Source organism: Motilibacter rhizosphaerae, from assembly GCF_004216915.1.
GTDB classification, from domain to species: domain Bacteria; phylum Actinomycetota; class Actinomycetes; order Motilibacterales; family Motilibacteraceae; genus Motilibacter; species Motilibacter rhizosphaerae.
In genome coordinates this window covers 971,878-1,191,775 of sequence record NZ_SGXD01000001.1, presented here as the reverse complement: position 1 = coordinate 1,191,775, position 219,898 = coordinate 971,878, and the positions used below count along the sequence as shown (strand labels likewise).

The 219,898-nt window shown below is 74.4% G+C and carries 210 protein-coding genes, 3 tRNA genes, 1 other RNA gene and 1 pseudogene (1 of these 215 cut by a window edge); 104 read left to right on the top strand and 111 right to left on the bottom strand.

What is annotated here, in order from left to right; all coding sequences use genetic code 11:
* Window positions 1-549: 549 nt before the first annotated feature.
* Window positions 550-1,461, bottom strand: coding sequence for an MmyB family transcriptional regulator (locus tag EV189_RS05445; RefSeq protein ID WP_130491867.1), 912 nt, complete (start codon window positions 1,459-1,461; stop codon window positions 550-552).
* 101 nt (window positions 1,462-1,562) lie between these two features.
* On the opposite strand from EV189_RS05445, the gene EV189_RS05440 reads away from it, so the two are divergent.
* On the top strand, window positions 1,563-2,450 hold the full coding sequence (locus EV189_RS05440) for an aldo/keto reductase (RefSeq protein ID WP_130491866.1): 888 nt from the start codon (window positions 1,563-1,565) through the stop codon (window positions 2,448-2,450).
* A gap of 60 nt (window positions 2,451-2,510) precedes the next feature.
* On the opposite strand, the gene EV189_RS05435 is transcribed toward EV189_RS05440, so the two are convergent.
* Window positions 2,511-3,338 (bottom strand): alpha/beta fold hydrolase, encoded by an 828-nt coding sequence (locus EV189_RS05435; RefSeq protein WP_130491865.1) that lies wholly within the window; start codon window positions 3,336-3,338, stop codon window positions 2,511-2,513.
* A gap of 206 nt (window positions 3,339-3,544) precedes the next feature.
* On the opposite strand from EV189_RS05435, the gene EV189_RS05430 reads away from it, so the two are divergent.
* A complete protein-coding gene (locus EV189_RS05430) occupies window positions 3,545-4,693 on the top strand; it encodes an endo-1,4-beta-xylanase (RefSeq protein ID WP_130491864.1) in 1,149 nt (382 codons plus the stop codon).
* A gap of 224 nt (window positions 4,694-4,917) precedes the next feature.
* Window positions 4,918-5,934: a hypothetical protein gene (locus tag EV189_RS05425; RefSeq protein ID WP_130491863.1), complete on the top strand. Its 1,017-nt coding sequence runs from the start codon at window positions 4,918-4,920 to the stop codon at window positions 5,932-5,934.
* A 20-nt stretch (window positions 5,935-5,954) separates the two neighbouring features.
* Here EV189_RS05425 and EV189_RS05420 read toward each other — a convergent pair whose 3' ends face one another.
* From EV189_RS05420 to EV189_RS05410, 3 genes are read right to left on the bottom strand one after another with little or no spacing between them, the layout of a single operon-like run.
* Window positions 5,955-6,419, bottom strand: coding sequence for a GNAT family N-acetyltransferase (locus EV189_RS05420; RefSeq protein ID WP_130491862.1), 465 nt, complete (start codon window positions 6,417-6,419; stop codon window positions 5,955-5,957).
* A gap of 34 nt (window positions 6,420-6,453) precedes the next feature.
* Window positions 6,454-6,828: a cupredoxin domain-containing protein gene (locus EV189_RS05415; RefSeq protein WP_130491861.1), complete on the bottom strand. Its 375-nt coding sequence runs from the start codon at window positions 6,826-6,828 to the stop codon at window positions 6,454-6,456.
* A 56-nt stretch (window positions 6,829-6,884) separates the two neighbouring features.
* The gene (locus EV189_RS05410; protein WP_130491860.1) at window positions 6,885-7,598 is read right to left on the bottom strand and encodes a hypothetical protein; all 714 of its coding nucleotides are present in this window, start codon (window positions 7,596-7,598) and stop codon (window positions 6,885-6,887) included.
* A 152-nt stretch (window positions 7,599-7,750) separates the two neighbouring features.
* Between EV189_RS05410 and EV189_RS05405 the strand changes: the two genes are divergently transcribed.
* Window positions 7,751-8,446, top strand: a complete 696-nt coding sequence (locus EV189_RS05405) for an NADPH-dependent F420 reductase (RefSeq protein ID WP_130491859.1) — start codon at window positions 7,751-7,753, stop codon at window positions 8,444-8,446.
* A 58-nt stretch (window positions 8,447-8,504) separates the two neighbouring features.
* Here the strand turns inward: EV189_RS05405 and EV189_RS05400 are convergent, their stop codons facing one another.
* The 8 genes from EV189_RS05400 to EV189_RS05365 form a co-directional block, all read right to left on the bottom strand.
* Complete coding sequence (locus tag EV189_RS05400) at window positions 8,505-9,278, bottom strand: isocitrate lyase/PEP mutase family protein (RefSeq protein WP_231116078.1); 774 nt, start codon at window positions 9,276-9,278, stop codon at window positions 8,505-8,507.
* A complete protein-coding gene (locus EV189_RS05395; RefSeq protein ID WP_130491858.1) occupies window positions 9,275-10,723 on the bottom strand; it encodes an MFS transporter in 1,449 nt (482 codons plus the stop codon). Before EV189_RS05395 ends, EV189_RS05400 begins: the two co-directional genes overlap by 4 nt.
* A 73-nt stretch (window positions 10,724-10,796) precedes the next feature.
* A complete protein-coding gene (locus EV189_RS05390) occupies window positions 10,797-11,024 on the bottom strand; it encodes a hypothetical protein (protein WP_130491857.1) in 228 nt (75 codons plus the stop codon).
* Between the two features lie 56 nt (window positions 11,025-11,080).
* A complete protein-coding gene (locus tag EV189_RS05385) occupies window positions 11,081-12,112 on the bottom strand; it encodes an RNA polymerase subunit sigma-70 (protein WP_130491856.1) in 1,032 nt (343 codons plus the stop codon).
* Window positions 12,113-12,262: 150 nt separating this feature from the next.
* Entirely contained in the window at window positions 12,263-13,378 is a 1,116-nt protein-coding gene (locus EV189_RS05380; protein ID WP_130491855.1) for an SPFH domain-containing protein, read from the bottom strand.
* A gap of 8 nt (window positions 13,379-13,386) precedes the next feature.
* Window positions 13,387-13,617: a hypothetical protein gene (locus EV189_RS05375; protein WP_130491854.1), complete on the bottom strand. Its 231-nt coding sequence runs from the start codon at window positions 13,615-13,617 to the stop codon at window positions 13,387-13,389.
* Window positions 13,618-13,663: 46 nt separating this feature from the next.
* The gene (locus EV189_RS05370; protein ID WP_130491853.1) at window positions 13,664-14,896 is read right to left on the bottom strand and encodes a kynureninase; all 1,233 of its coding nucleotides are present in this window, start codon (window positions 14,894-14,896) and stop codon (window positions 13,664-13,666) included.
* Window positions 14,893-15,909, bottom strand: coding sequence for a glutathione S-transferase family protein (locus tag EV189_RS05365; RefSeq protein ID WP_130491852.1), 1,017 nt, complete (start codon window positions 15,907-15,909; stop codon window positions 14,893-14,895). Before EV189_RS05365 ends, EV189_RS05370 begins: the two co-directional genes overlap by 4 nt.
* Window positions 15,910-16,021: 112 nt before the next feature.
* Here EV189_RS05365 and EV189_RS05360 point away from each other — a divergent pair, with 112 nt between their 5' ends.
* Window positions 16,022-19,393 carry a S8 family serine peptidase gene (locus EV189_RS05360; RefSeq protein ID WP_130491851.1) on the top strand — a complete coding sequence of 1,124 codons (3,372 nt, stop codon included), beginning with the start codon at window positions 16,022-16,024 and terminating at the stop codon, window positions 19,391-19,393.
* 401 nt (window positions 19,394-19,794) lie between these two features.
* Here the strand turns inward: EV189_RS05360 and EV189_RS05355 are convergent, their stop codons facing one another.
* The gene (locus EV189_RS05355; RefSeq protein WP_130491850.1) at window positions 19,795-20,259 is read right to left on the bottom strand and encodes a CYTH domain-containing protein; all 465 of its coding nucleotides are present in this window, start codon (window positions 20,257-20,259) and stop codon (window positions 19,795-19,797) included.
* A 184-nt stretch (window positions 20,260-20,443) separates the two neighbouring features.
* Window positions 20,444-21,208 (bottom strand): GNAT family N-acetyltransferase, encoded by a 765-nt coding sequence (locus EV189_RS05350; protein ID WP_165400142.1) that lies wholly within the window; start codon window positions 21,206-21,208, stop codon window positions 20,444-20,446.
* Between the two features lie 259 nt (window positions 21,209-21,467).
* Here EV189_RS05350 and EV189_RS05345 point away from each other — a divergent pair, with 259 nt between their 5' ends.
* The 4 genes from EV189_RS05345 (at window position 21,468) to EV189_RS05330 (ending at window position 24,762) form a co-directional block, all read left to right on the top strand.
* Window positions 21,468-22,283, top strand: a complete 816-nt coding sequence (locus EV189_RS05345) for a hypothetical protein (RefSeq protein ID WP_130491848.1) — start codon at window positions 21,468-21,470, stop codon at window positions 22,281-22,283.
* A gap of 137 nt (window positions 22,284-22,420) precedes the next feature.
* Complete coding sequence (locus EV189_RS05340) at window positions 22,421-23,908, top strand: sialidase family protein (protein WP_130491847.1); 1,488 nt, start codon at window positions 22,421-22,423, stop codon at window positions 23,906-23,908.
* Between the two features lie 136 nt (window positions 23,909-24,044).
* The gene (locus EV189_RS05335) at window positions 24,045-24,239 is read left to right on the top strand and encodes a hypothetical protein (protein WP_130491846.1); all 195 of its coding nucleotides are present in this window, start codon (window positions 24,045-24,047) and stop codon (window positions 24,237-24,239) included.
* A 121-nt stretch (window positions 24,240-24,360) separates the two neighbouring features.
* Entirely contained in the window at window positions 24,361-24,762 is a 402-nt protein-coding gene (locus EV189_RS05330) for a GNAT family N-acetyltransferase (protein ID WP_231116077.1), read from the top strand.
* An 8-nt stretch (window positions 24,763-24,770) separates the two neighbouring features.
* Here the strand turns inward: EV189_RS05330 and EV189_RS05325 are convergent, their stop codons facing one another.
* A complete protein-coding gene (locus tag EV189_RS05325) occupies window positions 24,771-25,037 on the bottom strand; it encodes a hypothetical protein (RefSeq protein ID WP_130491844.1) in 267 nt (88 codons plus the stop codon).
* 239 nt (window positions 25,038-25,276) lie between these two features.
* Between EV189_RS05325 and EV189_RS05320 the strand changes: the two genes are divergently transcribed.
* Complete coding sequence (locus EV189_RS05320) at window positions 25,277-25,906, top strand: hypothetical protein (RefSeq protein WP_130491843.1); 630 nt, start codon at window positions 25,277-25,279, stop codon at window positions 25,904-25,906.
* Between the two features lie 8 nt (window positions 25,907-25,914).
* Here the strand turns inward: EV189_RS05320 and EV189_RS05315 are convergent, their stop codons facing one another.
* Window positions 25,915-26,334 (bottom strand): MarR family winged helix-turn-helix transcriptional regulator, encoded by a 420-nt coding sequence (locus EV189_RS05315; RefSeq protein ID WP_231116076.1) that lies wholly within the window; start codon window positions 26,332-26,334, stop codon window positions 25,915-25,917.
* Between the two features lie 65 nt (window positions 26,335-26,399).
* On the opposite strand from EV189_RS05315, the gene EV189_RS05310 reads away from it, so the two are divergent.
* The gene (locus tag EV189_RS05310) at window positions 26,400-26,807 is read left to right on the top strand and encodes a hypothetical protein (RefSeq protein ID WP_130491842.1); all 408 of its coding nucleotides are present in this window, start codon (window positions 26,400-26,402) and stop codon (window positions 26,805-26,807) included.
* Between the two features lie 54 nt (window positions 26,808-26,861).
* Here the strand turns inward: EV189_RS05310 and EV189_RS05305 are convergent, their stop codons facing one another.
* Window positions 26,862-28,106, bottom strand: coding sequence for a TolB-like translocation protein (locus EV189_RS05305; RefSeq protein ID WP_165400141.1), 1,245 nt, complete (start codon window positions 28,104-28,106; stop codon window positions 26,862-26,864).
* Window positions 28,103-28,627: a SigE family RNA polymerase sigma factor gene (locus EV189_RS05300; RefSeq protein WP_130491840.1), complete on the bottom strand. Its 525-nt coding sequence runs from the start codon at window positions 28,625-28,627 to the stop codon at window positions 28,103-28,105. The genes EV189_RS05305 and EV189_RS05300 overlap by 4 nt, the downstream gene beginning before the upstream one ends.
* 71 nt (window positions 28,628-28,698) lie before the next feature.
* Between EV189_RS05300 and EV189_RS05295 the strand changes: the two genes are divergently transcribed.
* The gene (locus EV189_RS05295) at window positions 28,699-29,136 is read left to right on the top strand and encodes a hypothetical protein (protein ID WP_130491839.1); all 438 of its coding nucleotides are present in this window, start codon (window positions 28,699-28,701) and stop codon (window positions 29,134-29,136) included.
* Window positions 29,137-29,215: 79 nt separating this feature from the next.
* On the opposite strand, the gene EV189_RS05290 is transcribed toward EV189_RS05295, so the two are convergent.
* Window positions 29,216-29,995, bottom strand: a complete 780-nt coding sequence (locus EV189_RS05290) for a hypothetical protein (RefSeq protein WP_130491838.1) — start codon at window positions 29,993-29,995, stop codon at window positions 29,216-29,218.
* Window positions 29,996-30,185: 190 nt separating this feature from the next.
* Here EV189_RS05290 and EV189_RS05285 point away from each other — a divergent pair, with 190 nt between their 5' ends.
* The gene (locus EV189_RS05285) at window positions 30,186-31,367 is read left to right on the top strand and encodes a sensor histidine kinase (RefSeq protein WP_165400140.1); all 1,182 of its coding nucleotides are present in this window, start codon (window positions 30,186-30,188) and stop codon (window positions 31,365-31,367) included.
* A complete protein-coding gene (locus tag EV189_RS05280; RefSeq protein ID WP_130491836.1) occupies window positions 31,364-32,020 on the top strand; it encodes a response regulator in 657 nt (218 codons plus the stop codon). Before EV189_RS05285 ends, EV189_RS05280 begins: the two co-directional genes overlap by 4 nt.
* A gap of 15 nt (window positions 32,021-32,035) precedes the next feature.
* Here EV189_RS05280 and EV189_RS05275 read toward each other — a convergent pair whose 3' ends face one another.
* On the bottom strand, window positions 32,036-33,286 hold the full coding sequence (locus tag EV189_RS05275) for an FAD-binding protein (protein WP_130491835.1): 1,251 nt from the start codon (window positions 33,284-33,286) through the stop codon (window positions 32,036-32,038).
* Window positions 33,283-34,548, bottom strand: a complete 1,266-nt coding sequence (locus tag EV189_RS05270) for an MFS transporter (protein WP_407938114.1) — start codon at window positions 34,546-34,548, stop codon at window positions 33,283-33,285. The genes EV189_RS05275 and EV189_RS05270 overlap by 4 nt, the downstream gene beginning before the upstream one ends.
* Before the next feature lie 72 nt (window positions 34,549-34,620).
* On the opposite strand from EV189_RS05270, the gene EV189_RS05265 reads away from it, so the two are divergent.
* The 4 genes from EV189_RS05265 to EV189_RS05250 all read left to right on the top strand — a co-directional run bounded on the left by EV189_RS05265 (window position 34,621) and on the right by EV189_RS05250 (window position 39,382).
* Window positions 34,621-36,141, top strand: coding sequence for a trypsin-like peptidase domain-containing protein (locus tag EV189_RS05265; RefSeq protein ID WP_130491833.1), 1,521 nt, complete (start codon window positions 34,621-34,623; stop codon window positions 36,139-36,141).
* Between the two features lie 94 nt (window positions 36,142-36,235).
* Window positions 36,236-36,961, top strand: coding sequence for a response regulator transcription factor (locus EV189_RS05260; protein WP_130491832.1), 726 nt, complete (start codon window positions 36,236-36,238; stop codon window positions 36,959-36,961).
* Window positions 36,958-38,424, top strand: a complete 1,467-nt coding sequence (locus EV189_RS05255; RefSeq protein ID WP_231116074.1) for a sensor histidine kinase — start codon at window positions 36,958-36,960, stop codon at window positions 38,422-38,424. Before EV189_RS05260 ends, EV189_RS05255 begins: the two co-directional genes overlap by 4 nt.
* 85 nt (window positions 38,425-38,509) lie before the next feature.
* Window positions 38,510-39,382, top strand: coding sequence for a 3-methyladenine DNA glycosylase (locus EV189_RS05250; protein ID WP_130491831.1), 873 nt, complete (start codon window positions 38,510-38,512; stop codon window positions 39,380-39,382).
* 105 nt (window positions 39,383-39,487) lie between these two features.
* On the opposite strand, the pseudogene EV189_RS05245 reads toward EV189_RS05250, so the two are convergent.
* The 4 genes and pseudogenes from EV189_RS05245 to nth all read right to left on the bottom strand — a co-directional run bounded on the left by EV189_RS05245 (window position 39,488) and on the right by nth (window position 43,750).
* A pseudogene (locus EV189_RS05245) lies at window positions 39,488-40,942 on the bottom strand (MFS transporter).
* Window positions 40,943-41,056: 114 nt separating this feature from the next.
* Complete coding sequence (locus tag EV189_RS05240) at window positions 41,057-42,244, bottom strand: MarP family serine protease (protein ID WP_165400139.1); 1,188 nt, start codon at window positions 42,242-42,244, stop codon at window positions 41,057-41,059.
* Window positions 42,241-42,978, bottom strand: a complete 738-nt coding sequence (locus EV189_RS05235) for an NUDIX hydrolase (protein WP_130491829.1) — start codon at window positions 42,976-42,978, stop codon at window positions 42,241-42,243. The genes EV189_RS05240 and EV189_RS05235 overlap by 4 nt, the downstream gene beginning before the upstream one ends.
* A 10-nt stretch (window positions 42,979-42,988) precedes the next feature.
* On the bottom strand, window positions 42,989-43,750 hold the full coding sequence (gene nth / locus EV189_RS05230; RefSeq protein WP_130491828.1) for an endonuclease III: 762 nt from the start codon (window positions 43,748-43,750) through the stop codon (window positions 42,989-42,991).
* A gap of 167 nt (window positions 43,751-43,917) precedes the next feature.
* Between nth and EV189_RS05225 the strand changes: the two genes are divergently transcribed.
* Together EV189_RS05225 and EV189_RS05220 are read left to right on the top strand one after the other, a co-directional pair.
* A complete protein-coding gene (locus tag EV189_RS05225; RefSeq protein ID WP_130491827.1) occupies window positions 43,918-44,433 on the top strand; it encodes an RsiG family protein in 516 nt (171 codons plus the stop codon).
* A gap of 65 nt (window positions 44,434-44,498) precedes the next feature.
* Entirely contained in the window at window positions 44,499-45,176 is a 678-nt protein-coding gene (locus EV189_RS05220; RefSeq protein WP_407938113.1) for a Crp/Fnr family transcriptional regulator, read from the top strand.
* Here EV189_RS05220 and EV189_RS05215 read toward each other — a convergent pair.
* The 4 genes from EV189_RS05215 to EV189_RS05200 all read right to left on the bottom strand — a co-directional run bounded on the left by EV189_RS05215 (window position 45,173) and on the right by EV189_RS05200 (window position 46,969).
* Complete coding sequence (locus EV189_RS05215) at window positions 45,173-45,895, bottom strand: MBL fold metallo-hydrolase (protein WP_130491825.1); 723 nt, start codon at window positions 45,893-45,895, stop codon at window positions 45,173-45,175. The two genes, EV189_RS05220 and EV189_RS05215, sit on opposite strands and share 4 nt — an antisense overlap.
* Before the next feature lie 11 nt (window positions 45,896-45,906).
* Complete coding sequence (locus tag EV189_RS05210; protein ID WP_130491824.1) at window positions 45,907-46,374, bottom strand: RidA family protein; 468 nt, start codon at window positions 46,372-46,374, stop codon at window positions 45,907-45,909.
* Window positions 46,371-46,526 carry a DUF4177 domain-containing protein gene (locus tag EV189_RS05205; protein WP_130491823.1) on the bottom strand — a complete coding sequence of 52 codons (156 nt, stop codon included), beginning with the start codon at window positions 46,524-46,526 and terminating at the stop codon, window positions 46,371-46,373. Before EV189_RS05205 ends, EV189_RS05210 begins: the two co-directional genes overlap by 4 nt.
* A 71-nt stretch (window positions 46,527-46,597) precedes the next feature.
* Window positions 46,598-46,969, bottom strand: a complete 372-nt coding sequence (locus EV189_RS05200) for a WhiB family transcriptional regulator (RefSeq protein ID WP_130491822.1) — start codon at window positions 46,967-46,969, stop codon at window positions 46,598-46,600.
* A gap of 302 nt (window positions 46,970-47,271) precedes the next feature.
* On the opposite strand from EV189_RS05200, the gene EV189_RS05195 reads away from it, so the two are divergent.
* Both EV189_RS05195 and EV189_RS05190 read left to right on the top strand, forming a co-directional pair.
* Complete coding sequence (locus EV189_RS05195; RefSeq protein ID WP_130491821.1) at window positions 47,272-49,704, top strand: transglycosylase domain-containing protein; 2,433 nt, start codon at window positions 47,272-47,274, stop codon at window positions 49,702-49,704.
* Window positions 49,701-50,627, top strand: coding sequence for a metallophosphoesterase (locus EV189_RS05190; protein WP_130491820.1), 927 nt, complete (start codon window positions 49,701-49,703; stop codon window positions 50,625-50,627). Before EV189_RS05195 ends, EV189_RS05190 begins: the two co-directional genes overlap by 4 nt.
* A 6-nt stretch (window positions 50,628-50,633) precedes the next feature.
* Here EV189_RS05190 and EV189_RS05185 read toward each other — a convergent pair whose 3' ends face one another.
* Window positions 50,634-52,034, bottom strand: a complete 1,401-nt coding sequence (locus tag EV189_RS05185) for a class I SAM-dependent methyltransferase (protein ID WP_130491819.1) — start codon at window positions 52,032-52,034, stop codon at window positions 50,634-50,636.
* A gap of 370 nt (window positions 52,035-52,404) precedes the next feature.
* Here EV189_RS05185 and EV189_RS05180 point away from each other — a divergent pair, with 370 nt between their 5' ends.
* The 7 genes from EV189_RS05180 to EV189_RS05150 all read left to right on the top strand — a co-directional run bounded on the left by EV189_RS05180 (window position 52,405) and on the right by EV189_RS05150 (window position 59,219).
* Window positions 52,405-53,349: an NAD-dependent epimerase/dehydratase family protein gene (locus tag EV189_RS05180; protein ID WP_130491818.1), complete on the top strand. Its 945-nt coding sequence runs from the start codon at window positions 52,405-52,407 to the stop codon at window positions 53,347-53,349.
* Entirely contained in the window at window positions 53,346-54,635 is a 1,290-nt protein-coding gene (locus EV189_RS05175) for a DUF4910 domain-containing protein (RefSeq protein ID WP_231116072.1), read from the top strand. The genes EV189_RS05180 and EV189_RS05175 overlap by 4 nt, the downstream gene beginning before the upstream one ends.
* 105 nt (window positions 54,636-54,740) lie before the next feature.
* Window positions 54,741-54,814 (top strand) — tRNA-Pro (locus EV189_RS05170).
* A gap of 73 nt (window positions 54,815-54,887) precedes the next feature.
* Window positions 54,888-56,678: a S9 family peptidase gene (locus tag EV189_RS05165; protein ID WP_130491817.1), complete on the top strand. Its 1,791-nt coding sequence runs from the start codon at window positions 54,888-54,890 to the stop codon at window positions 56,676-56,678.
* Window positions 56,675-57,337: a maleylpyruvate isomerase N-terminal domain-containing protein gene (locus EV189_RS05160; protein WP_130491816.1), complete on the top strand. Its 663-nt coding sequence runs from the start codon at window positions 56,675-56,677 to the stop codon at window positions 57,335-57,337. The genes EV189_RS05165 and EV189_RS05160 overlap by 4 nt, the downstream gene beginning before the upstream one ends.
* A gap of 29 nt (window positions 57,338-57,366) precedes the next feature.
* Window positions 57,367-57,684 (top strand): hypothetical protein, encoded by a 318-nt coding sequence (locus EV189_RS05155; RefSeq protein WP_130491815.1) that lies wholly within the window; start codon window positions 57,367-57,369, stop codon window positions 57,682-57,684.
* Between the two features lie 35 nt (window positions 57,685-57,719).
* Window positions 57,720-59,219, top strand: a complete 1,500-nt coding sequence (locus EV189_RS05150) for a hypothetical protein (RefSeq protein WP_130491814.1) — start codon at window positions 57,720-57,722, stop codon at window positions 59,217-59,219.
* A 1-nt stretch (window position 59,220) separates the two neighbouring features.
* Here the strand turns inward: EV189_RS05150 and EV189_RS05145 are convergent, their stop codons facing one another.
* The gene (locus EV189_RS05145) at window positions 59,221-59,622 is read right to left on the bottom strand and encodes an Imm1 family immunity protein (RefSeq protein WP_130491813.1); all 402 of its coding nucleotides are present in this window, start codon (window positions 59,620-59,622) and stop codon (window positions 59,221-59,223) included.
* A 78-nt stretch (window positions 59,623-59,700) separates the two neighbouring features.
* Here EV189_RS05145 and EV189_RS05140 point away from each other — a divergent pair, with 78 nt between their 5' ends.
* The 3 genes from EV189_RS05140 (at window position 59,701) to EV189_RS05130 (ending at window position 63,267) form a co-directional block, all read left to right on the top strand.
* A complete protein-coding gene (locus EV189_RS05140) occupies window positions 59,701-60,120 on the top strand; it encodes a VOC family protein (RefSeq protein ID WP_231116071.1) in 420 nt (139 codons plus the stop codon).
* A gap of 97 nt (window positions 60,121-60,217) precedes the next feature.
* The gene (locus tag EV189_RS05135; RefSeq protein ID WP_130491812.1) at window positions 60,218-61,876 is read left to right on the top strand and encodes an FAD-dependent oxidoreductase; all 1,659 of its coding nucleotides are present in this window, start codon (window positions 60,218-60,220) and stop codon (window positions 61,874-61,876) included.
* Window positions 61,876-63,267 (top strand): sensor histidine kinase, encoded by a 1,392-nt coding sequence (locus tag EV189_RS05130; RefSeq protein ID WP_130491811.1) that lies wholly within the window; start codon window positions 61,876-61,878, stop codon window positions 63,265-63,267. The genes EV189_RS05135 and EV189_RS05130 overlap by 1 nt, the downstream gene beginning before the upstream one ends.
* 69 nt (window positions 63,268-63,336) lie before the next feature.
* Here EV189_RS05130 and EV189_RS05125 read toward each other — a convergent pair whose 3' ends face one another.
* Together EV189_RS05125 and EV189_RS05120 are read right to left on the bottom strand one after the other, a co-directional pair.
* The gene (locus EV189_RS05125; RefSeq protein WP_130491810.1) at window positions 63,337-64,425 is read right to left on the bottom strand and encodes an aspartate-semialdehyde dehydrogenase; all 1,089 of its coding nucleotides are present in this window, start codon (window positions 64,423-64,425) and stop codon (window positions 63,337-63,339) included.
* Window positions 64,422-65,714 carry an aspartate kinase gene (locus EV189_RS05120; RefSeq protein WP_130491809.1) on the bottom strand — a complete coding sequence of 431 codons (1,293 nt, stop codon included), beginning with the start codon at window positions 65,712-65,714 and terminating at the stop codon, window positions 64,422-64,424. Before EV189_RS05120 ends, EV189_RS05125 begins: the two co-directional genes overlap by 4 nt.
* Window positions 65,715-65,891: 177 nt before the next feature.
* Between EV189_RS05120 and EV189_RS05115 the strand changes: the two genes are divergently transcribed.
* Complete coding sequence (locus EV189_RS05115; RefSeq protein ID WP_130491808.1) at window positions 65,892-66,650, top strand: class I SAM-dependent methyltransferase; 759 nt, start codon at window positions 65,892-65,894, stop codon at window positions 66,648-66,650.
* A gap of 4 nt (window positions 66,651-66,654) precedes the next feature.
* Here the strand turns inward: EV189_RS05115 and EV189_RS05110 are convergent, their stop codons facing one another.
* Window positions 66,655-67,050 carry a MarR family winged helix-turn-helix transcriptional regulator gene (locus tag EV189_RS05110; RefSeq protein WP_231116070.1) on the bottom strand — a complete coding sequence of 132 codons (396 nt, stop codon included), beginning with the start codon at window positions 67,048-67,050 and terminating at the stop codon, window positions 66,655-66,657.
* 55 nt (window positions 67,051-67,105) lie between these two features.
* Between EV189_RS05110 and EV189_RS05105 the strand changes: the two genes are divergently transcribed.
* Entirely contained in the window at window positions 67,106-68,662 is a 1,557-nt protein-coding gene (locus EV189_RS05105; RefSeq protein ID WP_130491806.1) for an MFS transporter, read from the top strand.
* 142 nt (window positions 68,663-68,804) lie between these two features.
* Here EV189_RS05105 and EV189_RS05100 read toward each other — a convergent pair whose 3' ends face one another.
* From EV189_RS05100 to ffs, 4 genes are all read right to left on the bottom strand, one after another.
* Window positions 68,805-69,455 (bottom strand): DUF5063 domain-containing protein, encoded by a 651-nt coding sequence (locus tag EV189_RS05100; protein WP_130491805.1) that lies wholly within the window; start codon window positions 69,453-69,455, stop codon window positions 68,805-68,807.
* Window positions 69,448-70,047, bottom strand: a complete 600-nt coding sequence (recR, locus tag EV189_RS05095; RefSeq protein WP_130491804.1) for a recombination mediator RecR — start codon at window positions 70,045-70,047, stop codon at window positions 69,448-69,450. The genes EV189_RS05100 and recR overlap by 8 nt, the downstream gene beginning before the upstream one ends.
* 46 nt (window positions 70,048-70,093) lie before the next feature.
* Entirely contained in the window at window positions 70,094-72,388 is a 2,295-nt protein-coding gene (locus EV189_RS05090) for a DNA polymerase III subunit gamma and tau (protein WP_130491803.1), read from the bottom strand.
* Window positions 72,389-72,669: 281 nt separating this feature from the next.
* Window positions 72,670-72,759: signal recognition particle sRNA small type (gene ffs, locus EV189_RS05085), an RNA gene on the bottom strand.
* A gap of 106 nt (window positions 72,760-72,865) precedes the next feature.
* Between ffs and EV189_RS05080 the strand changes: the two genes are divergently transcribed.
* The 4 genes from EV189_RS05080 (at window position 72,866) to EV189_RS05065 (ending at window position 74,754) form a co-directional block, all read left to right on the top strand.
* Window positions 72,866-72,950 (top strand) — tRNA-Ser (locus EV189_RS05080).
* Between the two features lie 165 nt (window positions 72,951-73,115).
* Window positions 73,116-73,412 carry a type II toxin-antitoxin system VapB family antitoxin gene (locus tag EV189_RS05075; RefSeq protein ID WP_130491802.1) on the top strand — a complete coding sequence of 99 codons (297 nt, stop codon included), beginning with the start codon at window positions 73,116-73,118 and terminating at the stop codon, window positions 73,410-73,412.
* Window positions 73,413-73,450: 38 nt separating this feature from the next.
* Window positions 73,451-74,047, top strand: a complete 597-nt coding sequence (locus tag EV189_RS05070) for a LytR C-terminal domain-containing protein (RefSeq protein ID WP_231116099.1) — start codon at window positions 73,451-73,453, stop codon at window positions 74,045-74,047.
* 20 nt (window positions 74,048-74,067) lie between these two features.
* The gene (locus tag EV189_RS05065) at window positions 74,068-74,754 is read left to right on the top strand and encodes a hypothetical protein (protein ID WP_130491800.1); all 687 of its coding nucleotides are present in this window, start codon (window positions 74,068-74,070) and stop codon (window positions 74,752-74,754) included.
* Window positions 74,755-74,757: 3 nt separating this feature from the next.
* Here EV189_RS05065 and EV189_RS05060 read toward each other — a convergent pair whose 3' ends face one another.
* The gene (locus EV189_RS05060) at window positions 74,758-75,552 is read right to left on the bottom strand and encodes a pentapeptide repeat-containing protein (protein WP_231116069.1); all 795 of its coding nucleotides are present in this window, start codon (window positions 75,550-75,552) and stop codon (window positions 74,758-74,760) included.
* A gap of 148 nt (window positions 75,553-75,700) precedes the next feature.
* Here EV189_RS05060 and EV189_RS05055 point away from each other — a divergent pair, with 148 nt between their 5' ends.
* The 3 genes from EV189_RS05055 (at window position 75,701) to EV189_RS20950 (ending at window position 77,460) form a co-directional block, all read left to right on the top strand.
* Entirely contained in the window at window positions 75,701-76,048 is a 348-nt protein-coding gene (locus EV189_RS05055) for a YciI family protein (protein WP_231116098.1), read from the top strand.
* A gap of 3 nt (window positions 76,049-76,051) precedes the next feature.
* Window positions 76,052-77,257: an RNA polymerase sigma factor gene (locus EV189_RS05050; RefSeq protein WP_130491797.1), complete on the top strand. Its 1,206-nt coding sequence runs from the start codon at window positions 76,052-76,054 to the stop codon at window positions 77,255-77,257.
* 77 nt (window positions 77,258-77,334) lie between these two features.
* The gene (locus EV189_RS20950) at window positions 77,335-77,460 is read left to right on the top strand and encodes a hypothetical protein (RefSeq protein WP_269204167.1); all 126 of its coding nucleotides are present in this window, start codon (window positions 77,335-77,337) and stop codon (window positions 77,458-77,460) included.
* Window positions 77,461-77,481: 21 nt separating this feature from the next.
* Here EV189_RS20950 and EV189_RS05045 read toward each other — a convergent pair whose 3' ends face one another.
* Together EV189_RS05045 and EV189_RS05040 are read right to left on the bottom strand one after the other, a co-directional pair.
* Window positions 77,482-78,735 (bottom strand): GNAT family N-acetyltransferase, encoded by a 1,254-nt coding sequence (locus EV189_RS05045; protein WP_130491796.1) that lies wholly within the window; start codon window positions 78,733-78,735, stop codon window positions 77,482-77,484.
* Window positions 78,736-78,786: 51 nt separating this feature from the next.
* Window positions 78,787-79,536, bottom strand: a complete 750-nt coding sequence (locus EV189_RS05040) for an alpha/beta fold hydrolase (RefSeq protein ID WP_130491795.1) — start codon at window positions 79,534-79,536, stop codon at window positions 78,787-78,789.
* Window positions 79,537-79,673: 137 nt separating this feature from the next.
* Here EV189_RS05040 and EV189_RS05035 point away from each other — a divergent pair, with 137 nt between their 5' ends.
* The 6 genes from EV189_RS05035 to EV189_RS05010 all read left to right on the top strand — a co-directional run bounded on the left by EV189_RS05035 (window position 79,674) and on the right by EV189_RS05010 (window position 88,571).
* On the top strand, window positions 79,674-82,445 hold the full coding sequence (locus EV189_RS05035; RefSeq protein ID WP_165400137.1) for an ATP-binding protein: 2,772 nt from the start codon (window positions 79,674-79,676) through the stop codon (window positions 82,443-82,445).
* A gap of 81 nt (window positions 82,446-82,526) precedes the next feature.
* Complete coding sequence (locus tag EV189_RS05030) at window positions 82,527-83,324, top strand: alpha/beta hydrolase (RefSeq protein ID WP_130491793.1); 798 nt, start codon at window positions 82,527-82,529, stop codon at window positions 83,322-83,324.
* Entirely contained in the window at window positions 83,321-84,109 is a 789-nt protein-coding gene (locus EV189_RS05025) for an SDR family NAD(P)-dependent oxidoreductase (RefSeq protein WP_130491792.1), read from the top strand. Before EV189_RS05030 ends, EV189_RS05025 begins: the two co-directional genes overlap by 4 nt.
* Before the next feature lie 49 nt (window positions 84,110-84,158).
* A complete protein-coding gene (locus EV189_RS05020) occupies window positions 84,159-84,626 on the top strand; it encodes a Fur family transcriptional regulator (RefSeq protein ID WP_130491791.1) in 468 nt (155 codons plus the stop codon).
* A complete protein-coding gene (gene katG / locus EV189_RS05015; RefSeq protein WP_130491790.1) occupies window positions 84,623-86,863 on the top strand; it encodes a catalase/peroxidase HPI in 2,241 nt (746 codons plus the stop codon). Before EV189_RS05020 ends, katG begins: the two co-directional genes overlap by 4 nt.
* A gap of 397 nt (window positions 86,864-87,260) precedes the next feature.
* Window positions 87,261-88,571, top strand: coding sequence for an HNH endonuclease signature motif containing protein (locus EV189_RS05010; protein ID WP_130491789.1), 1,311 nt, complete (start codon window positions 87,261-87,263; stop codon window positions 88,569-88,571).
* 16 nt (window positions 88,572-88,587) lie between these two features.
* Here EV189_RS05010 and EV189_RS05005 read toward each other — a convergent pair whose 3' ends face one another.
* Window positions 88,588-89,229: a TetR/AcrR family transcriptional regulator gene (locus EV189_RS05005; protein WP_231116067.1), complete on the bottom strand. Its 642-nt coding sequence runs from the start codon at window positions 89,227-89,229 to the stop codon at window positions 88,588-88,590.
* Window positions 89,230-89,451: 222 nt separating this feature from the next.
* Between EV189_RS05005 and EV189_RS05000 the strand changes: the two genes are divergently transcribed.
* Entirely contained in the window at window positions 89,452-90,924 is a 1,473-nt protein-coding gene (locus EV189_RS05000; RefSeq protein WP_130491787.1) for an MFS transporter, read from the top strand.
* A gap of 94 nt (window positions 90,925-91,018) precedes the next feature.
* Window positions 91,019-91,447 carry an NAD(+)--rifampin ADP-ribosyltransferase gene (gene arr / locus EV189_RS04995; protein WP_407938112.1) on the top strand — a complete coding sequence of 143 codons (429 nt, stop codon included), beginning with the start codon at window positions 91,019-91,021 and terminating at the stop codon, window positions 91,445-91,447.
* 69 nt (window positions 91,448-91,516) lie between these two features.
* On the opposite strand, the gene EV189_RS04990 is transcribed toward arr, so the two are convergent.
* Window positions 91,517-92,428, bottom strand: a complete 912-nt coding sequence (locus tag EV189_RS04990) for an alpha/beta hydrolase family protein (RefSeq protein ID WP_130491785.1) — start codon at window positions 92,426-92,428, stop codon at window positions 91,517-91,519.
* 264 nt (window positions 92,429-92,692) lie between these two features.
* Here EV189_RS04990 and EV189_RS04985 point away from each other — a divergent pair, with 264 nt between their 5' ends.
* Window positions 92,693-93,145 carry a MerR family transcriptional regulator gene (locus EV189_RS04985; protein WP_231116066.1) on the top strand — a complete coding sequence of 151 codons (453 nt, stop codon included), beginning with the start codon at window positions 92,693-92,695 and terminating at the stop codon, window positions 93,143-93,145.
* Window positions 93,142-94,143, top strand: coding sequence for an aldo/keto reductase (locus tag EV189_RS04980; RefSeq protein WP_130491784.1), 1,002 nt, complete (start codon window positions 93,142-93,144; stop codon window positions 94,141-94,143). Before EV189_RS04985 ends, EV189_RS04980 begins: the two co-directional genes overlap by 4 nt.
* 22 nt (window positions 94,144-94,165) lie before the next feature.
* On the opposite strand, the gene EV189_RS04975 is transcribed toward EV189_RS04980, so the two are convergent.
* Both EV189_RS04975 and EV189_RS04970 read right to left on the bottom strand, forming a co-directional pair.
* A complete protein-coding gene (locus EV189_RS04975) occupies window positions 94,166-95,092 on the bottom strand; it encodes a cation diffusion facilitator family transporter (RefSeq protein WP_130491783.1) in 927 nt (308 codons plus the stop codon).
* Window positions 95,093-95,233: 141 nt separating this feature from the next.
* The gene (locus tag EV189_RS04970; RefSeq protein ID WP_130491782.1) at window positions 95,234-96,388 is read right to left on the bottom strand and encodes a LolA family protein; all 1,155 of its coding nucleotides are present in this window, start codon (window positions 96,386-96,388) and stop codon (window positions 95,234-95,236) included.
* A gap of 149 nt (window positions 96,389-96,537) precedes the next feature.
* Here EV189_RS04970 and EV189_RS04965 point away from each other — a divergent pair, with 149 nt between their 5' ends.
* Both EV189_RS04965 and EV189_RS04960 read left to right on the top strand, forming a co-directional pair.
* Window positions 96,538-97,221 carry a response regulator transcription factor gene (locus tag EV189_RS04965; protein WP_130491781.1) on the top strand — a complete coding sequence of 228 codons (684 nt, stop codon included), beginning with the start codon at window positions 96,538-96,540 and terminating at the stop codon, window positions 97,219-97,221.
* Window positions 97,218-98,588 (top strand): sensor histidine kinase, encoded by a 1,371-nt coding sequence (locus EV189_RS04960; RefSeq protein ID WP_231116065.1) that lies wholly within the window; start codon window positions 97,218-97,220, stop codon window positions 98,586-98,588. The genes EV189_RS04965 and EV189_RS04960 overlap by 4 nt, the downstream gene beginning before the upstream one ends.
* Before the next feature lie 32 nt (window positions 98,589-98,620).
* On the opposite strand, the gene EV189_RS04955 is transcribed toward EV189_RS04960, so the two are convergent.
* From EV189_RS04955 to EV189_RS20055, 5 genes are all read right to left on the bottom strand, one after another.
* Window positions 98,621-98,707 (bottom strand) — tRNA-Ser (locus tag EV189_RS04955).
* 18 nt (window positions 98,708-98,725) lie between these two features.
* Entirely contained in the window at window positions 98,726-99,178 is a 453-nt protein-coding gene (gene tadA, locus EV189_RS04950) for a tRNA adenosine(34) deaminase TadA (RefSeq protein ID WP_130491960.1), read from the bottom strand.
* 52 nt (window positions 99,179-99,230) lie between these two features.
* Entirely contained in the window at window positions 99,231-99,680 is a 450-nt protein-coding gene (locus tag EV189_RS04945) for a tRNA adenosine deaminase-associated protein (RefSeq protein WP_130491780.1), read from the bottom strand.
* 63 nt (window positions 99,681-99,743) lie between these two features.
* The gene (locus EV189_RS04940) at window positions 99,744-100,262 is read right to left on the bottom strand and encodes a tRNA adenosine deaminase-associated protein (protein WP_130491779.1); all 519 of its coding nucleotides are present in this window, start codon (window positions 100,260-100,262) and stop codon (window positions 99,744-99,746) included.
* Window positions 100,263-100,359: 97 nt separating this feature from the next.
* Window positions 100,360-100,533 (bottom strand): hypothetical protein, encoded by a 174-nt coding sequence (locus tag EV189_RS20055; protein ID WP_165400136.1) that lies wholly within the window; start codon window positions 100,531-100,533, stop codon window positions 100,360-100,362.
* Window positions 100,534-101,020: 487 nt separating this feature from the next.
* On the opposite strand from EV189_RS20055, the gene upp reads away from it, so the two are divergent.
* Window positions 101,021-101,680, top strand: a complete 660-nt coding sequence (gene upp, locus EV189_RS04935; protein WP_130491778.1) for a uracil phosphoribosyltransferase — start codon at window positions 101,021-101,023, stop codon at window positions 101,678-101,680.
* On the opposite strand, the gene EV189_RS04930 is transcribed toward upp, so the two are convergent.
* A complete protein-coding gene (locus EV189_RS04930; protein ID WP_130491777.1) occupies window positions 101,677-102,060 on the bottom strand; it encodes a hypothetical protein in 384 nt (127 codons plus the stop codon). The two genes, upp and EV189_RS04930, sit on opposite strands and share 4 nt — an antisense overlap.
* A 65-nt stretch (window positions 102,061-102,125) precedes the next feature.
* On the opposite strand from EV189_RS04930, the gene EV189_RS04925 reads away from it, so the two are divergent.
* Window positions 102,126-102,569, top strand: a complete 444-nt coding sequence (locus tag EV189_RS04925) for an SRPBCC family protein (protein WP_130491776.1) — start codon at window positions 102,126-102,128, stop codon at window positions 102,567-102,569.
* A gap of 1 nt (window position 102,570) precedes the next feature.
* On the opposite strand, the gene EV189_RS04920 is transcribed toward EV189_RS04925, so the two are convergent.
* Window positions 102,571-104,211 (bottom strand): phytoene desaturase family protein, encoded by a 1,641-nt coding sequence (locus EV189_RS04920; protein WP_130491775.1) that lies wholly within the window; start codon window positions 104,209-104,211, stop codon window positions 102,571-102,573.
* A gap of 82 nt (window positions 104,212-104,293) precedes the next feature.
* On the opposite strand from EV189_RS04920, the gene EV189_RS04915 reads away from it, so the two are divergent.
* The 5 genes from EV189_RS04915 (at window position 104,294) to EV189_RS04895 (ending at window position 107,944) form a co-directional block, all read left to right on the top strand.
* The gene (locus EV189_RS04915; protein WP_231116063.1) at window positions 104,294-104,800 is read left to right on the top strand and encodes a DUF1360 domain-containing protein; all 507 of its coding nucleotides are present in this window, start codon (window positions 104,294-104,296) and stop codon (window positions 104,798-104,800) included.
* Window positions 104,797-105,306 (top strand): DUF1360 domain-containing protein, encoded by a 510-nt coding sequence (locus EV189_RS04910; protein WP_130491773.1) that lies wholly within the window; start codon window positions 104,797-104,799, stop codon window positions 105,304-105,306. The genes EV189_RS04915 and EV189_RS04910 overlap by 4 nt, the downstream gene beginning before the upstream one ends.
* Window positions 105,307-105,419: 113 nt before the next feature.
* The gene (locus tag EV189_RS04905; protein ID WP_130491772.1) at window positions 105,420-105,764 is read left to right on the top strand and encodes a hypothetical protein; all 345 of its coding nucleotides are present in this window, start codon (window positions 105,420-105,422) and stop codon (window positions 105,762-105,764) included.
* On the top strand, window positions 105,761-107,110 hold the full coding sequence (locus EV189_RS04900) for a hypothetical protein (protein ID WP_130491771.1): 1,350 nt from the start codon (window positions 105,761-105,763) through the stop codon (window positions 107,108-107,110). The genes EV189_RS04905 and EV189_RS04900 overlap by 4 nt, the downstream gene beginning before the upstream one ends.
* Window positions 107,111-107,176: 66 nt before the next feature.
* Window positions 107,177-107,944, top strand: coding sequence for a CPBP family intramembrane glutamic endopeptidase (locus EV189_RS04895; protein ID WP_130491770.1), 768 nt, complete (start codon window positions 107,177-107,179; stop codon window positions 107,942-107,944).
* Window positions 107,945-107,982: 38 nt separating this feature from the next.
* On the opposite strand, the gene EV189_RS04890 is transcribed toward EV189_RS04895, so the two are convergent.
* Window positions 107,983-108,639: a ThuA domain-containing protein gene (locus EV189_RS04890; protein WP_130491769.1), complete on the bottom strand. Its 657-nt coding sequence runs from the start codon at window positions 108,637-108,639 to the stop codon at window positions 107,983-107,985.
* 94 nt (window positions 108,640-108,733) lie between these two features.
* On the opposite strand from EV189_RS04890, the gene EV189_RS04885 reads away from it, so the two are divergent.
* Window positions 108,734-110,212, top strand: a complete 1,479-nt coding sequence (locus EV189_RS04885; RefSeq protein ID WP_130491768.1) for a purine-cytosine permease family protein — start codon at window positions 108,734-108,736, stop codon at window positions 110,210-110,212.
* On the opposite strand, the gene pabB is transcribed toward EV189_RS04885, so the two are convergent.
* The 3 genes from pabB to EV189_RS04870 are packed head-to-tail and all read right to left on the bottom strand — an operon-like array spanning window position 110,209 to window position 113,944.
* Complete coding sequence (pabB, locus tag EV189_RS04880) at window positions 110,209-112,311, bottom strand: aminodeoxychorismate synthase component I (protein WP_130491767.1); 2,103 nt, start codon at window positions 112,309-112,311, stop codon at window positions 110,209-110,211. The two genes, EV189_RS04885 and pabB, sit on opposite strands and share 4 nt — an antisense overlap.
* Window positions 112,312-112,333: 22 nt before the next feature.
* The gene (locus tag EV189_RS04875; RefSeq protein WP_231116062.1) at window positions 112,334-112,690 is read right to left on the bottom strand and encodes an STAS domain-containing protein; all 357 of its coding nucleotides are present in this window, start codon (window positions 112,688-112,690) and stop codon (window positions 112,334-112,336) included.
* A 60-nt stretch (window positions 112,691-112,750) separates the two neighbouring features.
* Entirely contained in the window at window positions 112,751-113,944 is a 1,194-nt protein-coding gene (locus tag EV189_RS04870) for a PP2C family protein-serine/threonine phosphatase (protein ID WP_130491766.1), read from the bottom strand.
* 89 nt (window positions 113,945-114,033) lie between these two features.
* On the opposite strand from EV189_RS04870, the gene EV189_RS04865 reads away from it, so the two are divergent.
* From EV189_RS04865 to EV189_RS04855, 3 genes are read left to right on the top strand one after another with little or no spacing between them, the layout of a single operon-like run.
* Window positions 114,034-114,510, top strand: coding sequence for a MarR family winged helix-turn-helix transcriptional regulator (locus tag EV189_RS04865; RefSeq protein ID WP_165400135.1), 477 nt, complete (start codon window positions 114,034-114,036; stop codon window positions 114,508-114,510).
* A gap of 51 nt (window positions 114,511-114,561) precedes the next feature.
* On the top strand, window positions 114,562-114,987 hold the full coding sequence (locus tag EV189_RS04860; protein WP_165400134.1) for an SRPBCC family protein: 426 nt from the start codon (window positions 114,562-114,564) through the stop codon (window positions 114,985-114,987).
* 34 nt (window positions 114,988-115,021) lie between these two features.
* Complete coding sequence (locus EV189_RS04855; RefSeq protein ID WP_165400133.1) at window positions 115,022-116,293, top strand: ROK family protein; 1,272 nt, start codon at window positions 115,022-115,024, stop codon at window positions 116,291-116,293.
* 7 nt (window positions 116,294-116,300) lie between these two features.
* Here the strand turns inward: EV189_RS04855 and EV189_RS04850 are convergent, their stop codons facing one another.
* From EV189_RS04850 to EV189_RS04820, 7 genes are read right to left on the bottom strand one after another with little or no spacing between them, the layout of a single operon-like run.
* A complete protein-coding gene (locus EV189_RS04850) occupies window positions 116,301-117,608 on the bottom strand; it encodes a methyl-accepting chemotaxis protein (RefSeq protein ID WP_130491762.1) in 1,308 nt (435 codons plus the stop codon).
* A gap of 25 nt (window positions 117,609-117,633) precedes the next feature.
* On the bottom strand, window positions 117,634-118,578 hold the full coding sequence (locus tag EV189_RS04845; RefSeq protein WP_130491761.1) for an ROK family protein: 945 nt from the start codon (window positions 118,576-118,578) through the stop codon (window positions 117,634-117,636).
* Entirely contained in the window at window positions 118,575-120,107 is a 1,533-nt protein-coding gene (locus EV189_RS04840; RefSeq protein WP_130491760.1) for a sugar ABC transporter ATP-binding protein, read from the bottom strand. The genes EV189_RS04845 and EV189_RS04840 overlap by 4 nt, the downstream gene beginning before the upstream one ends.
* Window positions 120,108-120,112: 5 nt before the next feature.
* Window positions 120,113-121,204, bottom strand: coding sequence for a sugar ABC transporter substrate-binding protein (locus tag EV189_RS04835; protein ID WP_130491759.1), 1,092 nt, complete (start codon window positions 121,202-121,204; stop codon window positions 120,113-120,115).
* The gene (locus EV189_RS04830; RefSeq protein ID WP_130491758.1) at window positions 121,201-122,283 is read right to left on the bottom strand and encodes an ABC transporter permease; all 1,083 of its coding nucleotides are present in this window, start codon (window positions 122,281-122,283) and stop codon (window positions 121,201-121,203) included. The genes EV189_RS04835 and EV189_RS04830 overlap by 4 nt, the downstream gene beginning before the upstream one ends.
* A complete protein-coding gene (locus EV189_RS04825) occupies window positions 122,280-123,263 on the bottom strand; it encodes a Gfo/Idh/MocA family protein (protein WP_130491757.1) in 984 nt (327 codons plus the stop codon). Before EV189_RS04825 ends, EV189_RS04830 begins: the two co-directional genes overlap by 4 nt.
* On the bottom strand, window positions 123,260-124,267 hold the full coding sequence (locus tag EV189_RS04820) for a Gfo/Idh/MocA family protein (protein WP_165400132.1): 1,008 nt from the start codon (window positions 124,265-124,267) through the stop codon (window positions 123,260-123,262). The genes EV189_RS04825 and EV189_RS04820 overlap by 4 nt, the downstream gene beginning before the upstream one ends.
* A gap of 177 nt (window positions 124,268-124,444) precedes the next feature.
* On the opposite strand from EV189_RS04820, the gene EV189_RS04815 reads away from it, so the two are divergent.
* Entirely contained in the window at window positions 124,445-125,221 is a 777-nt protein-coding gene (locus EV189_RS04815; RefSeq protein WP_130491755.1) for a glucosamine-6-phosphate deaminase, read from the top strand.
* A 21-nt stretch (window positions 125,222-125,242) separates the two neighbouring features.
* Here the strand turns inward: EV189_RS04815 and EV189_RS04810 are convergent, their stop codons facing one another.
* Entirely contained in the window at window positions 125,243-126,286 is a 1,044-nt protein-coding gene (locus tag EV189_RS04810) for an alcohol dehydrogenase catalytic domain-containing protein (RefSeq protein WP_130491754.1), read from the bottom strand.
* Between the two features lie 135 nt (window positions 126,287-126,421).
* On the opposite strand from EV189_RS04810, the gene EV189_RS04805 reads away from it, so the two are divergent.
* Window positions 126,422-127,207 carry an endonuclease/exonuclease/phosphatase family protein gene (locus tag EV189_RS04805; protein ID WP_130491753.1) on the top strand — a complete coding sequence of 262 codons (786 nt, stop codon included), beginning with the start codon at window positions 126,422-126,424 and terminating at the stop codon, window positions 127,205-127,207.
* Window positions 127,208-127,265: 58 nt separating this feature from the next.
* Here the strand turns inward: EV189_RS04805 and EV189_RS20050 are convergent, their stop codons facing one another.
* From EV189_RS20050 to EV189_RS04790, 4 genes are all read right to left on the bottom strand, one after another.
* Window positions 127,266-127,430 carry a hypothetical protein gene (locus EV189_RS20050; RefSeq protein WP_165400131.1) on the bottom strand — a complete coding sequence of 55 codons (165 nt, stop codon included), beginning with the start codon at window positions 127,428-127,430 and terminating at the stop codon, window positions 127,266-127,268.
* A gap of 80 nt (window positions 127,431-127,510) precedes the next feature.
* Entirely contained in the window at window positions 127,511-127,756 is a 246-nt protein-coding gene (locus EV189_RS04800) for a DUF6458 family protein (RefSeq protein WP_130491752.1), read from the bottom strand.
* 54 nt (window positions 127,757-127,810) lie between these two features.
* On the bottom strand, window positions 127,811-129,283 hold the full coding sequence (locus EV189_RS04795; RefSeq protein WP_130491751.1) for a HAMP domain-containing sensor histidine kinase: 1,473 nt from the start codon (window positions 129,281-129,283) through the stop codon (window positions 127,811-127,813).
* Window positions 129,280-129,972, bottom strand: coding sequence for a response regulator transcription factor (locus tag EV189_RS04790; protein ID WP_130491750.1), 693 nt, complete (start codon window positions 129,970-129,972; stop codon window positions 129,280-129,282). Before EV189_RS04790 ends, EV189_RS04795 begins: the two co-directional genes overlap by 4 nt.
* 165 nt (window positions 129,973-130,137) lie before the next feature.
* Between EV189_RS04790 and EV189_RS04785 the strand changes: the two genes are divergently transcribed.
* From EV189_RS04785 to EV189_RS04770, 4 genes are all read left to right on the top strand, one after another.
* Entirely contained in the window at window positions 130,138-131,601 is a 1,464-nt protein-coding gene (locus EV189_RS04785; RefSeq protein WP_130491749.1) for a S1C family serine protease, read from the top strand.
* 329 nt (window positions 131,602-131,930) lie between these two features.
* Window positions 131,931-133,424 carry an arabinofuranosidase catalytic domain-containing protein gene (locus EV189_RS04780; protein ID WP_130491748.1) on the top strand — a complete coding sequence of 498 codons (1,494 nt, stop codon included), beginning with the start codon at window positions 131,931-131,933 and terminating at the stop codon, window positions 133,422-133,424.
* A 220-nt stretch (window positions 133,425-133,644) separates the two neighbouring features.
* A complete protein-coding gene (locus EV189_RS20945) occupies window positions 133,645-135,036 on the top strand; it encodes a GGDEF domain-containing protein (protein ID WP_130491747.1) in 1,392 nt (463 codons plus the stop codon).
* Window positions 135,037-135,241: 205 nt separating this feature from the next.
* Complete coding sequence (locus tag EV189_RS04770; protein ID WP_231116061.1) at window positions 135,242-136,480, top strand: cytochrome P450; 1,239 nt, start codon at window positions 135,242-135,244, stop codon at window positions 136,478-136,480.
* Here the strand turns inward: EV189_RS04770 and EV189_RS04765 are convergent.
* Window positions 136,470-136,988 (bottom strand): 2'-5' RNA ligase family protein, encoded by a 519-nt coding sequence (locus EV189_RS04765; RefSeq protein WP_130491745.1) that lies wholly within the window; start codon window positions 136,986-136,988, stop codon window positions 136,470-136,472. The two genes, EV189_RS04770 and EV189_RS04765, sit on opposite strands and share 11 nt — an antisense overlap.
* The gene (locus tag EV189_RS04760) at window positions 136,985-137,575 is read right to left on the bottom strand and encodes a YdeI/OmpD-associated family protein (RefSeq protein ID WP_130491744.1); all 591 of its coding nucleotides are present in this window, start codon (window positions 137,573-137,575) and stop codon (window positions 136,985-136,987) included. The genes EV189_RS04765 and EV189_RS04760 overlap by 4 nt, the downstream gene beginning before the upstream one ends.
* Window positions 137,576-137,763: 188 nt before the next feature.
* Between EV189_RS04760 and EV189_RS04755 the strand changes: the two genes are divergently transcribed.
* Complete coding sequence (locus tag EV189_RS04755) at window positions 137,764-138,828, top strand: CBM35 domain-containing protein (RefSeq protein WP_130491743.1); 1,065 nt, start codon at window positions 137,764-137,766, stop codon at window positions 138,826-138,828.
* Window position 138,829: 1 nt separating this feature from the next.
* Window positions 138,830-141,436: a TIM-barrel domain-containing protein gene (locus tag EV189_RS04750; RefSeq protein WP_130491742.1), complete on the top strand. Its 2,607-nt coding sequence runs from the start codon at window positions 138,830-138,832 to the stop codon at window positions 141,434-141,436.
* Window positions 141,437-141,553: 117 nt separating this feature from the next.
* On the opposite strand, the gene EV189_RS04745 is transcribed toward EV189_RS04750, so the two are convergent.
* Complete coding sequence (locus EV189_RS04745) at window positions 141,554-142,702, bottom strand: HNH endonuclease signature motif containing protein (protein ID WP_130491741.1); 1,149 nt, start codon at window positions 142,700-142,702, stop codon at window positions 141,554-141,556.
* A gap of 392 nt (window positions 142,703-143,094) precedes the next feature.
* Between EV189_RS04745 and EV189_RS04740 the strand changes: the two genes are divergently transcribed.
* The 5 genes from EV189_RS04740 (at window position 143,095) to EV189_RS04720 (ending at window position 151,673) form a co-directional block, all read left to right on the top strand.
* Window positions 143,095-143,994 (top strand): ABC transporter ATP-binding protein, encoded by a 900-nt coding sequence (locus EV189_RS04740; RefSeq protein ID WP_130491740.1) that lies wholly within the window; start codon window positions 143,095-143,097, stop codon window positions 143,992-143,994.
* A 50-nt stretch (window positions 143,995-144,044) separates the two neighbouring features.
* Complete coding sequence (locus tag EV189_RS04735; protein ID WP_130491958.1) at window positions 144,045-144,710, top strand: ABC transporter ATP-binding protein; 666 nt, start codon at window positions 144,045-144,047, stop codon at window positions 144,708-144,710.
* A complete protein-coding gene (locus tag EV189_RS04730; protein ID WP_130491739.1) occupies window positions 144,710-147,877 on the top strand; it encodes an FtsX-like permease family protein in 3,168 nt (1,055 codons plus the stop codon). The genes EV189_RS04735 and EV189_RS04730 overlap by 1 nt, the downstream gene beginning before the upstream one ends.
* Entirely contained in the window at window positions 147,874-150,582 is a 2,709-nt protein-coding gene (locus tag EV189_RS04725) for an FtsX-like permease family protein (RefSeq protein ID WP_130491738.1), read from the top strand. The genes EV189_RS04730 and EV189_RS04725 overlap by 4 nt, the downstream gene beginning before the upstream one ends.
* 83 nt (window positions 150,583-150,665) lie before the next feature.
* The gene (locus EV189_RS04720; protein WP_130491737.1) at window positions 150,666-151,673 is read left to right on the top strand and encodes a hypothetical protein; all 1,008 of its coding nucleotides are present in this window, start codon (window positions 150,666-150,668) and stop codon (window positions 151,671-151,673) included.
* Window positions 151,674-151,680: 7 nt separating this feature from the next.
* On the opposite strand, the gene EV189_RS04715 is transcribed toward EV189_RS04720, so the two are convergent.
* Genes EV189_RS04715 through atzD form a run of 7 tightly spaced genes read right to left on the bottom strand, consistent with a single transcriptional unit; the run spans window position 151,681 to window position 159,658 of the window.
* On the bottom strand, window positions 151,681-152,814 hold the full coding sequence (locus EV189_RS04715) for a ring-opening amidohydrolase (protein WP_130491736.1): 1,134 nt from the start codon (window positions 152,812-152,814) through the stop codon (window positions 151,681-151,683).
* 11 nt (window positions 152,815-152,825) lie between these two features.
* The gene (locus EV189_RS04710; RefSeq protein ID WP_130491735.1) at window positions 152,826-154,271 is read right to left on the bottom strand and encodes an amidase; all 1,446 of its coding nucleotides are present in this window, start codon (window positions 154,269-154,271) and stop codon (window positions 152,826-152,828) included.
* Window positions 154,268-155,062 (bottom strand): sulfite exporter TauE/SafE family protein, encoded by a 795-nt coding sequence (locus EV189_RS04705; protein ID WP_165400129.1) that lies wholly within the window; start codon window positions 155,060-155,062, stop codon window positions 154,268-154,270. Before EV189_RS04705 ends, EV189_RS04710 begins: the two co-directional genes overlap by 4 nt.
* Complete coding sequence (locus tag EV189_RS04700) at window positions 155,059-156,645, bottom strand: ABC transporter permease (RefSeq protein WP_130491733.1); 1,587 nt, start codon at window positions 156,643-156,645, stop codon at window positions 155,059-155,061. The genes EV189_RS04705 and EV189_RS04700 overlap by 4 nt, the downstream gene beginning before the upstream one ends.
* The gene (locus EV189_RS04695; protein WP_130491732.1) at window positions 156,642-157,466 is read right to left on the bottom strand and encodes an ABC transporter ATP-binding protein; all 825 of its coding nucleotides are present in this window, start codon (window positions 157,464-157,466) and stop codon (window positions 156,642-156,644) included. The genes EV189_RS04700 and EV189_RS04695 overlap by 4 nt, the downstream gene beginning before the upstream one ends.
* A gap of 26 nt (window positions 157,467-157,492) precedes the next feature.
* A complete protein-coding gene (locus EV189_RS04690) occupies window positions 157,493-158,596 on the bottom strand; it encodes an ABC transporter substrate-binding protein (RefSeq protein ID WP_130491731.1) in 1,104 nt (367 codons plus the stop codon).
* Window positions 158,597-158,623: 27 nt separating this feature from the next.
* Window positions 158,624-159,658: a cyanuric acid amidohydrolase gene (gene atzD, locus EV189_RS04685; RefSeq protein ID WP_130491730.1), complete on the bottom strand. Its 1,035-nt coding sequence runs from the start codon at window positions 159,656-159,658 to the stop codon at window positions 158,624-158,626.
* A 217-nt stretch (window positions 159,659-159,875) separates the two neighbouring features.
* On the opposite strand from atzD, the gene EV189_RS04680 reads away from it, so the two are divergent.
* Complete coding sequence (locus EV189_RS04680; RefSeq protein WP_165400128.1) at window positions 159,876-160,535, top strand: GntR family transcriptional regulator; 660 nt, start codon at window positions 159,876-159,878, stop codon at window positions 160,533-160,535.
* On the opposite strand, the gene EV189_RS04675 is transcribed toward EV189_RS04680, so the two are convergent.
* Genes EV189_RS04675 through EV189_RS04650 form a run of 6 tightly spaced genes read right to left on the bottom strand, consistent with a single transcriptional unit; the run spans window position 160,428 to window position 164,925 of the window.
* Window positions 160,428-161,210 carry an urease accessory protein UreD gene (locus tag EV189_RS04675; protein WP_165400127.1) on the bottom strand — a complete coding sequence of 261 codons (783 nt, stop codon included), beginning with the start codon at window positions 161,208-161,210 and terminating at the stop codon, window positions 160,428-160,430. The two genes, EV189_RS04680 and EV189_RS04675, sit on opposite strands and share 108 nt — an antisense overlap.
* Window positions 161,207-161,887, bottom strand: a complete 681-nt coding sequence (gene ureG, locus EV189_RS04670) for an urease accessory protein UreG (protein ID WP_130491727.1) — start codon at window positions 161,885-161,887, stop codon at window positions 161,207-161,209. Before ureG ends, EV189_RS04675 begins: the two co-directional genes overlap by 4 nt.
* On the bottom strand, window positions 161,877-162,533 hold the full coding sequence (locus EV189_RS04665; protein ID WP_130491726.1) for an urease accessory protein UreF: 657 nt from the start codon (window positions 162,531-162,533) through the stop codon (window positions 161,877-161,879). Before EV189_RS04665 ends, ureG begins: the two co-directional genes overlap by 11 nt.
* Window positions 162,534-162,546: 13 nt before the next feature.
* A complete protein-coding gene (locus EV189_RS04660; protein ID WP_130491725.1) occupies window positions 162,547-164,265 on the bottom strand; it encodes an urease subunit alpha in 1,719 nt (572 codons plus the stop codon).
* On the bottom strand, window positions 164,258-164,596 hold the full coding sequence (locus tag EV189_RS04655; RefSeq protein ID WP_130491724.1) for an urease subunit beta: 339 nt from the start codon (window positions 164,594-164,596) through the stop codon (window positions 164,258-164,260). Before EV189_RS04655 ends, EV189_RS04660 begins: the two co-directional genes overlap by 8 nt.
* Window positions 164,597-164,622: 26 nt before the next feature.
* Window positions 164,623-164,925 (bottom strand): urease subunit gamma, encoded by a 303-nt coding sequence (locus EV189_RS04650; RefSeq protein ID WP_130491723.1) that lies wholly within the window; start codon window positions 164,923-164,925, stop codon window positions 164,623-164,625.
* Window positions 164,926-165,072: 147 nt separating this feature from the next.
* Here EV189_RS04650 and EV189_RS04645 point away from each other — a divergent pair, with 147 nt between their 5' ends.
* Genes EV189_RS04645 through codA form a run of 3 tightly spaced genes read left to right on the top strand, consistent with a single transcriptional unit; the run spans window position 165,073 to window position 168,967 of the window.
* Complete coding sequence (locus EV189_RS04645; RefSeq protein WP_130491722.1) at window positions 165,073-166,497, top strand: purine-cytosine permease family protein; 1,425 nt, start codon at window positions 165,073-165,075, stop codon at window positions 166,495-166,497.
* Window positions 166,494-167,708: a Rieske 2Fe-2S domain-containing protein gene (locus EV189_RS04640; protein WP_130491721.1), complete on the top strand. Its 1,215-nt coding sequence runs from the start codon at window positions 166,494-166,496 to the stop codon at window positions 167,706-167,708. The genes EV189_RS04645 and EV189_RS04640 overlap by 4 nt, the downstream gene beginning before the upstream one ends.
* A 5-nt stretch (window positions 167,709-167,713) precedes the next feature.
* Complete coding sequence (codA, locus tag EV189_RS04635; RefSeq protein WP_130491957.1) at window positions 167,714-168,967, top strand: cytosine deaminase; 1,254 nt, start codon at window positions 167,714-167,716, stop codon at window positions 168,965-168,967.
* A gap of 6 nt (window positions 168,968-168,973) precedes the next feature.
* On the opposite strand, the gene EV189_RS04630 is transcribed toward codA, so the two are convergent.
* A complete protein-coding gene (locus EV189_RS04630) occupies window positions 168,974-169,528 on the bottom strand; it encodes a nucleotidyltransferase family protein (RefSeq protein ID WP_130491720.1) in 555 nt (184 codons plus the stop codon).
* Window positions 169,525-170,475 carry an XdhC family protein gene (locus tag EV189_RS04625; RefSeq protein WP_130491719.1) on the bottom strand — a complete coding sequence of 317 codons (951 nt, stop codon included), beginning with the start codon at window positions 170,473-170,475 and terminating at the stop codon, window positions 169,525-169,527. The genes EV189_RS04630 and EV189_RS04625 overlap by 4 nt, the downstream gene beginning before the upstream one ends.
* A gap of 174 nt (window positions 170,476-170,649) precedes the next feature.
* Between EV189_RS04625 and EV189_RS04620 the strand changes: the two genes are divergently transcribed.
* From EV189_RS04620 to uraH, 6 genes are read left to right on the top strand one after another with little or no spacing between them, the layout of a single operon-like run.
* Window positions 170,650-171,459 carry an FAD binding domain-containing protein gene (locus tag EV189_RS04620; protein ID WP_165400126.1) on the top strand — a complete coding sequence of 270 codons (810 nt, stop codon included), beginning with the start codon at window positions 170,650-170,652 and terminating at the stop codon, window positions 171,457-171,459.
* Window positions 171,456-171,920: a (2Fe-2S)-binding protein gene (locus EV189_RS04615; protein ID WP_130491717.1), complete on the top strand. Its 465-nt coding sequence runs from the start codon at window positions 171,456-171,458 to the stop codon at window positions 171,918-171,920. The genes EV189_RS04620 and EV189_RS04615 overlap by 4 nt, the downstream gene beginning before the upstream one ends.
* The gene (pucD, locus tag EV189_RS04610; protein WP_130491716.1) at window positions 171,917-174,142 is read left to right on the top strand and encodes a xanthine dehydrogenase subunit D; all 2,226 of its coding nucleotides are present in this window, start codon (window positions 171,917-171,919) and stop codon (window positions 174,140-174,142) included. The genes EV189_RS04615 and pucD overlap by 4 nt, the downstream gene beginning before the upstream one ends.
* Window positions 174,139-175,485 (top strand): allantoinase AllB, encoded by a 1,347-nt coding sequence (allB, locus tag EV189_RS04605; protein ID WP_130491715.1) that lies wholly within the window; start codon window positions 174,139-174,141, stop codon window positions 175,483-175,485. The genes pucD and allB overlap by 4 nt, the downstream gene beginning before the upstream one ends.
* A complete protein-coding gene (gene alc / locus EV189_RS04600; protein WP_130491714.1) occupies window positions 175,482-176,951 on the top strand; it encodes an allantoicase in 1,470 nt (489 codons plus the stop codon). The genes allB and alc overlap by 4 nt, the downstream gene beginning before the upstream one ends.
* Complete coding sequence (gene uraH / locus EV189_RS04595; protein WP_130491713.1) at window positions 176,948-177,259, top strand: hydroxyisourate hydrolase; 312 nt, start codon at window positions 176,948-176,950, stop codon at window positions 177,257-177,259. Before alc ends, uraH begins: the two co-directional genes overlap by 4 nt.
* Before the next feature lies 1 nt (window position 177,260).
* Here uraH and pucL read toward each other — a convergent pair whose 3' ends face one another.
* Both pucL and EV189_RS04585 read right to left on the bottom strand, forming a co-directional pair.
* Entirely contained in the window at window positions 177,261-178,151 is an 891-nt protein-coding gene (pucL, locus tag EV189_RS04590) for a factor-independent urate hydroxylase (protein WP_130491712.1), read from the bottom strand.
* Window positions 178,152-178,226: 75 nt separating this feature from the next.
* Complete coding sequence (locus EV189_RS04585) at window positions 178,227-179,324, bottom strand: DUF6986 family protein (protein WP_165400125.1); 1,098 nt, start codon at window positions 179,322-179,324, stop codon at window positions 178,227-178,229.
* A gap of 53 nt (window positions 179,325-179,377) precedes the next feature.
* Here EV189_RS04585 and EV189_RS04580 point away from each other — a divergent pair, with 53 nt between their 5' ends.
* A complete protein-coding gene (locus EV189_RS04580) occupies window positions 179,378-180,805 on the top strand; it encodes an 8-oxoguanine deaminase (RefSeq protein WP_130491710.1) in 1,428 nt (475 codons plus the stop codon).
* 1,019 nt (window positions 180,806-181,824) lie between these two features.
* On the opposite strand, the gene EV189_RS04575 is transcribed toward EV189_RS04580, so the two are convergent.
* On the bottom strand, window positions 181,825-183,087 hold the full coding sequence (locus EV189_RS04575) for an IS110 family RNA-guided transposase (RefSeq protein WP_231116058.1): 1,263 nt from the start codon (window positions 183,085-183,087) through the stop codon (window positions 181,825-181,827).
* Window positions 183,088-183,373: 286 nt separating this feature from the next.
* Here EV189_RS04575 and EV189_RS04570 point away from each other — a divergent pair, with 286 nt between their 5' ends.
* Window positions 183,374-183,592, top strand: a complete 219-nt coding sequence (locus EV189_RS04570) for a hypothetical protein (protein WP_130491709.1) — start codon at window positions 183,374-183,376, stop codon at window positions 183,590-183,592.
* Window positions 183,593-183,605: 13 nt separating this feature from the next.
* Here the strand turns inward: EV189_RS04570 and EV189_RS20045 are convergent, their stop codons facing one another.
* Both EV189_RS20045 and EV189_RS20940 read right to left on the bottom strand, forming a co-directional pair.
* Window positions 183,606-184,022 carry a hypothetical protein gene (locus EV189_RS20045; protein ID WP_165400124.1) on the bottom strand — a complete coding sequence of 139 codons (417 nt, stop codon included), beginning with the start codon at window positions 184,020-184,022 and terminating at the stop codon, window positions 183,606-183,608.
* A 1,375-nt stretch (window positions 184,023-185,397) separates the two neighbouring features.
* Window positions 185,398-185,529, bottom strand: coding sequence for a hypothetical protein (locus tag EV189_RS20940; protein ID WP_269204165.1), 132 nt, complete (start codon window positions 185,527-185,529; stop codon window positions 185,398-185,400).
* A gap of 364 nt (window positions 185,530-185,893) precedes the next feature.
* On the opposite strand from EV189_RS20940, the gene EV189_RS20040 reads away from it, so the two are divergent.
* A complete protein-coding gene (locus EV189_RS20040) occupies window positions 185,894-186,214 on the top strand; it encodes a hypothetical protein (RefSeq protein WP_165400123.1) in 321 nt (106 codons plus the stop codon).
* 1,283 nt (window positions 186,215-187,497) lie between these two features.
* Window positions 187,498-189,003, top strand: a complete 1,506-nt coding sequence (locus tag EV189_RS04555; protein WP_130491707.1) for a hypothetical protein — start codon at window positions 187,498-187,500, stop codon at window positions 189,001-189,003.
* Between the two features lie 30 nt (window positions 189,004-189,033).
* Here EV189_RS04555 and EV189_RS04550 read toward each other — a convergent pair whose 3' ends face one another.
* Genes EV189_RS04550 through EV189_RS04535 form a run of 4 tightly spaced genes read right to left on the bottom strand, consistent with a single transcriptional unit; the run spans window position 189,034 to window position 192,472 of the window.
* Window positions 189,034-189,804 (bottom strand): SDR family NAD(P)-dependent oxidoreductase, encoded by a 771-nt coding sequence (locus tag EV189_RS04550; RefSeq protein ID WP_130491706.1) that lies wholly within the window; start codon window positions 189,802-189,804, stop codon window positions 189,034-189,036.
* A 40-nt stretch (window positions 189,805-189,844) separates the two neighbouring features.
* Window positions 189,845-190,114: a hypothetical protein gene (locus tag EV189_RS04545; protein ID WP_130491705.1), complete on the bottom strand. Its 270-nt coding sequence runs from the start codon at window positions 190,112-190,114 to the stop codon at window positions 189,845-189,847.
* 9 nt (window positions 190,115-190,123) lie between these two features.
* Window positions 190,124-191,257, bottom strand: a complete 1,134-nt coding sequence (locus tag EV189_RS04540; RefSeq protein WP_130491704.1) for a geranylgeranyl reductase family protein — start codon at window positions 191,255-191,257, stop codon at window positions 190,124-190,126.
* 45 nt (window positions 191,258-191,302) lie between these two features.
* Window positions 191,303-192,472: a mandelate racemase/muconate lactonizing enzyme family protein gene (locus EV189_RS04535; RefSeq protein ID WP_130491703.1), complete on the bottom strand. Its 1,170-nt coding sequence runs from the start codon at window positions 192,470-192,472 to the stop codon at window positions 191,303-191,305.
* 104 nt (window positions 192,473-192,576) lie between these two features.
* On the opposite strand from EV189_RS04535, the gene EV189_RS04530 reads away from it, so the two are divergent.
* On the top strand, window positions 192,577-193,341 hold the full coding sequence (locus EV189_RS04530; protein ID WP_231116057.1) for a FadR/GntR family transcriptional regulator: 765 nt from the start codon (window positions 192,577-192,579) through the stop codon (window positions 193,339-193,341).
* Window positions 193,342-193,343: 2 nt separating this feature from the next.
* On the opposite strand, the gene EV189_RS04525 is transcribed toward EV189_RS04530, so the two are convergent.
* The 4 genes from EV189_RS04525 to EV189_RS04510 all read right to left on the bottom strand — a co-directional run bounded on the left by EV189_RS04525 (window position 193,344) and on the right by EV189_RS04510 (window position 198,725).
* The gene (locus EV189_RS04525; protein WP_130491702.1) at window positions 193,344-194,294 is read right to left on the bottom strand and encodes a carbohydrate ABC transporter permease; all 951 of its coding nucleotides are present in this window, start codon (window positions 194,292-194,294) and stop codon (window positions 193,344-193,346) included.
* Window positions 194,291-195,211, bottom strand: coding sequence for a carbohydrate ABC transporter permease (locus tag EV189_RS04520; protein ID WP_130491701.1), 921 nt, complete (start codon window positions 195,209-195,211; stop codon window positions 194,291-194,293). The genes EV189_RS04525 and EV189_RS04520 overlap by 4 nt, the downstream gene beginning before the upstream one ends.
* Window positions 195,211-196,581 carry an ABC transporter substrate-binding protein gene (locus tag EV189_RS04515; RefSeq protein WP_130491700.1) on the bottom strand — a complete coding sequence of 457 codons (1,371 nt, stop codon included), beginning with the start codon at window positions 196,579-196,581 and terminating at the stop codon, window positions 195,211-195,213. The genes EV189_RS04520 and EV189_RS04515 overlap by 1 nt, the downstream gene beginning before the upstream one ends.
* Window positions 196,582-196,655: 74 nt before the next feature.
* Complete coding sequence (locus tag EV189_RS04510; protein ID WP_231116054.1) at window positions 196,656-198,725, bottom strand: right-handed parallel beta-helix repeat-containing protein; 2,070 nt, start codon at window positions 198,723-198,725, stop codon at window positions 196,656-196,658.
* Between the two features lie 154 nt (window positions 198,726-198,879).
* Here EV189_RS04510 and EV189_RS04505 point away from each other — a divergent pair, with 154 nt between their 5' ends.
* Genes EV189_RS04505 through EV189_RS04475 form a run of 7 tightly spaced genes read left to right on the top strand, consistent with a single transcriptional unit; the run spans window position 198,880 to window position 204,698 of the window.
* A complete protein-coding gene (locus tag EV189_RS04505; protein WP_231116053.1) occupies window positions 198,880-199,746 on the top strand; it encodes an amidohydrolase family protein in 867 nt (288 codons plus the stop codon).
* A gap of 41 nt (window positions 199,747-199,787) precedes the next feature.
* Complete coding sequence (locus tag EV189_RS04500; protein ID WP_231116052.1) at window positions 199,788-200,837, top strand: zinc-dependent alcohol dehydrogenase; 1,050 nt, start codon at window positions 199,788-199,790, stop codon at window positions 200,835-200,837.
* Window positions 200,834-201,595 (top strand): SDR family oxidoreductase, encoded by a 762-nt coding sequence (locus EV189_RS04495; RefSeq protein ID WP_130491699.1) that lies wholly within the window; start codon window positions 200,834-200,836, stop codon window positions 201,593-201,595. Before EV189_RS04500 ends, EV189_RS04495 begins: the two co-directional genes overlap by 4 nt.
* Window positions 201,592-202,236 carry a bifunctional 4-hydroxy-2-oxoglutarate aldolase/2-dehydro-3-deoxy-phosphogluconate aldolase gene (locus EV189_RS04490; RefSeq protein WP_130491698.1) on the top strand — a complete coding sequence of 215 codons (645 nt, stop codon included), beginning with the start codon at window positions 201,592-201,594 and terminating at the stop codon, window positions 202,234-202,236. The genes EV189_RS04495 and EV189_RS04490 overlap by 4 nt, the downstream gene beginning before the upstream one ends.
* Window positions 202,233-203,291 carry a sugar kinase gene (locus tag EV189_RS04485; protein ID WP_231116051.1) on the top strand — a complete coding sequence of 353 codons (1,059 nt, stop codon included), beginning with the start codon at window positions 202,233-202,235 and terminating at the stop codon, window positions 203,289-203,291. Before EV189_RS04490 ends, EV189_RS04485 begins: the two co-directional genes overlap by 4 nt.
* Before the next feature lie 28 nt (window positions 203,292-203,319).
* Entirely contained in the window at window positions 203,320-204,360 is a 1,041-nt protein-coding gene (locus EV189_RS04480) for an aldo/keto reductase (RefSeq protein WP_407938111.1), read from the top strand.
* On the top strand, window positions 204,357-204,698 hold the full coding sequence (locus tag EV189_RS04475) for an L-rhamnose mutarotase (protein WP_130491696.1): 342 nt from the start codon (window positions 204,357-204,359) through the stop codon (window positions 204,696-204,698). Before EV189_RS04480 ends, EV189_RS04475 begins: the two co-directional genes overlap by 4 nt.
* A 10-nt stretch (window positions 204,699-204,708) precedes the next feature.
* Here the strand turns inward: EV189_RS04475 and EV189_RS04470 are convergent, their stop codons facing one another.
* The 5 genes from EV189_RS04470 to EV189_RS04450 form a co-directional block, all read right to left on the bottom strand.
* A complete protein-coding gene (locus EV189_RS04470; protein WP_130491695.1) occupies window positions 204,709-205,605 on the bottom strand; it encodes an SGNH/GDSL hydrolase family protein in 897 nt (298 codons plus the stop codon).
* 4 nt (window positions 205,606-205,609) lie between these two features.
* Window positions 205,610-206,434, bottom strand: a complete 825-nt coding sequence (locus EV189_RS04465) for a carbohydrate ABC transporter permease (protein WP_130491694.1) — start codon at window positions 206,432-206,434, stop codon at window positions 205,610-205,612.
* Window positions 206,434-207,330, bottom strand: coding sequence for a carbohydrate ABC transporter permease (locus EV189_RS04460; RefSeq protein WP_407938110.1), 897 nt, complete (start codon window positions 207,328-207,330; stop codon window positions 206,434-206,436). The genes EV189_RS04465 and EV189_RS04460 overlap by 1 nt, the downstream gene beginning before the upstream one ends.
* 60 nt (window positions 207,331-207,390) lie before the next feature.
* Window positions 207,391-208,839: an ABC transporter substrate-binding protein gene (locus EV189_RS04455; RefSeq protein ID WP_130491693.1), complete on the bottom strand. Its 1,449-nt coding sequence runs from the start codon at window positions 208,837-208,839 to the stop codon at window positions 207,391-207,393.
* 131 nt (window positions 208,840-208,970) lie between these two features.
* Window positions 208,971-209,975, bottom strand: a complete 1,005-nt coding sequence (locus EV189_RS04450) for a LacI family DNA-binding transcriptional regulator (protein WP_130491692.1) — start codon at window positions 209,973-209,975, stop codon at window positions 208,971-208,973.
* 249 nt (window positions 209,976-210,224) lie between these two features.
* Between EV189_RS04450 and EV189_RS04445 the strand changes: the two genes are divergently transcribed.
* Window positions 210,225-211,541, top strand: coding sequence for a GGDEF domain-containing protein (locus tag EV189_RS04445; RefSeq protein WP_130491691.1), 1,317 nt, complete (start codon window positions 210,225-210,227; stop codon window positions 211,539-211,541).
* 4 nt (window positions 211,542-211,545) lie between these two features.
* Here the strand turns inward: EV189_RS04445 and EV189_RS04440 are convergent, their stop codons facing one another.
* Entirely contained in the window at window positions 211,546-212,535 is a 990-nt protein-coding gene (locus tag EV189_RS04440; RefSeq protein ID WP_130491690.1) for an NAD-dependent epimerase/dehydratase family protein, read from the bottom strand.
* Between the two features lie 194 nt (window positions 212,536-212,729).
* Here EV189_RS04440 and EV189_RS20600 point away from each other — a divergent pair, with 194 nt between their 5' ends.
* Genes EV189_RS20600 through EV189_RS04425 form a run of 4 tightly spaced genes read left to right on the top strand, consistent with a single transcriptional unit; the run spans window position 212,730 to window position 216,557 of the window.
* Entirely contained in the window at window positions 212,730-212,894 is a 165-nt protein-coding gene (locus tag EV189_RS20600) for a hypothetical protein (RefSeq protein WP_231116048.1), read from the top strand.
* A 2-nt stretch (window positions 212,895-212,896) separates the two neighbouring features.
* Window positions 212,897-214,039, top strand: a complete 1,143-nt coding sequence (locus tag EV189_RS04435; RefSeq protein WP_231116047.1) for a glycosyltransferase — start codon at window positions 212,897-212,899, stop codon at window positions 214,037-214,039.
* Window positions 214,036-215,058, top strand: coding sequence for a glycosyltransferase (locus tag EV189_RS04430; protein WP_130491688.1), 1,023 nt, complete (start codon window positions 214,036-214,038; stop codon window positions 215,056-215,058). Before EV189_RS04435 ends, EV189_RS04430 begins: the two co-directional genes overlap by 4 nt.
* 32 nt (window positions 215,059-215,090) lie before the next feature.
* Window positions 215,091-216,557 (top strand): glycoside hydrolase family 130 protein, encoded by a 1,467-nt coding sequence (locus EV189_RS04425; RefSeq protein ID WP_231116046.1) that lies wholly within the window; start codon window positions 215,091-215,093, stop codon window positions 216,555-216,557.
* Here EV189_RS04425 and EV189_RS04420 read toward each other — a convergent pair.
* The 5 genes from EV189_RS04420 to EV189_RS04400 form a co-directional block, all read right to left on the bottom strand.
* Window positions 216,446-217,549 (bottom strand): glycosyltransferase family 4 protein, encoded by a 1,104-nt coding sequence (locus tag EV189_RS04420; RefSeq protein WP_231116045.1) that lies wholly within the window; start codon window positions 217,547-217,549, stop codon window positions 216,446-216,448. The genes EV189_RS04425 and EV189_RS04420 overlap by 112 nt on opposite strands.
* Before the next feature lie 103 nt (window positions 217,550-217,652).
* The gene (locus EV189_RS04415; protein ID WP_130491687.1) at window positions 217,653-218,273 is read right to left on the bottom strand and encodes a DUF6307 family protein; all 621 of its coding nucleotides are present in this window, start codon (window positions 218,271-218,273) and stop codon (window positions 217,653-217,655) included.
* Window positions 218,274-218,690: an STAS domain-containing protein gene (locus EV189_RS04410; RefSeq protein ID WP_165400122.1), complete on the bottom strand. Its 417-nt coding sequence runs from the start codon at window positions 218,688-218,690 to the stop codon at window positions 218,274-218,276.
* A gap of 52 nt (window positions 218,691-218,742) precedes the next feature.
* Window positions 218,743-218,979, bottom strand: coding sequence for a lipopolysaccharide assembly protein LapA domain-containing protein (locus EV189_RS20035; protein ID WP_165400121.1), 237 nt, complete (start codon window positions 218,977-218,979; stop codon window positions 218,743-218,745).
* Between the two features lie 23 nt (window positions 218,980-219,002).
* On the bottom strand, window positions 219,003-219,898 hold the 3' portion of the coding sequence (locus EV189_RS04400) for a class II glutamine amidotransferase (RefSeq protein WP_165400120.1). The gene runs 106 nt beyond the window's last position; only the last 896 of its 1,002 coding nucleotides appear in the window; its start codon lies beyond the right edge, outside the window; it ends in the stop codon at window positions 219,003-219,005.

Here is a 219,898-nt window from a genome sequence, read left to right as displayed (position 1 = left end):
CCGCACCGCCTGCGCCGCAGCACTCCTGCGCTGGCTGCACGCCGTCGTCACCCGCGGCACCGCCTGGGACCCGACCATCGCCAGCGGAGGCCTGCCCGCCACCACACCAGCCGCCGCCTGACACCCCCCAGCACCGCTGACGCGGCGCCACCAAGCCCGGCCGGGACAAGCTCGAACGCCCCTCGAGGACCACCTCGCGCATGAGCATGAGCAGTCCCGCCCGCCTCCTCCCCCAAGCTCGATTCACGCTGCCGGGAACAACCCGATTCCGCTAGGCAGAGCACGAGGAGACGGACGGACACCCGCCCCCCAGGCTTGACGCGAACCGCGTTACGTTGCTCATGCCGCCCTGCGCACCGCCCTCAGAGGATGAGAAGCCCTCGGGCTACAGGGGTTTCACTCCTCAGGGGGCCGGCCGCTCTGTGTCTGCCAAGAAGGTTGGGCGCGCGACCGCGGCCTTGAAGCGCTCGCCGTCCCAGGCGTCGGCAGTGCAGGGTCCCTGCCCGCCTCGCCCTCGGGAGGCCGTCCTCATGCTCGTAGACGTCTTAATCACCGGTCAGTTCGCGGATGAGTCTCGGGCTGATGCTGACCAATGCTGCTCCTCGGGGCGGACCGGTCGGCGGGATCCTCACCGGCGTACCAGCTCTCGAGCAGCTGCAGCCTCTCCCGCGTCGGCTCGTCGGCGGGGTAGTAGACGAACAGGCTGACGGTCGACGAGTCCGGCAGGGCGAGGGCCTCGAAGCCGAGGTCCAGTTCACCGACGACGCGGTGGCGCAGCGTCTTGCGCCCGGTGCGGTGGTACTTCACCTCGTACGCGGCCCAGCGCCGCGAGAAGTCCGCGCTCCCGGTGGCGAGCTCACCGACCAGCGTGGTGAGGCGCCGGTCGGAGGGGTTGGCGCCGACGTAGCCGCGGAGCACCGCGACGACGTCGTCGGCGGTCTTCGCCCAGTCGGCGTAGAACTCGCGGGCGGCGGGGTCGAGGAAGGTGAAGCGGGCGTTGTTGCCCTTCGCGATGGCGCTGCTCAGCAGGTCGTCGTACAGCGCCCGGGCCAGCTGGTTCGTCGCGACGATGTCGAACCGGTGGTCGCGTGCCCATGCCGGCAGTCCCTGCATCGCGTCGATGACCGTCTGCAGCCCTGGACGGAGCGCAGCAGGGGCACTGCTCACCGCACGACGCGGAGCACCAGCGGCACGGGCGAGGTCACGCAGGTGCGACAGCTCCGCCTCGTCCAGCTGCAGAGCGGCCGCGAGCGCCACGAGCACCTCGTCGGAGACCCCGGAGAGGTTGCCACGCTCGATGCGGACGTACCAGTCCACCGAGATGCTGGCCAGGACGGCGACCTCCTCACGCCGGAGCCCCGGCACCCGCCTGCCGGTCCCGGCACCGAGACCCGCCTGCTCCGGCGTGATCCTCGCCCTGCGGCTGCGCAGGAACTCCGAGATCTCGTTCCGCAGGTCCATGCGCCGCACCATACGCGCAGGCAGCAGCCCCTGGGAGGTAGTGCCGGTCCCCCGATCAGCAGCCACTTCCTCGTGCCGCGGGGTAGGCGTCCACTGGACCCATGGAGACGATCACCCTCAACAACGGCGTCACGCTCCCTGCTCTGGGCCTGGGGGTCTACCAGAGCCCTCCCGAGGAGACCGCCGCTGCGGTCGCCACCGCCCTCGAGGTGGGCTACCGCCACGTCGACACGGCAGCGGCCTACTTTAACGAGAAGGAGGTCGGGGACGGTCTGCGTCGGGCCGGGCTGCCCCGGGAGCAGGTGTTCGTGGAGACGAAGGTCTTCCCGAGCGACTACGGCTTCGAAGAGACCCTGCACGCGTTCGAGAAGTCCACCCGCAAGCTCGGCGTCGACCAGCTCGACCTGCTCATCCTCCACCAGCCGCGCCCGAGCCTGTTCGAGCGCACGGTCGCTGCGTACCGGGCGCTCGAGAAGCTGCTGGCTGACGGCTCGGTCCGCGCGATCGGGGTCAGCAACTTCATGCCCCACCACCTCGAGCGCCTGCTGGACGAGGTGGACGTCGTGCCTGCCGTCAACCAGGTCGAGCTGCACCCGTACTTCCAGCAGCCCGCGGTGCAGGCGGCCGACCGCGCGCGAGGGATCCTCACCCAGGCCTGGTCGCCGATCGGCGGCATCACGTTCTACCCGGGGCCGTGGCGCGAGGACCGCAGGAACGTCATGCAGGACCCCGCGATCGCGAAGATCGCCCACGAGCACGGCAAGTCACCGGCCCAGGTGATGCTGCGGTGGGGGATCCAGCAGGGCCGGTCGGTCATCCCGAAGTCGACGAACCCCGCCCGCATCACCGAGAACCTCGACGTCTTCGACTTCGAGCTCGACGCGGACGAGATGCGCAGCATCGATGCCCTCGAGACCGGTCTGCGCACCGGACCTGACCCGGACGAGCCGCGCGGCGACTTCTACGACCGCCCGATCCCCGAGGCCTGAGGAGCTCCACCTGCCTCCGGCAGAACAGGCGCTCAGCCGGGCGCCGCCGCCCGGCTGCCCTCAGCGGGGAGCGAGCAGCCAGTCGAGGGCGACCGGCAGGGCGCGCAGGACCGAGACGTGCCCGTCGCGCGGGCGCAGCCACAGCTCGCCGAGGTCCAGCTCGGCGAGCTGCGCCGGCGCGTGCGCCGGAGGGATGACCCGGTCCTCGCCGCCCTGCACCAGCAGCACCGGCGCCTGCACCTGGCGCAGCTCGAAGCCCCAGGGCTGCGTGAAGGCGACGTCGTCGTCCGTGGCGCCGTCCGCGCCCTCCCGCCCGGCGGCCTGGGCGTCCTGGCCGAGCGGGGCCCACTCGCCGTCGAGCGCCGCCCAGTCGCGCTCGCCGAACTGCGCCGGGTCGAACTCCGCGACCTCCGCGTGGGCCAGCCTCGCCTCCCGGCCCGCGACCGCTGCGCGCAGCCCGCCGGGTGACTGCATGCCGTCCCACCACCAGGGCACGTCGCTGAACGGCGCGACGCCGGCGAAGCACACCACGCCCGTCACCCGCTCACCCAGCAGCGCCGAGCAGGCCAGGGCGTGCGGTCCGCCACCCGAGGCGCCGGCGACGGCGAAGCTCCCCACCGCGTACGCGTCGGCGACGGCGGCGATGTCGCCCGCGACCGACGCGACGTCCCGCCCGGGGCTGAACGTCGACCCGCTGTAGCCGGGACGCGCCACGGACACCCACCGGATGCCGCGGGGGCGTCCGGCATCAAGCAGGGGCTGCAGCAGCGCGCCGGTCTGCGGCGAGCCGTGGTGCCAGACGACGGTCAGGGCGGCGTCGGTGGGGCCGGCGGCGTAGGCCCGCACCACCCGCCCGTCGGGCAGCGGGACGTCGCGCGCGTCGGTCACGGGTCCACGGTATTCGCTGCCGTCCCGGTCGCTCCCGCAGCGATGGAGATCGTTGTCAGCCGCCCGTCGATAACGTTTTCGATCGTTACCCGTTCGTGATCTGCCGTCTCCTTGACCCCGCAACACCACCTCCTTACGTTGGCCACGGGCCCCACCGACATCTCCGGAAAAACCGCCCGGACCACCACGTCCACAAGGAGTCCTCCGTGCTTCGTCGTTCTCTCGCCGCCGCTGCCGTCGGCGTGGGTGCTCTAGTGGCCGGCTCCACCGCCGGCCTGGCACCTGCGACCGCGGCGGCGCCCGCGGTCCAGTCCCACACCCCCCGCGCCAAGGGCTTCCCGGCCGGGTCCCTCGCCGCGCTCGCCGACGGCGTGCGCCTGCGCGTCGGTGCCGCGATCAACACCGACCTGCTCGGCACCGACGCGACCTACACCGCGCTCGCCGGCTCCGAGTTCTCCACGGTCACGCCCGAGAACTCGATGAAGTGGGAGGTCGTCGAGCCGCAGCAGGGCACCTACGACTGGTCCGGCGGCGACAAGCTCGTGGCCTTCGCCCAGGCGCACAACCAGCTCGTGCGCGGCCACAACCTCGTCTGGCACAGCCAGCTGCCGAAGTGGCTCACCCCCGACGGCGTGACCACGACCTTCACGAACGACCAGGTGAAGGCGATCCTCAAGAAGCACGTCATCGACGAGGCCACGCACTTCAAGGGCAAGATCTGGCAGTGGGACGTCGTCAACGAGGCGTTCAACGACGACGGGACCCCCCGCCAGGACATCTGGTACAAGGCGTGGGGCGGGCTCGGCTACATCGCCGACGCCTTCCGCTGGGCGCACCAGGCCGACTCCAAGGCGCTGCTGTTCTACAACGACTACAACATCGAGTACACCGGACCCAAGAGCAACGCGGAGTACGCGTTCATCAAGGGGCTCAAGCAGTCCGGCGTCCCGATCGACGGTGTCGGCTTCCAGACGCACCTCGACACGCAGTACGGCTTCCCGGACCTCAAGAACAACCTGCAGCGCTTCGCCGACCTCGGGCTGAAGGTCGCCGAGACCGAGGTCGACGTACGGACGTTCACCAAGCCCGCGCCCGACGTCAACGTCCCCGCGTCGGGGCTGGCGCAGGCCGCGCAGGAGGCCTACTGGATGAAGACGCTGCAGGCCTGCCTGGCGGTGCGGCCGTGCATCTCCTACACGGCGTGGGGGATCAGCGACAAGAACTCCTGGGTGCCCGGGGTCTTCGCCGGCGAGGGAGCGGCCCTGCTGTGGGACGAGGGCTACCAGCCCAAGCCCCAGTTCACCGACCTCCAGGACCTGCTGGCTCTCTCGCAGGACGGTCGCCGTCACGGCTGAGCGCGCTGGGCTGAGCGCGCTGGACTGAGCGCCGAACCACGCGACCCCGGTCGCAGTCACCTCGACTGCGGCCGGGGTCGCGCTCTGCGCGGGTGACCACTCCCCCGCGCTGGCACGAAAGGGCAACGGCCCTTGCCCCGCGTTGCAGAGCGACTGGAGACTGCGGTTCCGCCTGGGGGGTCACGGACCACGGGGTCCGAGCCGGGCGGGTCCGGGGGGACCGCATGCGCCTGCACCGCCGCCCTGCCGCACGTCTGGCCGCCGCCGCGCTCGTCGCCCTGGTGACCGCGCCGCTCGCCCCCGTCCCTGCCACCGCCGCGGTGAGCCGGCCCGCCCCCCACGCCGAGGCGCTGGTGCTCGACCCGGCCGCCGGCGGGGACACCACGGCTCCGCGTGTAGCCGCGAGCACCCGCGGCGTCTGGCCGGCGGGCACGTACGCCGTGGTCGTCGCCCGCGGCACCTTCGGCCGGTGGGCGGCGGCGAACTGGCGGCGCGGGGTGCGCTGCGGCCACCCGGAGCCCAGCGCCATCTACCCCAGCACCCTGCTGCCGACGGCGGTCTACCACGAGCAGGGCTACGTCGGGCAGGACCCGGAGGTCCTGTTCGCCGAGCCCAACGCCTGCATCGCCAGCGAGGGCGCGCTCCCTCGCCCGGTGGACCACTTCCGCATCGACGCGGGCTCCGGGTCGGTCCACCCCGCGGCCGTCGGCGGCCCGTACACCGCTCCGCGGGCCGACCACACCTACGCGTACGTCGTCCGGGGGCAGGGCGCCCGGCTGCACTTCCGCATCGCCGACGACTTCGCGCTCGACAACTACGGCTTGCTCTCGATCCTCGTGCGCCCAGCGGTGCGCAGCGACTGCGCGGGGGCGGGCTGGCAGGCGTTCGGCGGGGCGTTCGCCGACCGGAACGCCTGCGCCGCAGCGCTTCCGGGCGTGGCCGCTGCTCGACTGCCCGGCCCGACGCTCGTCGTCACCGGCGTCCCGCACGCCGTACGCGCCGGCGCGACCGCGGCCTTCGCCGCGCGGGTCTCCGGAGCAGCCGGGCCCGTCACCACCGCGCGGGTCGCCCTCTGGGTGCAGGCGGTCGGCGGCAGCTGGAGACGAGCGGCGACGCTTCGACCCTCCGCGTCCGGCATCGTCCTCGCCTCCGTGCGCCCACGGGTCTCCGCGCGCTACCAGTTCCGCCTCGTGGGCTCGACGGTGAGCACGAGACCGCTGCTGCTGCAGGTACGCGGCTGACCCGTCCTCTCGGCAGCGGCTCAGCGGCGCAGCTCGAGGAAGGGGTTGCCGGCCGGCGCGAAGCCCAGCGAGCGGTAGAGCCCTTCGCCGCCCTCCGAGGCGTTGAGCCCGTACCGCGTGACCCCGCGCTCCTCGAGCAGGTCGAGCAGCAGGCGCAGGCACCCGCTCGCGATCCCGCGCCGCCGCCAGGCGGGGTCGGTGGCGACGCTGAGGACGTACGCGGCCCTGGGGCGCTCCTGCGACGGGGACGGGAGCAGGTCGTAGACGATCGCCACCGCACCTCCGACGGCCACGGGTCCGGGGGCCTCGGCGAGGACGGCGACGAGGTCGCCTCCGAGGCGCTCGGCGATGGACGCGGTCGCCGCGTCCCGCCACGGGAGGCCGCTGTCCGGGTCCCTGCCCAGCCCCTCGAACATCACCGCCCGCAGGCGGGTGAGCTCTCCCGCGTCAGCGGCGGTCGCCTCACGTACGCGCCACTCCGCCATGGCACGCCACCGTAGCGACCGCCGCCGAGGGCGGTCAGCGGACGACCAGCACGCCCGTCATGTCCGGGTGGAACGCGCAGTGAAAGGCGTAGCGGCCGGGCTTGCGCGGCGCGACGAACGACGCGCTCTTCCCTGCGGCCACGTCGACGGAGAACCGGCCGCGGGCGCCCGAGGTCACCGTGTGCTCGACGATGTCCTTGTTGACCACCCGCACGCGGGCGCCGCGCGCGACGCGCAGGGGGACGCGGAAGCCGAAGTCCGCGATCGTGATCGTCGGCGCCGCGGCGCGCTCGACGGCCCCCGCGGAGGCCGCCACGGGGGACGCGGTCGCGGGCGTCACGGGGAGCACGGCGGCGGCGAGGGGCAGCGCAGCGGCGGCGGCGAGGGCGTACGCGCGGGTGCGGATCATGCACGTCGTTCGGCGCCGGCGGCCGGGCGGACGTGTCTCCTGCCGTGGACGACCGCTCACCGGAGCAACCGGCGCCACAGGGACCGCGGGGCACCGCCGGGGAGGCGGGCGGCGTACCGCCGTGACGGTTCGACCTCGTCGAGCCGCGCGCGCAGCCGCTCGTCCACCCACGGCCCGCCGGTCCAGAGCAGACCGCCGGCGGTCCGCTCCCCGCTGACACCCCGCCCGAGCAGGCCGGTGTAGTCCGGGCCGAACCAGCACCAGCGCGGTGGCGCCGGGGGGAGCCCGAGCCACTCGCCCAGCCCGGCGAGGTACGGCTCGGCGGGCCGGTCGCCCGGCCCCCACAGCTGGCCGCGGTCCAGGGTCTCGCCGCCCTCGACCGACGCGGAGACGTACATCGTCCCAGCGGACGCCAGCGCCAACGCGAACCGGCGCACGCGCTCGTCGTCCGGGTCGAGGACGGCGCTGAGCGAGTGCGCGACGGTCGGGCCGGAGCGCGGAGGGCGGTGCGGACACAGCGAGGCGCTGTAGACCGGCGCCGTCCCCGCCAGGTGCAGGAGCGACTCGGCCTGCTCGGCGGCCCGCCGGAAGCCGTCCTCGCCGTCGCGGTCGAGGCGCCCGCGCAGCGGCTCCACCTCACCGAAGCGCCGCGGCAGCGCCTCGGGCAGGTGCTCGCGCGCCGCCGCGAGCCACCGGTCGGCGATGTCGGACGCGGACGCCGCCCGCTCGTACCACCGCACCACCAGCACGTCCACCTTGCGCTCCGGCATGGGGACTTCCTACCGGTCACACCCGGCCGCTGCCCAGCACTGCGCCCCGGGACGCCGGGCCCCGGGCATGGCGGTGGTTGCGCTGGGTACGACACTGTCCGCTGCCCGCTAGCTGGGCAGCGGAGGACGAGGACCGACGAGCTGGAGGACGGATGAAGATCGGGATCATCGGAGCAGGCAACATCGGCGGCGTGCTCGCCCGGCGGCTGACCGCGCTCGGGCACGAGGTGGCCATCGCGAACTCGCGCGGGCCGGAGACGCTGCAGGACCTGGCCGCCGAGACCGGGGCGCGCGCCGTCCCCGCGAGCGAGGCCGCCCAGGGCGCCGAGATCGTCGTCGTGACGATCCCCCAGCGCAACATCCCGGACCTGCCGCCGAGCGTGCTCGACGGCGCGGCGCCGGACGCGGCGTTCGTCGACACCGGGAACTACTACCCCCGGCAGCGCGACGGCCGGATCGAGGCGCTCGAGGACGGGCTGCCGGAGACCCGGTGGGTCGAGCAGCACCTCGGTCGCCCGCTGGTGAAGGCGTTCAACAACATCTACGCGCAGCACCTGGGCGAGCTCGGCAAGCCCGCGGGTACGCCGGGGCGCGTCGCGCTCCCGGTCGCGGGTGACGACGCGGCGGCCAAGGCCAAGGTGCTCGCGCTCGTCGAGGAGCTCGGCTTCGACGCGATCGACGCCGGCGGCCTCGACGACTCGTGGCGCCAGCAGCCCGGGACGCCGGTCTACGTCACGGACCTCGACGCGGACGGCGTGCGCCAGGGCCTCGCCGCGGCGAGCCGCGAGCGGAGCGCCGACTTCCAGGGGACGGCGTCGAGCCCCGGCACGTTCGAGGACCCCGCCTGACCGGACGGTCGCTGGTGCAGGGCTGAGCGCCCCGCACCAGCGACCGGACCGTGCGGGATCAGCCGAGCCGCAGACCGCGGATCGCGTCGGCGAACCCGTCCAGCGCCTCGCGGTAGAAGCGGGGCCCGTAGGAGACCCGGGCGACACCCAGGTCCTGGAGCGTCCCCAGGGACAGTCGGGGACCGGCGTTCCCGTTGACGGGGCCGGGGATCCCGGCGACGAGCTCGGCGAGGACGCCCGGGTCGCTGACGCCGATGGGGTAGACGCAGTCCGCACCCGCCTCGAGGTAGAGACGGGCTCGCCGCAGCGCCTCCGCGACACGGTCCGTCTCGGGCACGCCGCTGGCCGCGAGGAACACGTCGACCCGCGCGTTGAGGACCACCGGCACTCCGAGAGCACCGGCAGCGCTGCGCACGCGGGCCAACCAGCGCGCGTGCGTCTCGGCGTCCTGGAGGCCGCCCTCCACGTGGTCGGTGTCCTCGATGTTGCAGCCGACCGCACCGGTGTCGAGGAGCCGGTCGACGAACACGGCCGGGTCCATCGCGTACCCCGCCTCCGCGTCCATCGACACCGGGACGGTGACGGCGCGGGCGATGCGCGCAGTGGCCGCGAACATCTCCTCCCACGGCGCACCTTCTCCGTCCTGCAGGCCCAGGACCGCACTGGTGGCGGCACTGCTCGTGGCGACGGCCGGGAAGCCGCCCACCTCGACGACCCGAGCACTCGCCGCGTCCCAGGCGTTGGGCAGGACGAGCAAAGGCCCGTCGTGGAGACCTCTGAACTGCTCCGCCAGACCGGCCAGGCGGTCGGTGTCGCGGCTCGCGGGGCTCACGCGACCTCCTCGAACGACTCGCGCTCGGGACGTACGGCGAGACCGGGGTCGTGCTCACGGGTCGCGCGGGGCAGGAAGAGGGCGACGGGCACGGCGAGCAGCGCGATCGCCGAGCACACCCACCACGCGTCGTGGAACCCCTCGGTCAGGGCGCCGGGGAGGCTCGCGCCCGTGGTGGTCAGGGTCGCGGTGCGGCTCGCGGCGACCGTGCTCGCGACGGCCACCCCGAGGGCGCCGCCGATCTGCTGCGCGGTGTTGAGCAGGCCGGACGCGACGCCCGTCTGGCTCTCCTCGACCCCAGCGAGACCGGCGACGGAGACGGGGATGAAGGCGAAGGCCGTGCCTGCGCCGGTGAGGATGAACGGTCCGGCGAGGTTGCGCCAGAAGCCGCCGTCGGCCGGGGCCTGCGTCGTCCAGGCGATGCCTCCAGCGACCATCGCCATGCCGACTGCCAGGACGCGTCCGGCGCCGACCCGCGTGACGAGGACCTGCGACGCCCCAGCGCACGCGACGGACGTGAGCGAGGCCGCGAGCCAAGCGAGCCCGGTCTGGAGTGCCGAGAGCCGCAGCACCTGCTGCAGGTAGAGCGTGCCGATGAAGAGGAACGCGTAGAAGCTCGCACCGAGGGCGAACCCGACGACGTCGGCCCCCACGACGGAGCGGTTCGCGGCCAGGTCCGACGCCAGCAGGGGTTCGGCCGCCCGGGCCTCGATGACGACGAACGCGACCAGCAGCAGCCCGGAGGCCGCGAGGAGACCGACGGTCCGTAGCGTCCCCCAGCCGTGCTCCGGGGCGGTCGAGATCGCGTACACCAGGAGCAGGAGGGCCGCGGTGACGGCGGCGGCGCCGAGGGCGTCGTACCGGCGCGCCGAGACCTCCTTCCGGGACTCCGGGACCACGCGGAGTGCGGCCGCTGCGGCGGCCAGCCCGATGGGCACGTTGAGCAGGAAGATGTACGCCCAGTCGCCGTAGCGGGTCAGGGCCCCGCCGGCGAGGAGCCCGACCGTAGCGCCGGCGGCGGCCAGCGCGCCCCACACGCCGAGGGCCCGGTTCCGCTCCGCACCCTCCGGGAACAGCCCGAGCACGCTGGAGAGGGCCGCCGGCAGGACCACCGCTGCTCCCGCCCCCTGCACCGCGCGGAAGAGCACCAGGGCCAGCGGGCTCTCGGCCAGAGCGCAGGCCATCGACGCCGCGGTGAAGACCGCCATCCCGGCGACGAACATCCTGCGTCTGCCGAGCAGGTCCGCCGCGCGGCCGCCGAGCAGGAGGAGGCCGCCGAAGGTCAGGCCGTACGCCGTGACGATCCACTGCAGGCCGGACTCGGAGAAGTGCAGGTCGCGACCGATCGTGGGGAGCGCGACGTTGACGATCGTCAGGTCCACGATCGTCATGAAGTAGCCGACGGCGAGCACGCCGAAGGCGCGCCAACGAGAGGCGTTGGTCATGGGAGTTCCTCGTGTCTGGTGGAGGTGTCTCGGAAGGAGGGATGTCGTCGTCCTGGGCCGCGCTGGCCCTCGGCTAGGACGAGGGGTCGCGCCGGATCGTCCGCAGCACCAGCGGTTCGAGCCCGATGTTGGTGATCCGGCGGAGGTGGAGACCGGAGAGCGGGAGCACGGCACCCTCGGCGAAGGTGCTGCACCGGCCGGACAGGCACTCGAGGAGGAGCTGGCCCCGCAGGACGACGACGACGGCGGCGGACCAGTCGGCGGCGGCGCAGGGGATGCTCTCGGCAGCCAGGACCGTCATCGTGGTGCAGGAGCAGCCGGGCAGGGGACGGTCGTGCAACAGCGCGTCCGGGTCCATCACCCGCCGCCGGCGGCGTCGAGCTCGAGGGCGGCAGTCGACCCCGCGGGCAAGGTGACAGCGAGCCCGAACCACGGGGCGACCTCATCGCTGAACCGGGTCAGTCGGACGATGCCGGCCTCGCCGACGGCGACGACCTCGAAGCCGGAGAGGCGCAGGAGGCCCGTGGTCGTGTCGTCGACGTAGATCCCCCACGCCGCGTGGGTGTTCGCCCGGGTCGGGACCAGGAGGGCCGGGCCCCGGCGGCCCGCCGTCACGGCCGTGAGGAACCGGTGCGCGGCGTCGCGCCCGTGGTACTCCCCCGGTGTGGGCGGCATCCTGAGCCGCACGTCCGCGGACATCAGGGCCACCATGGCGTCCACGTCGAGGGAGAGGAAGGCCTCGACGAACGAGTCGACCAGGGCGGCGTCCTCGCGAGAGGGCTGGACAGGCCGTCCCTCCGCTGAAGCCGGACTGCGCTCGAGGCTGGCCCGGGCCCGGTTGAGCGCGTTGTTCACCGTCATGGTCGAGGCCTCGAGCAGCGCTGCTGTCTCCTTCGCGGAGTACCCCAGCACGTCGCGGAGGATCAGCACCGCGCGCTGCTTCGCGGGGAGCCGCTGCAGAGCACTGACGAACGCCAGCGTGATGGTCTCGCGGGACTCGTACTGCGCCTCCGGGCCCGGCTGCTCATCGGGAAGCCCCTCGAGCAGGGCGTCGGGGAAGGGCTGCAGCCACGCCACGTCTCCCTGCCCCGTCGGTGCGGGCACCCCGACGGGCAGCGCCGCGCGAGGGCGTCGGCTCGCCGTCCGCCGGTGGTTCAGGCACCGGTTCGTCGCGATGCTGTAGAGCCAGGTCCGCAGGGACGACCGGGCGCCGTAGCCCGCAAGCCCGGTCCATGCGGCGAGCAGGGTCTCCTGGACGACGTCCTCGGCATCCTCGAGCGACCCGAGCATCCGGTAGCAGTGGACCTGCAGCTCGGTGCGGTGCGGGCCCACGAGGACGTCGAACGCCCGGCGGTCACCGCTCCGAGCGCGCTCCAGCAGCGTCGACACGGGGGCCTCCTCTCCCTGTCGGGGCGCGCCCGGCGGACGGTCCCGCCTGTGCAGACACCGCGAGGAGCCGGAAGTAGTCGCTCGGCAGCGCGCGGGATGCACGTCGAGCAGGCGGCGCTGACCGCGCTGCTCGCCAGGGAGTGGCTGGAGTCAGCCGAGCGCCGGGGAGCTCCCGCCCTCGACCGCCGAGCTGCCGAGCCCCTTGCGGACAGACTCGAGGATCGTCAGCCCCTGGCCGGCGAGGGACGCGACCGCACCGTTGAGCCCCTGCGCGCCGTCGAGGACCGTGACGTTCGCACCGTTGAGCCCGCTCGCCGCCGCGCGCACGAGGTCGGGCAGCTGCGCGATGATCGCCTGGTCGAGGGCGATGCCGTTCTCCGCCGCGGCCGCCTCCGCGGACAGCCGGGTCGCCGCTGCCTGCGCCTCGGCGAGGGTACGGATCCGCTCGGCCTCGGCCTGCGCGGGCTTGATGACCTCGGCGATGAGCTGGGCCTCGCGCAGCTCGGCGTTCTTCTGCGCCACGAGGGCCTGCTCGGCGAGGACCGCCTGCTGCGCCTGGGCGGCGGCGAGCGGGCCCGCCTGCGACGCCTTCTGCTGGGCGATGTCGATCTCCGCCTGGTACTGCGCGCGGGCGACAGCGGTCTGCCGGGCGTACTCGGCCTGGTTGCGGTCGCTCTCCTGGCGCGCCATCGCGCTCGCCTGGTCGGCCGCGGCCTGGGCGATCTGCGCCGCCTGGTTGACGGTCGCCTGGTGCGGCGCAGCGAGGGCCTTGATGTAGCCGCTGCCCTTGTCGTCGATCGACTGGATCTGCAGGCTGTCGACGGCCAGACCGATGCGGGCCATCTCGACCTTGCTGGCATCGAGGACGTTCTCGGCGAGCGTCTGGCGCTCGCGGATGATCGCCTCGACGGTCATGCTGCCGACGATGCTGCGCAGGTGGCCGGCGAAGATCTGCCCGGTCAGCTCGTCCATCTGGTTCTGGTTCGCGAGGAAGCGCTGCGCGGCCGCGGCGATCGAGGCGTTGTCGCTGCCCACCTTGAACGCGATGACCGCGCGAACCGACAGCGTGATCCCCTGCTGGCTCACGCAGTCCTCGACGACCGTCGCCTCGCGCATCGCCAGCGTGAGGAACGAGGTCCGTCGGAACAGCGGCAGCACCCAGGTGCCGTGCCCCACGACGATGCGGAAGGGCAGGCCCCCCTCCCCGGAGTTCCCGCCGGAGATGATCATCGCCTGGTCGGGAGCGGGGACGTGATAGCCGAGCATGGGTCGGTCTACTCCTCTGTCTGCACGCCGTCGTTGGCCCAGGGCAGGACGTCGACGGCACCGTTGTGACGGACGCTGGCCACGAGCGCGCCCTCGCCGCGTGCGATGGGCACGTCGGCGTAGGCGATGAACGTCTCGTAGGCCCCGCGGAACAGCAGCCGGACCTCGCCCGGCTCCGCACCGCCGCGGACGCGTGTGACGACCTCGCCCACGAGGCCGACCAGCGCGCTGTCCCCCACGGGCTCATTCTTACGCCCTCCGCCACGACCCGGCACGGCAGTCCGCTCAGGTCACGGTGGTGCGCGCCGCAAGCGCCGGGTCGGCGTACGCGCGGGTGGCGACGACGTCGGCCAGCTCGCGTGCCGCGCGCAGCACCTGGACGTGGGTGAGCGCCAGCGGCGAGAAGCCGAAGCGGGCGATGTCGGGCTCCCGGAAGTCGCCGATGACGCCGCGCGCGAGCAGCGCCTGCACCACGGCGTACGCGCTGGCGTGGCGCACGCTCACCTGCGACCCGCGCCGCTCGGGCTCCCGCGGGGTCACGGGCTCGAGGTCGGGAGCGAGCTCGGCCAGGCACTCGAGGAAGAAGCCCGTGAGGCTGACGGAGCGGGCGCGCACGTCGACCATGTCGAGCCCGTCGTAGACGTCGAGGGCGGCGTCGAGGGAGAGCAGGCTGAGCATGGCGGGTGTGCCGACGCGGGCGCGCGACACCCCCGGGGCCGGCTCGTACGCGGCCTCGAAGGCGAAGGGGCGGGCGTGGCCGTTCCAGCCCGCGACCGCGCCGCGGAACTGCTCCTGGTGGCGCTGCGCGACGTAGATCCAGGCCGGTGCACCCGGCCCGCCGTTGAGGAACTTGTAGCCGCAGCCGACCGCCAGGTCGGCGCCCCACGCGTCGAGCTCGACGACGAGCGCGCCGGCGGAGTGGCAGAGGTCCCAGAGCACGAGGGCACCAGACTGGTGCAGGGCGTCCGTCAGCGCGGGGGCGTCGAGCCGCTCTCCCGTGCGGAAGTCGACCTCGCAGAGCACGGCGACCGCGACGTCACTGCCGCGGTCCGCGAGGAAGTGCTGCAAATGCGAGGGTTCGACCTGGGCGACCTCGAGACCGAGCAGCTCGGCGACGCTGGCGACGACGTAGAGGTCGGTCGGGAAGGACGCGGGGTCGATGACGACCGTGCGGCGGCCGGGGTTGAGCCTCGCCGCGGCGACGGTCGCCGAGAACAGCTGCTGGGACGTCGAATCTCCCGCGACGACCTGGCCTGGAGCGCCGCCCAGCAGCCGACCGATCCGGTCACCCGCACGGCGCGGCGCCTCCCACCACCCGTGGCGGTTCCAGGAGGTGATGAGGTCGTGGCCCCACTGCTGCTCGACGACGTTCTGCAGGACTGCGGGAACGTGGCGGGGAAGCGGGCCGAGCGAGTTCCCGTCGAGGTAGATCGTGCTGTCCGGCAGGGAGAACTTCGCCGGCTCTCCCGCAAGCGGATCGACCGCGTCGAGACCGGCGGCGCGCTCGTCGAGGCTCATCCGGCGCGGTGCCCCTCCGGCACCTCCTCGCCGGGGGCGACCGGTCCGGGGGGCGTGCCGTCGCCGAAGGGCCTGCCACCGAGGGACTCCCGGCCGTGCGGGGTCAGCCAGCCGCTCAGGTCCGGGCCGAGCGGGACGATCCCGGTCGGGTTGATGTCGCGGTGCACGCAGTAGTAGTGCTGCTTGATGTGGACGAAGTCCACGGTGTCGCCGAAGCCCGGCGTCTGGAAGAGGTCGCGCGCATAGGCCCAGAGTGCCGGCATCTCGTCGAGCTTGTTCCGGTTGCACTTGAAGTGCCCGTGGTAGACGGGGTCGAAGCGGACGAGGGTCGTGAACAGCCGGACGTCGGCCTCGGTGATGGTGTCGCCCACGAGGTAGCGCTGCCCGGACAGCCGCTCCTCCAGCCAGTCCAGCCGGTCGAACAGACGGCGGTAGGCCCGCTCGTACGACTCCTGGGAGCCGGCGAAGCCCGCGCGGTAGACGCCGTTGTTGACGTCACGGAAGACCAGGGACGCGACCTCGTCGATCTCGGCCCGGAGCGGCTCGGGGTAGAGGTCCGGCGCGCCCTCGCGGACGTGCTCGGTCCACTCGGTCTCGAGGTCGAGCGTCATCTGGGCGAAGTCGTTGGTGACGACCGCGCCGTCGCGGGTGTCGACGATCGCGGGGACCGTGATCCCCTTGTCGTAGCCCGGGATGCGGGTGAAGTACGCGTCCTGGAGCCGCTCGATGCCGAGGACGGGGTCGACCCCGCCCGGGTCGAGGTCGAAGGTCCAGGAGCGCGCGTCGTGGGTCGGCCCGGCGATGCCCATCGACAGGACCTGCTCGAGACCGAGCAGCCGGCGGACGACCACGGCCCGGCTCGCCCAGGGGCAGGCACGGCTGACCACCAGGCGGTAACGGCCGGGCTCCACTGCGTAGCCGTCGCGGCCGTCGCGGGTGATCCGCGTCGCGATGTAGCGCTGGTCGCGGGTGTACTCCGTCCCGGGTGTGACGTAGCTGCCCTGCTCGGCCATCCTGCCCTGCCTCCCGACGACGTGCCTGACGCCATGCTCCTCCCCTCTAGCGCGGCGGGCTACCCACAGGTACGTTGCCGACCACCCCATACCTACCGGGAGAGGTCGGATCTTGCGTCACAAAGCGCTTCTGCCCACCGGTGCAGCCGCAGCCGTCCTGGCTGCGGCTGCGCTGCCCACGGCCCTCGCCGCGCCCGCCACTGCAGCTCCCGCCAGCCAGCACGTCATCGTGCTGCTCAAGGACCAGCACGCGAACCTCCCCGCGAGCGGCAGCACCCTCGCCGCCCGCGTCGCGGCGACCTCGGCCGACCAGCGGTCCCTCGTCGCCAGCGCGAAGGACAGCGGAGCCACCGACGTCCGCCAGCTGCACGTCGCCAACGCCTTCGCCGCGACCGTGAGCGCGCCGGAGGCCGCCGCGCTGGCGGCAGACCACTCCGTCGCCGCGGTCGTCCCCGACCGGCTCGTCGCGGCACCGTCGCGGCAGACCGACACCGGCGGCGTCCCCGGCGCCACCGGCACGCCGCGGCCCACGAGCTCGACGGTCTGCCCGACCGACCCGGCCAAGCCGCTGCTGGAGCCCGAGGCCCTCCAGCTCACGCACACGGCGTTCAACGACCCGGCGACCCCGAGCGCGAACCAGATCGCCACCGGCAAGGGCGTCACGGTCGCGTTCTTCGCCGAGGGCATCGACGTCGACAACCCCGACTTCATCCGGCCCGACGGCTCCCACGTCATCGTCGACTACCAGGACTTCAGCGGCGAGGGCACGCAGGCCCCGACGTCCGGCGGCGAGGCCTTCGGCGACGCGTCGTCGATCGCTGCGCAGGGGCGCCAGGTGTACGACATCTCCAAGGTCGTGTCGGCGGCGCACCCGCTGCCCGCCGGCTGCACGATCCGCGTCCAGGGCGTCGCGCCCGACGCGAAGCTCGTCGCGATGAAGGTCTTCCCCGCGGGCGGCTTCGCCTTCAACTCCGCGATCCTCAAGGCCCTGGACTACGCGGTGACCGTCGACCACGCCGACGTGCTCAGCGAGTCCTTCGGCAGCAACCAGTACCCCGACACGGGCAACGACCCGACCGCGCTGTTCAACGAGCAGCTCGTGGCCGCGGGCGTCACCGTCGTCGCGTCGAGCGGTGACGCCGGTCCCGCGAACACCATCGGCTCGCCCGCCAGCTCGCCCGGGATCATCTCGGCTGCGGCCACGACGAGCTTCCGCTACTACGCCCAGGTCGGCTACCGCGGCTTCCCGCTCTCCAACGGCAGCTACCAGGACGACACGATCTCCGGGCTGAGCTCCTCGGGCTTCACCCAGGCCGGCCGTACGGTCGACCTGGCCGCGCCGGGCGACCTCGGCTGGGCGGTCTGCACGCCGGACCTCGACCGGTTCGAGGACTGCGTCGGCCCGAACCTCCAGCCCTCCCCGGTCTACGGCTTCGGCGGCACCAGCCAGTCCGCGCCGTTCATCGCCGGTGGTGCGGCGCTGGTGATCCAGGCCTACCGCGACACCCACGGCGGCACGAGCCCGGCTCCGGCGCTCGTCCGCTCGCTGCTCACCAGCACGGCCGACGACCTCGGCGCTCCGGCGCAGGAGCAGGGTGCGGGTCTGATGAACACCCTGCGCGCGGTCAAGGCCGCCCGCTCGGCGCCCGGGTCCTCGGTCGCGTCGAGCAGCAACGACCTGCTGGTCCAGCCGAGCAGCGTGTCGGTCGCCACCGAGTCCGGCAGCACCTCGACCGCCACGGTCAGCGTCACCAACCTCGCTGCCGAGCCCCGCACGCTGCAGACGCGGGCGCGGACCGACGGCCGGGTCATCGGTGACCCGCAGACCCAGCAGGTCTCGCTCGACATCACCACCGACCCGACGTTCGTCGACAGCAACGGCGCCAACCGCGCGTACGTCAAGACGACGTTCGACGTGCCGGCCAAGGCGCAGCGGCTCACGGCGTCCATCGCGTACCCCGGCGCCCAGGTCGCCGCTGCGGGCGGCCGCGTCTACCTGACGCTGCTCAACCCCGACGGCACGTACGCCGCGCACAACCTGCCGCAGGGCAGCAATGACGTCGGCTACGTCGACGTCCCGAGCCCCAAGGCCGGTCGCTGGACCGCGATCGTCTTCACCCCGAAGAACGCGGCCGGCTACAGCGGCCCCGTGCAGCTGACCACCACGGCGTACAAGGACCACACGGCGGCCACGGCCCCGACGGTCACGCTGGCGCCCGGTGAGACGCGCGACGTGAGCATCACGGTCCCCCAGCCGCACGCTGCGGGCGACTACTCCGAGGCGATCGTGCTCGGGACCAAGGGCGCCAGCGGCAGCGCGACGACCATCGTTCCGCTGACCCTGCGCACGCTCGTCAAGCTGCACGCGCACCACGCGCGCTTCGAGGGGACTCTCACCGGCACCAACGGCCGCTCGGGCATCCCGAACCCGTCGCTGACGTACGCGTTCGACGTCCCCGCGGGCACCAGCGCACTGCGCGCCTCGCTCTCGGTGCCGCAGCTGCAGGGCCAGGCGCTGTACGGCTTCCTGGTCGACCCGAACGGCGAGCCCGTCTCCGAGCGCACGAACCAGCGCGCCTCGGGCGACAGCACCACGCTGGTCGACGGGCTCGACCTCGCGACGGTCAACCCGCAGGCGGGCCGGTGGCAGCTGGTCATCGCGCAGTTCGGCGCGTCGGAGCACACCTCCGGCGAGACCGGCTTCCGCGTCGACCTCTACCTCGACGACGCCAAGGTGAAGGCCAAGGGCCTGCCCAGCGGCGGGACCCTGCAGGCCGGCGTGCCGGCCACCGCGACGGTCCACGTGTCGAACCGCGGCAAGGCGGACGCGGCGTTCTTCGCCGACGCGCGCCTCGACGGCTCGACGACGCAGCCGCTCGTCGTGACGGGCAAGGACTACACGTTCACCGACGCGCCGCTGAACCCGTTCCCGGCGGTCACGGTCCCGACCGAGACCACCGCGCTGACGGTGTCGGCGACGGCGAGCGCCCCGATCGGGTTCGAGATCTCGCCGTTCCCGGCGGACCACCTGAGCGACCTGGCGTTCGAGGGCGACCCCGACGTCGTGGCCGGCCCGCTGGGCACCTCGCCCTCGGTGACGGTGACCGACCCGATCGTCGCGCCGCAGACGTGGCTGGCGCTGCCCACCGCGGTCGGGCCCGTCGGCCCCGACGGGGCGGGCACGATCTCGAGCACCTTCTCGGCGACCGCCCAGACCAAGGCGTTCGACGCGGCGGTCACCTCGAGCACGGGCGACCCCCAGCTCGCGACCGTCGACGCGGCAGCACCTGCTGCCACGCCGCTGGTCCTGGGCGCCGGGGCCGATGGTGACATCACCGTGACGATCACCCCGACCGGGGCGCCCGGCACGACGGTCTCCGGCACGCTCTACATCGACACGAAGGACGCCGTCACCGGCAGTGTCGATGAGGTCGCGGCCCTGCCCTACAGCTACACCGTGGGCGGGTCTGCCTCGATCGGCTGACCCTCCCAGCTCCACGAGGGCCCCGCTGCCGGATCTCCGGCGGCGGGGCCTTCTGCTGTGCTGCCAACTAGGACGAGGTGGACGGCGGGGCTAGGACTCGAAGACGGGGACGGGCATGGAGGACCACGAGCGCGACATGGACGACGTGGTGCCGGAGCCATCGCCGGTGTGGGACCCCGCCAGCCCGGCCGCTCCCCCGCCGACCGCGACTGCCAACGCCAGGACAGCGGCTCCACGCCGGAGCTTGCTCATCGTCGTTCCCCCTCGCTCGCGGCCTCGTGCCGCTACCTGCGTCCAGGATGAGCGGACGGTGAGAAACCGTCTACGCACAGCGCACTTCTCCACTCCAGGCGCCCAGCCAGAGGTCCCAGGACCGGACGTGCGACGTGCCCGACGCGCCCTCAGCGTGCGAGCGCGACCCCGTTCCAGGACTCGTCGTCCGTCACCTCGCGGATGACCTGGAAGCAGGGCGGGAGGAGGGCGGACGGCCCTTCACCGTCATCGACCTCCGCGACCGCCGTGCCGTCCTCGTGCTCGTCGACCGCCACCACGCGCGACCCCCACGGGAAGAGGTGCCGCGTCTTGCGCAGCGTCCGGCCCGGCAGGGCCGACAGGACCGCCCACTCGTCCTCGTCGAGGTACGCCGTGGTGCAGGCGACTTCTCGGGGACCGTCGGTGAGCCGCACCTTGTGCGTCAGCTTGAGGACCACGGTGCCGTCGTCCTCGCGCACCTCGCGCAGGCGCAGCCGTGTGCCGGTGACGTACCGGTCGACGATCCGCCTCCTCGTCGTCGCCCCCTCCGGCACCTCCGACAGGAGGAAGCGACGCTCACGCTCGACCACGGCGTACTTCAGGGACACGGGCACGAGACCGCACGCTAGCGGCCGTCGCTGCGCCGGGGACGCAGGAGAGGACCCCGGCGACGGGCCGCTCGCGCTCGCTCAGCTCCACACGTAGCGGGCGCCTGGCGCCGTCCGTGTCGAGCATCCCCGAGTCGCCGTGATCATGCACTTCTCGGGGAGCCCACCGCCTCTCCACGCGGTGGCCCGGTCATCCCAGGGCGCCGCTGGGGAGGTACGGGAGCCCGCCGCGGAGGCCGGCGGCGCACCACCCGCCCCCTGCGCGGAGCGCCAGTCGCGCTTCCAGCGCGACGCTCAATGCCCACTGCTGCTCTCCCGTCACCCAGCTGACGGTGGCGGCCGGCCCGCTCACCTCCGCGAGCGCGGCCCACAGCAGCTCCTGCGCGACAGCGGGCGTCGTGGCCCCCAGCAGGGCAGGGCCGGAGTCGCGGACCACCACGTACCCGCGCTGAGGTCCGCTGTCGTGGACGAGGAGCCGGTGCCCCGTCGTCGAGAGGTAGTCGAGGTCGACGCCGTGCGGTGCTCCGCGGACGTGCCGCGCCACCGACTCGACGAGGTCCCGGTCGTCGAGGAAGGACCCCTCCCGGACGTGCGGGGTGGCCGGCAGCAGCGACCGGTCCACGGGTCCGTGAGTCTCGAAGCACGGGACGAGGGCGAAGCCGGCGCAGCCGTACCTGCGCAGGGCCTTCGGGTCTGAGCTCGCGCAGATCGCACCGGTGCCCTCGAACGTGCCGAGTGCCGCGTCGAGCAGCGCGCGCCCGACACCGACTCCCTGGTGGGCGGGCGCGACGGTCAGCAAGGAGAGGAACCAGCGCCGCTCACGCCGGGTGGCCAGGCTCACCCCGGTGAGAGTCCCCTGGTCCTCCGCCACCCACGAGCCCGACGGGTCGTGCGCGAGGACGTGCGCGATGCGCGCTCGTCCGCGGGCGCGTACGCGGTCGTCGAGGGGCGGCATCTCCCAGCCGTACCGCGTTCCCGCCTCCGTCAGGGACAGGTGCGCCAGCTCCTGTGCAGCAGGGATGTCATCAGCCCGGAGGGGGCGGATGTGCACCGTCGCAGGGGTTCGGCGCTCACTCGGGGGCGTTGTCGACGGCTCGGGCATCGTCCGGGCTCCAGACGGGCTCGTTCGGTCGGGACCGGCACCAGCATGCCCGGTCGGTGCGGATTTCTGCACCCGTATGAACCCCAGTGCCACTCAGGGGTCTCTCCCTGTCGTGAAGGACCTCCGACTGCCTGCTGCTCTGCTCATCGTGGTCGCCAGCCTCCTGGGCAGCAGCATCGGCGCCCAGCCAGCATCGGCCGCCGTATCCCGGGCGCGGGTCGTCGCCGTGACGACACCGCAGACCAGAGCGCCGAACGTCCCCTCGGTGCTGCGGGCCGGGCTCTACACCTTCCAGGTCGTCGCGAAGCCCTCGATCGGGCTGCACTCGCTCTCCCTGACCCGTCCCGCCCGCGGCTACACCCTCGCCCAGTACGTCCGCGACACCAGCGCCCATCCCGCGCGGGAGCCGCGGGCCGCGGAACTCTTCTACGTGCAGAGCGGGTCGAGCGCGCAGATCGTGCTGCAGCCGGGGACCTACTGGCTCAACGCCGAGCAGGCCGCCCTGCACCCGCGTCGGGTGGGCATCCTCACGGTGACGGGCCCCAGGTCACGCGCGGTCCTGCACGCGGCCACCCCGGTCCCGTTGGGAACCGCAGGGCTGACTGCTCGTGTGCAGGTCCGCGCCGCGCTCCCCTGGTGGCGACTCAGCAATGCGTCGTCGCGTGACCGTGAGGCCTACATCTACCGGGTGCCGGAGGGGAGCTCGCCGGACGAGGTAGCAGCTGCCCTACGGTCGCGGAAGGACCACCCGGAGATCGTCAGCGCCCTGGAGTCCGCCTCGTTCGGCTACGTCCCGCTCGACGCGCACCGGTCCGAGCAGGTGGCCTTGGGTCTCCTCCCGGGTTCCTACGTCATCGTCGCCTTCACGTTCAGCGGCCCAGCGGAGCAGGACCTCACGTTCGTGACGGTGCCGCGCCCGAGGGCGTGAGGGACGCGCGGACCGCCCGCTCCTTCGCGCGTCACGCCCGGGGTGAGCCGCTCCTCCGCACCCCCTAGGCAGATCGGGGCAAGTCGGGCCAGGATGACGACGACAGCAGTTCGTCGATCATCTCCTCGAGGAGAGCCATGGCCCTGCTCCGTGTCCACCCCGCTCGACGCCTGCTGCCCCGGGCTGCCGTCGCTGCCGCCGCCCTGGCGACCCTCGCCGTGCCCGGCACGGCCTGGGCGGCCGCGCCGGGCCCGCTCTCGCTCACGACCGCGAGCCAGGTGGCGGAGCAGGACGTGCCGGCCCTGCCGGGCTCCGAGCCCGACACGCTGGTCGAGCCGGACGTCGCCGTCTCGCCCGTGGACCCGCAGGTCGCCGTCGCGGTCGCGCACGACGGGCGCTATCCCGACGGAGGTGCGGTCGGCATCTCGTACGCCTGGACCGCCGACGGCGGCCGGCACTGGGAGCACCACCCCCTGCCCGGTATCACGGCGACGACCGGCGGCCCTGCCGTGTGGGAGCGCGCCAGCGACCCTGTGGTGGCCTTCGACTCCGACGGGACGGTCTACGTCTCGGTGCTCGTCTTCGACTCCGGCTGCGACTCCGGGGTGCTGGTCTCGCGCAGCACGGACGGTGGCCGTACCTTCGGCGCTCCCGTCACGGCGCACCAGAGCAGCACGTGCGCCGTCTCCGACGACAAGAACTGGCTGGTGGTCGACACGTCGCCGACCAGTCCGCACCGTGGGCGGATCTACCAGTTCTGGAGCGAGTTCATCTCGGACAGCGACTTCAACGTCATCAACGTCCCGCAGGACCTGGTGTGGTCCGACGACCACGGCGCCACGTGGTCGGCGCCGGTCGCGACGACACCGGACCCCTCCTTCACCCAGGACTCCCAGCCGATGCTGCGGCCCGACGGCACGATCGTCGACGCGTACCTCGACTACGGCTCCGCAGACGCGATGGACGAGGGCTCCGAGGCGCAGGAGGCGCGCGAGTCCTCGGCGGACCGGGTCGCGGCAGCAGCTGCGCCGGCGGCCGTGCAGGAGGGTGGTCCGGACCTGGTCACCCGCATCTCGCGCGACGGCGGCAGCACCTGGTCGGCTGGCGAGACCGTCGAGACCAACGTGGGTCAGGGACCGGACGGCATCCGGTGCTGCCTGCCCTCCGGCACGGCCGACCCCGTCACCGGCCGGCTCTACCTCGCCTGGAACGGCAGCGACACCAGCCAGGTCCTGGTCTCGCACTCCGCTGACGGCGTGCACTGGTCCAGGCCGCGGCAGGCGAACCCGGTCGACGAGTCGCAGCAGGCCGTGAACGTCGACGTGGCCGCGTACGGCGGCATCGTGGCCGTGTCGTACGGCGAGACGGACGGGACGCACGTGCAGCAGTACGTCGTGAACTCCCACAGCGGCGAGACGTTCTCGGCGCCGCTGGCCGTCGGCCCGGTCAGCGACCTGACCTACGCAGCGCAGGCGGGCGGCGCGTTCCCCGGCGACTACATCGGCACCGCGCTCCGCAACGGCGTCCTGTACGCGGTGTGGTGCGTCTCGAGCACGCCGCCTGCGACGGGCGCCACGTACCACCAGGTCGAGTACGGCGCGACGTTCGCGGTGAGCCGCCGCTGACCGTGGCGGAGGAGAGGAGGTCCTCGGGCCCCCTGGGCGACCGGGACCTCCTCTCCCACGCGGACGAGCGCATGCCTGGCTCGACGGTGGCGTCGCAGCTGCATACTGGGGCGACCCCGCTGCCGGAGGAGCCCGCATGCTCGCAGTCGCCGTCCTCATGACTGTCGTCGCGGCGTTCGCCGTCCTGATCCTGCTGGGCAACCGTCGACGCTCTGCCCCGGGGGAGCACACCGTCAGCGCAGCGTCGACGGCGGACGCCGAGGAGGTGAAGGCGGCGGCGCGCGCGTGGGGCGACGTCGCGCGAGCCCGCAACAGCGGCGCCTCCCCCTGAGGTCGACGCAGCACAGCCCGACGTGCCAGCTGTCACCGCTGTCCGCAGCGCGAGCGCCGAGGACGCTGCGCAGATGGCAGCGGTCCATGTCCGCTCGTGGCGAGAGACCTACCGGGGCGTCATGAGCGATGACGTGCTGGACGATCCAGGACTCCTCGCCGCCAGGCAGCGGTTCTGGACCCGCGTCCTGACCGACGACAGATGGAGCAGCAGCCGGGTCGTCGTCGCCGAAGCGGACAGCCGCATCATCGGGCTCGCCATGTCGGGTCCCCCGCGCGTGCCCGAGGCCGGCATCGACGCGCAGCTCCTCGTCCTCTACGTCGCGGCGGAGTACCACGGCCGAGGCGCAGGCGCGGCCCTCCTCACCAGCGTCCTCGACCCTCGCGAAGCGGCCGTCGTGTGGGTCGTCGACCCCAACCCGCGGGCGCAGGCGTTCTACCGCAAGCACGGCTTCGTCCCCGACGGGCGGAGGACGGAGGAGGACGGGGTTGCCGAGATCCGGCTCAGCCGCTTCCCCACGTGATCTTCGCGCTAGCCGAAGCCGATGCCGAGGCGTGCAGACCCCTCGCCGGGGTTGGTCGTCGGAGCGACACGGCTGTCGCTGCGGAGCAGATCCTGTCCGTCAACCGGGTCCACCTCGGGAGCGGGGACCAGCGGCCGTTCGAGGGACGCGGAAGCGGGTGGCTCGTCGTGCCCCTCGACCGCCCCGTCGCGTACGAGCGCTGTCGGCTCGCCGGCGGACATCCACCGTTGCTCATGGCGTCGCAGGGGGTCCAGGAACCAGCCTTCCTCCAGCATGCCTGGCACCGTACGTGCGATTGACGGTCTGTTCTCGGCGCCGAGGTGACGAGAAGACGAACTGCGCGCGGCGCGTGCTTGCTGTGTCGCCGTCCTGGTCGCACAGTCAGCCGGACCGGCTGATGGACGTGCCGACGGGCCGGGCGTCCACGGGGAGTCGGGGGATCTCGCGTGTGCACCCCCCGCGTACCTCCCGCCGCTAGGCTCGCCGCGTCGCCCCATCACCACCTGGAGCCCACGTGCGCCCCTCTGCCCGCCCGCTCGCCTGCCTGGTGGCGCTCGTCGTCACCGGCACGCTCGCCGCGCCCGCGCACGCAGCGACGCCCGCCCCCGTCTCGCAGGCGCAGGCGAAGCGCGCGCTCCTCGCCGCCGAGGACATGCCGAAGGGGTGGAAGCACAACGCCCACGCGGTAGCGGGAGGGCTGAAGTGCTTGTCCGGCACGGCGAAGAACGTCGGCATCGCCACCGAGGTGGGCGCGAACTGGCGGTACGCGAGCGAACCGCTCTACTACTCGGAGGACCTGCAGAGCTACCACACCGCTGCTCAGGCCAAGGCGAACTTCACCGCCAACAATAGATCTGTTGCCGCTTGCGGCACCTACGTCGAGGGCGGGGTCACGTGGAAGCTCACGCCCGTACGGATCTCCCGGCGAGGTGACGCCGCCGTCGAGTTCAGAGTGGCAGGCGTCGTGACGTCCGACAAGGGAGACGTCCCCGTGACGACCTACCTCACGGTGGTGCTCGTGGGTCGGCACCAGGTCTACTCGTTGATGTCCGCCGGGATCGACGACGGCCGGGAGTTCCGCGCGACGGTGCTCGACGCCACCGACGCTGCCCTCGACAAGGTCGAGGCCCTGCTCCCGCGCTGACGCTCGGGTCAGGCCCGTGCGACGCGCTCGAGGAGTCGCAGCAGGGTCGAGCGTTCGTCACGGCTGAGGCCGTGGAAGACCTCCTCCTGGACCTCCGCCATCACGCGACCGAGAGCGTCCGCCACCTCTCGTCCCTCCGGGGACAGCGAGACCAGCTGTCGACGGCCGTGGCTCGGGTCCTTCACGCGGAGGACGAGACCGCGGTCCTCGAGTGCGCGGACCGTGTGCGTGACGTCTCTCCCGTCGAGCGACGCGGCGGCACCGAGCTCGGTCTGGCTCAGCTGCGCGGCAGCAGCGAGGGCGGTGAGGCAGCGGTACTGGTACCCGTTGACCCCCGCCTGTGCCAGCCGCTGCTGGATCACCTGGTGCGAGCGGCTCGCGGCGGCGCTCAGGATCCACGTGGGCAGCGCGGAGAGGTCGTGAGGCATCGGCCCTTGTCCTCTCTTGGTAGCACCAATACAGTGTTGGTCTGCCCAAGATCCTAGGAGAGCAGATGCCACTCCCCCGCCCCCTGCCCACCGTCGTCGGGCCCACCGAGAACGCCCTGCGCGCGCTGCTGGACCGCACCCTGTCCTCGACCCGCATCCCCGGCTACCACGCGTGGGTGGTGCTCAACGCCGTGAGCGCCGCGGGACCGGGCGAGGACTGGAGGCGGACCGCACTGGAGGGCGGCGGGCCCGAGGAGATCCACGCGGCGCTGGGCAGACTGCGCACGGCCGGGCTCGTCGGCGAGGACGAGACCCCGACGGCCCTCGGTACGGCTGAGCTCACGGCCGCGCGCACCTCCGTGGCCGCAGTCACCGCTCAGCTCACAGCCGGGATCGACGAGGCGGAGCAGGAGACGACGCGCCGCGTCCTCGACGAGATCCGGCGCGGCGCCGAGGTGCTGCTCCAGGCGTGACGGCGCTGCTTGCGCAGCCGCTGCCGGGCTCCGCTCGTTCTCCGACTGCCAGCATCATCTTGGGACGGCGATGGGGTTCCCGCCGTACCTCCAGGCGCCGCTGACCTTCGAGGCCGAGGACACCGGTGTGGCCGGAGCCACGGTCGACGAGCCCACGACGAGCGGGCTCGACCGTCCCGTCGTCGGGTCGACGAGGATCACCTGGGGCGGTACGACGAGGGTCCCGACGGACTGCGCGAGGACAGCCTGACCGTCTCGCCCGAGCAGGAGCGGAGGGCCGCCCTCCCGCACGTTCTGCAGGCGTGCACCTCCGACGACCCGCCCGCTGCTGTCGAGCGTCACCAAGGAGTACGGCGGCTTTCCGTCGCCTCCGCTGTAGGACACGACCTGCAGGTCGCGTCCGTCGGCGGTGAACAGCACCCCGCTGTCGGCGAACAGCGACGCGTGGCCGCGCTGGCGAGCGGACCGGTAGGTCTCGAACGGCAGGACCTGCTCCGCAGCAGCACTTCTCGCGTCGTAGATGGCCAGGCCCTGCACAGTCCCCCCGAAGGCGACGGCGATCCGCTTCCCGTCCGGCGACCAGGCGAGGGCACTCCCGGCGTGGGCGAGGCGGAACCGTGAGGTGCCGCCGCGCAGATCGACGATGACGAGATCTCCACGCGCATTGAGGACGGTCTTGCCGCCGACGCTCGAGGTGCCCTGCCCGGTCAAGGTGGCGAACCGCTTCCCGTCCGGCGACCACCAGACGGGCGTACGCGTGCCCCCGGCGATCGTGAAGGACCGCACCGCACCGCTGGCGAGCGCCACCACCTCCACGTGCCCGGCCTGACGCACACAGGCGACCTCCGTGCCGTCGGGCGACAGGCTCGGCAGGCAGCCCGAGCGGGTCGCCTCGGCGAGCGGCAGCGCGCCGGGCAGGACGCGGTAGCCCTCTCCGTGCGCTCCGAGGACCAGGGTGGAGGCGGTGCCGCCCGCCGTCCGACCCACGACGAGGCGCGCAGCGCGTACCGGGTTTCCCCGCAACGGCAGTGGATCCCGCGGGACCGGTGGAAGCTCGACGGCCGGAGCGGTCGCCGCCGGCGCGGGTCGCACCGGCGCCTCCCGCTCCACGATCGCTGCACGCGCCAGTCCGACGGTGGCGGACAGCAGGACGGCGACGGCGGCCGCGACCCCCGTACGCGCCCACCGACGCCGCCGATCGCTGCCCGCCCTGGCCCGCGCGGCGAGGCCGAACGGCTCCACGACCGGCGTACGGGCCGCCAGCCGTGCGAACGCCTCCTCGAGGTCCACCTCGCTCACGACACGCCTCCCTGGCGGACGCGCAGCTCGTCCAGCTCCGGCGCCAGCTGGCGGAGCCGGCGCAGGGCTGCGCTGGTCTGGCTCTTCACGGTGCCCACCGAGCACCCCATGGCATCAGCGACCTGCGCTTCGGACAGGTCCTCGTAGAACCGCAGCACCAGCACGGTCCGCTGGCGGGCGGTCAGCCTCCGCAGCGCGCCCTGCAGCAGCAGCGCCACCACCGTCGCCTCGTCGTGCCCTGCTGCCGGTGTCTCCGGAGGCTCCTCGACCAGGGACTCGGGGCGGGAGCGGCGGCGGCGCCACCACGACACGTTGAGGTGGTACATCACGCGGCGGACGTATGCCTCCGGCTGTTCACCGAGCTTGTCCCAGCGGCCGGCACACCGCTCGAGCGCAGCCTGGACCAGGTCCTCGGCGGCGTGCGCGTCCCCGGTCAGGAGGTACGCCGCGCGCAGCAGCGCGTGCCCGCGCACCACGACGAACTCCTCGAACCCGACCGCGGGTGCTGGTCGTCGACTCACGTGCACCTCCCGCTGTCTACACGCACCCGGGGGTGCGGAAGGTTGGGACACCGCTCCTGGACACTGGTCGCGTGCAGATGAGTCGCCTCGAGCTGCGCCCCGCCACTCGCAGCGGGTCGGGCACCCGGACCGAGCGGCACTTCCTCGACTACGTCGTCGACGGCCAGCCCTGGGCCGCACGGCACCGGCTGGACGAGGTGACCCCGCTGGGCTGGGGGACGGCCGACCTGGCGCGCGCTGCCGTCGCCCAGCTCCTGGTAGAGGCCCCACCTGATCTGGACGGGCGCGTCGCGCTCTACGTGTGCGCGGAGTGCGGCGACCACCTGTGCGGCGCCCTGACGGCACGGGTCAGCCGCCAGGACGACGTGGTCACCTGGTCGGACTTCGCGGACACGTACTGGGAGCTGGACCGGTGGGAGCACGACCCCACGGCCTACGTCGACTGGCGTGCTGTGCGCTTCAGCCTGCCTGACTACCGCCGAGCCCTGGCTGTCGCGCTGCCCGGTTGAGGCCGGGCAGGAACCGCCCCGGGCCGCTCCGGTACTGGTGGTCGAGACGACCGAGCCCTCGGCAGCGCCGACGGGACGGTCAAGCCGAGGGGCGCTCGGAGCCCACGGCGTACGCCCGGCTGGCTGCCACTGCCGCCCCCACGAGCGCCGCACTGCCACCGAGGACGCCGAGGCTCGACGGGAGGTGCGGGTGCAGCACGGAGGCGCCACCGAGCACGGCGAGCCCGGCCGCAGCCAGGAGCGCGGGGGTGCGGTCCGAGAGCAGCGCGCTGACGAGCACCACGGAGGCGAGGCCGAGGCAGCACAGCGCGGCACCGAGCCAGCCCACCTTCGCCTCGAGGACGTCGCCCGGGCCGGCGGCGTAGTGGTGGGCCACCTGGACCACCGCGAAGGCGAGCAGGCCCGCGGAGGCAGGGACTGCCAGGACCAGCAGCGGCAGGTCGACGCGGACGCGGGGGCGCAGGACCTCCCGCCGCCGCGGGTGCAGCGCGACGACGCCCACGACGAAGGCGAGGAGGACGAGGCCGAACGGGTCGATCGTGGCCGCCGCCACCGCGCCCACGAGCTGGGCGAGGACGGCGAGCAGCGCGACCCGAGCGGCGCCCGGGTGGCGGGCCGGCCGCCGCAGCTGGAGGGCGAGCGGGACGGCGAGCAGCAGCGCCTCGTCGACTCCCCAGAAGAGGTCCTGGAGCCGGTGGACCCCGCCGTCGGCGGCGTCTCCCCACCCGGTGGCGAGCAGATGACCTCCGGTCAGCGCCATGACGAGAGCGGCGGCACCGGCGAGGAGGCGCAGGGCGACGAGCCGCGATCGGCGCGGCGCCACCCCGGCGGTGGTGGGGATCTGCGTGGTGGTGGTCACGGGGGGCTCCTCGAGCTCGGGCGGCGGGACCACCACGGTCGCCCTGGGCACCGGCCTCCCGCGTCAGCCTGCAGGCGACTCCTGTCCGCTCGGGGTGGGGGGTGCGGAGGCTCGGCGTACCTCCGCAGGAGGAGGCACCACTTCCCGCAGACGGACGCCGGGGCCCCGCGCCGAGCCCTACCGTCGACGCGTGCCCCTCCTGAGCAGCCTGCGCGCACGGCCGTACGTGCTGGACGGCGCCCTCGCTGGGCTCGTCACCGCGATGGCGCTGCTGGAGTCCGCGCAGCCGGGCCGCGGTTGGGCCCATCCCGCGGTCATGGTGCCGGGCGCGCTGCTGGTGACGGTCCCGCTCGCCGCGCGTCGGCTCGCACCTGTCCCCGTGCTGCTCGTCGGTCTCGGTGCCGCGCTCGTCGTCGCCCTGGTCGCCACGACTCCCGCCTCCGCGACCCTGTTCCTCGCCGGGCTCATCGAGCTCTACACCGTCGCCACGCGCTGCTCGCGCCGCACCATCCTGCTCGCCGTCCCGCTGGTGCTCGTGGTCGCGGGAGTGACGCTCGCGCGTGACCCGGCCACGACGGCGCCCGTGGAGGCGCTGCCGACGTTCGGGGTGACGGCGGCGGTCCTCATGCTGGCGCTGGTCGTGCGCCGCAGCCGCGACCAGGCCCAGCGGCTGCGCCTGCTCGCCGACGAGCTCGCGGAGAGCCGGGCCACCGGTGAGCGACTCGCGATCTCGGCCGAGCGGCTGCGCATCTCCCGCGAGATGCACGACGTCCTCGCGCACAGCATCAGCGTGATGGTCCTGCAGACGGGTGCTGCACGGATGTCGCTGGCCGACACGGCACCGGCGGTGCGCACGATGCTCGCGGGCGTCGAGGACGTCGGACGGGAGGCGCTGGGCGAGCTGCGCGGGGTCCTCGGACTGCTGCGCGAACCAGGGACGTCAGGAGCGGATCTTGCTCCACCCCAGGGAGATCTCGGACGGCTGGTCGAGACGATGCGCGGGGCGGGGCTGGCGGTGACCGTCCACGGCGACGACGCTCTCGCGGGGGTCGCGCCGTCGGTCGCACAGGCGGTGTTCCGCACGGTGCAGGAGGCGCTCACCAACTGCCTCAAGCACGCCCCTGGCGCGCGCACCACCGTCGAGATCGACGTGCAGGAGAACAGGGTCGTGGTCGCCGTGCGCGACACGGGCGGTAGCGCTCCCGCGCCGGCGCTCGAGGGGGCGGGGCACGGGCTGCACGGCATCCGCGAACGCGTCCTCGCCCTGGGCGGCTCGGTGAGCAGCGGCCCGCAGGCCGACGGCGGGTGGGTCGTCCGCGCCGAGCTCCCCTGCCTCGGAGCACCGCTCGGGGCCGGCGGCCTGCGCCCGTGATCTCCGTCCTCGTCGCCGACGACCAGGCCCTCGTCCGGGCCGGCTTCCGCGTCCTCCTCGAGACCCAGGACGACCTGCGGGTGGTCGCGGAGGCCCAGGACGGAGCCGAGGCTGTGAGCCTCGCCCGGCAGCACCGACCCGATGTCGTCCTCATGGACATCCGCATGCCCGTGCTCGACGGACTGGAGGCCACCCGGCGGGTGGTCGCCGAGCCGGACCCTCCGAAGGTGCTGGTGCTGACGACGTTCGACGGTGACGCCTACGTCTACGACGCGCTGAAGGCCGGCGCGAGCGGCTTCCTGCTCAAGAGCGTCCCACCCGAGCAGTTGCTGCACGGCATACGGTCCTGTGCTGCCGGCGACGCGCTCCTCGCTCCGGTGGTGACCCGGCGGCTGATCGAGCAGTTCGTGAACCGGCTGCCCCCGGGGCGGACCGCGCCCCAGCTCGAGGTCCTGACCGCGAGGGAGCTCGACATCCTGCGGGAGGTGGCCCGCGGCCACTCCAACGCGGAGATCGCCGCCGAGCTCTACCTCTCCGAGGCGACGGTGAAGACGCACGTGAGCCGCGTCCTGCAGAAGCTCGGGCTACGGGACCGCGCGCAGGCCGTGGTCGTCGCGTACGAGACCGGCGTGGTCACCGCCGGGGGCGGCTGAGACCCGCTGCAGGGCTCAGAAGGAGAAGTAGCGGCGGACGAACTCGTTCGCGAACTTCCCCGTCGGGTCGCTGCGCCCCACGAGCTCCTCGAACTCCCCCAGCCGCGGGTACTGCGCCCGCACCCGGTCGCGCTCCATCGTGAACACCTTGCCCCAGTGCGGGCGCGCCGGGAACGGCTCGAGGGCCTCCTCGACGGCGCGTACGGCGGGCTCGGTCACCGACCAGTCGGAGACCCAGGTGAAGTGCAGGGCCACCGAGCGCCGGCCGTGCGCCGTGCTGAGCCACTGCTCGTCCCCGTCGATCGTCCGGATCTCGGAGATCTGCACCGCGGGCCCGATGCGGTCGCGCACCGCGGAGAGCGCCTGCAGCGCGGGGACGGCGTCCTCGTAGGGGAGGAGGTACTCGGTCTGGATCTCGTCGCCCGCGCTCGGCGTGAACTCCATGCGGAAGTGCGGGAGACGCGCGTGCCACGGCCCCGGGACGCCCTGCTGCGGTGTGCACACCTCGCCGGGGATCCCCGGGATCGGGTGGCGCTCACCGTCGGCGAGCCGGCCGCCGAGCCACTCGGCGGGACCGGCGGGCGCGTCGACCAGCTGCTTGCGCCAGATCGTGTGCATGTGGTCGGAGCGCCAGGTGAGGAACCCGCTCACGCTGTACGCGCTGCTGTGCGCCTCGTCGAACGCCTCGACGTAGGACGCGAACGGCACGTCGTCGTAGACGAACTGCCGGATCTCGTACGCCGGCTGGACCCTCAGCGCCATCGCCGTCACCACGCCGAGGAGCCCGAGCGAGATGACCGAACCGGCGAAGTCCGCGTCACCGGCGCGGACCGTGCGCAGCGTCCCGTCCGGGGCGACGAGCTCGAGGCCGACGACCGCGGAGGCGAGGTTGCCCAGCGCGTTGCCCGACCCGTGGGTGCCCGTGGCGCACGCACCGGCGACCGAGATGTGCGGCAGGGAGCCGGTGTTGTGCAGGGCCACCCCGGCCTCGGCCAGCGGCGCGAACAGGTCACCGAAGCGGGCACCCGCGCTGACCCGCGCCGTCCCGGCGGCCGCGTCGACGGACACCTCGCGCGGGAGGTCCTCGACGTTGACGAGCAGGCCGGTCGTGTCCGCCACCGTGTTGAACGAGTGCCCGGAGCCGAGGACGCGGACGACCGGCGCGGCGGCGACCACCTCCTGCAGCTGCTCCACCGAGGTGGGGCGGACGTAGCGCTCCGGCTCGAAGACGACGTTGCCTGCCCAGTTGGTCAGCCGCTCGCTCACTCCGCCACGCTATCCGAAGCGCTTCCGCGGGCAACCGCTGAGTAGGCCAGCAGCGCGGGGAACGCGAGCGCGAGCACGACGACGAGCACCGCGCAGGCGAGCCCGCCCCCGACCCAGGCGCCGCCGAGCCCGACGAGCCCGACGCTCGCCCCCGCGCGCAGGTCGCCCAGCCGCGGGCCGCCCGCGACGACCACCGTGAACACGCCCTGCATGCGGCCGCGCATCTCGTCCGGGGCGTAGACCTGGAGGATCGTCTGCCGGTAGACCGCGGAGACGAGGTCGGCCGAGCCCGCGACCGCCAGCAGCAGGACCGCGACCCACAGCTGGCGGGCCAGCCCCGCGGCCGCCACCGCCAGGCCCCAGCAGACGACCGCGGTGACGAGCGCGACGCCCTGCCGGCGTACGCGCCCGATCCATCCCGAGGACAGGCCCCCGAGCACCGCCCCGAGCGCGATGGAGGCGTAGAGCCACCCCGCGTCCTGCTGGGCCCCGAACCAGTCGTGGGCCGCCTGCGGGAACATCGCGCGCGGCATCGCCAGCACCATCGCGATGATGTCGACACCGAAGCTCAGCAGCAGCACGGGCCGGGTCGCGATGAAGCGCAGCCCCTCGACGACGCTGCGCCACCCGGGGCTGGCGACGTCGTGCGCGGGCGGGATGGCCGGGAGCCGCACCACGGCGTACAGCATCACGGTGAAGAGCAGCGCGTCGCCGGCGTAGGCGAGCCGGTAGCTCCCGACGCTGAGCAGCAGGCTCGCGAGCAGCGGCCCGGTGACGCTCGAGAGGTTGAAGGTCGTGAACGCCAGGGTGTTCGCCGACGGCACGAGGTCAGGCGGCAGGAGCCGCGGGATGATCGCGCCGAGCGTCGGCTGGGACACCGCGAACGCCCCGGACTGGACCGCCACGAGCAGGAGCAGCAGCGGCAGCGAGTCGAGCCCGGTGAGGTCGTTGAGCAGCAGGCCGATCGTGCACAGCCAGCCGCAGGTCGCCGAGACGAGGACCAGCTTGCGCCGGTCGAGCGCGTCGGCGAGCGCGCCGCCGAACAGCCCGAGCAGGACGAGCGGCACGAGGCCGACAGCCCCGAGCACGCCGACCCAGAACGAGCGCCCGGTGATGTCGTAGACCTGCACCGACACGGCGACGGCGGTGAGCTGCACGCCGATCGAGGAGACCGCCTCCGCGGCCCAGAGCCGGCGGTACGGCGCGACCGAGAGCGGCCGCACGTCGAGGGCGACGTGGCGCACCCGGTCCAGCACCCTCACCACGGCAGCCTCCCAGGCAACTCACAGCGACCGCCCAGGGTCGTTCCAGGCACGGCGGACACGCTAGACGACATGGACGAGCACCCCACCCAGCCCAACCAGCCGAACGACCCGCAGCACCCGGGTACGCCGAGCCAGGGTGTCTGGTGGGTCGGCGCCGACGGGACGACCGCGCCCCACCAGCCCGTGCAGCCGCAATCCCCGCAGCCGGCGCCGCAGCAGCCCGAGCGCCCGGCCGAGCAGACTCAGCCGCAGCCCTGGTCCCAGCCGCAGCACGGCCAGCCCCAGTACGGCCCGTCCCAGCAGCCGGTCGGCCCGCACGCGCCGTACGGCGCCTACCCCGCCACGCCGTACGCGCCGGCGGGCGACGCGACCTCGGTCTACGCGTTCCCTGCCGCGTCGCCCTCCGCCGAGCGCCGCAGCGGCGGCGCGAGCTGGGCGCGCCGCGGTGCGGCCGCCGCCGTGCTCGCGCTGGTCGCGGTGGGCAGCGGCACGGCGGGCGCCGCGATCGCGGGCCACGACAGCCGCTCGAGCAGCGCCTCCCCCGCCGCAGTCGCCACCGCCGCGCCCGCCGCGGCCACCGCCCCTGTGCAGTCGCTCGCGAAGGTCGCCGCTGCGGTCACGCCGAGCGTCGTGTCGGTGGGCTTCACGTCGAGCCAGGGCTCCGGCGAGGGCTCCGGCGTCATCCTCACCGCCGACGGCCAGATCCTCACCAACAACCACGTCGTGGCCGCGGCCGCGGGCGGTGGCTCGCTCACGGTGAAGTTCGCCGACGGGAAGAGCGCGACCGCGACCATCCTCGGCCGGGACCCCTCGACGGACCTCGCGGTCATCAAGGCGCAGGGCGTCAGCGGCCTCACGCCCGCCACGCTCGGCTCCAGCAGCAGCCTGCACGTCGGCGACACCGTCCTCGCGATCGGCAACCCGCTGGGGCTGGAGGGCTCGGTCTCGGCGGGCATCGTCAGCGCGCTGCACCGCAGCGTCGACATCCCGGCCGAGGAGGAGCAGCAGTCGCCGCAGCAGATGTTCCCCGGCTTCGGGGGCGGCTCGGGCAGCGACGGGAGCGGTGGTTCGGGCTCCGGCGGCTCCAGCAGCAGCAGCAGCGGTACGGTGCTGAAGAACGCGATCCAGACCGACGCGGCCGTCAACCCGGGCAACTCGGGCGGTGCGCTCGTCGACGCCGCCGGCCGCGTGGTCGGCATCAACAGTGCGATCGCCTCGCTGTCCAGCGGCAGCGGCCAGTCGGGCAGCATCGGCGTCGGCTTCGCGATCCCCATCGACACGGCCAAGGTCATCGCCGCCGAGCTCGCGAAGGGCCAGACCGTCCAGCACCCGGTGCTCGGGGTGACCATCACCGACGCGACCGGCGGCAGCGCCGGCGCCCAGATCGGCACCGTCGTCAGCGGCGGCGGCGCCGACAAGGCCGGGCTCAAGGCCGGCGACGTCATCACCGCCGTCGACGGCTCGGCGGTGCGTGACGCCGAGGGCCTGCAGGCCGCCATCTCCGGCCACCAGCCGGGCCAGTCCGTCAGCGTGACCTACACGCGCGGCGGGTCCAGCAGCACGACCACCGTCACGCTCGGCTCCAGCTGACGACGACGGCTGGCGACTCCGTACGGCCCGGCGGCCTCCCCGCCGGGCCGTACGGCTGACGCCAGGCGCGGCGGGCAGGACCGGAGGGGGCAGGATGCTGGGCACCGGAGGAGGAGGCGGCGTGAGCGAGGCACGGCTGCTCGTCGTGGACGACGAGCCGAACATCCGCGAGCTGCTGTCCGCGAGCCTGCGCTTCGCGGGGTTCGAGGTCGAGGTCGCCGCCGACGGCGCGACCGCCCTGCAGATGGCGCGCTCCGCCCCGCCCGACCTGCTCGTCCTCGACGTCATGATGCCGGGGCTCGACGGGCTCACCGTGCTGCGCCGGCTGCGCGAGCTCGGCGTCGAGACACCGGTGCTGCTGCTCACGGCGCGCGACGCCACCGAGGACAAGGTCGCCGGGCTCAACGTCGGCGCCGACGACTACATCACCAAGCCGTTCAGCCTCGAGGAGGTCATCGCGCGGATCCGCGCGGTGCTGCGCCGCAGCCGCGACCGCCAGGCCGCGGGGGCGAGCCGGCACGTGCTGGCCTTCGCGGACGTCGAGCTCGACGAGGACTCGCACGAGGTGCGCAAGGCGGGCCAGCTGGTGCCGCTGTCGCCCACGGAGTTCAAGCTGCTGCGCTACTTCCTGCAGAACCCCAACCGCGTGCTGTCGAAGGCGCAGATCCTCGACACCGTCTGGCAGTACGACTTCGGCGGTGACGCCAACGTCGTCGAGTCCTACGTCTCCTACCTGCGCCGCAAGGTCGACACCACCGAGCCGCGGCTGCTCCACACCGTCCGCGGCGTGGGCTACGTGCTGCGCCAGCCGCGGACGTGAACCGGCTGCGGTCCTTCGGCGCCCGTACGCCGCTGCGGGTCCGGCTGGTCGCCGCCATGCTCGCGCTCGTCGCAGTCGCGCTCGTCGTGACCGACGTGGGCGCGTACGTCGCGCTGCGCCAGTCGCTCGTGCACCGCGTGGACGACCAGATGACGACGCTGCGCGAGTCGATCGTGCGCTCGGCGTACGCCAGTGCCCTGCGTGACCGCGACGCGAACGGCGACCTGCCGAGCCAGTACTACGTCCAGGTCAACGGGCCCCGCGGCGAGAACGAGGGGACCCTCGCCCCCGTCTACGGACAGTCGTCGCTGCCCGACCTGCCGTCGGTCACGATCCAGGAGGCCTCGCAGCGCGCGGCGCAGCCGTTCACCGTCGGCTCGCACCACGGCGGACCCGACTGGCGCTGCCAGATCTTCCTGTGGCAGGACCAACCCGGCTACAGCTTCACGGTGGCCTACTCCCTCGCCGACATCGACGGCACGCTCTCACGGCTGCGGCTGATCGAGCTCGTCGTCAGCTCGGTGCTGCTGCTCCTCCTCGGCATCACGGGGTACGCGCTGGTGCGCTCCTCGCTCCGGCCCCTCGGCGAGATCGAGCTCGCGGCGGAGTCCGTGGCAGCAGGGGACTTCTCGCGGCGCGTGCGCGAGCGGGACGCGCGTACGGAGGTCGGGCGGCTGGGCCGGGCCTTCAACGCGATGGTCGGGCAGGTCGAGCAGGCGTTCCGCGCGCGGGCGCAGTCGGAGGCGGAGGCGCGCACCTCGGAGGAGCGGATGCGCCGCTTCGTCGGGGACGCGAGCCACGAGCTGCGCACGCCGCTGACCTCGATCCGCGGCTTCGCCGAGCTCTACCGGCAGGGCGCCGTCTCCGAGCCGCAGGACGTCAGGCGCGTGTTCGGCCGCATCGAGGACGAGTCGCGGCGGATGACCGGGCTGGTCGAGGACCTGCTGCTGCTCGCCCGGCTCGACCAGCAGCGCCCCCTCGAGCAGCGCCCGGTCGACCTCGCGGTGCTGGCCTCGGACGCGGTGATGGACGCCTCGGCGACCCAGCCCGAGCGCGAGATCGACCTGCAGCGCCTGGACTTCGGCGGTCCGGTTGCCGTCGTCGGTGACGAGGGCAGGCTGCGCCAGGTGCTCGCCAACCTCGTCCGCAACGCGCTCGTCCACACGCCCGCCAGCGCGCCGGTGCACATCCGCGTGGGCGCCGTCGGCGGCTCCGCCGTGCTCGAGGTCGCCGACGAGGGGCCCGGCATCGACCCGGCCGACGCCCCGAAGGTCTTCGAGCGCTTCTTCCGCACCGACAGCTCGCGCTCGCGCGACACCGGCGCCGTGCAGGGCAGCGGGTACGGCCTCGGCCTGTCCATCGTCGCCGCGATCGTCAGCGCGCACCGCGGCCGCGTGGGACTCGAGACCAGTCCCGGCCACGGCGCCGAGTTCCGCGTGGAGCTCCCGCTCGCCCCCTCCTGACGCGCGCTCCCCAACGTTGTGGGCCTGGTTCGCGCTATGGCACCGAACCAGCCCCACAACGTTGGGGACCTACGCTGGGAGTGACATGAAGCCCACGACCCTGCCCGAGTCCGAGTGGCGCGCCCGGCGTGCAGCGCACGAGGCGCGGGTCGACGCGTGGCTGGCCCCAGCCGAGGAGCGGGCCCGGCGGGGCGAGAAGCACCCGGTCGAGGACTTCCTCTTCACCTACTACTCCTTCCGCCGGTCGGCCCTGCGCCGGTGGACCCCGGGGGCGGGCGTCGCGCTCGAGGGCGCGACCACCGGCGACCTGCCGTCCGGGATCCCCGACGCAGCAGGGCATCTCCGGCTCCCCGACCCGCCCGAGCGCGTACGCCGTACGGCCGCGTGGGTCGCGGACCTGCTGCAGCGCACGGCTTCCCGGCCCGGGACGTTCTCCTGCTTCGGGCTGCACGAGTGGGCGATGGTGCACGGCAGCGGACCCGACGAGGTACGCCACGCGGCCGTCCCCCTGCGTCTCGGCGCACGCGGCACGGACCAGGTCGTCGCGGAGCTCCCGCTGCAGTGCAGTCACTTCGACGCCTTCCGCTTCTTCACCGAGTCCGCCCGGCCACTGAACTCCGTGCAGCCGAGCAGGGAGTCCCAGGGCGACCTCGAGCAGCCCGGATGCCTGCACGCGAACATGGACCTCTACAAGTGGTCCTACAAGCTCGCCCCGTGGACGCCGTCCGAGCTGGTGGCCGACTGCTTCGCGCTGGCCCGCGAGGTCCGCGAGCTCGACATGCGCGCCTCGCCGTACGACCTCGCGGACCTGGGCTACGCGCCGGTGCGCATCGAGACGGCCGCCGGCCGCGCGGAGTACGCCGCGGCCCAGCGCCGCTTCGCCGCTGCCGCAGCACCTCTGCGGCAGCGGCTGGCGGAGGCCGCGCTCGTCATCGGCGCGCCGCCGGCCGACGCCTGACCCCTCCCCGTGATCATGCAGGTCCTGGGTCCCAGGACATGCATGATCACGAGGAGGGGGGACCAGGACCTGCATGATCACCGCGGGGTGGGGGTCCGGTACGAGCTACGAGCGCGGGGCCCGCACCAGCACGGCAGCGAGGACCGCACCGACCGCCGCGACGCCCGCCCCGACGAGCAGCGCGTGGTGGTAGCCGGTCACGTACGCCGCCGGGTCGCCACCGAAGGCCGAGCTGGCCGGCACGAGCACGCCGAGCGCGGCCACGCCGACGGCGATGCCCGTCTGGCGGAAGGAGTCGTTGACCCCGGCGGCAAGGCCGGCCTGCTCCGCGGAGCTCTCGGAGAGCACGAGCCCGCTCATGACGGGGTTGAAGACGCCGGCACCGCCGCAGGCGAGCATCGTGCCGGGCAGGGTCGCCCACCACGAGGAGTGCACTCCGGCGAGCGTCCCGAGGGCCAGGCCGACGGCGACGACGCCGAGCGACCCGGCGAGCGCGAGCCCGGCGGGCACGCGGTCGAGCAGCTGCGCGGTCGCGCCGGCGACGACGAACATGAGCACCGTCGCCGGGAGGTACGCCGCACCCGCCTGCACCGGCGAGAGGCCGAGGACCCCCTGCAGGTAGAGCGTGATGTAGAGGAACACCGCGAACAGCGACGACGAGATGCCGAACGCCGCCAGCTGGGTGCCGGTGAAGGCCCGGTTGCGGAACATCCCCAGCGGTAGCATCGGCTCGCGCACCACGGCCTCGACCGCGACGAACGCGACGAGCAGGACGCCCGCACCGGCGAGCGAGGCGACGATCCCGGCGGAGGACCAGCCCGCGTCGTTGCCGCGCAGCAGGCCCAGGACGAGCAGGAACAGCGCGCCCGTCAGCAGCACCTGGCCGGTCCAGTCGACGCGGCGCGGGCGCGGGTCACGGGACTCGGCCACGCCGAGCGCGGTCAGCGCCAGGCAGAGCAGGCCCACCGGCACGTTGAGCAGGAAGATCCAGCGCCAGCCCAGGTGCTGGGTCACCAGCCCGCCCACGAGCGGGCCCACGGCGAAGGACCCGCCGATGGTGGCGCCGTAGACCGCGAGCGCGGAGGCCCGCTACCCGGCCTCGGGGTACGCGTGGCCGAGCAGCGCGAGCGACACCGCGAACAGCGCAGCGGCGCCGACGCCCTGGACGGCGCGGGCGGCGTCGAGCACGCCCATCGACTGGGCGGCGGCACAGGCCACCGACCCGCCAGTGAAGACGGCGAGGCCCGCGACCAGCAGGCGGCGCCGCCCGAGCCGGTCGGCCAGCGAGCCGGCGGTGAGGACGAGCGCGGCGAGTGCCAGCGTGTACGCGTCGACCACCCACTGCACGCCGGGCAGGTCGGTGTGCAGGTCGCGGGCGACGCGGCCGAGCGCGGTGTTCACCACGGCGATGTCGAGCATGAGCATGGCGGTCGTCACGCAGACGACGGCGAGGGTGAGGCCGGCCCGGCCGCGCGCGGCGGGAGCGGGCCGGGGGGCGGGCACCCGGGCAGCGGCGGGGACGGGGACGGGCGGAGCAGCGGACAGGGGCTGGGCGGACATCGGACGGTCTCCTCGGACCAGGGGTCGTTGACGTCCCCGACCGTGCCGGAGCCCCCTTGCCGTCCGCCTGGCGTGCGGTTGCCGTCCGCTGGTCGTGCGCCTGCGGAGCGGGTCTCAGTCGGCGCAGGCGCCCGTCGGGACGGCGGTCGTGAGCGCCCGGGCGCGGTCGGCGACCGGCGAGACCTCGCTGACCGTCAGCGCGTAGCCCGTCTTCGGGTCGTCGACCGACTTCGCGAACACCACGCCGGCGACGCCGCCCTTGGGCGTCAGCAGCGGGCCGCCCGAGTTGCCCGGCTGGACGGTGGCGTAGAGCGAGAGGACGTCGCGGGTGGTCTGCCGCTTGCCGTAGATGTCGGGGCCGCGCGCGCGGATCTGCTCGCGCACGCGCGCCGCGCTCAGCCGGTACGGGCCGCCCCGCGGGAAGCCCGCGACCACGCTGGCGTCCCCGCGCCCGGCGCCGGCGACGAGCGGGAGCGGCCGGGCGCGCGCCGGCAGGCCGGGCACGTAGATGACCGCCACGTCGCGGCGGGCGTCGAACGCGACGACCGTCCCGGGGTAGGCCTCGCCGCGCCCGCCGATCATGACGGTGGGCTGCCGCACGCCGGCGACGACGTGGGCGTTGGTGAGCACGTGGTGCTCGGCGTAGACGAACCCGGAGCCCTCGATGCGCCGGTCGCAGGACGGGGCCGAGCCGACGACCTGCACGATGCTGCCGGCCGCCCGGGCGACCGCGGGGGTGCTGACGATGTCGTCGTCCGGCGGGCTCACGGGCAGGATCCGCTCGGGCGCCAGGCCGCCGAAGACCTCGGGGAACTGCCCCTCGTCGAGCAGGCCGCGGAACGACGCGAACAGCGAGCGGGAGGCGTCGGGCATCACCTCGTCGACCGCGCGCAGCACGCGGGACTCGCTGACCTGCCGGGAGACCTCGGGGACGGTGGAGGTGCGGGCGGCGGTGGCGAGGAACCACGAGATGGTGACGAGCCCGAGGACGCTCAGCGCCGCCCCCAGCCCGGCGTCGAGCCAGCGCAGCGGCCCGCGCACGAGCACCGAGCGCAGGCGGCGGGCGAGGGCGGTCAGCAGCGCCTGCCCGAGCAGTGCCGCGACGAGCACGATGCCCGCGGCGACCAGCACCTGGAGCGGGCCCTGCGACCAGCGGTCGACGACCTTGGGGGTCGCGATCATCGCGCCGACCCCGCCGGCGAGGAACCCGGCGAAGCCGAACGCGCCGACGAGCGCGCCCTGCCGCCACCCGGAGAGGGCGAAGGAGACGGCCGCGACCGCGAGGACGACGTCGACGATCACGCGGAGCCCGGCAGCGGGTCCGCCGCCGGCAGCTCGAGCGGCTCGTCGAGCGTCGTCGAGTCGAGCGGCGGCGCGGTCTCGTCCCACGGCCGCTCCCAGCCCGCGAGCCGCAGCACCGAGGCCAGCACCGAGGCGGTGAAGCCCCAGACGACCGTGCCGTCGACGCGGAAGGCCGGGCCGACGTAGTCGTTGGACGGGTGGCGCACGCGCAGCCGGTTGGCCGGGTCCAGCAGCCGCGCGAGCGGCACGCGCGCGACCGCGGCGACCTCGGCCGGGTCGCCGGGGGCGACGGTGCCGGGGCGGCGCCACCAGGCGACCACCGGGGTGACGACGAACCCGCTCGGCGGCAGGAACAGCGCCGGCAGCACCCCCACCACGTCTACGCCGGCAGGGTCCAGCCCGGTCTCCTCGCGGGCCTCGCGCAGCGCGCACGCCACCGGCTCCTCGCCCGGGTCGAGCGCGCCGCCGGGGAACGCGACCTGCCCGGGGTGGTGGCGCAGGCCGTCCGCGCGCCGCAGCAGCAGCACGTCGAGCTCGTCGGGGCCGGCGGCGCCCGGTGCGCCCGGTGCGCCGGGCGCCCCGGGCACCGCACCGAACAGCAGCAGCACGGCCGAGGCGCGACCGCCGGCCGAGGGCACGGGGTGCCGGCTCAGGTCCTCGCGGCGCACCGTGCGCACCAGCCGGTCGAGCGCGTCGACGACGGGGCCGCCCCCCTCCCCCGTGCGCTGGCCCACGACGGCCGCCTCAGGCCAGCGTGCCGAGCGGCGCTGCCGGGTCGGCGGGCACCCGGTCCTTGACCAGCTTCGCGGCGCGCTCGGAGTCGGTCTCCCCGGTGCCGTACGCCGGGCAGAGCCGCGCGACCGGGCACGCCCCGCACGCCGGCTTCTTCGCGTGGCAGGTGCGCCGGCCGTGGAAGATCAGCCGGTGGCTGAGCATGGTCCACCCGCGCTTCTCGAACAGCGCCCCGACCTCGGCCTCGACGACGACCGGGTCCTCCGACTCGGTCCAGCCGAAGCGCCGGGACAGCCGCCCGACGTGCGTGTCCACGGTGATCCCCGGGATGCCGAACGCGTTGCCCAGCACGACGTTGGCGGTCTTGCGCCCGACGCCGGGCAGCGTCACGAGGTCCTCGAGGCGCGCCGGCACCTCGCCGTCGTAGCGCTCCACCAGCGCCTGCGCGAGCCCCAGCACGGACTGCGCCTTCTGCCGGAAGAAGCCGGTGGACTGGATGATGCCCTCGAGCTCCGCGCGGTCGGCGCCCGCGAGGTCGCGCGCCGTCGGGTACCGCGCGAACAGCGTCGGGGTCACCATGTTGACCCGCACGTCGGTCGTCTGCGCGGAGAGCACCGTGGCGACCAGCAGCTCCAGCGGGCTGGTGAAGTCGAGCTCGCAGTGCGCGTCGGGGTAGCGCTCCGCGAGCAGGCGGTCGATCTTGCGCGCCCGGCGCACGAGGGCCACGGGCGGGGCGGTCCTCGGGGGCGCGGAGGAGGGGGCAGCCGACGGCACGCCGTCAGCCTACGGGGCGACGCCGACAGCGCTCCCCGACGCCGTACGGGTGACCTCCTCCGCCCTGGTCTCAAGCGCTCCGGGACCCCCGACGATCCCCCCATCGCTGCACGACCTGCCCGTACGGGCCGGGTCGCCCCCCTGCGAGAGAGCGCGAGATGACTCCGGTGACCGACGAGCTGCCCCCTGCCGCTGCGGGCCTCCCGCCCGTGCGACGGGGCCCGCGGCCGCTGCCGGACCGCGTCCCGGAGCTCGCCCACCTCGCCCTGGGCGAGCTGCGGGCCATGCGCACCGAGCTGGGCGACGAGGAGGGTCGCGTGTCGTACTGGCGCCGGCTCGTCCAGGCGCGCGCCGACGTCCTGCGCCAGTCGCGCGACCTCCCCGTCGCCCGGCTGCAGGAGGTGCTGAGCTCCCAGCAGGTGGTGCCGGGGCGCACCGCGTTCCTCACCGCGGACGGCAGCTCGCTGCTCCCGCCCCTCCCCGGCCTCGAGGCCGTGTGGTCCGCGGTCGACCCCGAGGACGAGGGCGCCCGCTCGGCGCTGCTGGCCACGCTGGTCGAGATGGACGAGCAGCTCTCGGCGTACCGCCGCCGGCTGCACGAGCGGATCGACCTCGCGACCCGCGACCTCGTCGCGCGCTACGCCGCCGACCCGCGGCTCTGCCTGGTGGCGCTGCCGGTCTAGCGTCCGGGGGGCTCGACACGACCCGGATGGGGCAGACTTCACGGGTGAGCAGCAGCGACGGAGCGGTGGTCTCCGACCACGTACGCCAGGCCCCCCTGTTCGCAGCCCTGGACGACGAGGCCGTCGCCGAGCTGCGCGCCGCGATGGTGGAGGTGACCCTCGTCCGCGGGGAGGTCCTCTTCGCGGAGGGCGACGCGGGCGACCGCCTCTACGTCGTGACCGACGGCAAGATCAAGCTCGGGCGGACCTCCCCCGACGGCCGCGAGAACCTCCAGGGCATCCTCGGCCCGGGCGAGATGTTCGGCGAGCTGTCGCTGTTCGACCCGGGCCCGCGCACCGCGACCGCCACCGCCGTGACGGCGACGACGCTCATCGGCCTCGGCCACGACGACCTCGACCCGTGGATCCGCCGGCGCCCGGAGGTGGGCGTCGCCATGCTGCGCGCGCTGGCCCGGCGGCTGCGGCGCACCAACGACACGCTCTCCGACCTCGTCTTCCGCGACGTCCCCGGACGGGTGGCCAAGGCGCTGCTCGACCTCGCCCGCCGGTTCGGCGTGCCGAGCGACCAGGGCGTCCACGTCACGCACGACCTCACGCAGGAGGAGCTCGCGCAGCTCGTCGGCGCCTCCCGGGAGACCGTCAACAAGGCGCTCGCCGACTTCCAGCAGCGCGGCTGGCTGCGCCACGAGGCCCGCGCCGTCGTCCTGCTCGACATCGACCGCCTGGCGCGGCGGGCGGGCTAGAACCTCTCGAGGTACGCGACGGCCGCCGCCGTCGAGAGCAGCGCCGGGCGCACCAGCTCCGGCGCGAGCCCCGGATAGACCCGGACCACGACCTCCTCGGGCGTGCGCGCGCCCGCGTCGAGCGCGGCGCGCACCTCCGCCACCCGGGCGAGCCGGTGCTCGTGCAGCCGGCGCGCAGCAGCGGCCACGCTCGGCAGGACCGGCCCGTGGCCGGGGAGCACGGTGCGCTCGCCGAGCGCGGCCAGCCGCTCGAGCGTCGCGAGGTACGCCCCCAGCCGCCCGTCGGGCGCGTCGATGACGGTCGTCCCGCGCCCCAGCACGGTGTCGCCGGTGAGCACGGCGCCCGGCAGCACGAGGCAGACGGAGTCGCTGGTGTGGCCGGGCGCGGCGAGCACGGCGGCGCCGCCGGGGAGCTCCTCACCGTCGACCAGCGGCGTGGCGCCACGGCAGAGCGCAGGGTCGGCGGCGCGCACGGGCGCCCCGGTGAGCGCGTGCAGCCGGGCCGCACCGGCGGCGTGGTCGGCGTGGCGGTGGGTGAGGACGACGAGCGCCGGTCCGGCTGCGGCGAGGGCGGCGAGGTGCGCCTCGTCGTCGGGCCCGGGGTCGACGACGACCGGGCCCCCGGGGGCGTCGAGCAGCCAGGTGCACGTGCCCTCGAGCGTCATCGGCCCGGGGTTGGGGGCCAGCTGGAGGCGCACGCCGGGCGGCAGGGGGGTCATGCTCGACCTGCTCAGCCCGGCGCGACCTCGACGACGAGCTCCACCTCGACCGGGACATCGCGCGGCAGGCTCGCCACCCCGACGGCCGAGCGCGCGTGGCGCCCCGCGTCGCCGAAGACCTGGCCGAGGAGCTCGCTGGCGCCGTCGACGACGCCCGGCTGGCCGGTGAACGCGGGGTCGGAGGCGACGAAGCCGACGAGCTTCACCACCCGGACCACGCGGTCGAGCGACCCGACCTCGGCGGCGACGGCCGCGAGCGCGTTGAGGGCGCACGTGCGGGCGAGCTCGCGGGCCCGCTCCGGCTCGACGCCGGCACCGACCTTGCCCGTGGCCGCGACCGCGCCGTCGACCAGCGGGATCTGCCCCGCCGTGAACACGAGGTCGCCCGTCCGCACCGCCGGGACGTACGCGCCGGCGGGCGCCGGCACGGCCGGCAGCTGCAGCCCGAGGGCGGCGAGGCGCTCGGTCGCGCTCGTCACTTCTCGCGCTTGAGGTACGCGACGAGCTGCTCGCCACCCCCCGGGGCGGGCACGACCTGGACGAGCTCCCAGCCGTCCTCGCCCCACGTGTCGAGGATCTGCTTGGTCGCGTGCGTCAGCAGCGGCACGGTCGCGTACTCCCACTTGGCCATGCCCGAACCCTAGCGGCGCGGGCGCGCGGCGCGAGCAGGAGCAGTGCCGCCGGCCGGCGGGAGAGCGGGGGTCAGGCGCCGCGCTGGGCGGGGAGCACCGCGCTGCCCGGCTTGCGGGTGGCGGTCTCGAAGTCGCGCTTGGCGTCCTGCAGGTAGGCCGTCCAGGACTCGACGTCCGGGCGCCGGCGGAGCAGCGCGCGGCGCTCGCGCTCGGTCATGCCGCCCCAGACGCCGAACTCCGTGCGGTTGTCGAGGGCCTCCGCGAGGCACTCGGTGCGCACGGGGCAGCCCCCGCAGACGAGCTTGGCGCGGTTCTGCGCCGCCCCCTGGACGAAGAGGGCGTCGGGGTCGCTGTTGCGGCACGCGCCGCGCGAGGCCCAGTCGCGGTCCCACGCCGACGCCTCGCTCGTGGCGGCGCCCAGCGCGATGGTGGTGTTGCCCATGTCGTCCTCCGTCCGACCCGGCCCGCCGCGATTCCCCCTCGCGGCCGTCCGTTGCGTCGACGGTACGGAACGGGACAGGACCCCCGGCATCCCCGAAACGGACAGTTCGCCCGTAGTCCGATCTGACTACGCCGCCCGGGCGGTCCTGCCTGGTCGGGCCCCTGCCGGGACCTCCGTCGGACCCCTGCCGGACCCGCTCGGGACCCCTCTCGGGAGCTCTGCCGGGACGCTCGCCGGGTCCTGCTCGCCCGGCGCTCGCGCGCGTCCCGGGGGCGCCCAGGCGGGCACCGTACCCTGGCTGCATGTCCGCCCTCTGGCAGGGGCTGGTCCAGGGGACCAGCCTCGTGCGCCGCCTCGTCGTCCTCGTCGTGCTGAGCGCCGTGTCCGGCGTCCTCCTGGCCGGGCTGGCGCTGCCGCTGGCCGGCGCCGCGGGCTTCGCCGCCCGGACCGGCGCGCAGCAGTTCGAGGACCTGCCCTCGGACTTCACGGTGAGCACGCCGCCCGCCTCGACGACGATGTACGCCGACGACGGCAAGACGCTGATCGCGAAGTTCTTCACCCAGGACCGGCAGATCGTCCCCTACGCCAAGATCTCGCCCTGGATGTGGAAGGCGCAGGTCTCCATCGAGGACAACCGCTTCTTCGAGCACGGCGGCGCGGACCTGCGGGGCATGCTCCGCGCGCTGGTCAACAACGCCTCCGGCGGCGGCACGCAGGGCGCCTCGACCCTCGAGCAGCAGTACGTGAAGCTCGCCCTGGTCTACGCGGCCCAGCAGCGCGGCGACGACAAGGCCGAGCAGGCGGCGACCGCCGAGACCGTGGACCGCAAGCTGCGCGAGCTGCGCCTGGCGATCACGCTCGACAACACGCAGTCCAAGCAGCAGATCCTCACGAGCTACCTCAACATCGCCTACTACGGCGCCGGGGCGTACGGCGTGCAGGCGGCGGCGCAGCGCTACTTCCGCGTCAACGCGGTGGACCTCAGCATCACCCAGGCCGCGCTGCTCGCCGGCCTGGTGCAGCGGCCCAACGCGACCGACCCCATCAAGCACCCGGCGGCCGCCGAGGCGCGGCGCAACGTCGTGCTGCAGAGCATGGTGCCGAAGTACCTCACGCAGGCGCAGGCCGACCGGGCGAAGAAGCGGCCGGTGAGCCTCGACCTCCACCAGCGCGTGCCCAAGCAGGAGTGCGAGGCGGCCAAGCCGGAGTTCGCGTGGTTCTGCGACTACGCCAAGCGCTACTTCCTGCAGGACACGACGTTCGGCGCCACGCTGGCCCAGCGCCAGCGGCGGCTCTACACGAGCGGGCTCACCATCGTCACCACGCTCGACCCGACGATGCAGGAGGCCGCGCAGACCGGCATGGCCAAGTGGGTCTACCCGACCGACCAGGCCGCCGGCGTCGTGACGATGGTCGAGCCGGGCACGGGCTACGTCCGCGGCATCGTCATCAGCAAGGCCTACGGGGACAAGAACAAGCAGGACACCGCGACCAAGGTCAACCTCGCGCTCAACCACCGGCTCTCGGGATCGATCGGCACGCAGGCCGGGTCGACCTTCAAGGCCTTCGTCGCGGCCTACGCGCTGAGCCACCTCAAGGAGCTGGGCGTCGGCTTCGGCTACAAGATCTACTCGCCGGCCGTGCTCAAGTCGGTCAAGCCGATGAAGACCTGCGTGGACGGCAAGCCGGGCTACGCCACGGGCTACGGCCAGAACGGCAAGTTCCCCGGCAACGAGAGCCTCAGCGAGCAGGGGACGTTCGACCTGCGCACGGCTACGCAGAACTCCATCAACACGTACTTCATCCAGCTGCAGCAGAAGGTCGGGCTCTGCGGCCCCGCGACGCTGGCGCAGCAGATGGGCGTCTTCCGCGCGGACACGCCGGACGCCGAGCCGCTGCAGCAGATCCAGTCGTTCACCCTCGGCACCAACAACATCGCGCCGCTCGACCTCGCCGCGGCGTACGCGACGTTCCCGGCCCGCGGGAAGTTCTGCCCGGCCTACCCCTTCCTCAAGGTGACCGACCGCAAGGGCAACCCGTTCGACCTGACCAAGGGGAAGCCGGCCTGCAAGCAGGTCCTCGACCCCGAGGTCGCGGACGCCATGAACTACCTGCTGCGCGGCGTCGTCACCGGCGGCTCGGGCAGGCTCGCCTCCATCCCCGGCCAGGACGTCGCCGGCAAGACCGGCACCACGCAGGGCCGCCAGCAGGCGTGGTTCATGGGCTACACCGCGAGCCTCGTCGGCTCGGCGACCGTCTGGGACCCGAGTCCCCCGAAGGGCGGCTACCGCCTGTCGGGCAAGAAGATCGGCGGCACGACCTACGGCGAGGTGCGCGGCATGAACCTCCCGGCGCCGATGTGGCACGACACCGTGGGTGCCGCGATCGAGGCGGCGAAGCTGCCCGACAGCAACTTCAAGGCACCACTGGGCAGGTTCTTCCTCGGCGGCTCCTACGCGCCGAGCTTCACCGCGGCCAACGGCTTCGGCGGCAGCGGCTGCACCACGACCTCGATCAAGAGCATCGGCGACCTGACGACGAGCTGCGGGTCGGGCAAGGGCTCGGGCAAGGGTGACGGCAAGGGCGGCAGCGGTTCGGACCCGTCGCCCTCCCCGGGCACGACGTCGCCGGCGACGCCGAGCAAGCCGGGCAAGGGCGGCAGCGGCGGCAGCACCCCGAAGCCGGGCGCGACGGGCGGACCGAACCCCAAGCCCTCGCCGGGCGCCGGTCGGTGACGGCGGCTCGGCGCGTCCTCCGCGGGGGACTGGGCCTCGGCGCCTGCGCGGGAGCAGGACTCGCGTACTCCGCGGTGGAGGCGCGCTCCTACCGCCTGCGCCGCGTCACGGTGCCCGTCCTGCCGGCCGGGCAGCGCCCCCTGAGGCTGCTCCACCTCTCCGACCTGCACCTGCTGCCGCAGCAGCGCAAGAAGATCGCGTGGGTGCAGCACCTGGCGGGGCTCGAGCCGGACGTCGTCATCGACACGGGTGACAACCTCGCGGGAGCGCGCTCGATCCCCGCCGTGCTCGACGCGCTCGGCCCGCTGCTCGAGCTGCCGGGCGCGTTCGTCATGGGCTCCAACGACTACTTCGCCCCGACGCCGCGCAACCCCTTCGCCTACTTCCACACCACCGGCAGCGCGCACGACCTGAAGCCCGGCGAGGAGTGGAAGGGCGAGCCGCTGCCGACGGAGGACCTACGCACCGGGCTCACCGCCGCGGGCTGGGTGGACCTCACCAACGCCCGCGGCCGGCTGCGGGTGGACGGACGCGACCTCGAGCTCGTCGGCGTCGACGACCCGCACATCAACAGGGACCGCTACGCCGACGTCGCCGGCCCCGCCGACCCGTCGGCCGACCTCACGCTCGGGGTGGCGCACGCGCCGTACCAGCGGGTGCTCGACGCGATGGCGCACGACGGGGCCGGGCTCATCCTCGCCGGGCACACCCACGGCGGGCAGCTGCGCATCCCGTTCTCGCCGGCCGCGCTCGTCGCGAACTGCGACCTGCCGAAGTCCCAGGCGCGCGGGCTCAGCCGCTGGGGCAGCGCCCGGCTGCACGTGTCCGCCGGGCTCGGCACCTCGCCGTACGTCCGGTTCCGGTTCGCCTGCCCGCCGGAGGCGACGCTGCTGACGCTGACCGCGCAGGAGCCGCTGGGCTGAGCCGGTTCAGCCCCGCAGGGCCGCTCGCAGGTGCGGTGCCCAGCGCACGACCTCGGTGGAGCGCGAGCCCAGGACGACGAGACTGGCGATCACGGCATGCACCCGGGCGCTGTCGCCCGAGAACAGGCGCGTCGACGACGAGGGAGCCGGGACGTGGGCCTCGCCCCCGACGTAGCGGGGCGCAGGGATCGGGACGAGGAAACGGCCACCCTGCTGGCGGAACTCCGCCTGCTGCGCGACGATCTCCGTGGCGAAGTTCCACGCGAGGACGAGAGCGACGTCGGGGTGGCGCTCGCTGAGGGCCTCCACGGGCAGGATGGGGATGCCCGTCCCCGGCATGAACTTGCCGATCTTGTGCGGGTTGCGGTCGACGACGAACTCGATCATGTCGTCGCCGATGCCGCAGAAGCTCAGCAGTGTCACGCCCTTCGCGGCCGCGCCGTACGCCGCGACGCGAGCCCCCTGGGCCCGCGCCTCCTCCAGCATCCGGCGCAGGTCCGTGGCCAGCGCCTGCACGCGTGCACTGAAGTCCGCGTAGTAGGCGAAGGAGTCCAGCCCGGCCTCCCGCTCCTCCTGCAGCACCCGCGCAGCGCGCTCGGTGAGCCCGGGCGTGCGCGAGCCGACCCAGCGCAGCGTGCCGCCGTGCAGGTCGGGGAAGACCACGACGTCGTTGAGGTGCAGCCCGTGGCGCAGCAGGAGAGCCTGCACGGCGATCGTCGAGAAGTAGCAGAAGTGCTCGTGGTAGACGGTGTCGAACTCGGTGCTGTCGACGAGGTAGCGCACCCCGGGGTTCTCGATCTCGACCGTGCCGGTGTCGGACACGAGCACGGCGAGCCCGGCCACGAAGTCGTTGAGCTCGGGCACATGTGCCATGACGTTCTTCGCGATGACGACGTCGGCGTTCCCGTGCTCGGCGACCAGCTGCTCGGCGGTCTGCACGCCGAAGAACGCCTCCACTGTCGGGATGCCGATCGCGCGCGCAGCCGCGGCGGGCTCGGGGGTGGGCTCGACGCCGACCACGCGCACTCCGGTGCCCGCGAAGCCGCGCAGCAGGTATCCGTCATTGCTCGCCACCTCGACCACGAGGGACCGCTCGTCGAGGGAGTGCTCCGCGAGCAGCAGGTCGACGTGCTCCTTGCTGTGGCGCAGCAGCTCGTCGCTGAACGACGAGAAGTAGGGGTACTCCGCGTCGAACAGCTCGATGTCGGGGCTCGTCTGCGTGAGCTGCACCAGGGCGCACGACTCGCAGAAGCCGACGACCAGCGGGAACTGCGGCAGCTCGCGGCTCTGCTGCGCGTCGCGCACGAGGGTGTTGGCTACCGGGGAGAGCCCGAGATCGAGGAAGGGCCTCACACTGGTGGTGCCACCGCAGGACCGGCAGGGGTCGCAGGCTGGCGGAGTCGTCACGTCGGATCAGCCTTCCTCGTCATCCAGGCACGTCCACGACCGCGGACGCGGGGAGCAGCACGCACAGATGACGAGAGGCGGATCCTGCACGCCGTACGGCGATCGGCGCAGGCCGCGGACACCGTCGTCACGCGCGCGGGACCAGGCGGTGTCCCGACTCAGCCCTCCCCCCGGGCATCTGGTCCGAGTAGAGCACCCCACGAGCACCGCTGTCACGGAGTTCACCGAAACGGCCGTTGCGGGGTGGCTTTCCGTGCAAACCCACCCGGAAGATCCGCTGCGGCACCTACGATCTCGCTGTCGGGACGTGCCGTGACGGTCCCGGTCTTGCGACAGGTGGCTGCCCGCGCGGCCTCGACCGGGGAGTGCCATGGCTGAACCGCGTACGGTCCTGGTCACCGGAGCCACCGGCATGATCGGGTCGCGACTCGTGGCCCAGCTCGTGCAGCAGGGCGACGACGTGCACGCGGTCTCGCGCGAGGAGCACCCGCCCGAGGACGCCGTCACCTGGTGGCGGTGCGACCTGGCTGACGCACCAGCGCTCGACCGCGTGCTGACCTCGGTGCGACCGCATGTGGTGCACCACCTCGCCGCGAAGGTGGACGGAGCGCGTACGCGCGAGCTCGTGCGCCCGACCCTGGTGGAGAACCTCCTCGTCACGGTCTCCCTGCTCGAGGCCGTCGACCGGCTCGGCATCGCACGGCTGGTGCTCAGCGGCTCGGCGCTGGAGGAGCCGGCCGGCGGGGACGCGCTGCCCGTCCCACCCTCGCCGTACGGTGCGTCGAAGTGGGCCGCGAGCGCCTACGCGCGGATGTACTCCGCGCTGTTCGACCTGCCCGTGGTCACCGTGCGCCCCAACATGACCTACGGGCCCGGGCAGCGCGACCTCCGCAAGCTCGTGCCCTACGTCATCCTCTCCCTGCTGCGCGGTGAGGAGCCGCAGCTGAGCAGCGGTGCGCGCCCGTGCGACTGGGTCTTCGTCGACGACGTCGCCGCGGCGTACCGCGCCGCCGGCGAGTCACCCGTCGCGCCGGGACGCACCATCGACATCGGGACCGGCGTGCTCACCACCGTGGCCGACCTCGTGGCCGACGTGGTGCGCATCCTCGGCACACCGCTGCAGCCGCGCTTCGGCGTCGTCGACGTGCGCCCGCTGGAGCAGGTCGTCGCCACCGATCCGGCTCCTGCGCAGGAGCTCCTCGGCTGGCGGCCCGAGGTCGACCTCCACGAGGGTCTCCAGCGCACCGTCGCCTGGGCGCGCACGCTCGTGCCCGAGCCGCGGGGGCACGCCGCGGGCGAGCGGGTGTCGCGGTGACCCCCGAGGAGCTCATGGCCCTGGCCGCGGAGCTCTTCCCGATCCCCCGCAGCATCACCGGCCCCGGTGCGCGCGAGACGCTGGAGGTCGTGCGGCGCCGGATCCCCCTCGACGTGGTCGAGGTCCCCTCGGGCTCCCCCGCCCTCGACTGGACGGTGCCGGCGGAGTGGTCGGTCCGCGAGGCCTGGCTCGAGGCGCCGGACGGCACCCGCCTGGCCGACTACGCGGAGAACCCCCTGCAGCTGCTGGGCTACAGCGTCTCCTACGACGGTGTCGTCTCGAGGGACGAGCTGCTCGAGCACGTGTTCACCCTCGAGGACCGCCCGCACGCCGTGCCCTACCGGACCGCCTACTACACGGAGCGCTGGGGCTTCTGCCTCGCGTACGACGTGGTGCGCGACCTGCCCGACGGCGACTACCGCGTGCACATCGACACGACGCACCACACGTCCGGGTCGCTCAGCTACGGCGAGCTCGTCGTGCCCGGCAGGTCCGATGACGAAGTGCTGGTCAGTACGCACATCTGCCACCCGCTGCAGGCCAACGACAACGTCTCCGGCATCGTCGCGGCGACAGCCCTGGCCCAGCACGTGCTCAGCGCACCGCGCGAGCTCACCTACCGGTTCGTGTTCGTCCCCGGCACGATCGGCTCGATCGTCTGGCTGTCGCGCCACCGCGACGCGGCCGACCGGGTACGCGCCGGTATGGTGCTGACCGCGCTGGGCGACCCGGCCCGCTTCGTCTACAAGCAGAGCCGCCGCGGTGGGCGGTGGATCGACGAGGTGGTGCCCGCGGCGCTGGCGGCGGCGGGCGTCGAGCACGAGGTGCGGGCCTTCGACCCCTACGGCTACGACGAGCGGCAGTACTGCTCGCCCGGGTTCGACCTCCCGGTGGGACGGCTGAGCCGCTCCACGCACGCGGAGTACCCCGAGTACCACACGTCGCTGGACGACCTGTCGTTCATCGACGGGGCGAGCCTCGCGGCGTCGGTCGGCGTGCTCGAGGGCGTCGTCGACCTGCTGGAGCACGACAGGTGCTGGCGCAGCACCAGCCCGTACGGCGAGCCCCAGCTCGGACGCCGGGGGCTGTACCGCCAGATCGGCGCGACCATCGACGCCAAGGCACGGGAGCTCGCGCTGCTCTGGGTGCTCAGCGGAGCCGACGGCAGCACCCCGCTGCGCGAGGTCGCGCAGCGCTCGGGCCTGGAGTTCGCCGCCCTGCGCGACGCCGCGAGCCTGCTGCACGAGCACGGCCTGCTGGCCGATCCAGCCCTCCCTCCGGCGTGAGGAGTCGCGCACCCGTGCCGCGCCGGCGCGGTCGCCGTCCCACGACGAGGGGTCGAGCGCACCTCCGCATGGGCTATCCTTGCTCTGCTCGTCGGGGAGCTCCACCGGGGTGTGGCGCAGCTTGGTAGCGCGCTTCGTTCGGGACGAAGAGGTCGTGGGTTCAAATCCCGCCACCCCGACGCGCGAGACGGCCGGGGACCCACCAGGGTCCCCGGCCGTCTGCTGTCCCCGCCCTCTGCTACCAATGGGCGGGTGACCGACTCCCCCGACCTGACGGCGCTGCCCCTGTGGGAGCAGCGGTTCCGCGCCGCCCGGGTCTCCCTCCCGGACTGGGCGCAGGACGCGCCCGCCCGCTGCCTCTACCTCGCCAACCCGACCGGGACGTACGAGCTCTACGCGTGGGACCGCGACGCCGGCACGCACCGCCAGGTGACCGACCGGCCCGAGGGCACCGCGGAGGGGACGCTGACGCCCGAGGGCGACGCGGTCTGGTGGTTCGACGACACCGACGGCGACGAGTACGGCGTGTGGCGCCGCCAGCCGTTCGAGGGCGGCCCGGACGAGGACGCGGCGCCGGGGCTGGGAGCGGCGTACTCCGCGGGGCTCGTGCTGGGTCGCGGCGGCCTCGCGGTGGTCGGCCGCGCCGACGACGACTACGGCACCGAGGTCAGCGTCCTCCAGCCGGGCCGGCGGCCGCGCACGGTCTACGCCTCGGAGGAGAGCGCGTTCGTCGGCGACCTCAGCGAGGACGGCACGCTGCTCACCATCGGCCACAGCGAGGACGGCGACTCGCGCCACCCCGACCTCCGCGTCATCCGGGTGTCCGACGCGAGCACGGTCGCGGAGCTCTCCGACGGGCCCGGGCGCGGCCTGCACCCGCTCGGCTTCGCCCCGCTGATGGGGGACACGCGACTGCTCGTCGGGCACGAGCGACGCGGGCGCGACGAGCTGCTCGTGTGGGACGTCGCGAACGGCAGCACCACCGAGATCGTCCTCGACCTGCCGGGCGACGTCGGCGCGCAGTGGTACCTCGACGGCCGGGCGCTGCTGGTGGAGCACGAGCACCTCGCGCGCAACGAGCTCTACCGCTACGAGCTCGCCACCGGCGCCCTCGAGCGCCTCGACGTGCCGCGCGGCGTCGTGAGCGAGGCGACCGTGCGCCCCGACGGCGTCGAGTACTCCTGGTCCTCGGCCGCGGAGCCCGGCGTCGTGCGCCGGCTCGGCGGGGAGGTCGTGCTCACCCCGCCCGGGGCGCCGTGCCCCCCGTCGGTGCCGGTCGAGGACGTCTGGGCCGAGGGGCCGGGCGGCCGGGTCCACGCGCTGCTCTCCGCGCCCACCGGGGAGGGTCCGCACCCCGCGGTCGTGCTCATCCACGGTGGGCCGACCTGGCACGACGCGGACTCGTTCGCCTCCGACGTCGCGGCCTACGTCGACGCCGGCATCGCCGTCGTCCGGGTCAACTACCGCGGCTCGACGGGCTACGGGTCGGCCTGGCGCGACGCCATCGAGGGCCGAGTCGGCACCACCGAGCTCGAGGACGTCGTCGCCGTGCGCGACGCGCTGGTCGGGGCCGGCCGGATCGACGGCGCGCGCACCGCCGTGTCGGGCGGGTCGTGGGGCGGCTACCTCACGCTGCTCGCCCTCGGCCGCTACCCCGACCTCTGGGCCGCGGGCGTCGGCGCCGTCCCGGTCGCGGACTACGTCGCGGCCTTCGAGGACGAGATGGAGCCCCTGAAGGCCTTCGACCGGTCGCTGTTCGGCGGCTCGCCGACCGAGGTGCCCGAGCGCTACCGCGAGTCCTCGCCGATCACCTACGTCGACGCCGTCACCGCGCCGCTGCTCGTGCTCGCCGGCGAGAACGACCCGCGCTGCCCCATCCGGCAGATCGAGAACTACCTCGCCGCCCTCGACGCGCGCGGCCAGGCCTACGAGCTCTACCGCTACGACGCGGGCCACGGCTCGCTCGTCGTGGAGGAGCGCGTCAAGCAGATGCGCCTCGAGCTCGAGTTCCTCTGCCGGCACCTCGGCCTGCCGGTCCCGTGAGCGCGCTCGACGCGCTGGCCGAGGCGTACGCCGCGACCTCCGCCGCGGTCGACGGCCTCGCGCCGCGCGACCTGCTGCGGCCGACCGGCGCCGAGTCCTGGTGCGTCGCGGACCTGCTGCTGCACCTGCGCCTCGACGCCGAGCGCGCGCTCGTCGCCTGTACGACGACGGCGGACGACGAGCCCGACGTCGACGCGGTGACCTACTGGACGGCGTACCAGCAGGGCAAGCCGGACGACGGCGGGGCGCACGCGCGCTTCGTGCGGGTCTCCGCCGCGGCGTACGCGTCGCCGGCGGGGCTCGTGCAGCACTGGTCGCACGTGTCCGGCGCCGCCCTGCGCGCGCTGGCGGCGCGCGACCCCGACGGTCGCGTCAGCACGCAGGGCCACGTGCTGCGGGTGGAGGACTTCACCGCGACGCTGGCCGTCGAGGGCGCGGTCCACCACCTCGACCTCACCCTGGAGCTGCCGCAGCGCCGGCACCCGCTCCCCCTCTCGCTGGCGCTGACCCGCGAGGTCGTCACCCGCGCCGTCGGCCCGCTGCCGGCGCGCTGGTCGGACGTCGACGCCGCCCTGAGGGCGACCGGCCGCGCCCCGCTCGACGACGCCGACCGCGCGGAGCTGGGCGCTGCCGCGGACCGGCTGCCGCTGTTCAGCTGACTCGGCCGCGCGGGTGGCACAGTGGACGCGTGGCGCGCGACGACGACGACATCGAGGCCCTGCTCGCGGACGTGGAGCGCACGCTCGGGCGGGGTGGCCCTGCCCCCGAACGCCAGCCGGCCCGGCGCTCCGACCCGGCGCCTGCTCCGCGCTCGTCGTCCCGGCTCGACGGCGTGCGCGCCGGCGTCGCCGCCCGCTTCCGCGCGGCGCTCGTGGCTGCGGTCGTCGCCGGGGCGGCGGTGTTCGCGCTGTTCGCCGTCACGCCGTTCCTGGGGGCGGTCTCGGGCGGGGCGGGTGCGGCGGTCGCGGCGTTCGTCGCCGTCGGAGTGACCTACCGGCGTCGCTAGCCGCCGGGGAGCTGCGGCTCTGGCAGCATCTGCGCGTGCGCAGCGCGGAGGACCACGGGCTCGACGCCCTCCGGCTCGTGCTCCTCGTCCGGCTGCGGCGACGGCTGCGCCTGCTCGCCCTGCTCGCCCTCGCGGGGCTGCCGCTGTGCGCAGGGCTCGTCATCGCCGTGCAGGCGTGGACGCCGGGCGGGTCGCGCTGGTGGGAGTTCGCCGGGGACTGGGCCGACCCGGTGCTCACCGCCCTCGCCGCGGTGCTCGTGCTCGCCCTGCTCTCCCAGGGGCTGACCCGCTTCCTGCCCGGCCCGGAGGCGGAGGTCGCGGCGCGGCTCGTCCCACTGGTCCGGCTGCGCAACCAGGGCGACGCCAGGCTGTGGCGGCGCCGGGTCCCCGCGGCGAGCGCGCTGCAGGCCTACCTCGACCCCGACACGCGACTCCCCCCGGGACTGGTGCTCTGGTGCGGCGGCTCCGTGCTCTTCGCCGCGGTCATGGCGACCCAGGTCGCCCCGGCGTGGGAAGCGAACCACGGGCACGGCGAGGTCGTCACCATCGGCGTGGACGCCCACCTCGACCACGTCGAGCACGGGCGGAGCACGACGTGGTTCCTCTCCACGCCGCAAGGCGTCGTGGTCTCGCAGAGCGGCGCGCCGCACGACGGCGAGCGCTTCGCCCTCACGGGCAGCGGCGCGTACGCCGTGGGCGGCCACGTCTGGGTCCTCGTCGCGCTGCTCCTGCTCGCGGGCGTGGCCTCGGCACTGGGCAGCTGCGCGCTGCTGGTCGTCGGCGCGCGCTCGGCCCCGGCGCGGCTCTCCTGGTGGGCCGGGCGGCACCTGCCCGCGGCCCTCGACGCCGCGCGGGCGAGCGGGCAGTCCCTGCAGCTCGTCAGCGGCGCGTCGTGGTCCCTGTCGTTCGCCGGGCTGCGCGGAGCTCCCGCGGCTGCCGTGCTCGCCCGCCGCCGCCGCCGCCTGCTGCTCGTCGTCGGTGTCGTGCTCGTCATCGGCGGCACGGCCACCGCCGTCGTGCAGCTGCTGCAGCCGCCGCCGTCCCGACGCGACGTGACCGTCCCCGCGCTGGTCGGGCTCGGGCTGCCGGACGCCACCGCGTCGTACGACGACACCAGCGCCGCCCGCGACTACTACGCCGACCTCGTGGGCTCGCGGCCGGCCTCGACGTGGTCGTTCGGCGCCTTCGGCACGGTCGACGGCCAGCGGGTGTACGTCGACGTCGACGTCTTCCGCGAGCGGCCGGAGCAGCGGACCACGGCGTTGCGCGCCGTCGGCGACTGGCTCGCCGAGCGCGACGCCTCACGGCCCACCGCCGACCTGCCCGGGCTGCCCGCCGGCGCTGTCGGGCGGCTGGACCTGCAGGACCCGCCCGGCGCGGAGGCGGCGGGCAGTGCGGAGGGCTGGCTGCTCTGGGTCCACGTGAGCGGCTCCGAGGGCGTACGCGCCGAGCAGCTCGCGCCCGTCGCCACGCGCGCGCTGGCCGCGCTGGAGCAGGAGGGCTTCGCCCGGGTGGCCCGCGAGACGGGACGCTAGGTCAGCCCTGCGTGTGCCACTCGACGGCGTCGTCGAGGTCGCCCGTGAGGGCGAAGTGCCAGGCGGCACGCACGGCGACGTCCGGGGCGACGACGTAGCGCAGGGGGTACTCCTGCACCTGCCCCTCGCCGACGACGAGGGGGAGCAGCTCGTCCGAGTCCGGGCCCGCGGCGAGCACGAAGACGTCGCCGTCGTAGTCGACGTAGACGACGAGACCCGCCGCCGCCGACCCGCCGACGGCGAGGTGGGCGTCGTCCGGTCCGGTCAGGACGAGCGTGGTGCGCTCGACGCCGTCGAGCTCGTCGACGAGCTGGCGCACGGTCGCCTCGTCCCAGTCCGGCTCCCACGCGAGCTCCACCGCCCCCATCCAGGGCGAGACGGAGGCGACGGTCCGCACGAACACGGCGCCAGCGTCGCACACCGATGAGCCGCGCCGGCCCGTACCGTCCGACGGGAAGGACCACGAGTGCAGGAGGCTCCAGTGACGAGCACGACAGGCCAGCCAGGTGCAGCAGGACCCCTCGATCCCGGCCGTGCGTTCAGCGGCTTCTCCTGCGCGGCGAGCGGGCCCGGCGACGTCGAGGACATGCGCGCGTTCTACACCGGCGTGCTCGGCGTCCCGACCGACGTGGAGCACGGGATGCTCTGGCTGCACCTCGCGCCCGGCCGCGACGTGCTGGTCTACCCCAAGCCGGGGCACCAGCCCGCGACCTCGACGGTGCTGAACTTCCCCGTCGACGACGTGGCCGCGGCGGTCGACGCGCTGGCGGCGGCGGGGGTGACGCCCGAGCGCTACCCCGGCATGGACCAGGACGAGCGCGGCATCAACCGCGGCGGCGGCCCGCTCATCGCGTGGTTCCTCGACCCGGCGGGCAACCCGTTCTCGGTCCTGCAGGGCTGACCCGCCACCCGACGACGTGGGCCTGGGCAACTGCCGTCCACGCGACTAGGGTGCGGCTCTGCGCAGGGCCGGGCCCGCGTGGGGGCGGAGGAGTCGCATGGGCAAGCCCGTGGTCCTGGCGGTCGACGACGACGCGGAGGTCTGCGCCGCCATCGCGCGCGACCTGCGCAGCCGCTACGGCAAGGACCACCAGGTCATGCGGGCGGACTCGGGGGCGCAGGCGCTCGACGTGCTGACGCGGCTTGCGCTGCGCGGTCGTCCCGTGGCGCTCATCGCCTCCGACCAGCGGATGCCCGGGATGACCGGCATCCAGCTGCTGGAGGAGGCCCGGACCCACGCGCCGACGGCGAAGCTGCTGCTGCTGACGGCGTACGCCGACACCGGCGTCGCGATCAAGGCGATCAACGACATCGGGCTCGACTACTACCTGCTCAAGCCCTGGGACCCGCCGGAGGACCGGCTCTACCCGGTGGTCGACGACCTGCTCGGCGACTGGCGGCGGGAGAACCCCGACGAGACGTCGGAGCTGCGCGTGCTGGGGCACCGGTGGTCCGAGCGCAGCCACGAGGTGAAGACCTTCCTCGCGCGCAACCACGTGCCCTACCGCTGGTACGACATCGAGCTGGACGCCGAGGCGCAGCGCCTGGCCGGGCTGGCGGGCGCCGGACCGGACGACATGCCGCTCGTGCTCGTCCCCGAGGGCGAGACGCTGCGCGCACCGACGAGCCGGGACCTGGCCGGGGCCCTCGGCCTGCGCACCTCGGCCACCCAGCCGCTGTACGACGTGTGCATCGTGGGCGCCGGGCCCGCCGGTCTCGCGGCGGCGGTCTACGCCGCCTCGGAGGGCCTGAGCACCGTCATCGTCGAGCGCGAGGCGCCGGGCGGCCAGGCCGGCACCAGCGCGGCGATCGAGAACTACCTCGGCTTCCCGCGCGGGCTCACCGGCGCCGACCTCACCCAGCGGGCCGTCGCCCAGGTCTCGCGGTTCGGCGCGGAGGTGGTGCTCGCCCGCGACGTCGTCGGCCTGGAGCCGCGCGGGCCCGTGCGCGCCGTCCTGCTCGAGGGCGACGGCGAGATCGAGGCCCGGGCCGTCATCGTCTCGACAGGCGTGTCCTACCGCCTGCTCGAGGCCGCCGGTGCGCAGGCGCTGACCGGGCGCGGGGTCTACTACGGCGCTACCGCGAGCGACGCACCGCAGACGCAGGGCGAGGACGTCTACGTCGTGGGCGCCGCGAACTCCGCCGGCCAGGCCGCCTTGAACCTGGCGCGCTACGCCAGCCGGGTCGTGCTGCTCGTCCGGGGCCGCTCGCTCGAGGACACCATGTCGCAGTACCTCAGCGAGCGGATCCAGGCGCACGAGCGCATCGAGGTGCGGCTGCGCACCGAGGTCGAGTGCTGCGCCGGCGACGGCCACCTGGAGACGCTGCGCCTGCGCGAGCGCGACACCGGCGTCCTGGAGGAGGTGAAGACGAACTGGCTGTTCGTCTTCATCGGCGCCTCCCCCCGCACCGACTGGCTCGGGTCGCAGGTCCTGCGTGACGGCAAGGGGTTCGTGGTGACCGGGCAGGACCTGCGCAGCCCCGGGCGCGAGCTCGAGTGGGTGCTGCCGCGGGAGCCGTTCGCGCTCGAGACGAGCGTCCCGGGCGTCTTCGCCGCGGGTGACGTCCGGCTCGACTCGATGAAGCGGGTCGCCTCCGCCGTGGGCGAGGGCGCCATGTCGGTCTACCTCGTGCACCGCTACCTGGCGTCGTCGTGATGCGCGCGGAGGACCTGCGCGGGATCCCGCTGTTCGACGGCGTGACGGACGGGCAGCTGGCCGAGCTCGCCGCGGTCGGCGAGGAGGTCCCCGTCGAGCGCGGCGTCGACCTCTTCCACCAGGGCGACCCGGCCGAGCACTGGTGGGTGCTGCTCGAGGGCGAGGTCGAGCTGCTGCGCCGGGTCGGGCCCGAGGACGTCGTCGTCGCCCGCCTCGACCAGCCGGGGCGGTGGGTCGGCGGGTTCCGGGGCTGGGACGAGAACGCGGTCTACCTCCCGAGCGCGCGGGGCGTCACCCCGGGCCGGGTCCTGCGCGTACCGTCGGCGGACCTGCGGCGGCTCAGCGACAGCTGGTCCCCGTTGAGCGGGCACATCGTCGCCGGCGTCTTCAACACCGCCCGCAACGCCGAGGCCACGGCGCGGCAGCGCGAGTCGCTGGTGGCGCTGGGGACGCTCGCCGCCGGGCTCGCGCACGAGCTCAACAACCCGGCCGCGGCGGCGACGCGGGCGGTCGACTCCCTCGCCGCGACCGCAGGCGAGCTGCTCGACGCGCTGCGCGACCTCGCCCGCGCGGGGATCGCCGCCGACCAGTTCACCGGGCTGGACGCGCTGCGCAGCTCGCTCGCCCCGCCGGCGGGCCCCGTCGACCCGCTGGAGCTCGCCGACCAGGAGGAGGAGCTCGGCTCCTGGCTGGAGTCGCACGACGTCGAGCTGGCCTGGGACCTCGCGCCGGCCCTGGCTGCGGCAGGGGCGGACGTCGGCTGGTGCGAGCGCGCCGAGGAGGCCGTCGGCTCGGCCGCCCTGGAGCCCGCCCTGCGCTGGGTCGCGAGCACGGTCACCACGGCCGCCCTGCTGCGCTCGACGAAGGAGTCCACCCGCCGGGTCTCCGAGCTGGTCGACGCCGTGCGGTCGTACTCCCAGATGGACCGCGGCTCGGTGCAGCTCATCGACGTCACCGAGGGGCTCGAGAGCACGCTGGTGATGCTCGGCCACAAGCTGCGCGGGGTCGACGTGGTGCGTGACTTCGACGCGGGCGTGCCGAAGATCGAGGCGTACGCCGGTGAGCTGAACCAGGTCTGGACGAACCTCATCGACAACGCCGTCGACGCGATGGACGGCGCGGGGACGCTGCGGCTGCGCACCCGTCCCGACGGCGAGGGGGTCGTCGTCGAGGTGGGCGACAGCGGGGCCGGGATGCCGCCGGAGGTGGCGGCGCGGGCGTTCGAGGCGTTCTACACGACCAAGCCCGTCGGCAGGGGGACGGGCCTCGGCCTCGACATCGCGCGGCGCATCGTTCAGGACCGGCACGGCGGCACGGTCACCATCACCTCGCGCCCCGGCGACACCGTGCTGAGCGTGCACCTGCCGCGGCGGATCGGCCCGCCCCGCTGACCCGGCACCCGACGTCGTGGCCCTGGTGCGTGCTCCAGCACCGCACCAGGGCCACGACGTCGGGGACGGTCAGGTGCGGGGCGGGTTCAGCTCCGCGGCGACGACCTCGGCGATCTGCGCGGTGTTGAGCGCGGCACCCTTGCGCAGGTTGTCCCCGCAGAGGAACAGGTCCAGCGCGCGCGGGTCGTCCAGCGAGCGGCGTACGCGCCCGACCCACGTCGGGTCGGTGCCGACGACGTCGGCGGGCGTCGGGAACTCGTAGTTCGCGGGGTCGTCGCAGAGCACGACGCCCGGCGAGTGCGCGAGGACCTCCTGCGCGCGGGCCTGGTCGACCTCGGACTCGAAGACCGCGTGCACGGCGAGCGAGTGCGTGGTGATGACCGGGACCCGGACGCACGTGGCCGAGACGCGCAGCTCGGGCAGGCCGAGGATCTTGCGCGACTCGTTGCGCACCTTGAGCTCCTCGCTCGACCAGCCGCCGTCCTTGAGCGAGCCCGCCCACGGCACGACGTTGAGCGCGAGCGGCGCGGGGAACGGGCCGCCGTCGCCCACGACCCGGCGCACGTCTCCCGCCTTCGTGCCGAGCGTGTCGTCGCCGGCGACCTTGCGGATCTGCTCGCGAAGGGCGTCGATGCCGGGCTGGCCGGCGCCGGAGGCCGCTTGGTACGACGCGACGACGAGCTCGGCGAGGGCGTACTCCCGGTGGAGGGCGCCGAGCGCGACGATCATCGACAGCGTCGTGCAGTTGGGGTTGCTGATGATGCCGCGCGGGCGGTCCTTGGCTGCCGCGGCGTTGACCTCCGGCACGACCAGCGGGACGTCAGGGTCCATGCGGAACGCCCCGGAGTTGTCGACGGCGACCGCGCCCTTGGCCGCGGCGACCGGCGCCCACTGCGCGGAGACCTCGTCGGGGACGTCGAACATCGCGACGTCGACGCCCTCGAACGCCTCCTCGGACAGGGCGACGACCTCGAGCTCCTCGCCGCGCACGGTCAGGCGCTTGCCCGCGCTGCGCGCGGAGGCGATGAGCCGGATGTCGCCCCAGACGTCCTCGCGCGAGCTGAGGATCTCGAGCATGACGGTGCCCACGGCACCGGTGGCGCCGACGACGGCGAGGGTGGGCCGGCCGTCCCGGCGTGCGATCGGGGCGATGCTCATCGGCCGGTCCCTCCGTAGACGACGGCAGCGCCGTCGGGGTCGTCGAGGTCGAAGGCGGTGTGGATGGCGCGGACCGCCTCGTCGACGGACTCGGCGCGCACGACCACCGAGATGCGGATCTCGGAGGTCGAGATGATCTCGACGTTGACGCCCGCGGTGGCGAGCGCGTCGAAGAACGTCGCGGAGACGCCCGGGTGCGAGCGCATGCCTGCGCCGATGAGCGAGACCTTGCCGATGCCGTCGTCGAAGAGGATGTCCTCGAACCCGATCGCCGGCTGCACCTTGCGCAGGGCGGCCACGGCGCTCGTGCCGTCGGTCTTGGGCAGCGTGAAGGAGATGTCCGCGCGGCCCGTCGCCACCGACGAGACGTTCTGCACGATCATGTCGATGTTGGTGCCCGCCTCGGCGACGGCGCGGAAGATCCGCGCCGCCTCGCCCGGCTTGTCGGGGACCCCGACCACCGTCACCTTGGCCTCGCTGCGGTCGTGCGCGACCGCCGAGATGATCGGCTGCTCCACGTCGGAACCCTCCTGGGTGCTGCTCGGGTCGGTCCTGCTGATGTCGGTCACCCACGTGCCGGTCCGGTCGCTGAACGACGAGCGGACGTGGATCGGCAGGGAGAAGCGGCGGGCGTACTCCACGCAGCGCAGGTGCAGCACCTTCGCGCCGCACGCGGCCATCTCGAGCATCTCCTCGTACGCGAGGCGCGGCAGCTTGCGGGCCGCGGGCACGATGCGCGGGTCGGCGGAGAAGACGCCGTCGACGTCGGTGTAGATCTCGCAGACCTCGGCGTCGAGCGCGGCGGCGAGCGCCACGGCGGTCGTGTCCGACCCGCCGCGGCCGAGCGTGGTGATGTCCTTGGTGTCCTGGCTGACGCCCTGGAAGCCGGCGACGATCGCGATGGCGCCGTCGGCGAGCGCCTCCCGGATCCGCCCCGGCGTCACGTCGATGATGCGCGCCTTGCCGTGGGCCGAGTCGGTGATGACGCCGGCCTGCGAGCCCGTGAAGGAGCGGGCCTCGACGCCCAGGTTGCCCAGCGCCATGGCGACGACGGCCATGGAGATCCGCTCGCCGGCGGTGAGCAGCATGTCGAGCTCGCGCCCCCCGGGGACGGGGGTGACCTGCTCGGCGAGGTCGATGAGCTCGTCGGTCGTGTCGCCCATCGCGGAGACGACGACGACCACGTCGTGGCCCGCGCGCTTCGTGGCGGCGATCCGCTGCGCGACGCGCTTGACGCTCGCGGCGTCAGCGACGGAGGAACCGCCGTACTTCTGCACGACCAGGCCCACGGATCTGCCTTCCGGGATGCGGACGGGGAGGGACGGCGACCGCGAGCGGCCAGCGGTCCCGTGCAGGGGCCGAGTCTACCGGCGCGGCACGCGCCGACGCGCGCGAGTTGCGGCCCGACCGGGCGGATCGCCCGCCGGCCCGTGACGCGGGACCGTCGCGTCCTCCAGAGTGGCTCCGTGGCCTTCGACTCGCCGGACGCGTACGACCGCTTCATGGGCCGCTGGTCCAGCCCGCTCGCCGACGCCGCGGTCGCGGCGCTGGACCCGTCCCCGGGGACGCGGGTGCTCGACGTGGGGTGCGGGCCGGGGGCGCTGACCACCCGCCTCGTCGCGCGGGTCGGCGCGGCGGCGGTCACCGCGGTGGACCCCTCGCCCCGCTTCGTGGCCGCGCTCGCCGAGCGGCTGCCGGGCGTGGCGACCGCGACGGCGGCGGCCGAGTCCCTGCCGTTCGCGGACGCGTCCTACGACCTCGTGGTCGCGCAGCTCGTCGTCCACTTCATGGCGGACCCGCTCGCGGGGCTGCGCGAGATGGCGCGCGTCGTCCGGCCGGGCGGCCGCGTCGCGGTCAGCGTCTGGGACCACCTCCGCTCGCCCATCGACCCCTTCTGGACCGCTGCGCAGCCCAGCGACCTCGCCGACGTCGACCTCGCCCGCCCCGGCGTACGCGCCGGCTCGCTCGCCGAGCTCGTGCGCGCGGCGGGGCTGGAGCCGCAGGTCGACGCCGACCTCGTCGTCGAGTGCCGCTTCGCGACCTTCGAGGAGTGGTGGGAGCCCTTCACGATGGGCGTCGGCCCGGCGGGCGACCACGTGACGGCGCTCTCGCCGCAGGAGCGCGACGCGCTGCGCGACGCGTGCGAGTCCCTGCTGCCGCCGGCGCCCTTCACGCTGCAGGCGGCCGCGTGGTGGGTGGTCGCGGAGCGGCCCGGGGCGGGCTGAGGGCTCAGCCCTCGCCGAGCATCCGCTCCAGCACGCCGGTGTACGCGGGGCGCGCCTCCGACACGCGCGCCCGTCCCGCGGGCGTCAGCGAGACGAAGACGCCGCGGCGGTCGGTCTCGCAGCAGGCGCGCTCGACGAGGCCCTGGCCCTGGAGGCGGTCGACGAGGCGGGACATCGCGCTCTGGCTCAGCCCGACCGCGTCGGCGAGCTCGGTGACGCGGCCCGAGGAGTGCTCGTCCTCGTCGAGGCGGGCGAGGACCTCGTAGTCGGTCCGGCCGAGCCGGTAGCCGCTCGTCAGCTCGCGGTCGAGCGCCTCGTTGACCCTGGAGCAGCGCTCGGACAGCGCGCGCCACTGGCCGAGGAGGTCCTCGCCGACCGCTGCACCCGTGCCTGCTGCCACGTCCTCGACTATACCCCGTTGACGATCCATGCATGCGCATGCATATGGTGGAGCCATGACACGCACACCCGTCGTCAGCACCGCTCCTCCGACCCCCGCCGCAGGCCTCGGGCGCCGCGGCTGGCTGCTCCTGCTCGTGCTCTGCGGCACCGTCTTCCTCGACGGCCTCGACGTGTCGATGGTCGGTGTCGCCCTGCCGTCCGTCGGACGGGCGCTCGACCTCGGTCCCAGCACCCTGCAGTGGGTCGTCAGCGGCTACGTCCTCGGCTACGGCGGGTTCCTGCTGCTGGGCGGCCGCTCCAGCGACCTGCTCGGCCGCCGCTCCGTCCTGCTCGCCGGGCTCGGCGTCTTCGCCGTCGCCAGCCTGCTGACGGGCGTCGCCGACGACGGCACGCTGCTCGTCGTCGCCCGCTTCGTCAAGGGCGCCGCCGCCGCGTTCACCGCGCCCGCGACCCTGTCGATCATCACGACGCGCTTCCCCGAGGGCCACGCCCGCACGAAGGCGCTCTCCGTCTACACCGCCACGGCGGCGAGCGGGTTCTCGCTCGGCCTCGTCCTCGGCGGGCTGCTCACCTCGGTCGCCTGGCGCCTGCCGTTCATCGTCCCCGGGCCGCTGGCGCTGGTCCTGCTCGCCCTGGGGGCCCGCTTCGTGCCGCGCGACGAGCCCGCTCCCACGGTGGCGCACCGGACGTACGACGTCCCGGGGGCGGCCTCCGTCACCGCCGCCCTGCTCGCGCTCGTCGTCACCGTCGTCCGCGCGCCCGACGAGGGCTGGGGCTCGCCGGTGACGGTCGGCGGCTTCGTGCTCGCCGGGCTGCTCGTCGCGCTGTTCACCGTCGTCGAGCTGCGCTCCGCAGCCCCGCTCGTCCGCCTCGGCGTCCTGCGCACCCCCGGCCTGGTCGCCGCCAACCTCACCGCCGCGACGATCTTCGGCGGGTACGTCGGCTTCCAGTTCATCGCCTCGCTCTACCTGCAGCGGACGCTGGGCTGGTCCGCGCTGGAGATGGCCTTCGGGCTGCTGCCGATGGGCCTGCTCGTCGTGGCCGCAGCGCCGCTGGTCGGGCGCCTCATCGACAGGTACGGGCCGCTGGTCCCGCTCGCGCTCGGCATGGCCGCCTTCGTGCTCGGCTACGCGCTGTTCCGCCGCATCGGGCTGGAGACGGGCTACCTCGGCGTCGTGCTCCCCGCCGTGCTGCCCCTCGGCCTGGGCTTCGCGCTGAGCTTCGCCGCGGTCAACACCGCGGCCACCGCCGGCGTGGCCGACGAGGAGCAGGGGCTCGCCTCGGGCCTCGTCCAGACCTCCACGCAGATCGGCGGCGCGCTCTTCCTCGCCGTCACGACGGCCGTGCTCGACAGCTCGTCCGGCTCGTCGCCCACCCCGCAGCGGACGCTCGACGCGTACGTCAGCGGCACGACGGTGAGCATCACCGCCGCGGTCCTCGGCTTCGTCGTCACGCTGCCGGGCCTCGTCAAGGTCCTGCGGGCGCGGCGCGCGGGGGTCGCCGCACCCGCGGTCGTCGACGGGCTGCTGCCCGCCGCCCGCACGGAGGGGTCGGCCGCGCGGGGGACGGCTCCGGAGGGGACGGCCGCCGAGCCGGCCACGACCGGCTGAGGCCCGTCGGCCGCTGGGCCGAGCGGCGTCGGCGCCCCGGGGGACTCCCCCGGGGCGCCGACGGCTGGTGGCACGGCCCGCTGGCAACGGCCGGTGGCAGGGCCCGCTGGCAGCGGCCGGTGGCAGGGCCCGCTGGCAGCGGCTAGTGGCGGGGGACGTAGCCCTGCGGCGGCGCCACCGCGTCGGCCACCGTCTGCGCGAGCAGGCGGTCCTCGGCGAGCAGCTCGTCGTCGTGCTCGACGGTGGAGTCGAGGCGGACGTGGCTGATGATCGACTGCAGCGCGCGCAGCGCGGCGCTCGCCGTGGAGCCCCAGTTGGACAGGTAGGAGAACTGCCACCACCAGAGGGCCTCGACCACGCGGCCGGCCTTGTAGTGCTGCAGCCCGTGGACGAGGTCGACGAGCACGTCGGCGACGTCGTCGGACAGCGTCGTGGTGACGACCTCGGGCGGGTCGGCGTAGGGGTCGAAGACCTCGGCGTACTCGTCGACCGGCTCGAGCAGCGCCGCGAGCGACGTGCGCACGGCCTCGAGGTCCGCGTCGCCGCCGGTGTCGGGCTCGAAGCGCTCGTCCGGGACGACGTCCTGGACGGCGCCGAGCCGGGCCCCCGCGAGCAGGACCTGGGACACCTCCAGCAGCAGCAGCGAGATCGCCGTCTCCGGGCTCTGGCCCGCGGAGATCTCGCGCACGGCCAGCACGAAGCTCTCGACCTGGTCGGAGATCTCCGCCGCGAAGTCGGTCCAGTCCTCCTGGCCCGCGCCGCCGGTCTCCGAGCCGGCAGTCGTGTCAGACATCGAGAAGTCGCCTTCCTTCGAAAGCGCGTCCGAGGGTGACCTCGTCGGCGTACTCCAGGTCGCCACCCACCGGCAGCCCGCTCGCGAGCCGTGTGACGCGCAGCCCCATCGGCTTGAGGATGCGCGCGAGGTAGGTGGCCGTGGCCTCGCCCTCGAGGTTGGGGTCGGTGGCCAGGATCAACTCGGTCACCGTGCCATCTGCGAGCCGCGCGAGCAACTCCCGGATGCGCAGGTCGTCGGGGCCGACGCCCTCGATGGGGCTGATCGCGCCGCCGAGCACGTGGTAGCGGCCGCGGAACTCGCGGGTCCGCTCGATCGCCACGACGTCCTTGGACTCCTCGACCACGCAGATGACGCTGAGGTCGCGCCGGGCGTCGCGGCAGATGCGGCACTCCACCTCCTCCGCGACGTTGCCGCACACCCGGCAGAAGCGGACCTTCTCCTTGACCTGCTCGAGCGCGACGACGAGCCTGCGCACGTCGACGGGGTCGGCGGCGAGCAGGTGGAAGGCGATGCGCTGCGCGCTCTTCGGCCCGACGCCGGGCAGCCGGCCGAGCTCGTCGATGAGGTCCTGGACGACACCCTCGTACACCTAGGCGCTCCTGGTCTGGGGGGTCGTCGTGCTCTGGCGGGTCGGCTCACGCATTGTCGTACTCCCCGATCACGCGCGCGCCGAGGTCGCGCTGGAGCAGCGCGATGCCGCTCAGCCCGTCGTCGTCGAGCACCTGGTCGTCGGCGGCGGGCTCGTCGTGCTCCGGCGGGACGGCGGCAGGGCGGCCCGCGGTCCCCGCGACGGCGGCGAGCGCGCGCGCCCGGGGGGAGAGCGGAGCGGGCTCCGGCTGCGCGGGGTCCGGCGGGGCGGTCTCCTCGTCCTCCGGGGAAGGCGGGGCGTCGTCCCAGCCCGGCGGCTCGGGCTCCCGCGCGGGCGCGCGCCGCGCGGCCCCGGGGCGAGCGGCGTCGGGGCGGGCGGCGTCGGGGCGGGCGGCGTCGGAGCGGCTCCCGTCGGACTGCTCCTGGCGCGCCGGGGGGTCCTGACGCGGCTGGTCGGGCGCGGGCCGCGGGTCGCGGGCGCGCTGCTCGGGCTGCCGCGGAGACGGGGACTGCTCGCTCCGGACGGGCTGCTCGGTGGGCTGGGGCTGCGCCTGCTGGCCGGGCGGGGCGGGCGGGTCCGGCTGGGGTGCGGGGGCCGGCGCGGCGGGCTCGGGGCGCCGCTGCTCCTGCCGCGCCGCGGGCGCGGCGCCGGGGCCGCCGACGACCGCCTCGATCCGCCAGTCCACGCCGAGGACGTCGATGAGCGCCTGCCGGACGAACTCGGCGTGGTCCGAGCGCCCCGCGAACTGCTCGCGCAGCCCCGGGGTCGGGAACGCCAGCGTCAGCACGCCCTCCCCCGCGCCCACGACCTGCGACTGCGAGCTCACGAGGGTCCAGGTCGTCCGCTTCAGCGAGGCCAGGGTGCCGAGGACGACCGGCCACATCTCGCGCACGCTGCCGAGGTCGCGCGGACCCGCACCGCCGGAGGAGGCCGCGGGAGCCGATGGGGCCTGGGCCGGCACCGGTACGACGGGTGCCGGCGGCACGGCGGCGGCCGCCGCCGCGGGCGCGGGGTCGGGCTGCGCGCGCACGGGCTCGGGTGCCCGCTCGACGGGCCGCTCCTGCGCGGGCCGCTGCTGCGCCGGAGCCGCGGGCGGCTGCTCGACGGGCCGGGGCCGCGGGGAGACCGGCGAGGTGCGGGCGACCTCGTCGGGCACCGTGGGCACGCCCATCGCGACGCCGCCCGCGACGAGGCGCTCCATCCGCTCGAGCCGGGTCGCCAGCGCGCGCTCGCCGCCCTCGGCGGCGGGCAGCAGGACGCGGGCGACCGTGAGCTCGAGCTGCAGGCGCGGCGTGGTGGTCCCGCGCATCTCGGTGAGCCCGGCGGACACGATGTCCGCGGCCCGCGAGAGGCCGGCGGAGCCGAAGCCGGCGGCCTGCACCCGCATCCGCTCCATCTCGTCGGCGGGCAGGTGGGCGAGCAGCGCCCCTGCCGAGTCGGGCACGGCGGCGAGCACGACGAGGTCGCGCAGCCGCTCGAGCAGGTCCTCGGCGAAGCGGCGGGGGTCGAGCCCGCCCTCGATGACGCGGTCGACCGCGAGGAAGGCGCTCGCCCCGTCACCGGCGCCGAGGGCGTCGATCGCCGCGTCGAGCAGGGCGGTGTCGGTGTAGCCGAGCAGCGCGGTGGCGAGCTCGTACGTCACGCCCGAGTCCCCCGCCCCCGCCACCAGCTGGTCGAGCACGCTCAGCGCGTCGCGCACCGAGCCGCGCCCCGCGCGCACCACGAGCGGGAGCACGCCCGGCGCCACGGCCACGCCCTCGCTCGCGCAGATGCCGGCGAGGTGCTCCTGCAGCCGGCTCGGCGGCACGAGGCGGAAGGGGTAGTGGTGCGTCCGCGACCGGATCGTCCCGATGACCTTCTCGGGCTCCGTCGTCGCGAAGATGAACTTGAGGTGCGGCGGGGGCTCCTCGACCACCTTGAGCAGGGCGTTGAAGCCCTGCGGCGAGACCATGTGCGCCTCGTCGACGATGTAGATCTTGTAGGGCGAGGACGAGGGCGAGAAGAACGCCTTCTCGCGCAGGTCGCGGGCGTCGTCGACGCCGCCGTGGCTCGCCGCGTCGATCTCGATGACGTCGAGGCTCCCGGGCCCGCCGCGGGCCAGGTCGGTGCAGCTCTGGCAGACGCCGCACGGCGTCGGGGTGGGGCCCTGCGCGCAGTTGAGGCAGCGGGCGAGGATGCGCGCGCTCGTCGTCTTGCCGCAGCCGCGCGGGCCGGAGAAGAGGTACGCGTGGTGGACGTGGTCCTTGCGCAACGCCTGCGAGAGCGGCTCGGTCACGTGCTCCTGGCCGATGACGTCCGCGAACGTCTCGGGTCGGTAGCGGCGGTAGAGCGCTTCGGGCACGGACCGAGGCTAACCGTCCGCACCGACAGCCGCTGCCGTCCTCTGGGGGAGGCAGGTGCGGGGTCCCCGCGTCGGGGAGCGGCGTGCGCGCGAGCCGTGACCCCGCTGTCGCGGGCCGCGGTCGGGACGGCCGTACGAGGTGCACGCCGACCGCACGCGATCTCGTGCTGCCGGGCACCACGTCGTCCGGTCGGCCGCGCACTCGATCAGGCAGCCTGATCAACTTCCAGGGCAGCCGTCGAGCGCTGCGGCGGCGCGCGGGGGCCCGGCCCCGGGGACGCGAGGGCCCCCCGCGCACCCGCCAGAGCCGCCTTATCCTTGCTGCCTTCCGGCCCTGGGGAGGTTCGACGGGTAGCGCCACGCGAGGGGCTGGGCCCTACTGTAGCGGCCGACGGCCACCGCAGCCGCACGGCAGGACCCCCCGAGGCGCCGGGCGCCGTGCGCGAGGGCCCTTCCGCTTGCCGTATCCTCCTCGGCGGAGGATTCGCCTAGTGGCCTAGGGCGCACGATTGGAAATCGTGTTGGGGGCAACCCCTCACGGGTTCAAATCCCGTATCCTCCGCCGCCCCGGAGCCGGCCGCAGCCCACCGCTGCGCGCCGGCTCCTGGTGCGAAGGGGGTGCTCGCCGCCGCGCCCTCCGCAGGGGGCCGACCTGCCCGGAATGCGCGTGACGTCCGTCCTGCCCCTGTCCCTCGGCAGGCGCCGCCGCGTCGTCTAGTCTGCCGAGGTGCTGTTCAAGGCTGTCGGCGACTCGCGTCCCTACCCGGACCACGGCACCTCGCAGCGCGACTGGGCGCGGGTGCCTCCTCGCCAGGTGCGCCTCGACCAGCTCATCACCACCAAGCGCACCCTCGACCTCGCCGCCCTGCTGGCCGAGGACTCGACGTTCTTCGGCGACCTGTTCGCGCACGTCGTGGAGTGGCAGGGCGAGCTCTACCTCGAGGACGGGCTCCACCGCGCGCTGCGCGCGGCCCTGCAGCAGCGGACCGTCCTGCACGCGCGCGTGCTCCCCCTGGAGGGCTGAGCGGTGCGACCCGAGCGGCAGGCTGCAGCGCAGTGAGCATGCTGACCCCGCGCGGGTTCGAGATCAAGGGCGCCAAGCAGCACCGCGGCGGCATCGACTGGCGGCGCCGCCGCCGTCGCCGGCGGGTCCGCGGCACGCTGCTGCTCGTCCTGCTGCTGGCGGTCGCCGGGGCGGCTTGGGCGACGTGGGCGCAGGACGCGCTGCCGCACGCGTGGCCGAGCAGCTGGTCGCTGCACCGCGGCTCGCACCAGCCCGCCGTGGCGCCGGCCGCCCCGACGCGCGCGGCCGCCCCGAGCCCGTCGCCGTCCCCCGCGTGCCCCTCGCCGCGGGCGGTGACGCTCGTCGTGCTCAACGCGACCCCGCGCGGCGGTCTCGCCGCCACGGTCGGCACCGAGCTCAAGGGACGGGGCTACCGGGTGGCGAAGGTCGGCAACGCCCCCACCGGGACCGCGGTCGCCGGCGTCGCGCAGGTGCGGCACGGCACCAAGGGGGTCGCGGCGGCCCGTCGCGTCCACACCCTCGTGCCCGGCGCCACCGACGTGCTCGACACGCGGCGTGACGCCCGCGTCGAGCTCGTGCTGGGGAGCCGCTTCGTGCGCCTCGCCCCGGCAGTCGCGGCGACCGCCGCCTGCTGAGCGGCACGTACCCTCGTCGGATGCGTCAGCCGCCCCTCCGCGCCCTGCTGCTGGCGCTGGCGGTGGCCCTCCCCGTCGTCACCGGCTGTGAGCACGACGGCGGGACGGGCGCTCGGCCGGCGGCCTCGACGGCGCCCGTGCCGCTGACGACGCCCACGTCGCCGCCCGGGACCGTGCGCGTGGTCGACGCCGGCCACCGCTACGCGCTGGTGCTGCCGGCCGGGTGGCGCGTCGTCTCCGACCCCACCTCGCCCGGGGCGGTGGAGGTCTCCCCCACGCCCGTCGCCACCAGCGCGACGCCGGACCCGCGGACCTCCGCGCAGGCGGCGTACGCGTTCGACCAGGGCGCCTCGCTCGTGGCGCTGAAGCCGTCGACCGGCTTCGCCCCCAACGTCACCGTGATGCTGAAGCCGGCGAAGGGCCTCGCCCCTGCGGACGTGGCCAAGGTGGTGCCGGCCGCGACCTCGGGGCTGCGCAGCCTGTCGGCGAGCGGGGTCACGACGCGGACGACGACGCTGTCCGGCCTGCCGGCGGTGCAGGTCGACTACACGTTCACGCCGGCCGGCTCGACAGCGCCGGTGCGCGGCCGCCAGTACTACGCGATCTGCGGCGAGACCGTCGTCATCACCACCGTCAGCGTCGCCTCCGGCGCGGGGACGGGTGCCGCCGACTTCATCGCCGCGCACCTGCGCCTGGGCAGCGGCTGAGCCCTAGCCCCGCCAGCGGCCGGGCCGCGCCAGGTGCTCGGGGAGCAGGGTCCGCGCGTCGCCGACGGCTGCGGCGACCTGCACCGGGGTGAGGAACAGCGCCCCGCGCAGGTCCGCCCCCGCGAGCCGGGCTCCGCGCAGGTCGGCGCCGACGAGGTCGGCGTCCGCGAGCCGCGCGCCGGTGAGGTCCGCGCCCAGCAGCAGCGCTCCGCGCAGGTCGGCGCCGCGGAGGTCGGCACCACGCAGGTCGGCCCCAGCGAGGTCGGCGCGGCGCAGCTGCCGCGCAGCCGGCCACGCCGTACGCACCGCGTCCGAAGCGCGGCGCAGCAGCGGGTCGACGCGCGGGAACCACGGGCCGGCGGGCTCGCCCGCGTCGACGGCGGCGTCCAGCGCGGCGTACGTCGTGGCGAGCCCGACGCGGAGCTCCACGGGCAGCGGCCGGGCGAGGGCGTCGGCGACGTACCAGAGCAGCTCGTGCAGCCCGCGCGCCTCCTCGAAGGCGGCGGCCACCTCGTCGGGCGCGTCCCGCCACGAGCGCGGGGCGAAGCGGGCGGTCACCCGCTGGCCCGCGCCGAGGCAGTCGAAGGCGGTGCAGCCGGGGAAGCCGCGCTGGGGCAGCTCGTCGTGGATGCGGCAGCGGGAGTCGAGCGCGAGGTGGGGGCACGGGGTGCCGGCCGGCTTGTCGATGGCGAAGTCGGCGGACGCGGCGAAGGCCGGCACCACGCAGCAGAGCCCCGTGCAGGAGGCGCAGTCGGCGCGGAGCAGTGCCGTGCGCGCGTCGAGCGGAGCCCCGTCCACCGCCGCAGGGTACGTGCCGGGCGCCGCCCCTCGGGCATGCTGGCCCCGGGTCGCGGAGGGCTGTCGAGGACGGGCGCCCGGCTCCGACCAGGAGGTGACGCGCCCACGACGGGCGCGACGACGAGGGGAGGTGCCTGCGGTGAAGTACATGCTGCTGATGTTCGGCAGTGCCGGCGAGATGATGGCGACGCAGCCGGGCGACTGGGTGCGGGAGATGATCGACTTCATGATCGCGATCGACGAGGAGCTGCGCGCCAGCGGCGAGCTCGTCGAGGCGCGCGGGCTCGCCGACGAGGCGCGGGTGGTCAGCCTGCAGGACGGCCAGGTCGTGGTGAGCGACGGCCCGTACGCCGAGTCCAAGGAGGCGCTCGCCGGCTACTGGGTGCTCGACGTCGCCAGCGAGGAGCGCGTCGTCGAGATCGCCGGCCGCATCGCCCGGTGGTCCGGACGGGTCGAGCTGCGCCGGGTGGCCGACGGGCCGCCCGACATCGACTGAGCCGTGCAGACGGAGGAGCAGCGGGTCGAGGCGGCCGTCCGCGAGGCGGTGCCGCGGGTGCTCGGCGCGCTCGTCCGCCGGCACGGGCAGTTCGCCGCCTGCGAGGACGCCGTGCAGGAGGCGCTGCTCGCCGCCAGCGCGCAGTGGCCGCGCGACGGGGTGCCCGACGACCCCGCCGCGTGGCTGCTGACCGTCGCCGGACGGCGACTGGTCGACGCCTGGCGCAGCGAGAGCGCCCGCGTCCGGCGCGAGGAGCAGGACGCGCTGGACGTGCCCGGGCCGGTGACGGGCGTCGACGACTCGCTGCCGCTGCTCCTCCTGTGCTGCTCCCCGCTGCTCACCCCGCCCGCGCAGCTCGCGCTCACGCTGCGCGCGGTGGGCGGGCTCACCACCGCCGAGATCGCGGCCGCGCTGCTCCAGCCCGAGGCGACCGTGGCGCAGCGGATCAGCCGGGCCAAGGCACGGCTGCAGGGCGAGCGCTTCGCGCTGCCGCCGGCGGAGGAGCTGCCCGAGCGGCTCCGCGTCGTGCGCCAGGTGGTCTACCTCGTCTTCACCGAGGGCCACGCGGCGACCAGCGGCGCGTCGGTGTCGCGGCGCGAGCTCACCGCCGACGCGCTGCACCTCGCCCGCCTGCTCGTCGCGCTCGTCCCGGACGACCCGGAGTCGGCGGGGCTGCTCGCCCTGCTGCTGCTGACCGACGCCCGCCGCGATGCCCGCGTCGACGAGCGCGGCGAGCTCGTCCCGCTGCTCGAGCAGGACCGCTCCCGCTGGGACGCACGGCAGATCGAGGAGGGCGTCGCCCTGCTCACCCGCACGCTGGGGACGGGGCCCGTCGGCCCGTACCAGCTGCAAGCGGCGATCGCCGCGGTCCACGACGAGGCCGCCACCGCGGAGCAGACCGACTGGCCGCAGATCCTCGCGCTCTACGACGTGCTCTCCCGCATCGACCCCGGGCCCGTCGTCGCGCTCAACCGCGCCGTCGCGGTCGCGATGGTGCACGGCCCGCGGGCCGGCCTCGCGCTGCTGGGCGAGCTCGCGGGCGACGAGCGGCTGGCGCGTACGCACCGGCTGGACGCCGTCCGCGCCCACCTGCTCGAGCAGGCGGGCGAGCGGGAGGCGGCGCGCGAGGCGTACGCGCTGGCGCTGCGCCGCACGCGCAACCTGCAGGAGCAGCGCTACCTCGCCGGGCGCGCGGCGGCCCTCGACTGACCCTTCCCGCGCGGCGCGAGCAGGTCTACCGTCCAACGAGGGAGTCCAGCGCGACGGGCGACGGAGCCGAGGTCGACATGGGTCTTGAGCAGCGGGTCAGGGCACTGCGCGAGTGGTGGGCGCACGAGCCGGAGCGGGCGCTGCAGCGCCCGGTCATCCCGTCGCAGGGCGAGCGCTGGCGGGCGATGCGTCCCGGCGGCTGACGCAGCACTGCGACCCAGCGGCTAGAACCGGTCCGGGCACCAGGGCGCGAGCGTCGTGCGCAGCTGGCGGTGCAGCCGCGCCGCTGCGCCGGGCACGAGCTCGGTCGCGAGCCCGGCGTCCGCGCACTGCTGGACGTTGCCGCCGCCGAGGTACGCCGCCCCCAGCACGTCGACCCCGAGCGCCAGCTCCGCGGGGTCGTCGGTCCGGGAGAACCGTCCCGTACCGTCCGCGGCGGTGTCGAGCGCCCAACGGCCGCCCACGAGCCCCTGCGGGTCGTCGACCTCGAGCACCGAGCGCCCAGGAGCCTCGTACGTGCGGGCGGCGAACGCGGCCGGGCCGTCGAGCAGCCGCAGCCACAGGTCGTCGCTGGGGTCGAGGACCGGTGAGGCGGCGCGCGGGTTGACCAGCAGCAGCGGCAGCGCGTCGTCGGGTGCCGCGTGGGGGACGTGGACGTGGCGCACCCAGTCGACGCTGAGCGCGAACCGCCACAGCGCCGCGGCGCTCGCCGGGTCGAGGGCGAGGTGGTCGAGCACGGTGAGCGTGGCGTCCGGGTCGCCGCCGTGGAACTCGGCGTCGGCCGAGAAGACCAGCAGCCCGGTGACCTCGCCGCCGGCGTCGCGGTGCACGACGACGAACGGGCGGGGGTGCCGGGGCCTACCGGGGAAGGCGGGGTCGCCGGTGAGCGCGGTCCACGTGCGCTCGCTGCGGCTGAGCGCGCCCGGCTGCACTGTACGGAACCGCTCGTGCAGCTCCGGGCCCACGTGCAGCAGGTCGTGCGGGTCGAGCACCTCGACCGCCGCGCCGGGGGCGAGCTCGCCGGCGCCCGGCCGCAGCCCGCCGGAGCGGACGACGTCGATGCGCCACCCGCCCCAGCGCGCGGCGCGGCCGAAGCCGAAGCGGCCGTAGATCGGGTGCTCCGAGGCGGTCAGCAGCGCGACGGCGTCCCCGCGCTCGACGGCGCGGGCGAGCTCCAGCTGCGCCATCTGCCGGAGGAGCCCCTGCCGGCGGTGCGTGGGCGAGACCGTGATGCCGGCGAAGCCGTCGGCCGGCACGGGCGCGCCGCCCGGGACCGTCAGCTGGTACGCGTAGCTGCGCAGCGTCCCCACGCAGCGCTCGCCGTCGAAGGCGCCGAGGAAGCGGCCCGGCTCGTACGTCGCGTGCCAGGCCTCGAGGTGCTCGTCGTCCTCGGCCGGGACCGAGAGGAAGCCCAGGCCGAGGGCCCGCCGCCACTGGACGCCGTCGTGCTCGGTCGCGACACGCACCTCGGCCACCATGCGCCCGACAGTAGGACCGCGGGGCGCCGGAGCGGTAGCGAGCCGCGCCCGTCAGCCGCGCTCGCCCGCAGTGGCCGGCGCCACCGCCTCCACGGCCTCGAGGATGGTCTGGGTCACGGCCGCGGGCTGCGCCACCATCACGGCGTGCGAGGAGGCGACGGTGCCGACCGTCGCGCCCGCCCGCTCCGCCATCCAGCGCTGGCCCGCGGGCGGGATGGCCCCGTCCTGCTCCGCGACGAGCGCCCAGGACCGGACGTCGTGCCACGCCGGCCGCGCGGCGGCCGTCCCGGTGACCGCCCGGAGGGCCAGCGGGCGCTGGGTGAACGACATCAGCCGCGCCTGGTCGGGCGGCAGGTCGCCGGCGAAGACCTCCGCGAAGGAGTCCGTGCTGATCCACAGGTCGCCGTCGGTGCCGTGCTCCGCCGGGAACTCGCGCTGCACGGTCGTGGCCGGGCCGAGCAGCCCGCCCGGGAACCGCTCGGGGTCGAGGACCGTGGCGATGCTCTCGCCCTCGTCGAGGACGTACGCCGCCACGAAGACCAGCGCGGCCACCTGCTCGAGGCCGCGCGCCGCCTCGCCGATGACGGCCCCGCCGTAGGAGTGCCCGACGAGGACGACGGGACCGTCCAGGGTCGCCAGCACGCTGCGGACGTACGCCGCGTCGCCGCGCAGGTCGCGGAGCGGGTTGGGGACCGCCAGCACCGCCAGGCCCTCCGCGTCGAGGGCGGCGAGCGTCGCTGACCACCCGCTCGAGTCGGCGAAGGCACCGTGCACGAAGGCGATCGTCGGTCTGCCCGTCATCGGCGCTCCTCGGGGTGGGGTCGGTCCGGCGCGTACGACTGTCGTCCGACCGGCGTCCCGGGACTTCCGCGCGATGACTGCACCGCTGACTGGCGGACCGTGGACGAGGGCTCCGCCGTGCCGCCATGCTGTGGATCATGGCTCCCCTCGACGAGGTGCGGCTGTTCGGCCGCGACGACGTCCTCGAGCGGTTGCAGCGCGAGCTCGACGGGCTCGACGGGTCGGGCCGGTCGGTGGCGATCACCGGCGAGCCCGGCGTGGGCAAGAGCGCCGTGCAGGCCGAGCTCGCCGCGCGTGCCCGGGCCGGCGGCTGCACCGTGCTCGCCGCCCGCGGCAGCGCCTCCGAGTCGCAGCTGCCGTACGCCGTGCTGCACCAGGTGCTCGCACCGCTCCTGCCCGGCGTACCGGCCCTCCCCGCACCGCAGCGCGAGGCGCTGCTCGCGGGCTTCGGCATGGTCGGGGCGAGCGGGGTCAACCCCTTCTTCACCGCGCTCGCGGCGCTCGAACTGCTCGTGGAGCGCTCGCGCGAGGCCCCGCTGCTCGTCTGCCTCGACGACCTGCAGTGGATGGACCGGCCCTCGGTCGACGCCCTCGCCTTCGTCGCCCGGCGTACGACGAGCGAGCGGGTGCTCCTGCTCAGCACCTGCCGCTCGGAGGCCGAGCTGCTCGGCGGCGAGTCGACCACGACCAGCGTGCGGCTGGAGGGCCTGTCCGACGACGCGGCGCACGCGCTGCTGCGCTCCCGTGCCCCGGACCTCCCCTCCTCGCTGCGCGAGCGCGTCGTCGCGGGCGCCCACGGCAACCCCCTGGCGCTCCTGGAGCTCGCGGGCGGGGTCGCGAGCGGGTGGTCCGACCTGGACGACGAGCTGCCGATGACCGACCGGCTGGAGCGGGCGTTCACCGCCCGCGCCGCCGGGCTCGACCCGGCCGCACGGGCCGTCGTCGACGTGGCGGCGCTCGACGACGGGGACGACCTCGAGGTGGTGCTCGCGGCAGCCTCCCTGCTCGCGGGCACGCCCCTCGACCGCAGCGCCCTGCGGCCGGCGCTGGACCGCGACCTGCTGCGCACCTCCGGCACGTCGTACGCCGTCAGCCACCCGCTCATCGCCTCGGCGCTGCTCCGGGCGATGCCGCAGCAGCGGCGCGAGCAGGGCCACGCGGCGCTCGCCGCCGTGCTGGCCGGCGAGCCGGACCGGGCGGTCGTCCATCGCGCCCGCGCGGTGTCCGGGCGCGACGAGCCGGTCGCCGCGGAGCTGGAGCGGGCGGCGGCGGAAGCCCGCCGGCGCGGGGCCTTCGCCACCGCGCTGGACCGCCTCGAGCGGGCCGCCGCGCTGAGCCCGGACCCGCTCGACGAGGCCGCCCGCTGGATCAGCGCCGCCGAGCTGGGCTACGAGCTCGGGAGGTACGCCCAGGTCGAGCAGGTCACCGCACGGGTGACGCGGATGGGCCTGCGCGCTCGCGACCGCTCCCGGCTCACCTGGCTCACCGGCGCGTTCCACGACGGCGCCACCAGCGAGCCGGGCGAGGTCCGGCACCTCGTCGAGCTGGCTCGGGGTGCGGCCGACCAGGACGACGTCGACCTCGCGATGCAGCTGCTGTTCGGGGCAGCGCGCCGGGTGTGGTGGCGCGACCCCGGCGAAGCCGTGCGCCGCGACATCGTGGGCGCGGCGCGCGCCGTCCCGCTGCCGTCCGGGGACCCGCGGCTGCTGGCCGTGCTGGGGCTCGTGGAGTCGCTCGAGCTGAGCGCGGACGTGCTGCGCGAGCTGGACGGCTCGCCCGGCCTGCCGGCCGGCCGGGCCGACGTCGCCAGCCTGCTCGGCATCGCCGCCTTCTGCTCGGGCGACTTCCTGCGAGCGGACTCCTTCCTCACCATGGCCGTCGCCGACCTGCGGGCGGACGGTCGGCTCAGCCTGCTCGCGGAGGCGCTGGCCATCCGCTCCTGGGCCGAGATCAACCTGGGCGTGTTCGACGCCGCCCGCTCCGCCGACGAGGGGATGCGCCTCGGTGACGAGACCGGGCAGCGCGCCTGGGCCGCCACCGCGCGCATCGCGACCGTCGTGGTGGACGCGGTGCACGGGCGCTGGACCGCACGGCACCCAGCGCTCTCCGCGGCCGAGCAGACGGCCCTGCAGCTCCCGAACGCGAGCTCGTCCCTGCTCGCGGGCGCCCAGCTGGCCCGCGGGATCGGCGAGCTCGCGGCCGACCGGCCCGCCCAGGCGTACGGCGAGATGCTGCGCGTCTTCGTGCCGAGCGACCCCGCGCACCAGCGGGTCCAGCAGCTCTGGACGCTGGGCTACCTGGCGGAGGCCGCCATGCGCAGCGGCGCCCGCGACGAGGCGCGCCGCACGCTCGAGGAGGTGGAGCGCACGGCGGGCGGGTCCCCCGCGGTCGGCACCGTGATCGCCCTGGAGCACGCCCGCGCCGTGCTCGCCGACGACGACGCAGCCGAGGCGCTCTTCCGCGGCGCGCTGGAGGGGGCTGCGCGCGCGTTCCCCTGGCACCAGGCCCGGCTCCAGCTGGCGTACGGCTCCTGGCTGCGCCGACGGCGCCGGGTCACCGAGTCGCGCGACCCGCTGCGGGCGGCCCGTACGTCCTTCGACGCGATCGGGGCCGAGCCGTGGGCGCTGCGGGCCGACCACGAGCTCCGGGCCACCGGCGAGCGGGGCTGGTCGCCGAGCGGCAGCGGACGTCCTGCGCTCTCGGCGCAGGAGGCCCAGATCGCCGAGCTCGCCGCGCAGGGGCTGTCCAACCGCGAGATCGGGCAGCGGCTGTTCCTCTCCCACCGCACGGTGGGGTCGCACCTCTACCGGATCTTCCCCAAGCTCGGGGTCACGAGCCGCCAGCAGCTCGCCGGCGTCCTCCCCGCCGCGCGGCGGCCGGTCGACGGGCTGGTGCAGTCGTCCGACTGAAGCCGGGACCGCGCCCCCGCCCCTAGCGTCGCCGTCACCGCGGTGCGCCCGCACTGCGGGACGACGGGGACGACCGAGGGAGTGGCAGTGGGAACGACCGTGCTCTTCGTCCACGGGCTGTGGCTGCACGCCAGCTCGTGGGGACCGTGGATGGCGCGCTTCCAGGAGGAGGGCTACGAGGTGGCCGCGCCCGGCTGGCCGGGGGACCACGACACCGTCGAGGAGTCGCGCCGCGACCCCGACGCGATCGCCGACCACGGCATCGACGACGTCGTCGCGCACTTCGCCGAGATCATCCGGGCGATGCCCGAGCCGCCGGTCCTCGTCGGGCACTCCTTCGGCGGCCTCATCGCGCAGAAGCTGCTGGGCCAGGACCTGGCGAAGGCGGCCGTCGCCATCGACGCCGCGCAGATCAAGGGGGTGCTGCCCGTACCCCTGTCGGCGCTGCGCGCGACCCTGCCCGTCTTCAAGAACCCGGCCAACAAGCACCGTGCCGTGTCGCTGACGCCCGAGCAGTTCCGCTTCGCGTTCGCCAACGCCGTGTCGGAGGAGGAGTCGCAGGAGCTCTACGAGCGCTGGACGATCCCCGCGCCGGGCCGTCCGCTGTTCGAAGCGGCAGCAGCCAACTTCACGCCGCACTCCCCGGCGGGCGTCGACACCGGGAACTCCGGTCGTGGACCGCTCCTGCTCATCGCGAGCGGCAAGGACCACACGGTCCCCGAGTCGGTCACCCGCGCGACGCTCAAGCAGTACCGCCACTCCGACGCCGTCACCGAGCTGCTCGAGTTCCCCGACCGCGGCCACTCGCTCGTCATCGACTCGGGCTGGGGCGAGGTCGCGGACACCTGCCTCACCTGGCTGCGGGGGCAGTCGCTGTGAAGCTCGGGCTGGAGGGGCGCACGGCCGTGGTGACCGGCGCGAGCAGGGGCATCGGGCTGGCGGTGGCCCGGGCCCTGCGCGAGGAGGGGGCCCAGGTGGCAGCCGGCGCGCTCGGCGGCTCGGCGGAGCTGAGCGCGCTCGCCGCCGAGGGCGGGGTCGTCGAGGTGCACGGCGACCTCACCACCAGCGCCGGGTGCCAGGCGCTGGTCGACACCGCGGTGGAGCGCTTCGGCGGGGTCGACGTGCTCGTCAACAACGTCGGGGGCGTGCACCCGCGCACCGAGGGGTTCGGCGCGGTGACCGACGAGGACTGGCAGTGGGCGCTCGAGGTCAACCTGCTCTCCGCCGTACGCGCTACCCGGGCCGCGCTGCCGCACCTGGTCCGGGCCGCTCCGTCGGCGGTCGTCACCATCTGCTCGGTCAACGCGACGCTCCCCGACCCCGGGGTGATCGACTACAGCGCGGCCAAGGCCGCCCTGCGCAGCTTCTGCAAGTCGCTCTCGAAGGAGGTCGGCCCGGCGGGCGTGCGCGTCAACACGGTGAGCCCCGGCCCGGTCGAGACGGCGCTCTGGCTCGGCGCCGGCGGGGTCGCGGACACCCTGGGGCGCGCGCAGGGCGTCGACCCGGCGGCGGTGCGCGCGGCGGCGGTGGAGGGGACGGCCACACGGCGCTTCACCCGGCCGGAGGAGGTCGCGCAGGTGGTCCTGCTGCTCGCGTCGGAGTCCGCCGGCAACGTCACGGGGGCCGACGTCCTCATCGACGGGGGCATGGTCACGACGGTCTAGGCCAAGGTCGGGACTTGAATCATTCAAGGAAGTAGGGCAGGGTCGTCCCGTGACCACCGCCGCTGACGCCGAGCGCCTGCTGCGCTCGGCGTCGCTGCGCGTCACCCGGCCGCGGGTCGCGGTCCTCTTGGCCGTCCACGACCGGCCGCACGCCGACACGGACACGCTGATCGGCGCCGCGCGCCAGGACCTCAGCGCGGTCTCCCACCAGGCCGTCTACGACGTGCTGCGCGCGCTCACGGACGCGGGCCTGGTGCGGCGCATCCAGCCCGCCGGGTCCGTCGCCCGCTACGAGGCGCGCGTCGGCGACAACCACCACCACGTCGTGTGCCGCTCGTGCGGCGCCGTCGCCGACGTGGACTGCGCCGTCGGCGAGGCGCCCTGCCTCGACCCCTCCGACTCGGCCGGCTTCACGGTCGACGAGGCCGAGGTGACCTACTGGGGCACCTGCGCGGCGTGCAGCCGACGCCCCCTCCAGACGCCCGTAGACGACCCCCAGCAGGAAGGCAGACCGTGACCGACACGACCGACCCCAAGCCCAGGGACACCAGCGCCAGCCCGCAGGGCACCGACACCACCGCGAGCACCTCGGAGAGCGAGAACCCCGCGATCCCGAGCCCGACCGCGCACATCAGCGAGCGCCCGCGCACCAACCGCGACTGGTGGCCGAACCAGGTCGACCTCGGCGTCCTCAACCGCACCGACCCGGCCGCGGACCCGCTGGGCGAGGAGTTCGACTACAAGACGGCCGTGCAGGGCCTGGACTTCGAGCAGCTCAAGGCCGACCTCGTCTCGGTCATGAAGACGTCGCAGGACTGGTGGCCGGCGGACTACGGCCACTACGGCCCGCTGTTCATCCGCATGTCGTGGCACGCCGCCGGCACCTACCGGCAGGCCGACGGCCGCGGCGGCGCCGGCTCGGGCGAGCAGCGCTTCGCCCCGCTGAACTCCTGGCCGGACAACGCGAACCTCGACAAGGCCCGCCGCCTGCTCCTGCCGATCAAGCAGAAGTACGGCCGCGCCCTGTCCTGGGCCGACCTGCTCGTGCTCGCCGGCAACGTCGCGCACGAGGACATGGGCTTCCAGACCTTCGGCTTCGCCTTCGGCCGCGAGGACGTCTGGCAGCCGGAGCAGACGTTCTGGGGTCCCGAGGACACCTGGCTCGGCGACGAGCGCTACAGCGGTGAGGACCCCCTCGACCTCGAGGGCGGCGACCTCGGCGCGGTCACGATGGGCCTCATCTACGTCAACCCCGAGGGCCCCAAGGGCATCCCGGACCCGGTGGCGTCGGCGCACGACATCAAGGTCACGTTCAGCCGCATGGCGATGAGCAGCGAGGAGACCGTCGCGCTCATCGCGGGCGGCCACACCTTCGGCAAGACCCACGGCGCGGGCGACCCCTCGCTCGTCGGCCCGGAGCCCGAGGGCTGCCCCGTCCACGGCAACGGCCTCGGTTGGAAGAACCAGTACGGCAAGGGCAAGGCCGAGGACACCATCACCTCCGGCCTCGAGGGCGCGTGGACCCCGACGCCCACCACGTGGGACAACTCCTACTGGGACACGCTGTTCGGCTACGAGTGGGAGCTCACCGAGAGCCCCGCGGGTGCCAAGCAGTGGCAGCCCACCGACGCCTCGGCGACGACGGTCCCCGACGCGCACCGCGAGGGCGTCTTCCACCGCCCGATGATGGCGACCAGCGACCTCGCGCTCATCAAGGACCCGGAGTTCCGCGCGATCTCCGAGCGCTTCCGCGACAACCCCGACGAGTTCGCCGCGGCGTACGCGAAGGCGTGGTTCAAGCTGCTGCACCGCGACATGGGCCCGGTGTCGCGCTACCTCGGCCCGTGGGTGCCGCAGGAGGTCCAGCTCTGGCAGGACCCGGTCCCCGCGGTCGACCACGAGCTGGTCGGCGAGGTGGAGATCGCCGAGCTCAAGCGGCTCGTGCTCGAGTCGGGCCTCTCGGTCCCGCAGCTCGTCCACACCGCGTGGTCGGCGGCGGCGTCCTACCGCGGCACCGACAAGCGCGGTGGCGCCAACGGCGCGCGCCTGCGCCTGGCGCCGCAGAAGGACTGGGCGGTCAACGCCGGCACGGCCGAGGTCGTCGCCAAGCTCGAGGAGATCAAGGCGTCGTACGCGAAGCCGATCTCCCTGGCCGACCTCATCGTGCTCGCGGGTGCCGCGGGCGTCGAGAAGGCCGCCGCTGACGCGGGCGTCCAGATCACCGTGCCCTTCACGCCGGGCCGCACGGATGCCTCGCAGGAGCAGACGGACCCCGACACCTTCCGCTGGCTCGAGCCGCGGGCCGACGGCTTCCGCAACTGGGTGAAGCCCGGGGCCAAGCTCTCGCCGGAGACGCTGCTCATCGACAAGGCGTACCTCCTCGAGCTCACCGCGAAGGAGCTGACCGTCCTCGTCGGCGGCCTGCGCGTCCTCGGGGCCAACACTGGCGGGGTCAAGCACGGCGTCTTCACCGACCAGCCGGGCGTGCTGTCGCAGGACTTCTTCCGCAACCTGCTCGACCTGGGCATCTCGTGGCAGACCTCGCGCGACGACGAGGGCGTCTACGAGGGGCTCGACGCGTCGGGCGCCGTGGTGCGGACCGCCACGGCCGTGGACCTGGTCTTCGGCTCGAACTCGATCCTCCGCGGCATCGTGGAGGTCTACTCGGCGGACGACGCGAAGGAGAAGTTCGTCAAGGACTTCGTCGACGCGTGGGACAAGGTCATGATGCTGGACCGCTACGACGTGAAGTAGCCAGCCCGAACGGCCCGACGGCCCGCTCGCACTCCGGTGCGAGCGGGCCGTCTCGCGCCCCCGCCACTTCCCCGTGATCATGCACGTCGTGGGCGAGAGACGGCGAGGCAGGTGCGGACTCCCTGCTGCTGCGGGGAAGTTGATCGGGTAGCCCGATCACGTGGGCGGCAGAACGGACGAGGTGCTCACCGAAGGGGTGGAATCCCCTGCTGGCGGCGGTCAGTTCGTGCGCTGCTCGCTAGAACTCCCCGTGATCATGCAGGTGTTGGGTGCCGACGTCTGTGAAGTTGATCAGGCTGCCCGATCAAGTGGGTCCGCCGCGAGGTGCGACGAAGTGGCTGTGCGGCAGCCTTTCTGCTGACCGGGCTCTGTCGGTGGTGGCTTGTACGTTGTCGGCATGACCTCGAGCAGCAGCCCGTCGCGCGACCCCCGGTCGGGGTCCCCGCGCGGGGTCACGCTACTCGAAAAGCACGCGGCGATCGCCCGGCTGCAGGCTGAGTTCCTCACTGAGCTGGCGGAGTTCGACGCCGCGGGCGAGTTCGTGCTCGACAACCAGGTGACGGCGCAGGCGTGGCTGCGGCACCACGCGCGGATGGACGCGCTCGACGCGCGCCGAGCGGTGAGCGCGGCACGGGCGCTGCGCGACCTGCCCCGAACCGCGGAGGCCCTGCAGACTGGCAGCATCTCCGTCCGCCACGTCGACGAGATGGCGGCGGGGCACAAGCGGCTCGGCGCGGACGTCATGCTCGAGGCCGAGGAGATGCTCGTCCCGCTCGCCAAGGCGGCGGCACCTGCCGATGTGCGGACCGCGGTGAGCCGGCTCGAAGCCGCGGTCGAAGCGGACGAGTCCCGCGAGGAGAAAGCGCAGCGGATCCACGACAGCCGCTACCTGCTGCTCTCCACCGGCTTCAACGGCACGGTCGAGATCACCGGCCGGCTCCCGAAGGCGGAGGGGATGCTGCTGCAGAAGGCGATCCGCGCCGGCTCCCAGCCCAACCCCGAGCCCGGGCAGACTGTCGACCTCCGCACCGCCGCCCAGCGCCAGGCTGACGCGCTCGTCGAGATCGTGCAGACCGTCCTCGCCACCGAGCCGGGCGTCACGAGCCTGCGGCTCGACACCACGCTCGTCGTCGACCTCCCCACGCTGCGCGACGAGCTCAACCCCGGCGACGGGCACAGCGGGATCTGCGGGATCCTCGGCACCGCGTTCACCGCGGAGGAGCTGAAGTTCCTCACCTGCACCGCCAATGTCAGCGTTCTGCTCACCTCGACGCTCAGCCCGCACGCAAGGACGACCGCCGCGTGCGGGACCGGAGAGCGGGAGGGTGCGGTCGATGTGGCTGGTCTCGCGGTCACCGTCGCGCCCGGCGTCCCCCTCGCCCTCGGCCGCGAGGCCCGCCTCGCCACCCGCGCCCAGCAAAGAGCCCTCTGGGTACGCGACGGCGGCTGCATCGCCCCCAGCTGCCGCAACAGGCGCGTCCAAGCCCACCACATCCGCCACTGGTCCGACGGTGGCCCCACCGACCTCACCAACATGTGCCTGCTCTGCAGCAGGCACCACCATCTCCTCCACCAAGGAGGCTGGCAGCTCGAGCCCGACCCCGACCGACCAGGACTCCTCCGCTGGCGACCACCCGACGGCGGACCACCCGTACCCGCCACCCACGCGAGCGACCGCAACCCCGGCACCACCACGGGGCTGTGGTGACCGTCCCACGCGCCCGTCAGGCGCCGGCGGCCCGTGCGCGCAGGCCCTCGAGCAGCAGGTCCAGGCCTGCCTGGAACTGCTCGGTGTCGTCGTGGCCGGCGAACTCCTCGACGATGAAGTGCACGAACGGGAACGCCTCCGGGTCGAGGCTGCGCCACTGGTCGGCGAAGCGGGTCATGTACTCCTCCGCGGTCACCCGGCCGTCGAGGACCTCCTGCGGCGCCTGCTGTCCGAGGTCGGCCGCGGTGCCGACGACGAAGCCGATGACGGCCGAGACCGCGTGGAAGCAGTCGCGCGGGCCGAGCCCGAGCCGCATGACCTGCTCGCCGATCCGCTCGAACAGCTGCAGCGCGTGGGGCTGCAGGGTCGTGTCCCGCATGAGGTACGCGCCGAGCCAGTGCCGAGCCACCACCGCCTCGAACAGCGCGACCGCGATCGCCCGCACGTCCTCGACCGGGTCGTCGGCGCGGCCCGCGTACTGCTCCGTCTGGGCGACGACCTCGGCGAGGACCGCGTCGGTCGCGCGGTCGAGGAGCTCGTCCTTGCTCGAGACGTACCAGTAGATGCTGCCGACACCGCCCCCGAGCCGGGCCGCGAGGGCGCGGAAGGTGAGCGACGGCTCCCCCGCCTCGTCGAGCAGCGCTACCGTCTCGCGCACCACGGCCTCGAGCGAGTGCGAGGCGCGCCGCCGCGCACCTCCCGCCCGCGGACCTGCCGCCCGCGGACCTTGCGCCCGTGGAGCAGGGCCCGCCTCGTCCCCCACTGCCCGCCGTGCCATGCCCACCATCCCACCACACCTTGCGCCGTACCGAACGTTGTTCTATCCTACCGAACAGCGTTCGAGAGTCGAACGACGTTCGGTCCCACCGGGAGGTGCCCCATGAGCTCCACCACCGCTCCCCCCGCGGCCGCTCCGGCCGCCAGCAGCACGACCTACGCCTCCCTGCGGGCGGCGTGGATCCCCCTGCTCGCCCTCTGCCTCGCCTTCTTCGTCGAGATGGTCGACAACACGCTGCTGACCATCGCGCTGCCGACGATCGGGCGCGACCTCGGCAGCGGGACGACCGCCTTGCAGTGGGTCACCGGCGCGTACTCGCTGACCTTCGGCGGCCTGCTCCTCACGGCGGGCTCGGCCGCCGACCGGCTCGGTCGCCGGCGGGTGCTGCTCAGCGGCCTCGCGGCGTTCGGCACCATCAGCCTCGCGGTCGTCGTCGTCGAGTCCGCGGGGCAGCTCATCGTCCTGCGCGCTGCGCTCGGCCTCGCTGCCGCGGCGATGGCGCCGGTCACGAACTCGCTGGTGTTCCGCCTGTTCGAGGAGCAGGCCCTGCGCATGAGGGCGATGACGGTGATGATCGTCGTCGGCATGAGCGGCTTCATCCTCGGCCCGCTGCTCGGCGGCACGGCACTCGCGCATGTCCGCTGGGAGTGGCTGCTCGTCGTCAACGCACCGCTGGCGCTGCTCGCCTGGGTCGGTGTCCGGTTCGGCGTCCCCGCCGACCGGCGCGAGGACCTCACCGGCGACCGGCTCGACCTCCCCGGCGCCGTGCTGAGCATCGCGACCATCGGGCTCGCCTGCTACTCCGCCACCAGCGGCGTGCAGCACGGCTGGCTCTCGCTCCCCACGCTGCTCTGCGCCGCCGGCGCCCTCGTCGCCCTCGTGGCGTTCGTCCGCCACGAGCGCGCCACCGAGCAGCCCATGCTCGACCTCGGCGTCTTCACCAGCGGCACCGTGCGCGGCGCCTCGCTCGCCCAGGTCGGGACGTCGATCGCCATGGCCGGGGTGATGTTCGGGCTGATCCTGCACTTCCAGTTCGCCTACGGCTGGAGCCCGGTGCGCGCCGGCCTGGCGAACCTGCCCTTCATCCTCACGATGCTCGCTGCCACTCCGGTCGCCGAGCAGCTCGGCCAGCGCTTCGGCCACCGCGTCGCCTGCCTCGTCGGCGCAGTCCTCCTCGCCGGCGCGCTCGCCGAGCTCGCCTGGGGCGTGGACCACGGCTACGCCGCGGTCGCGGTCGGCATGGTCCTCATGACGGTCGGCCTGCGCATCGTCATGACGATCTGCGCCGTCGCGCTCGTCGACGCCATGCCCGAGAACCGCACCTCGATCGGCGCCGCGCTCAACGACACCGCCCAGGAGGTCGGCACGAGCATCGGCACCGCGGTGGTCGGCACCCTCATCGCCGCGCTGGTCACGGCGAGCCTGCCCGAGGGCCGGTGGGGCAGCGCGCTCGTGGCCTCGTTCTTCCACGGCGAGCGGGTGACGTACGCGACGCTGGCCGTCGTCGTCGGCCTCGTCGCCGGGTGGGGCGCGCTCACCCTCACCGACTCCCGCTCGGTCGAGGACCCGCACTAGCCGGAGCACGGTCGCAACGGCGGGTGGGAGCATCGGACGCGTGCTCGACGACGCGACGACACCCCCGCCCGCCACGCTCGACGACCACGACCACATCACCGGGCCGTTCCTCCACGGCACCAGGGCCGTGCTCGCGCCGGGCGACCTCATCGAGCCCGGGCGACCCTCGCACTTCCGGCCCGGACAGCCCCTGGTGCACGTGTACTTCACGACCCGCCCGGAGACGGCCGCCTGGGGCGCGGAGCTCGCCGCCGGCCTCGCCGCCGCCGGGCTCGCCGGGGAGCAGGACGACGTGACCGGCCGGGTCTACGAGGTGGAGCCGACCGGCCCGTTCGAGGACGACCCGAACGTCACCGACAAGCGGTTCCCCGGGAACCCCACCCGGTCGTACCGGTCCCGCGACCCCCTCCGGGTGGTCGGCGAGGTGCTCGACTGGCCGCGGCACTCGTCCGCCGAGGTCGACGCGATGCTCGCGTCGCTGGCCCGGCTGCGCGGCGAGGGCCGCGACCTGATCATCGACTAGCGAGTGACGACGGACGGGCGGGGCCGGAGCCCCGCCCGTCCAGACCAGCTCAGCTGGGACGACCCGACGTCACGAGGTCGGGAAGTCCTTGCTCTCCACGCTCCAGCCGGGGACCGCGGCCAGCCCCGGGTGCGCCCCGCGGAAGTACGCGTCGGCGCCCTGGTTGCCGTACAGCGCCAGGTCGAGGAACTGCACGATGACCGTCGCCGCCTCGGGCGTGAGCGTCATGTCCCACTGCATCTTGCGGGTGTTGTGCCAGAAGCCCGCGTGCCCGGCGTCCGGGTTGGTGGCGTGGATGGCCGGCACGGTGACGAGCCCGTAGTTCGCGACCGAGTTCTCGTACGCGATGTCGTCCGGCCCGCCGTCGAGGAACAGCACCGGCGAGTGCAGCTTCGCGAGCTCGTCGCGGCCGTAGCCGAACGGCGCGCTCGTCGGGAAGAAGCCGGTGTCCAGGGCGAGGACGGCGTCGACCCGCGGGTCCTCGCCGGCGACGAGGGCCTCGATGCCGCCGCAGGAGTGGCCCGCCACGGCGATGCTCGACGTGTCGACGTGGTGGCGCAGGTCGCTGCCGTGGGCGCGGTCCTGGGCCTGCGCCCAGTCGATCGCCTTGGTCAGCAGCGAGGGGTCGGGGGCGTTGCTCACACCGGCGGGCGCTCCGGCGTAGTAGCCTTCCGAGACGACGAGGAACCCGTGCGAGGCGACGAGCTCGAGCGTGGTGATGTACTCGATGTCGCTGGCGTGGTTGCAGGCGCCGTTGCCGAACACGACGATCGGCAGGTCGTGGCCCACGGCCTTCGGGTCGGCCGGGTAGTAGGCGGTGTACTGCTCGGCCCCGGGCCCGGCCTCCCGCACGACGGGGAAGGTGCGCGAGAGCGAGGACTGCTCGTTCCGCGTCGAGGCGGAGACGTCGGTGCTGCTGCTGGCGACGAGGCCGAGGGCCCCTGCCGCGAGGATGGCCGGGATGACGCGCGAGTAGCGCATGCGTGCTCCTGTGGACGCGGGGGACCGCCCCGGGGTACGTCCCGGGCGGGCATGGGTCGGCTGGTCGGGTCGTCGCCGTCACGGGACCGGACCGCTCTCGCGAATGACGTGTTAACGGTCACACCCTCGCGATGGCCGGGACGTTAGTCCGCAATCCAGACAAGAGTCAAGCAACCGGCGCGGGCCTCGCACTCCCCCTGCGGTGTGACGACGACGACGCCTCCCGCTTGACTTCGAGCGCGCTCGAAGGGGCACGCTCCTGCTGTGACCCAGACGCTGACGCAGACGCCGCCCCAGTCGCTCGACGGCGAGGCGCACCAGCAGACCGCCGCTGGCGAGCAGGACACCGAGCAGGACACCGCGTACGACATCGCGGAGGTCGCGGCGCTCACGGGCCTCACGCCGCACACCCTGCGCTACTACGAGCGCGCGGGCCTGGTGCGCAGCCCGCGCCGGGACGCGACCGGCCGCCGGCGCTACGACGACCGCGACCTCAGCTGGCTGCGCTTCCTCACCCGGCTCCGCTCGACCGGCATGCCCATCCGGGTCGTCCGGGACTACGTCGAGCTGTGCTGGGCCGGCGACGGCAACGAGGCCGAGCGCCTGGAGATCCTCGAGGCCCACCGCGACGTACTGCGCGAGCGGCTCGCGCAGGCCCAGCACGACCTCGAGCACATCGACCTCAAGATCGCCCTCTACCGGAAGGCACTCCCATGACCACCACCCGCACGCTCGGCACCGGTGCCGCCGCCCTCGAGGTCTCCCAGCAGGGCCTCGGCTGCATGGGCATGAGCGAGTTCTACGGCGCCCGCGACGACAGCGAGTCGCTCGCCACGATCGGCCGAGCGCTCGACCTCGGTGTCACGTTCCTCGACACGGCCGACATGTACGGGCCGTTCATCAACGAGCAGCTCGTGGGCCGGGCGATCGCCGACCGGCGCGACGAGGTCGTGCTGGCGACGAAGTTCGGCAACGTGCGTGGCCCGAACGGCGAGCGGCTCGGCATCGACGGGAGCCCCGACTACGTGCGCAAGGCGTGCGACGCCTCCCTGCAGCGGCTCGGCGTCGACCACATCGACCTCTACTACCAGCACCGCGTCGATCCGAAGACCCCGATCGAGGACACCGTCGGCGCGATGGCCGAGCTCGTCCAGGCCGGCAAGGTGCGCTTCCTCGGGCTCTCCGAGGCGTCGCCCGCGACCATCCGCCGGGCGTACGCCGTGCACCCGATCACCGCGCTGCAGACGGAGTACTCCCTCTGGACGCGGGACCCGGAGACCGACGGCGCGCTCGACACGGTGCGCGAGCTCGGCATCGGCTGGGTCGCCTACAGCCCGCTCGGCCGCGGCTTCCTCACCGGCCAGATCACCTCGCCGGAGGACTTCGACGCCGACGACTTCCGCCGGCACAACCCGCGCTTCCAGGGCGAGAACTTCACGAAGAACCTCGACATGGTCGCCCGTGTGCGGGAGATCAGCGAGGAGAAGGGGTGCACGCCCGGGCAGCTGGCGCTCGCCTGGGTGATGGCGCAGTCGACGGAGCGGACCGCGGTCGTGCCGATCCCGGGCACGCGGCGCATCCCGCACCTCGAGGACAACGCCGGCGCCAACGACGTGGTGCTCGACGACAAGGACCTCGCGCGGCTCGACGAGGTCGCGCCGGTCGGCGCGACGCAGGGCGAGCGCTACCCGGACATGTCCTCGATCGACCGCTGAACCCAGCCCGGGGCACGGGCGCTCAGTCGTGCGACGAGTGCTCGTGCTCCCGGTGCCCGGCCGGCTCCACCTGGAACGTGCAGTGCCCCACGTCGAAGTGGCCGCCGAGGCACTCGCCCAGCGCGTCGAGCACGCCGCCGCTGCCGCAGGTGAGCCGGTCGTCCTCGACGACGACGTGCGCGGAGAGGACCGGGACTCCCGAGGTGATGGTCCAGGCGTGCAGGTCGTGCACGTCGACGACGCCGGGGATCCGCAGCATGTGGTCGCGGACGTGCCCGAGGTCGACGCCCCGCGGCGTGGCTTCGAGCAGGACGTCCGCGGCCTCCCGCAGCAGCGCCAGCGCCCGCGGGACGATCATCGCGCCGACCAGGAGGGCCGCGACGCCGTCCGCGCGCCGCCACCCGGTGGCCAGCACCACCGCACCGGCGACGACGACGGCGAGCGCGCCGAGCAGGTCGCCCAGCACCTCGAGGTAGGCCCCGCGCAGGTTCAGGCTCTCCCGCGAGCCCTCGCGGAGGAGCAGCAGCGAGGCGCCGTTCGCCGCCGCACCCACCGCGGCGACGACGAGCATGGGGGCGGCGTCCACGTGCCCCGGGTGCAGGACCTGCCGCACGCCGCTGACGAGGACGTACGCCGAGACCAGCACGAGCAGCACGCCGTTCGCGAGCGCGGCGAGGATCTCGGCGCGCTGCCAGCCGAAGGTGCGCTGCGAGGTCGCCGGACGCCCGGCGTACGCGGTGGCGAGCAGCGAGAGCCCGATCCCGGCGGCGTCGGAGAGCAGGTGCCCGGCGTCGGCGACGAGGGCGACCGAGCCGGTGACGAGGGCGCCGACCGCCTCCAGCACGACGACCGCGGCGGTGATGGCGAGCGTCGTCCAGAGCCGCCCGCGGTGCCGCTGCCCGGCCGTCGCGTGGGAGTGGTTGTGGCTGTGGGAGTGGCCCTGCCCCACCGCACCTCCCCGCGTCGTCCGGCCCTCCAGCGTACGGGCCGGCAGGTCGCCGGGCCCTCCGCAGGACGAGCCCGGCAGACGAGGAGGCCCGCCCCGGCGAGCGGGACGGGCCTCTCAGCAGTGCCGAGCGTGAGGCAGCCCTCAGCCCGCGGCGGCCTGCTCCAGCACCTGCGGCGTGACGGCGCCGGCGAGCACGCGGCCGTCCTCGAGCACGAGCACGTCGACGAGCGCGGTCTCGATGAGCTTGCCCGAGCCGTACGAGCCGGAGACCTCCGTGCCGACGGGCAGCTTGGCGACCGCGTCCTTCGCCTCCTTGGCCGAGCCGTCGCCCGCCTTGACCTGCAGCACGGACGTCCATCCGGTCCCGAGCACGTCGAACCCGCTGCGGTCGCCCGGCGCCGCCTCGCGTCCCACTCCGGCGAGCGCCTTGCGCCCCTCGTCGGCCTTCGAGCCGTCCCCGACCTCAGCCGGGCCGGTCTCGACGACCTTGGTGCCGCTCGGGGCCTGGAAGGCGAAGACCGAATCGTCGGGCTTGTCGAAGCTCACCGAGCTGAAGCTGACCTCGAACGCGGCCTCCGTCGCCTGGGTGCTGAACACCTGCACGCGCAGCGGCACGCTGGTGTCACTGTCGACGGCGAGCCGCACCTGGCGGACGAGCGAGCCGCTCTGCTTGGGCTTGAGCACGAGCTCGTACGCCGAGCGCCCGGCGACCTTGGCCGTGCCGTCGACGGTGACGTCGGTCGTGGGGCTGATCGCGGCGAGCGCCTGGTCGGCCACCGCGCTCGGCGTCACGGACGCGGCGGCGGAGGAGAGCGCGTCGTCGGTGTCCGCGGGCAGCGTCGCGTGCTGGGCGGTCGTGCTGCTGCTCGTCCAGAACCACGCGTCGCGCCCGTCGCGCACCGCGTCGGTCTCCGTGGAGCCGGCGGTGAGCGAGACGCGCGCCTTCGTCGGCCCGGCGTACCAGACCTGGGCGTTGTGCGAGCCGGTGAGCAGCTCGACCAGCGAGCCGACCGTCGCGCTGCCGGAGGTGCCGGCCGCGGCGCTCGATGCCGCCTGCGGCACGAGCGAGGAGAGCCCGGGGACCTGCGGGAGCCCGAGCCGGGAGGTCTGGACGATGCGGCCGGAGAACGGCGTCGAGCCGCTGTGCTGCACGCTCTCGAGCAGCTGGGCGGGCGTCCGGCTCGGGAGGGACGGGCTGGCCCCGGCCACCACCGGGATGACGGCCAGGCCGGCGGCGAGGGCGGTGCCGACCACGGCCGGGACGCCCCACTTGACCGACTTCGGGATGGTGCTCACGAGACTCGCTCCCCACGTCCTTGGTGCCTGTCTTGCTGATGTCGTCCACTGTGCGCGACGGCTGCTGTGGGGAGGCTGAGGGTCGCTGAAGACCAGCCGCCGGGCCCGCCTCAGCAGATCCACAGCCGGACTGCGGGAGGCTGCTGCCCATGCGGGTACTGGTCGTGGAGGACGAGGCGCGGATGGCGCTGGCCCTGCAGCGCGGGCTGCGCGCGGAGGGCTTCGCCGTGGACGTGGCGGGCGACGGGCTCGACGGGCTGCACGCCGCCCGTGAGGGCGGCTACGACGCCGTGGTCCTCGACGTCATGCTGCCCCGGCTCTCGGGCTACCGCGTCTGCCAGGCGCTGCGCGCCGAGGGCAACTGGGTGCCGGTGCTCATGCTCTCCGCGAAGGACGGCGAGTACGACCAGGCCGACGGCCTCGACATCGGCGCCGACGACTACCTGACGAAGCCGTTCTCGTTCGTCGTGCTCGTCGCCCGGCTGCGCGCGCTGCTGCGCCGTGGTGCCCCCGAGCGACCGGCCGAGCTGCGCGCCGGCGACCTGGTGCTCGACCCCAGCCGGCGCATCGTCACGCGCGGCGAGACGGAGGTCGCGCTGACCCCGCGGGAGTTCGCCCTGCTCGAGTACCTCCTGCGGGAGAAGGACTCCGTCGTCAGCAAGAGCGAGATCCTGGCGCACGTGTGGGACACGTACTACGAGGGCGACCCCAACGTCGTCGAGGTCTACATCGGCTACCTGCGCAAGAAGATCGACGCGCCGTTCGGCCGCCGCACCATCGAGACCGTGCGCGGCGTGGGCTACCGGCTCCACGGCGACGGCGGCGTGCGATGAGCATGCCCCGGCTGCGCGACGTCGGGCTGCGCGTCCGCATCACGGCGATCGCGACCGGCGTCGTGGCCGCCGGTCTGGTCGTCATGGCGGTGGCGCTGGTCGCCGCGATGGACCAGTCGCTGCTCAAGGGGCTCGAGGACAGCGGGCGCGAGCGGGCGCGCGACGTCGCCACGCTGGTCGAGGAGGACCGGCTGCCGGACCCGGTCCCGCTCGGGGTGGGCACCGCCGTCGTGCAGGTGCTCGACGGGCAGGGCCGCGTCTCCGCCGCCTCGCTCGGGGGTGACCGCGTGGTCCCGCTCGTGGCGCCGCGTGACGTCGCGTACCTGCGTCACGGCGGCTCGGTCGAGCTCGCCGCCTCGCGCGTCGGCCTCTCCTCCGACATGCGCCTCGTCGGGGCGCCCGCGGGCAGCGGCACCGTGCTCGTCGCGGTCTCCGCCGCGGAGGCGCGCTCGAGCGTGCGGCTGGTGACCGTCTCGCTGGTCGTCCTCGTGCCGCTGCTGCTGGTGGCGTTCGCGCTGCTGTGCTGGTTCGTCGTCGGGTCGGCACTGCGCCCCGTCGAGGACCTCCGCGCCGGCGCGGAGGCGCTGACCGGGGGTACGCGGATGGGCCGGCTTCCCGTCCCCGCGGGCCGAGACGAGGTGCAGCGCCTCGCGATGACGCTCAACCGGATGATCGACCGGCTCGAGCAGGCCTCCCTGCGGCAGCGGGCCTTCGTCGCCGACGCCGCCCACGAGCTGCGCAGCCCGCTGGCCTCCATGCGCACCCAGGTCGAGGTGACCCGGGCGCACCCCAGCTCCGCCGACTGGGACGAGACCGCGGAGGGCGTGCTCGAGGACGTCGGGCGGCTCACGCGCCTCGTCGACGACCTGCTGCTGCTCGCGCGGGTCGACGCAGCGCCCGCCGCCAGCACGACGCGGCCGGTGACCGACGTCGCCGCCGTCGTCGCCGCGGTCGTGGGCACGACCGGCGGGCGCGTGCGCGTCGGCTGCTCGGTCGACGGCGACACCCGCGTGCGCGCCGAGCCCGACGCGCTGCGCCGCGTCGTGCAGAACCTCGTCGACAACGCCGTGCGCCACGCGACCTCGGCCGTCGACGTGCGCGCCGGGCGCGACGGCGGCTCCGTCGTGCTCGAGGTCACGGACGACGGTCCGGGCGTCCCCGAGGAGGACCGGGAGCGGGTCTTCGAGCGCTTCGCCCGGCTCGACGACGCCCGCAGCCGCGACGCGGGAGGTACGGGCCTGGGCCTCGCCATCGTCCGGGACCTCGTCACCGCCGGGGGCGGGAGCGTGGCGTTCGAGGCGGCGTCGACCGCGGTGGTGCGGCTGCCGGCGGCCGACGTGCTGGTGCACCCGTCCGTCGATGCATGAGGGCGGCTCCCGTCGGGAGCCGCCCTCAGCTGCGGTGGCGGTGGGATTTGAACCCACGGAGGAGTTGCCCCCTCACACGCTTTCGAGGCGTGCTCCTTTGGCCGCTCGGACACGCCACCGGGAGGAACGATACCGGCTCAGGGCACCTCGTGCGTACCTCCCCGGTGGGTGGCGAAGAACGCCCGGAGCAGCGCGCCGCACTCGTCCTCCAGCACCCCGCCGACCACCTCGGTGCGCGTCGGGAGCCGGCGGTCGCGCACGACGTCCCACAGCGAGCCGACCGCTCCGGCCTTGGGGTCCCACGCGCCGAACACGAGGCGCTGCACGCGGGACAGCGAGACGGCACCCGCGCACATGACGCAGGGCTCGAGCGTGACGACGAGCGTGCAGCCCTCGAGCCGCCAGGCCCCGAGCGCCTCCGCGGCCCGGCGCAGGGCGAGCACCTCCGCGTGCGCGGTCGGGTCGCCGGCGGCCTCGCGCTCGTTGTGGCCGGCCGCGACCACCTGTCCTGCCGCGTCGACCACGACCGCGCCGACGGGAACGTCACCCGCGTGCAGCGCCCGCTCGGCCTCCTCGAGCGCGAGCCGCATCCAGGGGGCGTAGCGCTCGGCAGGGGGCACGCCCGCCAGTGTGCCGCGACGGCTACCTCATCGCGTCGAGGACCTCGCCGAAGCCCGCCTTCTCCGCGACCTCGCTGACCGCGTCGGAGACGTCCGGCCCGTCCTCGCCGGCGAGCTCGAGCAGCAGCTCCGCGGGCACGCCCTGGTCGGCGAGCACCTCGGCGTCGCCAGCCGGCTCCTCCGGCTCGTCCTCGGCGAGCTCCGGGTCGAAGCCGAGGACCTCCGCGTAGGCCGAGGAGGCCGCGCCACGCGCGTGCGACACGAAGACCCGCGGGTCGTCCCCGTCGTCGGCTCGGACGAGCGCGAACCACTCGTCCTCGTGCTCGAGCAGGAGCAGCGCGACCGTGTCGTCACGGCTGCCGCGGCGCATGGCGACCGCGAGCGCGTCGAGGTCGCGGTGCCCGTCCGCGTCGATCTCGCGCGGCTGCCACGGGCCGCCGTCACGGGACAGCAGGGCGGCGAAGTACGACACGTCGACCTCCTCGGGAGCTCCTCAGCCGGTGCTTCCCCGTCCCGCGCGGCGGAACCACCCCGCTCAGTACGCGGGGGAGCCCACCCGCAGCACCTGGCGCAGCTGAGCCCCGAAGCCGAGCCGGCTCGCCATCTCGAGGCAGGCCTCGTCCGGGTAGAGCTCGTCGTCGCACAGGTCCTCGACCTCGCCGGCGCCGAGCCCGAGGTCGGCCAGCAGCCCGAGGTCGCCGACGACCTGCGGCTCGTCGTCGTCGGGCACGGGCTCGCCGAGCGCGTCGAGGACCTCGCGGGCGATCGGCCACTCGCTGGCGGCGGTCGCGTCGGAGAGCACCAGCCGCACGTCGGGGCCCACCCGGCGGGCCACCACCCAGAAGTCGTCGTCGACGGCCACGAACGCGAGCGGGGCGCCGTCCGGAGGGCGCTGCAGCAGAGCGGAGACCAGCGCGGCGAGGTCCTCCGCGGCACGGCCCGGGAGCGGGGAGACGTGCCAGACGCCGTCCTCGCGGTAGGCCGCCACGGCGAAGTCGCCCGGAGCGGACTCCCAGGGGGCGAAGGTCGAGCCCCCGTCGCCGATGGCCGTCATCTCGACCTCCCGCGTCCTCGACGGTGGTGGCGTGCTGCAGCAGTGTGACACCCGTCACCCCTCCGGCGCGAGGGCGCCGGACCAGGGGCTGAGACGATCAGATGGGCCGGCTGAACGTCCGCATGTACGCCATCGTCCGCAACCGCTGCAGGTGCGTGCGCCGCGGCGTCACCCGACCGCGGAGCTCGCGCCCCTCGGCGATCTCGCGGAGCAGCTGCGCGCGCCGCCGCAGCCGCTCGCGGTCCTGCTCCCGGGTGCTCGTCTGCGTCATGCCGTACCCCTCCCGCTCGGTCCCCGTCGCAGGTGCGCTTACCCACGTCCGCGCGCGAGCACGCCGTGGCGCAGGTCGCACGCGTGGCGGCGGGGGGTCGACGGCCTCGCGACACGAGCCGAGGGGAGCAGGACCGCGCGGGCCGGAGCGCACGCGCTCCCCGGGACGACCCTCTGCTCCCGCCGGTGCGTGTCGACCCGTACGGCGCTGCACCACGCGGAGCAACCCGCAGCGACAGCGACGACGATCGCTCCCCCTCGCCGCAGGTTGCTCCCTGTCGTGGCGCCCTGGGTCCACCAGCGCGGCGACACGCGCCGAGGGGAGCAGGACCGCGCTGGGCGGAGCGCACGTGCTCCCCCAGACGACCCTCTGCCCCCGCCGGTGCGTGTCGACCCGTACGCCGCGGAGCCGTAGGCCGTGCTACCAGCAGCGGCTCGGCCGCCCGGAGCAGTCCCGCCGCCCTGGGAGCGGCCGATACGGTTCGGGCATGCGCACGCACGTCGTCGACCACCCGCTCGTCGCCCACAAGCTCACGGTGCTGCGCGACGAGGGCACCGACTCGCCGACCTTCCGCCGGCTGGCGGACGAGCTCGTCACCCTGCTCGCGTACGAGGCCACCCGCGACGTGCGGGTCGAGCCCATGGACATCCGCACCCCGGTGACGACGACGACCGGTGTGCGGCTGAGCTCGCCGAAGCCGCTCGTCGTCCCGATCCTGCGTGCGGGGCTCGGCATGCTCGACGGGATGACCCGGCTGCTACCGACGGCCGAGGTGGGCTTCCTCGGCATGGTGCGCGACGAGGGCACGCTGCTCGCCTCGACGTACGCGACGCGGCTGCCCGACGACCTCGCAGGGCGCCAGTGCTACGTCCTGGACCCGATGCTCGCGACCGGTGGCACGCTCGCCGCGGCTGTCCGCCTGCTCGCCGACCGCGGAGCCGGCCCCGTCACCTGCATCGCCCTGCTCGCCGCACCCGAGGGCATCACGCGCATGCAGCACGAGCTCGACGGCATCACCGGCCGCGACGGCTCGCCCCTCGACGTCCGCGTCGTGGTCGCCGCGCTCGACGAGCGGCTCAACGAGCAGGGCTACATCGTCCCGGGGCTCGGGGACGCGGGCGACCGGCTGTACGGCACGGTCTCCTAGCGCCAGCGGGGGACGGGCGCGAGCACCAGCGCGACCCCAGCGACGGCGAGCGCGGCGCCGAGCCCCAGGGCAGCGGGCAGGGGGAGCGGGCTCGAGGTGCACCTCGCCGTCCAGTAGCCCGCGAGGACGACGAGGACGACTCCGCTACCGCGACGGGAGCGCTCGGCCGCGCGCGCGAGCCGCGGATGCTCCCCCGGGTGCGCGTACGGGCCAGGATGCCGCGCCCGTGACCGGTGTGCCGTCACCTCGGCGCGTCGGGCCAGCCGTGCTCGCTTCCCGAGGGGACCCCACCGGATGCTGGTGAAGTAGTTGAAGGCCCACTGCAGGCCCACGGCCGACGCGATCAACGCGCCGAGGTCGACGTCCCGCACTGCTCGCACCCCCCGATCGCCGCTGCTGCCTGGTGGACGTGCTTCCCCCCAGCGCAACCGGGTAGGCGACCCGCATGGACCGCAACCCCGTCGACCGGACGATCCGCGCCACGCCCGCCGCCGTGTGGGCGGTGCTCGCGGACGGCTGGGCCTACGCGAACTGGGTCGTGGGCGCCTCGGCGATCCGCGACGTCGACGCGACCTGGCCCTCCCCCGGGTCCCGCATCCACCACAGCGTCGGGTCCTGGCCGCTGCTGCTGTCGGACACGACCTCGGTGAAGCGCTCCGAGCCCGAGGCGCTGCTCGAGCTGCAGGCCCGCGGCTGGCCGCTCGGGGAGGCGACGGTGGAGGTCCGCCTGGAGCCCGTGCCCGAGGGCACCCGCGTGACGATCCTCGAGGACGTGAGCGAGGGCCCCGGCAGGTTCCTGCCCGCGCCGCTGCGGACGGCGTCCATCGTGCCCCGCAATCGCGAGTCGCTCCGCCGCCTCGCGCTGGTCGCGGAGAACCGGCGCCGCTGACTCAACTGCTGGCGAGCCCGCCGGTGAGGTAGCGGGTCGCGGCGAGGAAGCCCTTGGCGGCGACGCTCCCCAGGCGGGAGTCGCGCAGCAGCGCGGCCCGTGCCGCGTTCCAGCCCGGCGCACCGTGCACGCCACCGCCCGGGTGCGCGCTCGCGCTGGCGAGGAAGAGGCCCTCGACGGGCGTCTCCGGCCTGCCGAGCCCGGGCGTGGGGCGCAGGACGAGCAGCTGGCTCGGGTTCGAGCTCCCCGCGTTGACCGCCCCCATGTCGAGGCTCGCGTCGTGGCCCTGGAGGTCGCGCGGGCGCTGCACGCCCCGGTCCAGGACGAGGTCGCGGAAGCCGGGGGCGTACTCCTCGAGGGTGTCCTCCATGCGCTCGACGTGCCGGTCCAGCGCGGCGTCGTCCAGCGGGTGCCGCCGGGGCAGGTGGGTGTAGCTCCAGGTGGACTCCGTGCCGACGGGCGAGCGCGTGGGGTCGGCCGTGGTCGTCTGGCCGAAGAGCATGAACGGCCGCTGCGGGATGCGCCCGGTCTTGAGGTCGGCGCTGTAGTCGGTGAGGTCGGCCATGTCGACGCCGACGTGGACGGTGCCGGCGCCGCGGCAGCCCTCCGCCTTCCACGGGACGGGGCCCGAGAGCGCCCAGTTGACCTTGAGGGTGGCGTCGTCCCACTCGAAGGAGTCGAGGTCGCGGCAGAAGCGCGGGCTGAGGTGCTCGCGCCCGACGAGGCGCTCGTAGAGCATCGGGGCTGACACGTCCGCGAGGACCGCCTTGCGGGCGCGGATCTCCCCGCCGCCCTCGAGCACGACGCCGGTGGCCCGGCCGCCGGCCATCGTGACCCGCGCGACCGGGGACGACGTGCGCACCTGGCCGCCCGCGCGCTCGAGCCGCGAGACCATCGCGCCGACCAACCGGCCGGACCCGCCCTCGGGGACCGGGAAGCCCACGTCCTGGCCGAGCATGCAGAGCAGCCAGCCGAACAGCGCCGAGCCCGCTCCGTCCGGGGACAGGTCGCTGTGCATGGCGTTGCCGGCGAACAGCAGGGGTGCGCCCTCGCCGCGGAACTGCTGGCGCCCGTACGACGTCACGGGAGTGAGCGCGAACCGCACGAAGCGCAGCGTCTGCACAGCGCCGAGCCGGCGGAGGATCCCGAGCGCACCGCCGACCGGCGGGATCGGGGTGAACAGCGCGCTCAGCAGCGGGTCGCGGATGCGCTGCCACTCCGCGAAGACCTCGCGCCACGCAGCGCCGTCCCCCGGGGCGAACGACTCCACGGACGCGGCGGTCGCGTCGAGGTCCCGGCTGAGCACCGCCGCGCGACCGTCGCGCAGCGGGTGCGCGACGACGCTCGGCGCGTGCCTCCAGCGCAGCCCGTGCTCCTCCAGGCGCAGCGACCGGATCGCCGGGGAGGCGGCGGACAGCGGGTAGAACGAGCTGTAGAGGTCGGTGACGAAGCCCGGCCGGACCACCTCGCCGCTGCGCACGGCCCCGCCCACCTCCGGCTGCGCCTCGAGGACGACGACGTCCCAGCCGGCGTCGGCCAGCCGGTTGGCCGCCACCAGGCCGTTGTGGCCTCCTCCGACGACGACCGCGTCCACCACCTCAGGCACGCCGTCCCCCTTCCTCCCGCTCGTCGCTGCTGGCATGCCCCCGGGAGCCGCCGGGTACGCAGAGGGCAGGCCCGCCGGGCCGCGCACCCCGCGACCAGAGCAGCAGGAGGGCCAGCACGTGACGCAGCCGACCGTGATCGAGAGGGCGCGCCAGCACAAGCACGCGTACGCCGGCGACGAGGACCGCCCCCTGGGCACTTACACCGCGCTGGTCGGCCTCTACGCCGCCCTCGGGCTCGGCACGCTGACGACGCTGGCCCGCAGGCGGGAGCGGCTGGCCCCGGGCGACATCGCCCTGCTCTCCGTCGCGACGTTCAAGGCCTCGCGCGTGCTGACCAAGGGCACGGTGACCTCGCCGCTGCGCGCGCCGTTCACCCGCTTCGCGGGGACGTCGGGCCCCAGCGAGCTGCACGAGGAGATGCGCGTCGACGGACCGCGCCGGGCGATCGGCGAGCTCCTCACCTGCCCGTTCTGCCTCAGCCAGTGGATCGCGACCTCGCTGGCGGCGGGGTTCTTCGTCGCGCCGCGCCAGACCCGCGCCGTCACCTCGGTGCTGACGGCCGTCGCGGGCGCCGACTTCCTCCAGCTGTTGTACGCCCAGGCCGAGCAGGCGGCGGAGGGATGAGCGGCGTGCGCGCGCTGCGGGAGGTCGAGCAGGCGTACTCGCCGGACGAGGACCGTCCGCTGGGGTCGTTCCTCGCCCTGATGGGGACCTACGCCGCGGCCGTCGTCGCCGGTGGTGCGGTGGTCCGCGCGTCCGGGCGCGAGCTGCCCGAGCGGATCTCGGCGGCCGACCTGGCGCTGGTCTCGGTGGCGACGCACAAGCTCTCGCGGCTGATCACCAAGGACCCGGTGACGAGCCCCCTGCGGGCGCCGTTCACCCGCTTCCACGGGGCGGAGGCACCGGCCGAGCTCGACGAGGAGGTCGTGGGCACGGGTCCCCGGCACGCCATCGGCGAGCTCGTGACCTGCCCGTTCTGCGTCGGCCAGTGGGTGGCGACCGGCTTCGCCTTCGGGCTCGTGCTCGCCCCGCGGGCCACGCGGATGGCCGCCGGCGTGCTGACCGCGGTGACGGCGGCGGACGCGCTGCAGCTGGCGTACTCGGCCGGCGAGCAGGCCGTCGAGGGCTGAGCCACCGGCCCGGCCCGGCGTCCACAGCGGACGGCTGCGTCGGGGCGTGCGGTCGTCCACAGCGGCTCCCCGCACTGGGGACCCGGTCGCCGCCGCTGCCTAGCGTCCTCGGCATGGACCCGTCCGCCGCGCTCGCCGCCGACCTGCACGCGCTCGCGCGCCGCCTCGGCTCCGCCGCGGAGGATGCCCGGACCGAGCACGCGCGGTTGCGCTCCGCCCTGGCCGGGACGCGCTGGGTCTCGCTCGCTGCGGGGGAGTTCGCGGCGAGCGCCGAGCAGCACCTCGCGACCCTGCCGGCGGCCGCGCAGGTGCTCGACGACGCGGCGACCGCCCTGCACCAGCACGCGGCCCGGGCGGGAGCGGTCCTCGCGGGCGCTGAGCACACCGCCTCCGCGCTGGCTCCGGGCCACGTGGTCCGGGACGTGCGCCGAGCGCTCGGCCGGCTGGGGCTCGGGTGACCCGCTGGCAGCTCGCGGGCGGCGCCGGCGGCGTGACCGCCCGCCACGACGACATGCTCGCGCTGGCCCGCTGCTACGACGCCTGCGCCGAGGCGCTGCTCCGCCTGCTCGCGATCGTGCTCCGGGTCGCCGCTTCCCCCGTCCTGGAGGCCTCGCTCGCGCTCGACCCGATCGCGGCGCACCGGGTCGGCGGCCCCCTCGCCGGGGCGGGCGAGCACTGCGGCTCGGCGGCGGCGGGGGCCGAGGGGCTGGCGGCGGAGCTGCGCCTCGCGGTCGAGGCGCAGGTCGCGGCGGACCGGGCCGCGACCGCGCTGCTGCAGCAGGTCGAGGACGAGGTGGGCCGGCTGGCGGTGGCGGCCTCACCACTGCTCGTCGCCGGGGCGGTGCTGGCGCACGGGGACCTGGACCACCTCGGAGCCGAGCACGTCCGCCTCGCGGGCCTGCTCGCCGGCGGACTGGGCGGTGCCGCCGGCGCGGCGCTCGCCGGACCGCCAGTCCCCCTCGCCGTCCCGCTCCCCGTCTCGTCGGCCGTCCCCGCGCTGCCGTGGTCGACGGCGGTGCGGCTCGCCGGGCTGCTGGTCCCCGACTCGCCGGGCGACGGGGCCGCGCTGCCCCTGCCGGGTCCTGGTCCTGGTCCTGGGGGCGACGCGGCGGACGGTGCCGGTGCCGCTCCCCCGCGGACGCCGGGCGACCTGCTGCGCGGGGTCGCGCGCCGCGACGCCGACGGCAGTGTCGGGGTGGTCCGCGTCCACGGTCGCGACGGAGTGGATCGCTGGGTGGTCGAGCTGCCGGGCACGGCGAGCTGGTCGCCCCGCCCCGGCAGCGACCCGCGTGACCTCGCGGGGGACCTGGCGCTCGTCGGCGGCGGCACCAGCGCGTACGCGGCGGCCGTGGTCGCCGCCCTCGACCAGGCCGGGGTGCCGGCGGGCGCGCCCCTGCTGCTCGCCGGCCACAGCCTGGGCGGGCTCGCGGCGGTCGCCCTCGCCTCCGACCCCGCCGTCCGCGCCCGATGGTCGGTCCGGTGCGTGATCACCGCCGGGTCGCCGCTGGGCCGCCGCAGTGCGCCGCCAGGGGTGGAGGTGCTCGCCGTGGAGGACCGCGAGGACCTGGTGCCGGCGCTCGACGGGCGGGCCAACCGGGACTCCCCGGGTCTGGTCACCGCGACCTTCGGGCGGCAGACCGGGAGCGTGGTCGGCAACCACGACCTCGCGGCGTACGCGCGTGCCGCGGACGCGCTGCCCACCGACGCCCCCGTGCTCGCCCGCTGGCGTGCGGCGGCCGCCGGCTTCCTCGACGGCGAGCGGGCGGACACCTCGCGGTGGCGGCCGGTCCGGAGGGCGGCGTGAGGACGGCTGCTCCCTGCTCCCGCTCTCCCAGGTCCCGCGCAGGGACCGCACGTAGGCTGCGCTCCCGTGATCGCCACGCTGCTCGACCGCCGGGCGCTGCGCACCGAGGTGCTGCTCGTCCTGGGCGTCTCGCTCGGGCTGTCCGGGATCTGGGCGCTGGTCGACTTCCTCGGGGACCTCACGACGCCGGGCGGGCTGGCCGCGCAGTCGGCCCACCTCAACAGCTCGCGCGCGCCGGGTCGGCCCTGGCTGGACCTCAGCAAGCAGCTGGTCGCGGTCCTGGGTGCACTGGTGCCCGCGTTCCTCGCCCTGCACCTGCTGCGCCAGACCGGCGACGAGCGCCGGTCCGTCGGCCTGGACGGGCGGCGACCGTGGTTCGACCTGCGGCTCGGAGCGCTGCTCGCGGCGACGATCGGCGGCAGCGGCCTCGCGCTCTACCTCACCGCCCGCGGGCTCGGCGCCAACCTCACCGTGGTGCCGACGACGCTGCCGGCCGTGTGGTGGCGGATCCCCGTGCTGCTGCTCTCCGCCGCGGAGAACGCCTTCCTCGAGGAGGTCGTCGTCGTCGGCTACCTGCTGCGGCGGCTGGACCAGCTGGGCTGGTCCTGGCGGGCGACCCTCGTCGCCAGCGCGCTGCTGCGCGGGTCCTACCACCTCTACCAGGGCATCGGGGGCTTCGCGGGCAACGTCGTGATGGGCGTCGTCTTCGTGCTGGTCTACCGCCGGTGGGGGCGCGTGATGCCGCTGTTCCTCGCGCACACGCTGATCGACAGCGTCGCCTTCGTCGGCTACGCCCTGCTCGCCGGCAAGGTGGGCTGGCTCCCCACGGGCTGAGCAGCGCGGCCCGGTCCCGCCGCGACGGTGGGGAGGCGCTAGTAGCGCCCGGCCGCCCAGGCGATGCCGCCCAGCACGTGCCCGAGGAACGCCTCGTCCGCCCAGGCCTCGTCGCCGTGCCCGAGCGCGGTGAACCACGAGCGCCCGCTGCCGAGCTCGCGCTGCCAGGCCTGCGGGTGGGGCGCCGGCATCGCGTGGTCCCCCGCGTCGATGCTGGCGCCGTCGACGCTGAGCAGCAGGTGCAGGTCCGGGCGGACCTGGGTGAACGCGTACCACTCGTCCACGAAGCCCCAGCGGGCCGGCAGGTGCGCGGTGGACGGGTGGGCGGCATCCTCGACCACGACCGTCCCCGGCTGCACGCCCTCGGGGTGGCCGGCGAAACGGGCGCCGAGCAGCTCGCCGTACCACGGCCAACCGGCCTCGGTGACGGCAGCGCAGTGGACACCGACGAAGCCCCCGCCACCGAGCACGTGGGCCTGCAGCGCCTCGCGGGCCGCGTCGTCGAGGCAGTCGCCGGAGGTGGAGACGAAGGCGACGACCTCGAACTCCCCGCTGCGCGCGACGTCGCCCGGGTCCTCGCTCGCGACGACCTCGAGCTCGGGACGCGCCTGCAGCGCGGCCACCGCGGCGGGGATCGAGTCGTGCCGGTAGTCCGTGGTGCGCGTGAAGACGAGGGTGCGGACCGGGTCGCTCATGCGCCCATCCTCCGTGTCGCCGCTGCCAGCGGGTCCGGGGGGTCTACGGTGCGCACACGGCCCTGCGGGCCGAGCCACTCTCCCGGGAGGCAGCATGGCCGTCCAGACCGACCCCCGCGGGGGGTCCGCCCGCACCACGGGGCTCGAGGTCCGCTCCATCGACTACGTGCCGCTCTCGGAGCGCCACGGCGAGGTCTGGAGCCAGGGCCCGCTGTGGTTCATGAGCAACGCGCAGATCGCGACCCTCGTCGTGGGGGTGGTCTCGACCGAGCTCGGCGGCAACCTGCTCTGGTCGCTGATCGCGGTCATCGCCGGGTCGCTCGTCGGCACGCTGTTCATGGCGTTCCACTCGGCGCAGGGCCCGCAGCTCGGGCTGCCGCAGATGATCCAGTCCCGCCCGCAGTTCGGCTACGTCGGCGCGCTGCTGGTGTGGGCGTTCGCCTACCTGCAGTACGCCGGGTTCAACATCTTCAACACCATCCTCGCCGGCCAGGGGCTGCACGCGACGGTGCACGGGCCCACCCGGCTCTGGATCGTCGTCGCGAGCGTGGTCGCCGTCCTCGTCGCCCTCGTCGGCTACGACCTCATCCACCGCACGGAGCGCTACCTCGCATTCGGGTTCCTGCTGTTCTTCGGCATCCTCACGGTGGTCGTCCTCACGCTGCACTACCCGGCCGGCTCCTTCGACCTGGGCGCGTTCAAGGTGACGCCGTTCCTTGCGCAGTTCGGCGTGGTCGCGGGCTACCAGATCAGCTGGGCCATCTACGTCTCGGACTACTCGCGCTACCTGCCGCCGGACGTCACCGTGCGCAAGACCTTCTACTGGACCTACGGCGGCTCGGCGCTCGGCGCGATCTGGATCATGTGCCTCGGGGCGGCGCTGGCGACGTGGTGGGGCGAGTCGCACGACGCGTTCGACACCATCGAGTCGCTCCACCACAGCGGCAACCACTTCTTCGGCGGCTACGGCCTGCTGGTCGTCCTCTTCTCCACGCTCGGGCTGATCGCGGTCACCGCGCTCAACATGTACGGCGGCTCGCTCACGCTGATCTCGGCGACGGACTCGCTGAAGCCGGTGCGGCCGACCCTGCGCATCCGCGTCGTCATGGTGCTCTTCACCGCGGCCCTGTCGCTGGTGCCCGCGCTCGCCCTGCTCAACAGCAACAAGTTCCAGGACTACTTCAACTTCTTCCTGCTGCTGGTGCTCTACCTGTTCATCCCGTGGACCGCGGTCAACCTCGTCGACTACTACGTCGTGCGCCGCGGCCACTACGCCGTCGCCGAGATCTTCAACCCCAACGGCATCTACGGGCGCTGGGGCTGGCGGGGCATCGGCGCGTACCTCGCCGGCTTCGTCGCCATGACGCCGTTCTTCAGCACCACCCACTACACCGGCTGGGTGGCCCACCAGCTCGACGGTGCGGACATCTCGCTGTTCGTCGGGCTGCCCGTGGCCGGGATCCTCTACTGGGTGCTGAGCCGCAGCATCGACGTCGACTCGGAGCGCCGCGTCGCGGAGGCCGAGGCCGTGCAGCTCGAGGAGGGGGCGCTCCACCACGAGACGCGGGGCTAGCCGGGGCGCGTCCCCTCGACGTCGTCGAGGGTCGCGCCGAGCAGGTCCAGCGCGGGGCGCAGCTTGACGAGGGTCTCCTCCCACTCCGCCGCGGGGTCCGAGAGCGCGACGACGGCACCGCCCACGCCGTACGTCGTGGTGCCTCCCGCGACCACGACCGTGCGGATGACGATGCTGAGGTCGACCGCGCCGGACAGCGAGAACGAGCCGACGGCACCGGCGTAGACCCCGCGCGGGCCCTGCTCGAGCTCGTCGAGCAGGGCCATCGTGCGCTCCTTCGGCGCCCCCGTCATGGACCCGCCGGGGAAGGCCGCGCGCACGCAGGCGACCGGGTGGACCCCGTCGCGAAGCTGTGCGGTGACGGTGCTGACGAGCTGGTGGGCCATCGGCCAGGTCTCGACGCGGAACAGGTCGTCGGCGCGGACGCTCCCCAGCCCGGCGGTGCGGCCGAGGTCGTGGCGGACGAGGTCGACGACCATGAGGTTCTCGGCGCGGTCCTTCTCCGCCGTCGCGAGGCCGCGGGCGAGCGCCGCGTCCGCCTCCGGGTCCGCTCCCCGCGGACGCGTCCCCTTCACCGGGCGGGACTCGACGCGCCCGGTCCGGTCGATGCGGAGGAAGCGCTCGGGCGACGCGCTGAGGACGGCGACGCCACCGGCCGTGAGGTACGCGCCGGCGGGCGACGGGTTGGACCGGCGCAGCCACCGGTAGCCCTCCCACGGGTCCAGCTGCGCGTCGCTGACGAGCTCGTTGGTCAGGCACGCCTCGTAGGTCTCCCCCGCCCGGATCTCCTGCTGGCAGCGCTCGACGAGCGCGACGTACGCCGCCCGCCCGTGCCGCAGCGCGTGCCGGGCGGGCCGTCCCCCCGGCCCGCGCACGACCGGTCGCCGCGGCTCGGGCACGGCCCGGCCGGCCAGACCGCGGACTACGGACTCGGTCGCCTGCAGCCACTCCTCGGCCTCGTCGACGGTCTGGTCGTCGGAGAGCGCGAGCAGCCACGGCGTACGCCCCTCGAGCACGACGGCCCGGTCGGCGAAGACGAGCACGGCATCGGGGAGGGCCGGGCGGTGCCGGCTGCGGAGGGCGTCCGAGCCCAGGCCGTAGCCCAGGTAGCCGACCCACCCGAGGGCGAAGTCGGACGGCAGGGCGGGGAGCTCGACGTCGAGCCCGGCGAGGTCCGCCTCCAGCCACGCGAGGGGGTCCGGCTGAGCGAGCACCCGGCCGTCCACGGTGACCGTGCCCGCGTGGACGTCGACGGTGGCGACCCTGCCGAGCGGGCCGGACGGGGCGCCCACCACCGCCGCCCGGCCGGGCGGACCGTCCGGGAGGTCCGGGTCGCGGCTGTCCAGCCAGAACGCGCCCGGCTCCCCGCGGAAGAGCGCGTCGAACACCACCTCGGCGCTGCACGCCACGTCCACGCGACGGGCGTGGACGCGCAGGCGGCGTACCCGGGCGGGGGTGTCGGCGGGAGCGCGCAGCTCGACGCGCGGCGCGGGCAGCGGAGGCACCAGCTGCAGGACGTTCTCGAGCAGCAGGGCGCCGTGCTCCGAGCACACGCTCTCGGGGTGGAACTGCACGCCCCAGCGCGGGAGCGAGACGTGCTGCAGCGCCATGAGGACGCCGTCCTCGCTCCAGGCCAGCGGCTCGAGCTCCGGGGGCAGGTCGGTCACCGCGAGCGAGTGGTAGCGCGTGACCGTGAAGCCGTCGGGGACCCCCGCGAAGAGCCCTGTGCCCGGCGAGCTGACCCGGGAGAGCCGGCCGTGCCGCGGCTCGGGAGCGAGGGCGACCGTGGCGCCGTGGGCGTACGCGATGGCCTGGTGCCCGAGGCAGACCCCGAGCACGGGCACCTCGGGCTGCGCGAGGACGGCGCGGCAGTGGCCGACGTCGCTCGCCCGTTGGGGGCGGCCGGGGCCGGGCGACAGGACGACCGCGTCGAAGCCCCGCGCCAGGGCGGGGTCCCAGGACGGGTCGTCGTTGGCGACGACCACGGGCTCCCGACCGGTCACCCCGGCCAGCAGGTGGACGAGGTTCCAGGTGAAGGAGTCGTGGTTGTCCACGACCAGCGTGCGACGCCCGGCGGCAGGACGGGTCGGCTCGCTCACCGCCCGATCCTCCCGCAGGCGACTACCGGACGGCCGACTCCAGGTCGGGGTGGACCGCGAAGACCTGGTCGAGCCCGGTCAGCTTGAGCAGCCGGGTGGTGAGCGGCGTGGCGACCACGAGGCGGAACTGCCCGCCGGTCGTGCTGGCCCGCTTGTGCGCGGCCACGAGGACGCCGAGCGCCGTCGAGTCGAGGAAGGAGACCGCGCTGAGGTCGAGCACCACGCGGGAGCCCTCCTCGCGCAGGGCCTCCAGGAGGCGCTCGCGGAGCGCAGGCGCCGTCAGCGCGTCGATCTCGCCGCTGACCGAGAGGACCGGCCAGCCCGCGACGGTGCTGGTCGTGGTGGTGAGGGGGGCGGCTTCGGACGGGATGCCGGACAAGCGCTGCTCCAGGGTGGGGGACGGCGGGCGCACGCCTGCCGCTCCGACAGCGTAAGCGGCTCAGTTGTCGGACGACAACTCGGGATCCTGGGGCGCGGGCGTGGACGCGCCGGCGGCGTGCCAATCGACGCAGAGGACGACCGCGTCGTCCTCGAGCTCACGGCCACCGCGGTGGCGCTCGAGGTCGCGCGCGACGTGGCGGACCGCCTCCGGAGCCGCGAGCAGGCGGGTGCCGCGGGCGGCCGACTCCATGCCCGCCCGACCGAAGGAGCTGGACCCGGGCCCGTCCAGGGCGTCGAGGGCGCCGTCGCTGACGATGAAGAGCCGGTCGCCCGGCCGCACGTCGACCGGCTGCGGGCGGTAGATGGACTCCTCGAACATCCCCAGCGGGAGCTGCTCGTCGAGCTCCAGCCAGGTCGCCGCGCCATCTCGGACGCGCAGCAGCCGCGGTGATCCGGCGTCGACGACCGACGCCGTGCCTGCCGCGAGGTCGAGCTCGACGAGCAGGGCGGAGACGTAGTGCTGGCCGCCGTAGTGGGCGTAGAGCGCCTGGTCCGCCAGCGCCGCCCGGTCCGGCAGCGGGAGCCCCGCCCGCCGGGCGTTGCGCACGGCCGTGACCGCGATGGTGCTGACGAGCGAGGCGGGGACACCGCGGCCCGTGCCGTTGTAGGCCGACACCGCGAACGTGCCGGGCTGACGCACCCAGTCGTACGCGTCGCCCGAGACCGCGTACGCCGGCTCGAGGTAGCCCGCGACCGTCACCTCGTCGTCGCGGTAGGAGCGCCCGGGCAGCAGCGACCACTGCAGCTCCGCGGCGAGCGTCAGCTCGGTGCGCCGGCGCGGGCGGTCGTAGACGTCGGTCGCCTGGCTCGCGAGCAGCAGCGCGGTCGCCAGGTGCTCAGCGACCTCGGCCAGCTGGCGCAGGCTGGGGCCGCCGGGCGACGCCGTGCGCAGCGCGAGGACGCCCAGCCGGTCGCCGCGGCTGACCACCGGCGCCCACAGGCGGTCACCCTCAGCGTGCGCGCGTCCGCTGGCGAAGACCCGCCCCTCGACCGAGCCCTCGACGGGCAGCTCGTGCGTGCCGTCCGGGAACGAGCGCAGCAGCCCCTGCCCGTAGTCCCCCAGCCAGAGCACGACGTCGGCGTCCGGCGCGTGGGTGCGCAGCGCCTCGACGAGCGCGTCCACCACTCCCGGCGCCCGGGCCGCGGCCATGGCCGCGACGACCCGTGCGACGAGGGCGTCCTCGTCTGTCATGGACGCCTCCTCCGTGGGTAGACCCCGCTTCGACGAACTCGTCCAGGCATGGGCGGGTGGCAGAGCGTGAGACAGTCCCGAGGATGGTCGTGCCCCCGCAGCCCGAAGAGCCGGAGCTCCTGGCGGAGGAGATCCACCGCGCCGGGGAGTCGCTGGCCGTGCTCTGGCTGCGCCAGTACGACACCAGCGACCAGCGGGTCTCGCCGTCCCAGATGCGCGCCCTGCTCGTCGTGCAGCGCCAGGGGCGCGTGACGATGACCGAGCTGGCCGAGGAGCTCGACGCCATGGTGTCGTCGGCGAGCCGGCTCACCGACCGCCTCGTGTCCGCGGGCTACGTGGTCCGGGCGGCGGACGCGGCGCGCCCGCGCGTGGTGCTCCTCGAGCTCACCCCTGACGGCCGGCGCCTGCTCGACGAGCACGCGGCGCGCCGGCGCCGGACCCTCGTGGCCGCACTCGCGCAGATGACTCCAGCCGAGCGACGGGCGCTGCGCCAGGGGCTGGGCGCTCTGGACGCGGCGCTGGGCGCCCCTCGTCCCGAGGGCTCGCGCGCCGCGCAGGAGGGCTGACACCCGCGCAGTCTGCCATGGAGGGGGCAGCCGGCCGCTAGCCTGCGCGCCGTGATCGAGATCGCCCGCCTGTCCGTGCGCTCCACCGCCCGCCCCGAGCAGTTGTACGCGCGGTGGGCCGACGTGGAGACCCACCCCGACTGGGCGCCCGGCATGGAGTACCTGCGGCTCGAGGCCCCGATCGCGAAGGGCGTCCGCGGGGTGTGCCGGGCCCGCGGCCGCGACGAGCAGGTCTTCGTCATCACGGACCTCGTGCCGGGGACCACCTTCGAGGACAGCCTGGTGCTCGACGGGGCCCACCTCCGGGTCCGGCACGAGGCCCTCCCGGTGGACGGCGGCAGCGAGGTCACGCTGCACGCGGTCATCACCGGTCCGGAGGCGCCGGCGCGCGCCGCGGAGTTCGAGGGGCTGGCCGAGGCGCTCGAGGGCGACCTGCTCCGGCTCGTCGCGCTGGTCGAGGGGCGTACGACGACTTAAGCAGGTGGCTTCCCTATCGGCTACGGTGACGCCTGTGGTCGAGGACGCCGGTGCGGGCAGTGCGGCTCCGCTCCGGCTGCCGGCGCAGTGGCGCTGGCCGCTGGGCAACGGGAGCCGCGGCGCGTCCTCCGCGGCCCGCCGGACGAGCGCCGTCGCCGTCGCGGACCTGCGCGGCCGCAACGCCGCCGCGGTCCTCGGTGCGGTCCGTGCGGCGGGTGAGCCGTCGCGCGTGGCCGCGCTCGCCGAGCAGACCGCGCTGTCCCGCCCGACGATCGAGGTCCTCGTCGACGACCTCAAGGCCGTGGGGCTGCTCGCCGAGCTGCCCCCGCTGAGCTCGGTCGGGCGACCCGCCCGCCGCTTCGTCTTCGCGCCCGCCGCCGCGTACGTCGTCGGCGTGGACGTGCGCGCCGGCTCCGTCGGTGCCTGCGTCGCCGACCTCGACGGGGAGCTCGTCTCGGTGCAGCGCAAGCGGGTCCGGCGCGACCTGCGGGGCAAGGTGCGGGCCGCGGCGACGGTCGACGTCGTCCGCCGCGCGCTCGCTGGCGCGCCGGAGGAGCGGCCCGTCCTGGCCGCGGCGCTCGGCACACCGGGGTGGGTGCAGGACGACCGGCGGGTGCGCTACGTCGACAACCTGCGCGACTGGGCGGAGGTCGACGTGGCGGGGATGCTCGAGGACGAGCTCGGCTGCCCCGTGGCCCTGGACAACGACGCGAACCTCGCTGCCGTGGGCGAGCAGTGGCGCGGCGTGGGCCAGGGTGTCGACGACCTCATGTTCGTCCTGCTCGGCGAGCGCGTGGGGGCCGGCATCATCGCCGGCGGGCGCCCGCTGCACGGCCACCACGGCGCCGCCGGGGAGATCGGCTTCATGGTCTACCCCGACGGCAGCCGGCTGACGGCACGCACGATCGGCGAAGGCCGCAAGGCGCGCCCGGGCGTGGACCCGTCCAACTTCTACAGCGCCGCCGACGTGGTGGAGGCAGCCGCGCGCGGGGACCGCGAGGCGCGCACCACCCTCCGCTCGGTCGGTACGCGGTTGGCCCACGCGCTCGCGCCGACGCTGCTCGCGCTCGACCCGGCGATGGTAGTGCTGGGCAGCAGCCTGTTCGGCCACGAGGACAGCGCCTTCGCGCGGGAGCACGTCATCGGCGCGGCGGTCGAGGAGTCGCGCGCCCTGCTCGTGGACCCGCCGGAGTGGGCCGTGTCCTCGCTCGGCGACGACGCCGTGCTCCGCGGCGCCACCCGCTTCGCCCTCACCGCCGTGGAGGAGGTCCTCGGCTCGGAGCCGCTGGCGCTGTTCTCCTCGTGAGGCGCTCCTACCGCACGACCTCCACGTGGTCGACCGTCACCCAGCAGTAGCTCGACGCGGGGGAGCTCTCGCCGAGCACGGTGAGCAGCATCCGGTGCTCGCCCGGCTCGAGCAGCGGCGACTCCCAGAGGAGCGAGGCGGGGATGCGGCGCTCGGCGTACTCGTCGACGACCACGGCGGGGCCCCCGTCGACGCCCACCGACAGCCGGCCGTGGTTCTGCGCGCGCACGCCGAAGAGCCGGATCCGTCGGCCGGTGAAGCGGAACCGCGCGGTGTCACCGGGGATGCTGCTGAAGGAGTCGGCGCCGTCGGCTTCGACGTTGCCGAAGGCGTGGATCCAGGTGCCCTTGTAGTCGAACTCGAAGGACCTGCTGCCGCGCACGAAGTTCTGCACGCGGACGACACCACCGCTCTCCACCACACCGCCCGCCGGGACCACGGAGACCGCACCTCCCGGGGCGACCGGCTGCGGGAGCAGGCGGGCGGCCTCTCCCTGCAGGAAGGCGAGGTGAGCGGCGGCGATCTTGGCGCGGGCGCCGGCGTACGCGTTGTGCCGCAGCACGTCCGTGAGGTCCGTGACCGTGGCGGTGAGCTCGCGCGCCGAGGTGGCGACGATCCCGCTGCTGCGATGGATCTCCTCGGTCGCCAGCACCTGCTGGCGCACGGTCCCGCGGATCACCCGCTGGTGCTCGTCCACGTCGCCCAGCACCGTCGTCACCCTCGTCAGCAGGTCCACGACCTCGTCGGCTGCCTGCTTGATGCTCGCGATGGTGTCCGCGACCTGCCGCGTCGCGGAGGCGGTCTGCCCCGCGAGGTCCTTCACCTCGTTGGCGACGGTCGTGAAGGTACGGCTGGACGCCAAGTCGCGCCCCGCCTCGATGGTGGCGTTGAGCGCGAGGATGTGCGTGCGTCGTGCGACGGCACCGATGAGGGACGCCGCCTGCTCGATCGCCGCAGTCCCCTCCTGCAGCCGCTTGATGCGCCCGTCGGCCTGCTGCACGAGCGCCGCCCCGGTGGCCGTCACTCCCGCCGCGCCCTCCGCGTTGCGCTCGATCTCCGCGACCGTCGCCGACATCTCCGCGATGGCGGCTGCCACCAGCTCGACGCTGGCCGCGAGGTCGTCGGCGGACGAGGCCGCGGCGATCGCGCCCGTCACGCTCGTCTCGGACTCCTGCAGCATCTCCGTCCCGACGGCCAGCACCTCGCGCCACTCGGCCTCGAGCGCGACGACGTGCTGCGCGACCAGCGGCAGGGTGCCCTCGGGTGGTGCGGCCCCCTCGGGCGGGGCGAGCGGGAGCAGGCGGCGGCGGGGCATGGGGACCTCCAGCGGCATCGGGGTGTCATGACGGATGGGTACGGGCTGCGCCCCGCCAGGCGTCGGGGACGCCCCACCCCGTGCGGTCCCACGCCCCGAGGGCGGCACCGACCACGCCGACGTCGTCACCGATCGCGCTGGGCACCACCGGTGGGGGCCGGCGCCAGGCGAGGCGGGCGGCGGTCGCGGCGCGTACGGGGGTCAGCAGGCGCTCGCCGGCGCGGGCGAGGCCGCCGCCGAGCACGACGACGGCCGGGTCGAGCAGCAGCGTCGCGGATGCCAGCGCTCCCCCCAGCACCTCGCACGCCTCGTTCCAGACGTGCCGCGCAGCGGGCTCGCACGCCAGCCGCGCCACGACCTCCTCGGCGCTCGCCACGGGACGGCCGACGGCCGAGGCGTAGCGCCGGGTGACCGCGGAGGCGGAGGCGTAGACCTCGACGCACCCGCGCTGGCCGCACGTGCACTGCTCGCCGTCGGGGCGGGCCTGCAGGTGGCCGAGCTCGGCGGCCATCCCCGCCGCACCCGGCAGCGGACGGCCACCGACGACCACGGAGGCCCCGACCCCCGTCCCGAGCATGACGAGCAGGAGCACCTCGTCGTCCGCGCTCCCCCGCGCGGCGGCCTCGGCCCGACCGGCTGCGCTGACGTCCTGCTGCACGCTGGCCGGCAGCCCGCACCGCTCCTCGACGAGCCCGGCGAGGGGGACGTCGCGCCAGCCGAGGTTCGCCGCGTAGCGCACCGTCCCCGACGCGGCATCGACGAGACCGGGGGCGGCGAGCCCGACCGCCCGGGTGTCCGGGGCGGCCAGGTGGCGGACGAGCTCCAGTGCCGCGTCGAGCGCCGCCCCGCCGGTCCCGCTCGGGACCACCGCCCGCTGCAGGCTCGCGCCCCGGGCGGAGAACCGCGCCCCCTTGATCGAGGTCCCCCCAACGTCGAGGGCGACCACCGACCCGGCCGGCGCCGCGGTCACGCGGCCCCGGCGAGGTGGGACGGGACCACGCCGGTCGCCATCATCGTCAGCAGCTCGTCGCGCGGCAGCTGCGCGGGGAGCCCGCGCCAGAGCACCGTGCCCCGGTGCATGACGAGGAGGCGGTCGGCCAGGGCGTAGAGCTCCTCGAGGTCGTCGGTCACGACCGCGAGGGCCGCCCCGGCCTCGGCCTCGGCGTGCAGCAGCCGGTGGATCTGCGCCTTCGTCCCGACGTCGACGCCGGCGGTCGGCTGGTCGACGACGAGGACGTCGGGACGCGAGGCGAGTGCCTTGCCCAGCAGCACCTTCTGCTGGTTGCCGCCGCTGAGCGCGCCAGCCGGCAGGTCCGTACGCGCCGGGTGCACCTCGAGCTCCTCGACGAGCTGCCGGGCCAGCCCGTCGACCCGGGAGCGGGGGACGGCGAGCGGGCCGCCGAGCCGTCGCTGCAGGGCCATGAGCACGAGGTTGTCGCCGACGGGACTGCGCAGGCTGAGCCCCTGGTGCTTGCGGTCCTCGGGCACGAGGGCCACGCCCTGCCCGACCGCGCCGCGCGGACCACCGCCCGCCAGGCGGGCGCCGCGCAGGGTCACCACGCCCTCGTCCGCAGCGTCCACGCCGGTGAGCAGCCGCGCCAGCCGCGTCCGGCCGGAGCCGACGAGCCCTGCCACGCCGAGGATCTCGCCCTGGCGCAGCTGGCAGTCCACGCCGCGCAGCCTGCTGCCGACGCGGGCTCGCGCGGCCTCCAGCACCACGCGGTGCCCGTCGTCCGCGCGGGACGCGTGCGCCCCGAGGGTGCTGCGCAGCTCCTCCCCGAGCATGAGCTCGGCCATCTCTCCCACCGGGAGGCCGGCGGTGGGGGCCGAGCGCACCACCACGCCTCCGCGCAGCACGCTCAGCCAGTCGGTGACCTGCCGCACCTCCTCGAGGAAGTGCGAGATGAACACGATCCCCACGCCCTCGTCGGAGAGGCGGCGCATGGTCGTGAAGAGCCACTCCCGCTCCCGCTCGGACAGCCGCGCGGTGGGCTCGTCCATGACGAGCACGCTCGCGCGCTGGCCGAGCGCCTTCGCGATCTCGATCCGCTGCATCAGGGCGGGCCCGAGCTCGCGCACCGGGGTCGCCAGTGGCACCCCCACGTCGATCCCCGCAGCCGCCACCACGTCCTCCGCCGCACGGCGGGTCGCTCCCGCGCTGTACGCGACGCGGCCCGCCTCCTGCCCCAGCACGAGGTTCTCGGCGACGGACATGCTCGGCACCAGGCTGAACTCCTGGTGGATGACGGCGATGCCCTCGCGGCGCGACTCCCTGGGCGTCCGCAGCGCGACCGGTGCACCGTCGACGAGGACCCGGCCCCCGTGATCCGCGTGGATGCCGGCGAGGACCTTGACGAGCGTGGACTTGCCGGCGCCGTTCTGCCCGATGAGCCCGTGGATCTGGCCGCGGCGGACGGCGAGGCTGACGTCGTCCAGGACGACGGTGCTGCCGAACTGCTTGGTGAGGTGCTCGACCTCGAGCCGGACGTCGCTCGTCATGCCGCTCAGCCGCTCCACTCGGACGGGTCGGCGTCGACGTCGGCCTTCGTCACGACGGGGAGCGCGATGTTCGCCTCAGGGGCCACGACCTGGTCCTTGTGGCCGGAGATCCAGGCGCAGGCGTACGCCGCGCCGATCGTCCCCTCGAGCCGCGGGCTCTGGTTCACCGTCCCGTAGAGCGCACCGCTGCGGATCGCGTCCTCGACCTGCTTCGAGTAGTCGCCTGCGATGAAGGTGATGTCGTCCCGGCCGTGCTGGCGCGCGTAGTTCGCCCCGACGTACATCTGCGGCCCCTGCGCGATGACGGCGTCGAGCTTGCCCTTGGGGTACTTCGACAGCAGGTCCTGCGTCACCGCGAGGTTCTTGCTGTTGTCGAACTCGTCTACCGGCTTGGCGATGATCGCGTACTGCGGCTTGTCCTTGATGACGTCCTGGAGGCCCTTGAGCCGCTGCACCTGCGGCGTCCCACCCAGCGGGCCGAGGATGACGGCGATCTTCCCGCCCTGCGGCAGGGCCTTGAGGAGCAGCTGCCCGAGCGAGACGCCGTACTCGTAGTCCGAGGCCCCGACGTAGGTCACCGCCCCTGCCGCGGGGTCCAGGGGAGCGTTGAGCGCCAGCACCGGGATCCCGGACTTCTGCGCCGCCTTCACGGCCCCCACCGGCGCGGTGGGGCTGGAGGAGGTCACGAGCAGCGCGTCGACGCGCTGCGCGGCGAGCGTGCCGATGTTGTTGACCAGGGTGGCGTTGTCGAGGTTCCCGTTGAGCACCGTGGGCTTCATCCCCAGCCGCTCGGCCTCCTTCTTGAACGCGTCGTCCATCGCGGCCAGGAACGGGATCGTCGTCGAGATGTTCGACAGTCCGATCTTCTTGCCGCTGCAGGTCCCCGCGGGGAGGTCCGGGTTCGCTGCCTGCGCCGCCTGCGCTGTCGCCGCGCTGCTGCCGCTGGCGGCGGGCGCGCTGGACCCGCTGGCCACCGGCGCACCGGAGCTGGCTGCCGTGCTCGTCGCCGTACTACCGCTGCACGCGGCGAGGCTGCTGACGAGGGCGGCGCACGCCGTGAGACCGACGAGGCGGGCGTGGGAGGACGTGGGGATCACCGGAGCTCCTGCGAAGTGGTGGGAAGGGAGGTGGTGGGGACGGGGGTCGAGGTGGAGCGGTGCGGAGCGCCTGCTGCTGAGGCGGTACGCGGTGCCGCGGTCCGCCGGACGGAGCCGCGGAGCTGCTTGTTGTACTGCTCGAGCACGACGGCGACGAGGATGACGACGCCGGTCACCGTGGGCTGCCAGTACGGCGAGACGTTCAGCTGGTTGAGGCCGTTGGCGATGACGCCGAGGAAGAGCGTGGCGGCGAGGACGTCGGGGATCCGGCCCGTACCTCCCGTCAGGGCGATGCCGCCCACGACGCAGATGGCGATCGCCTGCAGCGGCCAGCTCGATGCGGCGCTCGGCTGCCCGACCGAGGTCTGGCCCAGGAGGAGCAGCCCCGCGACCGAGGCGAACAGCCCGCCAAGGCTGAACGCGAGGATGCGCACGGCCTGCACGGGGACTCCGGAGAGGTGGCTCGCCTCCTCGTTGCCGCCCACGCTGTAGACGTAGTGGCCGTAGCGCGTCCGCGTCATGAAGTACCAGACCAGCGCCAGGCACAGCAGGAAGACGAGGAACACGACGGGGACGCCGGCGACCCGGTCGGAGGCGGCCGACGCCAGCACGTGCACCTCCGCGGGCTTCGACTCCGCCCCAGTAGCGACGAACAGCAGGCCGGAGACGATGCTCGCCATGGCGAACGTCGCCACGAAGGCGTTGATGCGGACGCGGGCGATGAGCAGGCCGTTGACCAGCCCGATGGCGGCGCCGAGGAGGACGCCGCTGACGATGGCCGCTCCGGCGCCCCACCGGGAGGAGACGACGGCCGCGAGGACGGAGGCGCTCACGCCGACGGCGCCGACGGAGAGGTCGAAGCCGCCGGAGATCATCATGACGGCCATGCCGCAGGCGACGATGCCGAGGATGCTGTTCTGCTCCAGGATGTTCTGCAGGTTGATCGGCTGGCGGAAGGTGCTCGACGCCGCCGCGAGGGCCAGGGTGACCGCGGCGAAGACGACCCACAGGCCGTAGCGCCGGAGGTGGTCCACCCGGAGTCGCGACAGGCCGGCAGGAGACGACGGGGTGGCGCTCATGCGGGGATCTCCTTGCTCTGCAGGTCGACGACGTCGCCGGTGGCGGCGGACTCGAGGGCGCCGAGGGCGACGCGGGTCGCGCGCCAGCCCTCCTCCAGCGGCACGGGGGGCGGGGCGCCGTCCTCGATCGCGCCGACCCAGTCGGCGAGCATCGCGGCGTCGATCCCCGGGTCGTAGGGCAGGTGCGCCACGCGCCCGCCGGGTGAGGTGAGCACCGCGTGGCGCGCGAAGGCGTCGACGAGCACGCGGCCACCCTCGAACCACAGCTGCATCTCGAAGTCCACTCCCCCGGCCATGCCCTGCGGCCGCGACCAGCCCGGGTCGATCGACGCCCAGGCGCCGTCGGTCGTCGTCACGACGACCTGGGCCACCTCCTCGACCCGGGAGTCCGCGTGCAGCCGGCCCGCCTCGGCGAAGACGTCGGCGTACTCGCAGCCGGTGATGAAGCGGAGTGCGTCGGCGAGGTGGACGACGTGGTCGACGATCGCCCCTCCGCCGGACAGCTGCGGGTCGGCGAAGAACCCGCCCGGCGCCGGAGCGTGGTTGACGCCGCTCATCGCCAGCAGGCCGCCGAGGCTGCCGCTCCGGAAGGCGCGTCGTGCCTGGCGCACGGCGGGGGCGTAGCGGACCGGGAAGGCGACCGAGGCCCAGGCATCGAGCGCGCGCAGCTCGTCGCTCGAGACCGCGTCCACGCCCAGCGGCTTCTCGCACAGGATCCGGCACCCCCGCTCGGCGGCGACGCGGGCGAGGCCCGCGTAGCGCGCGTGCTCGGCGGTGATGACGACCGCGTCGACGGACTCGCACAGCGACTCCGCAGTGGCGAACACCTCCAGCCCGTGGGCGTCCGCGAAGCGCCGCGACCGCTCGGGCTGCTCGTCGTGGAGGCCGAGGACGCGCACCCGCGGAGCGAGGCGGCGCAGCTCGGCGACGTACGTCGCGGCGTGGACGTGGGCGCAGCCCAGCAGGCCGACGGTGGTCATCGGGCCGCCGCGTACGCCGTGGGGACGGACTCGCTCACGACGGGCCGCCCCAGCGTGATGCTGCGCTCCGCCGCCTCGACGGTGAGCAGTGCAGCGTACCCGTCCTCGACCGTGGCCCGCGGCGGTCGGCCTCCGCGGAACCACTCGAGCGCCGCGGCCAGCTCGAGCCGGAAGGGGTCGTCGAGCTCCTCGGCGGCCTCGGGCATGTAGCCCGCGACGTCACCGTCGCGGAGCGCGAGCACGAAGCCGGCGCCAGCAGAACCGCTGGTGCGGAGGAGGCCCTCGCTCCCCACGAGCTCGAGGCTGGTGCTGAAGGACTCGTTGCGCCAGCTGGCGTCGATGTAGGAGATGACGTCACTGGCGTGCCGCAGCGTGATGGCGACGACCTCGCCCCCTCCGGAGCCCGCTCGCTTCGCGTGCACCCGGGCGACCGGCCCGAAGGCCCAGAGGCACCAGTCGATGTCGTGGATCGCCATGTCCAGCAGGGCGCCGCCGCTGCGGGTGAAGTCGGCGTACCAGCGGTGGTGGGACGCGGGCGGCGCGTTGAGCCGCGCGAGCCGAGCCGCGGCCACGGGGCCGAGGATCCCGTCGAGGTGCGCCTGGCGGGCCGCGGCGTACTCCGGGAAGTAGCGCACGACGTGCCCGACGGCGACCTTGCTCCCCCGGGCAGCCGCGCGTCGGGCGAGCTCGCCCGCCTCTGCAGCCGTCCGCGCCAGCGGCTTCTCGCAGAACACCGAGAGCCCTGCGTCGAGCGCGGCCAGGACGACGGGTGCGTGCGTGTCCGTCGGGGTCGCCACCACCACGGCGTCCACCGCGCCAGGGTCGAGCGCACCGTGCAGGTCGCACTCGTCCGCGCCGAGCTCGACGGCGAGGGCCTTGGCCTCGGGGGCGAGGCTCCGGTCGTGCACGCGCACCAGCCGCGCCCCCGGGATCGAGCGCAGGCTGCGCATGTGCAGCTGGCCCAGCCCCCCGGCGCCGACGACGCTCACTCGCAGCTGTCTCACGTGGTTCGTCCTCGTTCCGCAACGCAGTTGGTTTATGAAAGGGAAGGTAGGGACGAGACCAGAGACTGTCAAGGGTTCCAGGGGGGAGGCCCTCTTCCGCTTCATCGCCTGCGGCGTTGACACCTGGCGGAACCGCCCCTAGCGTCACTAACGCAACCGTTCTACGGAAGGAGCCAGGTGGAGATCGCTGTCGTCGCTGACGAGCAGGGCGTGGGCCGGAGCGCGGCGGACGTGCTCGAGGAGGCCCTGCGCCACGGGTGCCGGCGACTCGGCCTCGCCACCGGGTCCTCGCCGCTCGCGACCTACGCCGAGCTGGTGCGCCGGCACCGGGAGGGGCTGTCCTTCGCCGAGGTGGACGCGTACCTCCTCGACGAGTACGTCGGGCTCGCACCCGGTCACCCCGAGTCCTACGCCCGGGTCATCCGCCGGGAGCTCACCGACGCCATCGACATCGACCCCGCTCGGGTGCACGGACCTGACGGCACGGCTCGCGACCCGCGGGAAGCGGCCGCCGCGTACGAGTCGCTGCTGGGCGCGGTCGGAGGTGTCGATGTGCAGCTCCTCGGCATCGGCACCAACGGCCACATCGGCTTCAACGAGCCGGGCTCCTCGCTGGGGTCGCGCACCAGGGTCAAGACGCTGACGCTGCAGACGCGTCTCGACAACGCGCGCTTCTTCGCGAGCCTCGGGAAGGTCCCCGTGCACGTCATCACGCAGGGGCTCGCGACGATCAGCTCCGCCGGCCACCTGCTCCTCGTGGCCTCCGGCGCGCACAAGGCGGCGGCGGTCGCTGCCGCCCTCGAGGGACCCGTCACTGCCTCGTGCCCCGCCAGCGTGCTGCAGCTGCACCCGCACGTCACCGTCGTCCTCGACGAGGCGGCGGCGCGGCTGCTCACCCGGCTCGACGACTACCGTCAAGCCCTCCTGGCGAAGCCCCGCGGCTGGGGCTGGTAGCCCTCAGAGAACGGGTAGCCCTCAGAACGCCGTGACGACCGCGATCCCCGGCTGCCGGCCCACGTCCCGCAGCGCCTGCGCGGCGTCCGCCAGGGCCAGCTCCCGGGTGACGAGGAGGTCGGGGCGCAGCCGCCCCGCGGCGACGAGGCCGAGCATCCCGTCGTACGCGTGGGCCGCCATCCCGTGGCTGCCCAGCACCTCGAGCTCGAGCGCGATGACGCGCTCCATGGGCACCACGGCGCGCCCGGCGCCCGGCGGCAGCAGGCCCACCTGCACGTGCCTGCCGCGCGGGCGCAGCGAGCGGACCGACGCCTCGCAGGTGCCGGGCGAGCCCAGCGCGTCGAGGGAGACCGCCGCTCCCCCACGCGTCGCCTCGACCACGGCGTCGGCGGTGCCGCCGACAGCCCCGACGGCCCGCGCGTCGACGCCGACCTCCGCTCCGAAGCTGCGGGCCAGCTCCAGCGCCCCCGGGCTCACGTCCACGGCCACGACACGGGCACCGGCCGCGACGGCGACCTGCACCGCGGAGAGCCCCACGCCGCCACAGCCGTGCACCGCGACCCACTCGCCGGGGCGTACGCGCCCGACCTGCACGACCGCGCGGTACGCCGTGGCGAAGCGGCAGCCGAGGCTCGCCGCGGTCGCGGACGGCAGCCCGTCGGGCAGCCGCACGAGGTTGACGTCGGCCGCGTCGAGGGCGACGAGCTCGGCGAACGACCCCCAGTGGGTGAAGCCCGGCTGCGTCTGGTGCGGGCACACCTGGTGCTCACCGGCGGCGCACAGGGCGCACCGCCCGCACGCGCAGACGAAGGGGACCGTCACGCGGTCCCCCTCCCGCCAGCGGCGGACGTCGCGCCCCACGGCCGCGACGGTGCCCGCGAGCTCGTGGCCGGGCACGTGCGGGAGTCGCACGTCGGGGTCGTGGCCCTGCCAGGCGTGCCAGTCGCTCCGGCAGACCCCCGTCGCCTCCACGCGGACGACGACCCCGTCCGGGGCGGGAGCGGGGTCCCAGACGTCGTGGACCTCGAGGGGCCCGGCGTACGCCTCGAAGACGAGCGCCCTCACGGCGCCAGCCGCTGGTCGGCGGCGCTGCTGTGCTCGGCCACGACGGCTCCTGCTGCTGGACGGCGCGAGCTGCCCACCCTAGCCAGCGGCGCCGGGCGCGGACCTGCCGGCAGCGGCCCCGGTAGCGTGCGCCGGGTGCGGATCCTCTCGCTGAACGCCTGGGGCGGTGCGCGGTGGGAGCAGCTCGCCGCCTGGCTGCCGACCACCGGCGCGGACGTGGTGTGCCTGCAGGAGGTGACGCGGACGCCGGGGCTCGCGGGCTGGACGGCCTTCACCGACGGCGAGCACCACCTCCCCCAGCGCGCCGATCTCGTCGAGGACGTGAGCCGGCTGCTGCCGGGGCACCACGCGGAGTTCGTCGCCTGCGACTCGGGACCGGTCCGGGACGCCGAGGGGCGGCGGTGGCGGCAGGAGTTCGGGCTCGGGACCTGGACCTCGGCGCGGCTGCCGTTGCTGTCGACCGCGTCGCGCTTCGTGCACGGGGACCTCCTCGACCACGACGAGTGGCCGACGGGTGGGCGTCCGCGCGCCGCCCTGGCCGTACGGGTCGCCGCCCCGCGCCCGCTGCTCGTCGTGCAGCTGCACGGCCTGCGTGACCCGGCGGGCAAGCAGGACACCCCGGAGCGCCGTGCGCAGGCGGAGCGGCTCGCCGCCTTCGTCCAGGACGCCCGCCGCCCTGACGACCTCGTCGTCGTCTGCGGCGACCTGAACCTCCTGCCCAGCAGCGAGACCTTCGCCGTCCTCGCGGAGGTCGGGCTCACCGACCTCGTGGGCGAGGCCGACACGCGGACCGCGCACTACCCCAGGCCCGTACGCCACGCGAGCTACCTGCTCGTGTCCGAACCCGCAGCGGTGCAGGACTTCCGTGTCGTGGCCGAGCCGATCGTGTCCGACCACTGCGCGCTCGTGCTGGACATCTGAGCGTGCAGACGGCAGCAGGGCCGCCCCCGAGGGGACGGCCCTGCTGGACGTGCAGGTCCTAGATGGCTGCGCCTCCGCGCGGGCCCACGACGAACTTGCACACGAGGATGATGACGGCGCCCACGATGATCGCGCCGATGCCGAAACCCACCAGGTGGGTGAAGAACCCGATGATGCCGAGGATGAAGAGGATGACGCCGACGATGTAGAGCAGGGTGACCATGGGGGGACCTTTCGTTGAGGCGCGCCTGTCATGCGCGACCGTTCGGCTCCGTCGCGGGGGGGGGGACGACGGAGGTGGGACTAGTAGGTGCGGCGCTCCTCGACGACCGTCCGCGGCGCGGGGTCGACGACGTCGCGCTCGACCACCGGGGCCGCGTAGCGGCGGCGCGGCGCGAACAGCGCGAACTCGAGCACCAGCCCGAGGACCCCCGCAGCAGCGAGGATCCAGCCGACGACCTGGAGGTCGAGCCCGCTGACCGTCGCGTGCACGGCCAGCGCGATGATGAGTCCCGCAGCGATCAGCAGGACGCTGACTCCGATGCCCATGAGGTTCCTCCGATGTCGTCATTGGCAGGCACGACGACGGATACCCGTCGCTGATCATCCGTACACCGGCCAATCGAGTGACGGCTCGAGCGCTGAGGGTGAAGGGGCCGCGACCGGGAGCCGGACGCTCAGCACGGTCCCCGAGGGGTGGTTCGGCCCGACCGCCGCGCTCCCCCCGTGCTGCGCCGCGGTCTGCGCGACGATCGCCAGGCCGAGCCCCGAGCCCGGCATGCCCCGTGCCGCCGGCGCGCGGTAGAACCGGTCGAAGACGTACGGCCGGTCGGCCTCGTCGATCCCCGGCCCGGTGTCCGCGACCTGCAGAGTGCACGAGGACGTGCCCTCCAGCAGCAGGTCCACGTCGACCCGCGCCCCCCCTGGGCTCCACTTCACGGCGTTGTCGAGGACGTTGACCACCATCCGCTCCAGCTCCGCCGGCCGCCCCAGGACCACGACCGGCAGCAGGCTGGCGCGTACGGTCACGCCCGAGGCGCGTGCCCGGACCCGCGCGACGGCCGCGGAGACGACGTCGGCGAGGTCGACCCGCTCGACCGCCTCGCGCGCACCCTCCTCCCGGGCGAGCTCCACCAGCTCACCGGTCAGCGTCGTGAGCTCCAAGACCTGCGAGTCGAGGTCCTGCAGCAGCTGCAGGCGTTCTTCGGGCGGCAGCCGGTGCGCGAGCTCGGGCTTGCGCTCCATCTCCAGGAGGAGCTCGATGTTCGTGCGCAGGCTCGTCAACGGCGTCCGGAGCTCGTGGCCGGCATCCTCGACGAGCGCGCGCTGGTCACGGCGCGAGGAGTCCACGGCCGCGAGCAGGGTGTTGACCGCCCTGCCCAGCCGACCCACCTCGTCCTCGCCGAGCAGGCCCACCGGCTGCGAGAGGTCCATCGTCCGCGCCAGGTCCATCGTCTGCGTGGAGGACTCCACCGCCTCGGTGAGCCGCTGGACCGGCACCAGGCCGGCGCGCGCGACGGCCCGGCCGAGCAGGGCGCTCCCGCCGATGCCCACGACGCTGGCGCCCAGGAGGAGCAGGCCGAGGGTCGTCCGCGTCCGGTCCACCGGCCCCTCGTCCATGGCGACCTGGACCGCGCCCCCGCCGCTGGCCGGCACCGTGAGGACGAGGTAGACGTCGGAGCCGATCGTCACGTGCTGCTCCGCGCGTCCGGTGCCGTCGGAGGCCACCTGCCGTGCCGACGCCGTCACCGGCAGCCCCTCGGGCGACGCCCCCCTGACCGTGCCGTCCGGCGCCAGGATCTGCCAGCGGCTGCCGAAGTCGGTGGCACGACGGCCGGGTCCTCGACCGCGCCCGCGGAAGGCCGCGGGCGGCACCCACTCCTGCGGCTGCGCGGCGATCGCCCGCGCCTCGGCGCTCAGCTGCGACTCCACCTGGTGGTCCAGGGCCTCGCCGACGAAGGCCCACGCCAGCCCGGCGAGCGAGAGGACCGCGACCGCGACGGCGCTCGCCGTCAGCAGCGCCAGCCGCGTCCGCAGCGGCCGCCGCCGCCACCAGCCCCGGACGCCCCTCGTCACAGCGGGTCCTCGCGCAGCACGAACCCGACGCCGCGCACCGTGTGGAGCAGCCGTGGTTCCCCGCCGAGCTCGAGCTTCCGGCGCAGGTAGCCGACGTAGACGTGCAGGCTGTTCGAGGACTCGCCGAAGTCGTACCCCCACACCTGCTCGAAGAGCACCGTGCGCGAGAGCACGTGCCGCGGGTGGCGCAGGAACACCTCGAGGATCGCGAACTCCGTGCGCGTCAGCCGGACCAGCCTGTCCCCGCGCCAGACCTCGTGGGTGCGGCCGTCGAGGCGCAGGTCGCCGAAGACCAGCTCGAGGCTGCTCTGCTCGACCTGGGCGGTGATGCCGGAGCGGCGCAGCAGGGCGCGCAGCCGCGCCTGCAGCTCCTGCAGGGCGAAGGGCTTGACGAGGTAGTCGTCGGCGCCGGCGTCGAGGCCCGCGACCCGGTCGCCGACGCTGTCGCGCGCGGTGAGCATGAGCACCGGCACCTGGAGTCCCTGCGCGCGCAGCTGCCGGCACGTCTCCAGGCCGTCGAGCCGGGGCATCCGGACGTCGAGGACCACGCCGTCGGGCTCTCCGCCACGGACGGCGGCGAGCGCCTCCACCCCGTCGGTGGCGGTGTCGATGTCGTACCCGTCGAAGCGGAGCGTACGGGCCAGCGACCCGCGGACCGCCTCGTCGTCGTCGACCACGAGGATGCGCATGCCACTGACGGTGGCAGCGCTTCCACGACGCTCCCTGTGCGCCAGCCGTGAGCCGGCTGTGAGTTCCCCGGGCGCCCGGGGTTCACAGGGTCGCGACAGGTCCCTCGCAGGATCGCACCAGGGTCCGGGCGCAGTCTCCAAGGCAGGGACACGACGGAGGACGACATGAGCGACGACATGCACGGCAGCAGCGACAGCAGCGAGATCAATGGCGGTCAGCAGCAGCGCGGGCCGGAGTTCCACTGGCCGCCGACCGCGGGGCACGCCGCTGCGGCGGCACCTGCTGCTGGAGCGGTGGAGTCCGTACGCCGCAGGCTCTCGGGCCGCAGGGTCTCCCGCCGCACGACGACGTCGCTCGCCGCCGTGACGGTCCTGGCGCTCGGCGCCGGCGCCGGAGTCGTGGGCTACGAGGTCACGACGGGTCCGTCGGCTGCTGCCTCGTCGACGGCTGCTCCGTCGCCGGTCGCGCCGACCCGCTGGGGCTACGGCTCCGGCGGACCGCAGGACCGGTCCCCCTGGGGCACAGGCTGGGCGCCCTCCGGCAGCAGCGGCAGCACGGGCAGCAGCGGCGGCGGGGCGACGGGCTCCACCTCGAGCGGCACGAGGTCGAGCGGCACGGCGTCGTCCGCCGGCGCCGACGGGCCGAGCGACGCCGCCAGCATCGCGGCGAAGGCCGACTCCTTCGTCGTCGACGTCGTGTCGACGCTGAACGGCGGCGAGGCGGCGGGCACCGGGATCGTCCTCACGTCCACGGGGGAGATCCTCACGAACAACCACGTCATCGAGGGCGCCACGTCGATCAGCGTGCGGGACGTCGCCAACGGCAGGAGCTACGCCGCCACCGTCGTGGGCTACGACAGGACGGAGGACGTGGCGGTCCTCCAGCTGAAGGGCGCGAGCGGCCTCGCGACGGCGCCCATCGCCTCCGGCACGACCACCACGGGCACGAAGGTCGTGGCGGTCGGCAACGCCGGCGGCACCGGCGGGACACCGAGCTACGCCGGCGGCGCCATCGTCGCGACGGGGCAGACGATCACCGCCAGCGACGAGGACGGCGGGAACCCCGAGACGCTCACCTCGCTGCTCGAGACCGACGCCGCCATCCAGGCCGGGGACTCGGGCGGGCCGCTGGTGGACACGGCGGGTCGGGTGGTCGGGATGGACACCGCCGCCAGCGCGAGCGGCGGGTACGCCACCGCGGCGTACACCTCGACGACGCAGGGCTACGCGATCCCGATCGCGAACGCGCTCACGATCGCCCGGGCCATCGTCGCGGGACAGGGCTCCTCCACGATCCACATCGGGGCGACCGCCGCGCTCGGGGTCTACGTGGAGCCGACGACCAGCAGCTTCGGCTCGCGCTCCGCCTTCGGGTCGGGGGTGGCGCAGATCCCGACCTCGGGCGTCGTCGTCGCGGGTGTGGCCTCGGGCAGCGGTGCAGCGAAGGCGGGTCTCGCCGCCGGCGACACCATCGAGTCCGTCGCGGGCGTGCAGGTGGCGACGTCCTCGGCGCTGACGCAGGAGATGACGCGGCTGGAGGCCGGCAGCTCGGTCATGGTGCGCTACCTCGACGCCGACGGCACGGCGCACAGCGTGCGGGTGGCCCTCGGGACGGGGACGCCGCAGTAGGCGCTCAGCCGCACGCAGCAGGAGACGAGTCGGGGGGGTGGGCATCAGCCCACCCCCCGAGTTCGTGCGTCGTACGAACAATTCCTGCGCCGCACGAGCATCGACGTGTTACCGGTTCGTGACTTGTCCTCGTCGCAGCGCGGGCGTACGTTCTCGCAGCAGCCGGACGGATCCGGTTCCCCGCCGCGAGAACGCGGCCCCCCTTGAGATGGAGGAGGAGTTCGCGGCGTGCGAACGTGTTACCGTTCACACGCTGTTCCCGCTCTCCCGCCGGGTGCCGGTCCACCCGCCTCGGCGTCGGACCACGTCGAACGGAACAGGCTTCACCGATGAACTCTGGCTCTCGACTCCGCCACGCGCTGCTGAGCGTCGGCGCGGCTCTCGCCCTCGCGGCGGCCGCCCTCGTCGGCTCCGTCAGCACCGCGGGCTCGGCCCTCGCGGCCTCCCTGCCCTGCGACATCTACGCCAGCGGCGGCACTCCGTGCGTCGCCGCGCACAGCCTCACCCGCGCGCTCTTCGCGTCCTACACCGGCCCGCTCTACCAGGTGCAGCGCTCGACGGACGGCGCGACGTCGAACGTCGGACTCCTCTCGGCGGGCGGGTACGCCAACGCCGCCGCGCAGGACTTGTTCTGCTCCGGCGCGGTGTGCCGCGTCATCAGGATCTACGACCAGACCAGCCGGCACAACGACCTCACCGTCGAGGGGCCGGGCGGGAACGGTGCCCAGGACTACGCCGCCAACGCCGCAGCCCTCCCGGTCACGGCGGGCGGCCACAAGGTCTACGGCCTCTACGTCTCCGCCGGCGTGGGCTACCGCGACAACGCCACCAGCGGTGTGGCCACCGGGTCCCAGCCCGAGGGCATGTACATGGTCACCGCCGGCCAGCACTACAACGACCGCTGCTGCTTCGACTACGGCAACGCCGAGACGTCCGGGAACGACACGGGCAACGGGCACATGGATGCCATCAACTTCAGCAACGAGTGCTGGTTCTCCTGCCCGCAGACCAGCGGGCCGATGGTGCAGGGCGACCTGGAGAACGGCCTCTTCCAGGGCGGCAACGGCTCCTGGTCCGCGAACACCGGGCGCAGCAGCACCTTCGTGACCGCGATGCTGAAGGACAACGGCACCACGACGTACGCGATCAAGGACGGCAACGCCCAGTCCGGCTCGCTCACCACCCGCTACAGCGGTGCCCTGCCGAGCACGGGCGGCTACACCCCGATGCACCTCGAGGGCTCGATCGTCCTCGGCACCGGTGGCGACAACAGCAACGGGTCGGTGGGGTCGTTCTTCGAGGGGGTCATGACCGCGGGCTACCCGAGCGACGCGACGGAGAGCGCGGTGCAGGCGAACATCGTGTCGGTCGGGTACGCGACCTCGACGACGTTCCCGGTGGCGGGCACGAAGTACCGCATCACCAACGTCAACAGCGGCAAGGTCCTCGACGCCGTCAACTGCGGCACCGCCAACGGGACGCGGCTCGACCTCTGGAGCTCGTTGGGCAACACCTGCCAGCAGTGGACCTTCAGCGCCAGCAGCGAGGGCACGTGGACCGTCACGAACGTCAACAGCGGGAAGGTGCTCGACGCGGTGAACTGCGGGCAGGCCGACGGGACCGAGGCCGACCTGTGGTCCGCGCTCGGCAACACCTGCCAGAGGTGGGACGTCGTCCCTGCGGGGAACGGGCGGTACATGCTCGTCGTGCGCAACAGCGGCATGGTCCTCGACGCGGCGAACTGCGGCACGGCCAACGGCACGGACGTCCGGCTGTGGCAGTGGCTGGACAACACCTGCCAGGAGTGGACGATCGCCCCCTGACCGACGTCGCCAGCACCACCCGGAGCCCGGCGTCCCCCCGAGGGGCGCCGGGCTCCGCGGTTCCCTGACGAGCCCTTGACGGGCCGGATGTGAGCGATAACACTGAAGCGGGCCGGCCCCTGGCTGCACCCCCGTCTCCAGGGGCCGGCCCCTCCAGTCCCCGTGGTGATCCACATGCTCCTGTCCCTCATGCCCCGCTCCGGGCGGCCGATGGGCGGACGTGGTCCGGTGGGCAGCGCCAGGCGCCCTCGCGCTGCTCCTCGTCGCCCTGCAGCCGCAGGGGCTGGTCGGGGGCACCGCGTACGTCGCCTGCTTCCTCGCGCTCGTGCTGGCAGCCTGGCGCGCGGCGCTGCGGCCGTCGGCACGTACGCGGCTGCCCTGGGTCTGCCTCGCAGCAGCGCAGACCGCGTGGTTCGCCGGAGACGTCGTCTACGACCTCATCGAGCTCGGCGGCAGCTCCCCGTCGCTCTCGCCGGCGGACGCGCTGTGGCTCGCGGGCTACCCCCTGCTCCTCGTCACCGCGGTCGTCATCGTGCGGTACCGCGCCCCCGCGCAGGCCCGCGCCGGCATCCTCGACGGGCTGATCCTCACGACCGCCGCGGCGATGGTGCTCTGGCTCGTCGTCGTGGCCCCCGTCATCACCGGCATCGACCTGGCCGACGTCCTCACCGTGCTCTACCCGCTCGGCGACGTCGCGCTCCTCGCCGGCACGCTGTTCCTCACGCTGACGCCCGGGCGCCGGGGCACCCCGACGCTGCTGCTGCTCGGGGGGACGGGCCTGACCCTGGCGTCCGACACCGCCGTCAGCGTGCTCGCGGACGCGCCGGAGTCCGTCCTGTCGCGCTTCGACTGCCTGTTCCTCCTGGCGAACGCCGCCGTCGTCGGGGCTGCCCGCCACCCGTCCCGCGACACGGACCTGCTGGGGCCGGTCGTCGCGCGGGACGAGCGCCTGCACCCGGCGCGCGTCGTCTTCCTCGGCGCGGCGCTGCTCGCCGGCCCGACGGTGCTCGCGGCCCGCGGCTCGCTCGCCCTCGAGCAGCGCGTCGTGCTCGCCGTCGGGTCCACCGTGACCGTCGCGCTCGCCCTCGCCCGCTTCACCTCCGCCGTGCACGAGCAGGCCCGCGCCCACGCCCAGCTCGCGCACCTCGCCGCCCACGACGGGCTCACCGGGCTGGCGAACCGGCGCGCGCTCACCGACGCCCTCGAGGAGCGCCTCGCCACCGGCGCCCTCGTGCTCTACCTGGACCTCGACGGCTTCAAGGCCGTCAACGACCGCTACGGCCACGCCGCCGGCGACGCCGTGCTGGTCGAGGTCGCCGAGCGGCTGCGCTCGCTCGTGCGCCCCGACGACGTCGTCGCCCGGCTCGGCGGCGACGAGTTCGTCGTCGTCTGCCCCGGGTCGGCCGACGGCGAGGAGCTCGCCGAGCGGGTGCGCAGCGCGCTCGGGGAACCGGTCGCGTACCTCTCGCACGCGCTCGTCGTCGGCGCCAGCACCGGCGTGGCCGTCACCCGCCCGGGCGACGACGTGGACGGGCTGCTCCGGCGCGCGGACGCCGAGATGTACGCCGCGAAGCGCGCCCCCGTCCCCGCGCCCCCGTCGCTGGCCTGCTGAGCGCCTGAGCGGTCCGGTCCCGTCCTCGGGCGGGTCGGCGCAGGAGCGGAGGGGGTCGCCGAATACGATCGATCACCTCGTCGCCCGTCCCGGGAGCACCGCGCGGCACCCCGCCGGCCCGAGGACGACGAGCAGGAGGGAGGTCGACGCCGGGATGAGGGCCCACCCCGTCAGCGGCTGGGCCGGCGCCGCCGGTCGCCGGCTAGTGCTCCGACGCATCCGGCGCAAGGGCGTCGACCTGTCGAACTTCTCGTTCGCGTTCCTGCCGGGGACCGCCCGCTTCCCGCTGCAGCGCACGGGCACGGACCCCGTCCCGCGCCTCGCCGAGGTGCGCGCCGCGGACCCCGTCCACCGGCTGCAGCTGCCCTTCGACTTCCCGGTGCACCTGGTGAGCGACCACGCCCTCGCCCGCGAGGTGCTCGCCGACCACGAGGGCTACAGCAACGACATCCGTCACCTGTTCGGTGCGAGCGACACCGTGAGCGCGGACGACGTCGGCGGCCTCGGCTTCACCGACCCGCCGCTGCACACCCGGCTGCGCCGCATCGTCACCCCCGAGTTCACGCGACGCCGGCTGCTCCGCCTGCAGCCCGCGATCGAGGAGGTCGTGACCCGCCGGCTCGACGCGCTCGAGGCGGCCGGCCCGGGAGCGGACCTCGCGCGCGAGGTGTCGTTCCCGGTGCCGTTCACCACCATCTGCGAGCTGCTCGGCCTGCAGTACGAGGACCGCGACGCCTTCTCCCGCTTCGGCGGCCAGCGCTTCGACGCGACGGTCGGGTCAGCCGCCTTCGGTGCGGTCTCGGCGCAGCGCCAGGTGCTGCTCGAGGCCATCGTGCGCCAGCGCAAGGACCCCGGCGCCGGGCTCATCGGCGAGATCATCCGCAACGAGGGCGACACCATCACCGACGTCGACCTCGCGGGGCTGGCGGACGGCATCTTCACCGGCGGCTACGAGACGACCGCGGGGATGATCTCGCTGGGCGTCATCGTGCTGCTGCGCGACCCGGCGCACGCCGAGCTGGTCCGCTCCGGCACGCCCGAGCAGGTCGACCGCGTGGTCGAGGAGCTGCTGCGCTACCTCTCCGTCGTGCAGGTCGCGTTCCCGCGCTTCGCCAAGCGCGACACTGACCTCGGCGGCCACCGCGTACGCGCCGGTGACGCGGTCCTCGTCTCGCTCAGCGGCGCCAACCGCGACCCCGCCTCGGCCGGGGCGGACCCCGACGGCTTCGACCCCTTCCGCATCCCGACGAGCGGCCACCTGGCCTTCGGGCACGGCGCGCACCGCTGCATCGGTGCCGAGCTCGCGCGGATGGAGCTGCGCACGGTGCTACCCGCGCTGCTGCGCCGGTTCCCGCACCTGGCGCTCGCGGTCCCGCAGGAGGAGCTCGCGTTCCGCCGGATGTCGTTCGTCTACGGCGTCGGCGAGCTGCCCGTCACCTGGTAGCGCCCAGCGGCACCCGTGCCGCCGGCGCCCACGGGCCGCCGAGGTAGTGCCACACGGCGACCGCGCTGCCCTCCGCCGTCTCCGGCAGGACCATGCCGCGCAGCTCGTCCAAGGTCGCGCGGGCGACCGCCGGGTCGACCTTGTTCTGCACGGTGACGTGCGCGCGCAGCAGAGCGGCGTCCTGGCGGGTGAGCCACGGCGTCCACCGGCGCTGCAGCTCACGGTGCCACGCAGCGAGCTCCTGGCTGCGGAGGCCGACAGCGACACCGCGCCCGAGGCTGACGGGCCCGGTCACCTCCAGCGGCAGCACCTCCGGGGCGGTCTCCCGCAGGTCGTCGAGCACCTCCGCCAGCAGCTCGCCCGGCAGGGCGTGGAACAGCGTGAGGTGCGCGCCTACGACGAGGCGGTCGGCCGGGAACCACCGGCGGCGCAGGCCGTCCAGCAGCTCCTGGACCGGGTCGGCCAGCTCGAGGGTGACGACGAGGGGCTCCCTCCCGGCGGTGCTCACTCGTCGCGGGTCCTCGGTCGCCACTGGTTGGCCCGCTCCCCGCGCGCCGCACTGGCCACGGTCTGCTCGACACGGGCGGCCCGGGTGGGGGCGGTCCGCGCCGAGGTGACCCACTCGAGGATCGCCCGGCGGGCGGAGCGGGGGAAGCCCTGCCAGTGCTCCCGGGCTGCGGGCACCGCGTCCAGCGCCGCGACCAGGTCCGGTGGCTCCAGCAGCTCCTCGACGTCGTCGAGGGCGGTCCACGTGCCCGACGCCTGCGCGGCGGCCACCACGGCGAGGCCCTCGGGCCGCATCAGCCCCGCTTCCAGCAGCCGCTCGACCCGCTGCTTGTTCAGCCGCGACCACCGGCTCCCGGGCCCGCGCGGCGTGACGAGGCGCGCGGAGCGGTGCTCGTCGATGATCCGCGGCCGCGAGTCGATCCAGCCCGCGGCGAGGGCCTCCTCCACGACGTCGTCGTAGGGGACGTGCGGCCCGCCCGACTGGCGCTTCCACGTGACCACCCAGACGCCCCGGCTGGTCGGGCCGTGCTCGCCGAGCCAGGCACGCCACTGCTCCCTGCTCTCGACGAGCAGGTCGGGGAGGTCCACGGCATCACCTGTCCAGCGTCGCGCGGCGGTCTCCGCAGCCTAGGGGCCCCGGCTCCGCCCCGCACGCTCGTGGACCGGTCACGCTCTGCAACGTTGGAGGGATCTCTTCCCCCGTCCTGGTGGCCGCGCATAGGGTGCGCACGGCGCGCACGTGAAAGCGCCCTCACGACAACAGAGAGGTCTGTCGTATGGCCCACCCCCGACACGCGCGCCGGAGGCGCGCAGCGCTGCTCGCGCTCGCGACCGCGGCGTCCGCGGCCGCTGCGGTCGCCCCCTCCACGGTCGCGGAGGCTGCCCCGCCCGCCGCGAGCAGGAGCGCCGTGGTCTCCGGCAGCGCACGCTTCGAGGTGCTCTCCCCGACGCTCGTGCGCACGGAGTACGCCGGCGATGCGAAGTTCGTGGACGCAGCGACGTTCAACGCGATCGGGCGGGACACGTTCCGCAGCCCGGCGTTCACGACGACCACGCAGGACGGCTGGCTCGTCCTCGACACCGGCGCGCTGACGCTGCGCTACAAGGTCGACTCGGGCGCGTTCACCGACCAGAACCTCGTCGTCCGGCTGAAGGCGGGCCCGCAGCAGGTCGAGGGCCACCCCTGGTCCGGCCACACCACGGCCGTCTGCGGCTTCGGGGTCCTCTGCGAGGGCGAGGACCTGACCCTGCAGGGCTTCGGCACGGCGACGGACCACACCGGGTTCACCGGCACCGGGTTCGCGGCCGGGTTCGAGGGCCAGGGCAACTCCCTGTCGTTCCAGGTGACGCCCCCGGCCGCAGGCAACTACGTGCTGGATCTGCGCTACGCCAACGGGCTCTCCACGGCGCGCACCCTGACGCTGAGCGTCGACGGGAGCTCCGCGCGGCAGGTGCCGCTGCCCCCCACTGGCGGGTGGGACTCGTGGTCCGTGCTCCCGTTCGACCTGCAGCTGGCGGCCGGCCCCCACACGGTGACGCTCGCGCACACGGCGGCGGACACCGGGCAGCTCAACGTCGACAGCCTCGCCGTGCTGCCGACCGGCGCGTCCTACCCGGAGCCCGTGTCGCTGTGCACCTTCGGCGCGCTGTGCGAGGCCGAGTCCCTCGGGCTGCACGGCCGCATGCACCTCGCCACGGACCACGCCGGCTACACCGGCAAGGGCTTCGCGGCCGGCTTCGAGGGCGTCGGTGACGACATCACGTTCTCCGTCGACGCCGCGGCGGCCGGCGACTACCAGCTGACCGCTCGCTACGCACGGGGCTTCAGCGGCCGCCGGTGACGTGACGCTGGCGGTCGACGGCGGCGCGAGCACGACGCTGCCGCTGCCGTCCAGCGGCAGCTGGGACACCTGGGCCACCTCCAGCGCGCCGGTCCACCTGGCCGCAGGCAGGAACACCCTGCACCTCGTGCGCGGGGCGTCCGACCCCGGCAACGTCAACATCGACAGCCTGGCCGTCGGCTCGGTCGGCTCGGGCCTGCCCGCACCCGCCGCGACCCGCGGCGCGGACTGCTCCTACGGCACCGTCTGCGAGGCGGAGTCGGGCGGCCTGTCCGGCGGCTCGCGCGTGGCCAAGGACCACAACGACTACTCGGGCAGTGGCTTCGTCGCCGGGCTCGACGTCCGCGACGCCGCCACGACCGTCCACGTCGTCGGCGTACCGGCTGCGGGGACGTACGACCTGCAGGTGCGCTACGCCGCTGCCGCCGGCGCGACCGCGGCGAGCGTCACCACCGGCGCCGGCGCTGCCACCGCCCTCGCGCTGCCGGCGACGAGCAGCTGGGACAGCTGGCGGACCGTCAGCACGCCGGTGACGCTGCCGGCGGGTGACTCCGACGTCAGCCTCGCCTGCCCGGCGGACGGCGGCTGCGTCGCCAACGTCGACACCCTCGCAGTGACCGCGCAGGGCGCACCCCTGCTGGCGCCGCACGCCCCGCTCGGCGGCTACCGCCGCGCGCTCGACGGGTTCGACGGCGGTGCCTCGCACGGCAACCCGACGCTCACCCCGGGCCTGCTCTACCAGGACGGCTGGTCGCTGCTCGACGACACCGCGTCGGCGGTCTACGACCCGGCCAAGCGGGCGGTGACGCCGCGGGCACCCCACGCGGGCGGCTACCAGGACGGCTACGTCTTCGGCTACGGCCAGCAGTACGAGCAGGGCCTGCAGGACCTCGCGACCCTCACCGGTCCGTCGAAGCTGCTGCCCCGCTGGGCGTACGGCGTCTGGTTCTCGCAGTACCTCGACCGCACCGCGGCCGACTACCAGAAGCTCGTGCAGACGTTCCGCGACCAGGGCGTACCGCTGGACGTGCTCGTCATCGACACGGACTTCAAGGCGCTGAACGACTGGGACGGCTGGGAGATCGACAAGGCGAAGTTCCCCGACCCGCAGGCGTTCTTCGCCTGGGCGAAGTCGCAGGGGCTGAAGACCTCGCTCAACATCCACCCGAGCATCGCCTCGACCGACCCGCAGTTCCCGCAGGCGATGGCGACCGCGAAGGGCAAGCTCACCCAGCACACCAGCGGCTGCAACGGCGGTGCCTCCGTCTGCTACACCTTCGACTTCGGCGACCCGGACCAGCTGAAGGCCTTCATGCAGCTGCACGACCAGATGTCCCAGCAGGGCGCGGACTTCTGGTGGCTGGACTGGTGCTGCGACGCGAGCGAGAGCAACCTCGACGGCGTCACCGGCGACGCGTGGATCAACCAGCAGTACGCCGACTACACCACTCCGGACCTCGGCCGCGGCTTCGCCTTCTCGCGGGCCTTCGGCTCGCTGCAGGCGGGCGGCTACAGCAACCCGGTGCCGGTCCCGACCGGGCCGTGGGCCGACAAGCGCACGACCCTGCCGTTCACGGGTGACACCGCCTCCACGTGGGGCACCCTCGCGGCCGAGGTCGGCTTCACGTCCGGGGAGTCGGCGTCGACCGGCCTCTCCCCGATCAGCCACGACATCGGCGGCCACAACAGGGGTGAGCAGTACGGCATCCCCGGCTCGGACGTCGTCAACGGGCGGCGCACCACCAAGCTGCCCGACGACCTCTACGCCCGCTGGGTGCAGTTCGGCACCTTCCAGCCGATCGACCGGCTGCACAGCGACCACGGCGACCGGCTGCCCTGGCAGTACCCGGGTGCCGCGGGTGCGTCCGCGAGCAAGTTCCTGAACCTGCGCGAGGCGCTGGTGCCCTACACGTACACGCTGGCGCGGCAGGCCGAGGCGACCGGTGTCCCGGTCGTGCGGCCGACGTACCTCGAGTACCCGGGCGAGCAGGAGGCGTACGCGACGGCGGGTGGCGAGTACCTCTACGGCTCCGACGTCCTCGTCGCCCCGGTGACGACGCCGGGCACGACGGCGACCACGCACGTGTGGTTCCCGACGGGCAGCTCGTGGACGGACTGGTTCACCGGCAAGACCTACGCCGGCGGCACCAGCGCCGAGATCACCACCGGGCTCGACACGATGCCGGTGTTCGTCAAGGCCGGCGGGATCGTCACGACCCGTACGGCCGCGGTGACGAACGACGTGCAGAACCCGCTCACCGCCGTCACCCTCACGGTGGCGCCCGGTGCGCAGGGGACGACCACGCTGTTCGAGGACGACGGAACGACGACGGACCGCCGGCAGAGCGCGACGACGGAGATCCACTACGTCGAGAGCGCGCACAAGGGCACGCTGAAGGTCCGTGCTGCCAACGGGTCCTTCGCGGGACAGGTCGGGTCGCGCACGTGGACCGTGCGCTTCCTCGACGTGCCGCAGCCGCAGACCGTGACCATCGACGACGTGCCGGCTCCGGCCGGGTCGTGGAGCTGGGACGCGCAGACGCGCACGCTCAGTGTCACGGCACCCGCGCGGTCGACGAGCTCGGGGCTGGTGGTCGGCTACCGCTGAGGTCGCGTCGTGACTGACGCAGCATGAGGTACGTGGGGCGGGCCGTCTTCGGCCCGCCCACACGCATGCCTGGGTGTCCCCCGTCACCAGATGGTTCTCGTCACCAGCTGGTCCTGGTCACCAGATGGGGGTGGTGCTGCCGGGGTCGCGGTCGATGGTGTGCCGGGCCCGGATCGGTGGTCTTGCGTCGGGTGGTCTCAGTTGGTAGAGGCCGGGCCGGTCGGGGTCGGGTTCGACGGTCCAGCCGTCCTCGTGGGCGATGTGGTGATGTCGCTTGCAGAACAGCACGTAGCTGCTCACGTCGGAGAGCCCGCCCTGCGACCAGGGGATGACGTGGTGGGCTTCAAGGCGGATGCGGTCGCAGCCGGGGACGATGCACCCGTCGTCCCGCGCTTTGAGCGCTTTCAGTTGAGCGCTGGTCACGAACCGCTTGGCGCGGCCTTCGGCGAGGGGGACGCCGAGCCCGTCGGTGAGCAGCGGGGTGACGACCGCGTCGCAGGTGAGCAGCTCCAGAGTGGCCGGGCCGAGTGACCGGGTGAGCAGCGACGCGAGCGGGGAGCGGGCGGCCCACGCCGGGTCCTCCGACCGGATCGTCGCCACGTCGGCGATCAGCGTCAGCCGGGGGCGGGAGCCGTTGACCTCGGGGACGGTGTCGAGGTCGGCGACCATGCCGATGGCGTCGGCGAGCGCGTCGTGCCGGCGCTGCGCCGCCGTCCGGTCATCGGGCGCACCGTCCATGCCGGGCACAGGCGAGCTGAGCCCGGTGAGGACCTGCTCGAGCAGGTCCCCGACCTCGGGTGAGAGCAGGCCGGTGACGTGCCGCCACCCGTCGAGTGCGGTTGTCGTCGTGAACGAGCGCTGGGCGAGGCGGCGCTGCTCCCGCTCCGCCGCCGACTCCCCCACACCGGCCGCCTCCCCCGCGGCCTGCACCAGGCTAGTCAGGTCGTCCGGAGTGTTCTCGCGGGCGAAGTCCACGAGCGTCTTCTCCAGGCGCGGCAGCTCGTCCAGGGTGTCGGCGAGGTAGCCGACCACGGGCGCGATGCGGCGGACGTGCTGCCATGACACCTCGCCTCCGGCCAGTGCGTCCGCGGCGAGCGGCAGGGAGCGCAGGGCTCGCGCGACGCGTACCCGAGATCTGGCATCGGCTTCGCCCACGTGCGTGTGGTGCCACAGCCACGACGCGGTCGTCACCGCGAAGTCCGCCCGGTACGCCTGCCGCGAGTCGAACGCCTCCACCACCTTCGCGTCCGCCGCGTCCGAGCACAGCGCGCGTCGCGTGCAGCTCCTTCAGCAGCGGCCTGAGCTCCGCCGCGGGCACCGCCGCAAGGTCGAGCGCAGCGAGCTCGGCGAGGCAGGCGCGGGCCTGCTCCACCAGCTCCCTGCTACTCGAACGCAGGTTCGAAGTCTACCTCGCTAGGGGGCGGGAGGAAAGAAGAAGTTCCTGCCCTGCAGCACGGACTCCCAAGACGTGCATGATCACGACAGGGGATCGCGACCGACAGCCACGCGCACGAGATGTGCATGATCACGACAAGGGGTGTGCTCCCGCGCACCGGCGCCCACCCAGGATCTGCATGATCACGGCAAGGGGGATGCCCGCGCCGCCGTGAACCGGGTTAGTCTGCGGCCCCCGACGAGGTCGTCGACAGGAGGTGCCCATGCCCCGCTCTGCCGGGCCGGAGTTCGGCTCCGACGCGCTCATCGTGTGCGACAACCTCGTGCGCATCTACCAGACCGGCTCGGTCGAAGTGCAAGCTCTGCAGGGACTGGACCTGCTCGTCGACGCGGGCGAGATGGTCGCGATCGTCGGGGCGTCGGGCTCCGGGAAGTCGACGCTGCTCTCGCTGCTGGCGGGCATCGACGCGCCCACGGCGGGGCGCGCCCGCGTCGGCGACTGGGACCTCATGTCGATGACGCGCCGCCAGCGCGTCCACTACCGCCGGCACACCGTCGGGATCGTGCGGCAGCAGACGGCGCGCAACCTCGTCCCGTACCTCACCGCCGAGCAGATGGTCGACCTGCCGATGACGCTGGCCGGCGTACCGCGCCGCGAGCGGCGTACGCGCGCCGGAGAGCTGCTCGAGGCCGTCGGCGTCGCGCACTGCTTGGGACGCAGGCCCGCGCAGATGTCGGGCGGCGAGCAGATGCGCGTCGCGATCTGCGTCGGGATGGCCAACCGCCCGCAGGTGCTGCTGGCCGACGAGCCGACCGGGGAGCTCGACACGGGCACCTCGGCCGAGGTGTTCGGCGCGCTGCGGACCGCGAACGAGCAGCTCGGCGTGACCGTCGTCATCGTCACCCACGACCCGGACGTCAGCGGCCAGGTCGCCCGCACGGTCGCGATCCGGGCCGGGCGCACGAGCAGCGAGGTGTTGCGCCGCAGCACGACGGGGGCCGACGGCGAGCACGAGGTCGTCGCCGAGGAGTACGCGATCATGGACCGCGCCGGCCGCGTGCAGGTGCCGAAGGACTACCGCGAGGCGCTCGCGCTCACCCGCCGGGTGCGCCTGGCGCTGGAGACCGACCAGGTGGCGATCCGCCCGGACGTGCCGGCGTGACGACGACGCCAGGAGCGCTGGACGCGCCAGCTGCACCACCAGCACAGCCGATGGTCTCCGTCCGCGGCGTCCGCCGCAGCTTCGGCACGGGCGCCGCGACGGTGCACGCGCTGCAGGACGTGACGTTCGACGTCGCCGCCGGCACGATGGTCGCCCTCGTCGGCCGCTCGGGGTCGGGGAAGACCACCCTGCTCAACGTCGTCGGCGGCCTCGACAAGCCGGACGCCGGCAGCGTCGTCGTCGACGGCACCGAGGTCACGACCCTCGACGAGGACGGGCTGAGCCGGCTGCGCCGCGAGTCGGTCTCCTACGTCTTCCAGACCTTCGGGCTCATCCCGGTGCTCTCGGCTGCGGAGAACATCGGGGTCCCGCTGCGCATGGCGCGTACGCCGGTGGCCGAGCGCGAGCGCCGCGTCGCCCTGCTGCTCGACCTCGTCGGGCTCAGTGAGCACGCGGAGCAGCGGCCGGGGGAGCTCTCCGGCGGGCAGCAGCAGCGCGTGGCCGTCGCCCGCGCGCTGGCGGCCTCGCCGCGGCTGCTCGTCGCCGACGAGCCGACGGGGCAGCTCGACCCGGAGACCGGGCTGGAGATCATGGCCCTGCTGCGCGGCGTGGTCGAGTCCGAGGGGGTCACCGCGCTCGTGGCGACCCACGACCCCGTGATGATGGCGCTCGCCGACCGGGTCGTCCGCATCTCCGACGGCCGGACCACGGGCTAGTGCTCGCTCTGCTGGCGCCGCGGGCGCGGGTGCAGCTGCCCCTGCTCGCCGCCGTGCTCGCCGTCGTGACGATGGGCGCGACGCTGCTCGGGGTCAGCGCGCTGCTCCTCACCTCGACGCAGGAGCGCGCGCTCGACGTCGCCTTCGTCCGCGCGCCGGCGCACGACCGCGACGTGACGGCGATCGCGACCGGCGTGCACGGCCGTGACGTGACGGCGGTCGCCGCGGCCGAGGACGGCGTCGTGCGCTGGGCGCTGGCCCCCCTCGGCTCCAGCAGCGCGCGGCGCATGTCGACCTCCATGCGGCTGCTGGACGGGCCGACCGGCGTACGCCGCCTGGGCTACCTCTCCGCCCTCGACGCGCTGCCGGAGCACGCCGAGCTCACCTCCGGCCACTGGCCGCGGGCGGGCGGTGCCCCAGGAGCTGCCATCGAGGCCGTCGTCCCGCAGAGCACCGCACGGCTGCTCCACCTCGAGCCCGGCGCGCAGGTCGCGCTCGGCCGCGAGGTGGGCAGCGGCGACCCCGTGCCGCCGGTGACGGTGACGGTCGTCGGGACGTTCCGGCCGCGTCCCGACGCGGGCTGGGACCGCGACCTGCTGGTCGGCTCCGGCGCGGACCTGGCCTACCGCGACGGGTACAGCCAGGAGCTCTCCCGGGCCTACGGCCCCTTCGTCGTCGCGGTCCCCGACCTCGTCGCCAGCGGGTCCACGGTGGACCGGCTCGACGTCACGGCCTCGCCGCAGCTCGGCAGCGTCACCCGCACCCGGCTCGCGGCCGTCTCGGGCCGGCTGGCCGCAGCCGACGCCCGGCTCAGCGCCGTGCTCGGGCAGCGCCCCACCGCCGAGCGCGTGGCCTCCGAGCTGCCGCGGACGCTGGCCCTCGGCCGCACCCAGCAGGCCGCGACGCGGGCCGTCGTGCTCGTCGTGGTCCTGCTCGCGATCGCGCTCACCGCCGCGGCGCTCGGGCTCGGCGGCCGGCTGGTCGCAGCGCTCCGGCAGCAGGAGACCGAGCTGCTCGCCGGCCTGGGCGCGGGGCGCGGCCAGCTCGCCGCCGTGGCGGGCGCGGAGGCCGCGGCGCTCGCCGTCCTCGCTGCGCTGCTCGCCCTCCCCCTCTCCGCCCTGGTGCACGCCGGCCTCACCCACCTGCCCGTCCTCGCCGACGCGGGCCTCGCCGCCGGTCCGCGGACCGACCGCTCGCAGGTCCTCGCGGTGGTCGTGGGTGCTGTGGCGCTGGCAGCCGTCCTCGTCGTGCCGGCGCTGCGCCCCGACCGGGGGGAGCGTGCCGCGACCCGCTCGACCCTGCGCGGTGCGGCCGCGCGCTCCGGTGTCGACGTGCTGCTCCTCGCCCTCGCGCTGGTGGGGTGGGAGCAGCTGCGCGACCAGCCCACGACGGGGTCGGGCCGCACGGACGCCGTCCTGGTGCTCGCGCCGGCCCTCTGCCTCGTCGCCGGGGCGGTGCTCGTGCTGCGGCTGGTGCCCCCGCCGCTGCACGCGCTCGACCGGCTGGCCCGCCGGGCCCGCGGGCTGCTCCTCCCGCTCGCGGCGTTCGAGGCGGCCCGCCGCCCGCAGGCCGCCGCGGCCGCGCTGCTCCTCGCGCTGGCGGCCGCGGAGGGCACCTTCGGGCTGTCGTTCGGCGCGACCTGGCTGCGGGCGCAGCACGACCAGGCCGCCCTGCGCGTCGGCACCGACCTCTCCGCCACCGTCCTCCAGCCGCCGGACCCCGGCTCGGGGGCGGCCGTGCTCGCCGCCGCCGGCGGGACCGTCTCTCCCGTGACGGCCCGGCCCGTGATCGTCGGAGGATGGGCCGGCCAGCCGGGCGTCACGCCGCGGCTCGTCGCCGTGGACACCACGCGTGCCGGGGCGCTGCTCCGCGGTCGGCTCGACGCCGCCGGCGGCTGGGCGGCGGTCGGCCGGCGGCTGGCGCCCGACCGCCCCGTACGCGGCATCGCCCTGGACTCCGGCACCTCCACGCTCACCGGCAGCGCGGGCCCCGGCGTCGACCTCGTCGCCACCCCGTCGCTGCTCGTGCAGGACGCCCTCGGCGTGCGCGCGGCGGCCGAGGCCGCGCCCGTGCGCCTCGACGGGCGTCCGCACCCGGTCGTCCTGCGCGACCCGCTGCCCCCGGGACTGCACCTCGTCGGGGTCGACCTCATGGTCGACGCCGCCGACCCGTCCGCGCCCGTCCAGGTCCCGAGCAGCCTCGTCCACATCACCCTGCGGGTCTCCGGCAGCTCCCCGGCCGAGACGTGGGCGGCCGTCCCCGTGGGCGGCGAGGGCGCGCTGCTGAGCTCGCCGGACGTGTCGCGCAGCGGCAGCACGCTCAGCGCCGACGCGGCGGTGGCGGTGCCCGGCCTGCCGTACGGCACGGCGGAGCTCCTGCTCACGGCGTTCCCGCGCCCGACGACCGTGCCGGTCGCCCTGTCGCGCAGGCTCGCGGACGGCACCGGCACGCAGGTCGGGTCGGGGCTGACCGTCACGGTGGGCACGACCGCCGTGACCGTGCGCGTCGCCGCCGTCGTCCCCGACGTGCCCTCCCAGCCGGGCGGCGTCACGCTGCTCGCGGACGCCGACCTGCTCTCCCGCTCCCTGCTGAGCGCCGGCGACCTCACGCCCGCGGTGGACGCCTGGTGGATCGGGTCCCCCACCCAGGACGGCGCGGCGCAGCGGCTGCGCGCGCTCGCCACCGGCGAGGTGAGCAGCCGCCCCGAGGTGGACACGGGCCTGGTCCGGGGACCGCTGCGCATCGAGCTGCCGGCGGCGCTGGGGATGCTGCTCGCGGCCGCGGCGCTGCTCGCGCTCGCCGGCACCGCGCTGCACGTCACCTCTGACCTGCAGGACCGCGCGGTCGAGGTCGCCCGGCTGCGCGGGCTGGGGCTCCCGCGCCGCACCGTGCTCGCCGGGCTGCTGCTCCAGCACGGGGCCGTCCTCGCGCTGCTCGTCGCGCTCGGGGCGGTCGTCGGCGCCGTCTCCTCGTGGGCCGTGGCGCCGCGGCTCGTCCGCTCGGACGTCGGCGGGGCACCCGTCCCCGGGGTGCTCCGGCAGTGGCCGTGGCTGGCAGAGGTCGGCCTGCTCGCCGCGCTCCTCCTGGGCTGCCTGGCCGTGACGGCGGCGGTCGTCGCGGTCCAGGTCCGCCGGGCGGACAGCGCCCACCTGCGGGTGGCGTCATGAGCCCGCGCCAGCTCCTCGGCGTGCACCTGCCCAGCGTGGTCGGCCGCGCCCGCGCCGACCGCGGGCCGCTGGTCCTCGCCGGCACCGTCGTGGCCCTCGGCACGGTGCTCGCCGCGGCCCTGCCGCCCGCGGTATCGCGCGCCGCGGACTCGGCCGTCAGCGACGTCGTCGCCCGCGCGGGCACGGCCGCCGACCTGGTGCTCACCGCGCCGTTCCCGCCGGACGCGCCGGGCGACCCCAAGCAGCGGGACCCCGACTCCTCGACCTCCGTGCAGTCGACGGTCTACCAGGCGCGGGCCGCGCTGCCGGCCGACCTCGCCGCCGCGCTGCAGCCGCCGCTCGCGAGCGTGACCAGCGTCGACCTGCCCGTGTCCGGCACCGTGCCCGGGCGGGTCCTGCAGCTCGCCTACGTCACCGGCGGCAGCGGCGCGCGCGTGACGTGGACCGCCGGCCGGGCGCCCGGAGCCTCCACCGCCCGGCCCACCCAGCTCGTCCAGCCGGACTCCGGGCCGTGGCCGGTGCAGGTCGGGCTCTCGGAGCAGGCGGCCGCTGCGCTCGGCGTGGGCCCGGGGGACCGCGTGCCGGCGCGCGACCCCCAGAAGCAGGACCTCGACATCCGCGTCAGCGGCATCTACCGCCCCGTCGACCCCACCGACCGGGCGTGGCAGTCGGCACCGGACCTGCTGCGCCCCCAGGAGTTCGTCGGGCAGCAGGTCACCCGCACCGCCATCGGGGCCCTGCTGTCGGCGGACTCGCTGGCCGACGCGCGGATCGCGCTCGACGCGGACTACCTCGTCCGGGCTGTGTCGTTCAGCCCGTCCCCGAGCCGGCTCGACCGCGGCAACGCGAAGGTGCTCGCCGGCGTCGTCGTCCGCGTCGAGGCCAGCTCCGGCGCGGCGGTCGAGGGGGACCCGACGTGGCGCAGCAGCCTCGACGCCGTCCTCCGCGACGCCCGCCGGCGGGTCGCGACCGCCACCGCGCAGGCCGAGGTGCTCCTCGTCGGCCTCGTCACCACCACCGCGCTCGCGCTCCTGCTCGCCGCCGAGCAGCTGGTCCGCCGGCGGGCGGCGGCGCTCGGCGACGTCCGGGTCCGCGGGGCCGGCCTCCCCGGGCTCGGGGGCGAGCTGCTCGCCGAGTCGCTGCTCGTCACCGCGCTCGGGGGCGCGGCCGGGCTGCTCGCCGCGTACGCCGTGGGGCCCCACCCGTCGCTGACCTGGCCGCTGCCCCTGCTCGGCGTCGCCGCGCTCGCCCCGCCCGCGCTCGGCGTCCTCGCCGCGGCTCGGGCCACCGGCGGTCGGCGCTCCCCCGCGAACCGCTCCGCCCGCCGCACGGTCGCACGCACCGCGGCGCTGCGGCGCGCGGCGCTCGAGGGGGGCGTCCTCCTCGCCGCGCTCGGCGCCCTCGTCGCGCTGCACCAGCGCGGCGTCGTCCCGAGCGACCCGGACTCCGGCACCGCCGTCCTGCTCCCCGCGCTCGCCCCGACGCTCGCCGCCGCCACCGCGGCCCTCGTGCTGCTCCGCCTGCTGCCGCTCGCCGCGCGGCTGGTCGTGGCGCGACTGCGCCGCGGGCGGCGCAGCACCGCGTACCTCGTCGCGGCGCGGACCGCGACGACCGTCGCGCGGCCGCTGCCCTTCCTCGTCGTCACCGTCTCGAGCGCGCTGGCCGCGCTCGCGCTCTGCCTGTCGGCGACCCAGAGCACCGGGCAGGCCGACGGCGCCTGGCGCTCGGTCGGCGCCGACGCCGTGCTGCACACGGAGCCCGGCCCGCAGGTCGCGGCGCTGGCCCGGCGGGCGGCCGGCACGGAGGGCGTGCGGCTCGCCGTACCCGCCCGGGTCGCCGACGTGTCCCTCGTCGGGCGGGTGAGCACCGGGAGCGCCCGGCTCGTCGTCGTCGACGCGGCCGCGTTCCAGCGGCTGCTCGCGACCACGCCGCTCACCGACGCGCCGCAGCTCGCCCGGCTGCGGGCCCCCGGCCAGGGCGGGGTCCCCGCCCTGCTGCGGACCTCCGACCCCGCGCTGCTCCGCGGCACCCTCGCGCTGCCGTGGGGGGACGGCCGTGTCCCGCTGCGCGTCGTGGGCGGCGCTCCGCCCCTCGGTGACGGCGGGCCGCTGGTGGTGGTCGACGCCGCGGCGTTCGCCGCCGCCGGTGCGGACGCCCCTCCCGACACGGTCTGGGCGACCGGACCGGCGGCAGGGCGGGTGCTGCGCGCGCTGGCGGGAGCCGACGGGGCCGTCACCGTCCGGACCACGCTGCTGCACGAGCGGCAGACCAGCCCGCTGCCGCTCGCGCTGCTCCGCCTCGCCCGGCTCACCGCGCTCGCGATGCTGCTGCTCGCGCTGCTCGCGCTCGTCCTCGGCTCCGCCGCCAGCGCGCGCGAGCGCGGGGACACGCTCGCCCGGCTCCGCACGCTCGGGCTGCGGTCCCGGGAGGCCCGACGGATGGTCGCGGGCGAGCTGCTCCCGCCGCTCGCCCTCGGCGCCCTCGGCGGACTGGCGCTGGGAGTCGTGCTCGCGCGGGCGGCTCCCGGCCCGTACGCGCTGCACCTGCTGACCGCGCAGCCCCAGGACCCCGCGCCCGTCGTGCCGTGGACGACCGCCGCACCCCTGCTCGTCGTGGTGGTCGGCGTCGCCGGGGTCGTCGCGGTCGAGTCGTCCCTCCGCCGCCGGCAGCGGCTCGGTCAGGTGCTGCGCGTCGGGGCTCAGTGAGCCCGTCCGGCCCAACCTCCGGGCCGTGGTCGTGTCTCCTAGGAGGACAGGCCGGAGCGACCGGTCGTCAGGAAGGACGTCCCGTGGTGCGCACCTCGTCGATGGCTGCCCTGCTCGCCGTGGGCGCCGCGGGCCTGCTCGCGCCCACCGCCTCCGCCGCCGAGGCCCCCTCGGTGGCGGTCGCGCCCGCCGAGGCCCTCGCCGCCCTCCAGGCCGCGGCCGTCGCGAGTGCCGGGGCCGCGCAAGGCGGCTGGGCCCTCCACGAGGAGGGGCAGGGCGACGACGGGGACTTCACCGAGGACCTCGTGGTGGACCCGGTGCACGGGCGGTCCCACGACACGAGCACGAACGACGGCGAGCTCCACGCCGAGACCATCGAGGTGACCGGCCGCGGGAGCTACCTCAGCGCGGCCAGCCTCGGGCGCAGGGGCGCGCCGGCGCTCCGGCTGCTGGGCAAGCCGCACGCATGGGTGCTGCTGTCGGGCATGCACAAGGCGGACGGCCTCGACCCCGTCCAGGAACTGGCCCCGGACGCCTCGCTCGACTCCATCGGCCAGGGCGTCGACGAGCAGGTGACCGCTGCCCGGCGGGTGGACGGGTCGGACGGCACCCGCATGTGGACGCTGACGAGCGTGGTGACGGAGGAGGGCACGATGACGACCACTGTGGTCCTCGACGCCTCCGGCGCGGTCCGGGCCGTCGTCTCGTCGTTCCCGGACGGCGGCTCGAAGACCGACACGTGGAGCTACGGACCGCAGACGGTTGCCGTGCCGGCGCGCGCCGACGTCGTGCGGGAGCGCGACGTCCAGCGAGCCGATGAGGCCCTGAACCTGCCGACCACCGTCCCACAGCTGGCCGTGGTCGTCGCTCGAGCGGCCAACGCGTCGGCGGGCACCCACCACCGCAAGGTCAGGGCCGCCGACATCGCGGCCGGAATCGTCGCCGCCCAGAAGGTCCAGGCGCTCGACGTGCTCAAGGTCAGCCTGCGGCGGACGAGCACCGGGGCACGGCTGGTCGGGCTGAACCCGTTCACCGGGAAGCGGACGGTGGCGGTCGTCCGCATCACCCGCGGACGGGCCGTCACCGGCTGACGCTGCCTCAGGACGCGCGCGCCACCACGGCTGCCACGGGGTTGCCCCCCGGCGGGCCCATGTGCGAGTTGCGCTCGCCGCCCGAGACGAAGCACATCGGCTTCCCCGTCACCGAGACGACGAGGGTGCCGCCGACGGCCTTCGCCACGTGGTGCGCCTCGTGGTCGTCGAGCACCGTGAGATGGGCGCCGTCGAGCGAGGGATCGCCTGGCAGCACGAACTTAGCGAACACCTGCACGATGCGCTCGCGGTCGGAGTCGCTGGGGCAGCAGTCGAACTCGAGTCCGGCGGTGCGCAGCGCCGTGAGGATCCCCGACGTGTCAGCGAGGTTCTGCGTGATCCCGTGACCGACCCGGCCGTCGGAGAGCGCATCCGGCCGGTTCGCGAGGATGAGCACCTCGCCCCGCCGCTTCTCGCCGCCCGCCGACGTCGCAGCGACCTCGCTGAACAGCGAGAAGTCCTTGCGGATGACGTCGTTCGTCACCGCGTCGCGCGGGACCTCGCCGAGCGCGACGGCCACACCCAGGGCGGCGCCGTCGTTCGACCAGCACATCGAGCCCATCGGCCCGATGCCCGGGTCGAGCGTGACGACGTCGTGCCCGCGGGCGGCGGCGTCGGCGATCCCCGCGGTCGAGAGGGCTGGGCCCTTCGCCATGACCAGGTGGACGTCGGCGGCGGAGGTGACGCCCGCGGAGGCCATCGCGCGGCGTACGGCGTCCGCCACCTTGTCGACCTGGGCGACCCGGCCGATCTCCTCGGGCAGGATCTCCTCGGTGTGCGCGCGGCCGACCACCAGCCCGCCGCCGTCGGAGGCGACCGGCGCTTCCGCGACCTCGACCCACTCCTGCGTGACGATCGTCGCGTGCGGGCTGATGACCCCGGGCGAGCCACCGGAGACGATCATGCTGACCTCGTCCGCGACCGTCGCGGCGTCGACGCCCCGGGCGTCGGCGACCGCCTGGCGCAGCGACACCTCGGCGAACAGCCGTCCGTAGTCGTTGGGCAGGCCCGACCCCTCGCTCTTCGCGACGACCGCGACGACGGAGGCGGGGTCCAGCGCGGCGAGGGCCTTCTCGACCGCGGAGACGTCGTTGGGCGTCCGCATGGGGCAGACGGTCAGGGTGGCGCGGGGCACGAGCACGGGGAGCTCCTTCAGGACGCGGGCGGAGGCGGCAGCAGCGGTCCCACCGCAGCGGTGAGGACGCGGGCGGCGGCGAGCAGGACGGGTTCGGCGTACGGCCGGGCGACGAGCTGGACGGAGACGGGCAGCCCGTCCTCGGAGAGGCCGACGGGGACGGAGAGGCTCGGCAGCCCCGGGAGCGTGACGGCGCGGCAGAGGGCCATGAGGTCGAAGCCCGCGAGGCGCTGGCCCTCGACCTCCACGGGCACCCCACGGCGGAAGGCCGGCACCGGGGCGACGGGGCAGACGAGCAGGTCCAGCCCCGGCTCGTCACCGGCACCGAGCGCGGCGAGGATGCGCTGGCGGGGCTCCGCCGCCGCGGCCCAGGCCTCGGCGTACGCGCTGCGCAAGGGCTGCGGACGCGCCAGCGCGAGCTGCAGCTCGGGGCCGAGCAGGTGCTCCCGGCCGGACACCCAGCGGCGCAGGTCGTCGAGCCCGTCCGCGTCGCGGACCGCGTTGTACGCCGCGTGAGCGCCGTCCAGCAGCCCGGGGCGGTGCTCGACCTCGGCACCGGCGGAGCCCAGCAGGGCGACCGCGCGGGCGACGAGCACGGCGACGTCACGGCGTACGGGCGTCGAGTCCTCGCGCGCCACCCAGCCGACCCGCAGGCCCTCGACGCCGGGCCCGGGAGGGACGACCGGCGCAGCTGCCCGCACCGCGGGGTCCCAACCGTCGGGCCCGGCCAGGACGTCGAGCGCGAGCGCGAGGTCGTCGACCGTCCGCGCCAGCGGGCCGACGACCTGCAGCGCGCCCTGCAGGCTCCACGGGTCAGGCAGCCGGCGACCGCCCGGACCAGGGAGGCCCGGCAGCTGCCCGGTCCCGGGGACGAGCCCGACCGTCGGCCGCACGGCGAGGATGCCGACGCAGGCCGCGGGCCAGCGCAGCGAGCCGCCGTAGTCGGTGCCGAGGCCCACCGCGCTCATGCCGCTCGCGACGGCGGCGGCCTCGCCACCGCTCGAGCCTCCTGGGGTGAGCCCCTCACCCCAAGGGCTGCCAGTCGCACCGGACACGGGCGAGACCGTGTCGACGCCGAACGCGAGCTCGGGGCAGGCGGTCTTGCCGAGCAGCAGGGCGCCGGCGGCGCGCATCCGCTGCACCGCGGTGGCGTCCGGGGTCGGCTCGGGAGGGGCGGCCAGGCTGCCGGCGCGGGCGACGGGGTCGCTGGTGGCGAGGACGTCCTTGGCCGTGAACGGCACGCCGTGCAGCGGCCCGACCGGCTCCCCGGCGTCGAGGCGCAGCTGGGCGTCGCGCGCCTCCGCGCGGACGGCCTCGGCGCGTACGGCGACGAACGCGTGCAGCACGCCATCCGTCTCGTCGATGCGCGCGAGGTGGTCCTCGACGACCTGCGGCACGGTCACCTCCCGCTCGCGCACGAGGCGGGCCAGCTCGACGGCCGGCAGACCGGCGAGCGCGCTCACGGCAGGAGGGCGGCGAGCTCGCCCGCCCCGTAGACGACCGCGACGAGGCCGAGGAACGCCGCGACGACCGTACGCAGCCGCCGCTCGGACGCCCGGAGCGCGAGCGCGGACCCGATCCGGGCACCGGGCACGACCCCGACGGTGAGGAGCAGCGCCACGGTCCAGTCGATGTCGCCGACCAGGCCGTGCGTGATCGTGCTCGGCACCGCGAGCAGGCCCACGCAGGCGAGCGAGGTCGCAACCGCGCGGTGCAGGGTCATGCCGAGCAGCTCGGTCAGCGCGGGCACGAGCACCACGCCACCGCCGAGGCCGAGCAGCCCCGAGAGCAGGCCCGCACCCACGCCCGAGGCGGTCGCGGCGACGGCGGGGCTCGAGATCCTGCTGCGTACCAGCGTGTCCCCGGGCGCGGTCGGCCGAGCAGGGCGCGGCGTCGCGAGGCGCAGCGCCATCCAGCCGAGCACGAGCGCGGTCAGGACCATCAGCCAGTGGCCGCCGCCGGGCAGCGCGTGCGAGAGCAGCGAGCCGGCGACCGCCGCGACCGTCCCGGAGGGCACGATCCGCACGACGGCAGCCCAGTCGACGAGCCCCGCGCGGCTGTAGCGCAAAGTTCCCACGACCGCGCTCGGGATGACCGACGGCAGCGTCGTTCCCACGGCCAGCAGGGGCGCGACCCCGAGCGCGCGGATCGCCGGCGTCGACAGCGCAGCGCCGCCGACCCCGAACGCCGCGGACAGCGCTCCGGACGCGACACCCGTCGCGAGGAACCCGACGTCCAGCAGCGGTCCGCTCACCGGCCGAGCCGTTGCAGGGCGGCGGACTCCAGCGCGGACAGCGCGGCGTAGCAGACGACCGAGACGGCGGTCAGCACCGCGACACCCGCCCACAGCGCGAGGAAGTCGCCGTTGATGGTGGCGACGGCGAGCATCTGCCCGAGCCCGGACCCGGTCGCCAGCAGCTCGGCCAGCACCGCGCCGAGCAGGGCGCCCGGCACCGCGATCCGCGCGCTGGTCGCGAGAGCCGGTACGGCGTAGACGAAGCGCACGGTGAGCAGCCCGCGGACGGTCCCCACGGCGTACGCGTGGAGCAGGTCCGTCGCCGGCTTCGGCACGGCGCGCAGCGCACCGACGACGTTGACGAGCGTCGGCACCAGCGTGATCGCGCCGGCGAGGACCGTGACCCCGAGCAGGCCGCGGCCGAACACCAGCGCCACCAGCGGTGTCATGGCCACCAGCGGCACCGAGCGGAGCGCCAGCACGACCGGCAGGAACATCCCCTCGACCAGCGGGCTCGTGAGGAAGACGGCGGCGAGCAGCACCGCGACGAGGGTCCCCGCGGCGTACCCGACACCGGCGTCGCGCAGGGTCGTGCCGAGGTTGCTGAGCACGAGGTGACGGTGGGACGCCGCGTCCGTGCCGGAGGTGAGGTAGCCCCACACGTCGCCCGGCGTCTTCGCGATGTACGGGTCGAGCCCCGTCCCGCGCACGAGCAGCTCCCAGGCGAGCAGGACGACGAGGACCGCGGCGACGGCCTTGGCGAGCGCGAGGAGCGAGGAACCCTTGCTCCTGGCGGCCTTCGGGGTGGCCGCCAGGTCGGTGACGGTCACCTCGAACGACAGCAGGCGGGCGAGCCGGCTGGTGCCGAGGTAGACCACCGTCGAGAGACCGGTGGCGAGCAGCGCGACCGCCCAGGTGCGCGAGACCTGCAGGGACTGCTGGGCCTGCACCATGACGACGCCGAGGCCGCGGTCACCCCCGAGGTACTCGCCGATCATCGCGCCCAGCAGGGCGGCGGGAGCCGCGAGGCTCAGCGCGGTCGCCGTCGCGGGGACGGCGGAGCGCAGCCGCACCCGCAGCAGCGCGAAGACCCGCGAGCCGCCCGACACGTGGACGAGGTCGAGCGCGGTCTGCGGCGTCGACGCCAACCCGAGCAGGACACCCAGCAGCGTCAGGAAGAACACCGACAGCGCCGACATGATGACCTTCGTCGTGTCGGCACTGAGCAGCACGATGAGCAGCGGGCCGATGGCGATCGTCGGCGTGCAGTACGTCGCCACTGCGAGCCGCGTGAGCAGCGACTGCAACGGCGGCACGAGCACGCAGACGACCGCGAGCAGGAAGGCGACGAGGTTGCCCCAGACGTAGCCGCGCAGGCCCTCCCACGCGGTCGTGCGCAGCGAGGCGCCGTAGAACCGGTCCTGCACGAGCGTGCGCACCACGTCGAAGGGCGGCGGCACGACGTGCCGGCCGCTGGCGAGGGCGGCCGCGACCTGCCAGAGCACGAGCAGGAGCACGACACCGAGGACCGGCGCGAACGCCTTGTTGCGCAACGGGTTCGTCAGCCGCACGGATCCGCGCTCGGCGGCGAGGACCGTCACGGCGCCACCACCGGCTGCGCCGCCTCCGAGAAGAGCAGCTCGGAGAGCCGGTCGGTGTACGCGTGGAACGCGGGGTCCCGCAGCATCTCCGGCGTACGCGGCCGCGGCAGGTCGATCGACACGGTCTCGAGGACCCGGCCCGGGCGGGGTGCCATCACCGCGACCGTGTCGGACAGGAACACCGCCTCCGAGACCGAGTGCGTCACCAGCAGCGTGGTCGTCACGCGCTCGGACCAGATGCGCAGCAGCTCGAGGTTCAGCCGCTGGCGGGTCATCTCGTCGAGCGCCCCGAACGGCTCGTCCAGCAGGAGGACCTGCGGGCTGTGCACCAGCGAGCGCGCGATCGCGACGCGCTGGCGCATGCCGCCGGAGAGCTGCGCGGGCTTGGCCTTCTCGAAGCCGCGCAGACCCACCAGCGCGATGAGGTCGTTGAGCTCGCCGGTCGGCAGCGAGCGCCCCGCTGCCTGCAGCGGGAGCCGCAGGTTGTCGACCACCGTGCGCCACGGCAGCAGCGCCGAGTCCTGGAACGCGATGCCGAGGTGGTGGGCCCGGCGGGCCACGCCCGGCTCCTCCCCGTGGACGAGCACGGTCCCCCGGCTCGCCTGCTCCAGGTCGGCGAGGATCCGCAGCATCGTCGACTTGCCGCAGCCGCTGGGCCCGAGCAGCGACACGAAGCCGCCCCTGGGCACGGCGAGGTCGACGTCGGAGAGCGCGGTGACGCTGCCCCGGCGTACGGCGTACTCCTTGGAGACCCCGCGGACCGTGATGCCCTCGCCGCCCCGGACGGCCTGGTCCGGGAGCTCGATGGTGCTGACTGGCATGGTTCCTCCTCGGCTGCGCCCCGGCCTCAGGCCGCGGTCGCCCCGCCCTTGTAGACGTCCTTGAGCACGTCGTTCGAGAAGAGGCCGGGCGACGCGGTGACCCCGCCCAGCGCGAGGGACTTGATGGTGCTCGCGATGTCCTCGTCGGTCATCCAGAACAGCCCGTGGGCCTTCGTCGTGTCGCTGACGACGAGGTCGTTCTGCGCCTTCATGTCGAGGACCTGCTGCTGCATGTCGAGCTTGAGGTCCTTGCCGTACTTCGTCACCGCCAGCGTCGCCGCCTGCTGCGGGTCGGCGACGGCGTCCTGCCAGCCCTTGGCCTCCGCGGTCATCAGCGCCACGATCTGCTTGCGCTTCGTGGGATCGGCGAGGTCGGCCGTCTTCGCGATGTACAGGTCCTCGAGCAGGGGGTAGCCGAAGTCGTTGAGCAGCATGCTGTGCGTCTTGATGCCCTTGACCTCGAGCACGATCGGCTCGTTGGTGTAGAACGCGACCAGGCCGTCGATCTCCTTGCTGGCGAGCGGGGTCGGGTCGAACTGCACGGTCACCACGTGGATCTTCGACGCGTCGATCTTGTTGGCCTTGAGGAACGCCTGCCAGACCGGCACGTTCGTCGCCGAGACGCCGATCTTCTTGCCGATCATGTCCTCGGGCTTGGTGATCGGGTTCGATGCGAGCGACAGCACGCAGAAGGGGTTCTTCTGGAAGCCGGCCCCGATGCAGGTGAGCTTCGCGCCGTTGGACACGGCCTTGGCCAGCTCGGCGGTGTGGGTGATGCCGACGAGCGCCTTGCCGCTCGCGACGACCGGCTCGACCGCGAGGTTCGGGCCGCCCGCGATGAGGTCGACGTCGAGGCCGCCGGCGGCGTAGTAGCCCTTCTCCTCGGCGAAGAAGCTTCCGGCGAACTGCACGTTCTTGAGGTAGGCCAGCTGGATCGCGGCCTTCGTCGTGCCCGACGCGCCGCCGGCGGCGGCGCTCGCGCCACCGGTCGCCGGGGTCGAGGAGCTGGTGGCCTCCTTGTCGCTGGAGCCGCAGGCGCTCAGCAGCCCGCCGCCCAGCAGGGTGGCCGCGCCGGCGCCGAACAGGCGGAGGGCGCTGCGCCGGCTGAGCGTGGTGGGGGTCTCGGACATGTCGGGATCTCCTCGGTGTTCGGGTGGTCAGCTGGAGGCGCGGACGACGAGGGCCAGGGGGCCGCCCCCCGGCGGTCCCTGGTTCTCGGCACCGCCTGAGACGTACAGGCAGGGGTCGCCGACGAGGCCGGCGAGCAGGCCGCCCACCGCCGCACGGGCGTGGCGGGTGGAGTGGAGGTCGGAGTCGGTGAGCATCGTGTGGCGGCGGCCACGCACGAGGCCGTCGGGCGCCGCCTCCGCCTTGGCGAAGGCGTGCACGACCTCCGCGCCCTCGCCGGCGGGCCCGGCACCGAGCTCGGCGAGCAGGGACAGCACCGCGCCCGCGTCGATGGCGTCGTGCAGGACGGTGTGCGCCATGCGCAGCGGACCGCCAGCCGGGTCGCTGCCCAGGACCAGCACCTGGCAGTCGGCGATCTCCGCGCCGGAGCTGCACGAGGCGACGCCCGACCAGGCGTCCCAGCCACCGGCCGCGAGCGCGGCGTCGACCTCCTCGCCCGTCCGCTCCCCCAGGGCCAGCGCGACCCCCAGGGCAGCCGCTGAGCGCGAGCGGGCCATCGACTCGTAGGTGTCGGTCGTGACCGGCTCCGTGCCGGCAGCGCGGCACGCGGCGACGTCCTCGGAGGTCAGCAGCGGGCACTTCACCAGCACCAGGTGGACGTCCTGCGGGCGGAGGCCCGCGTCCGCGACCGCCTCGCCGACCGTACGGGCCACGGCGTCGACCTGCGGGCGGCGGCCCAGCACCGCCTTCGGGATCGGCGGGGTGGACGCCGACGCGCCGCGCAGGCCCGTACGCCACGGTGCGCGCACGACCAGCGTCGCGTGCGGGCTCAGCACGCCCTCGGTCCCGCCCGACATGACGGTGACCGCGGCGGCGGGCAGGACGTCGTGCCAGGCCCGCGCGCCGAGGGTGCGGCTGAAGTCGTTGACGCAGCCGTTGCCCTCGGTCTTGGCCGCGACGGCGATGACGTCGTCGACGCCGAGGCCCTCGGCGGCGAGCAGCTTCAGCGCATCGACGTCGTCCGGGCCCGCGGTGGCGGCCTTGACCAGGAGCACGGCGCTCATGAGCGCATGTCCTGGTTCGTCCGACGATCCTCGTCCCGCTCGTCGAGCGAGCGGCTGTCGTTGCGGAAGAACTCGGCGAGGGAGGTTCCGATCAGCACGTGATCGTTATACGATCTGTGGCGTAGCGGGGCAGCAACGATCCTGTTTCCCGAACGTAAACCTTGCCGCCGCACGCATCTCCCGCCGAAGATGGGCGAGGGGAGCACGAAGGAGGACCGTGGCACCAGCGAACGTGGACGCGACGCCGCTGCGCGACGTCATCGCGGAGCAGGTGCGCGACCGGATCATCAGCGGGGACCTGCTGCCCGGGCACCGCCTGCGCGAGGAGGACCTGGCGGGCGAGTACAACGCCTCCCGGCTCCCCGTGCGCGAGGCGCTCGCGCGGCTCGTGTCCGAGGGCTTCGTGGAGGTGACGAAGTTCCGCGGGGCCAGTGTCGCCGTGCCCTCAGTCTCAGCCGGGCTCGAGCTCGTGCGGGTGCGCCAGTCGCTGGAGGGCCTGGCCGCCGAGCTCGCCGCCGACCGGCGCGGCGGGGAGGGCGCGCATGAGATCAGCGAGGTGCTCCGGCGGGGTCAGGAGGCCGTGCGCCGCAGGCGCTTCGACGACCTCCCGCCCCTGGTGGAGTCGTTCCACGGGCTGCTCGCGGCCGCGTCGGGCAACCGCGAGCTCGAGCTCCTCCTGGAGCAGGTGCGGGTGAAGATGCGCTGGGTGTTCCGCAGCAACCTGCCGGAGCGCGCCGCCGACTGCTGGGCGGAGCACGCCGAGATCCTCTCAGCAGTGCTCGCGGGCTTCCCGGGGCTGGCCAGGGAGCTCATGGAGCGGCACGTCGGGGCCGACGCCGCGGCGTACGTCGCGCTGCCGAGGGACGCCGAGGGATAGCAGGCGGCGCAGCGCCGCGGCGTCGGGAGCCACCGCCGTCGCCGCCCACGCGTCGGGCGCCGCCAGCGGCGCGACGAACCCCAGACCGCCGAGCAGCCGCGCCGCCGGAGGAGCCGGCTGCCCGACCGCGACCAGCGCCCCGACAGCGCGGTACGCGCCGAGCACGGGAGCCGCGGGGCCCACCGCCATCTCCTGGTCGTAGACCGCGACCCCGGCGCGCTCGACCCGCAGGGCCGCCGTGAGGTCGCCGCCCGGGTCCTCCCCCGTGCGCCCGGTGACGAGCTCCTCGCGGAGCACCAGCGACGCGTCTGCGGCGAGGCGCACGCGGGTGTCGGCGACGTGCCGGCACCCGGCCGCCGCGACCGTAGGCTCCGGCGTCCAGACCAAGGTGGCCCCCTCCGCCACCTCGATCGACGTGCGCCAGACCGACGCGTCGTCCACCCGGCCGCGCAGCGCCACCGTCGCGCCCGTCGAGCAGACCTCGAGGGAGGCGCCGGGGCCGACGCGGACGTGCAGCGTGAGGTCGTCCCCGCGGCACGGCCCGCCCGCCGCCGCGACGAGGTGGATCCTGCCGGGGCCGGTGGTGCGGGCGACGAGCGGCGGCTCGCAGGCCAGCGTCGTCACCCGCGTCTCGCCGTGCACGAGCTCCGCGACGAGCGTCGCGGAGGCCCTCACGCGTGCGCCAGCCGCGCGGACACCTGGGCGCGCACCCACGCCGCGACGTCGGCGGCGGACGGGTCCTCGCGCAGCGACTGGAAGACCACCGGGCGGTCGCCGCGCTGGACCTTCGCGTCGCGGTCCATCACGCCGAGGTCGGCGCCGACCAGGGGAGCGAGGTCGGTCTTGTTGACCACCAGCAGGTCCGAGCGCTGCACGCCCGGTCCCCCCTTGCGCGGCACCTTGTCCCCGCCGGACACGTCGACCACGAAGATCTGCAGGTCGATGAGGCCGTAGGAGAACGTCGCGGTGAGGTTGTCCCCGCCGCTCTCGACGAGCACGAGCTCGAGCCCGGGGAAGGCGCTCTCGAGCCCCTCCACCGCCTCGAGGTTGGCGCTGATGTCGTCCCGGATCGCCGTGTGCGGGCAGCAGCCGGTCGCGACGGCGCGGATGCGCTCATCGGGCAGCACCCCGTTGCGGCGCAGGAAGTCCGCATCCTCGGTCGTGTAGATGTCGTTGGTGACGACCGCGAGGTCGATCTCCCCGGCGAGCGTGCGGCACAGCGCGGCGACGGTCGCGGTCTTGCCGCTGCCGACGGGACCGCCGATGCCGATGCGGAGCGGGCCGTGCCGGTGCGGCGCGGAGGCCGCTCCGCCGAAGTACGAGTCCCCTGCGAGCTCATGGTCACGATGCAAAGAGGGTCACCTCTCCCCTGTCAGCGGCGCAGCCGTGGGCGGCGCCGAGGATGTCGAGCAGCGGCGAGGACCGGCGGCCCAGGAAGCCCTGCTCCACAGCGTGGACGGCAGTACGCGCCACCTCGTCGACCTCTGGCGCGAGGGCGGCGAGCACGGCGTGCACGGCGATCGGGTCCAGCCCCAGCAGGCGGACGGCGGCGGAGGCCGGACCGGTCACGCTGGTGTGGGCGGCCGCGGCCGCCGCCTCGGTCGGCGTGCACCCCCCTGCCGCTGCCGCGAGACCGAGGATCACCGGCAGGTGCGGGCGGGCGCCCGCCGCGGCGTACGACGGGCTGGGCCAGGCGGCCGACGCCGCCCGCAGCAGCGCGCGGCCCTGGCTGCGGGAGGCCTCGCGCAGTGCCGGCACGGGCGTACGCGCGTCGGCCTCGGCGTCGAGCAGCTCGGCCGACCACCCGCTGCACGCGGCGGCGGCGAGCGAGGCGGCGACGAGCCCTCCGGACGTGAGTCGGTCGCGGAGGAAGCGCTGCAGCGACGGCACTCCGTCGACGAGCCCGCGCGCGACGGCGGTCTCGACGCCGGAGGAGTGCACGTGCCCGCCGGACGGCATGCGGCCGTCGGCGAGCACGAGCAGGGCGGCGAGCGCCATCAGAGCAGTGCCATCAGAAGAGGGAGTACCGCTGGGCCAGCGGCAGCTCGGTGACCGGGTGCTCCTCGACGACGTCGCCGTCGATGCGCACGGTGAAGGTGTCGGCGTCGACCTCGATGCGCGGCAGCGCGTCGTTGAGCGGCATGTCGGCCTTGCCCCGGGCTCGCACGTCCTCCAACGGGACCAGGCGTCGGCGTACGGCCAGGCGGTCGGCGAGCCCTCCGTCGATGGCCGCGGGCGCGACGAAGTGCACCGAGGTCGCCGAGGCCGTCGTGGGCTGCGCCCCCCACATCGGGCGGGGCAGGACCGGCTGCGGCGTCGGGATCGACGCGTTGCCGTCGCCCATCTGCGCCCACGAGACGACGCCGCCCTTGAGCACGAGCTGCGGGCGCACGCCGAAGTACGCCGGCTCCCACAGCACGAGGTCGGCGAGCTTGCCCACCTCGACCGAGCCGACCTCCTTCTCCAGGCCGTGCGCGACGGCCGGGCAGATCGTGTACTTCGCGACGTAGCGCCGCGCCCGCAGGTTGTCCGAACCGCCATCGCCCGGGAGCGAGCCGCGCCGCTGCTTCATCACGTGCGCGGTCTGCCACGTGCGCGTCGCGACCTCGCCGATGCGGCCCATCGCCTGCGAGTCCGAGCCGATCATCGCGATCGCGCCCATGTCGTGCAGCACGTCCTCCGCCGCGATGGTCGACGGCCGGATGCGGGACTCGGCGAACGCCAGGTCCTCGGGCACGGCGGGGTTCAGGTGGTGGCACACCATGAGCATGTCGAGGTGCTCGGCCAGGGTGTTGCGCGTGTGCGGCCGGGTCGGGTTGGTCGAGGAGGGCAGCACGTTGGGGTAGCCCGCCACCGTGATGATGTCGGGCGCGTGCCCGCCGCCCGCTCCCTCCGTGTGGTACGCGTGGATGCCCCGTCCGGCGATCGCCGCGAGCGTGTCCTCCACGAATCCGGCCTCGTTGAGGGTGTCGGTGTGCAGCGCAGCCTGCAGCCCGAGCTCGTCGCACGCGCGCAGGCACGCGTCGATGGCCGCGGGGGTCGAGCCCCAGTCCTCGTGCAGCTTGAAGCCGCCCGCTCCGGCCAGCGCCTGCTCGCGCATCGACTCGAGGCTGACGGTGTTGCCCTTGCCCAGCAGGACGACGTTGATCGGCCAGTCGTCGAGGGACTCGAGCATCCGGGCGAGCCACCAGGAGCCGGGCGTGACGGTCGTGGCCTTGGTGCCCTCGACCGGACCGGTGCCGCCGCCGATGATCGTCGTCACGCCGGACGCGATCGCCTCGGGGAGCTGGTTGGGGCTGATGAGGTGGACGTGGCAGTCGATGGTGCCGGCAGTGAGGATCTTGCCGTTGCCGCCGAGGATCTCGGTGCTCGGACCGATGACGAGGTCCGGGTGCACGCCGTCCATCGTGTCGGGGTTGCCCGCCTTGCCGATGGCGACGATCCGGCCGTCGCGCACCCCCACGTCGGCCTTGACGACGCCCCAGTGGTCGAGCACGACGACGCCGGTGATGACGAGGTCGGGAGCCCCTTCGGCGCGGGTCGCCGCGCTCTGGCCCATGGACTCGCGGATGACCTTGCCACCACCGAAGACGACCTCGTCGCCGCCGCCGGGACCGAAGCTGCGGTCCTCCTCGATCTCGATGAGCAGGTCGGTGTCGCCGAGCCGGATGCGGTCGCCGACGGTCGGGCCGAGCAGGACGGAGTAGCGCGAGCGCTCGATCTCAGCCACGGTCGCCGCTCCCGTCGCGCGCGCCGTCCAGCGGGCCGGCGGACTCGAGGCGCAGCCCGGGCACGACCCGGCGTCCGGCGAGGGGCACCAGGTCGACCTCGCGGGTGACGCCCGGCTCGAAGCGGACCGCCGTCCCCGCCGGCACGTCGAGCCGGTGGCCCCATGCCGCGTCGCGGTCGAAGGCGAGGGCCGGGTTGGCGGCGGCGAAGTGGTAGTGCGACCCGACCTGGACGGGCCGGTCCCCGGTGTTCTCGACGACGAGCGAGAGGACGGGCCGTCCGGCGTTGATGACGACCGGCCCCTCGGCGTGGAGGATCTCGCCTGGCAGCACGGATGTCCTTCCGGTCGGACTGTCGGTCACGGGATGGGGTGGTGGACGGTGACGAGCTTGGTGCCGTCGGGGAAGGTCGCCTCGACCTGCACCTCGTCGAGCATCTCGGGCACCCCGCTCATCACGTCCTCGCGGGCCAGCACGTGCCGGCCGGCCTCCATGAGGTCGGTCACCGTGCGCCCGTCGCGGGCTCCCTCGAGGAGGAACGAGGCGATGACGGCCGTGGACTCGGGGGCGTTGAGCTTGACCCCGCGGGCCTTGCGCCGCAGCGCGAGGTCCGCGGCGTACGACACCATCAGGCGCTCCTGCTCGTGGGGGGTGAGCCGCATGACCGGGACCCTAACCGCGCCGACGCACCGGTCCGGCCGGGGAAACGAGAACTTCATCCTCGGCGACGAAGAGGAAACGCCAGTGAAACCCGGCGGCAGGACAGTCCTTCCGTCCGCCCGTGGGAGGGCGGCCCACGAGGAGGACCGATGACCGCGACGGCTGCGCCGGGGAGCGACCTGGCCGGGGTGGACCTGCTGGAGCTGCGGGAGGGCTCGTACGGCACGAGGATCGCCGCCGTCGAGCCCGGGGGCGCGGAGGCCGTGCCCCCCGGCGAGCGGCACGGGACGCCCGTCCAGCTGCTCTGGACCTGGATGTCGCCGAACCTCGAGTTCGCGACCGTCTTCGTCGGCGTCATCGGCGTCGCGTTCTTCGGGCTGACGTTCTGGGAGGCGGCCTCCGCGATCGTCGTCGGCTCCGCGCTGGGCGGGGTCACGCAGGGCATCCTGTCCGCGCGCGGGCCGGAGTACGGCGTGCCGCAGATGATCCTCAGCCGGATCCCGTTCGGCTGGTTCGGCAACCTCCTCCCCGCCGGGCTCAACGCCGTCACGGCCGGCATCGGCTGGTTCGCGGTCAACAGCGTCAGCGGGGCGCTCGCCCTGGCCTCGCTGACGAGCCTGCCCGACTGGCTCTGCCTCGTCGTCGTGGTGATCGCCCAGCTGGCCGTGGCGTTCCTCGGGCACAACATGGTCCACGCCTTCGAGCGCTGGGCGTTCCCCGTGCTCGGCATCGTCTTCGCGGTGACGACCGTCGTCATCCTCAGCAAGTCCCACCCCGGCGCTTCCGGACACCACGGCGGCATCGGCGGCTGGCTCGTGCTGCTGGGTGCGACCTTCGGCTACGCCGCGGGCTGGAACCCCTACGCGGCCGACTACACCCGCTACCTGCCGCGCGACGTGAGCAAGGCCAAGGTCGCGGTGTACGCCGGGCTGGGGGTCTTCATCTCCTGCACGGTCCTCGAGATCGCCGGTGCCGCCTCCATGACGATCGGCGGTGCGGGGGACGGCAGCCCGACCTCGCAGTTCGTCGCGCACCTGCCGACGTGGCTGGGGAAGCTCACGCTGCTCTGCATCGCGCTCGGCGCTGTCTCGGCCAACGCCATCAACATCTACTCCGGCGCGATCTCGTTCCTCGCCCTGGGCATCAAGCTCCCGCTCTCGCTGCGCCGCGCGATCGTCGCCGTGGGCTTCGGGACGATCGGCTTCATCCTCGCGCTGACCTCGCTCGACGACGCCGGGGAGAAGTACGAGGACTTCCTGCTCGTCATCGCCTACTGGATCGGGCCGTGGCTCGGCGTGTACTTCACGGACTGGTTCCTGCGCCGCCGCCAGCAGGTGGCTGGCCTGCTGTTCAACCAGCGCCACAACCCCTTCGCGGGCTGGGTGGCCATGGCCGTCGGCATGGCGGTCTCGATCGGGCTGTTCAGCAACCAGACGAAGTACAAGGCTCCGCTGCCGAGCCACCACCCCGCGCTCGGCGACCTGACCTTCGAGGTGGGCTTCGCCGTCGCCGCCCTGCTGTACGCCGCGATCGCCACCGTGGAGGCGCGGCGGACGGTCCGGCTGCCGGCGTGAGCTGGACGCCGGTCGCCCGCAGCGCCGACGTGGGGACCGAGCCGCGGCAGGTACGCGTCGGCGGGCGGGAGTGGGTGCTCGTGCGGCTCGAGCCGGACGGCCCGGCGACGCTGCTCCCGGCGCTCTGCCCGCACCGCCGCGTACCCCTGGTGACCGGCAGCGTCGCGGGCGGCCGGCTGCAGTGCGCCTACCACGGATGGGAGTTCGACGCGGCCGGCACGTGCACGCTCGTCCCGTCGCTCGGGCACGACCGCGTACCCCCTCGGGCGTCGCTGCCGCCCGGGCCGCCGGTCCGCGAGGTGGACGGCGCGGTCGAGGTCCTGCTCGACGCGGAGGACACGGAGGCGGAGCAGGAGATCCCCGGGCTGGGCAACGAGGATCCCGCGCTGCTGCGCGCCTGGCACCCGATCGCGCTCTCCACCGAGGTCGGTGCCGCGCACGAGGTGCGGCTGCTCGGCCGGACGTGGTCCCTCTCCCGGTCGGGGACCGGGCTGCGCGCGGAGCCCGAGCCGTACGCGCTGGCGGAGCGCTGGGGGCTCGTCTGGCTCGCGCCAGAGGAACCGCTCGTGCCGCTGTTCGACGAGCCCGATGCGGAGGACGCGGCGTACGCCGGTGCCTGGCTCCCGCCGGACCGGACACCAGCACCGGCCGGGTTCGTCGCGGACAACTTCCTCGACGTCGCGCACTTCCCGTTCGTGCACACGGGGACCTTCGGCTCCGAGGCGGCGACGGTCGTCGAGGCGTACGACGTCCTGCCCGAGCCCGGCGGCTTCCGCAGCGTGCAGGAGCAGTGGTTCGAGAACCCCGAGGACCCCGGCGTGGCGGCGGGCTTGCGTCCGCTGCGCCAGCGCCGACGGGCGACCTACGTCTACCGCGCGCCGTTCCAGCTGGTGCTGCGCCTCGAGGAGCTCGACGTGGGCGCGGTGAAGACGATCCTCTTCTTCGCCCAGCCGGAGTCCGCGGACAGCACGCGGATCTACACCAAGATGCTGCTGCACGACATCGGCGGGCTGGGCGAGCCGACGCCCCAGGTCGTCGCCAACGAGGTCGCCTTCGAGCAGGCCGTCCTCGCCGAGGACCTCGCGCTGCAGGAGACGCTGACCCTGCGGGTGCTCCCGCTCGACCTGAAGGACGAGATGCACGTGCGGGCTGACCGCCTCGGCGTGGCCCTCCGCCGCGAACTGCTGGCGTTCGTCCGGGCCGCAGCGTGAGCGACCTGCTCCTCCGGGGCGCCCGCCTCCCGGGCGTCCCGGAGCTCGTCGACCTCGCCGTGCAGGACGGCAGGTTCGTCGAGCCCGACGGCAGTCCGGCGCAGGTCCTCGACCTGGCCGGCCGGCTGGTGACCCCGCCGCTCGTCGAGCCGCACATCCACCTCGATGCCGTGCTCACCGTCGGCCAGCCCCGGCCCAACGTCTCCGGCTCGCTGTTCGAGGGGATCGCCGTCTGGGCCGAGCGGGTCGCCACCCTCTCCGTCGACGACGTGCTGGCGCGTACGCGGCAGGTCCTCCGCTGGCAGCTCGCCCACGGCGTCCAGCACGTCCGCACGCACGTCGACGTCTGCGACCCCGAGCTCCGCGCGCTGCGGGCACTGGTCGAGCTGCGCGAGGAGGCGCGGGGGCTCGTCGACCTGCAGATCGTCGCCTTCCCGCAGCAGGGCGTCCTCGGCTTCGCGGGCGGGGAAGCGCTGATGCGCAAGGCGGTCGCGCTCGGCGCCGACGTCGTCGGGGGCATCCCGCACTACGAGCTCACCCGCGAGGACGGTGTGGCGAGCGTGCAGTTCGCCTTCGCGCTCGCCGAGGAGCACGGGCTGCGGGTCGACATCCACTGCGACGAGACCGACGACGACCACGCGCGCTTCGTCGAGGTCATGGCCGCCGAGACGATCAAGCGCGGCATGTCCGGGCGGGTCACCGCCAGCCACACCACGGCGATGGGCTCCTACGGCGCGGCCTACGCGTACCGCCTCATCCGCAACATCGCCCGCGCCGGCCTGCACATGACGGTCAACCCGCTCGACAACGCCGTGCTGCAGGGGCGCTTCGACACCGGACCGGTGCGCCGTGGGCTCACCCGGGTCAAGGAGCTGCAGGCGGCCGGGGTCAACGTCGCGGTCGGGCACGACTCGGTGATGGACCCGTGGTACCCCCTCGGCTCCGGCGACCCGATGCAGGCGGCGTTCGTGCTCGCCCACATCGGCCACCTCAGCGGGGACGAGGAGCTGCGGCGGCTGGTCTCCATGGTGACCACCGCGCCGGCAGCGGCCCTCGGGCTCGCGGACTACGGCATCCGCCTCGGCGGCCCGGCCGACCTCGTGGTGCACGACGCCACCTCGGAGGCGGAGGCGCTGCGGCTGCAGCCGCGCCGCTTCGCCGTGCTGCGCGACGGGAAGGTCGTGGCGCGGACGGAGCCGGCGCAGAGCAGGGTCGTGTGGCACGGGGACGAGGAGGCGGTGGACTTCCGTCCCCGTTGAGGATCCTCAGCGCGCGAGGGCGAGGGTCTCCTCGTCGTCGATGTCGACGGGGTCGCCCAGGACGGGCACCAGGGCCACCGGGTGGCGCTGCAGCAGCGAGGCCGCGCCGGTGTCACCCTCGAGGTCCCCGAGCTCCGCGAACAGCGACCGGTCGAAGAGCCGCGGGTGCCCGGAGACGCCGTCGTACTCCGCCGAGACGACGGGCCCGGCGCCGGCGTGCCAGGCCGCGATCACCTCACCCACGGCGCTCGCCCCGATCCCGGGGGTGTCCGCCAGGAGCACGACCACGGCCTCCGCCTCGGGCGGCAGGGCGCGGACGCCGCAGGCGAGGACGTGACCCATCCCGCGCCCCCAGTTCGCGATGTGGAGGACGGGCACGTCGGGCAGCAGGCCGCCCATCCGCTCGGCGTACGCCCCGGTGAGCACGAGCACCTCGTCCGCGGCGGACGCGGCGTCGAGGGCGTGCGCCAGCAGCGGGCGACCACGGACGACCTCGAGCTGCTTGGGACGGCCGAGGCGGCGCGAGGCGCCGGCGGCGAGGACCAGGGCCCAGACGCTCATGCGGCCTGCACCGGCCCCATCGTGGCCGAGAGCCGCTCTCCCCCGCGCCCGTGCGCCACGGCCACGACCTCGGCGAGCATCGACAGCGCCACCTCCGCTGCCGTGCTGCCGCCGAGGTCGAGGCCGGCCGGGCCCGAGATCCGTCCCAGCCCCGGCGCTCCCGCCAGTCGGGAGAGGCGCTCGGCGTGCGTGGCCCGGCTGCCGAGCACGCCGATGTGCCCCGCGGCGGTGCCGAGGGCGGCGCGCAGGGCCGGGTCGTCGATCTTCGCGTCGTGGGTGAGGACGAGCACGGCGTCGCGCTCCTGCAGCCCCAGCGAGGGCAGGACCTGCTGCGGCCACGCGCACCGGACCTCGGAGCCGGGGACGCGCTGCGGCTGCGCGAAGTCCGGCCGCGGGTCGACCACGACGACCCGCCTCCCGACCGCGTCGGCCAACGGCGCCAGGGCCGTGGCGACGTCGGTGGCGCCGACGAGCACGAGCAGCGGACGAGGGTCGAGCACCTCGTCGAACGTCCTTCCGGGCAACGGGTCCTCCCCCAGCACCATCGCGTACGGCGGGTCGAGCGACGTCCGCACCGTCACCGGCACCACACCCTCCAGTGCTTCCGACACCGCGACCACGGTCCCGTCCTCGGGGGCGGGCGCGACGAGCACCTGCAGCAGCGAGCGGCAGCTGGGCCCCGCCTCCCACGGCATCCGGTCGCCCCCGGCCGAGCAGCGGACGGTACGCGGTGCCGCTCCGTCCAGCACGGCACGGGCGACGGCGAGCACGTCACCGTCGACGCAGCCGCCGGACACGGACCCGGCCCACGCGCCGGACTCGGACACCGCCAGGGCCGCACCGACCGGGCGCGCTCCGGGGCCGGAGCGCGCGACGAGCCTGGCCAGCACCACCCGTCGCCCGGCTCCCCGCTCGGCCGCGACGAACGGCCACACCTCGCGCAGCATGGCACCACGGTAGGAAGCCCACGTCGCGGCTGGGTGAACGCGACAGCGGCGCAGATGTCCACGGTGTAAAACCTCACCGGTGCAGCTGTTTCGGCGCGGTTGCCGACGGCCGGAGCGCCCCTCGCGTGTGGCAGCGTGACCGGTGGCCGCCCCGAGAGCCGGAAGGAGCAGCGGTTGACCGTCGCCCGACCCACCAGCGTGAGCGCTGCCCTCGACGCGCTCGCCGACCTCCCGGGAGCTGTGCCCGTCGCCGGGGGGACGACGCTGCTCGTCGACCGGTCGGCGGGGCGGCTCGACCCGCCGCACCTGGTGTCGCTCCAGCGCATCCCCGAGCTGCGGCGCGTCGAGGTCATCGGGGACCGCGTCGTCGTCGGGGCGATGACGACCTACGCCGAGCTGGTCAGCGGGGAGCTGCCGCTGCTGCGGGCGACGGCCCTGACCGTGGGCTCACCCGCCCAGCGCGGGTCGGGCACGGTCGGCGGCGCGCTCGGCACGGGAGGCGCAGGGGACCTCGTCACCGCGCTCGCCGCCCTCGAGGCCGACGTCCTCGTGCAGAGCCGCGGCGGCCTGCGCCGGCTGCCGCTCACTGCCTGGCGCGCGGAGGCCCGGCGCCCCGACGAGCTCGTCACCGCGGTGGTCTACGCGCTCCCGGGGCCGGGAGTCGCGTACCTCAAGGCGGGAGAGCGCCAGGCCGTCATCGGGGCAACGGCGAGCGCCGCGGCGGTGCTCGGTCCGGGCGGTGTGCGGATCGCCGTCGGCGGCGTGGCCAGCGAGCCGCTGCGCATGCCGGAGGCGGAGGCCGTGGCCGCGAGCGCGCTCGACCCGACTGCACTCGCCCAGGTCGCGGCGCTGGTGGAGCGCGGGATCGGCTGGGCCACGTCCGGACTGCGCACCAGTGCCGCCCACCGACGGCGCACGGCCGGCGTCCTCGCCGCCCGCGCGGTCGGCCGGGCCGCCGCGCAGCTCGAGCCGGTCGCCGCATGAGCTGGGTGCTCTCGGTCGACGGCACCCCGCACGAGCTCGGGGAGGATGCCGCCTCCGACACCCTGCTCGCGGCGCTGCGCGAGCGCGTCGGATGCACCGCGGTCAAGGAGGGCTGCCTGCAGGGCCGGTGCGGGACCTGCAGCGTGCTGCTCGACGGGACGCTCGCCACGAGCTGCACCGTGCTGGCCGCCGATGCGGAAGGGCGCGAGGTGACGACGGCCGCCGGCCTCGGCACCCCTGACGCACCCTCGCGCGTGCAGCAGGCCCTCGTCGAGGCCGGGGCCGTCCAGTGCGGCTTCTGCACGCCGGGGATGGCCGTCGCGATCACGGCCCTGCTGGCCGCGGACCCGCACCCGAGCGACACCGCCGTGCGCGAGGCGCTGAGCGGGAACCTCTGCCGCTGCACGGGATACGCCCGCATCATCGCCGCGGTCCACGCCCTCGCGGCGGAGGACGCGTGACCGAGCGGATCGGCGGGAGCGCTCGTCGGCCCGACGGCACGGCCAAGGCGACGGGAACCTTCACCTACGCCAACGACCTCATCGTCCCCGGCATGCTGCACGGGGCGACCGTCCGCTGCCCCCACCCGCACGCCCGGCTCGTCGCGCTCGACGTCACCCCGGCGTACGCGGTGGCGGGCGTCGTCCGCGTCGCGACTTCGGCCGACGTGCCGGGGAACCCCTGCTACGGGCTGGATGTCACCGATCAGGCGGTCTTCGTCAGCGACGTCGCGCGCTACCACGGCGAGCCCGTCGCAGCCGTCGCGGCCGAGACCCGCGCCGCCGCCGAGGCCGGCGCCCGCGCCGTCGTCGCGACCTGGGAGGTGCTGGCTCCCCTGACCGATCCCGAGCTCGCCGTGGACGACACCTACCGCCACCTGGTGGTGGAGCACGGCGACCCGGAGGCCGAGGGCGACGTCGTGGTCGAGGGCGACTACGTCATCGGCGTGCAGGACCAGGCGTTCCTCGCCCCCGAGGCCGCGCTGGCCGTCCCGGCGGCCGACGGCGGCGTCGATCTCACCGTCGCCACCCAGTGGCTCCACGTCGACCAGCGCCAGGTGGCGGACTGCCTCGCCCTGCCGTCCGAGCTCGTCCGGGTCACGCTCGGCGGGGTCGGCGGCGCGTTCGGCGGCCGGGAGGACGTGACGCTGCAGGTGCACTGCAGCCTGCTCGCCATGCTCACCGGCAAGCCCGTGAAGATGGTGTACACCAGGCAGGAGTCGTTCCTCGGCCACGTGCACCGGCACCCCGCGCGCATGCACTACCGGCACACGGCGACGCGCGACGGCCGCCTCGTCTCGGTGAGCGCGCGGATCCTGCTCGACGGTGGCGCGTACCAGAGCTCGTCCTGGGCGGTCGTGGGCAACGCGACGACGATGGCCGCCGGCCCGTACGCCGTGCCCAACGCGCGCCTCGAGGGCCTGGTGGTGCGCACAAACAACCCACCCAACGGCGCGATGCGCGGGTTCGGCGTCGTGCAGGTGTGCGCGGGCCACGAGGCCCAGATGGACCGGCTCGCTGCGGCGCTCGACATGGACCCGCTGCAGCTGCGCGAGATCAACGCCGTACGTCCCGGCGACCGCCTGCCCACCGGGCAGGAGGTCGTCGACCCGTCACCCGCCCACGAGGTGCTCGCCGAGCTCGCGCAGATCCCGCTGCCGGCACGGCACGACGAGGCCGACGAGCTCCTCCTGCCGGGCGGCCAGGGCCGCTGCGCCGATCCTGCACGGGTGCGCCGCGGCATCGGCATCGCTCTCGGCTACAAGAACATTGCGTTCTCCGAGGGCTACGACGACCCCTCGACGGCGCACGTCCGGCTGGAGGTCGTGGACGGCACCGTGCGCGCCGTCGTGCGCAGCGCCTGCGCCGAGGTCGGGCAGGGGTTCGTCACGCTGGCGCGCCAGATCGTCCGCTCCGAGCTCGGTGTCGACGAGGTCGAGCTGCTGCAGGCGGACACCTCGATCGCCTCAGCCGGCTCGACGAGCGCGGCCCGGCAGACCTGGGTGTCCGGCGGTGCGGTGCGGATGGCCTGCGCCGCCGTGGCCGACGAGCTGCGCGTGCGGGCGGCGGGCCGCGGCGTACCCGCTGGGGCGTGGGAGCTCCTCGAGGGCAGGGCGGTCGCCTCCGAGGCCGGGGAGTCCGTCCCGCTCGGCGAGCTCGTCGGCGACGGTGTGGACGCCGAACGGACCTACCGCCACCACCCCACGACGGGGCTCGACGCGCGCGGGCAGGGCTCGCCGCACGTCGCCTTCGCGTACGTCGCGCACCGCGCCGTCGTCGACGTCGACCTCGACCTCGGGACCTCCCGGCTCGTGCAGCTCGCGACCGCGCAGGACGTCGGCCGCGCGCTGAGCCCGCTCGGTCTGCTCGGGCAGGTGGAGGGCGGGTCCGTGCAGGGAGCCGGGCTCGCGCTGATGGAGGAGCTCGTGCTCGACGGCGGTCGCGTGCTCGGCCCGGGCTTCGGCGACTACCTGCTGCCGACGACGCTCGACGTCCCGGACGTCGACGTCCGCCTGGTCGAGGTGCCCGACCCGCGGGCGCCGTACGGCGCGAAGGGCGTCGGCGAGGCGCCCCACGTGAGCTCGCCCGCCGCCGTCGTCGCCGCGCTGCGGGCGGCGACCGGGAACCCGCTGACCCGCCTGCCGGTGCGCCCCGAGGACCTCGTCGTGGAGGAGACGCCGTGACCACAGCCCTGCGCAGCGACCGTGTGGTGCTGCCCTCCGGGGTGCGCCCGGCGACGGTCCTGATCGACGAGGGCGCGATCAGCGCGGTCCTCTCTGGGACCGCGCCGCTCCCCCGTGACGTCGAGCTCCACGACGTGACCGGGCTCGTCGTGTCTCCCGGGCTCGTCGACAGCCACGTGCACGTCAACGAGCCGGGACGTACGCAGTGGGAGGGCTTCGCAACGGCCACCGCCGCCGCTGCCGCCGGTGGTGTCACGACCATCGTCGACATGCCGCTGAACTCCATCCCGGCCACGACGACGGTCGGGGCTCTGGCGGAGAAGCGCGCGGCGGCGCAGGACCAGGTCGTCGTCGACGTCGCCTTCTGGGGAGGCATCACCTCCGACGACACGTCGTCCGTCGCGCCGCTCGTGGCCGCCGGTGTGTGTGGCTTCAAGGTGTTTCTCGTGCCGAGCGGTGTCGACGAGTTCTGCTCCATCGGGCCGGGCGAGCTCGAGCGCGCGCTCGCGGTGACCGCGCGGCTCGGCGTCCCGGTGATCGTGCACGCGGAGGCACCCGGGCCGCTGGAGCGCGCGCCTGCGCCGCAGGGCCGGAGCTACGCCGCGTACGTCGCCTCCCGCCCTCCCGAGGCCGAGGTCGAAGCCGTGCAGTCGGTCATCGACGCGGTCCGCACGACCGGTGGCCGCGCGCACATCCTCCACCTCTCGGCGCAGGAGTGCCTGCCGCTGCTGCGGTCCGCCCGCGCCGAAGGGCTGCCGATCACGGTCGAGACGTGCCCGCACTACCTCTCGCTGAGCGCAGAGGACATCCCCGACGGTGCGACCCAGTGCAAGTGCGCGCCCCCCGTGCGCTCGGAGGCCAACCGCGCTGCGCTGTGGCGCGCCCTGGGCGACGGCGTCATCGACTGCATGGTCTCGGACCACTCACCGGCGTCGCCGGAGGTGAAGTCCCTCGACACCGGGGACTTCGGTACGGCGTGGGGCGGCATCTCGGGCATCCAGACCTCCCTCCCCGTCGTCTGGACCGCGGCGCGCCAGCTCGGCTACGGACTCGTCGACATGGCGCGCTGGCAGTCGGCGACACCGGCGCGCATCGCCGGCCTGCCGCAGAAGGGCGGCATCGACGTGGGGAAGGACGCGGACCTCGTGGTGTGGGACCCCGATGCGGAGTTCGTGGTGAAGGCCGAGGACCTGCTGCAGCGGCACAAGATCTCGCCATGGCACGGCAAGCGGCTCTCCGGTGTGGTGGCCCAGACGTGGCTCCGCGGCGAGCGCGTCGAGCAGGCGGCGCCGCCGCGTGGCCTGCTGCTCAACCGTGGCGTCTCCGTCGGGGCGGGCGCATGAGCACGGACCCGCGGCTCGACGCGTACCCCGACCTCACGGGGGCGCGCTTCGGCGGCACGGTCATCGCAGTGAGCGACGAGTTCTTCGGCCCCGCCGAGCGGATGCTGCAGCCCGACCGGCCGGTGAGCCGGCGCGGGACCTACGACGAGCACGGCCAGTGGATGGACGGGTGGGAGACGCGGCGCCGCCGCGGGGAGCGGCGCTACGACGGCGCGGCCGACTGGGCGGTCATCAGGCTCGGCGCCCCGGGCGTCCCGACGGTCGTCGTCGTGGACACCGGGTGGTTCTCCGGCAACCAGATGGAGTCCGCCGCCCTCGACGGGACCTGGCTGCCCGGCAACCCCTCCCCTTCTGAGGTCCTCGCCGCGGAGTGGGAGGAGCTGCTGCCGCCGCAGCCGCTCGAGCCCGACGCGCTCCACGCGCTGCCCGTGCCGGTGTCGCGGACGGTCACCCACGTCCGGCTCCGCGCCGCGCCGGACGGCGGCATCGCGCGGCTCCGCGTGCACGGCCCGGCGCTGCCCGACCCACGGCTCGCCGACGGGCTCACCGTCGACCTCGCGGCCGCGGAGTGGGGCGGGATCGTGCCGTCCTGCAGCGACATGCACTTCGGGCGCAGGGCCAACCTCGTCGCGCCCGGTGAGGCGCGCAGCATGGGCGAGGGCTGGGAGACGAGGCGGCGGCGCGGTCCGGGAGCGGACTGGGTGCGCCTCACGCTGGCGACCGAGTGCACGCTGCGGCAGGTCATCCTGGACACGCGCCACTTCAAGGGCAATGCGCCCGAGTCGGCCGAGCTGAGCGGGCGGAGCTCCCGCGAGGAGTGGGTCCCGCTGGTGCCGCCGACGCCGTTGCAGCCGGACCAGCGCCACCACCTCGCGGTCGACAGCGCCGAGCCGGTCCGCGAGCTCCTGCTCACCGTGCACCCGGACGGCGGGGTCGCGCGGCTGCGCACCGCCGCCGTGCCCACCGCGGCCGGGCGACGCGAGTGGGCCGAGCGGTGGCTCGACGCGCTGCCGGAGGCGGCGCTGCGCCGCGAGCTCACAGCGGTGTGCGGGTCGTCGCGGTGGGTCGAGGACGTGCTGAGTCGCAGGCCCTTCCTCGACGCGCTCCCCTCGGTCGCCGAGGAGGTGTGGAACACCCTCCCCGACCGTGACCGGCTGGAGGCACTGCTGGCCCACCCCCGGATCGGCGAGAAGCCTCGCGCGGGCAGCCAGGAGCGGCGCGAGCAGGCCGGAGCCGACGGGGCGGACACGGCGGTGCTGGCGGAGATCGCGACGGGCAACGCGGCGTACGAGGAGCGCTTCGGCTTCACCTACGTCGTGCGCGCGAGCGGGCGCACGGCCGACGAGATGCTGGCCCTGCTGCGGCAGCGGCTCGACAACGACCCCGAGACCGAGCTCGAGGTGGCCTCCGCGCAGCAGCTGGAGATCCTGCTGCTGCGCGTCCGCCGCCTGCTGGAGGGACCATGACGCTCTCGACCCACGTGCTGGACCTCGCGACCGGGCGACCGGTCCCCGACCTGCCCGTCCGCGTCGAGGACGTCTCCGGGCCCGTGGCGCTGGCCGTCACGGACGCCGACGGGCGCGCGAAGGACCTCGTGCCGACCGAGCAGTGGGGGCCGGGCCTGTGGCGGCTGATCTTCGACGTCGCCGGGCACCTCGGGCCGGACGCGTTCTTCCCGGAGGTCGTCCTGGCCTTCCGGGCGAGCGACGACGGGCACCTCCACGTCCCGCTGCTGCTGTCGCCGTTCGGCTACAGCACCTACCGCGGCAGCTGAGCTACCACGCCTGCCCGGGGTCGTACGCCGGACCCGGCTCCCCGGCGCCCTCCCGCCGGACGGTCCCCTCGATGAGGCCGTAGGGCCGGTCGTCGGCGTGGAACACCTCTCCGGGGTTGTCGAGGCCGAAGGCGCTGAGGTCCAGCAGGAAGTGGTGCTTGTTGGGCATCGAGAGGCGGATCTCCGCGACACCCTTGGCCGCGTCGAGCACGGCCTCGCCCATCGCGAACAGCGTCTGCTGCAGCGCCAGGCTGTGGTGCCCGGCGAACGTCTCCGTCAGCGCGTCGACGACGGCGAGGTGCGACGCGTCCCAGTCCTGCGGCCCTTCGGCCGGGGTGTGCCACCACTGTGCGGTCACTGCGGTCGCGAGGATCCTGTCCTGCGTCGGCGGGAGGGTGGTGTACGCGTCGGTGTAGAACCCCCAGAACTCCGAGTCCGTCGTCTTGAGCACGACGAGGTCGCGCAGCCCGCTCGTCACCCACTCCTCGTCGCTGCTGCGGACGACGCTGCAGGTCCGTACGAGGCGCCCGCTGCGGGCGAACGCGTGCGGGTGGCCGGCGAGCCGGTCCCACCCGTACGACTCGATGCTGACGCGGGCCGTGCCGATCTGCGGCACGGTCTCGACGAAGTGGCGGGCGAGGACGCGGGCGAACTCCTCCGGCTGGCGCACGGCGTCGGGCTGCGAGCGGGCGAACGCGTTGACGGTGTTCTTCATCGCGTCGGTCGTCAGGCACGCCGAGTTGTCGCCCGAGAGCCACGTCTCGCCGATGTCGCCGGAGACGGCGACCGAGACGTTGTAGTCGACGATCTGGTGCGGGTCGCTGTCGCGGAAGAGCCGCACCACACGGATCTCCGCCTTGCCGTACTGGTGGTGGCCCAGCAGGTGCCCCATGCGCCCTCCTCGGAACTGGCCGCCAGTCTGCGCGGCCGCGGTGTCCCCGCTGTTTCGGCTCGGTTTCCGCGCGGCTCAGAGCCCGAGCGACCGGGCGCGCCGGTCGAAGGCCTCGAGCATGCGCACGGTCGCCGGCTCGTCCGCGACGCCCGCGCGCCCGCCGGCGAGCCGCTCGCGGACCTCGGGCAGGCGCGCCAGGAAGAAGGCGGTGCACGCCGTCCAGCGCGAGACGAGGTGCCCGGGGTGCATGTCCCAGCCCTGCCACAGCCCGCGCCGCAGCCCACGCTCGACGAGGCGGGTGTGCTCGGCCCAGACCCCACGCACCTGCCCCGCGTCGCCGACCGGCAGCAGGTTGGTCGACCCGTCGCTCACCGGGACTCCGTGCGTCGCGGCCACCAGCTGGAGCAGGTCCTTCGCCGCGTCGGCCACGGGGTTGTCGAGCGCCTGCTCCTGGGGAGCGATACCGAGCGACGCGGTGAAGTCGTAGGTCCCGAAGTGGATCCCGGTCACCGTTCCCTGCCCGGCGGCGAGCAGGCCGGCGACCGTCGTGGCCCCGGACCGGTCGACGACCCCGAGCGCGGTCTCGACCTGGAGCTCGAGCGCGGGCCGCAGGCCGGTCCTGCGCTCCAGCTCGCCCAGCACCGCAACGGCGACCTCGACCTGCCGCGGGTCCTGCGCCTTGGGCAGCGTGACGATGCCGGCGGGGAGGGCTGCCCCAGCGAGCGCGGCGGTCCAGCCCTCGAGCGTGCGTAAGGCGCGGTGCATCGTCGCCGGCTCCAGCGACTTGACCCGCAGGCCGAACGACGGCGGCGGCGCCTCCGCGAGCGCCGCGACCGCGGCCTCCACCGCCGCGTCCTCCTCGTCGTCGGGGCGGACGCCGTAGCCGTCCTCCAGGTCCACCCGCAGGTCCTGCACCGGGGCCACGGCGAGCAGCTCGCGCACCCGCGCGTACGTGCCGGGCGGGAGGGGGCGTCCGACCGCGGCGGCGAGCGCCTCCTCGTCGGGCGCGCAGGAGTCCAGCAGGGCCAGCGCTTCCTCGCCCCACCGCAGGTGCTCCCCGGGGCGCATTCGGTCGGCCGGGACGTAGCAGGTGTGGAGCGGGTGGGCCGGTGTCGCCGCCGGCGCGAGGTCGAGCTGCGCGACAGGGGCGAGCAGGTCGGTCAGCTCGGGCACGGCGTCCTCCGGCAGGTCGGGGAGCCGCATCCTAAGCGGGCGACCCACCGGACATGCCCCGGCAATCTCCCTGCCACCGCGGAGAAACACCGGCTGACCAGACTCCCCGGGTGACCGCGGACCTGCTCATCACCGGCGCCACCCTGCTCGTCACGATGGACGACGAGCGGCGCGAGCTGCCCGGCGGGTGGGTCGCGGTGCAGGACGGCCTGGTCAGCGCGGTGGGCGGGGCGCAGGACCAGCCGCCTGCGGCGCAGGAGGAGCTCTCGGCGCAGGACTGCCTCGTCACACCCGGGCTCATCAACACCCACCACCACATCTACCAGAACCTCACCCGCGCGTACCGGCCGACGACGCGGGCGTCGCTGTTCGACTGGCTGACCGGGCTCTACCCGTTGTGGGCCGGGCTGGACGAGGAGGCGTCGTACCTCTCGGCATGGGTCGGTCTCGCCGAGCTCGCCCTCGGCGGCTGCACGACGAGCACCGACCACCTCTACGTCCACCCGCGCGGCGCGGGCGACCTCATCAGCGCGGAGATCAGCGCCGCCCGCGAGCTGGGCATGCGCTTCCACCCGACGCGGGGCTCGATGAGCCTGTCGCAGAAGGACGGCGGGCTTCCGCCGGACTCGGTGGTGCAGGACGACGACGAGATCCTGGCCGACAGCGAGGCGCTCGTGGCGCGCCACCACGACCCCTCGTGGGGGGCGATGGTCCGCATCGCCCTCGCGCCGTGCTCGCCGTTCTCGGTGACACCGGAGCTCATGCGGCGTACGGCGGAGCTGGCCGAGCGGCTGGACGTACGCCTGCACACGCACCTCGCGGAGGACCCGGACGAGGACCTCTTCGCCGCGAGGACGTTCGGGCGCCGCACCATCGACCAGTTCGAGGAGGTGGGCTGGCTCACCGACCGCAGCTGGGTGGCGCACTGCATCTATCCCGACGACGGCGAGATCGCCCGCCTCGGAGCCGCGGGTGTGGGCGTCGCGCACTGCCCGTCGTCCAACATGATGATCGGTGGTGGTGGCATCGCCCCCGTGCGGGCGATGCGCGCGGCGGGCGTCAACGTCGGGCTCGGCTGCGACGGCTCGTCCTCGACGGACTCGGCCTCGCTGTGGATGGAAGCCCGGAACGCCATGCTGGTGGGCCGGCTGCGCGAGGGGCCGACGGCGATGGGGGCGCGCGACGCCCTGGAGATCGCGACGCTCGGGTCGGCGGCCTGCCTCGGACGTTTGGGGGAGCTGGGCGTCCTGCGCCCCGGCGCCGTCGCCGACCTCGTCTGCTGGCCGCTCACCGGCCTGGCGTTCGCCGGCGCGCTGACCGACCCCGTCGAGGCGTGGCTGCGCTGCGGCCCCGTGTCCGCCCGGCACACCGTGGTCGCCGGCAAGACGGTCGTCCGCGGCGGCGAGCTCACGGCTCCGGGCCTGGACGACGTGCTGCGCCGGCACTCCGCCGCGGCCGCACGGCTGCAGCGGCTCGGCTAGCACCAGTGCCGAGGCAGGCCGGTTGGGCGGTTGACCGGGGGGCTGCTCCGCTGGGGGGCGACCCGGCGCGTCGACGGGCACCAGGGGGAGGGCACCGCTTACGAGAGCCTCGGACCCCTGGGCCCTCCGCGCCGGTCGCGGCGCCGTTGTGGACCGCTTCCGCAACGGGGCCATGCCCCTGTTCAACAAACCTGCCCCGGGCCCGCGACGCGGTCCGGTCCCTCGGCCTGCTCGGGCCCCGACACCTCGCTCACGAGGACCAGCGGGTTCCTCCGTACCCCGGGCACCTCGGCCTCGCGTGACCTGGCGGGCGCCGGCGTGCGGTGGCGACATCTCAACCAGAGCGGGGAGCGCGCTCCCAAAACGAGCGGACCGGTCACCGGCCGGCGGCCTCGATCACCTGCACGCGGGGACACGGCCGCGACGCGTCGCCAGCGCTCGTCCGCCCGGGCCAGGCGCGTGGGGGGCGGAGGGAGCGGAGCCGGCGACGGACCTCTCAGTTCCGGTGCCAGCTCCATGGAGCGGCTTCGGGGACGCAGTGGTACGACGTTCCAGCAACGGGAGGACACCGTCAGCACGGGTGAGGAACCGCTCGCGAACGTCCGCTCGTGCCGAAGAGCGGACGTTGCTCAACGCGCCAGAGGTGAACCCCGGGCAGGGGCGGAGCGGGTACGGTGCGCGGAACGAGACGCCGCTGAGCAGGAGGACCACGTGGAACGCCGCCTCCGCCTCCGACGACTCGGAGCCGCGCTAGGCCTACTCATCGGCGTCGGGTTGCTCCTGGCAGCGGGCGTTAGCGATCTTTCGAACCTGACCGGGACGCAGTCTGTGGGCAACGCTGACCGCGATCGCGATGATCTTCTGGTCCGTCTCCATGCTCGCTCGCAAGCCTCGGCAAGGGCGCACACCAGGGGGTCATCGCCACTAGGTCGTAGTCGCCCGATGCGCTCGCTCATGGCTCCTTTCTGTTGTCAACGCCGCTCCCCCGCCCGTGCAGGGTGCGCCGGTCCTCGCCGGTGTCAAGCAGGAGCGGCTTGACCCCGGCTGCGGGCCGTCGCCATGGAGGGGCGGCGGGTCCGGGCTGTTGTGTGGTCTGTGCCGGGCGGGGTTGCGGGCGTAGCCTCGGTCGTGGCGGGTCCGGGAAGTGACTTCTCCAAAGCGCCGGTGTCGGGGTTGTAGCCGGCCGCGCTGGAGTCAGTAGTCGCCCCCGCTTGTCCTCCCGGGCCCGTCACCTCCCCGCCGGGCTCGTGCCGCTGGTCCTGCCGCTGGTCCTGGACGAGCTGGCGGTAGACGACGTCGGAGAGCCGGCGCTTGATTGCCCGCATCGCCTCCATCGGGCTTTTGCCCTCGGCGCGCTTGCGGTCGTAGTAGCGGCGCCCGGGGGTGTCGTGGCGCAGCTGCACGATCGCCATGATGTGCAGCACCCGGTTGATCCGCCGGTTCCCCGCCCGAGACAGCCGGTGTCGGCGCACGTCCCCGGAGGACGCTTCGATCGGGGCGGTGCCGTTCCAGGACGCGAAGTGACCCTTGGTCGGGAACCGTGCGATCTGGCCGATGTCGCCGAGCAGCCGTGCCGCCCCTGACGGACCGATCCCGTTAAGGCGAAGCAGCCCCGACCCCGTCGACCGGACTAGGGTGTCGAGCTGCCGCTTCGCGGTCGTGATCCGCGCGTCGATCGCCTCGAGCTCGACGACAAGCTCCTCGACCAGCGCCACCCGGGTCACGGCCACCACACCGTCGGCGGGCTCTAGGCCGGTGAGCAGGGCTTTCGCCTGCTGCGCGGACAGGAACTGCTTCGCCCCGCCGGGCACCATGTCAGCGAGCAGGCGGTGCAGCCGGTTGACCGTCAACGTCCGCGCCGCGCCGAGCTCGTCCCGCCGCTCCGCGAGCAGCCGCAGCGCGACCGTCGCGTCATCCACGCGGACCCGGGCGAGCCGCGGAGTACGCAGCGCGACGACCGCGACAGCGTGCGCGTCGGCGGCGTCGGTCTTGCGGCCTTGGCCGGTGGAGAACACCCGCGCCCGCGCCGACAGCTTCGCCGGCACATCCACCACCAGCTCGCCGTCAGCGACCAGCCGCTGCGCCAGGTACCGGCCCACGCCCTGGCAGCCCTCGACCGCCCACAGCCGGTCCGGCCACGCTCTGCCGGCGGCGAGCATCTGCTGGTAGCCGTCGCGGTCGGTGCCGTACCTGCCGACGGCGAGGACGTTCTCGCCGTCGTCGATGACCTCGATGGTGGAGGACCTCTTGTGCGGGTCCACCCCGATGACAACCCTGCTCACCGCTGCCTCCTCGCCTGAAGAGCCGGACGCACCACGGGTCGACGAGGGGGGCAGTGCTACTTCGAGCGGGACAGACCTTTCTTGAGCCACGACCTCGTCACGGTGCCCGGCGGGACGCACGCCATGAGAGAGCCACACCAACCCAGCCGTGGGCAGCCGCTGTGAGAGCGACCCCGCCGAACACCTCGACCCCAGCCTGGCCGGGCTGGAGCCGTACGTCGACCACAAGTAGCCGCCGTGCGGCATGCCGCCCTCGGAGGTCGGACTCATCGGGGAGCATGTGCAGATGAGCCGGCTGCCGGAAGCGTCGAGGTCGTCCAGCCTCCTGCGCCGACTGGGAGGACTTGCGCGCGCCGTGATCGCGGGGTCCATCGTGTGGTCCGTAGCGCATCTGACCGGCATCACCTCGCCGCTGCAGGCCGTGATGTTCGCGCTGCTCGCCGGCGCCCTGACTCGCATGGTCGAACTAATCCTCCGGGGTGACACACGACACCGCAATCGGTAGGAGCAACGGCCGCTCATGCCGCCCTGCGGGCGCGTCCGCGCTGGAGGCCGCGTCGCACTAGGGCGGCAGGCACGGCACCCAGCCCGAGGCAAAGGGCCACGCTCACCGCCATCGGTACGATCAGCAGCACCACACCCGCGCCGGCCGCGTCGTCTGAGCTGACGTCGTCTCCACGCGGCCAGAAGAGCATCGCCCCGACGTAGAGCGCGATGAGCACCGCCGTCGCCGCGGCGACGCTGCATGCCAGGTCACGCCAGCGTGCGGCCGCACCCAGCAACGCCCCCCACCCGACGGTCAACCCGAGCGCGAGCGCGGCCCCCGCCGTCACTGTCCCCCAGCGCACGTCGCTCGCGGAGCCCGCCGTTCGGACACCAAGTGCTGCCACGCCGGAGGCGAGGACTAACCCGACCAGCCAGAGCAGCCCGCCCACGTACACCCACCGCGGAGTTGCCCGCCATGCGCTGTCGCGGCGCCACCATTGCCACCCCCCGGGCGGAGCGGGCCACGCAGGGTCTGGGCGCCAACCTGGAGGCGGCGCCCAGCCATCGGGCGGTTCCGGCCAGCCCGGCGGCGGCTGCCAACGCCAAGCGCTCATCTCCCAGCCCTGCCCCTCGAACGTCCGCACATGCCGCTCTGCGCGCGCTCTCGCGCCCGCAGCTGCCGATGTAGGCCGACCGGCGAGGGCACTTCCCGGCCGTGACGTCCCCAACTGGCGGCCCTCACCGTCGGCCGCCCGTGCGCTCGACCACGCCTCAGCGAGTCCTCCTCACGCACCTGGTCGCGCTGGTGTGCGTTGACGGTGGGTCGCCTGACCAAGGGTGACGTCGCAGCCTCGGCGCGAGGCGTCCTCGTACTCGCACTCCTCGCCTGCCTGGCCATGCCGCTCCCCAACTCGGTCAAGCGCTAGCCGTCTGACGGCGCACGTCCGCTGCCGCCGATGAGGAGCCTTCTCGTCGCTCCGATCCAGGGATTTCACAGCCCTTGTCCTTGTAGGCGGGGACAGGACTGCTAGCGTGCGCCGGTGTCTACGCGCTCGCGGGTCTTGAGCATCTGCGCCGGGATGCTCGCCGTCGCTGGCTGCAGCGCGCACTCGGATCCCCCGCATGCCGTACCCGTGAGCGCTTCGACTGTCGGCACGGCGTCCCTCCGGCCAGACCCCTCACCGCCGCCGCTGATGCGCAGAGAGCTGTCCCTGGCGATGTACTCACCCTCGACCGGAACGCTGACATCACGAAGTGATGCCGCGGCCCACAAGGGCGCTCGAGCACGCCTTGACGGCGTGTGCGACGCCAGCGCACACGCGCTGGTCTGGAGACTCCTGGACGTGAGGCAGGGCCCGTACCAGCACACCGGCGATCCCGTGGTGCTCCTCCAAGGAACCCTCTCGTGCACGGGAAAGCGGGCGGCGCAGATCCTCCACCTGCCCATCTCAGGGCAGGTCCAGCTCGACCTGCCTGACGATCAAGCGCTCCCAGGCGCCTGGCTCCGACTCGTCGAGCTGCCCGCGTAGGTGCCGTCGCACCCGCTGGCACCCCTGGCAACCGCTGCCCGCGACGTCACCCCGCTTCACTCGTCCGAGCACGAGCAGTCCCCCGAGCCCGGTCTACCGGCAGGTCGTCGCCGACCAGAAGCCGCTCCGGCTTGGCCCGGGAGGACGAATAGGGCGGCGACAGAATCCAGCGCGGCCGGCTTCCACCCTGCTGCCACGCGTGGCTCGGCTCTGGTGGCTCGGGATCGGCGAGGACGGCCAGGTCATCCGAGGGGAGGACCGCCTCGATCGCCAGGCCGGGGTCGTCGTCCGTCGCCTAGGCGGTCTGGACTGGCAGGTGCCAGTAGTAGTCGCCGAGGTGGGGCGCTTCCGTGATGCTCCGCATCGCCTGGACCCCGTCGACGTCGAGCGCGAACTGCGCCGACAGGACCTCCGCCTCCGCCGGCACTGCTGGCCCCTACGGCGCTGCACCCATCGGAACGGACGACCGACGAGCGGCGCAGTAGGACTGACGACGTCCGCTGATGCGGCTCGTCGCGGTCGCCGGCCTCCGTCCATGCCGAGGACGACCGCGTCGCCGCCGCCACCAACGGAGGCGCCGATTCCACGACAGCCGAGCTGGAGCGGGAGGCAGGATGACCCGCATGAGTGACCGGAACGCGCGCCCCAGCACGGTGACCACGCACACCGTCGCCCGCCGCCGACGAGCCACGGTCGTCCTGGTTGCAGCCGCCTGCGCTCTTCTCGCTCGGGCAATGTGGGCCTGGACCTCTCCAGACCTGTTCCCTCCGGCCGGGAGCACCGCGGGAGGGATGAGCAGCGTTCCGGCCGGTCGCCTCGCCACGTTCGGGATCGCCGACACGCTGCCGCCCGGCATCGTGCTCGAAGGCGCTCACCCCCGCGTCACCGCACGCCATCCCGGCGACCGCGTCGAGGTCCTCGTCTGCCGGGTCGCACCAGGCACCAACCTGCTAGGGGGGACCCTCGGCGCCCCCAGTGAGTGCCTCCAGCTCACTCCGCTCCCCGGCTTCCACGTCCCCAGCGGCTCCCCCCGCCATGACCTCCAGATCGTCGCCACCATCGTTCGCGGCACGGCCAGCCCCGTGCAGGTCGACGGTGTCGACCTCACCTAGCGGACCGGCTGGCGCCGTGGCCACGAGCACATCGGAGTCACCGTGTCCACAGAGCCGTAGCTTCCCGCCAGAAGCACGGGGGCCGCGCTGGCCGTCCTCCTCCTGGTCCTCGAGGTCGTAGCCGGCGTACCGGATGCGTCATAGCCAGAGCGGTGAGCCCGACATCCGGTCGTGCCGCAGCGCGCGTCTGACCCGCCCACGCCGCGGCTCAGCACCGCCCCCAGTCGTGCGGCTTCGCAGACCCGTCAGACCAGTACGTCCGCTTCTGGACGATGCGGGTGCTCGTGCGGGCCGTCCGCGCACCTCACAGTGGGTCGCGCGCGCTCGGCCACCACCGGAGTCCCGCGACGTTCACACAAGGCCTGCATGTCTAGGAAGATCGGGGTCATGAAGCTCCGGCTGGCCGTCGGCCTGGTCCTCCTCGTCCAGCTCTCCCCGACCGCCGCGCGCGCCGATCCCGCTCCGCTCCCACGCCTGGACCGGGACGGCCTCCACCATGTCCTCAGCGTCCGCGCGGCAACCGGGTCCCGCACGTACCACGTGGCGGGGAGGACCGGCACCCACGAGCTGGTCGCCCAGGTCGTCTGCATCGGCTCGGGTGCCGAGCTCGAGATGACACTGACGGGACGAGGGGGTTCGGGTGGGAGCGCCCGAGGCGCATGCACGGGCGCACCATCAGACTTCATCAGCGTGGAGCGGCGCGCAGCTTCCGTGAGCGTACGTGTGCTTGCCGGGTCTCCGCGCTGGTCGCTGCTCGTCGAGGACGAGTGACCAGCACGATGGCTCCGCGAGCGCGGAGCCGGCGGCCTCGCTAGGTCTTCCTGCCCCTCATCGCGCCCTCACGCCCTGGCCGGCTCGCCGAACGGCCGAGCGACGCTGCGGCCAGCCGACGGCGTCGACGGTGAGCACACGCGCACCGCTGGTCCTGCTCGTGAGGTGGCGCAGGCGGCCGGAGGACTCCAGGACCCGGAGTTCGTGCGTGGGTTGCGAAGGCGCGAAGCCTGCGAGAGCTCCCGGCAGAAGGTGTACGCGGCGACGAGCCCAGCATCATGCAGCGCGACGGCAACAGCGTTGCCTTTCGTGCAGGCGCCCGGGCGCCAGCGCGCGGTGGGCTCGAGCTGCTGGTCCACGCGCGCACCAGGAAGAACGGACCTTTGGTGACGAATCCGCACACCATCACCGGTCACGCCGCCACTCCCTCCACGAGTCGTCGCGGAAGGTGCCACTGATGCGCTTGAGTGGCCCTGGCGCCCGTACCAGCGGGCCGACGGGAGGGCGGGGACGTGGGACGAGCACGGCAGGCCGTTGCAGCACTCATCGCTGCAGGAGGCGTCGCCGCAGCAGCGACGCTGGTCGCGGCCCAGGGCACCGCCTCCGCTGCACCCCCGCCCTCGGCCACCGGCAGCGGGTCGGTGGTGGATCCCGTCGGCGACGGCGCGCCCGGGGCTGACGTGAGCGGCTTCACCTTCTCGTTGGCGGACGGCACGGTGACCTTCACAGCCACGCTCGCCGCGTGGGACCCGTCGGCCAGCCCGCGAGACCTCCTCGACGCGGAGGTCGACGTGGACGGGGACGGAGCCGCCGACGTGCGGCTCGTCGCGTCCAAGGGATCCCCTCCCGTCGCCAACGTCCCGAGGCCCCAGCAAGGCGGCTACTACTACCCGCCGGAGTGCCAGAAGCCCTTCTCCGCCGACCCGGCGACACGCACGCTCTCGGTGTCCCTGCCTGAGCACTGCATCGGCAGTCCCGCGGCGGCGGCGGCGCGCGCCTCGCTCTCGCCGCCGGACGGCTGCTGCCCCAACGACATCACGGCATGGACCCCCCTGGTGCGGCCTGCCGGCGTCGTCGACCCCAAGGTCGTCCGCGCGACGGGATGGAGCGACCCGACCGGCGACGTGGTCGCGGCCCCGGCCGCCGACGCCGTCACCCACTCCGTCACCAGCGACGGCAGTGTGGTGACCTTCTCCGTCCGGCTGGCGGACTGGAGCCCGGACACTGCGAACCTCCTGTTCTTCACGGACATCGACGTCGACGGGGACGGGACGACCGACTTCTACGCCGCCCCTTATGGTCCGGATGGCAAGGCGGCGCTCACCACGTCCGCCGGGTACGCGGTGGCCGGCACCGAGACGGCCGTGGTGCGCGACGCCGCAGCCCGGACGCTGTCGATGAGCTTCCCGGTCAGTGCACTGGGACCGGCGACCTCGCTGTCGGTGATCGACGATGTCTTCCTGCCGGGCACGACCGGCATCGACCAGCTGCCGGACCGCGCCGGACGCGACGTCTGGAGCCCGGTCGTCACGCTCCCGCCGGCTCCCACGGCGTCATCGAGCCCGACGCCCACCGAGTCCGCGAGCCCGACGCCCAGCGTGGCCGCGAGCCCGTCGCCCACCGTGGGCGCGAGCCCGCCGGCCACGCCGCCGTCGGCTCCCGAGGTGCCGCAGCCGCCGGCGACGACCCCCACCACGACCGCCGCACCTTCCCCCAGCGCGTCGTCGACGCTCCCGGCCGGCAGCGTGGCGAAGGACGGCAGACCGGCACCGGAGCCGATCCTGCGGCTGCTCCGCGCGACCCGCGTGGCGCTCGACTTCCCGACCCGCGCGCACGGCGCGTACGTCGTCGTGCAGTACCGCGCGCACCACCGGTGGGTGTCCGCCGTGCGGGTGCGGCTGAACGGCAAGGGTGATGCCACCGTGGCGCTCCCGACGCCCGTGGCGAAGGCCGTGCGCGGGGGCAGCGCGCTCCGCGCGGTCCTCGGTCACCGCGCCTACGTCGTGGTGAAGGGCTGACCCGGGACGTCCCAGCCCCAGCGCACGGGCTCAGTGCGCCTGGCCGGTGCTGGCCGAGGTCCCGCCGTCGACGGCGAGCCACGCCCCGGTGACGTACGCCGCGTCCGGGCTCGCGAGCCAGAGGACCGCGGGGGCGATGTCCTCCGGTCGCCCCGGTCGGCCGAGGGCGATGCGGTTGGTCGCCGCCGCCAGCGCCTGCTCGTCGTCGGCGACGCCCTGGGTGATCTCGGTGATGGTGAGCGCCGGCGCGACGGCGTTGAGGCGCACCCCGCGCGGGCCGTAGTCGAGCGCGAGCGACTGGACGAAGTTCATGATGGCGGCCTTGGTGGCGTTGTACGCCGACTGCCCCCAGTCGCCGCGCATGCCGGAGACGGAGCCGACGACCACGAGGTTCCCGCCGCTGCGCTCGAGCTCCGGCAGGGCGTGCCGGGCGACGTGCACGAAGCCGTCGATGTTCGTGCTGCTGATCGCGTGCCACGCGTCCAGCGACAGCTCGTCGAACGGCGAGCCCACGTACGCCGCGGCATTGTTGACGACGACGTCGAGCCGCCCGAAGCGCTCGACCACCTGCGCGACCATCGCGGCGGCCGAGGCGTCGTCCGCGACGTCGGCCTGCACGGCCAGCCCGCGCTCCGCCGGGTAGCCCTCGAGCGTCTCCGCGAGCCGGTCAGCGCGCCGGCCGCTCACGGCGACGTTGGCGCCGTTGTCGAGGAAGGCCCTCGCGATGGCCCGGCCGATGCCGGAGCCGCCCCCGGTCACGAGGACGCTGGAGCCCTGGAACGCGTACGTGTTGGCGGTCATGCCCCGGCTCCTCCCCCGCGCGCGACGGATCGACGCGCACTCACGGCTCCACCGCGTATGCCGTGATGAAGTCGCGCACCGCGGCCGCCGCGGCCGCGGCGAGCTCCGGATCCTCCGTCGCCGAAGGAGTGCCGGTCCGCAAGGCGGTCCAGGCGTCGCGTACGGCATCGAGCAGCGCCTCGCGGTCGACCGGCCGGCCGAGCCGCTCGGCGGCGAGCGACGCGGCCCAGTCGAGGTCGAAGGAGCCCTGCGGCGGAGCGAAGACACGCTCGCCCTCGACGTACGACGAATCACCTGGTGCGCGGTCCACGCCGCGACGCTAGGACCGGCGCGACAGCAGCGCCACCCGGTCGCGCACCACGGCGCGGGCCGTCACCAGCGGGCCGAGGGCGCCGTCCCCGAGCGCGACCCCGGAGATGCTGCGGAAGAAGCCCGCGTCGCGGGCGGCGAGGCGCAGCCCCGCCTCGGCGAGCCGGTCGCTCCGGCAGGCGCGCGCCACCAGGGCCGCGTGGCGCTGGTGCCGGCCGTGGGCCCGCCGCAGCCGCGTCCGGTACGCCGCCCCCGCTCCCGCCCCCTCGTGCGCCGACGCCCCGGCGAGCCAGCCGCTGAGCAGTGCGTCGAAGATCCCCTCGCCGCTGCTGGGGTTCACCAGCGCCGCGGCGTCGCCGACCAGCAGGACGCGCCCGTCGGGGAGGTACGGCCGGGCCGGCGCCATCGGCAGCCGGTGGCCCCGCCACTCCGTCACGCCCGGGGCGCTGTCGGGCAGCAGCGCCACGGCCTGCTCGAGCATCTCCGCGCGGCTGGGGTGCGTGCCCGGGGCCGGCGTCGCGATGTAGCCGATGTTGGCCGTGCCGTCGCCGAGCGGGAACTCCCACGCGTAGGACGGCCAGTCGCTCCCCGCGGACATGATGAGCGGGACGTCGCGCCGAGTGGGCCCGTACCCGCGGACGGAGACGGCGACGGGGGCGGAGCGCCGGGCGGCGGGCAGCACCGCCCGACGGACGACGGACTCCGCGCCGTCCGCGCCGACGAGCACCGGTGTGCGCAGCTGACCGTCGAGCACCACCGCGTCCGGGCCGGCGGCGACGTCGCGGACGCGGACCGTACGCGCCACTGCCCCGGCCGCCACCGCCGCGTCGCGCAGCCGCGCGTCGAGCACGGCCCGCGGCACGACGGTCACCGGGCTGGCGAGCGGGTGCCGGGCCGAGATGCGCCGGGAGGCCAGCTCGAACTGCCCCTGCTCCGGGTAGCCGTCCGTCACCGAGCCGAGGCCGACCGCGGCGAGCAGGCTCAGGCAGGCCGGCCCCAGCGCGTCGCCGCAGACCTTGTCGCGCGGGAAGTCGGCCCGGTCGAGCAGCAGCACGCGCGCCCCCGGCCGGGCGCGCAGCGCGCCGAGGGCGGCGAGCGAGCCGGCCGGACCCGCGCCCACGACGATGACGTCCCAGTCCTCCATGCCGACAGTCTGGCGGGCCGTGCGGCGCTCGAGGAGGCCGGCCGGTCAGGGCAGCCGGGGCGGCCGGTCCTCGCTGCGGTCGTCCTCCGCCGTCACGCGCAGCCCGGCGCGCCCCGGCCGCACCTGCACGTCGGCGGCGGCGCGGGACAGCGGGTCCTGCGCGAGCGCCGCGAGCGCGGGCTCGTCCAGGCTGATGCCGTTGCCCGGAGCGTCTCCGAGCACGAAGCCGCCGTCGGCGATGGTCTGGTCGACGTGCAGGCCCAGCGGGAAGGCGAGGTCCTGCACCTCGATCGTGAGCATGTTCGGCATCGCGGTGGCCGCCGGCGTGATGGCGGGGGTGAAGCCGATCGGGCTGATCGGGAGGTCCCGGCTGTGCGCCGCGGCGGCGACGCGCAGCGCGAGCGTCGTGCCCCAGCCCCAGCCGACCTGCACGACGTCGAGGGCGTCCGCCGCGAACAGCGGCGCGAACTGCTCGAGCCCGGTGAGGTTCTCCCCGCTCGCGACCCCGGCGCGTACGCCGTGACGGACGGCCGCGAGACCGGCGGCGTCCCAGCGCCGGACCGGCTCCTCGATCCAGGTCAGGTCGAGCTCCTGCTCGAGGCGCGCGATGTAGCGGACCGCCTGCGAGCGGTGCCACACCTCGTTGGCGTCCAGCATCAGCGCGGGCTCCGCGCCCCCCGAGCGGTAGACGTCGCGGACGAGGCGCAGGCGCTGCAGGTCGCGGTCGAGGTGCCGGCCACCCTTGAGCTTCACCGCGCTGAAGCCGCGCGCAGCGAACTCCTCGTGCACCGCGACCAGCGCGTCGTCGTCGAGCGGGGCGTCGAGCGCGGAGGCGTAGCCCGGGACGAAGCGGTCACGGCCGCCGAGCAGCCGCCACAGCGGCTCGCCCGCGCTCTTCGCCTTGATGTCCCAGAGGGCCATGTCGAGCGCGCCGATGGTGGTCGCGACCGCACCCTGGTGGCCGAGCTTGAAGGAGTACCTGCACATGCGGTCGTAGAGCGCGACGACGGAGCGCGGGTCCTCACCGTCAAGAGCAGGGAAGATGCGCTCGATGTCCTCGTGCGCACCGATCCCGACGCCCTCGATCCCCTCGTCGGTGAGCAGGACCAGGACCGGCACGGGGGTGCGCGTGGCGGTGCTCGTGTAGTTCACGTCGCCGATGCGGCGGCCCCACTCGTGCTGGGCCAGGTGGCTCCGGTAGCCGACGATCTTCATTGCGGTCCTTCCGGGGTTACCAAACATATGATGATCTGCGGTAGCCTGCGGCCAGCCGCCCACCCGGGCGGCCCGCGGCGCGACTACTGCTCGGAGGTGGCCCGGTGGCCGACCCCGCTCCCGCCCTGCCACCGGCGCTCCTGCCGCGCGGGCGCGGTCCGCGCCCTGCGCGCCGGGCGGACGCGGTCCTCGACGGACTGCTCGAGCAGATCGTGGCCGGTGAGCTCGCACCCGGCAGTCCCGTCCCGACCGAGCCCATGCTCGTCGAGGCGTACGGCGTGAGCCGCACCGTCGTCCGCGAGGCCGTGAAGCTGCTGGAGCAGAAGGGACTCGTCACCGCCCGGCAGGGCATCGGCACCCTCGTGAGCCCGCAGGACCACTGGAACCTGCTCGACACCGAGGTGCTCGCGGCGATCGTCCGCCACGACGAGGAGTACGAGGTCCTCGACCAGCTCATCAGCGTGCGCACGGCCCTCGAGTCCCAGATGGCGGCGGACGCCGCGCGGCTGGCCACCGAGGAGGACCTGCGGGAGCTCAGCGAGCTGATGCGCGAGCTCGACGGGCTGGTCCGGACCCCCGAGCGGATGGACGACGTGGACGTCGCCTTCCACGAGCGCATCATGCTGGCGTCGGGCAACCAGCTCGGCCGGGCGATCGTCCGCACCGTGCACGCAGAGGCGCGGCGCAGCCAGCGCTACAGCGGCCACTCCACCCCGAGCCTGCGGCGGCAGAGCAACCGCCAGCACCAGGCGATCCTCGCTGCCATCGCCGCCGGCGAGGCCGAGCGCGCCGCGGAGCTGATGACCCAGCACATCACCGAGTCCTGGAAGCGCCGCCGGCCGGGAGACGCCGCGCGACGGACCTGCTGAGCTCATTCCTTCGTCCCGCCGGCGGTCATCCCCGAGACCAGGAACCGCTGCGAGAACAGGAAGACGAGCAGCACGGGCAGGACCGAGACGACCGTGGCCAGCGCCAGCGTCGGCAGCTGCACGGGGTCCGACCCCGCCGAGCTCGGGTTGAACGCCGGCGTCGACGAGAGCAGTGTCGACAGCCCTACCTGGACGGGGTACTGGTTGCTCGAGGGCAGCATGACGAACGGCAGGAAGTAGTTGTTCCAGTTCTGCACGAAGCTGAAGAAGCCCACCAGCGCCACGATCGGCGCCGCGAGCGGCAGTGCGATCCGGACGAAGACCGCGAGCTCGCTGCACCCGTCGAGCCGCGCCGCCTCGAGCAGGCTGCCCGGGATGCTGGACGAGAAGTAGATGTAGGCGAGGTAGACCCCGAAGGGGTAGAACGAGAACGGCAGGATGACCGACAGCGCGTTGCCCACCAGGCCGACCTTGTTCATCTCCAGGAACACGGGCAGCACGAGCGCGGTGTTCGGCATCAGCATCACGACGAGGGTGATGGCGAGCAGCGTCTTCCTGCCGCGGAAGCTCGTCAGCGCCAGGGCGTAGCCCGCCGGGATGGAGATCAGCAGGGTGAGCACGAGGGCGGCGAGGGAGTACTCCGCGGAGTTCGCGACCCACCTGCCGACCGCGTGGTCCTGGAACGCCATGAGCTGGTGCCAGTTCGCCGAGAGGTCGTGCCAGGAGCCGACGGCGAACGGGCTCCGCCGGATCAGTGCCCCACCGGACTTGGTGACCGCCAGCAGCAGCCACAGCAGGGGGAGCGCGAAGAAGACCGCGAACCCCACGAGGAGGACCCCAGCCAGGCCGGCGCCCACGCGCGAGCTCCCGCTCCCCCGCGACGACCGCGACCGCGGCTCCGCCGTCGCGGCGGGCGAGCGTCGCGTGGGCCTCGTCGTCGTGCTGCCGCTCATGGCACCTCCGTGTCGAACAGACCGCCCCGCAGGACGAACAGCGCTGCCAGGGCGAGGGAGACGACGAGCAGCAGCACGGAGATCGCTGCGGACCCGTTGAAGTCGCCGAGGTCGAACGCGTACTGGTAGGCGAGCTGGTTGAGCGAGTAGTCGTTGGGGACGACCGCGTTGCTGGCCTGCGAGAGCAGCGTGGGCTCGACGAACAGCTGCGTGCCTGCGGCGAGGGACAGCACCGCCATGTAGCTGATCCACTTGCGCAGCAACGGGAGCTGGATCCGCAGGGCGACCTGGAGCGGGCCCGCACCGTCGATGCGGGCCGCCTCGATGATGTCGTCCGAGATGCCGTTGAGGGCGCCGTACATCACGAGGACCCAGCCGCCGGCACCCGTCCAGAAGGCGATGATGGCGAAGACCACGGGGAGGTGCCCTGGAGCGATGGTGCTGTTGAAGGTGTGCAGCCCCAGGGCGCGCAGCAGCGGCCCGACCGGACTGGCCACGGGGTTGAGCACGAACAGCCAGAGCAGCACGCTCGACGCCCCGGCCAGGGCGCCGGGGAGGTAGTAGAGGAACCGCAGACCTGCGCCCAGCCACCGCCGACCGACGCCGTGCACGAGGATCGCCAGGGTCACGACGAGCACGACCAGGGCGACCAGCCAGGCGAGGACGTACAGCGCCACGTGCTCGACGGCCGGCCAGAAGCGGAAGTCGCCGATGACCTTGGTGAAGTTGGCGAAGCCGGCGAAGCCCCCGGCCCCGCGGGTGAACGCCAGGCCGAGTGCGTAGAGCGCGGGGGCGACGCCGAACACGGCGAGGAAGAGCACGTACGGCACGACGAACACGGCACCGGTGGCGCGTGGCCGCCGCCGCCGCGGCCGCTCCGGGGTTCCCGGAGCGGCCAACGACTGGACAGCAGCCATCACTTCACGTCGTAGCCGGTGATCTTGGCCTGGTCCTTGATCGCCTGCCCCCACTTGTCGAGGTTGCTGGCGACCGAGCCGCCCGAGGTGACGATCGGGGACATGACCTTGGCCCAGACGGCCTCCTGGCTGAAGGCGGGCGAGCCCCACCCGGACCAGATGGCCTTGCCGGCCGCGGTCAGCGCGGACAGGTCCGTGGCGTAGTAGCCGCTGGACTCCTGCTTAGCGAGCCACTTCTGCGCGGCCGGACCGTACGCCGGGTAGCCCGGCGCCTTCTCGACCTGGTACGCATCGGCCGTGGTGACGAACTGCGCGAACTTGGAGGCCAGGGCCAGGTCCTTCGAGTGGCTCGAGACGAACCACGTCCCGCCGCCGACGTCACCGGTCACTGCCGCCGAGCTGCCCCACGCGGGCGGCGGGGCGACCCCCAGCCGTCCCTTGGGCAGGTTGAGCGACGACGGGTTGTTGAAGATGGCGCCGGCGAACCACGCGGGTCCGGGCATCGCCAGCACCTTGCCGCTGAACTGCTTGACGAACTCGGGGGTGAAGACGCTCGTCGTGCTGAGCGACTTGTTCGCCACACCCGCGTCGATGAGCGCAGCGGCGCGCTGGCACTCGGGCGTCGCAGTGTTGACCGTCACCGACCGGGCACCGGTGACCTGGTTGGCCTGGCACTGGCTGCCCCACATGTAGATCTCCGGGGTCCAGGTGTCGCCGACGTCGCCGACGATGTAGCCCGGGTGCTCCTTGGCCACCTTGGCCCCCAGCTGCTGGAACTCCTCCCAGGTCGTGGGGACCGTGTAGCCGAACTTCGTCATCAGCGACTTGTCGTACCAGAGCACCACTTGCGCGAGGTCGTTGCGCAGGCAGTAGACCTTCCCGCCCACGGTGCAGGGGTCGAGCGACCCCTGCGTGAAGCTGGAGATCGTGCCCTGCGGCACCAGCCCCTGGTTCAGCACCGCGGCGTACGGCTGCTTGCCGCCGTTGCCCTGGCTCGCCCAGGAGGCGTCGTTGTTCTGGCTCGAGAAGACCACGTCCGGCCAACCGCTCCCGGAGCGGTCGTAGAGCGCCATCTTGGTCTTGAACGACCCCGAGCCGTTGGCGGAGCCGTCGTAGGTGACGACCGTGACCTTGTCGGACGGGTTCGCCGCCTTGTACGCCGCGGCCGCCGCCGACCGGTCGGCGTCGATCCAGACCGTGATGCCGCTGCCCGCGGACTGCTTGGCCTGCTTGAAGCCGTAGCTCCCGCCGCCCCCCGACGCGGAGCCGGAGCTCGAGCCGGAGCCGCAGGCCGCCAGGGTCAGGGCGGTGACGGCGAGGCCCGCTGCGGCCAGCCGGGACCTGCCGGGGAGGATCGATCGGGAGGGCATGGGGCTTCCTTCGCGAGGTCGGTCGGGGGACGAGCAGGCACCCGGGGGTGCCGGCCGGAGCGGGAGCCGGCGCACTACGGCGCGGGCGTCGTGGCGAGCACGTCGGGCTGCCCGGCCAGGGGGAACACCCGGTCGCTGGCCTTGACACCGGCGTGCTGGATCACGTGCAGAGCCCCAGCGGGCCAGGCAGTCCCCTGGACCGCGACGTTGTCCACCAGCCGGTTGTTGCGCTGGGCGGCGTTCGGCGTCTGCGCGACCCCGGAGTTGTACCAGTTGTGCGCGATCAGGTTGTCCGCCGTGTGGTTCGGCCCGTACGCGTTGGTGAAGACCCACGCGCCGGAGTCCTGCACGACGTTCTCGCTGGCCGTGACGTAGCGGGAACCCTCGTCGAGGTAGAGACCCACGGTGTGCAGGTTGTCGTAGATGTAGTTGCCGGTGATGACCGTGCCGGGGCTGGCCGAGAGGTTGTAGATGCTGCCGCCGTCGTGGAAGACCTTCTTCGTGCCGTGCACGAGGTTGTCCTCCACCACGTTGTCCCGGAAGGTCGTGGGCGTGGTGTAGACCTGCTGGTACGCGTACAGCCCGCGGTTCTGGTAGTCCTGGCTGCCGCCCGGGTCGTTGGCACCCCAGCCCCAGCCGATGTCGATGCCGTCGTAGGCGAGGTTCGAGACCTCGTTGTGGCGGATCACCGTGTGGTCGGCGTAGGTCGAGAGGATGCCGGACATCTCCTTGTAGTCCTTGGCGACGTCGGTCACGAGGTTGTCCTCGATCGTGATGTCCTTCAGCGCCATCGCCGGGTCGGACGGGTGGTGGGCGTCGGGCTGGACGCCGCCGGCGACCACGCCGGCACCGGAGAGGTCGGTGAAGAGGTTGTGCTGCACCTCGATCGAGGAGGCGGCGAGCCCGACGCCGGAGCCGTTGGCGTCCGCGTCGTTGCCGATGCCGAGGCCGACCTGCCCGAGGTGCGCGAACGTCCCGTCACGGAAGGCGATCCGCGTCGAGGCGGCGACCTGGACGGCTGCGGGCATCTGGTCCCAGAGGTTGCGGGCCCCCTCGAACTCCTTGCAGCCGCTCTGGCAGGAGGTCAGGTAGTCCGCGGGCTGCGGGACGGCGACGGGGATGAAGGTGCCGTTCTGCTGGTCGGCGTAGCCGATGCTCGTCCCCGGGCGCAGCCAGGTGGTGTAGCTGAACTGCAGCCCGTCGAAGGTGATGTCGTGCACCGGCGACTGCGGGGTGCCGGCCATCTGCACCAGCGACTCCAGGCGCGGCAGCACGACGGAGTGGCTCGCCGGGCTGTCGCCCGCAGTGGCGCGGTAGTACAGGTGGCCACCCGTGGGGTCGAGGTACCACTGGCCCGGCTGCAGCAGGGAGTAGGCGTTCTCCACCAGCAGCTGGCCTCCCGCGAAGGGGTGGGCGAGCGTGTCGTAGCCGAAGTTGTTGTTCTGCCAGCCCGGCTGCTGCATCACCAGCGTGTTGCCGTCGACGTGGTCGACCGGGTCGTACCGGTCGGTGAACGAGTCGATGCTCTCGATCTCGATGCGCTTCTGGTCCGTCTCGGCGGCGAGGCCCGCGATGACGGGGTCGGCGCTGGAGATGCCGGAGGTCGTGACCGTCGCGCCCGAGCGGCTGATCGCCACGGCGGCACGCGGCGCGGTCCTGCCGTCGACGAAGAGCTGGCGGCTGTCCTGGCCCTTCGGGACGTCGGCGACCCAGATGCCCTTGGCGGCGTCGTGCACCGACCAGCCGGAGACCGGTGACCCACCGGAGATGACGGGCTTGGCGCCCCGCTCGGCCTCCCAGTGGGCGGGGTGGGCCGGGGTCCCGGAGTCCGCCGGCCCGAACTGGAGCGGCGCGTCGAGCGGGTAGGTCCCGTCCTCCAGCACCACTGTCACGGCGGTGCCGTGCGCGAGCGCCTGCCGGGCGCGCAGCTGCGCCTCGGGGAGCGTACGGACCGGTGCGCGCCGCGTACCCGCGGCGGTGTCGCTGCCCGTGGGCGACACGACGATGGTGAGCCCGGGGACCTGCCCGGAGGAGCCGGTGTCGGCCCGGGCGGGTGCGGCGCCCGCCGTGGCGACGAGCGCGACGGCGGCACTGCCCGTCAGCAGGCCGAGGATGGTCCGGGGGTGGCGGCTGGCACTTCTCAAGACTGGACCTCCGTGGTCTCAGTGGTTCTGTGTGCAGCGGAGCTCGCGGGAGAGGTGTCACACCACGCGGCTCGTTGAACGTACGACGTTTAACGTATAGCGTCAACCCTGCCGACGCACCGATGCGTCTCGGCGCACGAGAGGAGCAGGGCCAGTGCCCCAGCGCGATGTGATCGACGCCCACCACCACCTCTGGCACCCGCAGGACCCCGGCCAGGAGTGGCTCGCGGAGCCGGGCCTCGAGCGGATCCGTGCGCCGTTCGGGATGCAGGAGTTCCGCAGCGCCAGCACCAACGGCGTGGGCGGTGTGCCCGTGGCGGGCAGCGTGGTCGTCCAGTCCGTCGCCACCACCGAGGAGACCGCCGCGCTGCTGGCCACCGCCGCCGACGACGACCTCCTCGCCGCGGTCGTCGGGTGGGTCGACCTGACCGGCGACGTGCCGGCCCAGCTCGCCGCACTGCAGTCGGGGCCGGGCGGCGACGCCCTCCGGGGTCTGCGCCACCTCGTGCAGTCGGAGGAGGACCCGCGGTGGCTCCTGCGGCCCGACGTCCTGCGCGGCCTGCGCGCGGTGGAGGACGCCGGCCTGGCCTACGACGTCCTCGTCCGCGTTCACCAGCTCGCGTCCGCTGAGGAGCTGGCCCGTACGCTGCCCGGCCTGCGCCTCGTCCTCGACCACGCCGGCAAGCCCGACCTCGCCGGCGGGGAGCTCGCCGGCTGGCGTGCCGGCATCTCCCGGCTGGCCGAGCACGAGGGCGTCGTCGTCAAGCTCTCCGGGCTCGTCACCGAGGCCGACCACGCGCACTGGTCGCCGGGCGACATCGCGCCCGCGTGGGACACCCTGCTCGAGGCCTTCGGCCCGAGCCGGATCGCCTTCGGCTCCGACTGGCCCTACTGCCTGCTCGCCGCCACGTGGGAGCGCTGGGCCGCGGTCGTCGCCGAGCTGGTCGACCCGCTCTCCCCCACCGAGCAGGACCAGGTGCTGCGCGCGACCGCCACCACGGCGTACGCGCTCGATCGCTGACCCAGCACAGACCTTCCCGACCCCGAGCACCAGGAGCAGCCGTGCCCCCCACCGTCCTGTCCGCGCAGTACCAGGGTGCGCAGGTCATCGCCGCCGTCCCCGTCGAGCGCCGAGCGCCCGGCCCCGGCCAGGTGGAGATCGCGCCTGCCTACACGGGGATCTGCGGCACCGACCTGCACGTGCTGCACGGCGACATGGACCGGCGCGTCACGCCGCCGGCCGTCATCGGGCACGAGACCGCCGGCTACGTCGTGGAGGTCGGGGAGGGCGTCGAGGGATGGTCGCCCGGTGACGCGGTGACCGTGGTCCCGCTCGCGGCGGACGGCACGTGCCCCGCCTGCCGCGCCGGCAACGGCCACGTCTGCGAGCACCTGGACTTCCTCGGGATCGACTCCACCGGCGCCCTGGCCGAGCGGTGGGTCGTGCCGGCGGAGGCGCTGCTGCGCCTGCCCGACGGCCTCGACATCCGCACCGCCGCGCTGCTCGAGCCGACGGCGGTCGCGGTGCACGACGTACGCCGTGCGCGGGTCGCCGCCGGGGAGGCCGTCCTCGTCGTCGGCGGCGGCCCGGTCGGCCTGCTCATCGCCCTCGTCGCCCGGCAGGCCGGTGCTGCCGTGACCGTCGTGGAGCCGGACGCTGCCCGGCGCGCGGCGGCCGAGGCCGTCGGGCTGGCCGTGCTCGACCCGACGAGCGAGGACGTCACGGCCGCGGTGCTGGACCGCACGGACGGCGCCGGCGCGGCCGTCGCCTTCGAGGTGTCCGGCACCCAGCCGGGGCTCGACACCGCCGTCGCCGCGCTCGCCGTCCGCGGCCGCGTCTGCCAGGTGGGCATCCACGCCGCACCCCGCACGATCGACGTGCACCGGTTCTTCTGGCGCGAGCTGGAGCTCCTGGGGGCGCGGCTCTACACGCGCGCCGACTGGCAGGAGGCGGTCGACCTCGTCGCCGGCGGCACGCTGCCGGTGGAGGGGCTCATCAGCCGGGTGGTGCCGCTGGCGGAGGTCGCGGACGCGTTCGCGGCGCTCGCGGGGGGCGGCGGGGTCGTCAAGGTCCTCGTCGACTGCGGCGGCGCGACGGAGCGGTCGGCATGAGCGCGGGACAGGACCTCACCGGTCGGCTGGCGGTCGTCACCGGGGCGACCCGCGGGATCGGTGCCGCTGTCGCGACCGCCCTCGCGGCCGCCGGGGCCGACGTCATCGGGCTCGGCTCCACGCGAGCGCCTGGGGCGGACGTGGAGCAGGCCGTGCGCTCCCACGGCCGCAGCTTCGAGGGGCTGGCGTGCGACCTGCGCGACCGCGCTGCCGTCACCGCGCTCGCCGCGGAGCTCGTCGGCCGGGAGCGGACGCCCGACATCCTCGTCAACAACGCGGGCACGATCCGCCGCACACCGGCCGCGGACCACGCGCTCGACGACTGGGACGACGTCCTCGCGATCGACCTCACCAGCCAGTTCGTCCTCGCCCAGGCGCTCGCGCGGCCGATGCTCGAGCGCGGGGGCGGCAAGGTGGTGTTCACCGCGTCGCTGCTGAGCTTCCAGGGCGGCATCACGGTCCCCGGGTACGCCGCGGCGAAGCACGGCATCGCCGGGCTCACCAAGGCGCTCGCCAACGAGTGGGCGTCGCGCGGCGTCAACGTCAACGCGGTCGCGCCCGGCTACGTCGTCACCGACAACACCGAGGCGCTGCGGCAGGATGCTGCCCGCTCGCAGGCGATCCTCGACCGCATCCCGGCCGGGCGGTGGGCGACACCGGAGGACGTCGCGGGCGCAGTGGTCTTCCTCGCGAGCCCCGCCGCGGCGTACGTCCACGGCGTCGTGCTCCCCGTCGACGGCGGGTGGCTCGCGCGGTGAGCGACCCCGGGACCGAGCTCGTCCAGGCGCTCGCGCCGTGCCCCCTGCTCCCCGTCCTCGTGGTCGGCGGGACCGACGGCGCGCAGCTCGCCCGAGCGCTGCGCGAGGGGGGCGTACGCGCCGCCGAGGTCACGCTGCGCACCCCGCAGGCGCTCGACGTGCTGGCCGCCTGCGCCGGGCAGGAGGACCTGCTCGTCGGCGCCGGCACGGTCCTCGACCCGGACGACGTGGATGCCGCCGCCGCCGCCGGTGCCCGCTTCGTCGTGAGCCCGGGACTCGACCTGGAGGTCGTCGAGCGGGCGCACGCCCGCGGGCTCGCCGCCGTCCCGGGGGTGCAGACCGCCAGCGAGGTGCAGCGCGCGCACCGGGCCGGCCTGCGGCTGCTGAAGTTCTTCCCCGCCGCCACGAGCGGCGGACCCCGTGCCGTCGCGGCCCTCGGCGGGCCCTTCGGCGCCATGCGCTTCGTACCGACCGGGGGCATCTCGGCCGCTGACGCGCGCTCCTACCTCGAGCTGCCCAACGTCGTCGGGGTCGGCGGCAGCTGGTTCGTGCCGCCCGCGCTCGTCGACGGGCTGGGTGGTCCCACTGCCTACGCCGCGCTCGTCGACAGCGTCCGGACCGCCGTCGGGGCGGTGGCGTGAGCGGCCCGGTGCTCGCCCTCGGGGAGGTCATGCTGCGCTTCGACCCCGGCGAGGAGCGCATCGCGACGGCCAGGTCCTTCCGCGTGTGGGAGGGCGGCGGCGAGTACAACGTGGCCAAGGCGCTCGCCTCCTGCTTCGGTCGCCCCGCCCGCGTCGTCACCGCCCTCGTCGACGACCCCCTCGGGCAGCTCGTCGCGCGCGAGGCGCGGGCCGGAGGTGTCGACACGAGCGCGGTGCGCTGGGTGCCGGCGTACGGACCCCTGGGCCACGCGCGCACCGGCCTCAACTTCGTCGAGCGGGGCGCCGGGGTGCGCGGCGCGCTCGGCGTCTCCGACCGCTCCTCCTCGGCGGCCTCGCAGCTGCGCCCGGAGGACCTCGACTGGGACCTGCTGCTGACGGGCGCCTCTTGGCTGCACACCGGCGGGGTCTTCGCCGCGCTGTCGGACACGACAGCCCTCGTCGCGGAGCAGGCGCTCGACGCGGCGGCCCGGCACGGCGTGCGGACGTCCTACGACACCAACTACCGGCCGAGCCTGTGGCGGCACCGCGGCGGGCGAGAGGCGGCGCTGCTCCTCGACGAGCGGCTCGCCTCCCGCGCCGACGTCGTCTTCGGCGCGCTCGGCCTGGACGCGGAGGACCACGGCGAGCTGGCCACGGTCGACGAGCTCGCGGAGGCACTGGCCCGGCTCGGCGAGTCGCGCGGGCACGACCAGCTCCTCGTCAGCAGCTGGCGTCGGGTGCCCAGCGCGGTGGCCAACGACTTCTCCGGCGCGGCCTGGAGCCGCGCGACGGGCGCGGTGACGGGCCCGGTCCTCGCGGGTGTCCCCGTCCTCGACCGGATCGGAAGCGGCGACGCGTACGCCGCCGGCGTGCTGCACCGGCTGCTCGATGCCGAGGACCACCGGGACCCGGGCGCCGACGCGCTGCGCGAGGGGCTGGCGCTCGGCGTGGCGGCGGGGGCCCTCACGATGAGCACCCCGGGAGACTCGCTGTGCGCCAGTGCAGCGGAGGTCGAGGCCCTCGCGAGGGGTGGCACGGCGCATGTCCGACGGTGAGACGAGCAGGAGGACGGCTGTGACGGCACTGGGCAGACGGCGCATCGCGGGGACCGCGGTCGAGGTGACCGAGCTGGGCTTCGGGGCGTCGGTGATCGGCAACCTCTACCGCGAGGTCGACGACAAGACCGCCGCGGGCGCCGTACGCGCCGCCTGGGACGGCGGGATCCGCACCTTCGACACTGCTCCGCACTACGGGCTGGGGCTGTCCGAGCGCAGGCTCGGAGCCGCCCTGCGCCCGCTGCTCGCCTCCGCGGGGCGGGGGGAGGCGGTCGTCAGCTCGAAGGTCGGGCGGCTGCTGGAGCCCCGCCTCCCGCCGCTGCCGCAGGATGACGACGGCTTCGCGGTGCCGGGGGACCTCGTCCGCCGCTTCGACTACAGCCGCGACGGCGTCCTGCGCTCGCTCGAGCAGACGCTGGAGCGCACCGGGCTCGACCGGCTCGACGTCGTCTACGTGCACGATCCCGACGAGCACTGGGACGAGGCCGCGCACCAGGCGGTCCCCGCCCTCGTCGAGCTGCGCGACCAGGGCGTCGTCGGCGCCGTGGGCGCGGGGATGAACCAGTCCGCGATGCTCACGCGGTTCCTGCGCGAGACCGACGTCGACCTCGTCATGCTCGCCGGCCGCTACACGCTGCTCGAGCAGGGTGCGCTGGACGACGTCCTCCCCGCGGCGATCGAGACCGGGAAGTCCGTGGTCGCGGCGGGCGTCTTCAACTCCGGCCTGCTCGCGCAGGACGACGTGCCGGACGATGCGACCTACGAGTACCGGCAGGCGCCGACGGAGCTGCTGTCCCGGGCCCGGCAGATCGCCGAGGTGTGCCGCCGGCACGCGACGACGCTGCCCGCCGCGGCCATCGCGTTCCCGCTGCGCCACCCCGCCGTCGTCAGCGTCACCCTCGGCATGCGGACACCGGCCGAGGTCGAGGGGAACCTCGCGCGCGCCGCCGCCCCCGTGCCCGCGGAGCTGTGGGCCGAGCTCGAGGAGCGCGGGCTGCTGCGGAGCTGGGCACCAGCGACCCGCATCACCTCGACCCTGGCCACCACGCCCACGGAGGATCACCAGTGATCGTCGCCCTGCGCACCCGCTTGAGGGTCGGCCACGAGGAGGCCTACGGCCGGGACCACGCGCGGGTCCCGGACGAGCTGTTCGACGCCCTCCTCCGCGCCGGCGTCACCGACTGGCACATCTGGCGCAGCGGGCTCGACCTCTTCCACGTCGTCGAGTGCCAGGACTGGGCGCAGACCCGGGCCTCGATGGCCACGGAGCCCGTCGAGGCCGTCTGGCAGGAGCACATCGGCCAGCACCTCGAGCAGCCGGTGGACGAGGAGGGCCACCCGCGCGAGCTGCTGATGGCCCCGGTGTGGAGCTTCGCCGACCAGCGGCAGGGTCCGGCGGTCCCCTGACCGCCGCCGGTCAGGCGGCGCGCGCCAGCCCGTACGCGATCCGCCGGAGCAGCGCGCGCTGCCCGGCGAGCGTCGGGTGGAGGCCGTCGGGCAGCCAGAACTCGTCGGCCTGCCCGTCGTCGGGGAGGTCGGGCAGCTCGATGAGGCCGGGCAGCGTCCCGCGCAGGACGGCGAGCGTGTCGTCCAGGTCCTCGGTGGTGAAGCGGGTCGGCGACGCCTCGGGGGTCACGGCGAGGTAGCGCTGCTGGTCCATCGGCGGCGGCGCCACGGCGAAGAACCGCGCCCCGACCTCGTCCTCGGTGAGCTGCTGCAGCGCCAGCAGGTTGCGGCGGGTCTCGCCGGCACTGACGGTGCGCACGCCCGCGGTGCTCCCCTGCCGGCGCCCGTCGTTGGTGCCGAGCATGGCGAGGACCGCGGTCGGCTCCTCCCGCGCCACCAGGTCGAACATCGGGATCGTCTCGCTCGTGGTGGAGCCGCTGACGGCCAGGTTGACGACGCTCGCTCCGTCGAGCGCGGAGACCAGCGTGACGCAGGCCGCCAGCAGGTTGGCCCAGCTCAGGCTGTCCGCCGTGATGGAGTCGCCGAGCACGACGATCCGCGGGCCGGTGACCGCCACCGCCCGTAGCAGGTCGTCGGCGAACCCCGGCTCGGCGAGGAGGTCCTCGGCCGCGGCGGTCACCGCGCGGGCGTGCTCGTCGCGGATCGCCTGCAGCTGCTGCGGAGGGCACCCCACGAAGTGGGCGTCGAGCAGCAGCCCGAGCTCCGGCTCCAGCCCCACCATGGCGTGCTGGGGCAGCCGCTCGAAGTGCGTGTAGCGCGCGATGGTGGCCGCGTCCAACCACGGCGGGGCGCCGTTCCCCCTGCGTGCCTGCTCTTCCACGAGGTCGCCCATCGGCTCGTCGCCCATTCCCTCAGCCCTTGACCGAGCCCTGGAGCAGGGCGGAGACGAAGCGGCGCTGGAAGACGAGGAAGACCGCCAGCGTCGGCAGCAGGATGAGCACCGAACCCGCGCACAGCAAGGGGATGTCGGTGCCGTACTGACCCTGGAAGGCGCCCAGCGCACCCGCCATCGTGCGCTTGGTCGGGTCGTCGACCAGGACGATGGAGAGGAGGAACTGGTTCCACGTCCAGAGGAAGAGCAGGATCGCCAGCGACGAGAGCGCCGGCGTCGCGAGCGGCACCTGGATCCGCCAGAACTGCTGCCACGTCGAAGCTCCGTCAACACTGGCGGCCTCCGAGAGCTCGGCCGGCACGTTGACGAAGTGCGCGCGCATCCAGAGCACGGAGAACGGCATGAACAGCCCGATGAGCGGCAGGATGATGGCCCATCTGGTGTTGAGCAGCCCCATGTCGCGGACCTGGTAGTAGAGCGGGGTCAGGATGCCCTCGAAGGGCAGGGTGAGCCCGAGGACGAACAGCAGGAAGACCACCCGGTGCCCCGCCATCCGCAGGTGGCCGAAGGCGAAGCCCGCCATGGTGCCGAGCAGCAGGGACGCCGGCACGACGCCCAGCACGATGAGCACGCTCGAGAGGAGCAGCTTGCCCATGTCGGCCGCGCGGAAGGCGTCCGCGAAGTTCCCCCAGTGGGGGCTGTGCGGCCAGGAGATGCCCTCCGGGTAGGTGCCCGACGGGTGGAGCGCCGTCACGACCAGGCTGAGGAACGGCAGCACGGTGATGAGCATGAGCAGGATGAGGAGCCCGCGACCGACCACGGCCTCGCGCTGGTGGACGAGCATCAGTCGCGCTCCTTCGTCAGCCACTGGATGGGCAGGACGCAGGCGAGCACGAGCACCATCAGCGCGACGCCCAGCGCGGAGGCCTGCCCGACCTGGCGCTCGGTGAAGGCCAGGTAGTAGATCTCGAGGCCGGGGACCATCGTGGAGTTCCCCGGGCCGCCCTGCGTCGAGATGTAGATGATGTCGAAGCTCGCGAGCGCGGCGATCACCGTGACGGTGACGCAGACGCCGATCTCCTGGCGCAGCGCCGGCAGCGTGATGGAGCGGAACTCACGCACCGGGCCGGCACCGTCGAGGCGGGCCGCCTCGTAGAGCGAGGGGTCGATCTTCGTCATGCCGGCCAGCAGGAGCAGGGTGCACAGCCCCAGCAGCACCCATGCCCCGATGACCCCCACCGCGGGGAGCGCGAAGGTGAAGTCCCCCAGCCAGGCCCGCGCCACCGACCCGAGGCCGACCCAGCCGAGCGCCTGGTTCACGAAGCCGGTCGAGGACAGCAGCCAGCTCCACACGATGCCCGCCGCCACCAACGGGATGACCTGCGGGAGGAACAGCACCGTACGCGCCACGCCGGCGAAGCGGCTCGCGGCGATCTGCCGGATCGACGCGGCGATGAGCAGGCCGAGCACGACCGGCACGAAGCTGAAGAAGACGATGAGCTTGAAGGCGTTGACGATCGAGCCGGACAGCGCCGACTCGGTGAACAGCCGCCCGTAGTTGCGCAGCCCCACCCAGGTCGAGGCCCCCACGCCGTCCCACTCGTACAGCGAGTACTGGACGCTGATCACCATGGGGCGCAGCACGAAGACGGCGTAGACGAGGAACGCCGGCGCCACGAACAGCCACCCGGTCACCGCTCGCCGGGCGGAGCGCCGCCCGCGGCGCGGACGGCGCTCCACCTCCTCCGACTGCCGAGGGGCGGCCCTCCGGGCCTGCTGCCGGGTGTCGGGGCTCACGGCTCAGTGCCCCAGCTGGCTCTGGTAGTCCTTCTGCACGGAGGCGAGCATCTTCGCCCCGGTCTGCTGGCCACCCACCATCCGCTGCAGGTTCGGCGTCCAGCTCTTCGCGTAGACCGCTCCGGTCGCGTTGGCGATGAAGTCCATGGCGCCGTTGTCCTGGCCGATCTTCGCACCGGCGGCGAGGGTCGCCGCCGTGACCGTGCCCGCCTTCACCGGAGGCATGTACGCGTCGGCCGCCCCCATGGGGTGCGAACCGCCCACCTGCACGGCGATCGTGCGGGCCTGCTGGTTCGTCGCCACCCAGTTGAGGAAGAACGCCGCGCAGTCGGCGTGCTTCGCCTTGGCCGCGATGCCGTAGGTCAGCGGAGCCGACATCGCCGCCTGCTTGCCGCCCGCCTGGGCGGGGGGCATGAGGAAGAAGCCCACGTTGCCGGCCATCTGCTTGTCGAGGTTCCCCGACTCCCAGTCACCGTCGAAGATGAACAGGCTCTTGCCCCCGATGAAGCGGCTCATCATCGCCGCGTAGTCCAAGGAGTTGACGTCCTTGGCGAAGTAGCCCTTGGAGATCCACTCCTGCAGGTGCGCAGCGGCCTGCTGGTTGCTCGGCGTGTCGATCGTGGCGCCCGGCTTGTCGAAGATCCAGTCGTTGATGGGGCCGGCCGGCCCGTACGCCGCCATGAGGTTCTGCAGCGGGAACGCGAAGCCGCCCGTGGCGCCGCCGTTGAACTGCGCGATGGGCGTGATGCCCGCGCTCTTCGCCTTCTGCAGCAGGGAGTCCAGCTCCGCGACTGTCGCCGGCGGCTTCGTCATGCCGATCTGCGCGGCGAGCTTCTTGTTGTAGAAGATGCCGGTCATGCTGAAGTTCAGCCCGTTGGCGTAGAGCGGGCCGGTGCCACGGCTCCCGTCGGCGGAGATGCGCAGCTGCTCGAGCTGCGAGGCGGGCCACTGGTCCCAGCCGAACGCCTTGGCGTAGCTGTCGAGATCGAGCAGCAGGTGGTCCTTGGCGAGCTCGGACATCTGCGGCAGCCGCATGAGGTCGGGCGGGTTGTCGGCCAGCGTGCGGGGGGCGTTCTGCGTGATGACGGCGAACTGGTCCTCCCGGATCGACCACGTGACGTTGGGGTACTGCTTGGTGAACTCGTCGGTGAGCGCCTTCGGCAGCGGGAATCCCGTCTCGAAGTAGCCCGTCATCGTCACCGGGGCGGTGCCGCACGACGGAGCAGCACCGGCGGCACCGGAGGCGCCGGTGGAGGCACTCCCCTGGGCGGCTCCCGCCGTCGCGCCACCGGCGGCGGCGGGAGCGCTGCCCGCACCGGAGCTCGGAGCAGCGGACGAGCTGCCGCTCCCCGGGCTGCTGCACGCAGCCGTCACGGCCAGGGCGGCGACCGCGAGCACGCCTGCCCGCGTGCGCCGGGACGAGGGGACGGGAGGGGTGGGGAGGGCGGGCATGCGGACTCCTGTGGCCGGCACGGACGAGGGCGGGGACCGGGCGGCGGGACGGCCGCGAGGACCCCTGCCCCCTGAGTAGAGCACAGCCACCCTGGCCTGCCAAGGCCTTCGGTAAAAGCACTTCGACCCGGTCAGCGCGGGGTGCCCGTCGTCAGCCGGGGCACGAGGGCGCAGTCGAGGACGGTGACCGTGCGCGGAGCGGCCGGGTCGGCCATGCGGGCGGCGAGCACGCCCACGGCCGCCGCGCCGGACTGCTCGAAGGGCTGGCGCACGGTGGTCAGTCCCACGGCGTCCGCGGCCGGGCCGTCGTCGTACCCCATGACGGAGACGTCACCGGGCACGCTGAGCGAGAGCTCGGCAGCGGCCCGCAGCGCGCCCACGGCCAGCTCGTCGAAGTGCGCCATCACCGCGGTGGGCCGGTCCGGCCCGGCCAGCACGTCGCGGGCGGCGGCCCGCGCCTCCTCGGCGCTCGACCCCGTCGGGCGCACGACCAGCGTCGCTCCCCCGGCCTGCTCGAGCGCGTGGCGGAAGCCGTCGAGCCGCTGCCGCGCCTGGGACTCGTAGTCCGACTCCTGCTGCTCGATGAGGTAGCCGATGGACCGGTGGCCGAGCTCCAGCAGGTGCCGCGCCGCCAGCGCACCCCCGCGGAAGTCGTCGCTCACGATGACGCTGAAGCGCTCGCTCGCGGCGTCCACCAGCACCGTCGGCATCCCGCGCTCGGCGAGGCGGCGCTCGACGGCGTCCTCGATGCGCTCGCCCATGACGATGAGACCGTCGAGGTGGCCACGGATCGCCGAGGCCGCGAGCACGGGCGACGTGGCGGCCGCCGCCGACTCGATGTCGACCACGCGCGTCTCCAGCCCGGTGTCGCGCAGGGCGCGCAGCGCGCCGGTGAGGCGCGCGTAGTACGACGCGTACGACGAGAAGGGCGCGAGGATCCCGATGCACCCCGCACCGGCCCGCGCCTGCGAGACCGCAGCCGGCTTGGGCACGAAGCCCAGCCGGTCGGCGGCCTCCAGCACCCGCCCGCGGGTCGCGGAGCTCACCCGCTCGGGTCGGTTGAGGGCGTTCGACACCGTGGAGATCGAGACCCCGGACTCGCGTGCGACGTCGTAGATCGTGACCTGCTTGCCCATGCGGCTCCCCCGCCCGACCCGGCCGGAGCGGCGCCCGGCCTGAAGGATGTGCGGACTTTACCGAAGCACTTCGCAACCGCGTGCGCCGATCGTCCGACTGGTGTTGCGGGGAGCACGTACGCGACGCAGGGTCACCTGGCATGCTCGGACCAGCTCGTCGCCGAGGCGGCGGCCTGGTCGCGCGCGCTGGGCCCGGACCACGCGAGGGCGGCAGGAGGGTCCGGGCATGCAGGTCCGCGACGACCGCGGGTGAGGCTCGCGCTGGAGGACGCGGCGGAGGAGCGGCGCTCCGTGGTCACCGGCGAGCTCGAGCGCCACGGGCACGAGGTCGTCGCGCTCGCCGGCGGCACGGCATCGGGGGCGACCGCGCTGGTCGAGCTCCTCGTCCGGCAGGACGTCCACGGGCTCGTCCTCGGCGTCCCGGCCGGGGGTCCACTCCCGCTGCTCCGCCTGCTCGGGGACCCGGCACTCGCGGCGTGGCGGGAGGCGCAGGCCGTGCCCCTCGTCATCGTGCTCACCGACGAGCCCGACGGCACCGGCGACCTCGCCCTGCTCGAGGCCGGCGCGACCCACGTCTGGCACGTGCGCTCGACCGGTGGGGCGGCCGGCGCCATGCTCATGGACGTCGCGCTGCAGTACGCCGCGGCCGCGCTCGCGGGCGAGGGCCTCGAGCGCGAGGTGTCGCTGCTGCGGCGCATGCTGGACACCGCCCGCGCGGCCTTCTGCATCAGCGACCCGGGGCTGCCCGACGACCCGGTGGTCTACGTCAACGGCGAGTTCGAGCGGCTCACCGGCTACCGCCGGGAGGAGGTCCTGGGCCGCAACTGCCGCTTCCTCCAGGGCCCCGGGACAGACCGCGCCGTCGTCCGCGCCCTCGGCGAGGCGCTGCGGGAGGGCCAGCCGGTCGAGGTCGAGGTGCTGAACTACCGCGCCGACGGGCGGCCGTTCTGGAACCACCTCGCCATCGACCCCGTCCACGGCAGCGACGGCCGGGTGTCCCGGTTCGTCGGGGTGCAGACCGACGTGACGCAGCGCCTCGCCGAGCTCAGCACGGCCGAGGCCGCCGCCCTCGAGGACGAGCTCACCCGGCTGCCGAACCGGCGCGCGCTGCTGGAGGAGCTGCGCCAGGCCGAGGCGCGCGCACTGCGCCACGAGGAGCCCGTCGCCGTGCTCTTCATCGACCTCGACGGCTTCAAGGAGGTCAACGACAGCCACGGGCACGCGGCCGGCGACGAGGTCCTCCGCGACGTCGCTCTGCGGCTGCGCTCCTCGGTGCGCAGCGGGGAGTTCCTCGCCCGGGTCGGAGGCGACGAGTTCGTCGTCGTGCTCGACCGCGCGGACGACGACGCGGCGGTCGCCGCCGGTCGCCGCCTGCTCGACGCCCTCGAGGCCGGTGGCCCCGCGGGCGCGCACCCCGACGCCGCCGCTCCGCGCGCGAGCATCGGCGCGGCGAGCGGCGCGCCGCCGCGGGTGACCCTGCCCGAGCTCGTCGCCCGGGCGGACGCCGCGCTCTACCGGGCGAAGGCCGCCGGGGGTGGCGTGGCGACGGCCCTGCCCGGGGCGTAGCCCGTCAGCGGGCGCCGGCGACCAGGGGGTTCGCGACCTCGAGGCGCCCCCGCTCGACGAGCCAGCGCACCGACTCGAGGACCGCCTGCTCGGGCTCGTACGCCGGGGCGTAGCCGAGTCGCTCGACCGCCTTGGCGATGCTGAAGCAGTGGCTGCGGTGCAGGTGGCCCCAGCTGGACTCGGCGTGCTCCGGCGTCGTCGAGCTGCGGAACGACTCCCACGACACGGTCTCGAGGACCGCCTGCTGGCCGAACCAGCCCGCGGCCACCTCGGCGTAGCCCCGCACGGTGAGCGCGGTCGGCGCGACGACGCTGACGTCCTGCCCCGCCGCGGCCTCGCGGTGCAGCAGCGCGAGCTCGAAGGCCTGCGCGACGTCGTCGGCGTGGACGTGGTGCATCGACTCCGCCCCGCTGCCCGGGACCCGGAGGGCCTCCCCCGCCGAGAGCGCGCGCCAGACCCCCGGGTCGAGGCTGCCGAGCGGGCCGATCGGGTGCCACCCCGGGCCGACGATGTGGCCCGGGTGCAGCGAGGTGGTGACGAGCCCGCCCGCCGCCGTCTCCGCTGCGAGGAGGCGGGCGATCCGCTCCTTCGCGATGCCGTACGCGCCGAACGCCGGCCCGGCCGACGAGGGGTCGTCCTCGGTGATGGGGAGCTTGCGGCTCGCCCCGTGGCGCCAGATCGAGCCGCAGTGGACGAGGTGCCCCACCTCTCCGCGCAGCCGGTCGACCAGCAGCGCCGCGGACTCCGGCGTGAAGCAGACGAGGTCGACGACCGCCTCCGGGCGCAGGCCCGAGATGCGACCGCCGAAGCTGCCGTCGGCGTCCTCCTGCTCACGGTCCGCGAAGACCTGCTGCACCTGCTCCCACTCCGGCGCCGGCACGTACGGCGTGCTGCGGCCGCGGCTGACGCTGACGACCTCGTGCCCGGCGCGGACGAGCCGCGGGACGAGGTAGCTCCCGATGTGGCCGCTGCCACCGATCACCACGACCCGCACGTCGCCTCCCGGGTTGGGGTGTGCTCCCGCGGTAGCAGTGTCGCCCACGCGGCACCGGCCGAGCCAGCGAGCGCGTACTGTCGGTCCTGCGGCCCCTCCGGTGCCGCCGCGTCGCCGGCAGCGTCAGTCCGGCTCAGCGCCGGCCCCTCTGCGCCGGCGTACCCGACCAGGGCGGCCCGCCCCCGAGGTCGACCGTGTCTCTCCCCCCGCGCTCCCACCCGGACGAGGTGCTGACCATGGCGCAGAAGAACAAGGACGGCCGCGAGGCCCGCGAGCCCGAGCAGGACCGCAGCACGAAGGTCAAGGGCCGGACGCCCTCGCCCACCGTGCACGTGCTCGCCCACCCCGCGAAGACCTAGGCGTGCCCCGGCCCGCGCGGATCGGCCTGCTCAGCACCTTCCCTCCGACCCAGTGCGGCCTCGCCAGTTTCACCGCGGCCCTCCTCGACGAGCTCGCGCCGGGAGCCGGTGTCGTCCGGGTCGTCGAGCGCGCGGAGCCCGTCGACGACGGCCGGGTGGTCGGTGAGCTCGTCGCGGGGTCGCGCAGCAGCGCGCGCGCCGCCGCGGAGCTGCTGGACCGGTTCGACGTCGCTGTCGTCCAGCACGAGTACGGCATCTACGGCGGCCAGGACGGCCTCGCCGTGCTCGACGTCGTGGACCTGCTCGCGGCGCCGGTGGTGGTCGTCCTGCACACGGTCCTGCGCGGGCCCACCGCGCGCCAGCGCCACATCCTCGAGCGGCTCCTCGAGCGCGCGGACCTCGTCGTCACGATGACGAGGACGGCGAGCGAGCGGCTGGTCAGCACGTACGCCGCGGACCCGGCGCGGCTCGCGGTGATCCCGCACGGGGCGTGGCGGTCCGGCGTACCCACGGCCGCACCGCTGCCCGACCCGCGCCTCCCGGGTCGCCGCCCGCTGGTGCTGACCTGGGGCCTGCTCGGCCCGGGCAAGGGGATCGAGTGGGCGGTCGACGCCCTCCCGGGGCTGCGCGACCTGGACCCGCGCTACCTCGTGTCGGGGCAGACCCACCCCAAGGTGCTCGAGCGCGACGGGGAGGCCTACCGCGACGGCCTGCGGCGCCGCATCGCCGCCAGGGGCGTCGAGGACCTCGTCGAGCTCGACGAGCGGTACCTCAGCACCGGGGAGCTCGCCCGGCTGGTGGCGTCGGCCGACGTGGTGCTCCTGCCCTACGACTCCGAGGAGCAGGTCACCTCCGGCGTGCTCACCGAGGCGGTCGCCGCCGGGCGGCCCGTCGTCTCGACCGCCTTCCCGCACGCGGTGGAGCTGCTCACCGGCGGTCCGGGGCTCGTGGTGCCCCGGCAGGACCCACGGGCGATCGAGCTGGCGCTGCGCCGCGTCCTCACGGAGCCCGGCCTGGCCGCCGCGCTCGGCGCGAGCGCCGCCGACCGCGCCGCGGAGCTGTCCTGGGCCGCGGTGGCCGAGCGCTACCAGCGCGCCGCCGGCACGCTGGTCGCGGCGCGCGCCAGGACCGAGGTGGGCCGGTGACGACGGTCCCGCTCACCCACCTGCGCCGGCTCACGGACGCGGGCGGCCTGTTCGAGCACGCTGAGGGCACGCGCCCGCGTCGAGAGCACGGGTACTGCGTCGACGACGTCGCCCGCGCGCTGGTGGTCCTCGCGCGCGAGCAGCCCGGCGCCGCCGATGACCTGCTCGAGGGCTATCTCGCCTTCGTCCTCTCCGCCCAGGACCCGGACGGCACCTTCCGCAACAGGCGCAGCACCGACCTGCGCTGGCACGGGAAGGCGGGCGTGGAGGACTGCTGGGGCCGGGCGCTCTGGGGACTCGGCGTCGCGGCAGCGTCGCCTGCCGTGCCGGTCGCCTCCCAGGCGCGGGCGCGCGAGGCCTTCCGGCGCGGGGTCGGCTGGCGCTCGCCGCACTTGCGGGCCACCTGCTTCGCGGCGCTCGGAGCGGCCGCCCTGCAGGAGCTGCACCCCGCGGACGAGGCCGCCCGCGACCTGCTGCGGGACGCGGCGGCAGCCGTGGGCCGCCCCGCGGACGACCCGGTCTGGCCGTGGCCGGAGCCGAGGCTGCGCTACGCCAACGCCGTGCTGCCCCACGTGCTCCTGGCCGCGGGCAGCGCGCTCGGGCTCCCCGCGCTCGTCGCGGACGGCGTGCTGCTGCTCGACTGGCTGCTGCGCGTGCAGACGCGCGGGTCGGTGCTCTCGCTCGTCCCCGCGCAGGGGCGCGCGAGGGGGGAGGGCGGTCCCGGCTTCGACCAGCAGCCCATCGAGGCGGCCGCGCTCGCCGACGCCTGCGCCAGCGCGTGGGCTGTGACGGGGGACCGGAGGTGGGCGGAGGAGGTGGCGCGCGCCGCGGCGTGGTTCGACGGCGCCAACGACTCCGGCACCGCGCTGCACGACCCCCACAGCGGAGGCGGCTACGACGGGCTGGAGCCCGGCGGCCGCAACGCCAACCAGGGCGCCGAGTCGACGCTCGCCCTGCTCTCCACCCGGCAGCACGCCCGTGCCTGCGCTCTCCCCGCGCCGCGCCCCCCGGCCCCGTGATGCCGCTCGCCCACCGCTGCGACGCGGTCCTGGTGCCCGACGCCTCGCGCGTCCTGGCCCGGCTGTTCGTCCCCGGCAGCGAGCTGAGCCCGGAGCGGGGCTCGCGGGCGACGGGTGTGCTGGCCCGCGCCCTCGCCCTCCCGGAGGACGAGGTCGAGGTCGTGGTCGCCGACGTCCGCGCCCGCTACGCGCGCCGGCACCGGGACCTGGAGGCCGTGCTCGCCCGCCACTACGCCCAGGTCGCCCACCGCGTCCCGCCTGACGCGGAGCTCACCCCGGCGCGGCGCGCTCTGGTGGGCGCGTACTTCACCAGCGAGGTCGCCGTCGAGGGCGCCGCCCTGACCAACCCCTCGGCGGTGCCGCACCCCGACCAGGCGGGGCTCGGGCCGGGCGAGCTGCGCCTCCTGCTGAGCGTCCGCGCCGTCGGCGAGGGCCACGTGTCCTCGATCGGCTTCCGCACGGGCGTGCTCGGCCCCGGTGCCGAGCTGCGCATGGACGCGCCCAGCCCCCACGTGGAGGAGGGCGCGCACGGGCCCACCTCCCACGACCGCGGGGTGTTCGAGGACAGGCTCGCCGACCTCGGGGCGGATGCGGAGAGCTCCGCCTTCGTGGTGGGCCGACTGCCCGACCCCTTCCGGGCGGCCGACCTCGAGACGGCACTCGGCGCCCTCGCAGCGCAGCGGCTCACCAGGTCCGGCGGCAGTCACGTCGCAGGCCTGGCCCGGCACCTGCTCAGCTGCGGCTACGCCGTCACCTTCGACCCGGCCTCGACGCTGTCGGAGCGCGTGCTCGGGCCGCACGCCCCCGCCGAGCGCGCCGGCATGGAGGACGCCCGCCTCCTCCGCTTCGTGGACGAGGACGGTGGCGTGTCCTACCGAGCGACCTACACCGCGTACGACGGGGAGCGGATCGCCCCGCAGCTGCTCGAGACGGACGACTTCGCGGAGTTCCGCGTCTCGCCGCTGTCCGGACCGGCTGCCCGCGACAAGGGCCTCGCGCTGTTCCCGCGCACGGTGGGGGGCCGTCACTACGCGCTGTCGCGGTGGGACCGCGAGACCTCCGCGGTGGCAGTGTCGGACGACGGCCGGCGGTGGGACTTCCCGGAGACCGTGCTGGGCCCCGTGGAGCCCTGGCAGCTCATCCAGACCGGCAACTGCGGGCCCCCGATCGAGACCGCCGCGGGCTGGCTGGTGCTCACCCACGGAGTCGGGCCGATGCGGGAGTACGCGATGGGCGCGCTCCTCCTCGACCTCGACGACCCGTCGCAGGTGCTCGGGCGCCTGCGCGGGCCACTGCTGCGCCCCGCGCAGGAGGAACGCGACGGCTACGTGCCGAACGTCGTCTACTCGTGCGGAGGGCTCGTCCACGACGGCGTCCTGCTGCTGCCCTACGGCGTGAGCGACCGCTCCGTGGGCTTCGCCACCGTCGGTCTCGACGCCCTGCTCGAGCGGCTGACGGCGGGGGCGCCGGCGGCGACCCCCGCGAACAGCCGTGCGTAGTCGGCGACCATCCGCGCAGCGCTGAAGCGCTCCTCGACGTCGCGCCGGCACTCTGCCCGCTGCAGCAGGGGCACTCGCGCGACGGCGTCGACCGCCTGGTCGACGCCGTCCACGAGGACTCCCGTGACGCCGTCGCGGATGATCTCCGGCATGGAGCCGAGCCGGCGCGCGACGACCGGCGTCCCGGTCGCCAGGGCCTCGACGACGGCGAGGCCGAAGGGCTCGGCGAAGGCGATGAGGTGCAGGAGGGCGATCGCCCCGCCCAGCAGGGCGTCGCGCTCGTGGGGCTCCACCGCCCCGACCCATGTCACACCTGGACCGAGAAGCGGGGCGACGCGCTCGGCGAAGTAGCGCTCGTCCTGCACCACGCCGGCGATGACGAGGGGCAGACCCGCACGCCGTGCCACCTCGATCGCGGCGTGCGTCCCCTTGTCCGGGGAGATGCGGCCGAGGAACAGCAGGTACGTCCCGGGCTCGAGCACGAGGCTGAACTGCTCGAGGGCGATGCCGTGGTGGATCGTGGCGTCGTAGCCGAGGTCGGGGTGCCGGTCCGCGTCGCTGATGGCGACGTAGTGCGCGGTGCGGTCGTACTCGCGGTAGACCGGCACGATCCGCTCGGAGGAGAAGCCGTGCACGGTCGTGACGACCGGAGTCCTGACGAGGCGGCTGTAGCTCAACGGCAGGAAGTCGAACTGGTTGGAGATGACGTCGAACTCCGCCGCACGCTCGAACGCCGCTGCGACGTGCAGGCACTCGTGGACCTTCGCGTCGAGGGTCGGGTCCTCCTCGTACCCGCGGGGCGCCACCGCGTGCAGCCGCGCCGTCGTCCGCGACTCGGCGGTCGCGAAGAGCGTGACGTCGTGGCCGAGCGCGACGAGGCCCTCGGCTAGCGTGGAAGCGACCTGCTCCCACGGCCCGTACGACCGCGGTGGAGTGCGGTGCGCGATCGAGGCGAGCACGGCGATCCTGAGCCGCTCGGGGGCGGGCGTCACGGTCGCGCCGTCGAAGGAGCGCCGATGAGCGCGGTGGCCTCGTCCGCCACCCGCGATCCCCGGCTCCGTTCGTCGCGGACCTGCCGGTTGACCGGCGAGCCGCTCAGCGCACCCGCTCGGGGATCCGGTCGACCGCGTCGAGGACGTGGACGGCGAGCACCCGGGCTACCGCCTCGGAGAGCTCGGAGTGGTCGACCAGCGCCTGCGTGGCCAGGTCCACTCGGCGCTGGTACTGCGTGCCGGTGACGCGGTGGGAGGAGGCGGTGCTCGTCATGGGGGGTTCTCCGGTTGCTCGTGGCTGGAGGGCGGGTGTGCCTGGTTCTTCGTCGTGGTCGCGGGCGGCGGGTACGGTGCCCCGCGCCCGGTTGGCCAGAGCAGGGAAGGCGAGACCGGTCAACCAGCCGGGGCCGCGACCGGGCGGTCGGATGAGCAGGTTGGTCATGCCGGACTCGTGCGCCTGGCGGGCGACCGCTCCGTTCAACCCGGTGACCGAGACGACGCGGCCGGCAGCGCGCTCGTGGCGCAGGAGCTGGAGCAGCACCGCCTGCGCCTGCGTACCCCAGCCACTCAGGGCGGAGAGATCGACGACGACCGGCCCGGGGGCTGCCTCCACGTGCTCGTTGAGCGCCTGCCTCCACGCAACGACATCGGCGTTGGCCAGCTCGCCCTCCACGGTGATGACGGTCGCACCGGCACGCCGGGTGGCCCTGGTCGTGACGGACACCTAGCCCGCCGCGCGCTTGTCGGCGCCGACGGCATCAGCGCCGAAAGCGCCCGATCGGAGGGCGACGGTCTGCCGGTCAGCGGCCAGCCCCGCCTCCGCGTCGTCCCGGTCCGCGTAGACCGGCAGGGGGAAGATGAGCCCCGTACGCCGCAGGAGCGTGGCGAGGGGGCCGCCTTCGACGTCGAGGACGACCAACCGCTGCTGGCGCGACTTTCCGTGCGTACGCGCGGCTACGAGGGCGGCGAGTGCCTGGTCGTCGAACCCCGTCACTGCTCGGGCATCCAGCAGGAGATCGCCGGACCCGCCGTCGAGGGCGGAGACGAGCGCGCGACGTAGCGGGCGGGTGTCGGTCGGGGTGACCGCTCCGCGCAGGGTGATGATGCTGTCGGTGCCGAAGTCCTCATGCGTGGTGTCCAACTGCTCTGCCTCTCCTGGTGCCATGGGTCGAGCGCGTGTCACGGCCGCACGGCTAGCGCGATGAGCGGCGCGAGGCGAGGCGGCGCAGCTGCACGATCCGGACCGACCCGAGCAGGAAGACCGCGAGACCCCCCAGCGCGGCTGCGCCCAGCAGGGCGACACCGAGCGGGAGCGCGGCGGACCAGAAGAGCACGTTCACTCTCGTGTGCCGCGAGTTCTCGAGCACGAAGACGAGCACCACGACCACGACCACGGCCGTGGGCAGCAGAGCGGTCCACGTACGTCCCACCCAGCTGGACGGAAGTCGACGGGTCACGCGGGTGGATGACGGGGGGCGCGCTCCTGGCTCGCTCGCAGGCACGTCTCGTGCGGGCGCGGACACGGGGCCGACCCGGCGTCTAGAAGTGGTCTTCTCGGGTCCCATGGCGGGACCGCCGATCTCCTCCCGCTAGCGGAAGGGCTTGGACCTCGAGGTGAGGCTGACACCAGGGTACCACTGTCCGCGCTCCACGACTCCCGCAGTTCTTCCTGTTCGGCAGGCACTCCGCTGAGGGCGACGCCGCGCCTGATCCTCATCCGGGCGTCCACCCGGAGCAGCTCCCCGGGCGCCAGCGAGTGCCAGCGCGGATCGTCATCGAGGGGCTCGCTCGCCACGACGACGTGAGGGACGCGAGCAGCGTCCCCCTCCACGCGCATCGAACCATCTCTGCCGGTGCTGCGGATACCCGGACCGGCAGCGCGTTCGAGCCACCACAGCGTGTCCGTGGCCGGGTAGCGCAGCGCGAGGAGCTCATCGCGGGTTGCGATGACGCAGTTCAGGCTGGACACAGGGACCAGGGACGCGATCTCGGTGACCGCCCGGATGAGTCCCTGGCTCAGGTCATGGCACTCGTCGGCGCGTCGACTCACGAGCGCGAAGAAGCGCTCGGAGTCCGTGTCGCCGGCGAAGTGGTCGGCCCACGGTCCGGCGAGCTCCTCCACGTCGGCGAGTCCGCCGAGAGCGCCGTTGTGGGCGAAGAGCCGGCCCTCCCTCTCGAAGGGCTGGGTGTTGTCCAGACTACGTGCTGTACCGGTGGAACGCCGGACGTGGGCGACGAGCGAGCCGCTGCGCAGGGTGCGCGCGTCGCACGCGAGACCAGGGTCGTCGAGGGCCGCCACCGGAGCGCGGTCGAGGTGTGGCGCGCCCTCCTCCTCGAACCACCCGATGC

What these genes read in the sequence shown, in the direction of transcription:
- EV189_RS04495 (WP_130491699.1), top strand. Translation starts at nt 200,834, where the DNA reads ATGAGCGCGGGACAGGACCTCACCGGTCGGCTGGCGGTCGTCACCGGG.
- EV189_RS05180 (WP_130491818.1), top strand. Translation starts at nt 52,405, where the DNA reads ATGGCTGAACCGCGTACGGTCCTGGTCACCGGAGCCACCGGCATGATC.
- EV189_RS05445 (WP_130491867.1), bottom strand. Translation starts at nt 1,461, where the DNA reads ATGGACCTGCGGAACGAGATCTCGGAGTTCCTGCGCAGCCGCAGGGCG.
- EV189_RS04465 (WP_130491694.1), bottom strand. Translation starts at nt 206,434, where the DNA reads ATGCTCGTCCACCAGCGCGAGGCCGTGGTCGGTCGCGGGCTCCTCATC.
- EV189_RS04470 (WP_130491695.1), bottom strand. Translation starts at nt 205,605, where the DNA reads ATGGGCGACGAGCCGATGGGCGACCTCGTGGAAGAGCAGGCACGCAGG.
- EV189_RS05310 (WP_130491842.1), top strand. Translation starts at nt 26,400, where the DNA reads ATGCCACTCCCCCGCCCCCTGCCCACCGTCGTCGGGCCCACCGAGAAC.
- EV189_RS04925 (WP_130491776.1), top strand. Translation starts at nt 102,126, where the DNA reads ATGGACCGCAACCCCGTCGACCGGACGATCCGCGCCACGCCCGCCGCC.
- EV189_RS05440 (WP_130491866.1), top strand. Translation starts at nt 1,563, where the DNA reads ATGGAGACGATCACCCTCAACAACGGCGTCACGCTCCCTGCTCTGGGC.
- EV189_RS05215 (WP_130491825.1), bottom strand. Translation starts at nt 45,895, where the DNA reads ATGACCCCCCTGCCGCCCGGCGTGCGCCTCCAGCTGGCCCCCAACCCC.
- EV189_RS05200 (WP_130491822.1), bottom strand. Translation starts at nt 46,969, where the DNA reads ATGGGCAACACCACCATCGCGCTGGGCGCCGCCACGAGCGAGGCGTCG.
- EV189_RS04515 (WP_130491700.1), bottom strand. Translation starts at nt 196,581, where the DNA reads ATGCCCTCCCGATCGATCCTCCCCGGCAGGTCCCGGCTGGCCGCAGCG.
- EV189_RS05045 (WP_130491796.1), bottom strand. Translation starts at nt 78,735, where the DNA reads ATGGTGGCCGAGGTGCGTGTCGCGACCGAGCACGACGGCGTCCAGTGG.
- EV189_RS05105 (WP_130491806.1), top strand. Translation starts at nt 67,106, where the DNA reads ATGACACGCACACCCGTCGTCAGCACCGCTCCTCCGACCCCCGCCGCA.
- EV189_RS04920 (WP_130491775.1), bottom strand. Translation starts at nt 104,211, where the DNA reads ATGCCAGCAGCGACGAGCGGGAGGAAGGGGGACGGCGTGCCTGAGGTG.
- EV189_RS20950 (WP_269204167.1), top strand. Translation starts at nt 77,335, where the DNA reads ATGGGTCTTGAGCAGCGGGTCAGGGCACTGCGCGAGTGGTGGGCGCAC.
- EV189_RS04630 (WP_130491720.1), bottom strand. Translation starts at nt 169,528, where the DNA reads ATGAGCGTCTGGGCCCTGGTCCTCGCCGCCGGCGCCTCGCGCCGCCTC.
- EV189_RS04695 (WP_130491732.1), bottom strand. Translation starts at nt 157,466, where the DNA reads ATGCCAGTCAGCACCATCGAGCTCCCGGACCAGGCCGTCCGGGGCGGC.
- EV189_RS04790 (WP_130491750.1), bottom strand. Translation starts at nt 129,972, where the DNA reads ATGCGCATCCTCGTGGTCGACGACGACGAGGCGGTCCGCGGGTCGCTG.
- EV189_RS05265 (WP_130491833.1), top strand. Translation starts at nt 34,621, where the DNA reads ATGGACGAGCACCCCACCCAGCCCAACCAGCCGAACGACCCGCAGCAC.
- EV189_RS05405 (WP_130491859.1), top strand. Translation starts at nt 7,751, where the DNA reads ATGAAGATCGGGATCATCGGAGCAGGCAACATCGGCGGCGTGCTCGCC.
- EV189_RS05195 (WP_130491821.1), top strand. Translation starts at nt 47,272, where the DNA reads ATGTCCGCCCTCTGGCAGGGGCTGGTCCAGGGGACCAGCCTCGTGCGC.
- EV189_RS04665 (WP_130491726.1), bottom strand. Translation starts at nt 162,533, where the DNA reads ATGGCGCTCGCCGCCCTGCTCGTGCTCGCCGACGGCCGCATGCCGTCC.
- EV189_RS04550 (WP_130491706.1), bottom strand. Translation starts at nt 189,804, where the DNA reads ATGACCGCCAACACGTACGCGTTCCAGGGCTCCAGCGTCCTCGTGACC.
- EV189_RS04450 (WP_130491692.1), bottom strand. Translation starts at nt 209,975, where the DNA reads ATGGGCAAGCAGGTCACGATCTACGACGTCGCACGCGAGTCCGGGGTC.
- EV189_RS04740 (WP_130491740.1), top strand. Translation starts at nt 143,095, where the DNA reads ATGCCCCGCTCTGCCGGGCCGGAGTTCGGCTCCGACGCGCTCATCGTG.
- tadA (WP_130491960.1), bottom strand. Translation starts at nt 99,178, where the DNA reads ATGCGGCTCGCGCTCGAGGAGGCCGAGCGGGCGCTGCACGCGGGTGAC.
- EV189_RS05055 (WP_231116098.1), top strand. Translation starts at nt 75,701, where the DNA reads ATGCTGCTGATGTTCGGCAGTGCCGGCGAGATGATGGCGACGCAGCCG.
- EV189_RS04690 (WP_130491731.1), bottom strand. Translation starts at nt 158,596, where the DNA reads ATGTCCGAGACCCCCACCACGCTCAGCCGGCGCAGCGCCCTCCGCCTG.
- EV189_RS04625 (WP_130491719.1), bottom strand. Translation starts at nt 170,475, where the DNA reads ATGCTGCGCGAGGTGTGGCCGTTCGTCGCGGCCGAGCGGGGAGCCGGG.
- EV189_RS04960 (WP_231116065.1), top strand. Translation starts at nt 97,218, where the DNA reads ATGAGCATGCCCCGGCTGCGCGACGTCGGGCTGCGCGTCCGCATCACG.
- EV189_RS05415 (WP_130491861.1), bottom strand. Translation starts at nt 6,828, where the DNA reads ATGATCCGCACCCGCGCGTACGCCCTCGCCGCCGCCGCTGCGCTGCCC.
- EV189_RS04520 (WP_130491701.1), bottom strand. Translation starts at nt 195,211, where the DNA reads ATGGCTGCTGTCCAGTCGTTGGCCGCTCCGGGAACCCCGGAGCGGCCG.
- EV189_RS04785 (WP_130491749.1), top strand. Translation starts at nt 130,138, where the DNA reads ATGAGCGACGACATGCACGGCAGCAGCGACAGCAGCGAGATCAATGGC.
- EV189_RS04870 (WP_130491766.1), bottom strand. Translation starts at nt 113,944, where the DNA reads ATGACAGACGAGGACGCCCTCGTCGCACGGGTCGTCGCGGCCATGGCC.
- EV189_RS04825 (WP_130491757.1), bottom strand. Translation starts at nt 123,263, where the DNA reads ATGACCACCGTCGGCCTGCTGGGCTGCGCCCACGTCCACGCCGCGACG.
- pucL (WP_130491712.1), bottom strand. Translation starts at nt 178,151, where the DNA reads ATGGGGCACCTGCTGGGCCACCACCAGTACGGCAAGGCGGAGATCCGT.
- EV189_RS05125 (WP_130491810.1), bottom strand. Translation starts at nt 64,425, where the DNA reads ATGAGCATCGCCCCGATCGCACGCCGGGACGGCCGGCCCACCCTCGCC.
- EV189_RS05000 (WP_130491787.1), top strand. Translation starts at nt 89,452, where the DNA reads ATGAGCTCCACCACCGCTCCCCCCGCGGCCGCTCCGGCCGCCAGCAGC.
- EV189_RS05010 (WP_130491789.1), top strand. Translation starts at nt 87,261, where the DNA reads ATGACCTCGAGCAGCAGCCCGTCGCGCGACCCCCGGTCGGGGTCCCCG.
- EV189_RS05065 (WP_130491800.1), top strand. Translation starts at nt 74,068, where the DNA reads ATGCGTCAGCCGCCCCTCCGCGCCCTGCTGCTGGCGCTGGCGGTGGCC.
- EV189_RS04650 (WP_130491723.1), bottom strand. Translation starts at nt 164,925, where the DNA reads ATGCGGCTCACCCCCCACGAGCAGGAGCGCCTGATGGTGTCGTACGCC.
- EV189_RS05100 (WP_130491805.1), bottom strand. Translation starts at nt 69,455, where the DNA reads ATGTCTGACACGACTGCCGGCTCGGAGACCGGCGGCGCGGGCCAGGAG.
- EV189_RS05380 (WP_130491855.1), bottom strand. Translation starts at nt 13,378, where the DNA reads ATGCTCGGCTATCACGTCCCCGCTCCCGACCAGGCGATGATCATCTCC.
- EV189_RS05420 (WP_130491862.1), bottom strand. Translation starts at nt 6,419, where the DNA reads ATGGCGGAGTGGCGCGTACGTGAGGCGACCGCCGCTGACGCGGGAGAG.
- EV189_RS05390 (WP_130491857.1), bottom strand. Translation starts at nt 11,024, where the DNA reads ATGACGGTCCTGGCTGCCGAGAGCATCCCCTGCGCCGCCGCCGACTGG.
- EV189_RS04830 (WP_130491758.1), bottom strand. Translation starts at nt 122,283, where the DNA reads ATGAGCGCCACCCCGTCGTCTCCTGCCGGCCTGTCGCGACTCCGGGTG.
- EV189_RS20050 (WP_165400131.1), bottom strand. Translation starts at nt 127,430, where the DNA reads ATGGTCACCCTGCTCTACATCGTCGGCGTCATCCTCTTCATCCTCGGC.
- EV189_RS05260 (WP_130491832.1), top strand. Translation starts at nt 36,236, where the DNA reads ATGCTGGGCACCGGAGGAGGAGGCGGCGTGAGCGAGGCACGGCTGCTC.
- EV189_RS04850 (WP_130491762.1), bottom strand. Translation starts at nt 117,608, where the DNA reads ATGCCCCGCCGCCGCCTGCTCCCGCTCGCCCCGCCCGAGGGGGCCGCA.
- upp (WP_130491778.1), top strand. Translation starts at nt 101,021, where the DNA reads ATGCGCACGCACGTCGTCGACCACCCGCTCGTCGCCCACAAGCTCACG.
- EV189_RS04780 (WP_130491748.1), top strand. Translation starts at nt 131,931, where the DNA reads ATGAACTCTGGCTCTCGACTCCGCCACGCGCTGCTGAGCGTCGGCGCG.
- EV189_RS04800 (WP_130491752.1), bottom strand. Translation starts at nt 127,756, where the DNA reads ATGGGCATCGGAGTCAGCGTCCTGCTGATCGCTGCGGGACTCATCATC.
- EV189_RS04615 (WP_130491717.1), top strand. Translation starts at nt 171,456, where the DNA reads ATGAGCTGGGTGCTCTCGGTCGACGGCACCCCGCACGAGCTCGGGGAG.
- EV189_RS05070 (WP_231116099.1), top strand. Translation starts at nt 73,451, where the DNA reads ATGCTGACCCCGCGCGGGTTCGAGATCAAGGGCGCCAAGCAGCACCGC.
- EV189_RS04890 (WP_130491769.1), bottom strand. Translation starts at nt 108,639, where the DNA reads ATGAGCGACCCGGTCCGCACCCTCGTCTTCACGCGCACCACGGACTAC.
- EV189_RS04990 (WP_130491785.1), bottom strand. Translation starts at nt 92,428, where the DNA reads ATGCGCTACTCGCGCGTCATCCCGGCCATCCTCGCGGCAGGGGCCCTC.
- EV189_RS04940 (WP_130491779.1), bottom strand. Translation starts at nt 100,262, where the DNA reads ATGACGGCCATCGGCGACGGGGGCTCGACCTTCGCCCCCTGGGAGTCC.
- EV189_RS04540 (WP_130491704.1), bottom strand. Translation starts at nt 191,257, where the DNA reads ATGGAGGACTGGGACGTCATCGTCGTGGGCGCGGGTCCGGCCGGCTCG.
- EV189_RS05135 (WP_130491812.1), top strand. Translation starts at nt 60,218, where the DNA reads ATGGGCAAGCCCGTGGTCCTGGCGGTCGACGACGACGCGGAGGTCTGC.
- EV189_RS04725 (WP_130491738.1), top strand. Translation starts at nt 147,874, where the DNA reads ATGAGCCCGCGCCAGCTCCTCGGCGTGCACCTGCCCAGCGTGGTCGGC.
- EV189_RS05315 (WP_231116076.1), bottom strand. Translation starts at nt 26,334, where the DNA reads ATGCCTCACGACCTCTCCGCGCTGCCCACGTGGATCCTGAGCGCCGCC.
- EV189_RS05365 (WP_130491852.1), bottom strand. Translation starts at nt 15,909, where the DNA reads ATGGCCGAGCAGGGCAGCTACGTCACACCCGGGACGGAGTACACCCGC.
- EV189_RS04980 (WP_130491784.1), top strand. Translation starts at nt 93,142, where the DNA reads ATGACCACCACCCGCACGCTCGGCACCGGTGCCGCCGCCCTCGAGGTC.
- EV189_RS20055 (WP_165400136.1), bottom strand. Translation starts at nt 100,533, where the DNA reads ATGACGCAGACGAGCACCCGGGAGCAGGACCGCGAGCGGCTGCGGCGG.
- EV189_RS05325 (WP_130491844.1), bottom strand. Translation starts at nt 25,037, where the DNA reads ATGCTGGAGGAAGGCTGGTTCCTGGACCCCCTGCGACGCCATGAGCAA.
- EV189_RS05335 (WP_130491846.1), top strand. Translation starts at nt 24,045, where the DNA reads ATGCTCGCAGTCGCCGTCCTCATGACTGTCGTCGCGGCGTTCGCCGTC.
- EV189_RS04645 (WP_130491722.1), top strand. Translation starts at nt 165,073, where the DNA reads ATGACCGCGACGGCTGCGCCGGGGAGCGACCTGGCCGGGGTGGACCTG.
- uraH (WP_130491713.1), top strand. Translation starts at nt 176,948, where the DNA reads ATGACGCTCTCGACCCACGTGCTGGACCTCGCGACCGGGCGACCGGTC.
- EV189_RS04525 (WP_130491702.1), bottom strand. Translation starts at nt 194,294, where the DNA reads ATGAGCGGCAGCACGACGACGAGGCCCACGCGACGCTCGCCCGCCGCG.
- EV189_RS05410 (WP_130491860.1), bottom strand. Translation starts at nt 7,598, where the DNA reads ATGCCGGAGCGCAAGGTGGACGTGCTGGTGGTGCGGTGGTACGAGCGG.
- EV189_RS04905 (WP_130491772.1), top strand. Translation starts at nt 105,420, where the DNA reads ATGGACCCGTCCGCCGCGCTCGCCGCCGACCTGCACGCGCTCGCGCGC.
- atzD (WP_130491730.1), bottom strand. Translation starts at nt 159,658, where the DNA reads ATGAGCGCCGTGCTCCTGGTCAAGGCCGCCACCGCGGGCCCGGACGAC.
- EV189_RS04570 (WP_130491709.1), top strand. Translation starts at nt 183,374, where the DNA reads ATGAGCCGGCTGCCGGAAGCGTCGAGGTCGTCCAGCCTCCTGCGCCGA.
- EV189_RS05340 (WP_130491847.1), top strand. Translation starts at nt 22,421, where the DNA reads ATGGCCCTGCTCCGTGTCCACCCCGCTCGACGCCTGCTGCCCCGGGCT.
- EV189_RS05130 (WP_130491811.1), top strand. Translation starts at nt 61,876, where the DNA reads ATGCGCGCGGAGGACCTGCGCGGGATCCCGCTGTTCGACGGCGTGACG.
- EV189_RS04535 (WP_130491703.1), bottom strand. Translation starts at nt 192,472, where the DNA reads ATGAAGATCGTCGGCTACCGGAGCCACCTGGCCCAGCACGAGTGGGGC.
- EV189_RS04735 (WP_130491958.1), top strand. Translation starts at nt 144,045, where the DNA reads ATGGTCTCCGTCCGCGGCGTCCGCCGCAGCTTCGGCACGGGCGCCGCG.
- EV189_RS05395 (WP_130491858.1), bottom strand. Translation starts at nt 10,723, where the DNA reads ATGACCAACGCCTCTCGTTGGCGCGCCTTCGGCGTGCTCGCCGTCGGC.
- EV189_RS04840 (WP_130491760.1), bottom strand. Translation starts at nt 120,107, where the DNA reads ATGACGAGCGACGTCCGGCTCGAGGTCGAGCACCTCACCAAGCAGTTC.
- EV189_RS05370 (WP_130491853.1), bottom strand. Translation starts at nt 14,896, where the DNA reads ATGAGCCTCGACGAGCGCGCCGCCGGTCTCGACGCGGTCGATCCGCTT.
- EV189_RS20040 (WP_165400123.1), top strand. Translation starts at nt 185,894, where the DNA reads ATGAGCAGCGTTCCGGCCGGTCGCCTCGCCACGTTCGGGATCGCCGAC.
- EV189_RS05330 (WP_231116077.1), top strand. Translation starts at nt 24,361, where the DNA reads ATGAGCGATGACGTGCTGGACGATCCAGGACTCCTCGCCGCCAGGCAG.
- EV189_RS04455 (WP_130491693.1), bottom strand. Translation starts at nt 208,839, where the DNA reads ATGCCCGCCCTCCCCACCCCTCCCGTCCCCTCGTCCCGGCGCACGCGG.
- EV189_RS04580 (WP_130491710.1), top strand. Translation starts at nt 179,378, where the DNA reads ATGCCCCGGCAATCTCCCTGCCACCGCGGAGAAACACCGGCTGACCAG.
- EV189_RS05425 (WP_130491863.1), top strand. Translation starts at nt 4,918, where the DNA reads ATGCGCCTGCACCGCCGCCCTGCCGCACGTCTGGCCGCCGCCGCGCTC.
- alc (WP_130491714.1), top strand. Translation starts at nt 175,482, where the DNA reads ATGAGCACGGACCCGCGGCTCGACGCGTACCCCGACCTCACGGGGGCG.
- EV189_RS05205 (WP_130491823.1), bottom strand. Translation starts at nt 46,526, where the DNA reads ATGGCCAAGTGGGAGTACGCGACCGTGCCGCTGCTGACGCACGCGACC.
- EV189_RS04965 (WP_130491781.1), top strand. Translation starts at nt 96,538, where the DNA reads ATGCGGGTACTGGTCGTGGAGGACGAGGCGCGGATGGCGCTGGCCCTG.
- EV189_RS05350 (WP_165400142.1), bottom strand. Translation starts at nt 21,208, where the DNA reads ATGCCGCCCCTCGACGACCGCGTACGCGCCCGCGGACGAGCGCGCATC.
- EV189_RS05040 (WP_130491795.1), bottom strand. Translation starts at nt 79,536, where the DNA reads ATGACGGGCAGACCGACGATCGCCTTCGTGCACGGTGCCTTCGCCGAC.
- EV189_RS05250 (WP_130491831.1), top strand. Translation starts at nt 38,510, where the DNA reads ATGAAGCCCACGACCCTGCCCGAGTCCGAGTGGCGCGCCCGGCGTGCA.
- EV189_RS05035 (WP_165400137.1), top strand. Translation starts at nt 79,674, where the DNA reads ATGGCTCCCCTCGACGAGGTGCGGCTGTTCGGCCGCGACGACGTCCTC.
- EV189_RS04885 (WP_130491768.1), top strand. Translation starts at nt 108,734, where the DNA reads ATGGCCGTCCAGACCGACCCCCGCGGGGGGTCCGCCCGCACCACGGGG.
- EV189_RS04910 (WP_130491773.1), top strand. Translation starts at nt 104,797, where the DNA reads ATGAGCGGCGTGCGCGCGCTGCGGGAGGTCGAGCAGGCGTACTCGCCG.
- EV189_RS04755 (WP_130491743.1), top strand. Translation starts at nt 137,764, where the DNA reads ATGGCCCACCCCCGACACGCGCGCCGGAGGCGCGCAGCGCTGCTCGCG.